Consider the following 228,114-nt stretch of genomic DNA (forward strand, 5'->3'; position numbering starts at 1 on the left):
CTGCCGTCACCGGAAGCATAGGCACGCAAGCAGGATCCGAAAATCTGGGGCGATCCGACGGTGCAGGCCATGGATAAGCTCTCCGACGCAGACAGGGCGACGTTTGCGGCGCTCGATCTTGGCGCAGCGACACTTCCGCCCGATCAGTTCGGTCCTGCACTGACCGAACCGAGGCGGAATGGATCAAGCGCTATGGGGCGGCAGACTGAAGGACACCAAAACCGGTCACAACATCAGGGGGCTGCCATGAAGCGCCGTTTCATCGTGCCGTGCGCGATCCTTGCCCTCGTTGGCCTGCCGGTTCTGGCCGGCCTGCCGGCATGATCGGCCCGGCCTTCGGCTATCTGCCGGCGCTTGTCGGTGACGATCTCACCTTTGATCATATCGCGGCGCTCGCAGCGCAGCCGCATCTTGCGCGGGCCGCGTTGATCAGCCTGCGCCTCGTCTCGCCGGAACGGGCGACTATATAAGCCCGCCCTGCGGACCATCGTTCGCTTCGCCGGATTTCTCATTGCATCGCCTGTGCCACACTTGCTATTCCGCGACCGGCGCGCGATGAGGATTTGAATGAAACCCGACAGCAAGATGGACAGCCTCTATCTCGATGAGAATTCCATCCGTCTGGCTGGCCGCACTCTGCTTTGCCTATCCGCCACTGTTCGCCCGGGCGATATCCTGACTGTCATGGGCCTGTCCGGCTCCGGAAAATCGGCCATGCTTGCCGATCTCGGCGGCTTTCACGATCCCGTCTTCACCGGCAGCGGCCGCATAGTCATCGATGGCCGCGACATTACCGGCGTTGCCGCTGAAAAACGCCAGGCCGGCATGCTGTTACAGGACCCGCTGTTGTTTCCCCATTTGTCCGTCGGCGGCAATCTTCTGTTTGGCCTGGCAGCGTCCATCAGAAAGCGCGACCAGCGCAGGCGCATGGCGGAACAGGCATTGGCCGACGTGGAACTCGGCGGCTTCTTCGACCGGGATCCCGCCACGCTCTCGGGCGGGCGGAAGGCGCGGGTGGCGCTGCAGCGCGTCATGCTGTCTGCGCCGCGCTACCTGCTGCTCGACGAGCCTTTTTCGAAACTCGATACGACCCTTCGCGAACAGACGCGTGCGCTGATTTTTTCCAGGGCGAAATCGGCGGGACTGCCGATCATTCTCGTTACCCATGACGGCACGGATGTGGAAGCGGCTGAAGGACAGGTTGTCACCATTGGTGAGGAGACCGATCGATGAGCCTCACGAGCACCCTGCCGGACCTGCCCGTGAAGGCTGTCCTCCCGAAACTTGGGCAGGCTCTGGCACAGGCACCCTCTGTCGTGTTGTCCGCCCCGCCGGGTGCCGGCAAGACGACATTGGTGCCGCTCTTCCTGCTGGAGCAATCCTGGCGCGGCGATGGACGCATCATCCTGCTTGAGCCGCGGCGCCTTGCCGCGCGCGCTGCCGCCGGGCGGATGGCAAGCCTGCTCGGCGAAGCGGTGGGCGAGACGGTAGGCTACCGCATGCGGCTCGACAGCCGGGTATCGGCCAAGACCCGCATCGAAGTGGTGACCGAGGGTGTCTTTGCCCGCATGCTGCTCGACGATCCGGAACTGCCCGATGTTTCGGTCGTCTTGTTCGACGAGTTTCATGAGCGATCGCTGGATGCCGATTTGGGTCTGGCGCTGGCGCTCGACGTGCAGCAGGCGCTGCGCGCCGATCTGAAGCTGATCGTGATGTCGGCAACGCTGGACGTCGAGCGCGTTGCCGGGCTTCTTGGCGGCGCCCCGGTCATCGAAAGCCAGGGGCGCAGCTTTCCGGTGGATGTGCGCTATCAGGAACGACTATCCACCGAACGCGTCGAAGATACCGTGACGCGAACGATCATCGAAACTCACCGTCAGGAAACGGGTTCCATCCTGGCCTTCCTGCCGGGACAGGCGGAAATCACCCGTACGGCGGAGCGGCTGGAAGGGCGGTTCGACGCGACCACCGTTGTCACGCCGCTTTTTGGCAATCTCAGCCAGAAGGAGCAGGACGCGGCGATCCGCCCGGCACCGGCGGGCACGCGCAAGATCGTGCTTGCCACCTCGATCGCCGAAACGTCCATCACCATCGACGGGGTTCGTATCGTCATCGACAGCGGGCTTCAGCGGCTTCCGGCCTTCGAGGCTTCGACCGGCATCACCCGGCTGGAGACTGTTCGCGTTTCGCGCGCTTCCGCCGACCAGCGAGCGGGCCGCGCCGGACGCACGGAGCCGGGCATTGCCATCCGTCTTTGGCATCAGGGCCAGACGGCAGCACTTTCGGCCTTCACGCCGCCGCAAATTCTCTCAAGCGACCTGTCCGGTCTCGTGCTTGATCTTGCCCATTGGGGCGTGACCGATCCGGCTGGCCCGGCCTTTCTCGACCCACCGCCGGCCACGACATGGCAGGAGGCGAAAGCGCTGCTCATCCAACTTGGCGCGCTCGATGGCACTGGCGCGCTGACGGTGCGGGGAAAGCAGATCCGCCAGCTGGCCTTGCCGCCGCGTCTGGCCGCCATGGCCGTTTCGGCGGCGGAGGAGGGACAGGCGTATGAAGCCTGTCTTCTGGCCGTTCTTCTGACCGAGCAGGGATTGGGTGGAAATGGTGTTGATCTCGAAGACCGGCTGCGTCGTTTCAAATCCGAGCGCGGCGATCGTGCCGATGCCTCGCGCGGATTGGCGCGGCGGATGGCAAAGGGCTTGAGCACCGACAACCGGACGAATGATCCGGTGCAGCCGGGTACCCTGCTTATGCATGCCTTTCCGGACCGGATCGCCTTGCAGCGCGGAGGGCGCGGCCGTTTCGTCATGGCCAATGGCCGCGGCGCGGAACAGCCGGAGACCGAGCGGCTGGCCGGCGCTTCGATGCTGGTTATTGCCGACCTCACCGGGCGCGCCGGCGGTCAGCGCATTCTTGCCGCAGCCGAAATTTCCCGCGCGGATGTCGAAGCACACATGCCGCAGGCGATCGTTCGCGAGGACCAGACCTTCTTCGACCGTCCGAGCAGGCAGGTCCGTGCAAGGCGCGTGACGCGACTGGGCGCCATCATTTTCGAGGAGACGCCGTTACCTCGGCCGGAGGGCGAAACGGCCGCGCGGGCGCTGGCTCAAGGCGTCCGGCAACTCGGTCTTGCGGTACTGCCTTTCTCCAAGGAAGCAATGCAATTACGGGACCGCATCGGTTTCCTGCATCGCACCATCGGCGAGCCCTGGCCGGACATGTCGGACGAGAGGCTGCTTGCACGGCTGGAGGAATGGTTCGTGCCCTTTCAGGGTGAGACGCGGGGCCTTGACGACATCAGCGCCGCCAGCCTTTCCGAAGGGTTGCAGTCACTGGTGCCGCACGCGGTTGCCCGCGATCTGGCACGCCTTGCGCCAACCCATTTCGAGGCACCGACCGGACAGCGCCATCCGATTCGCTATGACGGCGACGAACCGGTTCTGTCCATCCGCGTGCAGGAACTCTTCGGATTGAAAACCCATCCGTCGATCGGTGGCGGGCGGAGGCCATTGCTTCTGGAGCTGATCTCGCCCGGTCACAAACCAATGCAGACCACGCGCGATCTGCCGGGATTCTGGTCCGGGTCCTGGAAGGATGTCCGTGCCGACATGCGCGGCCGCTATCCGAAACACCCCTGGCCGGAGGATCCGGCAAACGCGCTGCCAACGACACGGGCAAAACCACGTGGTACATGAAGCGCAGTGACCTTGACGACAGGAAACCGGATGACCGTGGCAGCAATCGAAAGTGATGAACCGACCACAAGCCGGGTGCTGCGCCTGCAGACGATCGTTCGTCTGCGCTGGCTGGCAGTCGGCGGGCAATCGATCGCGGTGATCATCACCGCGTTCTGGCTGCAATTTCCCTTGCCGCTGATTGCCTGTTCCTCGCTCATCGCCTTTCTTGCCTGGGTCAATGCCTATCTGACGATCCGCTACCCGCCGACGCACCGGTTGCAGCCGCCGGCCGCCTTTGCCCTGCTCGGCATCGACCTGGCGCAATTGACAGCGCTTCTCTTCATCACTGGCGGCCTCGCCAATCCTTTTGCGCCGCTTGTCTGCGTGCCGGTGATCATTTCCTCCGCCTCGCAACCCAAATGGCACAGCGTCGCCCTTGCGATCCTCGCAATTCTCGGGATCACAGCACTGGCGTTCACACCCTATCCGCTGCCATGGTATCCGGGCGTCGTGCTTCTGGTGCCGACGATCCTGACGGCGGGTTTCTGGTTCGCCATCGTTTCGACCACGGCCTTTGCGGCTTTCTATACTTACCGCGTCTCGCTGGAGGCGAGCGAACTTTCCGAGGCGCTGACAGCAACGGAACTGGTACTGCAGCGGGAAAAACACCTGTCACAGCTCGACGGGTTGGCAGCGGCGGCGGCGCACGAACTCGGAACACCGCTTGCTACCATCAGTGTCGTCGCCAAGGAGATGGAACGCGAGCTCGGCGACGACCCCCGTTTTGGCGAGGACGTGCAATTGTTGCGCAGCCAGAGCGAACGCTGCCGCGATATCCTGCGGCGGCTGACGACTTTGTCTTCCGAGAACGAAGCCCATATGCGGCATCTGCCGCTTTCGTCGCTGATTGAGGAGGTAATGGCACCGCACCGTGAATTCGGCATCCAGATCAACCTGTTCGAAAGAGGCGATCGCGCCACCGAGCCCGTCGGCAACCGCAATGCCGGCATTCTCTACGGCCTCGGCAATCTTCTGGAAAACGCCGTCGACTACGCCAAGAAGGAAGTAACAGTCACAGTCACTCATACGCCGGATATCGTCTCGGTCACCATCGAGGATGATGGCGACGGCTATGCGCCTGACATTCTCAGCCGAATCGGCGAACCCTACGTGACCAAACGCCAGAAGGACGACAGCGCCGGCGGACTGGGCCTCGGCCTGTTCATCGCCAAGACGCTGCTGGAACGCTCGGGCGCCAAACTGACTTTCGAAAACGGCGGCCCGGACAAGCCCGGTGCGCGCGTCAGCGTCGAATGGCCACGCATGCTGATGGACACGAAACTGACAAAATGACTTTATGGCATTTTGAAGCGGGAATATGCGAACTTACATAGAGCGCAGAAAAAATTGAGCCCTGCGCCGAGGATAGCGACATGACGGAAAGAACGACCGAACTGGCTGCCGCCCCGGGTGACGGCAAGCTGGATGCCTCGTTGATCGGAGCCGACAACTCCCTGCTGATCGTCGATGACGACGCCCCCTTCCTGCGCCGCCTTGCCCGCGCGATGGAGACGCGTGGCTTTTCCGTCGATATCGCCGAATCCGTTGCCGAAGGCATCGCCAAGGCGAAGACCCGTCCGCCGAAACACGCGGTCGTCGATCTGCGGTTGGGCGACGGTAGCGGTCTCGACGTGATCGAAGCGATCCGCGCCAAGCGCGATGACACCCGCATCATCATGCTGACCGGCTATGGCAACATCGCCACCGCCGTCAACGCCGTGAAGCTCGGCGCCGTCGACTATCTCGCCAAGCCAGCCGACGCCGACGACATCTTCGCAGCATTGGTGCAGAGAGCCGGCGAACGCGCCGAGCCCCCGGAAAATCCCATGTCGGCCGACCGCGTCCGCTGGGAGCATATCCAGCGGGTCTATGAAATGTGCGAGCGCAATGTTTCCGAAACCGCCCGGAGGCTGAACATGCACCGGCGGACGCTGCAGCGGATCCTGGCGAAACGCGCACCCAAGTAGAGGGCGCCGTCTTACGTCTCGCTATCCAGCGAGCCTGAGACGATCTCGCGCATGTTCGGGCTGGTATCGCCCGCCCGATCTGCCGACCATTCCGCCAGCATCAGCCGCTGCGCCGCGGCCCTCGCGAAATTGAGCGATACCGACTTTCGCGTCGGAGCCGCAAGCCTGTGCTCCGGCGCGTCGCGGATCATCTCCGCATCATAGCCGTCCGACAGGAGCAACCCGCATTCTTCCGGAAAGATATCGAGAGGCACGCCGCTATGGGTGGCGAAGTAAAGCCGATCCGAATGCATCCGGTAATCGGGCCATTTCCGGTCGACCTTGAAATCCTCGATCGAGGTCTTGATCTCGACAATCCAGATATCGCCCTTTGGCGAGATGGAGATCAGATCCGCCCGCCTTCCGCTCGCAAGCGTTAGCTCCGGCAGCACCGCATGACGCATTTCATGCAAGAATCGCTGCACGCCGCGGCGCACCATCAGCGCGCGTTGCGACTGCCGCCCGTCGATCAGAGGGCTATCGTTGTGGATAGAGAGAATCGCCATGCATTAAACTCTGGCACAAGGCCGCTTTTGTTGCAAAAAAGCACTCCGTGGAGTTTTTGAAACATCCGACAGAAATGTTGCATCGCATTCACTTGCAATCGAGATGTTAATCGAAAATAAACCATAATCGCTGATGGTCTAGCCGACCCAGATATTCTTAACTTCATTTTAAGAGACACCCATGCGCTTCCGCAATGCAGTTCTGCTGTGCAGCCTCGCGGCCACCCTCGCTTTGGCCAGTTGCTCCACCGCACCGATCTCTCCGATCGGTGAAAAAGTCGCGACCAACCAGATTTTCTCCAATGGCTACGGTCCGGTCGAGGATCACGGCTACGCCCTGCCGGCGATCCCGATCAACAAGGTCAATGAGCGCTTCCACCGCCAGATCGTCGACTATACGACGGCTGAGAAGCCCGGCACGATCATCGTCAACACGCCGAACCGTTTCCTCTATTTCGTGCTGCCCGGCCGCAAGGCCGTTCGCTATGGCATCGGCGTCGGCAAGGCTGGCTTCGCATGGGAAGGCCGCGCCTACGTCGCCTGGAAACAGGAATGGCCGACCTGGCATCCGCCGAAGGAAATGGCCGAGCGCAAACCGGAAGTGGCACAATATGTCGAGGACGGCATGGGCCCGGGCCTGCGCAATCCGCTCGGCGCACGCGCAATGTACCTGTTCAACGACGAAGGCAAGGATACGCTCTTCCGCATCCACGGCTCGCCGGAATGGTCTTCGATCGGCACTGCCGCGTCGTCAGGCTGCATCCGGATGATCAACCAGGACATCATCGATCTCTATGCTCGCGTCCGTCCGGGCAAGAACACCCGCGTCATCGTCCAGCAGTAACCGCTGGCTCGAACATCGCAGATACGTCAAATCCCCGGCCCGTCCGGGGATTTCGTTTTTGCGGTCGCCAATCTGCGCGAAGCTCCCGCCTTGACGCCAGGCTTCCCCTTTCCGATATCTGCCTGCAGCGCTTCGCGGAGGCTTGCTCTTGTACGATATCGAAAATCTCGCGGCACTGATGGACAAGCATACGCATCAGGACGGTGTGAATCCGACCGCGATTCCGCGGGTCTTTCTCATTCGCGCCTCGCATACCACGACACCCCTGCATGTCCTGCATGCGCCGGCGGTCTGCGTCGTCGCCCAGGGTGAAAAACAGGTCATGCTTGCGGATCGCATCTATCGATATGATCGCAGCCGCTATCTGACGGTTTCCGTCGATCTGCCCCTGGTCGGCCAGATTGTTACCGCGACGGCGGAAAAGCCCTATCTCTGTTTTCGAATCGACCTCGATCCCTTTCTGCTCAGCGAAATCCTGATTGCCGCCGCGCAGACGGAAAACGAGGAAACAGCTCCCACATCCAGCGGACTTTTTCTCAACGACGCAACGCCGGATCTGATCGAGACCGCCACGCGGCTCGTGCGCCTGTTGGATAGTCCGCGTGACATCGCAATGCTTTCGCCGCTGATCGAACGCGAGCTTCTCTATCGCGTGCTGGTCAGTCCGCAAGGCGGACAATTGCGCCAGATTGCCCATGGAGAAAGCCGGTTGCGGCAGGTCAATGCCGCGATCGGCTGGATCCGGCGCAATTTCGACAAACCGCTGAGGATCGAGGACATGGCTGAACAGGCCCGCATGAGCGCATCGTCCTTCCATCAGCATTTCAAGGACATCACGGCCATGAGCCCTCTGCAGTACCAGAAGCAGCTTCGGCTGCAGGAAGCGCGGCGGCTGATCCTTGGCCAGTCGCTTGACGCGGCAACCGCTGCCCATACGGTCGGCTACGAAAGTCCGTCGCAGTTTTCACGGGAATATGCGCGCCTGTTCGGCGCGCCGCCGTTACGCGACATCGCCCGCTTGAAGGCGTCGCCCGACTATCTGCTGCAGGCGTGAGGGCACCCGAAAGCGCCCCCAAACGCCTGTCTATTTCTCGCGGCGCAGCACCATGCCGGCGTGGTGGAGAACGCCGTCGATGAAATCGCCATCGGCGGTGAAGCCCGTGTCGTCAACATAGTCGATATGCGTGCCGGTCACGATGTACCGTCCACTGTAAGCGCTCCTGCGCTTTCCTCTGGCCTCGTCATAGCGGCCTTCCGGCAACAGCTCATGGCGGATATAGCCGTCCGCTGTGACCCACATGCCGACATAGGGATGATCTGCCGTCGTCATCGCCACCTCCTCAATATGGGCTTGCCGTCGGGCGAACGATCAGTTCGCTGACATCCACATCGTCCGGTTGGGCGACGGCATAGCCGATGGCGCGGGCGATGGCTGCTGCCGGAATGGCTATCCTGCGGAAACCTTGCATCGTCTCACGTGCCGTCTCGTCGGAGATGGTTTCGGCCAATTCCGATTCGGTCACGCCAGGGGAAATAACGGTCACGCGAATCCCGTCGTTCTCCTGGCGCAGCCCTTCGGAAATAGCGCCAACCGCGAATTTCGTCGCGCAATAGACCGCAGCTGTCGGCGAGACCGCGTGACCGCCGATCGACGACAGGTTGATGATCTGGCCAGTTCCTTGAAACTTCATAATCGGCAGACTTGCGGCTATGCCGTGAAGAACGCCGCGGATGTTGACGTCGATCATCCGGTCCCACTCCTCGACTTTCAGTGCGTCGAGCGGCGACAGCGGCATGACGCCGGCGTTGTTGATGAAGACATCCAGGCGGCCATACTCGCGGACGGCCTCGCGGGCAAAGGTCTCCATATCGGCTCGATCGGTAACGTCGAGTGCGCGGCAAAAACCCGTTCCGCCTTTGGCTCTTATAGCATCGACCAAGGTTTCCAGCCTATCGATGCGGCGGGCGCCAAGCACGACGCGGGCGCCTTCCCCCGCAAGGTGTCGCGCCGTCGCCTCGCCGATACCGCTGCTGGCGCCGGTAATGGCGATCACTTTTCCGGTAATAGCTGACATTTCATTGTCCCTTTCTATTGCGGCGGGAACGCCCCGCCGCTGAAAGAACAATGATGCAGAACACCTTTTCAGCGGTAGATCATCCCTCCGAGAGTCTTGCCTGATCCTCCGGAGCGATCATCGAAATGCGGCAGTTCAAGTCGGCCGGCTTGCCTTCAGCTCCAGCCGGCGGCGGTGCAGGACAGGTTCGGTGTAGCCGTTCGGCTGTTCGCGCCCCTTCAGCACAAGCTCGAGCGCTGCTTGGAAGGCAATGGAACCGCCGAAATTGCCGGCCATCGGCGTGTAGGCCGGATCACCGGCATTCTGGCCATCGACGACCGCCGCCATGCGCTTCATCGTCTCGACGATCTGCGCCTCGGTGACGATGCCATGGTGCAGCCAGTTGGCCATATGCTGGGCGGAAATCCGCAAGGTTGCACGGTCTTCCATCAGGCCGATATTGTTGATGTCGGGAACCTTGGAGCAACCGACGCCCTGGTCGATCCAGCGGACGACGTAGCCGAGAATCCCTTGCGCATTGTTGTCGAGTTCGCGCTGGATTTCCTCCGGCGTCCAGTTGGGACGCGGCGCGACGGGAACAGACAGAATATCGCTGAGCTTTGCCCGGGGGCGACTCTTCAGGCCGGCCTGCACCTCGGCGACATCGACCTTGTGATAGTGGGTTGCGTGCAGCGTCGCGGCCGTCGGCGAGGGAACCCAGGCCGTGTTGGCGCCCGCCATCGGATGGCCGATCTTCTGCTCCAGCATCGCCGCCATCAGGTCGGGCATCGCCCACATGCCCTTGCCGATCTGTGCGTGGCCGGACAGGCCGCATTCCAGCCCGATATCGACATTCCAGTTCTCATAGGCCGCGATCCAGGCCGCCTGCTTCATGTCGCCCTTGCGGATCATCGGGCCGGCTTCCATCGAGGTATGTATCTCATCGCCGGTCCGGTCGAGGAAGCCGGTATTGATGAAGACGACGCGGTCCCTCGCAGCTCGAATGCACTCCTTCAGATTGATGGTGGTGCGGCGCTCCTCGTCCATGATGCCCATCTTCATCGTGTTGGGCGCCATGCCGAGCGCCTCTTCGACGCGACCGAAGATTTCCGAGGCAAAGGCTACCTCCTCCGGACCATGCATTTTCGGCTTGACGACATAGATCGAGCCTTCGCGCGAATTCATCCGGCCGCCGTTTGGGCCGATGTCGTGCAAGGCAATCAGGCCAGTGATCATGGCGTCCATAATGCCTTCCGGAACCTCGTTGCCGTCGCGATCGAAAATGGCCGGATTGGTCATCAGGTGCCCAACATTGCGCACCAGCATCAAGGCGCGGCCTTTCAGCGAAATCTTCGATCCATCCGGCGCGGTGAAGCTAAAATCCGGGTTGAGCTTGCGTGTAAAGGTCTTAGCCCCCTTGGTGACGTCCTCCTGAAGATCGCCCTTCATCAGGCCGAGCCAGTTGCGATAAGCGACGACCTTGTCTTCCGCATCGACAGCGGCAACGGAATCCTCGCAATCCATGATCGCGGTGATCGCCGATTCGAGGACGACGTCGGAAATATGCGCTGGATCGTCCTTGCCTGTCGCCGTCGAGGCATCGATGACGATCTCGATATGCAGGTTGTTCTTTTTCAGGAGCAGATGAGATGGCGATGCCGCATCGCCGCGGGAGCCGGCAAACTGCGCCGCATCGGCGAGCATCGTCGCACCGGCGGCCGTCGAAATCGTCAGGCTTGAGCCGGTAACCGCAAATCCGGTGATATCGCTCCAGCTTCCCGTAGCAAGCGGCGCGCTGGCATCGAGGAAGCCACGCGACCAGACAATAACCTTCTGGCCGCGAACCGGATTATAGCCCTTGCCCTTTTCAGCGCCGCCGTCTTCGCTGATGGCGTCGGTACCGTAGAGCGCGTCATACAGCGAGCCCCAGCGGGCATTGGCGGCGTTCAGGGCATAGCGTGCGTTCATCACGGGAACGACGAGCTGCGGTCCGGCGATCGTGGCGATTTCCGGATCGACATTGCTGGTGGAGACGGAGAAATCCGGTCCTTCCGGCAGCAGATAACCGATCTCCTTCAGAAAGCCTTCATAGGCAGCCATATCGACGGGCGCGCCGTTCTGGCGGTACCAATTGTCGAGCGTCTCCTGCAGTGCGTCGCGTTTGGCCAAAAGGGCGCGGTTTTTCGGCGCCAGATCGTGAACGATCTCGGAGAAAGCCGAGAAGAACCGATCGGCGCCGATGCCGGTACCCGGCAGGGCCTCGTTCACCAGGAAATCGTGCAGGCCTGCGTCGATTTTCAGCCCATTCTTTTCAATCCGACCCATCGGCAACTCCCTGAAATAACGCTCAAATATGAGAGTCTGCAGTCTCTCACTGTTTCATTCCCTGTCAATCCAGCGAAAATACGAAGAATTATTTCCGAAATCGAACAAATCAATCATGCGCAACACTCGGCCGACCACTCGCGACGACCGTAAACCGTGCCTCGATGAGCTTGCGGCTGCCCTCGATCTCCGGCGCATCGATATCCTCGCGCATCGTCACCGCCGGCTCATCCGCACCGTTCGCCCGCGCCGTGGCAAGGGCCGCCGTTTCCGCCCGCTCGCGCGCCGATGCAAAGGCCTGACCCTCGTCAAGGAAACGGCTGCTCGGCCCGGCACCGTTGACGATGAAGATACCCTCTTCCGGCGTCGTGACAAAGACGGTCACCGAAGCCCGCACCTGGCCGACGACTGCGCCGACCGCATTGGCGACACCCGCTTCTTCCGGAATGCACGACTCTGCACGGAGCATATCGGCGATAGCCGGATAATAGACCGGCGCGGACGCGCCGAGCCCGACCAGCGGCCGGTCGAGAGAAAGAGAAAAGCCGACAATGCCACGCTCGCGCTTCAGTGCCCGGTCAACCGCCAACGATACCGCCGGATCGATCGCCGCACCGTCTTCCGCCAGGCAGGAAGAAAGAATGGCCTCGGCGGACTGACGCGTCAGCCGCGCGACGATCATCTCCGACAGTTCCTCTGCCGAGGCGGCAATCGGCTTGCCGGATCCGTCCTTGGCGCGCGCGGCAAGCCCGGCGCCCAGCCGGGCGGCTGTCGCATTCCACTGCCCCTGGCGGCCAAGCACATGCATGGCATCGGACGGTGTCAGACCACAGATATGCACGAGGCCGCGAGCCACCAACCGGTCCAGCGTCGCCTTCTGCGGCGTGCTCGTCAAAAGATGCTCCAGCGACACCGGGACAGCGCCGATCCGCTCATACAAGGCCTGTTCCTGCAGGTGGAGGCCGCTCGCCATATGGTCCGGAAGGCCTGTGCGGACCGCAAAACGGCCGTCGTGGCGGCCGACATGGGCCGTGCGCAGCTGCCGTTCGAGCACGGAAATCACCGCATCCGCATGCTGGGTAGCCGCGAGGCTCAGAGGCAGGAATCGGCGTGGACCAAGATCGATCGTCGCCTTGAGGCCGCGATCGTTGATGCGCACTTCCGAATCGCCGCCAAGCCCGAAGGTGCGCATGGCAACCGCCTCGACCATGGTGCGGAACCCACCGACGACGGCGCCTTCGCCATCGAGGCGCGGGCGTCCTTGGTCGAGCACCGCCACATCCGTCGTCGTGCCGCCGATATCAGAAACGACGGCATTATCGAGACCGGTCAGGTGCCGCGCGCCAACCAGGCTTGCGGCGGGGCCGGAGAGAATAGTCTCGATCGGCCGCAACCGCGCTTCGGCAGCGGAAATCAACGCGCCGTCGCCGCGTACCACCATCATCGGCACATCGATGCCACGCTGTTGCAAAAAACCTTCGCAGGCGCCGATCAGCCGGTCGATCATCGAGACCAGGCGGGCATTGAGCAGCGTCGTCAAGGCTCGGCGCGGACCGCCCAACTTGGAAGACAGTTCGTGGCTGCAGGTGACCGGCAGATGCGAGGCTTCGCGGATCCGATCACGCACCCGCTGCTCGTGAGCCGGATTCCGCACGGCGAAGTAGCCGGCAATGGCAAAGGACGAAACCTCTCTCGACAGCTGCGGCAGCGCCTCGTCCAGAGCCGTCATGTCGAGCAGCGTTTCGCCGCCATGCACATTGTGGCCGCCCGGCAGGAAGATCACCGGATCTGACCCGAGAGCCTCCTGCAGTCCGTCACGCTTCAGGTCGTCCCGCGAAAAGCCGATCATGACGAGACCGGCGCGCCCGCCCTGGCCTTCGACCAGCGCATTGGTGGCAAGCGTTGTCGACAGCGAAACGAGGCCGATGGCGGACGTGGGAACCTTTGCCTGCTCCAGTACCGCCTCGACGGCGCCGGCAATGCCGGCGGAAAGGTCGTGACGGGTGGTCAGCGCCTTTGCCTTGGCGACGACGCCTGTTGTCTCGCTGAAGAGAACCGCATCGGTATAGGTTCCGCCGGTGTCGATACCGAGGAGAAGATGATCAGTCACAGCAACGTCCATTCACGCAGTGCCGGTAACCCGGCTTCAAAGCCTATCAGCGAGGTGATATGACATCTTTCAGCGAAAGGCCATCGCCGCCCCGACGTCAATATTTCAACGCAGCGACACCGCGACGCAAGAGGATCTCGCATGACCCGTCTCTCACGCATGCTCTTTCTGACGCTCGCGCTTGCGGGTTGCCCCGCCCTTTCCGGCCCCGTTTACGCCCAGGATGGCGAGGACGAGGAGGAGTATAAGCCGGTTCTTCCCGACGTCTCGATCTACAAGGCGATGCTCGACGCCAACAAAACGACCGGCTGGATCCAGTTTCGCAGTTACGACGACAAGCAACTGATCTATTTCACTACGCTGCAGACCATGCATTGCCGGCTTTCGGAAATCCGCTACTCGGTCAATTCGGACGCGCTGGACAAGCGCTTCCCGCTCGGAAAATGCAATCCACAGATCCCGTTCAACCTGCCCGAGGACAATACCAACGAGTATGTCTACATCTCGCTGCCGGCCGGAGAAGCGAAAACACTGACCATCCAGGCCGTCTGGGACGATGGCGCAGGCAGCGAAATTGTCGTCTACAAACCTTGCGAGGGCGTTGGCGATTCGACCTGCGCGCAGATCAAGACAATCAAGAAGCCGAAGAAACAGCTGCAGGAGCCCGTGCCGGCCGATTCGCCGATCCGCGCCATGCAATCCGAAACGCCGGGCAAGACGTTTACCGAGCCGACACCCTCAACGGCAGCCCGCCCCTAGGCTGCGTCGTCAGCCGCTGCACGGGCCAAGGCCTGGTTTCGGGCGTCATGTCGAACCGGAAACGCTGCATCATCACACCAAGCGCGATCACCGCTTCCTGCAGCGCGAAGGTGGCACCGATACAGGTGCGCGGGCCTGCCCCGAACGGCAGATACTGAAAGCGATGCAGCTTGTCGCGGTTTTCCGGCAGGAAGCGTTCCGGCATGAAGGCGCGCGGTTTTTCCCAGTAGAGCACATGACGATGCAGCGTCCAGGGCATGATCAGGACCGAAATGCCCTTGGGGATATCCACCCTCTCGCCATCGGGCGAGGTCCATGAATCGGCCTTGATCGCCGCACGATTGATGGAGGGCGCCGGGGGATAGAGCCGCATCCCCTCTTCGAAGGCAGCGCGCACATGCGGCATCAGATCGAGCCAATCGACAGGTTCGGCGCCGCCGGACAACACGCTATCGATCTCCCTCTCCATATTCTCGCGCACATGCGGGGAATTGGCGACGCAATAGAGCGTCCAGGCAAGCGCCCGTGCGGTCGTTTCGTGCCCGGCGCCGATGAAGGTCAGGATATTGTCGGATATCTCATCAGTCGAAAGCCCGTCCGGCCGTTCCAGTTGCAGGAGCAGCGTCAGAAAGTCTGGCGGCGCCGATGCCGGATTGGAGCGTATCAGCTGCCGCCGGCGGTCCATGGTTTTCGCGACGATGCCGCGGAACTCGGCCATCACCTTGGCGCCACCGAGGCGCGTCAGCCGCGGCACCCAGGGTGGCGCAAGCAGAAGGTCCATGGGATCGACACGGCCCATGCGATGCAGCAGCCGTTCCACACTGTCGGCAAACCCCTCGGTTTCCGTTGCGATCTCCCCGGAAAACAGCGTCTCGGAGAGGATCTCATAGGTGAGTTCGGTCATGTCGCTGGCGATATTGACGACCGATCCTGTGGCGGCGACCTCATGATACTTATTCACGTATTCCTCGGTCTTCGCCAGCATCTGCTTGGCGAACCCCCCGGCATGGCGCGGCGTGAACACCGGGGCCATCGCCTTGCGCGACCGTCGCCACACCTCGCCCTCGGCCGTCAGCAACCCGTCACGCAAGATCGGCCGCAGAATGAGACGGCGGACCTTGGACATTTCGTAGTTCGAGGCGTTCTCGACGAGGACATGGCGGATCAGATTCGGGTCGTTGACGATCAAGGTCCGCTGATTGATGAATTTCGTGTCGATCCAGGGCAGTGTATAGGAAGGCTCGCCCCACAACTCCAGCGGATTGCGCATCACCGTGCGGATGATTTGGAGACGCGACGGCGGCACCGTGCGCGGGATCGGCGCCGGCGGCTCGAATGGTTCGGGTCTCATATCCATGGTCCACATGCCGCCAGCGTTGGCGGTTCCAACCGCCAAGCCTCGTATGAAGCTGTGGCGATTTGAGTAAAATTAGAGCAGTGCCCTCAATTCCGCCAGCTTGTCGTTGACCAGCCAGCCATAATAATTTTCCTCGGGCCACTGCACCTCGCCGCCCAGGTTCCTGGCGGCAAGCGCTGCGGCGCGCTGGTCGGGATTGCCAACATTGTAGAGGGTCGCGGTGATACCCGGGTTGCCGGAGATATCCATGCCGGCGATTGACTTGTAGGCGTCGATCGAATGACGGATGGAGGCCGCCATGTAGGCAAGCGACTGATCGGGATCCATGATCGCCGCGTAAACGCCGGAGGCGTCTTTTTCATCCAGCCGGTCATAGCCGGAAACGCGTGACACCATGTCGGTCAGCATCAGGGCCGTCAGCGGATTGATCTGGCCAAGCCCGAACGTCTGGCCAGCAAAAAACGGCTGGAAGAAGACGGCGCTGAAGCGATTGTCCGGATAGGAGGTTCCGCCGACCGCATTGCCGCGGAATTGGCTGTCCCAAACGCTTTCGCGGCAACTCCACAGCGCATAGGAGCTCTTCTTGCCCTCGCATTTGGCAAATTCCGGCCGCGACACGAATTGGGCGACACCCTCGCCCTCATAACCGAAGCGGAAACTGTCGCCGGCATAGGCAGCCGCCTTGACGTAATAGGACTGCAGCCGGTCATAGGCATCGACATTGTAGGTATGCTCGCCGACGATCGCGCCGATCATATGGATCGGATCGATGCCATAGGCGCGCGCGGTCGATTTGATCTTGCCGATCAGTTCGCCGTCATTGGCGAGAAGATGGCGTACTTTCTCGTATTTGGCATCGAAGGATGTCTTGCCCGCCTTGGTCCGCCTTACGGAAGCACCAGGGACGTTCGGCTGCTCCTGATACCGGTTGCCTTCGGGCACGATACGCAATCCGCCGCCAAGAGCGGGACCGGTAGCGAGAATCATTCCCGCAAGAACAAGCATATGAACGATGGTGCGCACGAACGGTTTCCTGTGACCTGGCAAGACTGGTTTTGATGCGCGGGGACGCATGCGGCAAAATCGTGTCGGAATCATGCCCGCCACGGCGAAAGGCTTATCGCGTGCAGGCTGCGGAAACAACAAGGGCGCCCATCGGACGCCCTGTTCAGTTTCACGATCGGCTGCCGCTACAGGATGTAACGCGACAGGTCCGTATTGGCGGCGAGATCGCCGACATGCGTCTTCACGTAGTCCGCATCGATCTTCAACTGCTCCCCGGACTTGTCCGGCGCCGCATAGGAGATTTCGTCGAGGACCCGCTCCATCACCGTCTGCAGACGCCGGGCGCCGATATTCTCGACGCTCGCGTTGAGCATAACGGCAACATCGGCAAGCGCGTCAATTGCGTCGTCGGTGAAGTCCAGGTTGACGCCTTCCGTTTCCAACAGTGCCTTGTATTGCCGGATCAGGCTGACCTCCGTTTCCGTGAGGATGCGGCGGAAGTCTTCCTTGGTCAGCGCCTTCAGCTCGACGCGGATCGGCAGGCGGCCCTGCAGCTCGGGAAGCAGGTCCGACGGCTTCGAGACGTGGAACGCGCCCGAGGCGATGAACAGGATATGGTCAGTCTTCACCGGGCCATACTTGGTCGCAACCGTCGTGCCTTCCACCAGCGGCAACAGGTCGCGCTGGACGCCTTCGCGTGAAACACCGGCGCCCATTCCACCATCGCGCGCCGCGATCTTGTCGATCTCGTCGAGGAAGACGATGCCGTCGTTTTCCGCCGAGCGCACCGCTTCGCGTTGGATCTCCTCGTTGTCGAGAAGCTTGTCGGATTCATCGTTGATCAGGATGCCATAGCTGTCCTTAACCGTGGTGCGAACCTTCTTGGTCCGCTGACCCATCGCCTTACCGAATATTTCCGACAGGTTGAGGACGCCGATATTGGCCCCGGGCATGCCGGGGATCTCGAAGCCGCCGGGTGTTCCCGCATCGGCAATCTCGATGTCGACTTCCTTGTCGTCCATTTCGTTGGCGCGCAATTTCTTGCGGAAACTGTCGCGCGTCGCGGGGGACGCGGTAGCACCCACCAGAGCATCGAGTACGCGCTCTTCTGCATTCAGATGCGCCTTTGCCTTGACATCGGCCCGCTTCTTCTCGCGCACCAGGCCGATGCCGACCTCGACGAGGTCGCGGACGATTTGCTCGACATCACGACCGACATAGCCCACTTCGGTGAACTTTGTCGCTTCGACCTTGATGAAGGGGGCGCCGGCGAGCTTGGCAAGACGGCGCGAAATCTCCGTCTTGCCGACGCCGGTCGGCCCGATCATCAGGATGTTCTTCGGCATCACCTCGTCGCGCAGCTCGTCGGTGAGTTGCTGGCGGCGCCAGCGGTTGCGCAAAGCGATGGCGACAGCGCGCTTGGCATCGTGCTGGCCGATGATGAACCGGTCGAGCTCCGACACGATTTCGCGGGGTGAAAATGTGGTCATGACATCCTCTCAAATTCTGTCCGGGTCAATTCCATCAGGATTGTTCGCCCGGCGCTGTCGTACCATTCGCCATAAGGGGTAAAACCCGCCTTGGCATAAGCCCGCAGGGCCTGTTTATTCTCTGCATCGGAATCGATGATGATCCGCGGCGCGGTGCCTGCAAAAAGTCTCGCCGCAAAGGCTCTGATCACCGCAGGCGCAATACCCTTGCCTATCATGCCGGGCGGTCCGACGAAAATATCGATACCCGGCGTATCCGGCGTCAGATCCTCAGCCCAGGGCTCGCTGTCATATTGCGTCGGCAGCCAAGCCTGGATGTAGCCAGCCGGCGTGCCGTCGACCGAAAAGACGAAGCCTTCGACTTCACGGGTCGCGCAGCCGTCGCGGATCAGTTTCAGTTCCTCATCCGGCTCACCCCACCACTGCCGCACGTGCCCTTCCGACAGCCAGCCGAACAGCATCGGCATGTGGCTCTCGTCAACAGCCGCGAAGGCGATGGCCGGATTAGGCTGCATCGAGCTTTTCGATGACGATGTTGCCGTTGGTATAGACGCAGATATCACCGGCGATCTCCATCGCCCGGCGGGCAATCTCCTCGGCCGTCTTGTCCGAATCCATCAGCGCGCGGGCGGCAGCAAAGGCAAAATTACCACCCGAGCCGATGGCGATCGTGCCGTGTTCGGGTTCAAGCACATCACCATTGCCGGTGATCGCCAGCGTGATCGACTTGTCGGCGACCAACATCATCGCTTCGAGATTGCGCAGATACTTGTTGGTACGCCAGTCCTTGGCAAGCTCGACGGTGGCGCGCATCAGCTGGTCCGGATACTGCTCGAGCTTGGCCTCCAACCGCTCCAGGAGCGTGAAGGCATCGGCCGTGGCGCCGGCGAAACCGGCGATCACGTCGCCCTTGCCGAGGCGGCGGACTTTTCGCGCATTGCCCTTCATCACGGTCTGGCCAAGGCTTACCTGACCATCGCCCGCCATCACCACCTGGCCGCCCTTGCGGACGGTAATAATTGTCGTCATGAAATACCTGCCTGCCCGGCAGCCGGGCTTTTTCGAAGAGCCGCACATCGGCCCTGTTGAAGCCTATGTAAGAGCGGTTTTGCCGATTGCAAATAGCCCGTATCCCGCTCCCTGCCGTAAAAAACCGGGCCTGTCTCGCCTCCGCGAGAATCACGGCAGCACTTCTGGATATTTCGCCCACCGCCTGATATGGAGCGGCTCTATGACAGTTGGGAGAACCTGATGGCAGACCAGCAAGCCAAGCGCACCGGCAGCGTTTCGCGCAAGACCAACGAAACCTCGATCACCGTGTCCGTCAACATCGGCGGCACCGGTACATCGCGCATTTCGACGGGCGTCGGCTTCTTCGACCATATGCTGGAACAGCTTTCCCGCCATTCGCTGATCGACATGGACATCACCGCCGACGGCGACCGGCATGTCGACGACCACCACACGGTGGAAGACACCGGCATCGCCATCGGCCAGGCCCTCTCCAAGGCGCTCGGCGACCGGAGCGGTATCACCCGCTACGCCTCGCTCGACCTTGCCATGGACGAGACGATGACGCGCGCCGCCGTCGATGTCTCCGGCCGTCCCTTCCTCGTCTGGAACGTCGCCTTCTCCGCGCCGAAGATCGGTACCTTCGATACCGAACTGGTGCGCGAATTCTTCCAGGCTCTGGCTCAGCACGGCGGCATCACGCTGCATGTGCAGAATATCTACGGCGCCAACAACCATCATATCTCAGAAACCTGTTTCAAGGCCGTTGCCCGCGTGCTTCGCACGGCAACAGAGATCGATCCGCGCCAGGCAGGCCGCGTTCCCTCCACCAAGGGCACGCTGGTCTGACCGGGCCATATTGAAAGTTGGCTGACATGGCCTCCTATCTGGTTCTGACACCGCCCGCTGCCCTCAGAAACGACGAGCATGCGCGGTTCATCGCCGACAAGTTTTCCTGGATTGCCTTTCTCTTTCCGGCGATCTGGCTGCTCGTCAAAAGACAGTGGATTGCCGGCATCACGGTTGCGATCCTGCAGTCGACGGTGACAATCCTGACCTCGGAGCCTCGCGCCATGCTGGCGGGGCTGCTGGTCGAACTGGCACTGCGCCTTCTGGTCGCCCTCGAGGGCCCGGCCCTCGTCGCCAGGCGGCTGGAATCTGACGGCTGGACGCTCCAGTCGGTCATTGCGACGGATGATCTGGCCCTTGCCGAAATGATATACGACCACGAGGCGGCTGCGCATGCGCCCGGCGATACCGGACGGCAGCCCCCGGCGCTACCACAGACGACAGCAAAATCCGAAGGCCGCACAGCTTTCGGCCTGTTTGAGAATTATGGAGAACGCTAATGCGCGTTGCGATCATTGACTACGGATCCGGCAATCTGCGCTCGGCGACGAAAGCCTTCGAGCGTGCGGCGCGTGAAGCCGGCATCGACGCTGAGATCGAGCTGACCGACAAGGCTGACCGCGTCGCCAGTGCCGACCGCATCGTCCTGCCCGGCGTCGGCGCCTATGCAGACTGCCGCCGTGGTCTCGATGCCGTCGACGGCATGCAGGCGGCGCTGACGGAAGCGGTCGAAAAATCCGCCCGTCCCTTCCTCGGCATCTGCGTCGGCATGCAGCTGATGTCGTCGCGCGGGCTGGAAAAGACAACGACTCAAGGGCTTGGCTGGATCAAGGGCGATGTCGTCGAGATGGTTCCCTCCGATCCGACCCTGAAAATCCCGCAGATCGGCTGGAACACACTGGATCTTAAGAAGCCGCATCCGCTGTTTTCCGGCATCAGGACCGGCGAAGACGGGCTGCACGCCTATTTCGTCCATTCCTACCATCTCGCCGTCGAAAATCCGGACGATCTGATCGCCACGACCTCCTATGGCGGCGCGGTGACCGCCTTCGTCGCGAAAGGCAACAAGGCTGGCGCGCAGTTCCATCCGGAAAAGAGCCAGACGCTCGGCCTCGCCCTGATCTCAAATTTCCTGCGCTGGAAGCCCTGACATGGTCCTTTTTCCCGCCATTGATCTCAAAGACGGCCAGTGCGTGCGCCTCAAGCTCGGCGACATGGAACAGGCGACCGTCTACAATCCCGACCCTGCCGCCCAGGCCAAGGCCTTCGAGGACCAGGGGTTCGAATGGTTGCATGTGGTCGATCTCAACGGTGCCTTTGCCGGCGAGACGGTCAACGGGGCAGCTGTCGATGCGATCCTGAAAGCCACGAAAAATCCGGTGCAACTCGGCGGCGGCATCCGCACGCTCGATCATATCGAGAACTGGCTGTCACGCGGGCTTGCCCGTGTCATTCTCGGCACCGTCGCCGTGCGTGATCCGGCGCTGGTCATCGAGGCCTGCCGGAAATTCCCGGGCAAGGTCGCCGTCGGTATCGACGCCAAGGGCGGCAAGGTGGCGGTCGAGGGCTGGGCGGAAGCCTCCGAACTCGGTGTCATCGAACTGGCGAAGAAATTCGAGGGCGCCGGCGTTTCGGCAATCATCTATACTGATATCGACCGCGACGGCATCCTGACCGGCATCAACTGGGCGTCGACGCTGGAACTGGCGGGTGCCGTCTCCATCCCCGTGATCGCGTCGGGCGGCCTTGCCTCGATGGACGATATCCGCCGGATGGTTCAGCCCGACGCGGCAAAGCTCGAAGGCGCCATTTCCGGCCGCGCGCTCTATGACGGGCGCATCGACCCGGCCGAGGCGCTGGCCCTTATTCGCAGCGCGAAAGGAAAAGCGGCATGACCCTCAAAACCCGTGCCGTTCCCCGCCTGGACGTCAAGGATATGCCGCGAGACCCGCAGCCACGAGGCGGCGAGGACGCGCAAACCAAGAAAGAGGCTGTCCTATGACCCTCAAAGCCCGTGTCATTCCCTGCCTCGACGTCAAGGACGGCCGCGTCGTCAAGGGCGTCAGCTTCGTTGACCTGATCGATGCCGGCGACCCCGTCGAATCGGCCAAGGCCTATGATGCCGCCGGTGCCGATGAGCTCTGTTTCCTCGACATCACCGCCTCCTCGGATAACCGCGACACCATCTTCGACGTCGTGGCGCGCACTGCCGACCATTGCTTCATGCCGCTCACTGTCGGCGGCGGGGTGCGCACGATTGCCGATATCCGCAAGCTGCTGCTCGCGGGCGCCGACAAGGTCTCGATCAACTCGGCCGCGGTGAACAACCCCGATTTCGTCGCCGAGGCGGCCGACAAGTTCGGCAACCAGTGCATCGTCGTCTCGATCGATTCCAAGAAGGTGTCGCAACCTGGCGAGGAAGATCGCTGGGAAATCTTCACCCATGGCGGGCGCCAGGCGACCGGTATCGATGCCGTCGCCTTTGCGGAAAAGATGGTAGAGCGTGGTGCCGGCGAACTTCTTCTGACATCCATGGATCGCGACGGCCAGAAGACCGGCTACGATATCGCGTTGACCCGCACGATCGCCGACCGCGTTTCGGTTCCGGTGATCGCCTCGGGCGGCGTCGGCAATCTCGACCACATGGTCGAGGGCATTCGCGACGGGCATGCAACGGCGGTGCTTGCCGCCTCGATCTTCCATTTCGGCACCTATAGCATCGGCGAAGCCAAGCGCTATATGGCAGAGCATGGCATCGCCATGCGGCTCGACTGAGCGACAGGACGGAAACCGATGAGCGACTTTTCCCTTTCCAGTCTCGAGGCGATCGTCGCCGATCGCGCCAAGGCGTCGCCGGAGCAATCCTGGACGGCAAAACTCGTGGCCCATGGGCAGACGAAGGCGGCGAAAAAGCTCGGTGAGGAAGCGGTAGAGACCGTGATCGCCGCAATCAGCAATGATCGCGCCAATCTGGTCGCCGAGAGCGCCGATCTGCTCTATCACCTTATGGTCGTATTGAAAATTGCTGATATTCCGTTGCAGGATGTGATGAGCGAACTCGAACGGCGCACCCGCCAGTCGGGTCTCCAGGAAAAGGCGAGCCGGTAGAGAATTGATGACCATCGCGGCAAAAGACATAGCCCCAGCCGATATTCCGGATCATTTCGGCAACACCGATTATTCCCCCTATCGTTTCTTCTCAGCCGAGGAATGGTCGCGCTTCCGGGCCGATACGCCTTTGACGCTGACCGCCGGCGAAGTTCAACGGCTGCGCTCGCTCAACGACCCCGTCGATCTCGACGAAGTCCGGCGCATCTACCTGTCCTTGTCGCGGCTTCTGTCCGCGCATGTCGAATCCTCGCAGATGCTGTTTGCCCAGCGCCAGCGTTTCCTCAGCATGTCCGGTGAGGCGAAAACGCCCTTCGTCATCGGCATCGCCGGTTCGGTGGCCGTCGGAAAGTCGACGACTGCCCGTATTCTTGCCGAGCTTTTGTCGCGCTGGCCATCCAGCCCGAAGGTCGATCTGGTGACGACCGACGGTTTCCTTTTTCCCAATGCGACGCTGCTTCGGGAAAACATGATGGACCGCAAGGGCTTTCCCGAGAGCTACGACATCGGCGCGCTCTTGCGCTTCCTGTCGGCGATCAAGGCCGGCCAGCCGAACGTCAAGGCGCCAACCTATTCGCACCTAACCTACGACGTGTTGCCCGACCAATTCCAGATCATCGACCGGCCGGATATCCTCATCTTCGAAGGCATCAACGTGCTGCAGTCGCGCAACCTGCCGGCAGACGGCAAGATCGTGCCGATGGTCTCGGATTTCTTCGATTTCTCGATCTATATCGACGCCGAGGAAAGCCTGATCCACAGCTGGTACGTCGAACGTTTCATGCGTCTGCGCCATACGGCCTTCCGCAACCCGGAGTCCTTCTTCAAGCGCTATGCGGAGGTTAGCGAGGAGGAGGCGCGTTCGATCGCCGAAGGGCTCTGGAACAACATCAACCTGAAGAACCTTCGCCAGAACATCCTGCCGACGCGGCCGCGCGCCGACCTGATCCTGCAGAAGGGCCCGAACCACCTCACCGAGACGGTGGCGCTGCGCAAACTCTGAGGCTCAGACGGTGACCCGGCGAAGTGTAAGATTAATGCGGCCGCCGTTTTTCAGAAGTGTCGAGGTGTTGGGGTAGATCTTGTCCACGCCGTGAAAGGCAAGACGCGCCTCGCCGCCCAGCACGACGACATCACCGCTCGACAATTTGAACGACAGGGTCCGGTCGTTTCGCTCCCGCCCGCCCACGCGAAACAGACAGCTATCGCCGAGCGAAATGGACACGACCGGCATCTCCAGATCCTGCTCATCACGGTCCTGGTGCAAGCCCATGCTGGCATCCTCGGTATAGAAATTCACGAGACAGGCCTGCGGTTCCTTGGACGAGCCGGAAACGGCGCGCCAGATATCGAGAAGCGCATCCGGCATCGGCGGCCATGGCTTTCCGGTAACAGGGTGCTCGCGCTGGTACCGATAGCCGCGCTCCTTGTCCGTCACCCAGCCGAGCGGGCCGCAATTGGTCATGCGCACCGACATCGGCTTACCGGTCTTCGGCATCGCCGGCACGAAAAGCGGGGCCTCCGCGGCGATGGCGCGAATGCTCTCCACCAGAGCTTCCTGCTTTTCGCGGTCGAGAAAGCCGGGGATATGGCGAATACCCTGGGGAAGAACCCGCATCGAAACACCTATTGCTCCAGCCTAACAGAGTGCAGTGACGGACAAAAACAAGGCCCGCGCAAAAAACCTCATTCGCTTTCAGGACGGCCGCGCATCTTCTTGACTTCGCCGCGCCCCGTCTTTTCCTTCAGGCGGCGCTCGATCGAGCCCTTCGTCGGCCTGGTCTTTCGCCGCGGCGGTGGCGGCGGCTCGGCAGCCTTGAGGATCAGTTCCTTCAACCGTTCGCGCGCATCCTCGCGATTGCGCTCCTGGCTGCGAAAACGGCTCGCCTCGATCATCAGAACGCCGTCCTTTGACATCTTGCGACCGGCGAGCTTGATGGCGTTTTCGCGCACCCGCTCCGGCAAAGCCGGCGATGCCTTGATTCCGTAGAACAACTGGACGGCCGTCGAGACCTTGTTGACGTTCTGGCCGCCCGGACCGCCGGCCAGCACGAATTGCTCCGTCAGTTCCCAGCCGGCAATGACGATGTTGTCGTTGATATAGAGCGGATCGCTGGCCATGACGTTCTTCCTTCCATCGCTCTATCTCACAGGATCGCGAGCTTGAAAACGCATGAGCTGCCAGACATAAGAAAACCCGGCCTTTTCAAGCCGGGTTTCACGTGAATCATAGCCTGCGATTTATATTCGGTGGTCTTTTTTACTCCGCAGCGAGCTTAGCGCCCGGGGCAGCATCGCGAACGCTGCCGTCGACGTGGTTTTCGAACTTGGCGAAATTGGCAACGAACATGTCCACCAGCTTGCGGGCCTGCTCGTCATAGGCGGCATCGTCGCTCCAGGTCGAGCGCGGATCGAGGATCTTGCTGTCCACGCCGGAAACCACAACAGGCACGGCGAAACCGAAATTGCTGTCCGTGCGGAACTCCGCCGATGCCAGAGAACCGTCGAGTGCTGCTGCAAGCAGGGCGCGCGTCGCCTTGATCGGCATGCGGTTTCCGGTGCCGTAGGCGCCACCGGTCCAGCCGGTGTTCACGAGCCAGCAATTGACGCCGTGTTCTGCAATCAGCGTTTTCAAGAGGTTGCCATACTCGGACGGATGGCGCGGCATGAAGGGGGCGCCGAAGCAGGTTGAGAAGGTCGCTTCCGGCTCGGTCACGCCCTTTTCCGTTCCTGCCACCTTGGCGGTGTAACCGGAGAGGAAGTGATACATGGCCTGGTCAGGCGTCAGACGCGCGATCGGCGGCATCACGCCGAAGGCGTCGGCCGTCAGCATGATGATTGTGCCCGGATGGCCCGCAGTGCCGGTCTTGCTGGCATTCGGGATGAAGTCCAGCGGATAGGCACAGCGCGTATTTTCGGTCAGCGAGCCATCATTGAAATCCGGCACGCGGTTGTCGTCGAGGATGACGTTCTCGAGCACAGTTCCGAACCGGTGCGTCGTTGCGAAAATTTCCGGCTCGGCTTCGGCCGACAGGCGGATGGTCTTGGCATAGCAGCCGCCTTCGAAATTGAAGATGCCGTCGTTGCCCCAGCCGTGTTCATCGTCGCCGATCAGCGTACGTTTCGGATCGGCCGACAGCGTCGTCTTGCCGGTGCCCGAAAGACCGAAGAAGACCGCCGCGTCGCCATTCGGACCGACATTGGCAGAGCAATGCATCGGCATCACACGCTTGGCCGGCAGCAGGTAGTTGAGCATGGTGAAGACCGACTTCTTCATCTCGCCGGCATAGGACGTGCCGCCGATCAGGATGATGCCCCTGGTGAAGTTGCAGGCAATCACGGTTTCGGTGCGGCAACCATGGCGGGCAGGATCACCCTTGAAACCCGGTAGATCGATGATCGTCAGCTTCGGTGCGAAGGTGGCGAGTGCCGCCTTTTCCGGACGGATCAGCAGGTTGCGAATGAACAGCGAATGCCAGGCGAATTCCGTTACGACACGCGTCGGCAGGGCGTTTTCCGCATCGGCACCGCCGATCAGGTCCTGAACATAGAGCGACTTGCCCTTGGCATGATCGAGCATGTCCTGATGCAGGATCTCGAAATGTTCCGGCGACATTGCGTTGTTGTTGTCCCACCAGATTTCATCCGCCGTATTGGCATCGCGAACGACGAATTTGTCCTTCGGGGAACGGCCCGTGTGCTGTCCCGTCAGGGCACGCACAGCGCCATGAGCGGTCAGCTGCGCCTCGCTGCGGCGCAGGATTTCCTCATAGAGTTCAGCGGTGCCGAAGTTATACCGAACCATGTCCAGGTTGGTGAAACCGATTGATTCCAGCCCAAGGGATGGGTTGCGAATGCCGAGTTCCTTCATGGTTCAGCTTTCCTCCGTGGTTTGCATAAAGAACGTTGAATGTTAGTGAACATAAAAGGAGTAGTGAGAAAAGACAAGGTTACTGTCTCAAAATATCTAATAATTTCAGTATATTAATCGATTTAAAGGAATTTATTGCTTTTTTAATCGGTTGAATCGCCGCTTTTCGACCGGCTTTTTTCCAGCCAAATGGCGCTTTCCCCGCCTGCCACATTGCTTTTGCTTTTTACTTCGCCACAATTTGTTCCACCTTTATACTCAAGAAACGCCTCGTGCCGCAGCAGTGACCCGGACGACCGGGCTTCCGCGGAGGCGTAGTGAAATGGTGGAGCCCTATACGATGCAGACGATTGCACTTGTCGATGACGACCGGAACATCCTGACCTCGGTGTCGATTGCGCTGGAAGCGGAAGGATACAAGGTCGAAACCTATACCGACGGTGCGTCGGCCCTCGACGGCCTGCTTGCCCGGCCGCCGCAGCTGGCCATCTTCGACATCAAGATGCCGCGCATGGATGGCATGGAGCTTTTGCGCCGCCTGCGCCAGAAGTCGGACATTCCGGTGATCTTCCTCACCTCCAAGGACGAGGAGATCGACGAGCTGTTCGGCCTGAAGATGGGCGCCGACGATTTCATCACCAAGCCCTTCTCGCAGCGACTGCTGGTTGAGCGCGTCAAGGCAATCCTGCGTCGCTCGGCCAACCGCGAAGCCGCGGCTGCAGCGAATTCCGGCAGCGGCGCCAAGACCGCCGCTGATGTTCAGGCGCGTTCACTGGAGCGCGGCCAGCTGTCGATGGACCAGGAGCGCCACACCTGCACCTGGAAGAACGAGCCGGTGACCCTGACGGTCACCGAATTCCTCATCCTGCATTCGCTGGCGCAGCGCCCCGGCGTCGTGAAAAGCCGCGATTCGCTGATGGACGCCGCCTATGACGAGCAGGTCTATGTCGACGACCGCACGATCGACAGCCACATCAAGCGGCTGCGCAAGAAGTTCAAGATGGTCGACGACGACTTCGACATGATCGAGACGCTCTATGGCGTAGGCTATCGCTTCCGCGAATCGGCTTAAAGACCGCAATGGACGGCCGTGGCCCGGGCGATATAGCGCGCCACGGCCACACTGGCATGGCTTGTCACGGAACTGTATGATACGGCTCCGGGCTAGGGCGAACCGCAATCGGGTTTAGCTTGAGAACAGCCATAGCTGCCATTGATATGCAGGAGCCGCGCGAGCGGGAGTTGAAGGCTTGGTCGAAGTCTTGCGAAACATCGATGTGGACGACAGTGACGCGGGGACCGCGTCCGGCCGGAAGTGGGCGCATCCCTTCACGCTGATTCGCCGCATCTTCGGCAACGCCGTGTTTTCGAGCCTGACGCGCCGTATCCTGTTCTTCAATCTCGTCGCGCTCGTGGTCCTCGTCGGCGGCATCATGTATCTGAACCAGTTCCGCGAGGGACTGATCGATGCCCGCGTCGAAAGCCTGTTGACGCAAGGCGAGATCATTGCCGGCGCCATCGCCGCTTCCGCTTCGGTCGATACCAACTCGATCACCATCGACCCGGAAAAGCTCTTGGAGCTGCAGGCCGGACAGAGCATCACCCCGCTGCCGAGCGACGAGGATCTTGAATTTCCGATCAACCAGGAACGTGTGGCACCGGTGCTGAGACGCTTGATCTCGCCGACCCGCACCCGCGCCCGCCTGTTTGACGCCGATGCCGACCTGCTGTTGGATTCACGCCACCTCTATACCGGCGGACAGGTGCTGCGTTTCGACCTGCCGCCGATCGATCCGGAATCGGCAACTTGGTCCGAGCGGCTGAATTCGTGGTTCAATCGCGTCCTGCAGCCCGGCAACCTGCCGCTCTACAAGGAGCCGCCGGGCGGCAACGGTGCCATCTATCCGGAGGTCATGAACGCGCTGACCGGCGTTCGCGGCGCCGTCGTGCGTGTTACCGAAAAAGGCGAACTGATCGTCTCTGTCGCGGTTCCAGTCCAGCGGTTCCGCGCCGTTCTCGGCGTTCTTCTTCTCTCGACGCAGGCCGGCGACATCGACAAGATCGTTCATGCCGAGCGGCTGGCCATCATTCGCGTCTTTGGTGTCGCAGCCCTGGTCAACGTCATCCTCTCCCTGCTTCTGTCGAGCACGATCGCCAACCCTCTGCGGCGCCTTTCGGCCGCCGCCATTCGCGTGCGGCGGGGCGGTGCCAAGGAGCGCGAGGAAATTCCGGATTTCTCGTCCCGTCAGGACGAAATCGGCAATCTCTCCGTGGCCCTTCGCGAAATGACGACGGCGCTCTACGACCGTATCGCCGCGATCGAGAATTTTGCCGCGGATGTCAGCCACGAATTGAAAAACCCGCTGACATCGCTGCGCAGCGCCGTCGAAACCCTGCCACTCGCCCGTACGGACGATTCAAAGAAGCGACTGATGGATGTCATCCAGCATGATGTGCGCCGACTCGATCGCCTGATCAGCGATATCTCGGATGCCTCGCGGCTCGATGCCGAGCTTGCCCGCAGCGACGCCAAGGCCATCGATCTGGAGAAACTAGTCGGCGATCTCGTCGACATTTCCCGGCAGATACGCGGCGGCAAGAAACCGGTGCAACTCAGCTTTGTCGTCGAGCGCAAGGACAATCCGAAGGCCCGCTTCGATGTCGCCGGTTACGAACTCAGGATCGGCCAGATCATCACCAACCTCATCGAAAACGCCCGCTCCTTCGTGCCCGAGGAAGGCGGCCGCATCATCCTGCGCCTGACACGAACCCGCAGCCGCTGCCTGATCTATGTCGAGGACAACGGCCCCGGCATCCAGGCAGAAGACATCGACCGGATCTTCGAACGCTTCTACACCGACCGGCCGGAGGCTGAGGATTTTGGCCAGAATTCGGGCCTCGGCCTGTCGATCTCTCGCCAGATCGCGGAAGCCCATGGCGGCTCTCTGAAAGCCGAGAACATGACGGACGCGAGCGGCAGGATCACCGGCGCGCGCTTCATCCTGTCGTTGCCAGTAGAGACCAACGCATGACGGACGAGGCGGTCAATATTCACGCCACTGCCGTCGTGCTTGGGACCCGTGGTTTCTTGTTCGTCGGCCCATCCGGCGCAGGCAAGACGGCCTTGGCGCTCTCCTGTCTGGCGGCAGCGAGAGGAAGCGGATTGTTTGGCGCCCTAGTATCGGATGACCAAGTGCTGATCTCGGTGCGAAATGGCAGGGTCCTCGCCCGCCGGCCCGCCTCCATCGCCGGGTTGGCCGAAATCCGCGGCGCCGGCATTGTCCAGGTGGAGACGATACCGGCGGCTGTGCTGGATTTCGCCGTTCAGCGCGTCAAACCGCCGTTTGAACCGCGCCTGCCGCCCGAAAATGAGGTCTTTGCTCTTCCGGCAGGCAATTTTTTGCCGTTGCTGCGGCTTCCCTTCGGAGAGAGCCTGAATTCCTTCGAAATTTTGCGGCTTATCTTGCCTCAAAATGCCAATTTTCAAGGACAATGCTGCCTTCAAAAGTAGCATTTTTGGATTTTTAACTTGCACTTCGCCTTTTCCTTGCCAAGATGGCCGCCCCAAAGGTGGACGAAATTGCTGCATTGCGATATCTGACCATCGTAGATTAGCGGATGCAGTTGGAGCGGAGACATCATGATCGGACTTGTGCTTGTCACTCACGGCAAGCTGGCTGAAGAGTTTCGTCATGCGCTGGAGCATGTCGTTGGTCCGCAAAAGTCGATCGAGACTGTCTGCATCGGCCCTGAGGATGACATGGATCAACGCCGCCAGGATATCCTGGAAGCGGTTCTCTCGGCCGATGAAGGCAATGGCGTCATCATTCTGACGGATATGTTCGGCGGAACGCCGTCCAATCTGGCAATCTCGGTGATGCAGAGCGGCACAGTCGAGGTCATCGCCGGCGTCAACCTTCCCATGCTGATCAAGCTCGCCGGCGTCCGTGGCGAAAGCGATATGGACAAGGCACTCGTCGAAGCATCCGAAGCAGGCAGGAAGTATATCAATGTCGCAAGCCGTGTCCTCAGTGGCAAATAGCGAAGTGGTGCCGGTGGCGCTTTCCCGCGAACTGCTGATCATCAACAAGCGAGGGCTGCATGCCCGCGCTTCCGCCAAGTTCGTCCAGACGGTGGAAGGCTACGACGCCGAGATCCAGGTCTCGAAAGACGGCATGACCGTCGGCGGTACGTCGATCATGGGGCTGATGATGCTTGCCGCCAGCACTGGCTGTTCCATCTCCGTCGTTGCCAGCGGTCGTCAGGCGCAGGAGGCGCTCGACGCTCTCGACGCGCTGGTCGCCGACAAGTTCGGCGAGGAAATCTGAGCTTTCTTTTTTGTTCGGGATGAGCCGGTCCCGGGTTCGATCGGAAATCGGCCCACTCTAGAGACATAAAGATATAAAGACTTCTTTATGTCCTGTTGCTCCCTTTCATGAATCCTGCTAGGTGAGAACCAAACTTCTCGGCTCCCTGCCGGAAGTGCAAATTTCAGTGCGCCCTGCCCGGATCGTAAACACGTCAGGTCCCGGTGCATGGCCTCAAGCCGGAGAGCTTCATGAGCACGACGAACGACTATCTGGTTGCGGATATCGGCCTTGCCGATTTCGGCCGCAAGGAAATCACCATTGCCGAGACGGAAATGCCGGGCCTGATGGCCTGCCGCGAGGAATTCGGTGCGAAGAAGCCGCTGAAGGGCGCGCGTATCACCGGTTCGCTGCACATGACCATCCAGACGGCCGTGCTGATCGAAACGCTGGTCGCACTCGGTGCCGAGGTCCGCTGGGCATCGTGCAACATCTTCTCCACCCAGGATCACGCCGCCGCGGCGATCGCCGCCAGCGGCGTTCCGGTCTTCGCCGTCAAGGGCGAGACGCTGGAGGAATACTGGACCTACACCGACCGGATCTTCCAATGGGCCGATGGCGGCGTCTCCAACATGATCCTCGATGATGGCGGCGACGCCACCATGTATATCCTGCTCGGCGCCCGCGCCGAGGCCGGCGAGGACGTGCTGTCGAGCCCGACCTCGGAAGAAGAGGAAATCCTCGTCGCCCAGATCAAGAAGCGCCTTGCCTCCTCCCCGGGCTGGTTTACCAAGCAGCGCGACGCGATCAAGGGCGTGACCGAGGAAACCACCACCGGTGTCAATCGTCTGTACCAACTGCATGCCAAGGGCCTCTTGCCCTTCCCGGCGATCAACGTCAACGATTCAGTCACCAAGTCGAAATTCGACAACAAGTACGGCTGCAAGGAATCGCTGGTCGATGGCATCCGCCGCGGCACCGACGTGATGATGGCCGGCAAGGTCGCCGTCGTCTGCGGTTACGGCGATGTCGGCAAGGGTTCGGCAGCCTCGCTGTCGGGCGCTGGCGCCCGCGTCAAAGTCACCGAAGTCGACCCGATCTGCGCCCTGCAGGCCGCCATGGATGGCTATGAAGTCGTGCGGCTCGAAGATGTCGTCTCGACCGCCGATATCTTCATCACCACGACCGGCAACAAGGACGTCATCCGCATGGACCACATGCGTGAGATGAAGGACATGGCGATCGTCGGCAATATCGGCCACTTCGACAACGAGATCCAGGTTTCCGCTCTGCGCAACCTGAAATGGACCAATGTCAAGCCGCAGGTCGATCTGATCGAGTTCCCGAAGGGCAACCGGATGATCCTTCTCTCGGAAGGCCGCCTGCTCAATCTCGGCAACGCCACCGGCCATCCGTCCTTCGTCATGTCGGCGTCGTTCACCAACCAGGTTCTGGCCCAGATCGAGCTCTTCACCAAGGGCGAACAGTACGACAGGAAGGTCCACATCCTGCCCAAGCACCTCGACGAGAAGGTTGCCCGCCTTCACCTCGGCAAACTCGGCGTCAAGCTGACGGAGCTTTCGGAAGAACAGGCCAATTATATCGGCGTGAAGCCGCAGGGTCCGTTCAAGGCTGAACACTACCGCTATTAATCCTTATCCGGATAATCCACAACATATAGAGGCCCCGATCTTGACAGTAGATCGCGGCCTCTTTTTTTGCCTCGCCCTTTCCGACGATTCGCCGAAGGCGTATGTTTTCGGGACAATGATTCGTGACAAAGATGCGGTACAGACCGTCGCGAATGGGATGTCTTGTCGTTTATGCGGCAAACGGACGGAGACATTCCGGGCTGCAATCGAAATTGAACGAGGCCTGCCGACGGCAGGATTTCGATTTGGCACGACGTGGCGATTTGCAACCGGCCTCCCGCATTAATTCCTTAGATCAGAATCGATTTAAGGACAAAATTTTGCGGCAGGTCAAACTGTTGCGGGGCCGCGTGTCCGAACGGACGCGTAGCCCTGCAAAGACCTTGTACAGGCTCCGCCGAAAGGTCGGGGCACGCTTCAAGGTGTTGAAGACACATAAGATCGTCCATGATTCGGTTTTTTTCCGATCATGGCATCCTATGTGATGCAAACGGGGAAGCATGCCATGGAAACAGGTCCTTCGAAACGCGCTGGTGGCCGGATTCCGTCCTTGCTGCGCCGGTTCATGGCGAGTTCCGCGCTTGCGATCGGCGCCGGCCCTGCCCTTGCGGCGGCTGACGACGTCACCACGGCGAGCGTTTTCCACTCCTCCGAAGTCGTCACGTTTTCCGTCCTGATCGGGGTGATCTCAGCGGCAATGATTTCCGCCATCTGGCTGATCCGCCAGCGCGGCAATATCGAAACCGACAACCGCGAGCTGAACGCGGCGCTGGCCGACGCCAATCACAAGATTTCGCGCTTTCAGGCCCTGATCGCCGACAAGAACCGCCGTATCGTCGTCTGGGAGGGGCTGTCAAACAAGCCGGAGTTCCTGGGACATCTGCCTGCCGAAACGGGCGCCCCGCAGGATGACCGCGATTTCCTCGCGTTCGGCCGCTGGCTCAAACCCCAGTCTGCCTCCGAGCTCGAAAAGGCTATCGAGCTTTTGCGTTCCAGTGCCCAGAGCTTCGATCTCATCGTCGAAACAACCCGCGGCGAGATCGTCGAGACCCAGGGCCGCGTCTCCGGTGGCCGGGCATTCGTGCGCTTCGTCGCTCTCAACAATTTGCGCGCAGAACTCGCCGAAATGAAACTGGAGCGGGATCGCCTGCACGGATCGCTGCTCAGTCTTCAGACCCTGCTCGATGCGATCGATCTGCCGGTCTGGCAGCGCGGGGCCGACGGCACGCTCCTTTGGGTCAATGAAGCCTATGCGGTTGCGGTCGAATCCGCCAATCCGGGTGTCGCGGTGAAGGAAAACCGCGAGCTTCTGGCGACGGTAGCGCGCGAAAAAATCCGAGCGCTCAGCACCTATGATTCCGCTTATCGCGAAAAAGTCTCCACCGTGGTTCGGGGGAACCGGACATTCTTCGACGTCGTGGATGCCAGAAGCCCGGCCGGATCGGCCGGCATGGCGATCAATGTCTCGGACGTCGAGGCCGTTCGCGAGGAACTGAACCGGACCCTGAAAAGCCACGCCGAGACACTCGATCAACTGGCCACGCCCGTTGCGATCTTCGATGGCAGCCAGCGCCTGCAGTTCTACAATCAGGCCTTCCAGAGGCTCTGGGCTCTCGACATGGGCTTCCTGGAACGAAAGCCGGGCAACGGCGAGATTCTCGACCGGCTGCGCGCTGCCGCAAAGCTGCCTGAGCAATTAAACTGGAAGCAGTGGAAAGAAAATGCCCTCGCCGTCTATCAGGCGATCGACACGCAATCCGACCTGTGGCACCTGCCGAACGGCCAAACGCTGCGCGTTTTCGCAACGGCCCGTCCGCAAGGCGGCGCGACCTGGGTGTTCGAGAACCTGACGGAGAAGGTCGATCTCGAAACCCGCTACAATACGCTCGTGCAGGTTCAGGGCGAGACCATCGACCATCTGTCAGAGGGCGTCGCGGTGTTCGGGCCGGATGGGCGCATCAAGCTGTCCAACCCAGCCTTCCGCGCGCTTTGGGGCGTCACTGAGGCGGAAGCCAAGCCCGGCACGCATATCCGCACCATCGAGCAGGTCTGCGCGCCATCCTACGACCAGCCCGATGGCTGGAAGCGTTTTTCGCACCTCATCACCAGCTTTGACGACGAGCGACCGTCCTGCCAGGGCATCCTCGAACTGCGTACCGGTCTCATTCTGGATTTTGCCGTCATCCCGCTGCCGAATGCGCAGACGATGCTGACCTTCGTCAACATCACCGACAGCGTACGCGTCGAGCGGGCACTGACCGAGAAGAACGAGGCGCTGCGGATGGCCGACCATCTGAAGAACGACTTCGTCCAGCACGTCTCCTATGAGTTGCGCTCGCCGCTGACCAATATCATCGGCTTTGCCGATCTTTTGAAGACGCCCGCCTTCGGCATGTTGACCGAGAGGCAAGCAGAATATGTCGACCATATCTCCACCTCGTCCTCGTTGCTGCTGACGATCGTCAACGACATTCTCGATCTCGCGACCGTTGATGCAGGCATCGTCGAGCTCGACCTGTCGGAAATCAACCTGACCGACTTCCTCGACGAAGTCTCTCTTCAGATGGCCGATCGACTGCAGGAAAGTGCCGTGACGCTGCAGATCGATACGCCCGACATGCTCGGCCTGTTCGTCGCCGACCATCAACGGCTGAAGCAGATCCTTATCAAGCTCCTGACCAATGCCGCCAATTTCGCGCCCGACGGCAGCACCATCAGCCTCAGATGCCGCCGCGACGGCAGCGATTTCGTCTTCAGCGTGACCGACAACGGTCCCGGCATCCCGCAGGACATTCTCGATACTGTGTTCAACCGGTTCGAAAGCCATGGAACACGCGGCGGCGCCGGTCTTGGCCTCTCCATCGTCGAGAGCTTCGTCAGCCTGCACCATGGCACGGTGTCGATCCGCAGCCACGAAGGCAAGGGAACGGAAGTGACCTGCTGCATCCCCTCGGGCGATCTCCCGAAATTCGCAGCGGCGGAATGATGCAGGCGATCGAACTCCTCCTGAAAGACGAGACCGCAACCATCCAACTCGGCGAGGACCTAGTGCTGGCCTTGAAGCCGGGCGACTGCCTGGCGCTCTCCGGCGACCTCGGCGCCGGCAAATCGACGCTTGCCCGCGCCTTCCTGCGCGCCATGGCCGACGACGAGACGCTTGAAGTGCCAAGCCCCACCTTCACCCTGGTGCAAAGCTACGATCTGCGCATTCCCGTTTCACATTTCGACCTCTACCGGCTGGCGGACGTTTCCGAGCTCGACGAACTCGGTCTCGACGAAGCACTCTCCGACGGCATCTGCCTGGTGGAATGGCCTGAAAACGCGCTGTCGGCGCTGCCAAAGACGCGGCTCACCGCCACCTTTTCCCACCTTGACGATGGTCGTCGCGTCACCATCTCCGGCGACCCAATGGCCCTGTCGCGGGTCATGCGCAGCCTGGCAATTCGATCCTTCCTCGACGACCGTGGATACGGCAACGCACGGCGCCGGCATCTTAGTGGCGATGCGTCGGCACGCGCCTATGAACGGATCCTGATCGAGGGGCAGCCAGTGAGACTCCTGATGGATTCGGCCCGCCACAAACCCGGCCCGATCCTGCAGGATGGCAAATATTACCAGCAGCTCGCCCATCTCGCCGAAAATGTCGTCCCCTTCGTCGCGATTGCTCGCGACATTCGGAACAAGGGATTTTGCGCCCCCAACGTTTACGAAGCCGATCTCGACGCCGGCATTCTCCTGATCGAAAATCTCGGCAGCGAGGGCATCCTCGATGCAGACGGACAGCCGGTCGCCGAGCGCTATCTCGAAAGCGTGCGAATGCTTGCGCATCTGCATGCGCAGCCGGTGACCCGCGACATACCGCTGTCCGAGACCATCACGCACCACATTCCCGATTTCGATCGCACGGCGATGAAGATCGAAACCAGTCTGCTGATCGACTGGTATCTTCCGTGGAAGCGCGGCGAGAAGGCGTCCGATGCCGAACGCGACACGTATTTTTTGGTTTGGGATTCACTGATCGATCTCCTTGGCGCGTCGGAAAAGAAGCTGCTGCTTCGCGATTTCCATTCGCCGAACATTATCTGGCGCGACAAGCGCTCAGGCTTCGACCGCGTCGGCATCATCGATTTCCAGGACGCGATGATCGGCCCTACAGCCTATGACGTGGCCTCGATCACGCAGGATGCGCGGGTGACGATTGAGCCGGACCTCTGCGGCGAGATGCTCTCGCTCTACTGCTCGCAACGCCACGCTCTCGGCGATTTCGACGAAGTGACGTTCCGGCGCGACTGGCATCTCATGTCGGCACAACGCAACTGCAAGCTCGCCGGCATCTGGGTCCGGCTGATGCGGCGCGACGGCAAGCCCTTCTACATGAAGCACATGCCGCGGACATTCTCCTATCTTCAGGTGGCGCTCGAACACGAAGCGCTCGCGCCCTTGCGCGAATGGTGCATAAAGGCTGGAATCCTTTAAAGCGCAACGCGTCAAACTTGACGCGCAAAGGTCGCTATAACACTTTGAAACCCGAATCACCGGTCAGGAATTCAGTGGATCACGTGCTGCCTATGCCCATCAAGAACGCCATGGTGCTTGCCGCGGGACTTGGCACCCGGCTGCGGCCCATTACCGACACCATACCGAAACCGCTGGTGCCCATCGCGGGGAAGCCGATGATCGACTACGTGCTCGATGCGATCGAAGCTGCGGGGATCGAGACGGCTGCAGTCAACGTCCACCATTTCGCCGATCAGATGGAAGCGTATCTGAAAGACAGAAGCCGGCCACAAATCGTCATTTCCGACGAGCGGGCTGCGCTGATGAATTCCGGCGGCGGTCTTGCCAAGGGCTTGAAACTGCTCGACGATGGCCCTGTCCTCGTCATGAACGCCGATCTCTTCTGGGTCGGCGAAAAGCCGGACGCGCCTTCCAATCTCGAGCGTCTTGCATCGTTCTTCGATCCGGAAACCATGGACATGGCGCTGCTGTGCGTGCGCAACGAAGACACGACCGGACATAACGGCAAGCTGGATTTCTCGCTCGATACACAGGGCCGCCTTTCCCGCTACAAGGAAGGCATGGAAAATCCGGTCGTCTATGCGGGCGCGATCGCCCTGCATAGCCGGCTTTTCGCCGATGCTCCGGAGGACGCCTTCAACCTGAACATCTATTTCGACAAGGCGATCGAGAGAGACAGGCTGTTCGGCATCGTGCTCGAAGGCCATTGGCTCACCGTTGGGACGCCGGAAGCGATCGGCGAGGCTGAGGAGGCGATCCGCCGCTTCCAGACGAGGGCGTGACGACGTGACGGAAACTCTTTCCAACGTTTTCACCATTCCGCCCGGTCTTCCCTTCCTGAAGACGTTGGTCGAAAAACTGTGTTCGGGTGAACTGGTGCCCGGTTTCCGCTATGCGGAAGCCGATCCGCTGGCCCTTGCCGGTATCACGATCTTCGTGCCGACCCGCCGCTCGGCGCGTGTACTGCGCTCGGAACTGGTCGATTGCCTCGGCGGCCGCTCGGCCATCCTGCCGATGATCCGGGCACTGGGCGAAACCGACGACGACAGTGGGTTCTTCGATGCGGAAATCCCGGCGATCCTCGATCTGGCACCGCCTTTGCCGAATACTGCCCGTTTGATCGAGCTTGGCCGTCTCATCCTCGCCTGGCGCAACCAACTGCCGAAGGCCGTGGTGGACGTGCACGCAGAAAGTCCGCTGATAGCCCCTGCAAGCCCTGCCGACGCGATCTGGCTCGCCCGCAATCTCTGCGAGATCATCGACGCGATGGAAACCGAGGAGCTGGATTGGGAGGCGCTCGACAATCTCGATGCAAACGATCATGCGCTGTGGTGGCAGCTGACCCTCGAATTCCTCAAAATCGCCCGCACCTACTGGCCGGCACGGCTGGAGGAACTCAAGCAATCGTCGCCCGCCCGGCACCGCAACGCCATCCTCGAGGCCGAGACGCAGCGCATTGCCGCCGGCAAGGTGACCGGCCCCATCATCATTGCCGGATCCACCGGCTCCATCCCCGCAACGGCCAAGCTGATCGCCGCTGTGCAGAAACTGCCGAACGGCACCATCGTGCTGCCGGGGCTTGACCAGACGATGAGCGATGCGCAATGGACGACGATCGCGCCGGAAACAGCGAAACTCACCGGTGATCCGGCCAGCCGCAGCCATCCGCAATACGGATTCGTCCGGTTGCTGAAGCGCATGGACATCAGCCGCAGCGACGTCCAGCCGCTCGGCGCCGTGCAGGCAGACCTCGATTATCGCGCGGAGATGATGTCCCACGCGCTCTTGCCGGTGCAGGCAACGAGCAGCTGGACAGCTTTTCGTGCCACCGTCGATCAGGGCCGGCTTACGGCGGCCTTTGCGGATGCAGCGTTGATCGAAACCGCCAACGAGCGTGAGGAGGCGACAGCGATCGCCATCGCGCTTCGGCTAGCGCTCCACGGCAGCGAGGAAACCCAGGCCGCACTGATCACGCCCGACCGCGACCTTGCCCGCCGAGTGGCGGCAGAGCTCCTGCGTTTTGGCATCGCGGCCGATGATTCGGCCGGCACGCCGCTTTCGGCCACCGACCCCGGCGGCCTGATGCGGCTGCTTCTCGAAGCCGCGCTGCGGCCAGGCGATCCGGTCTCGATCACAGCGCTGTTGAAGCATCCGCTGGCGCGCTTTGGCCTGCCTGCCGATGTCATGAATGCTGCGGCAGAGACGCTGGAACTGATGGCGCTGCGCGGCGGGACCGGTAACGCCGATATCTCCGAACTTGAGGTCCTTCTCGATGAGGCGCTGCGGCGCGAGACCGGCAGAAAACATCTGCCGGAATGGCGAGGCCGGATCGACGACACAGCGATCGAGCCGGCCCGCGATCTTGCCCGGCGCATTGCCGCCGCTATAGAACCTCTGGCCGGAACGCTGGTGCGCCACCACAGAAGTCGGCGCGGCCTGACTGCCGCCCTGACGCTTGCCGAATGGGCGGAAAAAACCGGCGTGGCGCTGGAGGCAGTTGCCGTCGACGAACACGGCAGTCTTGCCAGCCTGTGGTCGGGTGAAGCCGGCGAAGCGCTGGCGACGCTTCTGCGCTCCATCATCGATACCGACGGTCAGCTGACAGCCGGTGGACCACAATGGAGCGACATCATGGAGGCGCTTTCAGCGAGCGAGGCGATCAAGCCGCGCTCCATGCGTCATCCCCGTGTCTTCATCTTCGGCGCTCTGGAATCGCGCCTGCAAAGCGTCGATCTCGTCGTTCTCGGCGGCATGAACGAGGGCACGTGGCCCGGACAGACGTCCAACGATCCATTCCTGTCGCGCACCATGAAAACGTCCATCGGCCTGGAGCCGCCGGAGCGACGGATCGGGCAACTGGCGCACGATTTCCAGATGGCCTGCGGCACGCGCAAGCTCGTCCTGACACGGGCGATGCGCAAGGGCGCTACGCCAACTGTCGCCTCGCGCTGGCTGCAACGGCTTCTCGCCGTCGGCGGTCATGATTTCGCAGCGAAACTGCGCGAGAATGGCAAGGACTATCATCATTGGGCGGGCCTGCTCGACCAGGGCGTTATGCAACCGCTGGCGACGCGCCCGGAACCGAAACCTTTGCCGGAGCAGCAGCCCCGCAGCTATTCCTTCAGCGAAGTCGCCCGGCTCAGGCGCGATCCCTATGCCGTCTATGCCAAGCGAATCCTGCGTCTGCAGCCGATCGATCCCTTCAACCGCGATCCGGGTGCGGCCGAGCGCGGCACGCTCTATCACAAGATCGTCGAGCGTTTCGTCCGCGCCGGTCTCGATCCTGCCTCGCCGGAAGCTGCGGCGGAAATGAGCCGGCTGATCAGCGAAGTCTTCGACGAACAGGCCCTGCCCGCCCATATCGATATCGTCTGGCGGCCGCGCTTTGCCGCCGTCGGCAAGGCCTTCATCGATTGGGAGATCGCCCGATATGCCGATATTCGCAAGTCCTACACCGAGCTCTATGCCTCGATGGAAATCGGTGTCCACGACATCAAGCTGACCGGCATTGCCGACCGTATCGACATTCTCGGCGGCGGCAGAGCCGTTCTGATCGACTACAAGACCGGTTCCAACCCTTCGGTGAACGAGGCGCGGGCGCTGCTTGATCCGCAACTGGCCTTGGAAGCCGCCGCGCTGAAGGCCGGCGCCTTCAAAGCCGCCGGATCACAGCATCCGCAATTGCTCGCCTACGTCCGCCTGAAACCCGGCGAACGATTTGCCGTGCACGAAGTCAACAACGAGCATACAAAGTCGCGCACCAATGTCGAAACCAAGTCGGCTGATCAACTGGCCGACGAATCGCTGAAGGAACTGACGGGGCTCCTCACCGCCCTGATGAACGGTAAATACGGTTTTGCCTCCCGCGTGATCGTGCAGAAAGAGCGCGACTACGGCGGCGAATACGACCATCTTGCCCGTGTCGCTGAATGGGCGACGGCGGAAGGCGAGGAGGATGCCAATGAGGGATGACCATTTCGGTCCTCTCGAGCCCTCTCCTCAAGGCTGGCTCGACTGGACGTCCTCTAAGCAGGCGCTTGCTTCCGATCCCGCCCGTTCGGCCTGGGTATCGGCCAATGCCGGCTCGGGCAAGACGCATGTGCTGACGCAGCGCGTTATCCGCCTTCTCTTATCCGGCTGCCGGCCATCTGCCATTCTCTGCCTGACCTATACCAAGGCTGCTGCGTCGGAAATGTCCAACCGCGTCTTCGAGCGATTGGCCGAATGGGTGACGCTAGATGACGAGGCGCTGGATGACCGGATTGCGGCGATCGAGGGCGAGCGGCCGGATCTGTTTAAGCGCCATGAGGCGCGGCGCCTGTTTGCCCGGGCACTGGAAACGCCGGGCGGGCTGAAGATCCAGACGATACACGCCTTCTGCGAGGCGCTGCTGCACCAGTTTCCGCTGGAAGCAAATGTCGCCGGCCATTTCTCGGTACTGGACGACCGTGCTTCGGCGACACTGCTCGCCGATGCCCGCCGCGCACTTTTGACCGCAACTGCAAGCGAGGACGACCGCGAACTGACAGAAGCTTTTGCAACGGTTCTCGATCTTGCCGACGATACCGGGCTTGAAAAGCTGCTGTCTGCGATTGTCGCAAACCGCACGGCGATCCAGGCATTTCTGGAGGATGCCGACAGCAGGGGGGGCATTGATCCGGCGCTTCGATCGGCGCTGAGTCTCGAGCCAAACGAAACGTCTGAAACAGCGATAGCCGGATTCTGGCCGCTGAAGGGACTGAACGGCGCGGCGCTGGAGCGCTATGTCGGCATTGCGTTTTCGGTCGGTGGGGTGAAAGTCGCGGAGTTTGCCCAAGGCCTCCGTGCCGTTGCAAAACTCAATGGTCCGCTACAACGCTTCAATACACTCAGAGGTCTTTTCTATACACAGAGCGGCAAGTTGAGGGCAGAATCGGCCTTCCTATCGAAACCGATCCGGGACAAAGCACCGGATCTTGAACCGCTGGTCCTTGCCGCGCGCGAACACGTCGCCGCGTCCATGGACCGCCTCAGTCTCCTTGAAATGTTCGAGGCGACGAACGCAGCCCTCATTCTCGCCGACCGGCTGAACGGCGACTACGAGGACATCAAGAAAAGCCGCAGCCAGCTGGATTTCGACGATCTGATCAACCGCACCGCGGCGCTGCTTTCGCGCGGCGATGTCAGCGCGTGGGTCCACTACAAGCTCGATCAGGGCATCGACCACATTCTGGTCGATGAAGCGCAGGATACGAGCCCCGTGCAGTGGACCATCATCCAGTCGCTGGCCAAGGATTTCTTCTCCGGCGAAACAGCGCGCAGCAACAACCGGACGATGTTTGCCGTCGGCGACGAGAAGCAATCGATCTACTCCTTCCAGGGCGCGCGACCGGAGCGCTTCTCGGACGAGAGCATCGAGACGGAAAAGCGCGTACGTGACAGCGGCCGGGCCTTCAGCCCGATCCGGCTGCAGCTTTCCTTCCGCTCGACCGAGGACGTCCTGTCTGCCGTCGATACGGTGTTCGAAAACCCGCTGCATGCTCGCGGCCTCAGCGCCCGGCGCGATGCGGTCGTGCATGCGTCCAACCGCATCGGTCATCCGGGACTGGTCGAAGTCTGGGATGCGATCGCGCCCGCAGACAGCATTCAGGAGGACGACTGGACCGCAGCGTTCGACGCGACGCCCGAGGATGCGCCGGCTAACATTCTTGCCCAACGTATCGCCGCCGTGCTCGCCGACTGGATCGGCAAGGAAACGGTGATCGAAAAAGGCGTCAGGCGGCCGATGCAGCCGGGCGACGTCATCGTTCTCGTGCGCAAGCGCGATGCCTTCGTCAACGCTCTCACCCGGGCTTTGAAAACACGCCGCAACATTCCGGTTGCCGGAGCCGACCGGCTGGTTCTCACCAACCATATCGCCGTGCAGGACCTGATGGCGCTCGGACGCTTCGTGCTCTTGCCGCAGGACGACCTTTCGCTCGCCGCCGTGCTCAAAAGCCCGTTGTTCAATCTGAGCGAAGACGACGTCCGCGATTTGGCAGTCGACCGCCCGCTTTCTGTCAGCGTCTGGCAGCGCCTGCAGGAATGCGGCGTCGACGAGGGGGCACGCTACAATGGAGCCCTGCAAAAGCTGCAGCGATATAGGGCATTGTCGCGCACTCTGCCTGTCCATGATTTCTATGCCCGTATCCTCGGTCATGACGGCGGTCGCGCGGCTTTCCTCGGCCGGCTCGGAACCGAAGTCAGCGACATTCTCGATGAATTCCTGACCTTTGCGCTTGATCACGAGAAAAACGGGCTGCCGGGCCTGCAGGCCTTCATTTCCGGTCTCGAAATGGAAGCACCGACGGTCAAGCGCGAGCAGGACAAGGAGCGCAATGAGGTGCGCATCATGACCGTGCATGCCGCCAAGGGGCTGGAGGCGCCGGTGGTGTTCCTGGTCGATGGTGGTGGCAAGGCGTTCAATTCGCAGCACGTGTCCGGCCTTCGGCTGATCGAGCCGGACGATCACAAGACTGACAATCCGCTTCCCGTCTGGCGGCCGCCGGGGGCCGCGTCCAACACCTTGATCGAAGCGGACACCGCTCGGCTGAAGACCGCAGCCGAAGAAGAATATCGCCGGCTTCTTTATGTCGGCATGACACGGGCCGCCGACCGGCTGATCGTCTGTGGCTATCAGGGCAAGCGGGCCAATCCCGAAAGCTGGCATGCCATGGTCACGACCAGCCTGTCCGGCGACGAACGTGGTCGCAGCACGGCGCGGACCTTCGCCGCAGGCAATCAGGAATGGACGGGGTATTCGTGGCAAACTTCCTCCGCCGCGCGCGACCTGAAGACGCAGGATGCTGGCAAGGAAGCTGCAGATACCCGCCCGGCGGGTTTGCCGGCAGCGCTTCTCAAGCCCTTGCCGCCGCAACGACATCTGCCCCGTCCGTTAAGCCCTTCCGGCGCAGGCGCCGTGATCGACGAGGACGAATCCGGCGCCATTGTCGGTTCGGCGCTGTTCTCGCAAAAAAGCGGCGCCAATCGGTCGCTGCTGCGCGGCGCGATCCTGCACCGGTTCCTGCAGGTGCTGCCGTCGATCGCACCCGGGGAAAGGCACGCCGCCGCCGAGCGCTACCTGGCGCGCTCCGTGCCCCGCTGGTCCGCAAGCGAGCGGCAGGCGCTGACGGCTTCGGTCTTGAGCGTGATCGACCGTCCGGAACTGACCGCACTGTTTTCCGAGACGAGCCGCGCGGAAGTGTCGGTGATGGGTACGTTGAAGCTTGGGGCGCGCGATTTCGCCGTATCCGGCCGCATCGACCGGCTAGCAGTCTCCGGCAAGACGGTCATCCTCGCCGATTTCAAGACCAACCGGGAGGTACCCGCTTCGGCGGAGGATGTGCCCTTCGTCTATCGGGCTCAGCTGGCGATCTACCGCGCGCTTCTCGCGCCACTTTATCCGGATCACGCCTTCCAATGCGTGCTGATCTACACGGAGGGGCCGGCGGTGCTGACTTTGCCGCGGGAGATACTGGACAGGAGCCTTGTGGAGCTCTCGAAGAAGTGAGATACCGAACATTGAAAAAGATGCGTTCCGCTATCACATCTTGCCCAACCGTTCGAAGAACGCCGATTTCGAAACAAGGAGCAGCCTATGGCTACCGTAAAAGTCGATACCTCCAATTTTCAGGATGAAGTGCTGAATGCCGCCGAGCCGGTCATCGTCGATTTCTGGGCCGAATGGTGCGGCCCCTGCAAGATGATCGCCCCGAGCCTCGAAGAAATTTCCAACGAACTCGCCGGCAAGGTGAAGGTCGCCAAGGTCAACATCGACGAGAACCCGGAAATCGCCGCCCAATATGGCGTTCGCTCCATTCCGACGCTCGCCATGTTCAAGGCCGGCGAAGTCTCCGACATCAAGGTCGGCGCTGCTCCCAAGACCGCGCTGTCGTCCTGGATTTCCAACGCAGCCGCTTAAGTCCTGATTTTGGAATGTAATTGAAAAAGCCCGGGAGACCGGGCTTTTTTTTGCTTGCGCCACGGGCGCCGCTGAGGCGGTTTCTGCGCAGCCTGGTCAGACGCCGTAGCGCGGCATATCCAACAGCGGGACATGAGGCGCGGCAGTCTTTGGCAGCAGACCCGTCAGGCGTGGATCGTCGTGCACCTCGACCATCAGGGCGTAGGGCCTAAATCCCGATCGCTGATAGAATGCAAAGGCAGCTGGATGATCGAAGTTGCACGTGTGGAGCCAGAAACGATCAATCGGCTGGGTCCATGCTTTGGCGATCGCCTCATTCATGAGAAAGCGCCCGACGCCCTTGCCGATCGCGTCCTTGGCCAAGCCGAAAAAGACTAGCTCGCATTCACCCGACACACGAAAGTCGAGTTCCAGAAGGCCGATGTGCCGTTCCCCGTCCTGCAGAGCATACATCTCGACAGCGGGATCGGAGAGTATTGCCCGCACCGCGTCATCGTCCATCTCAAGGCGAGACACCCACATCCAGTCCTCGCCGATCAGCCGAAACAGCCGCCGGTAGTCCTGGAGATCTTCGGCGGTCAGACGCACCAGAGCGAGTGGAGCGCCCACAATAGTGGCATTCTCCGGCCGCACGCGCATCTCTAGGAAAGTGACCGCGTTGGCAATCTTGCCCGGCGGGACCGGCGAATAGCCCATTGGCAATTCAGGATTCGTGTTCATTCGCGTACCTTGTTAAAAAATGGAACATCGATGGGCGATCGGACTTCGCGCCTCTGCGAAAATCTGTTGGCCTTGACGAGCGTCACGCAACAAGATTTCCCGCCTGAAATTATCTCGGCGGCGTGCCGTTGTCGGCAAGCACATCGCCAACCAGATAAAGCGACCCACCAATCAGGATGCGCGGCGATGCCGGATCGTCCGAAAACAAATGTGTGATGGTCGCCAGCGCCTCAGCCACCGTTTCGAGCGGTGTCGCCTCGAAGCCGGCGGCTCCTGCGTCGTCGGCGAGCGCCACCGCGTCGATCCCGGCATCCGAGCCGCGGATCGGCACGGTAAAGACCTGTTCGGCCAGCCCCTTGAAGGCCTTGAAGTAACCGACCGGGTCCTTGGTGTTGATCATTCCGATGATCAGAAACAGCGGACGGGGATCGCGTTCCTCGAGATTGGCCATGGTTTCGGCGATGACTTGTCCCGCACCCGGATTGTGTCCGCCATCGACCCAGATTTCGGCGCGCTTCGGCGCAAGGGAAACAAGCTTGCCGCCGCTCAGGCGCTGGAGCCGGCCCGGCCATTCGACAGTGGTCAGACCGGCTTCCATCGCGCCCTCCGTCAGATCGAAACCGGCAGCCTTAACCGCGCGGATAGCAGCGGCAGCATTGGCATGCTGATGGCGGCCGGGCAGGCGCGGCAGCGGCAGGTCCGCAAGCCCGAACTCGTCCTGGTAGATCAACCGGCCGAATTCCTCGTGCGCCATGAAATCTTGCCCATAGACAGAAACCGGGCATTGCAGCCGCTCGGCCGTCGAGACCAGCAGGTCGCGCGCGGCGTCTTCCTCCTGGTGGCCGATCACCACCGGACGGCCGGGTTTCATGATACCCGCCTTCTCCGCGGCGATCAGTTCGACCCGATCACCGAGATAGGCCTGGTGGTCCAGCGAGATCGGCATGATGACGGAAACGGCCGGGTTCTTGATGACATTGGTGGCATCGAAGCGGCCCCCGAGGCCGACCTCGATGATCGCGACATCTGCCGGATGTTCGGCAAAGAGCAGGAAAGTAACGGCCGTCAGGATTTCGAAAACGGTGATCTTCTGCCCGCTGTTCGCCGCTGCCACGCGCCGGACCGCATCCGCCAGGACGGCGTCGCTGACCAGCGCGCCGCGCCCGCCCTTTTTGCCGATGCGGTAGCGTTCGTGCCAGTTGACGAGGTGCGGCGAGGTATGGACGTGGACGCTCAGACCGGCGGCTTCGAGGATGGCGCGCGAAAAGGCGGTGACGGAACCCTTGCCGTTGGTGCCGGCGACATGGATGATCGGCGGCAATCTGTCCTGCGGATTGCCGAGCACGTCGAGCAGCCGCGTGATCCTGTCGAGCGACAGATCAAAGCCCTTTGGATGAAGGGCCAGCAGCTTGTCGATCTCCTGTCCCGCCTCGCTGACATGCGCTGTCGTCATCACCGCTCCTGCAAACCGCCGATGGAGCGCCGCACGCTGTCGAGCGAGCCGAGAACGCTACAATCTCAAATTCTCAACATCCGCCTGCGCACGGGTGAACGCGGGGCGTCCTTAAACGCTGGCCGAGGCCGCAATCGGCAGGGCGGCCAAAGCTGTGTTGCCACTCAACTTGGCAACATCCATCGGCTTCTTCATCAGTATTTTCAGGACACGGGCGAGCGTCGCGGGAATGTCGTGGCGCTTGACCACCATGTCGACCATGCCGTGTTCCATCAGATATTCAGATGTCTGGAAGCCCTCGGGCAGCTTCTCGCGGATGGTCTGTTCGATCACGCGTTTGCCGGCGAAGCAGATTTCTGCGCCGGGTTCGGCAAGGTGCAGGTCGCCCAACATCGCATAGGACGCGGTGACGCCGCCGGTGGTCGGGTTGGTCAGCACGACGATATAGGGAAGACCCGCTTCCTTGAGCATCTGCACCGCGACAGTCGTGCGCGGTAGCTGCATCAGCGACAGGATGCCTTCCTGCATGCGCGCGCCGCCCGATGCCGGAAAGATGACCAGCGGGCACTTTTCCGCGATCGCCTTTTCGAAGGCCTTGATGATCGCCTCGCCGGCCGCCATGCCGAGCGAACCGCCCATGAAATTGAATTCATGCACGACACCGACGAGCTTCATGCCCTGTACGCGGCCAACGCCGGCAACAATCGTGTCTTCCATATCCGTCTTCGCGCGGCTGTCGCGCAGGCGATCGACATACTTCTTGGAATCACGGAACTTCAGCGGGTCCTGCGCCACCTTGGGCTGCGGCAGAGCTTCATAAACGCCGTCATCGAACAAGTCCTTCAACCGCGCCTTAGCCGGCATCTTCATATGGAAGCCGGAGGCGGGGATGACCCATTTGTTCTCTTCGAGGTCGCGGTGGAACACCATCTCGCCGGTCTCCGGGCACTTGATCCAGAGATTTTCCGGAACTTCCCGGCGGCCGAGCATCGAGTTGATCTTCGGTCGAACGTAATTCGTGATCCAGTTCAAATTCAAGCTCCTGAATATTTAAAACCGGTGCTGCCCCATAATGTGGGCAATTATTCGGCCGCTACAAGCCGTGCAGAACGAACGCCGGCGGAAAGGCCACGCACCAGGGCTTCCACGCCGGGCACCGTCGCCCCTGTCGATTTCCCGTCTTCGGTCAGACTTGATGCCACCTGATTGACGATGGCGGTACCGACGACCACGCCGTCAGCCGACGCGCCGATGGCGCGCGCATGTTCGGCCGTCTTGACGCCGAAACCGACGCAGACCGGCAAATCCGTGTGGCTCTTGATCCGCTGCACGGCGCCGCCGACAACCGAGGGATCCGGCAGGGCCGAACCGGTGATGCCGTTCATCGAGACGTAGTAGACGAAACCGGAGGTGTTTTCGAGAACCTTCGGCAACCGCTTGTCGTCGGTGGTCGGGGTCGCCAAGCGGATGAAATTGATATCCTTCTTCAGCGCCGGGATGCAAAGCTCGTCATCCATTTCCGGCGGCAGATCGACGACGATCAGGCCATCAATGCCCACCTCCAGCGCATCATCGAGGAAGCGCTCGACGCCATAGATGTAGATCGGGTTGTAGTAACCCATCATCACGATCGGCGTGTCTCGATCGTCGGCACGGAAACGGCGGGCGATTTCCAGCGTCTTTGTCAGCGTCTGTCCGCCCTTTAACGCACGCTGGCCAGCGAGCTGGATCGCGGGGCCATCGGCCATCGGGTCGGAAAAGGGCATGCCGAGTTCGATGATGTCGGAGCCGGCCGAAGGCAGGGCCTTCATGATTGCCAGCGACGTCTCGAAATCCGGGTCTCCGCCCATGAAATAGGTGACGAGCGCCGGGCGGCCTTCGGCAGCAAGATCGGCAAATCGTTTGTCCATGCGTGCGGTCATGCTCTTATAACCCCATTCCAAGAATCTTGCCGACGGTGAAGATGTCCTTGTCGCCGCGGCCGGAGAGGTTCATCAGGATGATCTCGTCCTTGCCCATCTTCGGCGCGCGCTTGATCACTTCGGCGATCGCGTGGCTCGGTTCCAGCGCCGGGATGATGCCTTCGAGACGCGTCAGCAGTTGGAATGCCTCCAGCGCCTCATGGTCCATGATCGGCACATATTCGACACGGCCGACATCGGCGAGCCAGGAATGTTCCGGGCCGATGCCGGGATAATCGAGGCCGGCCGAAATGGAGTGGCCTTCCTTGATCTGCCCGTCGCCATCCTGCAGGAGGTAGGTGCGGTTGCCATGCAGCACGCCGGGCGAACCCGCCGTGATCGAGGCGCAATGCTCGTCACCTTCCAGCCCCTTGCCGCCCGCCTCAACGCCGACCATCTTGACGGATTCGTCATCGAGGAACGGATGGAAGATGCCGATGGCGTTCGATCCGCCGCCGACGGCTGCGACGACCAGGTCAGGCAGTCGGCCTTCGGCCTCCAGCATCTGTTCGCGCGCTTCCGTGCCGATCACCGACTGGAAATCGCGGACAAGTTCCGGATAGGGATGTGGGCCGGCGGCCGTGCCGATCAGGTAATAGGTACTGTCGACATTGGTAACCCAGTCGCGCAGAGCCTCGTTCATCGCATCCTTCAGCGTGCCGGAACCGGCGGTAACCGGCTTCACTTCGGCACCGAGCAACTTCATGCGAAACACATTCGGCGCCTGGCGCTCCACGTCAGTGGCGCCCATGTAGACGACGCAAGGGAGACCGAAGCGCGCGGCAACCGTTGCCGAGGCGACGCCATGCTGTCCGGCGCCGGTTTCGGCGATGATGCGGGTCTTGCCCATGCGCTTGGCAAGCAGGATCTGGCCGATGCAATTGTTGATCTTGTGCGAACCGGTGTGGTTCAGCTCTTCCCGCTTGAAATAGATCTTGGCACCGCCGAGATGCTCGGTCAGGCGCTCGGCGAAATAAAGCGGGCTTGGCCGGCCGATATAGTGGGCGCCGAGATGTTTGAGTTCCGCCTGGAATTGCGGATCGGTCTTGGCCTTGTTCCACTCATCCTGCAGGTCGAGGATCAACGGCATCAGGGTTTCGGCGACGAAGCGGCCGCCGAAAATGCCGAAACGGCCGTCCTCGTCGGGACCCGACCGAAACGAATTCAGTTTGGGCGTTTCGTTCACTTGTTTCTCCCTGCCAATGCTCTATTTCCGGCGATCGCCATTTCCGCGCGCAGAACGGCGTCGAAAAACTCTTCCATGCGCTTCAGATCCTTGACGCCCGGCGCGCTTTCGACACCGGACGAGATATCGATGGCCTTTGCGCCCGTGAGCGCCAGCGCCTCGCCGATATTGTCCGCATTCAATCCACCGGAAAGCATGTAATCGACGCTGTCGTCAAGCGCGTCGAGCAGCCGCCAGTCGAAAGAAACGCCGTTGCCGCCCGGCAGATCCGAGCCTTTCGGCGGCTTGGCATCGAACAGGAAGCGGTCGGCGATGCCGATATAGGGCTCGATGCGTTTCAGATCGTTGGCATCGCGAATGGAGAGCGCCTTCATGACCGGTAGCCCGTAGACGGCCTTGACCGTCAGGACTCGTTCGGGGCTTTCGTTACCATGTAGCTGCAGTATATCCGGTGACAGCGCCGAGACGATCTCGTCAAGCAGATCGCCGTCCGCATCGACCGTCACCGCGACGATCTTCGCCTTGCCACGAATGCGATCGGCGAGGCGACCGGCATCGTCGGGCTCGATGTTGCGCGGGCTCTTCGGAAAGAAGATGAAACCCGTGTGGCGCGCACCGAGCGTCACGGCCCGATCCACGGCCTCGGCAGTCTTCAGCCCGCAAATTTTCACTTCCGTTTTCATGCACAGCGACCTGACATGAAATGCCGCGCGAGTCGAGCTTAAAACACATCGAACTGCGGCGCCAATGATGCTTCAACCATTGCGAATAGCGGTAAACGGTCCCCTATCGCCATCGAACACGAATGGAGAATCCTATGCGTCTCTTGCTTCCCCTCATCCTGCCTGGCTTCAGTTTTTTTCCATCAGTCAGCCGTTCGCTGGGATCATCCGCCTGATCCTGCAGATCACGCTGATCGGCTTGCTCCCGGCTGCGATCTGGTCGGTCTATGCCAATACAAGATGGAGAGCAGATCAGGGAAGCGCTGGGGTACCAGTATCGGCGCTGAGCCGGTCAATCGAAATCGATGGCGTGCAGCATCGTGCCGTTGCGCTTCAGCCAGCGTTTGGCATCTTCCATGGCGGGGCAGAGTTCTTCGCAGAGATCCCAGAAATCCGATCCATGGTTCATCTCGCGCAAATGCGCCACCTCGTGTGCGGCCAAATAGTCGATCACCTTCGGCGGCGCCATGACAATGCGCCAGGAGAAGCTCAAGCTCCCATCGGCGGCGCAGGAGCCCCAGCGGCTGCGTGTATCCTTGAAACTCAGAGACTTCACCTTGCGGCCGACGATGCGGGCATAGATCGCAACCAGGTGTTCCAGGTCTTTCCGCGCTTCCTTCTTCAGGAAATCCGCAATCCGGCGGCGCAAGTGCTCTTCTGCGCCGCTCACCCGGAGCACAGACTCGTCGTCGATGACGACGGCTTCGGTCAGACCACGCAGCTTGCCGGTGCGCTCGATCCGATGGGCAACGCCGCGCAGCAGGATGGTGCCGCCCTCTTCCAGAACACTTTCGCCGGAAAACCGGGCGAGCTTGGTCATTAGCCAGCTCTGATGCCGGTCGAGAAAGGCGTTGATTTCACGCTCTGGCAGCCCGGCCGGGATCGTCATCTTCAAGGAACGGCCACCCGGCTCGATCCGCAGCGTCATCCGCGTGGCGCGGGCATTATGCCGGATCGTCAGCGGCATCGCCTTGCCCGCAACGTCTATCGTCCGCTGCACGGGCGGCGGCGGGGACTTGGGCTGACGCGACTTTCGAAGCAGGGAGAACATGAGGGATTGATAGCCGATTCGTTTGATGGGCGCATGATCCGCGAGATGCGCGCACGATATATCAAAAAGAAAAACCGGTATTCGAGGCGAATACCGGTTTGTCGTCCAGTTGACCATTGCGATCAATGCGCGGGGAAGCCCGGGGTGGAGCCAGAACCGCCGGAATTGCGTTCGCGCATGAAGCGGTCGAATTCTTCCTGGTCCTTGGCGCGACGCAACTCGCGAACATAGTCGTCGAACTGCTGGCGCATTTCATCGAGCTTGCGGCGTTCTTCATCGAGGCGAGCAAGTTCTGCTTCGCGCCAGTCGTCAAAGGCGACGTTGCCGGTGCGAAATTGCGGACCGCAGAAGCCGCGGCCACCGCCACGCTTGAACGATGTAAAGACGCCGTCGATTGTCGAATTGGCGTCCTTCTTGAAGGATTTCAGCCTTTCGCCGAACAGGATGTAGGCAAGCATGGCAAGGCCAAGCGGCCAGAAAACCACGAAACCGAGCACCATCATGGCAATGGTCGCAGGCGTCCAGTCCGGACGGATCAATGCAGATTGGTTCATGTTCAGAAGTCCTCACTAAAAGTGGGCCTCTCCTTCGGGCCCGCTCATAACGAGATGGGAAGGGGTCTGCCGCTCTGCAAGGCAAACCTTCGCAGATTCCGGCAAACCCCTGATATCCGACCCGTGAAATCGATATAAACGGGGATCAGGCGATCTTTCCGCCCGTGATCACCCGCGGCACCCGCGGCCTGGCGCTGCGAGCATGCTCGCGCTGGAACGCGGTGATGCGCGGCGCGATCTCGCGACGAAACCGCGATCCGTTGAAAACGCCGTAGTGGCCGACATCCGGCTGCATGTAATGCATACGCATGTTCTCGGGGATGTTGGTGCAGATCGTCTGCGCCGCCTTGGTCTGGCCGACGCCGGAAATATCGTCATTCTCACCCTCGACCGTGAGCAGGGCGACCTTGCGAATCGCGGTCGTGTCGACGCGGCGGTCGCGATGCACCATCTCGCCCTTCGGAAGGGCATGGCGCATGAAGACGGTCTCGACCGTCTGCAGGTAGAACTCGGCCGTCAGATCCATGACGGCCATGTATTCATCATAGAAATCGCGGTGCTTTTCGGCGGCGTCGCCGTCGTTCTTGACCAGATGTTCAAAGAAGTCCTTGGTCGCCGTCAGGTGGCGGTCTAGGTTCATCGACATGAAGCCGGAAAGCTGCAGGAAGCCGGGATAGACCGGACGCATGAAGCCCGGCTGCGGAAACGGCACCGGCATGACGACGTTGTCACGGAACCATGTGATCGGCTTGTCCTCGGCGAGCTGGTTGACCGCGGTCGGGTTGATGCGCGTGTCGATTGGTCCACCCATCAGGGTCATCGAGGACGGCGACAGCGGATCGTCATTCGCTTCCATCAGCGCCACCGCAGCCAGTACCGGAACGGCCGGCTGACAGACGGCGACGACATGGGTGTCAGGCCCGAGGGCATGCAGCATATGGATGACGTAGTCGATGTAGTCATCGAGGTCGAAGGTGCCCTCGGTCAGCGGCACTGTGCGGGCATCGATCCAGTCGGTAATATAGACATCAGATTGCGGCAACAGCGCTTCGACGGTGCCGCGCAGCAGCGTCGCATAGTGTCCGGACATCGGCGCGACGATCAGCACCCTTGGATCGGCCGCCCTGGTTTTCGGCACTGCGCGTTCGAAATGGATGAGGTTGCAGAAGGGCTCTCGCCAAACGACCCGTTCATTGACGGCAACGGCAGTTCCGTCGACGATCGTTTCAGGAAGGCCAAACTCGGGCTTTCCGTAGCGTCGGGTTGTCCGTTCAAAAACCTCGAGGCCAGCGGCGGCCATGCGGCCGAGATGGGTATGCGCAAAGGGATTAAGCGGATTGGCATAGGCCAGCCGCATGGCATCCGCCGCGGCGCGCCACGGGGCCATCATCGCATGATTGAGCTCGTAGAGCTGGTAAAACATCGGAAGCGTTCTCCTTGTTACCGTGGACGACAACGCCGCTCCCAACCGGACGCAACCTTGCATTCTCGTTCTTTCGTGTCCGCGAGTGAGGCAAATAGTAGCACTTTTCTTTTGCGACGCAATAAATATGCCCTGCTCACTAAGGACTAGTTTCATTACAAATCTGTCATGGAAGGCTTGGTACTCGGAAAAGGCGCTTGCGCGAGCCTGCCCATCACGAATCAATGCCGTAGAAACGCGCGGCACTCGTTCCAAGAACCGCCGAACGAGCGCTTTCATCAAGGTCTCGCAGCAATTCGTTCGCCGCTATCCACCATTTTTCATAATTGGCATCGAGATCAACGACAGGCCAATCGCTGCCGAACATCATGCGTTCCGGTCCGAAGACATCAAGCAGGTGCAAGACGTAGGGCCGCAGCCGTTCCACCGTCCAGCCGTTGCCCGCTTCCGTTACCAGTCCGGAGAGCTTGACACAGAGATTCGACCGCCGGGAGAGCGCCGTCATGTCGGCGCACCAGGGCTCAAGGGTGCCCGTGGCAATGAAGGGCTTGGCTGCGTGGTCAATGACAATCGGCAGATCGGGCAACCGGTCGGCGAGAGCCGTGATAACCGGCAGATGGCGGGGCTGAATAAGAGCGTCGAAACGCAGGCCCAGTCCCGGCAGCATCTCCAACGTGCGCATCGCCTCGGGCTGAAGGATGCAGAACGTATCCTCCAGACCCTGCAGCATAGGACGGATTCCCCTGAACTTCGGATGGCGCTTGAACCGCTCCAGATCGGAACGTGCCGTTGGCGACCACACGTCCACCCAGCCGACAACGGCGGCGACGGTTCCTTCGCGTTCTGCCACATCAAGCAGGAATTCGGTTTCGGCCAGGTTCGGTGCCGCCTGGACCAGCACGGTTTTGGTGATGCCCGCCGCCGCCAGATGCGGCCTCAGATCTTCCGGCGTGAAATCCCGATGAATCGCCGCAAACTCCGACGGCGGCCAGTCATTGTGGCCAAGGCCGAGCGTCCAATAGTGCTGATGCGCATCGATATGGCTCAAGGCGATACCTTTACCACGGCCTTGATCAATCCGGCCTTCTCATGCGCCCAGCGCGGCAGGTCACTTACTACGTCATCCAGAGTCGTACGATGCGTGATCAACGCTTCGACCGGCACATGGCCGGCGCGGATCGAGGCTGCCACGTGCTCGAAATCCTGCCGCGTCGCGTTGCGGCTGCCGACCAGCATCATTTCGCGCTTGTGGAACTCAGGATCGGAAAAGCGGATGTCGTCCTTAACGACGCTGACGAAGACCAGGCAGCCGCCATGGGCAACGAAGGCAAAGGCTTTTTCCATCGAGCCGCCGAAGCCGGTGGCATCGAAGACGACATCAAAGCCATCGCCGCCTGTCGCTGCCAGTACCGCATCCAATGCGCCATCGCCGGCGAGAATGCCATGTGCAAATCCAAGCCGATCGGCGGCCATCGCCAGCCGCTCGGGGCTCGCATCGAGAAGCGTCACCTCATGGCCGGCGATGCGCGAAAACAGCGCGGTGCCAAGACCGATGGGTCCGGCCCCGATAACTAACGCCCGCGATCCGGACGGAGCAAGTGAACGGCGCACGGCGTGGGCACCAATCGCCAGAAACTCGACGGTTGCCGCCGCCTCCAGCGATAGGTCGCCAGCCGGATAAAGATTTCCCTCCGGCACCAGGATTTCCTCGCAGAAGGCGCCATCGGCATGAACACCCAGCACCTTGATCGCCGCGCAGCAATTCGGCTTGCCCTTGCGGCAGGCAACACAGGTTCCGCAGGAAAGGTAGGGATTGACAATGACAGCCGTTCCCGGCGTCAACGAAACTCCTTCGCCTGATGCGATCACTGTCGCCGAAATCTCGTGACCCATGACGCGGGGATATTCGAGAAAGGGATGTTTGCCTTCGAAGATGTGATAGTCGGTGCCGCAGATACCGACGTGGCTGACGGAAAGTCGCGCCCAACCCCTTGGCGGCGCCGGCGGTAGCGGTCGGTCAGTAAGTTCCAGACGCCCGGGCTCGGGGCAGATCGCGGCTTTCATGGCAGGCAGTTCCTTGCAATCGTCCGCAACAACGTGAGTCACGGTTTTGATCGGCATCCGGCCGGCTGGCTCCAGCCGGCCGGATGTGGGAGGACAGTCAGCGCGAGCCGCGGCGGCGCAACTGGTCGAAATAGACGATGACGATGATCAGCACGCCGGTGATGATGCGCTGCCAGAACGAGTTGACGTTAAGCAGGTTGGCGCCATTGTTGATCGTCGCCAGGATGAAGGCGCCAAGCAGCGGCCCTTGCACCGAGCCAACCGCACCGAACAGGCTGGTGCCACCGATGACCGAGGAGGCGATCGCCTGCAGTTCCCAGCCTTCCGCCTGAGTGGCGTTGCCGATGCCGATGCGCGAGGCAAGCAGCAGCCCGACGAAGGCGGCGCAGGTGGAGGACAGGATATAGGCAAGGTAGATCGTCCGGTTGACATTGACGCCGGACAGGCGCGCCGCTTCTCTGTTGGAACCGACGGCGAAGAGATAACGGCCCCAGCGGCTTAAGTGAAGGAAGACATATGCCGGGATAGCGACGACGAGAACCATCCAGAACAGGCTGGGAATGCCGAGGAAATCAGCACGGGAAAAATTCGTGAAAGCCTCGTTGCTGATCGAGATCGTCGAACCGTTGGTGACGAGAAGGCCGATGCCACGCAGCGACGTCAAGGTCGCCAGCGTGATGATGAATGCTGGAAGTCCCATACGCACAATGCCGAAAGCATGGAACGCGCCGATCAGCACGCCGATCAGCAGCGTGATGATCATCGCCAGCCAGAGCGGCACACCGGCGGCGAGCAACCAAGCAACCGCAACGCTGGCAAAACCGACGACGGCGCCGACAGAAAGATCGATGCCGGCGGTGATGATGACGAAGGTCTGCCCCACCGCCAGGATCGCCGTCATCGCACCCTGACGCAGGAGATTGCTGAGGTTGTTTGATGTCCAGAAGCTGCTGGTCGAAAGACCGAGAAGCAGCCAAAGGAACAACAGAAGCCCGAGCAGGGTGAGCCCGAACAGAATGTTCATTCCTCGTTTCGGCACAGGTGCCGCTTCTGTTGTCGCTTCAACGCTCATGATTTTCCTCCACGCATATGTTCTTCTGGTCTGTTCACGATTTCACACGCCGATCGCCTGCGTCAGCACGTCCTCGTGCGAGCCGCCGCGATAGCTGTGACTAGCCACGAGTTTTCCCTGCCGGAACACATGCAGCCGGTCGGCAAGTTCGTAGACCTCCGGCAGATAGGACGAGATCAGGATAATGCCCGCCCCCTGTTCCAGCAGCCGGGCAAACAATCGGTAGATTTCAGCCTTGGTGCCGACGTCGACGCCAACCGTCGGCTCATCGAAAATGAACAGTTTGGCGCCGTGGCTCAGCCACTTGCCGATGACGATCTTCTGCTGGTTTCCGCCGGACATGGCAGACGCCAGCACCCGGCGCGTCGGCGTCTTGATCTTCAGGTCCCTGATCTGCCGGTCGGCGTTTTCGATCTCGCGCCGGCGGTTGATGGTCAGCCCACTGGTCAAACGATCGAACACCGGCAAGTTGATGTTGAGGCCGATCGGCAGGTTGAGGCAGAGCCCCTGATCGCGGCGACTTTCCGGCGCCAGCGCAATGCCGAGATCCATCGCCTGGCGTTCATTGCGGATTTCGACCTTCTTGCCCTGCCAGTAGATTTCGCCGGACGTGACCGGCTGGCGGCCATAGAGGCCAAGCGCAAATTCGCTGCGCCCGGCGCCGATCAGGCCGTAAAGCCCGACAATTTCGCCGGCCCGCACGGAGAGCGAGATATCCTCGAAGCCGGGACCGGAAAGGCCGCGCGCCTCGACGATGGTGGCGCCGATCGGCAGGGTTTCCTTATGATAGATCTGCTCGATGGTGCGATTGATCATCAACGCGATCAACTCGGCATCGTTGGTCTCGCTGATCTTGCGGGTGCCAACATGGGTGCCGTCGCGAAGGACCGAAACACGATCGGCGATTTCGAAGACTTCTTCCATGCGATGGCTGATATAGACGATGGTCACGCCCTCGGCTTGAAGCCGGCGAATGAGCCGGAACAGCTGCGCCGATTCCTGACGGGTCAGATAGGCGGTCGGCTCGTCAAAAATCAAAAACTGCGTGCCACGCATCGCCGCGCGCGCCGTCGCGACGAGTTGCTGCTGGCCGATCGTCAATGTCGACAGCGTCGCTGCCGCCGGCAGGTTGAAGCCGAGATCGTTGAGCACGGCCTGCGCTGCATCGGTCATGGCGCGCTTGCGCATCAGGCCGCTATTGTTCATCTCGTCGCCGAGGAACATGTTGGCGGCGACGCTCAGATGCGGGCAGAGCACGACTTCCTGGTGAACGGCATTGATGCCGCGCGAGATCGCCTCTGTCGGCGTCGACAGCTGAACGGGTTCGCCGCACCAGAAAACCTCACCGGACGTTCGCCGGATAACACCGGTCAAAAGCTTGATCAGCGTCGACTTGCCCGCACCGTTTTCGCCGACGATCGCATGGATTTCGCCGCACAGGAACGTCAAGTTGGCCGGTTTCAGGGCCTCGACGGCACCGTATTTCTTCTGCAGGCCGCGCAATTCCAGGATTAGCTCTCCCCTGGGAACGGGATGCCTGGCAACCGTCGCCGCGCCTTCCTCGTGCCGGTGGCTAACGTCAAATAGTCCTGTCATGGCGGCTCCTCCTCCTGGACCCGAAACCTGCTCCAAGCCAAAGTTTCAGCCTGAAGCAGGTCAAGATCGCGCTCTGCGGGGGGCGGCAGGGCAGTCGCCCAACGGCTGTGATCCTGCCGCCTTTATTGATCAGTTGACCTTCGGGTTCAGAAGGGCGTCGATCTTCGGGTCGGTCATGTTGGCTTTGGTCACAAGGTTGGCGCCTGTATCGACATTGGCCTCGACCTTTTCCTTCTTGGAAGCTGCCAGGGCGGTCTTGATGCCGTCATAGCCCATCCGGTACGGATCCTGGACGACGAGGCCGGCGAGCACGCCTTCCTTGAGGAAGCCGACCGTCTTTTCATCGCTGTCGAAGCCGATGACCTTGATCTTGTCACCGAGCTTGTTTTCGGCGATCGCCTGACCGACACCCTGCGCCATGATCAGGTTGGAAGCAAACACGCCGACGAGGTTCGGGTTTGCGGTGATCAGGTCGGTCATCATATTGAGGCCGGTAGTAGCCTGACCGTCAGCATATTTGTCGGCAACGACCTTGAGGCCCGGATATTTCGCAGCAATCTGCTCCATGAAGCCATTATGGCGCTGATCGAGCGAGCCGACACCCGGCAGGCTGGTGATGATGGCGATTTCGCCCTCTTCCTTACCGGTTGCTTCCTTGATTGCGGCGGCAAGACCGTCAGCAGCGATACGGCCGCCCTGGGTGTTGTCGGTGGTCAGGAACGAGGTGAAAGCCTTCGAGTCTGCGCCGGAATCGATGCCGATGATCGGCACGGACTTGGCGGCTTCGTCGATCGGCTTGCCAAGCGCCTTGAATTCCGTCGGCGAGATGACGACGGCGGCAGGCGCGCCGGCAACGGCGTTTTCAAGAATGCTGATCTGGCCGTTGATGTCTGATTCTGACTGCGCGCCGAGTTCCGGCACTTTGACGCCGAGATCCTTGCCCGCAGCGCGGGCGCCGGCGAGAACGATCTGCCAGTAGAAGGACGTGGTGTCCTTGACGATGATCGGAATGGTGACGTCCTGGGCGAAAGAAGTCATCGGCATCATGGTGGCGAACACGGCAGCACCGGCAAGGCTGGTGAAGGCGCGGCGCGACAGGATATGCTTCATTAGGGTCATGGTGTTGTTCTCCTCCAACAGCGTCTTGTTGAGTTCTCCTCGGATCGATCCGCAAGACGCATGCAGATCGATCTTTTATCGATAAAAAACATTTTACTCCGGCAAGCTATCTCAGCAATTTTGAAATTGCAAGCGGCGGTTAAAATCCTTGCACATTGATTTCCTCCCTACGCCAAGTCGTTGTTTTTTCATCACACGGATGAACCGGCCTTCCCCGGACCGGTATTAGCGGGCCTATACCCGATAGAGTTCCTCCGGGTGAACGACACCCTTTTTCAGGATGATATTTCCATAGAGCCGAAACTCCGTCGTCGCGACGATATAGGCCGCCCTGCGCGCGCGCTCATAGAAGGCAAAGCGCTCGATCGGCACGACCCTGAAATCGCCGGAAAGCTTGTGGACCAGCTTCTGGAATTCGACGCAGACTTCCGGCTCGGCCGACGAATCGCCGACGACTTCCATCCGCCAGGCGGATTCGTCGGCGAAGGTATCGAGGGGCATATGCGCAAGGATTGCCTCCGTGATGCTCAAGGCGTCGACCCCGTCGGCCCTCACCACCTTCGACCCCATGGTGCTGGCCGGAAAATTGGCGTCGCCGACCACGATCTCGTCGCCATGGCCCATCGTGCGGATCGCATGAAGCAGATCCGGTCCGAGCAATGGATGTATTCCCTTCAGCATTCCGCTTTCCCTTTCACGATCCGGCTAGACTCGAACAGCTTCCGTTCCCATTTCGGGCGCGACCAGCGTATAGGCGTCGTAAGGCTCAAAGTCGGCCGGCTGCAGGCGCCGTTCCGTCAATTCCATATTGCGCGTCAGGCTCGACGGTTTTGCCGTTCCGAGCAAGACGGAGGCAACGACCGGATTCTGTAGCGGAAACTGGATCGAGGGTGCCGCAAGCGGCAGCCCTTGCGATTGAGCGATCCTCTCCAGCGCACCCACCTTATCCAGAACCTCCCGGTCTGCCGGCATATAGTCGAAATGCGATCCCTCCACCGGACCCGTTGCCAGAATACCCGAATTGAAAACGCCGCCAACCACCAGCGAGGTTTTCTTTTTCTCGCAGAGCGGCAGCAGTTCGGCAGTGGCAGTGCGGTCAAGCAGTGTGTAGCGCCCGGCAAGCAGGATGCAGTCGAGATCCGCCTCCCGCATCACATCCAGGCAGACAGGTACTTCATTGACACCAAGCCCGTAGGCGGAAATGGCGCCGCTCGATTTCAATTGCTCCAGGGCCTTGAGGCCGCCATCAAACAGCTGGCGCAGATAGACGCGGTTGCGCTCGGCACCATGCGTATAGACACCGATGTCATGAACGAAGAGGATATCAATGTGGTTCAGGCCAAGTCGGGCATAGCTGAAATCGACCGATCGCATGATCCCATCGTAGGAATAGTCGTAGTCGGTGTCGAACGGCAGCGGATCGACGAAACCGTAGCTCGGCACCTTGTCGTCCGCCACCGGGCGCTGCAGGCGGCCGACTTTCGTCGATAGAACATAACTGCCCCTGGGCTTGTCGCGTAGGAAATCCCCGACCCGTCTTTCGGCTAGGCCAAAGCCGTACCAGGGTGCCGTATCGAAAAACCGCAGGCCTGCATCCCAGGCGAAGCCAAGCGTTTCCATCGCCGTCTCGCGCGGGCAGGCGCGATACATCCCGCCCAGCGGCGCGGTACCGAAACTGTATTCGGTAACGGACAGATCCGTCCGACCGATCCTTCTTGTCTGCATCAACCCCCTCCTCCCTCTGATGGCTGCTTCCGTCAGAGTGTCGCGCCCAGGTGCCAGGGCACGAATTCATTGTCGCCGTAGCCGAACAGTTCGCTCTTGGTCTTCCTTCCGGACGCGGTATCGATGATCAGGTCGAAGATCTCGCGGCCTTTGCCGGCGATCGTCGCATCTCCGGTGGCAATCGTGCCGCAATCGATATCCATATCTTCCTCCATGGACCGGTAAAGCGCCGTGTTGCTCGTCAGCTTGATGGAGGGACAGGGGCGGGAGCCGAAACAGCTGCCGCGGCCGGTCGTGAACGTGATCACATTGGCGCCACCAGCGACTTGGCCGGTTGCCGATACCGGGTCATAGCCGGGCGTATCCATGAAGACGAGGCCATGTTCGGTCACCCGCTCGGCATAGTGATAGACCGCCGTCAGCGGCGAGCGACCGCCCTTGGCCACCGCGCCGAGCGACTTTTCGAGTATGGTGGTCAGACCACCGCGCTTGTTGCCGGGCGACGGATTGTTGTCGAGCGACGCGCCATGCATCTCGACATAGCTTTCCCACCAGGAGATCAGCTCGTCGAGCTTCCGCGCAACATCCTCGTTGACGGCGCGGCTGCGCAGCAGGTGCTCAGCGCCATAGATTTCCGAGGTTTCCGACAGGATCGCCGTGCCGCCGGCGCCGGCCAGGATATCGACCGCCACTCCGAGCGCCGGGTTTGCCGTGATGCCCGAAAGACCGTCCGAACCGCCGCATTGCAGACCGACAATGATTTCGCTGACCGGGATCGGAATGCGTTTTGCAGTACCGATTTCCTGGGCAATCTCCTCGAGCACGCCGATCGCCCGGGCGACGGCACGGCGCGAGCCGCCGGCGTCCTGAATATTGAAATGGCGTTTTCCGGCGCCGGAACCGCTCTGGCCGTAAAGGGTCAGTTGGTTGACCTCGCAGCCAAGTCCGACCATCAGCACGCCGCCGAAATTCACATGGCGGGTGTAGCCGGCCAGCGTCCGGTGCAGGTTTTTCATGCCATCGCCGGTCGAGCTCATGCCGCAGCCCTGATCATGGACGATCGGCACGAAGCCGTCGATGCCGTCATAACGCGGCAGGATGGTCCGGTTGGCCTCGTCGGCAATGGCGCGACAGACGGTGGTGGAACAGTTGACGCTGGCGATGATGCCGATGAAATTGCGCGTTGCAGCACGACCGTCGGCGCGGCGATAGCCCATGAAAGTGCGCGCCTTGTCGGCAGCACTCGCGGCCTCCGGCTGCACCGGCGCGCCGATCGACAGGCGGTCCTGATCGAAGGCGAGATTGTGCGAGTGGACGTGGTCGCCAGGCGCGATATCGGCGGTCGCGCGGCCGATCGCCTGGCCGTACTTCACCACCGGCTCACCGGCGGGAACCGGATGGATCGCCACTTTATGGCCTGGATCGATCCTGGCTGCGGCGCGCACGCCATCCGGCAGTTCGCCGCCCGGCTCGATGGCGAGCGACGCGACGGCCACATTGTCTTCCGCCGACAAAACGATAAAGGAAGGTGCGGTCACCCTGGTATCTCCCTTGACGGTTTTTCTCTGAGCAAGAGTGCTCATTCATTTTGTCTTTTATCTACAATAGACAGATCGCCGTCAATGGGTATTATGCATCAGACTGGGTCGCAGCAAAAAGGCAACGACCGCATCAAAACAAAATCAGGGACCGCAACACCATGAAACTTCGGGTATCAAGCCAAGACAGCGCCGGACCGACCGGATAGAGCAACCTTCCAAGCCGAACCGGGAATCTCCGGTTCGATCGACAGAAACCCTATCCGGCCGGCAAAATCATGGCGAAACAGAACACCGTCTTCAAGGACGCCTTCAACCGCTGCCTCAAGCTGCTTGCGGAAACGTCCGCCTTGCCCTCCGAGCCGGAACTCGGCGCGACGCTCGGCGTCAGCCGCACGACCATCCGGGCGATCTTGGCACGGATGGAAGAACTGCAGCTGATCGCCTGGGACAAGCGGGCGAAGGCGGTTCTGCGACAGCCGAAGGCCGAGGATTATTACCCGGCCGAGGAAACCGATTCGCTGTCTGAAATCATCGAGCGCAGTTTCATGCGCCGGATTCTGGCCGGCGGTGCCGAGCCGGGCATGCAGATCAACGAGCTGGAACTCGCCCGCGATATCGGCACGGGCACGACCAGCGTGCGCGAGTTCCTCATCCGCTTCAGCCGCTTCGGACTGATCGAGAAACGCCCGAACAGCCACTGGATCCTGAAAGGCTTCACCCGTGAATTCGCGCTGGAGCTGACCGAGGTCCGCGAGATGTTCGAGCTGCGTTCCGCCGCAAGTTTCGCGGCCCTCGATGCCGATCATCCGGCATGGCAGGAGTTGGACAGGATCGAGGCGCTGCACCAGGAAATCCTCGCCGATATCGACAATCGCTACCGCGACTTCTCCGAACTCGACGAACGCTTCCACCTGCTCGTGCACAAGTCCTCGAGCAACCGCTTCATCGTCGATTTCTATGATATCATCGCTATCGTCTTCCACTACCACTACCAGTGGAACAAGGCGAATGCGCGCGAACGCAACGCCCGGGCGCTGGAAGAACACCTCGCCTATATCGCAGCGCTGAAGACACGGGACGTGGCGCAGATCGAAGCCGCCTGCAAGCGACATCTGAGGTCAGCGCGCGAAACCCTGCTCCAATCCATTCAATAGCCGGATTCATCAAACCCATGCCGACACCGATCGTCCAGTTTGGAACCAGCCGCTTCCTGCAGGCCCACGTCGATCTCTTCATCAGCGAAGCGCTTGAAACGGGCGAGGCCATCGGAAAGATCACTATCGTCCAGACGACCGGCTCGGCGGAACGGGCGGGACGGCTGAACGCGCTGGCGGCGCCGGAGGGATTTCCCGTGATTGTCCGGGGTCTGGCCAATGGGGTCGAAATCGACCGGAGACAACGGGTGACCAGCGTCGCACGGGCGCTCACGACGGCAAGCGATTGGCAAGAGGTGAAACGGATCGTCGCGGAAGAAGCGGAAATCCTGGTCTCGAACACCGGCGACACCGGCTACGATGTGGATAGCGGCGAACTTGGCACGGAGATCCCCCCGTCCTTTCCTGGAAAACTGCTCCTGCTGCTTCATGCCCGATTCGTTGCAGGCGGCAGACCGCTGACGGTTCTGCCCTGTGAGCTGATTGCCCGCAACGGCGACAGGCTGAAGGAGGTCATTCTGCGCATTCAAGCCGAGCGGATCGGCGATGCCGGTTTCGAGACCTGGCTGTCATCAGCCGTTGTCTGGGGCAATACCCTTGTCGACCGCATCGTTTCGGAGCCGCTGGAACCCGCCGGTGCCATCGCGGAGCCCTATGCGCTGTGGGCAATCGAAAACCAACCGGGACTATCGATACCCTGTACGCACCCGTCAATCCTTCTGATCGACGACCTGACGCCGTATGAAAAGCTCAAACTGCACATTCTCAATCTGGGTCACACCGTGCTTGCCGACATCTGGCTGAAAACCGACCGCCTGCGCGACGAAACGGTGAAGGAGATCCTGGGCGACCCCCATGTCGCGGCGACATTGACGGAGATCTACGTGATCGAAGTCATTCCCGGCTTTGCCGCCAGAGGGCTTGGCCGGGAGGCGGCCGACTATGTCGCCCTGACGCTCGACCGGTTCCGGAACCCGTTTCTCAAGCACCGGCTTGCCGACATTGCCAATCACCACGCCGAAAAAATCGTCCGGCGCATCGCCGATTTCCGTGTCTGGAGCCCGGAGGTTGCCATGCCGCAGCTGGCAGCGATCACCGGGAACCGATGATCAGTAGCCGGCAACCGGCTTGGCTTTGCTCTCTCCGCCGGTCAGGAAATCCTCGCGGAGTTGGGCGGTAGCGCTGACGAGAAGCGTCACATCGGTTCCGATCGCCATGAAGTCCGCACCCAGGTCGCGATAGAGACGCGCCTGATCCAGGCTAAGGGTCATGATGCCGCGGGCCTTGCCGGCTTTCCTGATCCGCTCGAACGCGTCCTTGATGGCGGCGGTCACCGCCGGGTGGCCGGGCTGGCCGAGATAGCCCATATCGGCGGCGAGATCCGATGGACCGATGAACAGCCCGTCGATCCCGTCAAGCGCGGCTATCTCGTCAAGGGCTGCAAGGCCCGCCCGGCTCTCGATCTGGACGATGAGGCAAATTTCCGCATTTGCCGTCTCGAGATAATCGCCGATGCGGCTGAACTGCGACGCCCGGCCGAGCGCAGCGCCGACCCCGCGGATACCATGCGGTGGATAGCGCACCGCCCGGACCAGCGCCCGTGTCTGTTCAACACTCTCGACCATCGGGATCAGCAGCGTCTGCGCTCCCGTGTCGAGGATCTGCTTGATCATCCACGTCTCGCCGACCGGCAGCCGCACGATCGGGTGGCTTGCCGAGCGGGAAACCGCCTGGATCTGCGACGACAGGAGCGGAATATCATTCGGCCCATGTTCGCCATCGATCAGCAGCCAGTCATAGCCACTGCCGGAGACAATTTCGGCCGCGTAGGGACTTGCAAGAGCGACCCACAAACCGAGCTGGAAACGGTCCTCGCGGATCGCGGCCTTGAAGGTGTTTTTCGGGGCGGGCATCGCTGTCTCTCCTTGCGCTGTCATGGCTACTTAAAACGCCACTGCAACGCCTGTGAAGCCGTTTTCGTCGATGCCGGCCCGCGAATTCTGGTCATGAGCCAGAAAATAGAAAGGCCGACAGGACTTCTCCAGCCGGCCTTGGCAGATGTCTATGTTCAAGCGATGCCGCCGAGGCAGACATATTTGATCTCAGTGAATTCCTCGATGCCGTATTTAGAACCTTCGCGACCGAGGCCGGAGAGCTTGACGCCGCCGAACGGCGCTTCCGCCGTCGAGATCAAACCGGTGTTGACGCCGACCATGCCGTATTCCAGCGCTTCGGCGACCCGGAACACCCGGGCGAGGTCCTTGGCGTAGAAATAGGAGGCAAGGCCGAACTCGGTGTCGTTGGCCTGTTTGATGACGTCGGCTTCGTCCTTGAAGCGGAACAGCGGCGCCAGGGGCCCGAAGGTCTCCTCGCGCGCCACCGCCATGTCCTTGGTGACATCGGCCAGGATCGTCGCCTCGAAGAAGGTGCCGCCGAGTGCATGTTTCTTGCCGCCCTGCAGGATACGCGCGCCCTTGGCCGTTGCATCGGCAATATGCTCCTCGACCTTGGCAAGGGCTGCCTTGTCTATCAGCGGTCCGAGGATCACGCCTTCGTCGAAGCCGTTGCCGGTCTTCAGCTTGCCGACGGCGGTTGCCAGCTTCTCAGCAAAGGCGTCGTAGACGCCGTCCTGCACATAGATGCGGTTGGCGCAGACGCAGGTCTGGCCGTTGTTGCGGTATTTGGCGATCAGCGCACCTTCGACGGCGGCATCGAGATCGGCATCATCGAAGACGATGAACGGCGCATTGCCGCCGAGTTCGAGGCCGAGTTTCTTGATGGTCGGGGCGCTCTGCTTGTAGAGTTCGGTACCGACCTCGGTCGAACCGGTGAAGGTCAGCTTGCGCACCACCGGGTTCGATGTCATCTCGCCGCCGATCGCCGAAGCCGAGCCGGTGATGACGCTGAACAGGCCTTTCGGCAGACCGGCGCGTTCGGCGAGAACCGCGATGGCGATCGCCGAGAACGGCGTCTGCGAGGCGGGCTTCAGGACCATGGCGCAGCCTGCAGCAAAAGCCGGGCCGGCCTTGCGAGTGATCATCGCATTCGGGAAGTTCCACGGCGTGATCGCGGCGACGACGCCAATCGGCTGCTTCATCACCAGGATACGCTTGTCCGGTTGGTGGCCGGGGATCATGTCGCCATAGATGCGGCGGCCTTCCTCGGCAAACCACTCGATGAAACTGGCGCCATAGACGATTTCGCCGGTGGCTTCCGCCAGCGGCTTGCCCTGTTCCAATGTCAGGATGCGGCCGAGGTCATCCTTGTTCTCGATCATCAGGTCGTACCATTTGCGCAGGACGGCGCAGCGGTCCTTGGCGGTACGCGCCGCCCAGCCCTTCTGTGCAATCCCCGCTGCTTCAATCGCCGCCTTGGTTTCTGCGGCGCCCAGCTTCGGCACGCGGCCGATGATTTCGCCGGTCGCCGGATTGTTCACTTCGATCGCGTTGTTCGGGTCGGCATCGATCCAGTTTTCGCCGACAAGAGCAGCCTGGCGGAACAGCGAAGGGTCTTTCAAGGTCACGGTCATCAGCGGCATTCCTTTGCTTCGGAAAAAATCTACAGAACTTATACAATTTTTTTCTGTCGTTCGACAATGGCCTGGAACACCGTTTCTGCGTCCCGCTTCGCCATTCCGACATGCCCCGGTCCAGTTTGGACCGTTGTTGCCAGAATGGAAACAGTCCATCTCCAAACCGGCGTCTATCGAGAGAACTGTCGATCCCTATATACGGACTGCGTCCGTTTTTTCACCGAACGTCCGACCTCCCAAGACAGGAATTTGTCATGACAACCTCCAGCAACTACCGCCAGGCCGATTATCCGATCGAGCCGAGCTTTCTAAACCGTTGGTCACCGCGCGCGTTCACTGCTGAGACCATCTCCGAAACCGAGCTCCTGACCGTCCTTGAGGCTGGCCGCTGGGCGCCGTCGGCCTACAATTCGCAGCCCTGGCGTTTCGTCTATGCGCTCCGCGGCACCGAGCAGTGGGACCGCATCTTCCCGATTCTCAATGAGTTCAACCAGGGCTGGGCCAAGTCCGCTTCGGCGCTCGTCATCATGATCTCGAAGACCCATTTCGCGGCGCCGGGAACGACCGAAGAAAAGCCGTCCTACAGCCACAGCTTCGATACCGGTGCCGCCTGTGGCGCGATCGCCCATCAGGCCCAGCTCCTTGGTTTCCAGGCGCACGGCATGACCGGCTTACATTTCGACAAGGCCGTCGAAATCCTCGGCATTCCGGACGGCTACCGCGTCGAGGCCGCCGCGGCCATTGGCCGTCTTGGCAACAAGGCACAGCTACCGGACTATTTGCAGGCAAGCGAAACCCCGAGCCCGCGCCGTCCGCTGGCGGAAGTCGCCTTCAACGGCATCTTCGTCGCCGAGTAAACTCCAGAAAACGAAACCACGCCTTCTTGCGGAGGCGTGGTTCCGAAGTTCCAGCAATTTGATCGCCCGGATCAGATGTCGAGGTTGGCGACGCTCAGCGCGTTTTCCTGGATGAAATCGCGGCGCGGTTCGACTTCGTCGCCCATCAGGCGCGAGAACAGGCCGTCGGCGTCGGTCGCGTCGGCGACCCTGACCTGTAGCAGCGAGCGGACGTTCGGGTCGAGCGTCGTTTCCCAGAGCTGTTCGGCATTCATCTCGCCGAGACCCTTGTAGCGTTGCATCGACAGGCCCTTGCGGCCGCTGGCGAAGATCGCGTCGAGCAGTGCGCGGGGGCCGCTGATTTCCAACGCGCCATCCTTGCGGCGAAGCGTTGGCGGATGCGCATAGATTTCCTTCAGACGCGGCGTCAGCTGGTCGATGTGGCGCGCGTCGGATGAGCCGATCAGGGCCATGTCGAGCGATGCCACCTCCTTGACGCCACGAACCATGCGCTCGAAGCGCAGCCCGCCGTCACCGCCAACCACGGCCGTCCAGCCTCGTTCCGTCTCTTCGGCGATCAGGTCGAGGCGCTTCGCGACCTCTGCTGCTGTTGCTTCCGACTGCTCGGTATGTTGGTTGAGTTCCGGATTGAGTGCTCCGGCGATCGCTGCCTGCTCGACGACTGAACGGCTGTAGCGCGAGTGTAGTCCTTCGACCAGCGAGCGCAGGCGCAGAGCGTCGACGATCACTTCGCGCAGGTCCTGGCCGGCCCGGACCTCGCCGGAGCCCAGTTCAAGGGCCGCATCCTCGAGGCCCATGGAGATCAGATATTCCTCCAGTGCCTTTTCGTCCTTCAGATACTGCGCCGACTTGCCTCGAGCGACCTTATAGAGCGGTGGCTGGGCAATATAGAGGTGGCCGCGCTCGATCAGCTCCGGCATCTGCCGGAAGAAGAAGGTGAGCAGCAGGGTGCGGATGTGAGCGCCGTCGACGTCAGCATCGGTCATGATGATGATCTTGTGATAGCGCAGCTTTTCCGGATTGAACTCGTCCTTGCCGATCGAGGTGCCGAGCGCCGTGATCAATGTGCCGATTTCCTGGCTCGATAGCATCTTGTCAAAGCGGGCGCGCTCGACATTGAGGATTTTACCGCGCAACGGCAGGATCGCCTGGTTTTCGCGCGAGCGACCCTGCTTGGCCGAACCGCCTGCCGAATCCCCTTCGACCAGGAAGAGTTCGGACTTGGCCGGATCCCGTTCTGAACAGTCGGCCAGTTTTCCCGGCAGCGAGGAGATATCGAGCGCGCCCTTGCGACGCGTCAGCTCGCGCGCCTTGCGCGCCGCTTCGCGGGCCGCGGCCGCCTCGACCACCTTGCCGACGAGGATCTTGGCATCGCCCGGGTGTTCTTCCAGCCAGACGCTGAGCGCCTCGTTGACGAGGCTTTCGACGACCGGGCGGACTTCCGAGGACACCAGCTTGTCCTTGGTCTGCGAGGAGAATTTCGGGTCCGGCACCTTGACCGAGAGAACCGCCGTCAAACCCTCGCGGCAGTCGTCGCCGGTCAGCGACACTTTTTCCTTCTTCATGATGCCGGAGCTGTCGGCATAGGAGACGATCTGGCGGGTCAGCGCGCCGCGGAAACCGGCCATATGCGTGCCGCCATCGCGCTGCGGAATGTTGTTGGTGAAGCAAAGCACGTTCTCGTGGTAACTGTCGTTCCACCACATGGCGACTTCGACGGTGATGCCGTCCTTTTCACTGCGAATAGAGACAGGTTTCGAGACCAGCGGCTTCTTGGCGCGGTCGAGATAGGCGACAAAGGCTTCGAGACCGCCGTCGTAGATCATCTCGTCCTGGCGGATGTCGGAATGGCGCTTATCGGTGAGCAGGATATGGACGCCGGAATTCAGGAAGGCCAGTTCGCGCAGCCGGTGCTCGAGTGTGCCATAGTCGAACTCGACCATGGTGAAGGTGTCGCCGCTCGGCAGGAACGTCACTTCCGTGCCTGTTTCGCCGTTGCTGTCGCCGACAACTACCAGTGGCGCATCGGCGACGCCGTGCGTAAAGGACATCTCATGGATCTTGCCCTGGCGCTTGATCCGAAGCTTCAGCTTTACCGAAAGCGCATTGACCACCGAGACGCCGACGCCGTGCAGACCACCGGAGACCTTGTAGGAATTCTGGTCGAATTTGCCGCCGGCATGCAGCTGCGTCATGATCACTTCGGCAGCCGATATGCCTTCGCCAGTGTGAATGTCGGTCGGGATGCCGCGGCCATTGTCGGTAACGGTTACCGAGCCATCGGCATTGAGCGTCACGGTGACGATGTCGGCATGACCGGCCAGCGCCTCGTCGATCGCGTTGTCCACGACCTCATAGACCATGTGGTGCAGGCCGGAGCCGTCGTCAGTATCACCGATATACATGCCCGGCCTTTTGCGGACAGCATCGAGACCTTTCAGGACCTTGATGGAATCGGCACCATATTCGGCGTTTGCGCCGGCTTCGGTTTCAGGCAAATCGGTCATTCGGCTATAAGTCTTTCCAGGTTTTGATGCCATGTCTTCGGAGATCGGATTCCGTGCGAATCAGCCCTCGATGGCGCTCCCCGAATATAGGGATTTTGTCCAGAGTTCCAAATCCCGTGCAGCCTGAAAGCGGCAGAATTCAGGGGATCATCAGAGTTCCTTATCAGCAAACCGGCCTTTTTCCAAAACATCTTCCAGCATGCGGATTGTTTCGCCAGATAAGCCACGGATGCGGCCCGCGAGCCGGTTGGCAAAAGCCGTGTGGGCGGGCGACAGGCCGGAGGTGTCGAGTACGACTTTTGGATCGGAAAGTGCAGCTAGGCCGAAAAGCTCGTCGGCATCATCCCAGATGACGTTGAAATATCCCGCGACCCTTTGCAGGAACTCAAAGCTCGGTGCGCCGCGCTTTCCATGCTCCAGCGCCGAGAGATAGGCAGGCGATACGCCGATCGCGGCCGCCATCTGTTTCTGCGAGACACCTCTCACCCCTCGCAGCCGGTGCATCGCTTCGCCAAACGGCGTCATGGCGTCGAGCCCCTCGGCTTCGACAGACGGACATAGAGCGCGCCCTCGCCGCCGTGGTTGCGTGCCGCCGGCTCATAAGAGGAAATCAGCATCCGGAATTCGGGAAGCGAAAACCACATCGGCACCGCCCGTTTCAAAGCACCGTCGCTGCCGAGCGACGTCCCCTTGCCGGTGATGACGAGCACGTGCCTCAAGCCCCGCTCATGCGCGCGCAGGAGAAAATGCAACAGAAACCCATGCGCCTCGTTTTGGATCATGCCGTGCAGGTCGATCCGCGCCTCGATCGGCAGATGGCCTTTTGCCAGTTTGCGTTTGACCGGTTTTTCGAGAGGATGATGGACACGCGGGCGCTTCACAGCTTCCGGGGCGCCGCCGAAAGACTCCGCCAGTGATTTGCCTTCCCTGATCCCGGGCGGTGGCAGCTTTTCAGCTTCCGGCACCGGCTCTTCGAATTCGGCAAGCTCGTCCATGCGGCCGGGCAGCGGACGGGTGGTGCGGGCAACCTTGCCCCACAATATCCGGTCCTCGCTGGTAAGCTTCCTGATCCTAGCCATGGTCGTATCTTGCCGCTGCGGCCTTCGGAATGAAAATGAAAAAGTCGGCCTCGTTGCGCACGGCGCCAGCCCGGCGCCCGGCATCGTCACCAGAGCCGGTGAAGATGTCGCCGCGAGCGGGGCCGACGATCGCCGAGCCGGTATCGAGCGCCAGCATCAGCCTGCGAAACGGCTGGCCGTCATCGATCGAGGTCAGGCTGTCGCTCGAGATGAAGAAGGGAACGCCGAAGGTATGAATGAGGCGGTCGACCGCGAGCGAGCGGCCGGGTTCCAAAGCCACCTTCGCCGCCGCGACGGGCCCGAGTCCGGCATCACCGACCTCCGCCTCGCGAAAGAAAATGAAGGACCGATTGTTCCAGAGCACCTCGTCAGCCTCATCCGGATGATCATCCAGCCACTTGCGGATCGACTGCATCGAGACGGTCGCCGCGTCGATCTTGCCCCGCTCGATCAGCAACCTTCCGGTCGCCGAAAAATAATGCCCGGTCTTTGCCGCATAGGTGATGCGCTTCATCGATCCATCAGGAAAGACCAGCCGGGCCGCGCCTTGCACATGGGCGAAGAACACGTCGACCTTGGACTTCGCATAGGCGATCTCCAGTCCGCGTCCGGTAAGAAAGCCCTGCTCGATCGCCTTGCGATCCGGATGTTCGCCAACGACACCGTCCTTCAATCGGCCGAAGGCAAAATACGGGTCCAAACCATCCGGCCGATTGTTATCGTCGATATCGATGAGGTCGTCCGGCCGGCGGTAGAAGGGAAAGCGGAATGTCTCATCCGGCGTCGCGCCGACGAGGACTTCGGGTTCGTAAAAAGCCGTGACGAAACCAGGCTTGCCATCCCTGCGGACGATCTTGAACGGGACGAAGTGTTCTTCGAAGAAAGCCCGCGCCGCACTTTCGGTCCGTATCTCAACTGTCGATGCCGCCGTATAGGCCGGCATCAGGTCGGCGGACGAGACCCCGAGCGATCCTGTCTTGTGCGATTTGACGGATGCGACTTGTCGGCGACAGCGCCTGAGGGCGGACAGCAAAGGCAACGGATTGTCGTCGCGCCAACCGGGGAGGCCGGAAAAGTCGATCCGCTGCAAATCGAAATCCATCGCCCGGTCCTGATCAGTTTTCGGATTCGGTGGCGATCAGCTTCCAGTTCGGATCGCGCGAGCGGATGTCGCGGGAGAACGTCCAGAGGTCGTTGACTTCAGAGACGGCCTCAGCGTCGCCATCTACGATGGCCCCGGATCTGTCGTAAGTCGCGGAAATCAGCTGGCTGATGATACGCAGCGTGATGTTGGCTTCGCTGTCCTTGATCTCGGCATGCACCATGTCGGCCTTCTCGATGCCAACGAAGGTGGATTTGACCACTTCGCCCTTGCTTTCGCGCTCGGAAATCGCCGCATCGAAACCTTCGAACACTTCGCGGGACAAAAGACCCTTGAGCGTCTTGCGGTCGCCGTCGGCAAACGCCATGACGATCATTTCATAGGCCATCTTGGCGCCGTTGACGAACTCCAGCGGGTCGAAATTCGGATCGGCATCGTTCATGCGGCGCAGTACATCATTGAGCGGCGTTCCGGCCTTGGTGAAGGCATCGATATCGGCATAACGTGTAATGTCCTCGCCGGCGCCATCGCGGCGGGGAAGTTGCACGACCTTGCCGGATGCTTCCGGGCCTTGGGCAGCTTCGCGGGGTGAGTAGGGATCAACGGGCGGACGTTCGTTACCGGTCCTCTTGCCCAGCACGCTACGCAACTGGAGGAAGATGATCACCGCGGCGACCAGGAAAAACAATGTGATGAAGTCGAAAGAGCCCATTTCCACCCAGAACCGCTGTTAAAATGCCGTGCAATCATCCCATATAGTCTGCATGGCACGATCATTCAAATGACTATATCACTTCTTTGCACTTGCTGGTCCACAGGGACGGGCTGCTTTCAGATTAAGTGGACACCATGCGCGCTCTGATCATTCCGCTGCTTTTTCTTTTGATGCCGCTTGCAGAGATCGCGGCCTTCATTTTCGTTGGCCGCGAAATCGGTGTCGGCATGACGTTGCTTGTGGTACTGACAAGTGCGATCACCGGTGCCGTTCTCCTGCGTACACAGGGCATAGGCGTGTTGCGGAAAATTCATGAGGCCGCGCAGACCGGCACCGACCCTGGGCGGCAGCTCGTGCATGGCGCAATGATCGTGGTCGCTGCACTCCTGCTGATCATTCCCGGCTTCATCAGCGATGTCATTGGGCTGCTGCTTTTCATTCCAGCTGTCAGGGATCTCGGCTGGTCGCTAATCAAGAACCGCCTGACGATCGTGACGACAGGTGGCGGATTTTCGCGGGGGCCGGAACCCGACCGCCGTTCGCCGCACCGATCCGGCCCGCAGGTCATCGACCTCGACGAAGACGAATTTTCCCGCACCAATGGCCGCGGCCGCACCGATCCGAACGAGCGCGACCGCCTGAAGTGAGAGGCGCTCCGGGTTGTAAGCCCCGGTGCGAAGTGCTAGATGGCCTCACCAAATTCATGTCCGAAGGAAAAGGCCTTATGACCGATACCGCATCTACTCCCAACGGCGGCGCTGCAGAGAGCCCGTCCCTGAACATCCTGGCGCAGTACATCAAGGACCTTTCGTTTGAAAATCCGGGTGCGCCGCGTTCGCTTCAGGCCCGCGACAAGGCCCCGTCGATCAACATCAATGTCAACGTCAACGCCAATCCGCTGTCGGATGCCGAGTTCGACGTCGTGCTGACGCTGAACGCCGAAGCCAAGGACGGCGACAAGATGCTGTTCAATGTCGAACTCGCCTATGGCGGCGTCTTCCGTGTCACCGGCTTTCCGCAGGAGCACATGCTGCCCCTGCTCTTCATCGAATGCCCGCGCCTGCTCTTCCCGTTCGCCCGCCAGATCGTTTCCGATGCAACGCGCAACGGCGGCTTCCCGCCGCTGATGATCGACCCGATCGATTTCGCCCAGATGTTTGCCCAGCGCATGGCTGAAGAAAAAGTCCGGGCGCAGGTCTCCGCCAACACGAACTGATCCGGTTCCCGTCGCGTGCGATTTGAATGATGCCCGGTTTTCGACCGGGCATTTTCATTTGGCGGGTTCGTATTTCGCCCAGATGGCCTTCGCACCCATTTTAGCGATGAGCGCGGCATGCGCTTCGATTTCTGCAATGCTCAACCGGGAGCCGAGCGGCTGCGGCCTTTGCCCGGCGACGATGATGATCTCGCCGGTTGCGACGGCCGGGCCACCGCGGTTCTCACCTGACAGAAGACCAAGTGCTGCCTGCCTGCCGCCGATCATCTCAATATAAACTTCCGCCAAAAGCTCGGAGTCGAGCAACGCGCCGTGCCTGGTCCGGTGAGAATTGTCGATCCCGTACCGCCGGCAGAGTGCATCGAGCGAATTCGGACCCATCGGGTGTTTGCGGCGGGCCAGCGCCAATGTGTCGGTCACCAGATCATTGGCGATCGCCGCCAGGCCGAGCCGGGCAAATTCGGCGTTCATGAAGCCCATGTCGAAGGTCGCGTTGTGAGCCACCCAGCGGGCGTCGCCGAAAAATTCGAGCAGTTCGGTGACGATGCCGGAGAAATCAGGCTTGTCTTTAAGGAACTCGTCCGAAATGCCATGGACCGCCAGAGCGTCGGGATGCACCTTCCGGTCGACGGGATTGATATAGACGTGAAACGTCCGGCCTGTCGGAAAATGATTGTCGAGTTCGATGCCGCCGATTTCGATGACGCGGTCCAGTCTGTTATCGAGGCCCGTCGTTTCCGTATCGAAGATGATTTCGCGCATCATGGCCTCTTCTGGGTGGTCACCTGCCGGACGATCGCCGCAACTTGGGTGCGGGTCGAATCAAACTCACCACTGGTATCGATGATGTAATCCGCTTTCGCACGTTTTTCGGCATCTGGAACCTGGCGGGAGAGAATGAGGGCGAATTTTTCCTCCGTCATCCCCGGCCTTTTCATCACGCGGTCCTTCTGGGTCGCCGGATCGCACGTAACGACCACCACTGCATCGACACGGTTTTCCGCCTTCGTCTCGAACAACAGCGGGATGTCGAGCAGGACGAGCGGTGATTTTTCTGCGCGGTGACGGGCAAGGAACGCTCTTTCCGCCTTGCGCACAAGCGGATGAACGATGGCTTCGAGCGTCTTGAACAATGCCGGATTTTCTGAGAGCTGCCGGGACAGTTCCTTCCTGTCGACGACACCCGCCACCGTCGCTCCCGGGAACACCGCCTCTATCGGCGCGACCGCCTCGCCCCGATAGAGCGCATGCACGACGGCGTCCGCGTCGTTTACAGGCACGCCGAGATCCGCGAACATTTGCGCGGCGGTCGATTTGCCCATGCCGATCGATCCTGTCAGTCCCAGAATGATCATGCGTGCCGCGCCATGTCGTCGATGATGATCTGCCGCAGCGTCGCATCAACCTGCGGTCTCTTGCCAAACCATTTTTCAAAGCCGGGGGCTGCCTGATGCAGGAGCATGCCAAGACCATCGACGATCTTATGCCCCTGTGCTTCGGCTTGCTGCAGGATCGGCGTCTTCAATGGGACGTAGACGATATCGGTCACGACGCTACCGGGTGGCATCATCGCGAAGTCGATGTCGGGCGCCTCTGATCCGTCCATTCCGAGAGACGTGGTATTGATGAAAAGGCCGGCGTCTCGCATGACTTCCGCCAAGGCCTCCATCGGCTGCGCGTGAACCGCCGGGCCGAACCGATCGGCCAGTTCCTGTGCCCGGGCTTGCGTGCGGTTGACCACATGAATGGTCTTGACGCCGCGATCGCGCACCGCCTGGATTACTGCCCGGCTGGCGCCGCCGGCACCGAGGACGATCGCGGTGTCGCATCGATCCCAACCCATGGAGCGTTCGTCGAGATTAGCCGTGAAACCATAACCGTCGGTATTCGTCGCATGCACCAACCCATCCTCGACCCACAGGGTATTCGACGCACCGAGTTCGGTGCTCAACGCGTCCGGCCGGTCGGAAAGGGCGAAGGCCATTTCCTTGTGCGGGATGGTGACATTGCCGCCGATAAAACCGGACTTGCCATTCCGGAGCGACGCGATGAAAGCCGGAAAGTCGTCCGGGGCGACTTCGTACGCCCGGTAGCTTCCTTCGAGACCAAACTGTTTCAGCCAATAACTATGGATCAAAGGCGAGCGGGAATGCTTGACGGGATAGCCGGCGACGAAGGCATGGTTAACAAATGTTTCACGTGAATCACGCATCGATCACTCGCAAATCCCTGAGTTTCGCCAGAAGCGGCAGCATGGGCAGACCGAGGATCGTGAAATAATCACCTTCGATCCTCTCAAAAAGCTGGATGCCCTCGCCCTCCAGCTGATAGGCCCCGACGCTCGACAGGGCCTTTGCCCCGACGCGCTCGAGATGCTGCTCGACGAAGCCGGCGCTTAGCGCCCGAACCGTCATCCGGGCGCAGGAAACGTGTTTCCAGAGGATGCCGGTGCCGCGGGTCAAGACGATCGCGCTGTTCAGCTGGTGGGTCTTTCCAGAGAGCGACAGCAGATGCTCCCTCGCCTCATTCATGTCCTTCGGCTTGTGGTAGACGCGCTCGCCAAGCGACATGGTCTGGTCGGAACCAACAATGATGTCATACGGAAGCGTTTCCCCGACCTTGCGTGCTTTCGCCTCGGCAAGGATGAGCGCCATCTCCTCTGGCGGGAGATGCTGCTGCTCCATCTGACTTTCGATCGCCCGTTCATCGATCTCGGCCGCCATCGCTTGAAAACGGATACCGGCATTCTCCAGCAGCATGCGCCGGAAGGGGCTCGCCGAAGCGAGGACAAGAGAGCCTGCCATTGTCTTCCTATCCTGATTGACCGGATTCGCCTTAACGCAGCCGCGGTCTCAGGGCAACAATTGCCGCCGCCGTTTCCTCGATAGACCGGCGGGTCACGTCGATCATCGGCCAGTTGTTGCGGGTGCAGAGCGATCGCGCATATTTCAGTTCCTCGGCAATCGAGGCTCGGTCAACATATTCTTCTGCGCGGAAATTATGGGATGCCGTTCCAAGCACCCGGTTCTGCCGCACCTGGGAAATCCGGTCGACAGTCGCAATCAGTCCGACGACCAACGGCTTCGTCGCCTCCATCAGCCGGTCCGGCAACGGGACGCCGGGCACAATCGGGATATTGGCGGTCTTTATGCCACGATTAGCCAGATAGATGCTGGTCGGCGTCTTCGAGGTCCGGCTGATGCCGACCAGCACGACATCGGCATCATTGAAATCTGCGGGCATCTGGCCGTCGTCATGATCCATCGTGAAATTGAGCGCATCGATGCGCGCGAAATAGTCGGCATCCATCACATGCTGGGCGCCGGACCGCCGCCGCGATGTCGTGCCGAGATAGGACTGAAAGAGATCGATGATCGGGTCGAGCACCGAGACACACGGCAGCCCCATCTCCTTGCAGGCCGCATCGATGATATCGGCCAGTTCCCGGTCGACTATCGTATACAGCACGATCCCCGGCGCGCCGTCCACCGCCTCCATCACCTGCATCAACTGCTTGCGGTTCCTGATCAGCGGATAAACGTGCTCAAGCGCATGCGACGACTGAAACTGGGCGGCCGCTGCCCGGCCCGCCGCGATCAGCGTCTCGCCGGTCGAATCGGAGATCAGGTGCAGGTGGAAATAATTTTTATGGTTCTCCACGCTATTCTCCGCAGGTTGTTGATAAACCGGGACAGCGACAGCTAAAGGCGGCCGCGTTTCAAAGGCAAGGGGAAAACCGGCGAGTTATTCACAATCCGGATTCTTGGGAAGCCGATTTCCAGCCCTTGTGGACAAGACTCATGGTTGGACAAAATGTCACGTTCGTCCACCGCTTATCCACATTAAACCGCAGGCGGAGAATAAGGCTCAAGAATTTGAATCCTTGATCGTTTTCTGGATTATCCCCATTCCTTTGGGAAAGATCGTCAAAGCAATTCAGTCATCGGCCCGATCGCGAACAAATGTGGAAAGGGACCGGATGGCTTTTAATCCTTGATAGTCACCGACTCTAAGAAATAGAAACCTTAGATAAATGATTTCTTTTATATTGGGAGAACGTCTCGGTGACCGCGAAAACCCGCAAGGTGTTACAGGTGTTGAATGGTGAAATCCTGTCACCTCCCCCCGTCTGGTTGATGCGGCAAGCAGGTCGTTATCTTCCCGAATACCGCAAGACGCGCGCGACAGCTGGCAGCTTCCTCGATCTTTGCTATTCGCCGGAGCTTGCTGTCGAGGTGACATTGCAGCCGATTCGGCGGTATGGTTTTGACGCCGCCATTCTGTTTTCCGACATCCTTGTCATTCCCGATGCGCTGAAGCGTAACGTGCGCTTCGAAGAGGGGCATGGACCGCACATGGATCCGATCGATGCGGCGGAAATCGCAAAGCTCGATGTCCGGCCTGTCTCCGATCACTTGAAGCCGGTTATCGAAACGGTGCGGCGCTTGCGTCAGGAATTGCCTGATGAAACGACGTTGCTCGGCTTCTGCGGTGCGCCCTGGACGGTGGCGACCTATATGATTGCCGGCCACGGAACGCCGGACCAGGCGCCCGCGCGCTTGTTTGCCTATCGCTATCGGGAAGCCTTCGACCAGTTGCTGGCGACGCTTGCGGATGTCTCGGCGGATTACCTTGTCGAGCAGATTGATGCCGGCGCCGACGCAGTGCAGATTTTCGATTCCTGGGCAGGCGTCCTCGGCGAAGACGAGTTTCTGCGTTATGCTGTTAAGCCAGTTCGCCGGATGATCGATAGTGTTCGTGCTCGCCGGCCGAATGCCAAGATCATCTGCTTCGCGAAGGGTGCCGGTATTCTGCTCAAGGATTATCGCCACGGAACCAGTGCCGATGCGATCGGTCTCGACTGGTCTGTCCCGCTTTCCTTTGCGGCCGAGCTTCAGAAGGATGGTCCGGTGCAGGGTAATCTCGACCCGATGAGGGTGGTGGCCGGTGGCCGGGCCCTGGATGAAGGCATTGACGCTATCCTTCAGGTGCTCGGCAGCGGTCCGCTGATCTTCAATCTCGGCCATGGCATTACGCCGCAGGCTGATCCGGAAAACGTTTCCCGTCTTGTCTCGCGAGTGCGCGGAGCCAGGCAATGAGCGAACGTCAGACCGCCGCGGGTCCCGGCAACAAGGCCCGGGCGCGCGCCTCCATCGCAATCGCCCTGTTCCTGGCACTGCTCGCTGCATTGTTTCTCTGGCAGCCCGACAACCTCTATCTCTGGATCAAGGCGCTACACCTCATTGCCGTGATGTCCTGGATGGCTGCGCTGCTCTACATGCCGCGACTGTTCATCTATCACACCGATGCCGCCCCGGGTTCGGAACAGTCCGAAACGTTCAAGGTGATGGAGCAGCGACTCTTGAAGGTCATCATGAATCCGGCAATGATGATCACCTGGGTGCTCGGGCTCTATCTCGCTTGGCGCTTCTATGGATTTCAGGGCGGGTGGCTGCATGCGAAGCTGTTGCTTGTCGTTATCCTGACCGGCGTCCATGTCCTGTTCGCCCGTGCCGTGCGCGCGTTTGGGCGGGATGAAAACACCCGCAGTGCCCGGTACTGGCGGCTGATGAACGAAGCGCCGACCCTCTTGATGATCCTGATCGTCATCATGGCAGTGGTGAAACCTTTTTGATTCATGTGCGATCAAGAGGAAACTTCGAGTAATTTCTCCAGACCCCTTGCGGCGCATCGAGTGAATCGCTATTTTCCCGCCACCTCCTCTTTCGTGGCATATGTAAACGTTACGAGTCTGCCCCTTCCCGCTGCAGCTCCCCTTACATCAGACACGCCGATTTTCCATTCGAATTCCAAGTGTGGTCCCCTTCATGGCTGAAATGAAGCTACAAGAACTTAAAAACAAATCCGCCACCGATCTGTTGGCCTTTGCCGAATCGGTCGAGGTCGAGAACGCCAGCGTCATGCGCAAGCAGGAACTGATGTTCGCGATCCTGAAAATGCTTGCGAGCCAAGATATCGAGATCATCGGTGAAGGCGTCGTCGAAGTGCTGCAGGACGGTTTTGGCTTCCTGCGCTCCGCGAATGCCAACTATCTGCCGGGTCCGGACGACATCTACATTTCCCCCTCGCAGATCCGCCGCTTCTCGCTGAAGACCGGCGATACCGTCGAGGGCCCGATCCGCGGGCCGAAGGAGGGCGAACGGTATTTCGCCCTGCTCAAGGTCAATACGATCAATTTCGAGGATCCGGAAAAAATCCGGCACAAAGTGCATTTCGACAATCTGACGCCGCTCTATCCGAACGAGCGCTTCAAGATGGAGCTTGAGGTCCCGACCTCGAAGGACCTCTCCGCCCGCGTCATTGACCTGATCGCCCCGCTCGGCAAGGGCCAGCGCGGCCTGATCGTCGCGCCGCCGCGAACCGGTAAGACGGTTCTGCTGCAGAACATCGCCCATTCGATCACCGCCAACCATCCGGAATGCTACCTCATCGTTCTCCTGATCGACGAGCGGCCGGAAGAAGTGACGGACATGCAGCGTTCGGTGAAGGGCGAAGTCGTATCGTCGACCTTCGACGAGCCGGCAACGCGCCACGTCCAGGTGGCCGAGATGGTCATCGAAAAGGCCAAGCGGCTTGTCGAGCACGGTCGCGACGTCATCATCCTGCTTGATTCGATCACCCGTCTCGGTCGCGCCTACAACACCGTCGTGCCGTCATCGGGCAAGGTGCTGACCGGCGGTGTCGACGCCAACGCCCTGCAGCGGCCGAAGCGCTTCTTCGGTGCCGCCCGTAACATCGAGGAAGGCGGCTCGCTGACGATCATTGCGACGGCCCTGATTGATACCGGCAGCCGTATGGACGAAGTCATCTTCGAAGAATTCAAGGGCACCGGTAACTCGGAAATCGTGCTGGATCGCAAGGTCGCCGACAAGCGCATCTTCCCGTCTATGGACATCCTCAAATCCGGTACGCGCAAGGAAGACCTTCTTGTGCCGCGCCAGGACCTGCAGAAGATCTTCGTGCTTCGCCGCATCCTTGCACCGATGGGCACCACCGACGCGATCGAGTTCCTGATCGACAAGCTGAAGCAGACCAAGACCAATGGTGATTTCTTCGAATCGATGAATACCTGATCGACTCGATCGATTCCCAGACAAGGCCCAGGTTCAGCCTGGGCTTTCGTGTTTTTAGCCATCGATATCTTAGCCGGAGTCATGGCTGTGTAACGCGCAGTGAAACGCTATATGGCGTATAATCGCGCCTGTTATCTGGTTCGAGCGAGGATGTTGCGGCGGTGAACCATCAACACGATCAAGCAGTGGCAGACACGATCTATGCCTTGTCCTCCGGCGGACTTCCGTCCGGCGTGGCCGTGATCCGTATCAGCGGTCCGCAGACAAGATCGGCCCTCGAACGGTTGTGTGGATCGCTACCTCAGCCAAGACAGGCGACGCTGCGACTGGTTCGCAATCGTAACAATGATGTGCTTGATCAGGGGCTGGTGCTTTATTTCCCGGCGCCCGCTTCTTTCACGGGAGAGGATTGCGCGGAACTCCAGGTCCATGGCGGCCGCGCCGTGATCGATGCCATTCTGGCCGAACTCTCCGTTATTCCCGGACTGAAACATGCCGAGGCCGGCGAATTCTCGCGGCGCGCCTTTCACAATAACAAGCTCGATCTGGTGGAGATAGAGGGCCTCGCTGATCTGATTGTCGCGGAAACCGAGATGCAACGGCGCCTTGCACAGGAACATTCGAGCGGACACCTCTCGGCCCTTTATCAGGGTTGGGCGCGCCGGCTTGTCCATGCAAGGGCAATGATCGAGGCCGAGCTTGATTTCGCCGACGAGGACGATGTCCCGGGTTCCGTGGCGGCGTCCATCTGGGTGGATATGCGAGCCCTGCGCGAAGCGATCGACGAGCATTTGGCCGGCGCCGGCACAGCGGAGATCATCCGCGACGGCCTGAAAATCGTGATTGCCGGCGAGCCGAACGCCGGCAAATCGAGCCTGCTCAACCATCTTGCCCGCCGCGATGTTGCCATCGTCACCGATATAGCCGGCACCACCAGGGACGTGCTGTCGGTCGATCTTTCCTTAGCCGGATTCGCCGTTCGTCTGTTCGATACCGCCGGCCTTCGGAGTACCGATGACGTGGTTGAGAAAGAGGGCGTCCGGCGTGCCTATATGACGCTTGAGCAGGCAGACGTTATCCTGCTGCTGGCGGACGCCCCGGGCGGATTTCCGGTCGTGGGAGGGCCGAACGCAACCAAGCCGGTGATTCGCGTCGGCACCAAGATTGATCGGAATGGCAATTTGTGGGATAAGGCTGACGCCGATGTCCTGATATCGACGATAACGGGCGAGGGAATTGACCGGCTTATCGAACAATTGAAAAGCCACCTGCCCGACCTGTCGGGTCAAACAGCATTGTCCTTGCCGTCCCGCAAGAGGCAAGTCAGTTGTCTCAAGCAGGCACGCGATGCGATCGATATGAGTTTGGCGCAATCTAATCGCGGCCTTGATATTCAGGCGGAGTATCTGCGGCAGGCGGGTGACGCGCTTGGCCGAATTACCGGGCGGGTGGATGTGGAAGACCTGCTGGATGTGATTTTCTCGGAGTTCTGTATCGGCAAATAGGTTGCAACCGCCAATACAACGTGTGCGAGTCTCATTGGATGTTTCACGTGAAACGATTCGGACCCGATTTGATACCGTGATGGAGACGGTTTTGGTATGATTGACTACGATGTCATTGTCATTGGCGGTGGCCACGCGGGCGGCGAAGCGGCCAGTGCGGCCGCTCGTTTGGGCGCGCGAACTGCACTCATCACGCACAAACGCGACACGATCGGTGTGATGTCGTGCAATCCGGCGATTGGCGGCCTTGGCAAGGGTCACCTCGTTCGCGAGATCGATGCGATGGACGGGTTAATGGGCCGCGTCGCTGACGCTGCCGGCATCCAGTTCCGTCTGCTCAATCGCCGCAAGGGTCCCGCCGTTCGAGGCCCGCGCACGCAGGCTGATCGAAAGCTCTATCGGCTCGCGATGCAGGCTGAGATTCGATCCATCGAAAACCTGGATGTCATCGAAGGTGATGCCTTTGATCTCCGGCTTCGGGACGGCCGCGTTAGTGGCGTTGTTCTCGCTGACGGACGTTTGCTCAGTTGCGGCGCTGCGGTGCTGACGACCGGGACGTTCCTGCGCGGTCTTATTCATATCGGCAATCGGAAAATACCGGCGGGTCGCGTTGGAGAGGCACCGTCTGTGGGTCTGTCTGCCACGCTTGAAAGCTTCGGTCTGCGGCTCGGCCGTCTGAAAACCGGTACGCCGGCCCGATTGGACGGTAAGACGATCGATTGGCAATCGATCGGCCGTCAGAGCGCGGACGAGGATCCCGTGCCGTTTTCGTTCATGACCGACCGTATTGCCAATAGACAGGTCGATTGCGGCGTCACGCGCACCACGGCGGCAACCCATCAAATCATCGCCGACAACCTTAATAAATCCGCGATGTATTCCGGCCAGATCGAAGGCATCGGGCCGCGCTATTGTCCATCAATTGAAGACAAGATCGTCAAGTTCGGCGAGCGTGACGGCCACCAGATCTTTCTCGAGCCGGAGGGTCTGGACGACGATACTGTCTATCCCAATGGCATTTCGACGTCGCTGCCCGAAGATGTCCAGGACGCTTTCATTCGCACCATACCGGGTTTGGAACGGGTCTCAATCCTGCAGCCGGGCTATGCGATCGAATATGACCACGTCGATCCCCGCGAACTTTCTGCATCGCTGGAAGTGCGGAAGATCCGCGGTCTGTTCCTTGCTGGCCAGATCAATGGCACAACCGGATATGAAGAAGCCGGCGCCCAAGGACTGGTGGCGGGGCTTAACGCTGCCCTGCTTTGCGGCGGAAGCGCCGCCTATCAATTCAGCCGGACGAACTCTTATATCGGCGTGATGATTGACGACCTCACATCGCGGGGTGTTGCCGAGCCGTATCGTATGTTCACGTCTCGCGCGGAATACCGATTGTCCCTGCGGGCTGACAACGCTGATGTGCGGCTTACCCCTGAGGCGATATCTCTCGGCTGCGTGTCACCTGCGCGCTCGGAGAAATTTGGAAAGTGGATTGCAGCGATCGAGTCCAATCGCCGGATGCTCAAGTCGCTCACGGTAACACCGACGGAAGGCCGAGCTCACGGTTTGAAGCTCAATCTCGATGGCCAACGGCGCTCTGCTTTTGAACTCCTGTCTTACGCCGAGCATAGCATCCAGACACTCAGCACCATTTGGCCAGAACTCGCAGCGATGGAGAAAAAGCTGGCCGAAGCGCTGGAAATTGATGCGACCTACGCAGTCTATATGGACCGGCAAGCCGCGGACATCGCCGGCATCCAGCGGGAAGAAAGCCGGCTCATTCCAGACGAGTTTGATTTTCAGTCGCTGTCGGGCCTTTCCAACGAGCTGAAGCAGAAACTCATCACGGCGATGCCCCGCAATCTTGCCCAGGCGATGAAGGTCGATGGCATTACTCCCTCCGCCATCTCCTTGATCCTTGCTCATATTCGCAAGACCGAGCCGGCATCGGTTGCATATTCCAGACAGGCAATTCAATGAATACGAGTCCATCGCAGGAGCTGAACGGATTGCGTGTTTCACGTGAAACGTCCGAGAAGCTTGAGCATTTTGCCGCGCTTTTCCAGAAATGGGCAAAGTCGATCAACCTGGTCGCACCGTCGACCTTATCCGCTTTCTGGCAACGCCACATCGCGGATAGTGCGCAAGTCTTCCAGCTATTCCCGGGGCCGAAGCGATGGGTCGATCTCGGCAGCGGCGGTGGATTTCCCGGCATCATCACAGCCATTTTTCTGGCGGAATTGGGTGATGGATGGGTCCACCTGGTTGAAAGCAACAACAAGAAGGCGGCCTTCCTTCGCGTCGCCTTGACCGAAACCGGCGCGCGCGGTTCGGTGCATGCGATTCGCATCGCGGATGCCATCACGATCATCCCGGAATGCGACGCAATCTCCGCCAGGGCACTCGCGGATCTGCCTCAATTGCTGGATTACTGCGTGCCGTGGATGATGGCCGACAGAAAACCGCACGCGTTTTTTCACAAAGGCCGGGATTACCAGCAGGAAGTCGACAAAGCCGTTGGCCGCTTTCAATTTGATCTGGTAAAACACAGAAGCGTTATCGAACCGGATTCTGTGGTTCTCGAAATTGCAAATCTTTCGCGGAAAATACAATAACGGCGGACTGTGGCATGACACGAGAAAAGAACCGGATCATCACCATCGCCAATCAGAAGGGTGGCGTCGGAAAAACCACAACGGCAATCAACCTTGCAACGGCCCTGGCGGCGATTGGTGAAAAGGTTCTGATTGTGGATCTCGACCCTCAAGGCAATGCCAGTACCGGCCTGGGGATCCAGCGACGCGATCGCAAGCTCTCATCCTATGAACTGATGATCGGCTCGCACGGCATTGATGAGATCGCCCAGCAGACGGTCGTCCCCAATCTGGCGATCATTCCATCGACCATGGACCTGCTTGGCGTCGAGATGGAGATTTCCCGCGAAAGCGATCGCGTCTTCCGCCTGCGAAAGGCGCTGGCCTCTCCCGAAGCGCTTGCATATTCCTATGTTCTCGTCGATTGCCCGCCGTCTTTCAACCTGCTGACGATGAACGCAATGGCTGCGGCACATTCGGTGCTCGTGCCGCTTCAATGCGAATTTTTCGCGCTCGAGGGGTTAAGCCAACTGCTGGAGACCGTCGATCAGGTTCGGCGTTCAATCAATCCTGCACTGGATATCCAGGGTATCGTGCTGACGATGTTTGATTCGCGTAACAATTTGGCCCAGCAAGTGGTCAATGATGTGCGGACCCATTTGGGTGAAAAGGTCTACCATACGCTGATCCCGCGCAACGTCCGGGTTTCCGAGGCTCCATCCTATGGCAAACCGGCGATCCTTTACGACCTGAAATGCGCTGGCAGCCAGGCCTACCTTCAATTGGCATCCGAAGTACTACAGCGCGAGCGGCAGCGGAAGGCTGCCTAACAGCGATCGATTCGACATCGTAACGATAAGTGTGAGTGCAGACGATGAATGACGACAATTCGAGAAGAAGACTTGGCCGTGGTCTTGCCGCCCTGATTGGCGAGATGGACCAGCCTTTGCAGGCCAGTGGTCCAGTGGCACCGGTCAATGCCGACCGGCGTATACCGATCGAGTTTGTCGCCCGCAACCCGCGCAACCCGCGGCGTTCTTTCGATGAGGCGGAACTGCAGGATCTGGCGAGTTCGATCCGTCAACACGGTATTGTCCAGCCAGTCGTGGTGCGCACGATAGCCGATGAACGTTATGAGATTATTGCTGGCGAGCGCCGTTGGCGCGCGGCACAGCTCGCCGGTTTTACCGATATCCCGGTGATCGTCCGCGACGTGGATGACCGGACGGCGTTGGAGATCGCGATTGTCGAGAACGTTCAACGATCCGACCTCAATCCGCTGGAAGAGGCCCTCGGTTACGACCAGCTGATCGCGGAGCACGGCTATACCCAGAATGATCTTGGCGAAATCATTGGCAAGAGCCGCAGCCATGTCGCCAACAGTCTTCGTTTGCTGAAGCTGCCGGAACCTGTGCGCGATATGCTCTCCTCCGGCACGTTGTCCGCTGGTCACGCGCGAGCGCTCATTCCGACGTCCGACCCTGTCAGCTTGGCGCGCTCCATCGTCGCGAAAGGCATGTCGGTGCGCGACGCGGAGCGGTTGGCGCAGAACGATATCCGCGCCCAGAATGACCCCGACTACGGCAAGCCATCTCACAAGGAGGAAAAGGATGCCGACACGCTGGCGCTAGAGAGAACGCTCTCTGATAGCCTCGGCCTCGACGTGACTGTCAATCACAAGGCGACCGGCGGTCAGTTGCGCATTTCCTACAAAACGCTCGATCAGCTTGAGGATATCTGCCGGCTGCTTGAGCGGCGGTAATATTGTTTCGGACTCGAAACATCTACTGAATCTGATTATATATCAATCTGATAAGAAAGCTATCGGCGCGCCGACTGCAAGGTGATGGCCAAGAGTGTCTGCATGGCGATGCTGTCTTCCAGGCTTTGCCGGGCGCGGCTCTGGAAAATTGCCGTTTGCAGCCGGCCGAGTTCCCGGCGGATCGCGGGTAAAGTCCAGGTCTTTAGCGCCGCTTCGACAAGCGGTTTGCGGCGAAAATGGATGTGACGGCCCAGCGTCGCCACAACTTGGGCTGGCTGCTGGCGCTTGTCGTCCATCTCCGCCCGCATCAGGTCGAGAAGCTGAAACTGCCTCAGGCAGGCCTGCAGGACAAGGAAGATTGCCGTCTTGGAGGCGGTTATCTTGCGGATGGCATGCTGCAGACCGTCGACATCGCCCTTGAGGACCGCATCGATTGCGTCATCGACCGAAATTGCGCTGGCATCGCCAACGATCTCGGACACGTGTTCCTCTTCGATCATAGCCAAGCCGCGGCAGTAGAGCGCCAGCTTGCGGATCTCGTTGCGGGAGGCGATGCGATCGCCGCCCAGCGCCTCGTTCAGCCGCTCCCGCGCCGCAGGCGCAATCCGCAGGCCTTCCTGGCCAAGTTCCTGGTCGATCAGGCTATTCAATGCCCGCGCGTCATCGCTGTAACACGCGACGGAAACAACCGAACGGGCGGTTTCGCCGATCTTTCGGACACCGGCCCCCTTCTTGAGGTCACCAGCCTCGATGATCACGTAACTGCCGCCAGGGGGGTGCTGCGCCAACGCGGTGAAACTATCGACAAGCGCCTTTTCGGTGCCTGACGCACGGATCCAGACGAGTTTTTCACCGCCGAAAAGACCGATCGTATTGACCTCGTCGAGCAAACGACCAGGGCTTTGCTGCAGGTCTGAGCCATCAAGTTTGATCAGCGAGAAGGGATCGTCGAGCGCCACACCACTCTTTGCGGCGATCTGGCCGGCGCGCTCCGACACAAGTCCGCGATCCGGTCCATAGACGAGATAGAGCCTGTTGTCCTTGAGCGGACGCTGGAGAATCCCATCGAATTCATGCGACTTGATTTCGGTCATGCCGCCACCTTGATCAGCGGCCGAGCGCCGCCGCAATGTCCGCCCGGATGATTTCGGCCAGCTCCTTTGCGGCGCGATTCTCCGCGTCGCGGGTGGCGCGAACCTTGGCGAATTCCTGCTCGGGGAAGTCGACAAGGGCAACCGCACTGCGATTTCCGGAGCGGACGGTTTCGCCGTTGTCGGCACGCGTCAGGTTGTAGTCGGCCCTGACGACGACGCGGCCCGCACCGGCGGTGTCGGATTCCTGATCGTAAAGCACGCCCATGACCTCGCTGGTGGCGTTCAGCGCCATCCGGTACTCCGGATGCGCCGGCTCGCCCGCGCCTCCGGACGTCAGAAACACCAGTGCGTTTCGGACCTCCTGCTCGACGCGATCGTCGGCATCGGAAATCTCGATCGAGGCGAGCGCCTTCGCCGGCTTACCCTGCGGCCCCTCGGAATAGAGCGGCTTCACTTGGCAGCCCGCCATGGTCACGAAGGTGCCGATTGCCAGAAGTTGTGCGTATCTTTGAGCTTTTTCAGACAACGACATTCACGATCCTCTGGGGCACGACGATGATTTTCTTCGGACTCTGGCCGTTCAGTGCGGCTTTGACGGGGTCGAGCGCGAGGACCGCGCTCTCGATCGCAATCTGATCTGCGTCGCGCGCAATTGTCAAATCACCACGCTTCTTGCCGTTGATCTGAACCGGCATTGTCACCTCGTTTTCGGCAACCAGCGCCTCGCTATAGGCCGGCCACGCCGCCTGCGCCACCAGACCCGTACCACCGATCTCCTGCCAGCACTGCTCGGCAAGATGCGGCATCATCGGCGCGACGAGGTTGATCAGGATCGTGGTCGCGTCCTTGACGGCGGCGATCGTCGCCACATCGGCTGATCCATCGGCTACCTGCGTTAGCGGGCCTGCGAGCGCGTTCACCAGCTCATAGAGCCGCGCCACGGCCTTATTGAAGGCGAGCTTGTCGTAGTCCGCCTGGACGGCCTTCAGCGTCTTGTGGGCGAACTGAGAGATTGTCAGTGCCGGTCCCTCGGAAGCGGGCATGGCTTCGATAGCCCTCAGTGCGCCGGATGCTTCCGAAATCAGCCGCCACAGGCGCTGCACGAAGCGGTGCGCGCCTTCGACGCCAGCTTCCGACCAGATGACGTCCCGATCCGGCGGAGAATCCGACAGAACGAAGAACCGAGCCGTGTCGGCGCCGTAGGAGGCGATGATGTCGTCGGGATCGACGACGTTCTTCTTTGATTTCGACATCTTCTCGATCGAGCCGATGGTGATCGGCTCGCCGGTTTCGATCAGCGTCGCCTGCCGCTTGCCATCGACTTCCTCGATCTGGATTTCGGCCGGCGTGATCCATTCGCGCTGCGCGCCCTCGCCCCGGCTGTAGGTTTCATGCACGACCATGCCTTGGGTGAAGAGACCCTTGAAGGGCTCGTCAAGACCGGCGTGGCCGGTTGCTTTCATTGCCCGGGTAAAAAAACGCGAATAGAGCAGATGCAAAATCGCGTGCTCGATGCCGCCGATATACTGGTCGACCGGCAGCCAGCGATCGACGACGGCCGGATTGGTCGGGTTGTTCTCCCACGGCGCGGTGAATCGGGCAAAATACCAGGAGGAATCGACGAAGGTATCCATCGTATCGGTTTCGCGGCGTGCGTTCTTGCCGCATTGTGGGCAGGAGACGTGCCGCCATGTCGGATGGCGGTCGAGCGGATTGCCTGGCTTGTCGAAGGTCACGTCGTCCGGCAGCTTTACCGGCAAATCGGTCTTCGGCACGGGCAGCACGCCGCAATCGTCGCAATGGATGACCGGGATCGGGCAGCCCCAGTAGCGCTGTCGCGAAATGCCCCAGTCGCGTAGGCGGAAATTGACCTTGCGCTCGGCCTGCGGCGCATTGCCGATCGTGGTGTTTTCCAGCGTGGACGCAACTTTCTCGAAAGCCTCTTCAATCGAAAGGCCATCGAGGAAGCGTGAATTGATCATCACGCCGTCGCCGACATAGGCCTCGTCGTCGATCGTGAAACTGGCCGCATCGCCGTCTCTCGGCATCACCACGGCAACGACCGGCAGGCCGTATTTGCGGGCAAAATCGAGATCGCGTTGGTCGCCAGAGGGGCAGCCGAAGATCGCGCCTGTGCCATAGTCCATAAGCACGAAATTGGCGACGTAGACCGGCAGCTCCCAGGTCGGGTCAAGCGGATGCCTGACCCGGATACCGGTGTCGATCCCCTTCTTCTCGGCTGTCTCGAGCGCGGCCAGCGACGTGCCGGCGCGGCGGCATTCGTCGCAGAAGGCAGCGATCTCGGCGTTTGCGGCAGCGGCCTGTTGCGCCAGCGGGTGATCGGCGGCGATCGCCAGGAAGGAGGCGCCAAACAGCGTGTCCGGCCGCGTCGTATAGACGGTCACTTCGGATGCTTCAGCGCCGGTGCCTGGAACGATTTCCCAGCGGATCGTCAGGCCCTCGGAACGGCCGATCCAGTTCTTCTGCATCAGCCGGACCTTTTCGGGCCATTGGTCGAGCGTGTCGAGCGAATCGAGCAGGTCTTGGCTGAAATCGGTGATGCGGAAGAACCACTGCGTCAGTTCGCGTTGTTCGACCAGCGCGCCGGAGCGCCAGCCTCGGCCGTCGATGACCTGCTCATTGGCGAGAACGGTGTTGTCGACCGGATCCCAATTGACTTTCGATTGCTTGCGATAGACGAGACCTTTTTCGAGGAAATCCAGGAACAGGTGCTGCTGGCGCTGGTAATAATCGACGTCGCAGGTGGCGAACTCACGCGACCAGTCGAGCGACAGGCCCATGACCTTCAGCTGCGCCTTCATCGAGGCGATGTTCTGGTAGGTCCAACTGGCCGGATGCACGCCGCGTTCCATCGCCGCATTTTCCGCCGGCATGCCGAAGGCGTCCCAACCCATCGGATGCAACACATTGTACCCACGGGCGCGCTTGTAGCGCGCAACGACGTCGCCCATCGCATAATTGCGGACATGGCCCATGTGGATGCGACCCGACGGATAGGGAAACATCTCGAGCACGTAGTATTTTTCGCGCGGATCGTCGTTGTTCGTGGAGAAGACGTTGTTCTGCTCCCATTCCTGTTGCCAGCGGGGTTCAGCATCGCGCGGATTGTAACGTTCGGTAGCCATATGATCGATGTTCCGGAAATTTGGGCGAGGGGAAATCACCCCCTCCGATATTTGGCGTGACCTTCACCATGAAACAAGCGTAGCGTCAAGTTTTGGAAGGCTTTGCGGGCAAATCTTTGGGGCATTCGGCCAGTCGGTGGCGATATCGGCTTGGCATTCGCGCCATGTTTGACTATTGCGCCAAAAGGCCGGTTTTCCGATACACGGAAGACCGGCGCGTTCGGAGATTCTGGTGGAGACGGTGGCGATGAGCGTGGAAGAACGGTTGAACGATGTCCTAAGCCGGATTCGCAGCGCCGAAGCCAGTGCCAACCGGGTTACCGGCTCTGTCTCCCTGGTTGCCGTTTCGAAGACATTCGACGCTGAGGCGATTCGGCCAGTGATTGGGGCCGGGCAGCGCGTTTTTGGCGAAAACCGGGTGCAGGAAGCGCAGGGCAAATGGCCGCAGCTTCGTGCGGAGACGCCTGACATCCAACTGCATCTGATCGGCCCGCTGCAATCCAACAAGGCGGCCGACGCGGTCGCCCTCTTCGACGTCATCGAGACTATTGACCGGGAGAAGATCGCCAGAGCTGTCGCCGCTGAGATTGTGCGCCAAAACAAGTCCGTTCGCCTTTACGTCCAGGTCAATACGGGCCTCGAGCCGCAAAAAGCCGGCATCGCCCCGGATGAGACCGTCGCCTTCGTCGCGCTGTGCCGGGAGACGATCGGCATTGCGATCGAAGGCCTGATGTGCATCCCGCCGGCGGATGAGAATCCGGGACCGCATTTTGCGCTGCTCGCCAAGCTCGCGAAGCGCTGTGGGCTGGCAAAGCTGTCCATGGGTATGTCGGGCGATTTCGAGGCCGCCGCCCAGTTCGGAGCGACGAGCGTTCGCGTCGGCTCGGCGATCTTCGGCACGCGTTGATCTGACGCTTTCGGCTGGCTGGCCCCTTTCGCGGTTCCGCCGGGTCGCGGAAGCCGGGAGATGCCGATCGATGATCCGGTCCGTGCCGGAAGAAATCTCGGCCGCGCTGCAGGCACGCGGCATCCCGGGTTAGCCGGGTTCGCGGAAACTTTCCGCCAGACCGCAAAACCAGGCCCGGAATTTGACGGCGCCGCCGCTTGGTGGCTTGGCGGTAACCAGAAAATAGCTTTCGTCCGTCAAGGTCTCGATGTCGGAGAGGATAACGAGATCGCCACTGTCGAGTTCACGGCGAAACACCTCCGTCGGGCAGAGCGCAATGCCATGGCCGGCGATCACGGCTGTGGCCAGCAGATTGAAGTCCTGAAACACCGGGCCACGCAACGGACCATCCGGCTGCAGACCTGCCTTCCTGCACCAGTTCAGCCAGCGATCCGGCGTCTCGTCGTGCAGGAGGTCTGCGGCGGCGATCTCCTGGGCGGTTTGCCGCTTGCCCCGGCGCGCAAGATAGGTCGGGCTGGCAACCGGCCGGTTGGCCCGGGAAAACAGCCGGGTGCACTCCCGCGTCTTGCTTCCGTCGTCGCCCAGTGTGATCAGGACGTCGCAATCGCCCTCGCGAAACCGTTGCTCACCCATCGCATAGATGACGCGCACGTTGATGTCCGGATTGGCGTTCAGGAAGTCCGGAAGGGCTGGAATGAGCCAGCGCGTGGCGATTGAGGCAATGCAGGCGACCGTGAGTTCGCCCGTCGCCTTCATGCGGAAGGCGCGGGTCTCCGCTTCGATCCGCGCCAGGCTGACGGACAGCGTCTGCGCCAGCGCAACCGCATCGGGCACAAGCCGCACGCTGCGCTTTTCCCGCAAAAACAGCGGCCGGCCAAACCAGTCTTCGAGCAGACGAATCTGGTGGCTGACCGCGGCATGCGTGACATGCAGCTCGTCTGCGGCACGCGAAAAGCTGTTGAGCCGCGCGGCGGCCTCGAAGACGCGCAAAGCGCTGAGTGACGGCAGCATAGTCAAGTTTTCCTTACAGGAACGGCGAGAAAGCATCATTTGTCGAGAGAAAAAATGCAAGCGATACAGGCGGTAAGAGAGAGATTGAGGCCTTCCTTCAGTCTCATCGTCAAACTTTTCTGAAGAAAGGCCAAAGGTTCGCAGTCTGAAGCAAGTCGAGGAGACCCCGCATTTTGTCGAATGGGGAAGCGGCACCAGCCATCGTCTGTTGACCGAGCGAGATGGCATGGGTTTCACCGTCTGCCACACCGTGGTGCGCGCCAACACCACCTCGCTGCTCGAATACCGAAACCACCTTGAGGCCTGCTACTGCATCGCCGGCAACGGAGAAGTCGAGGATATGGCCGGTAACGTCTTTCCGATCGCGCCGGGCGACATCTATGTGCTGGACAAGAACGACAAGCATTACCTGCGTGGCGGCAAGGACGGCGACCTGATCTTGGTCAGCATTTTCAATCCGCCGCTCAAGGGCACGGAGCGGCACAGGCTGGATAGAAGCGAAGGTTCGGCCTACTGACGATTCTTTCTTCCCGCCAAAACTCCCTTTCACGCGACGGACGTGGCGTGGCTACATCGAACCACATTTTCCGAGCATAAAAAAACCCGGATCAGGCAATCCGGGTTTTCCGTTCGGAGTGGTTCGATCAATAGTGATCGTCGTCTTCGTCCTTACGGCCGGACTTGAGCGACTTGAGCTTGGCGAAAACGGCGTCAGCATCCATTTCCTTCTCTTCTTCGCGCTCATAGGAGAACGGCAGCTTTTCGGTTTCCTTCGATGCTTCGAGCGTCGCGCCGAGCTCGGCGGCGGTCGGCAGCGGCCGGCCCTTCGATGCGCGTTCGACTTCGAGGTCGAGGTCGATCTGTGTGCAGAGGCCGAGCGTGACCGGATCCATTGCCGTCAGGTTGGTCGAGTTCCAGTGCGTGCGATTTCGGATCTGCTCGATCGTCGATTTGGTGGTGCCGACGAGACGCGAAATCTGGGCGTCCTTCAGTTCAGGATGGTTGCGCACCAGCCAGAGGATGGCGTTCGGCCGGTCCTGGCGCTTGGAAACCGGGGTGTAGCGCGGGCCCTTGCGCTTGTTGTCCGGAACGCGAACCTTTGGTTCGGAGAGCTTCAGCTTGTGGTTTGGGTTGGCTTCGGCGCGGGCGATTTCGTCGCGCGACAGCTGGCCGGTCGAAATCGGGTCGAGGCCCTTGATGCCCTGCGCCGATTCACCGTCCGCGATCGCCTTGACCTCCAGCGGATGCAGCTTGCAGAACTGGGCGATCTGTTCGAACGACAGAGCAGTGTTGTCAACAAGCCATACGGCCGTCGCTTTGGGCATAAGCAGTTGTTGAGCCATGGGTATAGTCCTTCTGTCCGTCCGCGCCGGTGTCGCGGGCCGTGGGGTGTAACCACTTAATTTCCGGGAAATTAGCGCCTCTATACCCTCGTCGTCGCATAAATGCAATTCTTCTCGCAGAAATGACCTTTTGTCTAATTGCCGCCGGGTGTTGACCTGATATGAATGACGCCCGGAGCGGACGCGCACGGGGAGTTGTGCCGTCCAGAAATGCCTGCGCAGGGAGGAAGTCTGCATGTCCGTGAAAACCTATCCGGTCCTCAAACCGGCGAAGCAACGTGCCCTGATCGACGACGCCACCTATCGCAAGTGGTACAAGCAGAGCGTCGCAGACCCAGAGACGTTCTGGGGCGAACATGGCAAGCGCATCGACTGGTTCACCCCCTATACCAAGGTCAAGAACACCTCCTTCGAAGGCAATGTTTCGATCAAGTGGTACGAGGACGGTCTCACCAACGTCTCCTACAATTGCATCGACAGGCATCTGGAAAAGCGCGGCGACCAGGTGGCGATCATCTGGGAAGGCGACAACCCCTATGACGACAAGAAGATCACCTATCGCGAGCTTTACGACCATGTCTGCCGCCTTGCCAATGTGCTGAAGGCAAACGGTGTCAGACGAGGCGACCGCGTCACCATCTATATGCCGATGATCCCGGAAGCCGCCTACGCGATGCTCGCCTGCGCCCGTATCGGTGCCATTCATTCGATCGTCTTTGGCGGTTTCTCCCCGGACGCGCTGGCCGGCCGCATCGTCGACTGTGAATCGACCTTCGTCATCACCGCCGACGAAGGCTTGCGTGGCGGCAGGCCGATCCCGCTGAAAGCCAATACCGACCAGGCGATCGACATCGCCAAGCGCGGTGGTGTCGAGGTGAAGTCCGTGCTGGTCGTTCGCCGTACCGGTGGCAAGATCGCCTGGTTTGCCGAACGTGACATCTGGTACCATCAAGCCGTCGCCGCGGTGAAAGCCGATTGTCCGCCGGCGAAGATGAAGGCGGAGGATCCGCTGTTCATCCTCTACACCTCCGGCTCGACCGGCAAGCCGAAGGGGGTGCTGCACACGACGGGCGGTTACCTCGTCTATGCCTCGATGACGCATCAATATGTCTTTGATTATCATGACGGCGATATCTACTGGTGCACCGCCGATGTCGGCTGGGTCACCGGCCATTCCTACATCGTCTACGGACCGCTCGCCAATGGCGCGACGACATTGATGTTCGAGGGCGTGCCGACCTATCCGGATGCCGGCCGGCTGTGGGACGTGGTCGACAAGCACAAGGTCAACATCTTCTATACGGCGCCGACCGCCATCCGCGCGCTGATGGGTCAGGGCGACGCCTTCGTCACCCGCTCGTCGCGCAAATCACTGCGCACGCTCGGTTCGGTCGGCGAGCCGATCAACCCTGAAGCCTGGGAATGGTACTATCACACCGTCGGCGAGGGCCGTTGCCCCGTGGTCGATACCTGGTGGCAGACGGAAACCGGCGGTATCCTGATCACCCCGCTTCCGGGCGCGACAGCCTTGAAGCCGGGATCGGCCACGCGTCCGTTCTTCGGCGTCCAGCCGCAGCTCGTCGATAATGAGGGCAAGGTGATCGAGGGCGCGGCTGACGGCAATCTCTGCATCATCGACAGCTGGCCCGGCCAGATGCGCACCGTCTATGGCGACCACGAACGCTTCATCCAGACCTATTTTTCCACCTACAAGGGCAAGTATTTCACCGGCGACGGCTGCCGCCGTGACGAGGATGGCTATTACTGGATCACCGGCCGCGTCGATGATGTCCTCAACGTCTCCGGCCACCGCATGGGTACGGCCGAGGTCGAATCAGCATTGGTCAGCCATGATGCGGTTTCGGAAGCCGCCGTCGTCGGCTACCCGCACGATATCAAGGGCCAGGGCATCTATAGCTACGTGACGTTGATGGTCGGCCAGCAGGGTTCGGAAGAGCTGCGCAAGGAGCTGATCTCCCATGTCCGCAAGGAAATCGGCGCGATCGCCTCGCCGGACAAGATCCAGTTCGCTCCCGGCCTGCCGAAAACGCGCTCCGGCAAGATCATGCGCCGGATTTTGCGCAAGATCGCCGAAGACGATTTCGGCTCTCTCGGCGACACCTCGACGCTGGCCGATCCGCACGTGGTCGATGATCTCATCGCCAACCGGCAGAATAGGAAAGCCTGATCTCCTGCCTGAGCCATTCCTGACCGGGGATGGCTCAGCACCTCTACCAGAAGGACGCACAGTTTTCCTTCTTGTGTCCACCGTCATAGGGCGTCACGTAACCGGCCAACAGCATTTCCTGAGCCGGATTCCGCCCATCGGAAAAACTGATGTCGGCGACCACCCGGCCAAAATACTTGTCGCCGGAAATGCGCATCAGCTGGATATCGTGGTGGTCTCGGATCAAATCAGTCAAGGCGGCACGCGCCTGTCGGCCGGCATCGCGGGTTGCCGCACAGGATGATTTCAGCTCCGGCGCGTCGATGCCGCGCAATCGCACATAGACTTCCATGGTCTGCTGCGGCCAGGGCTTTGCGGCGACCAGGATCGTGTCGCCATCGATGACGCGGATGATCTCTGCGCTGACCGGGCCGGTGATCTCGATTCGTTTGCCGGGTTCGAGCGCAAAAGCGTCGAGGGCCAGAAGTGGCGCGATCGAGGCAGCGAAGAAAAAGCATCGGGTGCGAACTAACATTATAGGAAAATATACCGATCAATCGCGCCTTGCAACAGGAATTATTTCCTCAGAAGTCGATTGCCCGCCCATTGATTTCCCAATCGCCAAAACGGGCCGGTTCCGCTCCGCCGCGGCCACCCAGTTCCTCCGGCAGGTTCAGCGGCTCTTGGCGCTTCCTGCGTTCTTCCGCCTCATCCAAGGCGCGCTGGGCCGCAGGCGAGAGCAGTTTGCGGAGTTTAATCGGCGGATTGTCGTTGTCGTTTTGCATGCGAGACCCAAAATTTCCGCGAAAATGTTGAAGAATGCGGCCAATGTCATCATATAGGAACCTTGTGTGGAAACGGAACCGTGATTCACGTGAAACATTGCCGAACTTCTGGAGATTGACCGATGAACCTCGTGCGCACCGCGATGCTTCTGGCCTTCATGACGGTCTTGTTCATGGCGGTCGGCTTTCTGATCGGCGGCAGGGGTGGCATGATGATCGCGCTTCTCGTCGCCGCGGGCATGAATTTCTTCTCCTATTGGAATTCCGACCGCATTGTGCTGCGCATGTACCGGGCGCAGGAAGTCGACGAGCGCACCGCCCCGGAATATTACAGCATCGTGCGTGACCTCGCGAAAAATGCCGGACTGCCGATGCCGAAGGTCTATGTTATCGACAATCCGCAGCCGAATGCCTTCGCCACCGGCCGCAATCCGGAACATGCTGCCGTTGCTGCCTCCACCGGACTCCTCAATGCGCTGACCTATGACGAAGTCGCAGGCGTCATGGCACACGAACTCGCCCACGTGCAGAATCGCGACACGCTGACGATGACGCTGACGGCGACGCTTGCCGGCGCCATTTCCATGCTCGGCAATTTTGCCTTCTTCTTCGGCGGCAATCGTGAAAACAACAATCCGCTAGGCTTCGTCGGCGTGCTCGTGGCGATGATCGTCGCGCCGCTCGCAGCCATGATCGTGCAGATGGCGATCAGTCGGACGCGTGAATATTCCGCCGATCGGCGCGGTGCCCAGATCTGCGGCAAGCCGCTGTCGCTCGCCTCCGCGCTCGCCAAGATTTCGAATTTCGCCCATCAGGTGCCGAATGAGGAGGCCGAGCGCAACCCGGCCACCGCGCATATGTTCATCATCAATCCGCTATCCGGGGAGCGCATGGACAACCTGTTCTCGACCCATCCGGCGACAGAAAACCGCATCGCGGCACTTCAGCAGATGGCGAGTGAGATGTCTGCGGTCTCGACGGCGGCGGTCAGGGCTGATAGTCCGATGCGCAAATCGCGCTCCGTGCCGCCGACGGGCTGGGGTCGCGGTGGTTCCGAACCACCGAAAGGTCCCTGGTCTTGACGTCCGACGAAAATAAAACCGCTTCGCTCCCGAAACGAAATAGCCGCAAACCGAGTTCCGTTAAGAGAGGGCCGGAAAATCAGGGCTTTGCGCGCAGCGACAAGCCTGGCCTCCAAGCCCGGCAGGCGGCGGCCAAGATGCTGGCGGCCGTAGTCGATCGCAAGACCTCGCTGGATGGCATGCTCGATGCCGCAAACGGCAACCCTGTTTATCGCGAACTCAACGAAGCCGATCGCGCCCTGGTGCGGGCTATCCTGAACTCGGCTCTGCGCCAGTTGCCCCGCATCGAGGCAATGATCGGCTCGCTGCTGCAGACGCCGCTGCCAGAGGGCGCGCGGGCGCTGGACCACGTCCTTGCCGTTGCGGCCGCGCAAATCCTCTATCTCGATATCCCCGACCATTCAGCCGTTGATCTCGCCGTCGAGCAGGCGCAGACCGACCCACGCAACAAGCGCTTCGCCAGTCTGGTCAACGCCGTGCTGCGCCGCCTTTCGCGCGAAAAACAAGACCTGCTCGAATCGATCGGTGAGAAGACACCGGCGATCCCCGATTGGTTCCATAAAAGGCTCGTCGGCTACTACGGTGCCGAAGCAGCAGGTCGCATTGCGGATGCGCTGCTCACCCCCGCAGCCATCGATCTAACCGTTAAGTCTGACGCGGAAGGATGGGCGCAGCGCCTGAACGGGCGTGTCCTGCCAACGGGCTCCGTGCGTCTCGCCGGCTTTTCCGGCGCGGTGCCGAACCTGTCGGGCTTCGAGGACGGCGAATGGTGGGTGCAGGACGCCGCCGCCGCCCTGCCCGCGAAACTGTTTGGCTCACTTGCCGGCAAGCGCGTGGTCGATCTCTGCGCAGCACCAGGCGGAAAAACCGCGCAATTGGTTTTGGCCGGAGCGGATGTCACCGCCCTCGACCAGTCGGAGAGTCGCCTGAAGCGTCTTCAAGGCAATCTCGCCCGTCTTGGGCTTCAGGCGGCCACGCAGGAAATCAATATGGCTGATTTCCGCGCGGAAGAGCTGTTCGACGCCGCCCTGCTTGACGCGCCCTGCTCTTCAACCGGCACGATCCGCCGCCATCCTGACGTTCTGTGGACCAAGGGGCCGGAAGACATCGAGAAACTGGCCCTGCTGCAGGAGAGGTTGCTGCGCCATGCACTGACCCTGGTCAAACCTGGTGGTCTTGTCGTCTTTTCCAACTGCTCGCTCGACAAGCGGGAAGGTGAAGAGGTTGCTGAACGCGTCCTTGCCGAAGGCGGTTGCGAACGCGTCGCCATCGATCCGGCGGATTGGCCTGGGTTGGAAGATGCGATTACGCCGCTTGGCGAATTCCGCACCACGCCGGCGATGATTCCGCCGCAGGATGGTTTTTCCGGCGGCCTTGACGGTTTTTATGCAGTAATCTTGCGCCGAAAAACATAATTTTGGCTGTCAACAGCCCGCTTTCATACCTCAATTGACGCGTTGGCCGCGTTTGCCTAACAATGCCGGCACGATCCATAAAAGTTTAATGACTTTTCAGGCACGATCGTGGTCCTGGCAGTATCTGGTGCGGACAGCAATCATTCCGATAGTTACATGCGGTTTGAAGCCCGGTCCGGGAGTGGGGAGGCACACGGGCGCAACAATGCAGATTTCGGACCGGCAAAGGCTTCTCTATTTGTATCTGCGTGAAGGCTGGCGCCGCTTCTCGCGCCGCCTTGCCTTGGGCCGCAACTCCGCGTTTCGTTTCACCGGCACCACGCCGGATCGCCTGATCGTTGCGCCGACGGATCTGCGGGCTGTCGATTCCTTCGTTGCAGAAGAAATCCTGCAGGGCCGTTTTCCCCTGGCGGGCCGCGTGCTCGACACGGAAGGCGAATCACCCTTCGAGATCGACCTGCCCTCGCGCGAATTTGCTGTCCGGCTGCATTCCTTCGGCTGGGTTCGTCATATGCGCTCGGTCAAGGAGGAGGCATTCGGGCAACTGCGTCATATCGTCAACGACTGGATCGTGACGCATGGCCGCCTTATCGATGGTGTCGCCTGGGAACCGGACATCATTGCCCAGCGCCTGATCGCCTGGCTGTCGCATTCGCCGATCATCCTGCGCAATGCCGAGCATGGCTTCTATCGCCGTTTCCTGAAAAATCTGGCATTCCAGGTCCGTTATCTGCGCCACGTCGCTGATACCACCTGCGACGGCGAAGCACGACTGCGCGTGCGCATCGCCCTTGCCATGGCTTCTGTCGCCATGCCCGCGTCGGACTCGGCGATCCGAAAGGCCGCCCGCAATCTTGATCTCGAGCTTGATCGACAGATCCTGCCGGACGGTGGCCACAGCTCGCGCAACCCGCGTGCCGGGCTTGAGCTACTCATTGATCTGCTGCCGCTGCGTCAGACCTATGTCAATCTCGGCCATGACGTTCCCGCCAAGCTCATCCCCTGCATCGACCGCATGTATCCGGCCCTGCGCTTCTTCCGTCATCAGGGCGGCGAGCTGGCGTTGTTCAATGGCGCCACCTCGACGCTGGCCAATGAGCTGATGGCCGTCCTGCGTTATGACGAGACCGCCGGCGCGCCATTTAAAGCCTTGCCGCATATCAATTATCGGCGTCTGGCCGCAAACAATGTCGTTGTCATCGTCGATACCGGCTTGCCCCTTTCGCCGGAATTGTCGCGCACAGCCCATGCCGGCTGCCTGTCGTTCGAAATGTCGTCCGGCCGCCACCGCTTCATCATCAATTCGGGATCGCCAAAGTTTGCCGGCGAACGATTCCGCCAGTTGGCGCGGCTGACGGCGGCGCATTCGACCGTCACCATCAACGATCGCTCGTCATCGCGGCTATCCGAGTCGCATTTCCTTGGCCCCATCGTCACCGGCGGCGTCTCCAGGGTTATCGTGCGCCGACAAGAGGAGGAGAACCGACCGGACGCCGTTATCGCCAGTCATGATGGCTATGTTCAGTCTTTCGGCCTGATGCATGAGCGCGATATCAGTATGAACGGCCAGGGAAATACCGTCCGTGGCCGCGACCGGCTGTACCAGCCGGACGGCGCGGATCCGGCGGAGACCAATCCGGCCGTGGCCGTTGCCCGCTTTCATATCCACCCTGCGATCAGCCTGCGCCAGCACAGCCCGAATGAGGTCTATCTCACGGCCCCCGATGGAGAAAGCTGGCTGTTCACCTGCCGCGACAGCGAGGTCACGATCGAAGAAGACATTTTCTTCGCCGACCCTTCCGGCGTGCGCAAAACGTCGCAGATCTCCGTCACTTTTGCTGCGGCTTCACAACCGGAAATCCAATGGATTCTATCGCGCGAAGCGTGACAACCAGCGATGCCGCACACAGGAGAAGCAAACGGTTTCTTCATGGGGAAAGCTGTGCTAACGGCATGCGGACATTTGCCGGAAGGTTTCCGTTATCCGGCGCCCTAGAAGGAGCTTGATGATGGCTGTCGCTTCCAAGAAAATTCCCGTCCCCGATCAGGTGACGATCCGCACCGCTCTGCTCTCCGTCTCCGACAAGACCGGCATTGTCGAGCTTGCCCGTTCGCTGCATCAGAAAGGCATCCATCTGGTCTCGACTGGCGGGACGCACAAGACGCTGGCCGAAGCGGGCTTGCCGGTCACGGACGTTTCTGATCTCACCGGCTTTCCGGAAGTCATGGATGGCCGCGTCAAGACCTTGCACCCCGGTGTGCACGGCGGTCTTCTGGCCATCCGCGACGACGAAGACCACGTCAAGGCGATGACGACGCATGGCATTACCGGCATCGATTTGGCGGTCATCAATCTCTATCCGTTCGAGGAAGTCCGTGCCAAGCGCGGCGATTACCCGACGACGGTCGAAAATATCGATATCGGCGGCCCGGCGATGATCCGCGCCTCGGCCAAGAACCACGCCTATGTCACCGTCATTACCGACGCCGCCGACTACACGGCGCTGCTCGCCGAGCTGGGTAACGGTGCCGCGACCTCCTTCGCCTTCCGGCGTCAGATGGCCGCCAAGGCCTATGCCCGCACGGCGGCCTACGACACCGCCATTTCCGGCTGGTTCGCCGAGGTTCTCGATACCCCGATGCCGCTCCACCGCACCATCGGCGGCGTGTTGAAGGAAGAGATGCGCTACGGCGAGAATCCGCATCAGAAAGCCGGATTCTATCTGACCGGCGAAAACCGCCCGGGTGTCGCGACGGCGACCCTTTTGCAGGGCAAGCAGCTGTCCTACAACAATATCAACGACACCGACGCGGCCTTCGAACTCGTCGCCGAGTTCCTGCCGGAAAAGGCACCGGCCTGCGCCATCATCAAGCATGCAAACCCATGTGGCGTGGCAACGGGCGCGACCCAGCTCGAAGCCTATGAGCGGGCGCTCGCCTGCGATTCCACCTCGGCTTTCGGCGGCATCCTCGCGCTCAACCGGGAACTCGACGGTGTCACCGCTGAAGAGATCGTCAAGCTGTTCACCGAGGTCATTATCGCGCCGTCTGTCAGCGATGCTGCCAAGATCGTCATCGCCGGCAAACCGAACCTGCGGCTTCTCGTCACCGGCGGCCTGCCCGATCCGCGCGCGCCGGGCCTTGCCGCGAAAACCGTCGCCGGCGGTCTGCTGGTGCAGACCCGCGACAACGGCATGGTCGAGGACCTGGAGCTGAAGGTTGTCACCAAGCGCGCACCGACAGAGCAGGAACTGGAAGACATGAAGTTCGCCTTCAAGGTGGCGAAGCACGTGAAGTCCAACGCCGTCGTCTACGCCAAGGACGGCCAGACCGTCGGCATCGGTGCCGGCCAGATGAGTCGCGTCGATTCGGCCCGCATCGCTGGCCTCAAGGCCGAGGAAGCGGCAAGGGCGCTCGGCCTGCCGGCGCCGCTGACGCGCGGCTCGGCCGTTGCGTCCGAAGCCTTCTTGCCCTTCGCCGACGGCCTCCTCTCGATGATCGCCGCCGGCGCCACCGCCGTCATCCAGCCGGGCGGCTCGATGCGCGATCGGGAAGTCATCGCCGCTGCAGACGAAGCCGGCGTCGCCATGGTCTTCACCGGGATGCGCCATTTCCGGCATTGAGATACGGTCGCTTGAGCGGTTCACTCATGGGACCGCTGGCGAGGAGGGTTATGGTGTCGGGCGCCAAGCTCTCCCCTCCGTCATCCTCGGGGCTTGACCCGACCATCCATGGGTCTGGGGAAATGGACCCTCGGGTCAAGCCCGAGGATGACCGGAAGTGTTATGATACACTCTCAAACAACCACCGCCTTGGTCTCCTCATCGCGCTCTATTCGCCGGATAAGGAGTGCGGATGAGGATCAGCAGCCCCACAGCCAGAAACGCCACCAGCGCCATCATGCCGATGCGGGCCGATCCCGTTGCGAGCGTGATCGTCGCGACCGAAGCCGGTGCGAGAAACGAGGTTGCGCGTCCCGACAGCGCATAGAGGCCGAAATAGCGCCCCGCCTCATCGGCACTGACGCTGCGCGCCAGATAGGAGCGCGACGAGGCCTGCACCGGGCCGAAGGCGATGCCGACCAGCAGGCCGAAGACGATATAGGCCTTTTCCGCGGCGGTGCCGAAAAGGCCACCGGCGTCGGCTATGGGGAGTTGCAGAAGTCCGAACAGCGTATAGCCGGGGCCAGTCGAGACGATGCCAAACGTCGCAATCGTCAGGCAGATCAGGCTCGCGGTGACGATTCTTTTCGAGCCGAGCTTGGCGTCAAGCCGGCTGGCATAGAGGCATCCGCCGATCGCGACGATGTTGAGGATGATGCCATAGATGCCAAGTTCGACCGTCTGCCAGGCAAACATGCTCGCTGCGAACGTGCCGCCAAGGGCCAGAAGCCCGTTGACGCCGTCCTGAAAGATCATCCGGGCCACCAGAAACCGCAGGATGCCCGATCGTTCCCGCAATTCGCCGATTGTGTGCCCAAGCTCAGCGAGGCCGCTGCGCACCGCCACGGCCGCAGGCACTGACACCCTCTGCGCGTCCGGCGTGAACAGGAACATCGGCAGGATGAAGATCAGGTACCAGACGGCCGAGATCGGTCCGGTAATGCGCGCATCGGCGCCGGTCGCCGGGTCAAGGCCGAACAGGGGGGTCAATCCAAGAATTGTTTTTCCGGATTCAGGGTTCGCTGCCAGAAGCGTGACCACGGCGATCAGCACGATCATGCCGCCGAGATAGCCCAGTCCCCATGCCATGTTGGAAATGCGGCCGATCTGGCTTTCGCTGACCAGCCGCGGCATCATCGAATCGTTGAAAACGATCGAAAATTCCGCCGCGATCGAAGCGAGAATGATGAAGATGAACGGATAGACTAGCGGCGATCCCGGCACAGCGTACCAGAGAAGAGCGAGAGACGCGATCTTGATCACCGCGAAGAAGGCGATCCAGGGCTTGCGCGTGCCGGTCGCGTCTGCGATCGACCCCAGCACCGGCGACAATATCGCGATGATGAAGCCGGAGATGGTGATCGTATACCCCCACATCGCCTGACCATGCACGGGATCGTCCGTGAGCCGGGAAACGAAATAAGGGCCGAAGATGAAGGTGATAACCACCGTGAAGAAGGGCTGGGCAGCCCAGTCGAACAGCATCCAGCCCGCAAGGCCGGCGCGCGATACTCTTGGCTCGTCGCTGACCCCTGCGGTGATGCTGCTCACTTGATTCTCCACTGTCTGCTCCGCTTGTTCGGCGCAGACAGTGTCACCTCGCCCTGTCCTGCGCAAGATCGCTGAGAAGACCGGCGGCGACGGTGATCTTGGCCAGCGTCGTTTCACCCTTCTCCGTCAGTTGCGCCAACTGGTCGGTAATGCGGTTAACCCTGCCGCGATCGCTGTCCTGCCAGGCGAGTACCGGATTCTTTTCCGATTTCCCGTTGGCAAGCGCCGCGATGGTGATCTCGCGGCGGGCATTGGCGATATCGCTGATGCTGCGCGACAGTGCCATCGCCTCATATTGTTCCGTCGCCGAAACGCGCTCGGCTGCGGCCAGAAGCCGGGCGATCCGCAGGTTCTGGGTGACGCCGAAGTAACTCTGTGCCGTGCGTGCCAGCGTCACGCCGGTCTCGGCGGAAATCTGCATGATTTCCGGCACCAGTGTCATCAGGAACAGGCCGGCCACTTCGTCGGCCAAGGCTTGCGGCACGCCGCGCTCGGCGAAATAGGCCGCCTTCTGGCGCGCCTCTTCGGCTGCGTCCTCCGGAATCGAGGAATGCAGGCTGGGTTTCAGCTTCGTGAGCGCCTGGCGCAGCCTGTCCACTGCATCGCCGAGTGGCCCGGCGATTGTGCGGGTCCTCAGCGCCCGTTCGGTCACGATGGCGAAGATGCGCCCGGCCTCCTGGTAAAGTTCGTTCTGGACCCGGCCGCTGACGATGTTGTCGAGTGCATCGATTTCCCCCTGAATGCGCGTCAGGTCATAGCCGTCGCGCGCCAGCACCGCGGCTTTCACCACGTCGGCCGGCATGAAGCCCGTCTGGTCGATGAGACTGCTGACGAAGGCCGGGCCGCCGCGATTGATCGTGTCGTTGGCGAGCACTGTGGCGATGATTTCGCGGCGCAGTCGGTGTTCGTTGATGTCGCTGGCATGCGCCTTGTGCATCTTCGCCGGAAAGTAGTCGCGCAGTGTCGTGAGAAAATAGGGATCATCCGTTAGATCGCTGGAGACGATCTCGTCGAACAGGACGATCTTGGCATAGGACAAGAGCACGCCGATCTCGGCGCGCGTCAGCGCCTTGCCGCTCTGGTAGCGCTCGCTGAGCGCCACGTCGTTCGGCAGCACTTCCACCTTGCGGTTCAGATGCCCGTCGGCTTCCAGCCTTGTCATCAGCCGCGCTAGCGCCGTCCGGTTGCCAACACCGAGCATCTCGGTGAGCGAGATCGACAATGACTGTTCGTAGTTGTTGCGCAGAACCAGCGCCGCCACTTCATCGGTCATCGAGGCGAGCAGCGTGTTACGCTTGGCGCGCGTCAGGCGTCCGTCTCGCATGGCGGAAGCCAGCGCGATCTTGATGTTGACCTCGAAGTCGGAGGAGTTGACACCGGCCGAGTTGTCGATCGCGTCGGAGTTGCAGCGTCCGCCCTTGAGGCCGAAGGCGATGCGGCCACGCTGGGTAACGCCGAGATTGGCGCCCTCGCCGATCACCTTGGCACCAACCTCGTCGGCCGTAATGCGGATCGGATCGTTGGCGCGGTCACCGACCTCCGCGTCCGTTTCGTTTGGCCCCCGCACGTAGGTGCCGATGCCGCCGAACCAGAGCAGATCGACCGGGCTCTTCAGGATCGCCGTCATGATCTCGAACGGCGTTGCCTGTTGCTTGTCGATGCCGATCGCCGCCATCGCTTGCGGCGTCAGCGTCACGGATTTCTCCGTGCGCGGAATGATCATGCCGCCGGCCGAAAGCGTCGTGCGATCGTAGTCCTGCCAGCTCGATCGCGGCAGGTCGAACATGCGCCGGCGCTCGGCAAAGGAGCGGTCGGTATCCGGGTCAGGATCGATGAAGATGTCGCGATGGTCGAAGGCAGCGATCAGCCGGATTTTTTCCGAAAGCAGCATGCCGTTGCCGAAGACGTCGCCGGACATGTCGCCGACGCCGGCAACGGTGAAGGGCGTTGTCTGGATGTCGGTGTCCATCTCGCGGAAATGCCGTTTGACGGTTTCCCAAGCACCGCGCGCGGTGATGCCCATCTTCTTGTGGTCGTATCCGGCAGAGCCGCCGGAGGCAAAGGCATCGTCCAGCCAGAAGCCCGCTTCCTGCGCAAGCCCGTTGGCGGTGTCAGAGAAGGTCGCGGTGCCCTTGTCGGCGGCGACGACGAAATACGGGTCGTCACCGTCAAGCCGCAGCGTGTCGGCCGGGGGCACGACATCCTGGCCAACAATGTTGTCGGTGATCGACAGCAACGTGCGAATATAGGTCTTGTAGGCCTCGGTTCCGACCTTGAAGATCTCGTCTCGGCTGCCGCCCACCGGCAGCTGCTTCGGATAGAAGCCGCCTTTGGCGCCGACCGGTACGATGACGGCGTTCTTCACCTGCTGCGCCTTGACCAGGCCGAGCACCTCGGTGCGATAGTCCTGCGAGCGATCCGACCAGCGCAGGCCGCCGCGCGCCACCTTGCCGAAGCGCAGGTGCACGCCCTCGACTTCGGTGCCGTAGACGAAGATTTCGCGGAACGGGCGCGGCTCGGGCAGACCGTCGAGGATTTTCGGATCGAGCTTGAAGGCGAGCATCGCTTTCGGATTGCCGTTTGTATCTCGCTGGAAATAATTGGTGCGCAACGTCGCCGTGATGGCATTGACGTAGCGGCGCAGGATCTGGTCTTCGTCGAGGCTGGGGACCGCGTTCAACGCCTGCTCGATCGCCGCCGAGAGCGCCGCCATGCGCTTCGTTCGCGGCTTGTCGTCGAGCGAGGGGTCCAGGCGGGTGACGAAGAGCTTGAAGATGTCGGCAGCGATAGCCGGATACTTGTTCAGGGTCTCGGCAATATAGCCTTGGGAATAGGTGATGCCGGTCTGGCGCAGGTAGCGCGCATAGGCCCGCAGAACGGTCACTTCGCGGGCCGTCAGGCCGGCAAGCATGATCAGCCGGTTGAAGTTGTCATCCTCGATCAGGCCGTTCCAGACAGCGAGGTAAGCCTCTTCCAGCATCGCGGCGCACTTGTCGAGGTTGAGTATGTGCCCGTCCCGATGGACCAGTTCCATATCGTGCAGAACGACGAGGCGCTGTCCGCTCGCAACGTCGGTGACGGCGATATCATGCGTCTGTTCGCTGATCACCCGGAAGCCGAGATTTTCAAGCAGCGGAACACGATGGGAGAGCGACACCGGTTCGCTGGCGTGGAAGATCTTCAGCTCGAGAGCTCCCGGTGCCTTGCCGCGCTTCTGATAGAAGGCGATGCGGATGGGGTCGGTGGGCAGGCAGGCCGCGATATCATCGAGGTCGGCATAAGCTTCGGCCGGCGTGAACGCCACCTGGTAGGCTTCGTTGACGCTGATCGCGACGCCCTCGTGGCGGGCCAAGAGGTCGAACCGGTCGATCCAGCGCGTGACGATATCGCGCACCGCATCTTCCAGCTTTGCCTGCGGCACACGGGGCGTCTTGCCGGCGTAGCGCCCGATAATGAAATGGACGCGTGCCAGGCCGCCTTCCGGAAAGGCTGGATAGTAGGCGGAAACACGGCCGTCATAGATGGTTTTCAGGTAGTTGCCGATCTTTTCGCGGACATCCGAATCATATTGCTCGCGCGGCACATAGACGATTACCGAAACAAACCGATCGAAATGATCGATACGCGGCAGAACCCGGATTCGCGGCCGGTCGGCGAGTTCGTTGATCTGTTCGCAGAAGCTTGCGAGCAATCCGACATCGATCTGGAACAGGTCGTCGCGCGGATAGGATTCCAGCGTGTTGGCAAGCATCTTGCCGGAATGGCTCTGCGGATCGTAGCCGAAATGATCGACGATCTTCTCCACTTTGAAGCGCAACAACGGAATTTCCGCTGCCGGCCGCGTATAGGCGCTGGAGGTGAAGAGGCCAACAATGCGCAACTCGCCGGTGACGTTGCCCGCCTCGTCGAAACGCTTGACGCCGATATAGTCCATATAAGCGCGGCGGTGGACGACCGATTTCACATTCGCCTTGGTAACGATCAGGAAATCAGGTCCGTTGAGGAAAGCGAGGATTTCCGGCGTCGTCAGTACCGCGTCCTTGCCCTGGCGCAGGACACGAACATCCGGATTGGAGAGAATGCCGAGCCCCCGGCCCTTGCCGCGTTCGACCACGGCGCTATCCCCCTTGCCCGAATAGGTGTATTCGCGCATGCCAAGGAAAGTGAAATTGTTATCGCGCAGCCAGCGCAGGAAGGCCAGCGTTTCTTCACGGTCGTTCTTCCTGCGCGAGGGAGCGTGGTTTTCTAGTTCGTTCATCGCCTGGTCGAGCAGGGCCGTCATCTGCTTCCAATCGCCAACCGCGTGATGTACTTGCGAAAGGACATTGCCGACCCGTGCTTTGAGGTCCTCCGCCTCCGTATCGCTCAGCTTGGAGAGATGAATCTGGATATGGCTGACGCGCGAGGCGGGATCGCTCTTTTCTTCCGGATCGAAGATCTTAGCCGGTTTTCCAGCTTCGAGAACCAGGATAGGATGCACGGCAAGATGAATGTCGCGGTGGGTGGCGGTGACCTCGCCCATGATCGAATCGTACAGGAACGGCATGTTGCGGTCAGTAACGGACAGGATTGATACGTCCGTTCCGCTGGGCGTGACGCCATCGACCGATTCAACGGTGATGATCGGACGGTCGTTTTCGCTCCGGCGCACTTCCTTGAGGGCATGTGCTGCCGTCAGCGCCAGCATCTCCGGTGTATATTGATCGAGATCGTCATGGCTTGCCCGCCGGAAAAGGATCTCCGGCGACAACATTGTCAGCCCGAGCGCCTTGCCGGCTTCGTTCACAACGTCGAAATGCCGGTCTCGTTTTGGATTATATTTGGCGCCCATGGCAGTCTCTCCCCGCAATCACCATTTTTGCCGAACCTAACAGAAGAATGGCTGTTGGCGACTGTTTTTGTGGATGTTTTTCGCTCATTTTGAGCGAATTCGGAATGGATTCATGAAAATTTGGGAGAAAATGCACCAATTTTGAAATTAAATCGGTTGTATCCGCTGTGCGATCCTGCTTATCCATTGGACGGCGAAAGGCGCTTTTTCATCTTTTCCTGGTCACGGTTGACAGCGGCATGACTGTTGGGCGATCTGAGGGTGTCGAAATAGCGGAAAAACATGAATGTCCGAGCCTGCACCCGGCGCCGTCATCGTCATTTCAAGCCATGTGATTCGCGGTTCCGTCGGCAATCGCGCCGCGGTCTTTGCGCTTGAGATGCTGGGTTATCCGGTCTGGGCTGTGCCGACGGTCATCCTGCCCTGGCATCCGGGCCATGGCCCCTCGACCCGGGTGACGGTGGGTGAGGACGATTTCAACAGCCTGATCGATGACCTCATCCGGGCGCCATGGACAGGTGAAGTCCGCGCCATTCTCTCCGGCTATCTCGGGGCAACTCATCAAGCGGAAGGGATCGCGCGGCTCGTCGAGGCGCTGAGGAAGAAAAATCCCGACCTTTTCTATGCCTGCGATCCGGTGATGGGCGATGCCGGCGGCCTTTATGTGCCCGAGGCAACCGCGATCGCGATGCGCGACAGGCTTTTGCCGCTGGCGTCGCTTGCTACGCCCAACCGGTTCGAACTGTCCTGGCTCTGCGGTGTTCCGCTTGAAACCAACGCCGCCATTCTTGAGGCTGCCCTGGCGCTCGGGCCGCCGCGCATGCTGGTCACTTCGGCAATCGGGATGATGCACGGCAGCACCGGCAATCTTTATCTCTCCGGCAATCATGCGCTGCTTGCCGAGCACCGCCTGATCGACAATCCCCCCAATGGCACAGGTGACCTCTTGGCGGCGCTGTTCGTCGCCCGGCTTCTGGAAGGGCTCAAGGAAGAGCGGGCGTTGCAACTGGCGACGGCGAGCGTCTTCGAGATCCTCGCCCGCACCGGCAAACGGGGCGCCGATGAACTGACGCTCGAGCGCGATGCTTCCAGCCTGGCAACGCCGATGGCAATGGTCCAGATGCGGCGGTTGATTCATCCGAGCCAGAAACGGCGCTCTTGATGAAGCTTGCCATCCCCTGCCCAGGCCGAATAAACCGGTCGGAACCCCTAAGAAATGATATGGAGATTTCACGGATGTCACCGGCGCCGCCGTCTGCCGAAAATTTGCATGTGCGCGGCGCGCAAAGGCTGTGTCCCACAGGCGGCGAGCGTGCAATGTACATCCCAATTGTCTTAAATAGTCGGAGTGATCGAGCACCATGCAGCGTTTTCCGGACCATCTGCTGAACGGCTACAACAACTTCATGAGCCGGCGTTTCAACGAGCAGCAGCAGCGCTACAAGGCGCTCGCCGAAACCGGACAGCAGCCGCAAACCCTCGTCATTGCCTGTTGTGACAGCCGCGCAGCACCTGAGACCGTGTTCGACAGCGGCCCCGGAGAGCTTTTCGTCGTCCGCAACGTCGCCAACATGATGCCGCCCTACGAGCCGGACGGTCACTATCATTCGACCTCCGCTGCCCTCGAGTTTGCCGTTCAGGTGCTGAAGGTCCGCGATATCGTCGTCATGGGTCACGGCCGTTGCGGCGGCATCAAGGCGGCGCTTGATCTCGATGCCGGGCCGCTGTCGCCCGGGGATTTTATCGGTCGCTGGATGCATCTCCTGAAACCTGCCGCCGAACAGATCCAGAGCAACGACATCATGACCGCAGCCGAGCGCCAGCGGGCACTGGAGCGCGTCTCGATCCGCAATTCCATCGCCAACCTACGGACCTTCCCTTGCGTCCAGATTCTCGAACAGCGCGGCAAGCTGCATCTGCACGGCGCCTGGTTCGACATTTCCACGGGCGAACTCTGGGTGATGGATGCCAAGACCGGCGATTTCGCCCGGCCGGGGATGTGACGGACTTTGGCGGCACTTTCGCCTCCGTCATCCTCGGGCGAGCAAAGCGAGTTCCGGGGATCCAGGAGAGAAATTTGATTGCTCGGAGGCGAAGCCCCATCCCAAACAAAAAACCGCAGCCTGGCTTCCCAAGCTGCGGATGATTTCCTTCCGAAACGGCACCGTTATCAGTCGCCGTCGATTTCCGCGCCGATGATGGCGATCGCCTGCTGGTAGACGCTGGCGGCGTTCCAGCCCTGGATCGCGCCGAAATTGCCCTCGCCCGGCTGATAGCCGCCGCCGGCGTTCCAGCCGTGGCCGCGCAGGAAGTTGGCGGTCGAGAAAAGCGCGTCCGCCTTGGAGCGAACCATGTCGATGTGGCCGTTGCCGTCGCCATCGACACCGAACGTCAGCACGTTGGCCGGCAGGAATTGCGTCTGGCCGATTTCGCCGTGGGCGGCGCCATGCGCGTCCGGGCTCAGGTCGCCGCGCTGCACGAGATTAAGCGCCGCATAAAGCTGGTCAGTGAAATAGTCGGAGCGCCGGCAGTCATAGGCGAGGGTCGAGACGGCCGACAGGGTGTGTTCCTTGCCCATGAAGCCGCCGAAGCCGGTTTCCATGCCCCAGATGGCGATGATTGGGCCGGCCGGCACGCCGTAGCGGCTTTCGATCGCGTTGAAGAGGGCAGCGTTCTGCGCCTTCATCTTCTTGCCGCGCGAAATGATCGCCTGGCCGCCGCGTTTCTGCATGAACTGGTCGAGCGACAGCTTGAAGCTCTTCTGGCCGCGGTCGGCGCGGATCGTCGCCTTGTTGTAGTTGACGTTGGCAAAAGCCTTGTTGAGTACGGACTGGCTGATGCCCTGGCTTGCAGCCTCGCCCTTGAAATCCTCCACCCAGGTCTCGAAGCCGCCTGCATTGTTGCCGCATTGCGCTGCCGCTGCGGTGGCGGGCAGAATTGACGCCACCATGATTGCCGTGAAACCTGCCAGTACGCGCCTTGCCTTGTGCATGTAAAAACCCCGTGAGCGCCCGAATTCAAATTTGATGTCCGCAAAATGCCCGTCTTTGCGGGGCCTGTCATGATTCTGGCGCAGTATGGAGAGGGCCGTGTTTCACGTGAATCCTCCCACAAATGAGCACAATATCGCGGCAGACTGTCGTTACGAAAGAAGCCCCGCATCCCTCTAACGGATCATGCGGGGCTTTTATTGGTTAAAACCTTATATTTCCTGATCAGGCAGCCTGCTTCTTCGCCTTGATCAGGCCGCGATTGACGAGAAGCTCGGCGATCTGGATGGCGTTGAGGGCTGCACCCTTGCGCAGGTTGTCGGAAACCACCCAGATGTTGAGGCCGTTCTCGACGGTCGCGTCTTCACGGATGCGCGAGATATAGGTTGCGTCTTCACCGGCCGATTCGTAAGGCGTGATGTAGCCGCCGTTCTCGTGCTTGTCGATGACGAGGCAACCCGGGGCTTCACGCAGGATGTCGCGGGCCTGGTCGGCGCTGATCTCGTTCTCGAATTCGATGTTGACCGATTCCGAGTGGCCGATGAAGACCGGAACGCGCACGGCCGTGCAGGTCACCTTGATCTTCGGGTCGAGCATCTTCTTGGTCTCGGCCAGAACCTTCCATTCTTCCTTCGTGTAGCCGTCTTCCATGAACACGTCGATGTGCGGGATGACGTTGAAGGCGATGCGCTTGGTGAACTTCTTGCTCTCGACCGGATCGGCGACGAAGACGGCGCGGGTCTGGTTGAACAGTTCGTCCATGCCCTCCTTGCCGGCGCCGGATACCGACTGGTAGGTCGAGACCACAACACGCTTGATCTTGGCGAAATCATGCAGCGGCTTCAGCGCGACGACGAGCTGGGCGGTCGAGCAATTCGGGTTGGCGATGATGTTGCGCTTGGAAAACTGGGTGATAGCGTCCGGGTTTACTTCCGGAACGATCAGCGGCACGTCCTGGTCATAGCGCCAGGCGGACGAGTTGTCGATGACGACGCAGCCCTGCGCACCGATCTTCGGCGACCACTTCAGCGACACGGCGCCGCCGGCCGACATCAGGCAAATGTCGGTGTCGGAGAAATCGTAGTTCTCGAGGTTCTTCACCTTCAGCGTCTTGTCGCCGAAGGAGACTTCCGTGCCTTGGCTGCGGGCCGAAGCGAGCGCCACGACTTCGTCGACCGGGAAGCCGCGTTCGGAAAGGATGTTCAGCATTTCGCGGCCGACACTTCCAGTCGCACCTGCTACGGCAATCTTGAAACCCATTGTCTTTGCTCTCTTTCTCATTCTCTCCGCAGGCTTTGGGGAGAAACCCGCCGGCCAGTGGCGCGGGCTTCGGGTCCCCGGCCAAACCGGGGAGAGCGCGGGTGGGCCAGAGACGTCAGACGGTTTTCGTCGTTGTTTTGGCCGTTGATTTGGAAAAAATAGTGAAGGAGCGAACCCGCCCGGCAACGAATGCCGGGGCGATCAGCGCAGCGATGGAAGTCCCAAAACGGTGCATGGCGCGGTCCCTTTTCCGCTGTTGCTCATACTGGCTTTTGTCGCGGAGTCAACAGAAAGCTGAAAGTTCCGCGCATTCCCGCCCGCCCGCGCCATGCCGTCTCATTCGACTAAAGTCATAATCCCAAAGCATCTCTGCCGCCTTCAGGCCTTTTCTGCCATTTTGTCGCCATGGCGCACTTCGCTTCGGATCAGGGAGGATTTGGAGCAAATCAGGTGCGTACAAGCCGTTGTTGAAGTGGAGGACAACCGAAATGGCAGATATTGTAGCAGTGGGCAGAGCCAAGGCCGCCCCCATGACAGGCGAGCAGAAGAAGGTGATTTTCGCCTCTTCGCTCGGCACGATCTTCGAGTGGTACGATTTCTATCTCTACGGTTCGCTGGCCGTCTATATTGGCGCCACCTTCTTCTCGCAGTATCCTGAAACCACCCGCAACATCTTCGCGCTGCTCGCCTTTGCGGCTGGCTTCCTAGTGCGCCCGTTCGGTGCGCTGGTGTTCGGCCGACTCGGCGATCTCGTCGGCCGCAAATATACCTTCCTTATCACCATCCTGATCATGGGTCTGTCGACCTTTCTTGTCGGCATCCTGCCTGGGGCAGCCTCGATCGGCATCGCCGCTCCGATCCTGCTGATTGCGTTGCGCATGCTGCAGGGCCTGGCGCTCGGCGGTGAATATGGCGGTGCTGCGACCTATGTTGCGGAACACGCGCCGCACGGCAAGCGCGGCTATTTCACCTCCTGGATTCAGACGACGGCGACGCTCGGCCTGTTCCTGTCGCTGGTGATCATCATTGCCGTGCGGATGATTGTTGGCAAGGAGGCCTTCGCAGCCTGGGGCTGGCGCATTCCGTTCCTGCTCTCCTGCATCCTGCTCGGCGTCTCCGTATGGATCCGTCTGAAGATGAACGAATCGCCAGCCTTCAAGAAGATGAAGGAAGAGGGCAAGGGCTCCAAGGCGCCGCTGACCGAAGCCTTCGGCCAGTGGAGAAACGCCAAGATTGCGCTTCTCGCTTTGTTCGGCGCTGTCGTCGGCCAAGCCGTCGTCTGGTATTCCGGCCAGTTCTATGCCCTGTTCTTCCTGCAGAACATCCTGAAGGTCGATGGCCAGTCGGCCAACCTGATGGTTGCCGCATCGTTGCTCCTCGGCACCGGCTTCTTCGTCTTCTTCGGCTGGCTGTCGGACAAGATCGGCCGCAAGCCGATCATCATGGCCGGCCTGCTGCTCGCCATGGTCACATATTTCCCGCTGTTCCAGGCGCTGACCTGGGCTGGCAATCCGGCGTTGGCCGAAGCACAGCAGAGCATCCGCGCGACCGTCACCGCCGCCCCGGGCGACTGCAAGTTCCAGTTCAATCCGACCGGCACGGCGAAGTTCACGACATCCTGCGATATCGCGACAGCGTTCCTGACCCGCAACTCCGTGCCCTATGATGTCGTTGCCGGTCCGGCAGGCTCGGCCGCAACGGTCAAGATCGGCGACATGACGATCAACAGTTATGACGCGATCGCCGCGGGCGACAAGGCCAAGGCCACAGGTGCTGCTTTCGAAAAGCAGATCAACATGGCGCTGCAGGCGAGCGGCTATCCGCTGGTTCGTGCCGCCGCCAAGGTTCCGGAAAGCAAGCTTGATGGCTTTGTCGCCGCCAATCCGGAACTGGCGCTCGATGCCGCAGCCGTTCGCGGCGGCGAGAAGGCAACGATGACGGCCGAGCAGCTGGTCGCGGCCAAGCTCCTGACGGCGGAAGAAGCCGCCGGCGTCAACGAAATGCCGGTCTATACCGTCGCCAAGGGCGGCACCTTCGCCATGGTCGCCGATCCGGTCCGGGTCAACTGGGTCGTCATCATCGCGGTTCTGACCGTATTGGTCATCTACGTGACGATGGTCTACGGGCCGATCGCAGCGCTTCTGGTCGAACTCTTCCCGACCCGCATCCGCTATACCGGCATGTCCCTGCCCTACCATATCGGCAACGGCTGGTTCGGTGGTCTCCTGCCGGCAACGGCCTTTGCGATGAGCGCGGCCCAGGGCGATATCTACTACGGTCTCTGGTACCCGATCGTGTTTGCCGGCATCACGCTGGTGATCGGCATGCTCTTCCTGCCCGAAACGAAGGATCGCGACATCCACACGATGAACTGATCCGCATTTCTCCCCGCCAAACTGGGCCCGGCACATCCCCTGTGCCGGGTTTTTTTCATTTCATATCAGCCCTTTGCCGGCGTATCGAAGATGTTCTTCGGCCTCGGCCAGCCCGCCTCATCCAACCGGAATAGCCAGTTCTGCCCAGCGAAGAGGAAGGCGGCCATCAGTGCTGTCCAGAGCCCCGTCAGCAATCCGGCTGCCACGTCGCTCGGATAATGGGCGCCGACAACGACACGGGTGACGCCGATCGTCAGTGCCCCGAGAGCGAAGAAGATACGCAGGCGAGGTGCCAGCATGGCAAAGGCGCCGAAGAACGAGCCGACGGCGGCGCCATGGCCCGATGGGAAGCTCTCGAACAGCCATTCATTGGCAAAAGGCGTCAGGCTATGGGCGCCATACTCCAGGAAAAGCTCCGGCCGCGCCCGCCCGACGATAAATTTCAACAGATGCACCAGCGCACTGGCGCTGCCGATCGTGACGAGGAAATAGAGCGCCAGCCGCCACGCGGTCTTCGTCTTCGAGGAGAAGCCCTCACTGCGCGAGACCCGGTGCAGGATATAGGCGGCGATCACGATCGATCCGGATCCGTAGATCATCCAGGCGAACGTACCGAAATCGGTAATACGCTCGTTGAAGGCGACGATCGCGGGCGGCAAGGCTTGCGCGCGCTGGGAGAGGAGACCATCGAAAGGAATCAGCGCGGCGACCAGAACGATCGTTGCCAGCAAAAGCCAGAGGGATGAGGAAAGTGCCCGATTCATGAGCTCTCTTTTTCCGATAAACCGTCTTTACATGGCGCTCTCCTCCTATCCGTCATCCTCGCCCTTGTGGCGGGGATCCAGCGGCGGCGCGTCTGCGCCGCAAAGACTCTTTCACGCGACAGACGTCACGTGGCTGGATTCCTGTGACAAGCACAGGAATGACGGAGGCGGAATCTGCCACAGAAGGAAGGTGTGGGCTTCAACAGGAGAATCAAGCCCATCAGACAAAACGGTACCCGAACCCATTGCTCGGATGCCGTCAAATCAACCAGCTCGCCCCAAACTCAGGCCGAAAGCGCCTTGAACTCCGCTAAAATCGCATCGCCCATCTCGGCGGTGCCGACCTTACGGGCGCCGTCGGCCATGATGTCGCCGGTGCGGATGCCCTTGTCGAGTACGTTGGCGATCGCCTTCTCCAGATTGTCGGCTTCCTTCACGAGATTGAAGGAGTACCGCAGGCACATGGCAAGCGAGGCGATCATGGCGATCGGGTTGGCGATGCCCTTGCCGGCAATGTCCGGCGCCGAGCCGTGTACCGGTTCGTAGAGCGCCTTGCGCTTGCCGGTCTTGGCATCCGGGGCGCCGAGCGAGGCCGACGGCAGCATGCCGAGGGATCCGGTGAGCATAGCAGCGACATCCGACAGCATGTCGCCGAACAAGTTGTCGGTCACAATGACGTCAAACTGCTTTGGCGCACGCACCAGCTGCATGCCGCCGGCATCGGCCAGCATATGCTCCAGCTGCACGTCGGAATATTTCGCCTTGTGCGTCGCCGTCACCACCTGGTTCCAGAGCACGCCGGACTTCATGACGTTGCGCTTTTCCATCGAGCAGACGCGGTTTTTGCGTGTCCGTGCCAGCTCGAAGGCGACGCCGGCGATGCGCTCGATCTCGTAGGTATCATAAACTTGCGTGTCGATGCCGCGCTTCTGGCCATTGCCGAGATCGATGATTTCCTTCGGCTCGCCGAAATAGACACCGCCGGTCAGCTCGCGCACGATCAGGATATCAAGGCCCTCGACCAGCTCGGCCTTCAGCGAGGAAGCGTTGGCCAGCGCCGGGTAGCAGATCGCCGGGCGCAGGTTGGCAAACAGCTCCATGTCCTTGCGCAGGCGCAAGAGGCCGGCTTCCGGCCGCACTTCGTAAGGCACCTCATCCCATTTCGGGCCGCCGACGGCGCCAAACAGAACGGCGTCCGCGGCAAAAGCCTTTGCCATATCCGCATCGGAAATCGCCGCACCATGGGCGTCGTAGGCGCAGCCGCCGACAAGGCCTTCGTCCGTGGTGAAGCCGGCCGCCATCTCGGCGTTCATGTAGGCGATGATTTTGCGGACTTCCGCCATGGCTTCCGGGCCGATGCCGTCGCCGGGCAGAAGGAAAAGATTGCGCACTGTCATGGGGCATTCCTTTTAAGTCGAAGGGTGGGCTTGTCAGATGTTGGCGCGTTCTTAACGCAACTTCCGTTCAAGGAAAATGCGGTTCAGGAAAGAATTGTTCGCGCAGTTTCAGTTCCTGCCGGAACAGGCGCTGCTGCCGGAGCGTGGGATTCTTCCATTCGCCGCCGCATGCCGGTTCAACCATCGAAAAGACCGATGCGCAAACTTATCCGACCCTTACCGCAGCCATGCGGTTAATTCTCGAGATGCTTTTCTTTGCCGGAAAATCGAAATCCGGAAATTAGAAAACCCTGTTCCATCCGGAACAGCGTGGGCGCTGGGGGCGTGGAATAGTCGGGTCACTGGATGAGGGAGGCTCATCCACACAAGATCTCAAGGAGAGACCGCATGCGCAAGTTCGTTTTGACCGCCGCCATGGCAGCCGTCACCGCCGTTTCCTTCGCCGCCCCGTCGCAGGCCGGCTACTACAGCGATGATTGCCAGCCCTATTGCTTCATCAAGAAGGTCAAGGCCTACGATTACTACGGCAACCTCATCGTCAAGAAGATCCGCGTCTGCGAATAAGCCAAGCTATCTGGCTTCCTCCCTGAAAACCCGGCTGTCCCTGCGGCCGGGTTTTCGGCTGTTCTCCCCATCATCCGGCGCCACCTTCTCCCTGCTGGGGAAGGTGGCCACCAGCGTTCAGCCTGCCCCCCGGTGTCCCCGACGCATCCGCTTCTCAAGCCGCCGCAACCCCAGCGACAAACCGATCGTCAGGATAAGATAAATATAGGCGACGATCGAATAGGTTTCGAAGAAGCGGAACGAACCGGACGCGTAGATCTTGCCCATCTGGGTGATATCGGCGACGCCGAGCACGGAAACGAGGGAACTATCCTTCACCATTGCCACGAAATCATTGCCGAGTGGCGGCAGGATGACGCGGATCGCCTGCGGGAAGACGACCAGCCGGAAGCGATGATAGCGCGAAAGGCCCAGGGCCTTCGCCGCCTCGATCTGCCCCTTGTCGACCGAGAGGATACCGGCGCGAAACACCTCGGCGATGAAGGCCGAATAGCCAATGGTGAGCGCCATGATCGCCCGCCACATCAGCGAGACGTCACGCACCAAAAGCGGCTTGGCATAGCCGGTCTCCACCAGCGGGCTGAGAACCGTGTTGACCAGCGTCACCAGCGCCGGCGCGCCGACGAAGGCGATGTAGAACAGAAGAACAAGGATCGGTATGCCGCGGATGATCTCGGTATAGAACCGTGCGATCTGGCGCAACGCGGCGCGCTCCGACAGCGCCATCAGCGCAATGCCGAGCCCGAGCAATGTTGCAAAGAAAAAACCGAGCAGCGTCACCAGGATGGTGATGCCGATGCCGGCCGAAACGATGGTGAAAACCTGGGAATAGATTTCGTTGGAGACGATCACCACGGCGAGTGCCGCGGCGATAACGGCAAGGGCGACCAGCCACCAGGGATAGTCGCCCTTTTTTTGAGATGTGTCTTGCGGCTGCGCAGGCGTCATCGGCAAGCGATCATTCGCCCATCTTGTAGTCGACGAACCACTTCTGGTTCAGCTTTTCGAGTGTACCGTCGGCCTTCAGAGCAGCGATCGCAGCATTGACCGGGGCGACGAGATCCGAGCCTTTCTTGAAAATGAAGCCGAAATCCTCCGTGCCGAGCGGCCCGCCGATCACCTTCAGCGCACCGTTCGAGGAATCGACGTAGCCCTTGGCCGCGACACTGTCCGTCAGCACCGTATCGACATCGCCGGCCTTCAAGGCCTGCACCGTCGCGCCGAAGGTCTCGAACAGCTTGATCCGCGGGTTCTGCTCGTTGCCGTCGAGGATTTCATAAACCGCCGTGTAGAACGGCGAGGTCCCCGGTTGGGCGCCGACCAGACCATCCGTGAACGCGCCAAAAGTCTTGGCGTCGGTGAAGCGGCTCTCGTCGCCGCGCACCAGCATGAACTGCTGCGAGCGCATATAAGGATCGGAGAAATCAACCTGCGTCTTGCGCTCGTCCTTGATGGTGATGCCGGTCATGCCGATGTCGTACTGGCCGTCCGAGACCGCCTGGATCATCGCGTCCCAGGAGGTGTTCTGGATTTCCAGCTTGAAGTTCAGCCGCTTGGCGATCTCCTCCATCGCATCATATTCCCAGCCGATCGCCTTGCCCGACTTCGGATCGACGAATTGCAGCGGCGGATAGGCATTCTCGGTCACCACCACCACCGTGCGGCCTCCGAGGTCCGGCAGACCGGCGGCGGAAACGCTCAAAGGTGTGAGAATAAGGGCGGTCAGGCCGGCGAGAACGGTACGGCGGGAAAACATGCAAGGGCTCCTGAATTGTGGCGGACAAGACTGTCACGAAACCTCCGGCCGAGGCAAGGAGGGATCCTCCCTTACCGCGGTGTTTCGACGGCGAGCGCTGGTCCTATCGCCGATCGAGTGGTGACGTGCCGGGAACCTGGTACTCTTTTCAACACCATGGGTGGAAAAACTGCCGTCTTTTCTTGCCGTACCGCAGCCTCTAGCGTCCTTTCAAGCGGCGGCACAAGTCTACTTGCCGCTCATCGTCAGGCTTTGTGCCGGAACAAAAGGAAAGACAATGAGGACAGCTGTAATATCCGCCATTCTTGCCCTGTCGCTGGTTGGCGCGGCGCTTTCGGCGCCTAAAGCGCAAGCACAGGAGGCCGTGGTGGAGGCCGCAGACGCTGAAGCGCTCTTCACCAGCCCCGACGCGAGGCTCCATGCCAACAAGCAGGTGGTCTACGGCATCATCCGCGGTCGCCTATTTCACTCAGGTCCTGAAACTCCAACCTTCGCCCATCCCCGAGAAGATCGAGACCCCGGTCGCCTTCGTGACGGCCGAAGGGGACCTCGTCACTGTCGGCTATGTACGCGAAATCAAGGATGAGAAAGATCCGGCCAAGACCTACACCACTACCTGGTTCGACACATGGCGGATCAAGGACGGCAAGGCCGACGAGCATTGGGACCCTGCTACCCGGCCCTGATGGTCTACTGCATAATTCCTTAAATCGGAATCGATTTAAGGGTAAAATTATGCAGCAGTTCAAAGTGCTACAGCGTCCTTTGCGCGTCAGCATTGACGCGCTGCGCTGTAGACGGCCTTCCTCGCCCCGGCCGAAAACGACAGCGGCATCCGCGGCAGGCCCGGCCCGAGCTCGAACTGGTCCTCGCCGGTCTCGACCATGCCGGGATAATGCTGCCAGGTCAGGATCTCGTGCTCGTTGAGGAAAATCCAGCGCCATCGCGGCTTTCAAAAGCGCAATTGAGGATGTTGCCCAAGGGATGGAACCACTCATACATGCGCTTGTGCGTCAGCGGACGCTCGTCGCCGGTATAGGTATGGGTTTCCTCGAACAAGAGTGGCGCATCGTGCGGCGTGCGCCAGCCATGGGTTAGCGAAAGCCTGCCGCTGACGGCCTCATGCTGGAACATCTGCGGATGCCCGTCGAGCAGGTAGAGCCGTCCGCCGGGCCTGAGCAGACTTGAAACAGCCTTGGCCCACCGGAAGATGTCCGGCAGCCAGTGGATCGCACCCCAGGTGACGAAGACCATGTCGTAGGTCCGATTAGCCAGAGCAGTGATCACGCTGATCAAGCAGGTTAACTTTAAGTGGGGGCGTTCCGTTGTTCGGAAATTCGTAACGATTCCCGTCGTACTAGTAGTATGACGTACCACAAAGATGGGCCTGGGGACCTCCCAGTGAGGTCAAAGGACGTCTGGGCGGGCAGTTATTGGGCGTGCGAGGGTTCGAGTCTGAGCCCTGACGGATGCCCGAGAGCTGCCGCCGCGTCGTAGACGGATGCCTCGACGAATGTCGCTTCGGTTCCGGCCCTTGCGGCAAATTCGTGTGCTGCGGCAATGGCGGCGGGGGAAAAATCGAGCCCGGTCACGCTTGCCGCGCCGAGATGCTTCAGGCTCAGCGTGTCGAGCCCGATATAGCATTGCAGGTGGACGATGTCCTTGGCGGTGACGTCGCCGATCTCGCTCGCCTCCAGCGCATGCAGCGACGAGCCACCGGCAAGAACCTTGGCGATCCGGTAGCCGCCGGTGGTGTCGGTCGCGTGCAGGGCCGCCCGGTCGTCCCAGTTCAGCCGGTTGGTTTCGATATAGTTGTTCATTGCCCCATCCCCCACAGAAAGGTGCCCCACAGAAAAGCGCGCCCAAAGAAAAAGGCGGCCCGAAGACCGCCTTGTCCAACAATCCCGATGGATTGAAACTTATTCTGCTGCGGTCTCTTCAGCAGCCCTTGCAGCGGCTGCTTCTTCAGCGGCCTTGGCTGCTGCAGCTTCTGCCGCTGCGGCTTCGGCTGCTGCCTTTTCGGCGGCCAGAGCCTGTGCTGCTGCAACCTTTTCAGCTTCCAGACGTGCCTTTTCGTCGGCAGCGGCCTGGCGCTCGGCGTCGTTCAGCTTGCGGGCGCGAACGCCGGTATCTTCAACGATACGGGCCGACTTGCCGCGACGATCGCGCAGGTAGTAGAGCTTGGCGCGGCGGACCTTACCGCGGCGAACGATCTCGACGCTTTCGACGAGCGGAGAATAGACTGGGAATACGCGCTCGACGCCTTCGCCGTAGGAGATCTTGCGAACCGTGAAGCTTTCATTGATGCCACCGCCGGAGCGGGCGATGCAAACGCCTTCATAGGCCTGGATACGGGTACGGGTACCTTCCGTCACGCGGACGTTGACGCGGAGGGTGTCGCCTGCGGAAAATTCCGGAAGCGTGCGCTTGGCTTCGATCTTGGCGGCCTGTTCGGCTTCCAGCTGCTGGATAATGTTCATTGGTCTAACCTTCTCAAGTTCTTCTGAAACAGCCAGAGCGCTCAATCATGCCTCTTGGACCAAGCCTCGGATGAGGGCCTCAAGGATTTGTTTCTCGGAGGGAGAAACAGGAGCGAATTCACCATTCTTTGTTTTCGGAGCTGCGGGATTTTTCCCGAACCGGTCGGGCGAATACACCAAAGGCCGGCATTTGTCATCCCCAGGGACAAAATTTCTTTGTGCTGCAAGCCTGCGGTTGGCAGTTTCCGCGACTTGCCGCTGGCTGAGCCTCGGGCTATGTCCGTTTGTACCGCCGGGAGAGCCTCATGTCCATCACCACTGCCTGCCTTCTGTTTATCGCCGGCTTCCTGTCGGGCGCCGTCAACGCGGTGGCCGGCGGCGGTACGTTCCTCACCTTCGGTGCCATGACGCTCGCCGGTCTGCCGCCGATCGTCGCCAATGCCACCTCCTCGATCGTCCAGTTTCCGGGCTACGTGACCTCGGCGCTCGCCTATCGCCGCGAAATCCGCAAGGATTTTCGTGAAGCGACAGTTCTAGGTATCATCTCGCTCATTGGTGGGCTGGCCGGAGCGCTGATCCTGCTCTCGCTGTCCAATCCGTCCTTCCGAGCGATGGTGCCCTGGCTGCTGATCGCCGCAACCGCGATCTTCGCGCTCGGCCCGCTGCTTCGGCCGAATCCGAGGGAAGGCGGCGCGCCGGTCGGGCCGCTCGGCATGGCCGGACAGTTCGTCACCGCCATCTATGGCGGCTTCTTCGGGGCTGGCATGGGCATCATGATGCTCGCCGTGCTCGGTCTGTCCACAGGCGGCGACTATCACCGCGTCAATGCGCTGAAAAACTTCCTCGCCATGGTGATCGCGGCCGTTGCCATCGTCGTCTTTACCGGCGGCAATGTCATCGGCTGGCTGCATGCCGCCTTCATGATTCCCGGCGGCGCGATTGGCGGCTATGCCGGCGTCTGGCTCGCCCGCCGCGTCCCACAGGCGCTGATCCGCGCCATCGTTATTGCGGTGGGGCTTTTGCTGGCGGCTTATTATTTTGTGACGGGGTGATGGGTGAAGGACAAGGGACGGGAGTGGATGGTAACTGGCACCGGCGGCCGCTGTTGGCCCATCGCAGACATTTCCCAGTTGGCAGACATACCGATTGGGTAACGACAGAATCGAGTCAATTCCAACACAAAATGGCGGCGATCTACATTAAGTAAAGATAAGTAAAAGAGCGGGTAATCCACAGTTGATGAGCAGGGTAGATTCGGGGCAGCGCGGATTTCTGTCAATTTGGAAGCATATAGCGTTGGCATTTCTGGTGCTGATAGTCACTTGCTTCGCAAATTCCACTCTGCTGCTGCGAGGCAGCTATGGCGTATCGCTTGCATCTTTCTATGGGCTTCCCGCCATATCTCGAACCACTGGAAAAATGTATGCACTGATCTCGGACGATCAGGACGAATACAGTCTTTTCGAGAGTACAAGAACGTTTGGATTAATTTGGAAAAAGGTTCCAGGAATTTCAGTTGGAGTATCTTATAACGACTACCATCGAGGACACGATGTCCTTATCTCACCAGACAGCAGACTACTCTTTACCAGACATAACACAACGTTGAGCCATGGTTCCCACGTTCTTTTATCCGATGTCATCGACATCAGTGTCAGTCCACCCAAGGTTCTGGTTCAGGGCCTGATGTGTTGCGGGGCTGGTGGGCCTACGGAGAAAGAATTGGAAGGAAACCATCAACGAGTGTTGCCAATCGCCCGCGCCGCTGATCTGAAGCTCGACCCATAGAGTAATGGCTTTACTTGCATACTGCGGCCTGGAGCCGCGCAACCAAGAATCCTGATCAAACCTTAGTGCGACTTTTCTCCGAACAATGGCCGCTTCTGGCGCATAGTTGCCGTTGAACTGTTCATGTTTCCAAACAAGCTTGGCGGCAGTCGTCACCCAAAAGCCGCACGAGCGTATTGGGACAATAACAGCATCTATTCCTGCAGCAAATCCGGCCGCCGCTCTTCCGTCAGTTTGCGCGCCTGCGCCTTCCGCCATTTCTCGATCTCGCCATGATGGCCAGACGTGAGTACGGCCGGGATTTCCGTGCCCTCGAAGACCTGTGGCCGGGTATAGTGCGGATGCTCCAGCAGTCCGCCCTCGAAACTCTCGTGCACGCCGGAGAGATCATTGCCCATGACGCCGGGCAGGATGCGCACGACCGCATCGAGCAGGACGAGCGCCGCCGGTTCGCCGCCGGAAAGGATGTAATCGCCGATCGAAACCTCTTCGAGCCCGCGGCTGTCGATCACCCGCTGGTCGACGCCTTCGAACCGGCCGCAGACGATGATGGCGCCGGGGCCTGCCGCGAGTTCGCGCACGCGCTTCTGCGTTAGCGGTCGTCCGCGCGGGCTCATCAACAGCCGCGGACGGTTGTCGCCAGCCGAGGCATGATCGATCGCCTTGGCAAGGATGTCTGCCCTCAGCACCATGCCGGCGCCGCCGCCCGCGGGCGTGTCATCGACCGTGCGGTGCTTGTCTTCGGCGAAATCGCGGATCTGCACCGTATCGAGCGACCACTGGCCGCGCTCCAGCGCCTTGCCCGACAGCGAATGGCTAAGATGCCCCGGAAACATGTCCGGATAAAGCGTCAGGATTGTCGCGCGGAAGCTCATGGCCTGGCTGTCACTTCTTCTTTGGCTTGAAAGGCGCGCTCGGATCCTCGTCCTTGTCGTCGACAAGCCCGGCCGCCAGCGGATCGACCAGCATGGTTCCGGCTTCGAGATCGATTTCCAGCACCGACCATTCGGAGAACGGGATCAGCACCGGCCGCTTGCCGGGGCCCTTGAGTTCCAGCAGATCGCCGGCGCCGAAATCGAAGACACCGGTGACGGTACCATAACTCTTGCCTTCGCCGTCGAACGCTTCCAGCCCCTCGAGGTCGGCATAGAAGAATTCATCCTCGTCGAGATCGTCGTCCGGCAGGTTGTCGCGCTCGACGTAAAGATCGAGCCCGTTCAGCGCCTCGGCCGCATTGCGGTCGTTGATGCCGCGAAAGCGGACGATGACGACATTCTTCGCCTCGCGCACCTCGAGCACTTCAAAGGAACGGCCGTCCTCGGCATGAAGATGCCCGTAGTCGCCGATCGCCGCTGGTTCGGCGGCAAAGGACTTGACCCGCACTTCGCCGCGCAGGCCCTGCGCCGCGCCGATCGTTCCCATCAGGACAGGGTTGTTCAGTTTGGTCATCGCCGGGTCGTCTCCACAGTGTGCCCTTCGCATAAACGAAAACGGGCGGCATGAAAACGCCGCCCGCCTTCAAAAAAATATGCTGTCGCGCGGCTTATTCGGCAGCAGCAGCAGCGGCGTCTTCGGCCTTCTGCTTGGCTTCGGCGGCGCGTTCCTGGGCCTTCTTGCCCGGCACTGCCTTTTCCGGGTTGTTGCGGACTTCGCGGTTGGCAATGCCGGCCTCGTTGAGGAAGCGCAGAACGCGGTCGGTCGGCAGCGCGCCGTTCGACAGCCAATGCTGGATGCGCTCTTTGTTGAGTTCAACGCGCTTGGCGTCGTCCTTCTTCAGCATCGGGTTCCACGAACCGACCTTTTCCAGGAAGCGGCCGTCGCGCGGCGAACGCACGTCGGCAACGACGATCTGGTAGAACGGGCGCTTCTTGGAACCACCGCGGGCGAGACGAATTTTAAGTGCCATGTCATGTACTCCTTGAGATAATTTTCAGCCGCTTCTGACGACCGGATTGTTGGTGCTGTTTGCTTTGGGATTGATCTGGTCCGAAAACCGGTTTCCACTTTTCGGGATCAATCCTTGAGATCGGCAGCGATTGCTTCATGATGCCGGATCACCTCGTGGATGATGAAGTTCAGGAACTTCTCCGCGAAATCCGGATCCAGATGTGCGTCTTCGGCAAGCTGCCGAAGACGGGCGATCTGGTATTCCTCGCGCGCCGGGTCCGCCGGCGGCAAATTGTACTTGGCTTTCAGCACGCCCACCGCCTTGGTGCAGCGAAACCGTTCGGCCAGCATGTGGACGAGCGCCGCGTCGATGTTGTCGATCGACTGGCGATAGCTCGATAGTTCCTGTTTTACGGCGGGATCAATCATGCTCACCGATCCTCACTTCTTCTTCGGCAGGCCGGGAAGCCCCGGGAAGCCGCCGCCGAGACCGGGCAGCTTCATGCCGTTGCCCCCTAGACCGGGTAGGCCGCCCGACAATCCGCCGCCACCGGGCAGGCCCTTGCCGAGACCCGCTGCCTCGGCCTGTTTCTGCAGGGCTTCGAGCTGCTTGGGATCCATCTTCGACAGGTCCGGCATGCCGCCCATGCCGCCGCCCATGCCACCAAGTCCCATCTTGCCGGCAAGGCCGCCCATCATCTGCTTCATCATGCCGCCGCCCTTCTTGCCACCCATCATTTTCATCATGTCGGCCATCTGGCGGTGCATTTTGAGGAGCTTGTTGATTTCGCTGGCATCCGTGCCGGAGCCGGCTGCGATGCGCTTCTTGCGCGAATGCTTGAGAATATCGGGATTGGCGCGCTCGGCCTTGGTCATCGAGGAGATGATGGCGAGCTGGCGGCCGAACATCCTGTCGTCGAGGCCGGCGGCGGCCATCTTGTCCTTCATACCGGACATGCCGGGCATCAGCCCCATGATGCCACCCATGCCGCCCATCTTCTGCATTTGCCTGAGCTGGTCGGCGAGGTCGTTGAGATCGAACTTGCCGGTCTTCATCTTGGCGGCCATCGCCGCCGCCTTTTCGGCATCGATGTTTTCGGCAGCCTTCTCGACCAGCGAGATGATGTCGCCCATGCCGAGAATGCGGTCGGCGACGCGGCGCGGATGGAATTCCTCCAGCTCCGTCATCTTTTCACCAACGCCGATCAGCTTGATCGGCTTGCCGGTGACGGCACGCATCGAAAGCGCCGCACCGCCGCGGCCATCGCCGTCCATGCGGGTGAGGACAAGGCCGGTGATGCCGACGCGCTCGTCGAAATTGCGGGCGAGGTTGACGGCGTCCTGACCGGTCAGCGCATCGGCGACGAGCAGGATTTCATGCGGGTTCGAGCGGCGCTTGATCTCGGCCATCTCGATCATCAGCGGCTCGTCGATATGGGTGCGGCCGGCGGTATCGAGGATGACGATGTCATGGCCGCCGAGCTTGGCGGCCTGCACGGCGCGCGCGGCGATATCGGTCGGCGACTGGCCGGCGATAACAGGCAGCGTATCGACGCCGGTCTGCGCGCCGAGCTGGCGCAGCTGCTCTTGCGCAGCCGGACGGCGCGTATCGAGCGACGCCATCAGCACCTTCTTCTTGTCCCGCGTCGTCATGCGAAGGGCGATCTTGCCAGTCGTCGTCGTCTTGCCCGAGCCCTGCAGACCGACCATCATGATGACGACCGGCGCCGGCGCATTGAGATCGATCGGCACGCCTTCCGAACCCAGCATGTTGATGAGTTCGTCATGAACAATCTTGACAACCATCTGGCCGGGCTTGATCGACTTCAGGATTTCCGCACCGACCGCCTTTTCGCGCACCTTGTCGGTGAACGAGCGCACGACCTCGAGCGCGACGTCGGCTTCCAGAAGCGCACGGCGAACCTCGCGCAGGGCAGCCGTTACATCGGCTTCCGACAGCGCGCCACGGCCGGTCAATCCATTCAGAATGGATCCAAGGCGGTCCTGGAGACTTTCAAACATCGCTTCATCCTTGTCGTTTCGGACTTTTGGTTTTGCGCATATTCCTTTCTTTCTCGGCTTCGCCTCGAAAGGGACATGCGCGGATGCCCGAAACGTTGTGCTTTTCCTTGACGAAAACAAGACGCAAAGCCAAAAAGCACCCGAGGGCGCAACGCGCTGTCGGGTGTTGACCTCCGGGATCGCTTTATACCTTCTCAGGGTCCCGGTCGGCGGCTACAAGTCTTAGTTCTTGTCGCAGATTGCGGGCGGTAAACACGAAAGCGGCGGGAAAGTCAAGGTTTCAGACTGGCAATCGTCAAGTCAAGTCTCCAAATGCAGGACGTCGCGCCCAAAACCGCATGGAAGACGCATCACATGGCCGGAAATTCAAGACCTCGCAATCCTTATTACGCCGGCCCCGTCTCCGACCATTTCGACGGTACGTTCTTCTTCAACCCCGAAGGCGAGGCGCCGCTCGGCTTTCGGGAATTGATACGCTGGCAATTCGGCGGCGGCCGAACCGTCTGGCCGAAACAGGCACCAAGCCCCTTCCCGCCGGCAAAGCCCAACGACCGCGTCGATGCAGACGACCTGCGCGTCACCATGGTCGGCCATGCGACGCTGCTGATCCAGGTCGCCGGCCGCAATATCCTGACCGATCCGTTATGGTCTCCCCGCGCAAGCCCCTTTTCCTTTGTCGGCCCGCGGCGCGCGGTCGAGCCCGGCATCCGCTTCGAAGACCTGCCGCCGATCGATATCGTGCTCGTCACCCACAATCACTACGATCATCTCGATCTCGCCACCCTGAAATGGTTGCACGCAAAGCACGCACCGCACATCGTCACGCCGCTCGGCAACGACACGATCATCCGCCGCGCCATTTCCGCGGCGAGGATTTCCGCTGTTGACTGGGGCGACCGGCTCTCCTCTTGGGATGATATGACGATCGACTGCGAACCTTGCCACCACTGGTCGGCGCGGGGCACTCGCGATCGGCGCATGGCGCTCTGGGCCGCCTTCGTCATTTCGACGCCGGCCGGAAAGATCTACCACATCGGCGACACCGGTTTTCACGGCGGCATCAACTACCGCGCCGCCCACGAAAAACACGGACCCTTCCGCCTCGCAAACCTGCCGATCGGCGCCTATGAGCCACGCTGGTTCATGAAGGCACAGCACCAGAACCCGGCGGAAGCGGTCAAGGGCATGCAGCTCTGCAACGCGGCCTTTGTCGCAGGTCATCATTTTGCGACGATCCAGTTGACGAACGAGGGGATCGAGGAGCCGGTCGCCGCGTTGGCAAAGGCATTGAAAAAGCAGGGCGTTGCACCGGAGCATTTCCGGGCGCTGAGGGCGGGCGAGGTGTTCGATGTGCCCAAGGTTTAGCACGCACTCCTCCGTCATTCCGGCCTGACCCCGGGATCGGTCACAGGAATCCAGCCACGCGACGTCTGTCGTGTGAAAGGACTCATTTCATCCAACTCACCCGGCGTAACGGTTCCCTCGCCGCGCCGACACGCGGCGGCTGGATTCCGGTCAAGCCGGGATGACGGAGGATACGGAGCCGCCGGCGCGCGCGCTCACCATCACGCAAACGGACTCAATCCTCCGGAAACTCCCAATACTGCGGCAGATCATCCGTGATCTCGTACCAGGGCGCCTTCGACCCGACGAAGATATGTCCCGCCGGGCGGATCGACGGTGCATCCACCAGCGTGCCCATGGCAACATGGGCATAGGCGCCTTCGCGCACAACGGAGTAAAGCAGCGAGCCGCAGGTCCCGCAATGCACGTCATGCGCCTCGTTCCTGTCGCCATGAATCAGAAGGTTTTTCTCGCCTTTGACGAGGCGCAGCTTGTCCCGCTCGATCCCGGCGAAAGGCTTGAAGGCCGAACCGGTCGTGCGCCGGCAGTTCGAGCAATGACAGTTCATCGCATAGTTGAAGGAATCGTCGACCGCGTATTCAACGGTACCGCACATGCATTTGCCGGTCAGCGCGGGGATGGCGTCGAACATCTATTCTCTCCGGACGAGTCAATCATGCACCGCCAAGATACCTTTGATTGATGAGATCGCAATGGACTGAAGCCGGGCAGCGGTATCTGTCGTGTCGCTCGGCACTTCTCCCCGCTGGGGAGACGTGGGAGATCCACATTCCTCTCAAGACGGAGGTGAATTTCTCAACCGCCTCACCACTGGTAATTTCCCCTTAATTCCGCCATATACACCGCAAACGCAACGGAAGCGCCTCCATGAGCACAACGGTCGAATTCGCGAAGATGAACGGGCTTGGCAACAAGATCCTGGTCGTCGATATGCGCGGCCGCACGGACAGGATGACGCCGCAGGCCGCGATCGCGCTTAATGCCCATCTGGAAACCCGGTTCGACCAGATCATGGCGATTCATGATCCGAAGGCCCAGGGCACCGATGCATGGATCGACATCCTCAATTCCGACGGCTCGAAGGCGCAAGCCTGCGGCAATGGCACGCGCTGCGTCGTGCAGGCGTTGGCCAGTGAAACCGGCAGACGCGCTTTCACCCTCCAGACCGTAGCCGGCATCCTGAATGCCGAAGAGCATGCCGACGGAACGATTTCGGTGGACATGGGCACGCCGGTCTTCGAGTGGAGCCGCATTCCCCTGTCCGAGGAATTTTACGACACGAGCCGCATCGAGCTGCAGATCGGCCCGATCGACGACCCGATCCTGCATTCGCCCTCCGTCATGTCGATGGGCAATCCGCATGCGATCTTCTGGGTGGATCGCGACGTCATGTCATTCGATCTCGAACGGTTCGGCCCACTGCTGGAAAATCATCCGATGTTTCCCGAGCGCGCCAACATCACGCTGGCTCAGGTCACCTCGCCCTCGTCGCTGACGACCCGCACCTGGGAACGTGGCGCCGGCCTGACGCTCGCCTGCGGCTCCGCCGCCTGTTCCGCCGCAGTCTCGGCCGCCCGCACCGGCCGCACCGGCCGCAACGTGGCGATCACGGTCGCCAGCGCCACCCCGCCCGGCATTCTTTCCATCGAATGGCGCGAGCGCGACGGTCATGTCATCATGACCGGCCCGGCGGAATGGGAGTGGTCCGGCATCCTCGACCCCACGACGGGCCTCTGGTCCCGCGACGAAACCGAGGTTACAGGAAGCCGGGCGCTTTGAGCGGCGTCGATATCATAACCTTCGGCTGTCGCCTCAACACCTATGAATCCGAAGTGATGCGCGCGAAGGCCGAGAAGGCGGGGCTGAACAATGCCATCCTCGTCAACACCTGCGCCGTCACCGGCGAGGCCGTGCGCCAGGCACGTCAGGCCATCCGCCGCGCCCGCCGCGAAAACCCTGATGCCCGCATCATCGTCACCGGCTGCGCCGCTCAAGTCCAGAAACAGACCTTTGCCGACATGCCGGAAGTGGATGCCGTGCTCGGCAACGAGGAGAAACTGAAAAGCGCCTCCTACCGGTCGCTCCCCGATTTCGGCGTCTCGGCGGAAGAGAAGCTGCGTGTCAACGACATCATGAGCGTGCGCGAAACAGCACCTCAGATGGTCAGGTTGATCGAGGGACATGTGCGCGCCTTCATCCAGGTGCAGAACGGCTGCGATCACCGCTGCACCTTCTGCATCATCCCGTATGGCCGCGGCAATTCCCGCTCCGTGCCGATGGGCGCGGTCGTTGATCAGGCGCGCAAACTCGTAGAAAGCGGCTACCGCGAAATCGTGCTGACCGGCGTCGATGCGACGAGCTACGGCGCCGACCTCCCGGGCACGCCGACGCTCGGCCTGCTCGCCAGGACGCTGCTCAGTCAGGTCCCCGAAATCCGGCGCCTGCGCCTCTCCTCGATCGACAGCATCGAGGTGGACGGTCATCTGATGGACCTGATCGCTGAAGAGCCGCGCTTCATGCCGCATCTGCACCTTTCGCTGCAGCATGGCGACGACATGATCCTGAAGCGCATGAAACGCCGCCACAGCCGGGCTGACGCCCTGCATTTCATCGAGAACGTGCGCCGCCTGCGGCCGGGAACGAGCTTCGGCGCTGACATGATCGCCGGTTTTCCGACCGAGACGGAAGAGATGTTTGCGAATGCCGTGAGGCTCGCCGAAGAGGCGGGCATCGCCCATCTGCACGTCTTTCCCTATTCGCCACGAGAGGGAACGCCTGCCGCCCGCATGCCGCAGATCGACCGGGCTCTGGTCAAGGAACGCGCCGCCCGGCTGCGCGCCACTGGACTTCAGCTCCATCAGACCCATCTTGACAGCATGATCGGAACGCAGCAAAGCCTGCTCGTCGAGAACAACGGCTTGGCGCATACTGAAAATTTCACAGCGGCCGCTGTCCCCGGCCTGACGCCGCGCGATATGGTTGAGGTGACAATCACCGGCCACAATGGCAAACACCTCACGCATGTCACCCAAACCTCCTCAGCGGCCTTGGGATGACATGCAGGAAGACAAGACCTGAAGCGCGTCGCGCTTTGGACATGCAACTGACGGCCCGCGACGCGGCCCGGAGTCTTACGGATACCCCATGGCGCTCAGCTTTCTGAAAAAGGTTTTCACCTTCGGCAAAGACAAGCCGATCGAAGCCGAGCCCGCCGCCGTGCCTGCGGTCGACGAGGTCATGGATCTTGCCGAATCTGCCTTCAAGCCTGAAGAAAACCGGGCTATCGAAGCGGAGTTCGAGCCGCATTCGCGCACTGCGGACCTGCCGGTCGCCACCGATCCGGTGCTGCCGGAAGGAATGGACACGGCCGGCGGTCCCGCTGCGGATACCGCCGATGTACCGGAGTTCGAGGCAGAGACCGCGGAAGAAGAGGAACACGCCCTTCTCCCCCCGACCGAACAGATCGGCGATCTCGGCGTGATGCCGCTGTCGCTGCTGGAGGCGGAAGCCGAAGCGTCCGAGATCGAGGGAAGCGCGACACGCCCCTCTGTCCCGGAGCCTGTCCTCGGGCTTGCCGAAAGCAAAACCCGGGGGGGACATCTCCCCCTCAAGGGGGAAGATCAAACGGCGCCTGACGCAACTTCGCCGCAACTAAATGCCATCGATGCAATAAACGAGGCCGCCGCGGGCTCAATCTCCCCCCTTGAGGGGGAGATGTCGGCGGAGCCGACAGAGGGGGGTGGATCCGCCGCAATGCGGGACGCCGATACGCTCAGCGAAAGCGCGCCTCGCACGATCGCCCCTGTTGTGGTAGAGATGCCCGACAGGGCCGAGGGGGGTGACGAACTCTCCGCAAATGCAGAACCCGAACCGACGGCCGAAATTGCCCTCCCCAAGGGCTTCGCCCCGGGCCGCGCCCCGGAGCCTGAGCCGGAAGCGCCGAAACAGAAACTCACCTGGTTCCAGCGCCTGCGCCACGGCCTTGCACGCACCTCGTCGCAGCTGACCGGCCAGATCACGGCGCTCTTCACCAAGCGCAAGCTCGACGATGAGACGTTGCAAGATCTGGAAGATCTCTTGATCCAGGCCGATCTCGGTGTCGAGACGGCGCTGCGGGTCACCGACACACTGGCCTCCGAGCGCTACGGCAAGGACGTAACCGGCGAGGATGTCACCCGCATCATGGCGGCCGAAATCACCAAGGTCCTTGCCCCGGTCGCCAAGCCGCTACAGCTCGACCTCTCTCATAAGCCGCATGTCATCCTCGTCGTCGGCGTCAACGGCACCGGCAAGACGACGACCATCGGCAAGCTTGCCGCCAAGCTTTCGGGCGCCGGCCTGAAGGTCATGCTTGCCGCCGGCGACACGTTCCGCGCGGCAGCCATCGAACAGCTGAAGATCTGGGCCGAGCGCACCAAGTCCGACATCGTCTCCTCTAGGCTCGGCGCCGATGCCGCCGGCCTCGCCTACGAGGCCTTCGAGCAGGCCCGCCAGAAGAAAAGCGACGTGCTGATCATCGATACCGCCGGCCGGCTGCAGAACCGCGCCGAGTTGATGGCCGAACTTGAGAAGATCGTCCGCGTGCTGGGCAAGCTCGATCCGGACGCGCCGCACACCGTGCTGCAGACGCTCGATGCCACCACTGGCCAGAACGCCCTCAATCAGGTCGAGATCTTCCGCAATGTCGCCGGCGTCAACGGCCTGATCATGACCAAGCTCGACGGCACGGCGCGCGGCGGCATCCTCGTTGCCATCTCTGCCAAGCACAAGTTGCCGGTCTATTTCATCGGCGTCGGTGAAGGCGTGGATGATCTCGAGCCTTTCGAGGCCAGCGACTTTGCCCATGCCATTGCCGGGATTGCCCATTGATGCCACGCCGTGGGAAGCGTACATGGCGGGGCGAAACAAAAAGGGTTTGACCGATCCCATGAAATTCGAAAGCGACACCACGCCCACTAGCGCCGACCGGCACCATCCCATGCTCAAGCTGGCGCTGGAACTCGGACCGCTGCTCGTCTTCTTCTTCGCCAATCTACGCGGTGAATGGCTGGCTGCGAACTTTCCGGTTCTGTCCTTGCTCGGCGGGCCGCTTTTCATCGCAAGCGGTCTCTTCATGGCGGCGACAGTGATTTCGCTCGTCGTTTCCAAGGTCGTGCTTGGCCACCTGCCCATCATGCCCTTCATATCGGGCATCGTCGTCATCGTCTTCGGCGGCCTCGGCATCTATCTGCAGGACGAACTCTTCTTCAAGATGAAGCCGACCATCATCAACACGCTGTTCGGTGTCGTGCTGCTGGGCGGCCTTGCCTTCGGTAAATCGCTGCTCGGTTATGTCTTCAACGCCGCCTTCCAACTCGATGCGGAAGGCTGGCGCAAGCTGACGCTGCGCTGGGGTGTGTTCTTTCTGTTCCTTGCCATCCTCAATGAGATCGTCTGGCGCGGCGCCAACGCCTATTATCTGCCCGACGCCAAGGCCGCCGACGATTTCTGGGTCGCTTTCAAGGTCTGGGGTACCATGCCGGTCACGCTCGCCTTCACCATGTTCCAGATGCCGCTGATCATGAAGCACTCGCCGAATCCGCCGGAAGAGGCCGGCAAGTGAGCGCCATTGACGCTCGGAACCCCGCGCAACGGCAAACCGCTTGGCTTCTCGCCTGCGCCGCCATCCTCGGCCTGCAGATCGTCATCCAATATTTGATGGGCCGGACGCCGATCTGCGAGTGCGGCTATGTCAAGCTGTTCGAGCCCGTTGCCAACGGTCCCGGCAATTCTCAGCACCTGGCCGACTGGTACACGCCGTCGCATATCATTCACGGCTTCCTGTTCTACGGCCTCGCCCGCCTGTTGCTGCGCCGCAAGCCGCTGGCCGCAAAATTGCTGCTCGCGCTCCTCGTCGAATCCGGCTGGGAACTGCTGGAAAACTCGCCCATCATCATCGACCGCTATCGCACGGCGACCATCTCGCTCGACTATTACGGCGACAGCATTCTGAATTCGGCGATGGACACGATCTTCATGACGCTGGGTTTTTTGCTTGCCTGGCGCGCGCCGGTCGCCGCCACCGTCGCCATTGCAATAGCCTTCGAGATTTTCACCGGCTGGCTGATCCGCGATAACCTCACCTTGAACGTGGTGATGCTGGTTTATCCGCTGGAAGTGGTGAAGGCGTGGCAGAGCGGTCTTTGAGACACACCGCCGGGCGCTGTCATTAAGGAGGCCGGCCGTTTGCAAAGGATGCTCGGATCAAGCCCGAGCATGACTGAAAAGAGAGGTCGGTCCGGGTCTCAGGAGCCAGCCACAGCCTTCTCGATTGCCGGGTACAGCCCTTCCTTCAGGCTTTTCTCGTCGAACGGACCGACGCGCTTGTAGACGATGATACCGTTGGCGTCGACCAGATAGGACTCCGGAATGCCGTAGACGCCCCAGTCGATCGCCGCCTTGCCGCGCGGATCGATGCCGACGGCGGAGAACGGATTGCCGAGTTCGCCGAGGAACCGCAGCGCATTGTCCGTCTGGTCCTTGTAGTTGATCCCGACCACCGTCAGCCGCGTGTCCTTGGCGAGCTCAAGAATGATCGGATTTTCCTCGCGGCAGGGCACGCACCAGGACGCCCAGACATTGACCAGCGTCAGCTTGCCCTTGATCGCCGCGTCGGTCAGCGCCGGCATGGCAGCCCCCTTGAAGGTCGCGCCTTCGAGCGGCGGCAGGTCGAGCGACGGCGCCTTGGTGCCGATCAACGCGGAGGGGATTTCGCTGATATTCCGGCCAGAATCGAGCTGGCTCCAGAAAATCACCGCCAACCCGGCAAAAATCAGAAGCGGGAGAGCCGCAAAGACGATGCGCATCTTGCCCGGCCGGCCCGGCTCGATCGGTGTCTCGACGCTCATTGCGCCTCTCCGGCCTGCGCCGACCGGCGGCGGATGCCGGCGTCATCGAGCGTCTGCAATTCGCGGCGGCGGGCGCGTCCATCGGCCCAGACCCAGAGGCTGAGCACCGCAACGATGACGGCGGCGATGCCATAGCTGGCGGCGACGTAGGCGGTGTGGGTCATCATGATCAGACCTCCCGGCCCGCGGCCCTCGCCGCCTGGCGGCGCATCGAGGTCACCCGGCGGCGCCAGATCTCGTTGCGCATCGCGGCGACATGCAGCGTGAAGAACAGAAGCGTGAAGGCAACGGCCATCACCAGCAGCGGCCACAGGAACTCCGGATCGATCGAGGAGCCGCCGAGCCTGAGAACACTTGCGGGCTGATGCAGCGTGTTCCACCATTCGACCGAGAACTTGATGATCGGAATGTTGACGAAGCCAACGAGGATCAGGACGGCCGACACCTTCGCCGCCTTTCCGGGGTCGTCCATCGCTCGGTTGAGCGCGATCAGCCCGAGATACATCAGGAAGAGCACGAAAACCGAGGTCAGGCGCGCGTCCCAGACCCACCAGGTGCCCCACATCGGCTTGCCCCAGAGGGAGCCGGTGACGAGCGCGAGAAAGGTGAAACAGGCGCCGATGGGTGCTGCGGCCCGGGCAGAAACATCGGCGAGCGGGTGCCGCCAGACCAGCGTTCCGAGCGCCGACATCGCCATCACCGTGTAGCACATCATCGACAACCAGGCGGCAGGCACGTGCACATACATGATGCGCACCGTCTCGCCCTGCTGGTAGTCGCCCTCGGTGGTGAAGGAAAGGGTGAGCCCGATCGCAAACAGCCCCGCCGTCAGACCGGCAAGCCACGGCAGGACGCGCGCCGCCAGGACTAGAAACCGGGTGGGATTGGCAAGGTCGCTGAACTTGCGGATGGCCAGACTGTTTTCGCTCATGATGCTTCTTTAACGCCGAAGCGCCTTTTCTTCAATGAAGACTGTGCGATCACATTTGCGTCAGAGCGCCACGCGTTCAATGAACGCGTAAAGGTCGCTCCATTTTTTAATTCTAGAAGACGGAATGCCCTAGTCCGACGCGGAGCGCAGCGCCAGTGCCGCCGAGAGCGGTCCGATCACCGCAAAGAAAAGCGTGATCGCGATCAATATCAGGAAAGGCGGCAGGAATGGTGCGGGATCCTCGACAGCCGCATAGGCTGCACTGACGCCGAAGATTAGGACCGGAATGGTGAGCGGCAACACCAGTATCGACACCAGCAGTCCACCGCGCGGCAGCGTTACAGCAACAGCAGCACCGGCCGCGCCGATGAGGGCGATGGCAGGCGTGCCGGCGAGCAGCGTCAGCATGGTCGCGCCGATCGCAAGCTCGTTCATGTTCATGAACAGCCCCAGCAGCGGCGAGGCGATCACCAGCGGCAGGCCGGTCGCCGCCCAGTGTGCAAGGCACTTCACCAGCACCGTCAGCACCAGCGGCGTCTCCTGCATCAGCAGCAGGTCCAGCGATCCATCCTCGCGCTCCGCCTGGAACAGCCGGTCGAGGCCGAGGAGCGAGGCAAGCAGCGCGCCGATCCAGAGGATCGCCGGGCCGATGCGTGAGAGCAGGTTGAGATCCGGACCGACGGCGAACGGCACGACGGCGACCACCGTCATGAAGAACAGCACGCCGATCAGAGCCCCGCCGCCGGCGCGCATTGCGAGTTTGAGGTCGCGGAGGAAGAGGGAGGTCATAAAGCGATCCCCGGAATGTTTGGCGAAGGCCCCCTCATCCGGCCCTTCGGGCCACCTTCTCCCCGCTGGGGAGAAGAGGGAGCGGATGTCTGCTCCCTAAAACCCGATGCACTCTCGAAACCAGAGGCTCCTGATTTTCGGCCGGCCGGCCGCAGACACCCTCTTCTCCCCAGCGGGGAGAAGGTGGCCCGAAGGGCCGGATGAGGGGGGGTGGCACGGCAAGGAGCCAGTCGATCTCCCCCCTTGAGGGGGGGGTGCCCGACAGGGCAGAGAGGGGTAAATGCGGCAAACTCGATCCTCAAACAACTTCCCCCGCAAACCCCGTCATCCGCAATTCCCTCCCCTCAACCCCCAGTGGCTGATGCGTCGCTGCCACGACGATGCCGCCCGTGCCGAGATGGTGCGTTACCAGAGCGGCGAACAACTGGTCAGCACGCGCATCGAGCGCCGCCGTCGGCTCGTCGAGGAGCCAGATCGGACGATGGGCGACGAGCAGCTTGGCCATCGCCATCCGCCGCTGCTGACCGGCCGACAGATAGCCGAACGGCAGGTGCGAGATGCCGCCGAGCCCCAGCGCTTCGGTGGCCTCCTCAATGCCCGTCCCGGACCTGCCGGTCGAATCACCCATGAAGGATTTCCAGAAGGAAAGATTTTCAGCGACCGTGAGTTCGCGCTTCATCGCATTGCGGTGGCCGAGATAGTGGCAGAGTTCGCGCGGGTGGCCGATTGCCGACGCCACTCCGTCCAGTCGCACCGTGCCGGATTCAGCCGCCAGAAGGCCTGCCAGAACGCGCAGCAGCGTCGACTTTCCCGACCCGTTCGGCCCCGTCACGACAAGGGCTTGTCCGGCCTTGAGAATGAACGAAATGTCGTGGAAAATCAGGTCCTCGCCGCGCTTCGCACTGAGGCCTTCGACGACGAGGCTGATCGGCATTCACATTCCTTTTACGACGTTCGTCGCAACGCAAAAAAATTGTCTCAAATTGGTTGACGTTGGTCTGGCACGTTCCGGAGAAATTATCTATAACCGCCCCAACACGCCAGCGGTCGGCGTGAATTTCATCCTAGCGCCGAACATGGAATGATTTCCACGTACGGACAGCGGAAATGGCCGTACCCGCATCCCATATCGCGCATATTGCGCTCGGGCGTTCGTACGTCACTTTTGGCGATCAAACGGAACGGGGTATCCAGTGTCCAAATCCCTTGACAGTTTCAATTGTCGGTCGACGCTCTCGGTCAACGGCACAGACTATGTCTATTTCAGCCTGCCGAAAGCCGAAGCGAACGGCCTAACCGGCGTTTCCAAGCTCCCCTATTCGATGAAGGTGCTGCTCGAGAACCTGCTGCGCAACGAAGACGACCGCTCGGTCACCAAGCAGGACATTCTGAACGTCGCCGCCTGGCTCACCGATAAGGGAACGGCCGAAAACGAAATCGCCTACCGCCCCGCCCGCGTGCTGATGCAGGACTTCACCGGCGTCCCGGCCGTGGTCGACCTCGCCGCGATGCGCGACGCCATGGTTTCGCTCGGCGGCGATCCGGAAAAGATCAATCCGCTGGTGCCTGTCGATCTTGTCATCGACCATTCCGTCATCGTTGACGAATTCGGTACACCGACTGCCTTTGCCAAGAACGTCGAGCTCGAATACGCGCGCAACGGCGAACGCTACCGCTTCCTGAAGTGGGGCCAGCAGGCGTTCAAGAATTTCCGCGTCGTTCCGCCCGGCACCGGCATCTGTCATCAGGTGAACCTCGAATATCTCGGCCAGACCGTCTGGACGAAGGAAGAAGACGGCGAGATCACCGCCTATCCGGATACCTGCGTCGGCACCGACAGCCATACGACCATGATCAACGGTCTCGGCGTCCTCGGCTGGGGCGTTGGCGGCATCGAAGCGGAAGCGGCCATGCTCGGCCAACCCGTCTCCATGCTCCTGCCGGAAGTTATCGGCTTCAAGCTGACCGGCAAGCTCAAGGAAGGCGTCACCGCCACCGACCTCGTCCTGATGGTCGTGCAGATGCTGCGCAAGAAGGGCGTCGTTTCGAAGTTCGTTGAATTCTTCGGTTCCGGCCTCGACAACATGACGCTCGCCGACCGCGCGACGATCGGCAACATGGGTCCGGAATATGGCGCGACCTGCGGCTTCTTCCCGGTCGATTCCGAAACCATCAACTACCTCACCATGTCCGGCCGCGAAGAACAGCGCATCGCGCTGGTCGAAGCCTATTCCAAGGCGCAAGGCATGTGGCGGGAAGGTGACGGCGCCGACCTCGTCTTCACCGACACGCTCGAGCTCGACCTCGGCGACGTGGTTCCCGCCATGGCGGGTCCGAAGCGTCCGGAAGGCCGCATCCCGCTCGAAAACATCGCTTCGGGCTTCGCTGGTTCGCTTGAGAGCGACTACAAGAAGCCCGGTCAGCTTTCCGCCCGCTATCCGGTCGAAGGCATGGACTACGATATCGGTCACGGTGACGTGGCGATTGCGGCCATCACCTCCTGCACCAATACGTCCAACCCGTCCGTGCTCATCGCGGCCGGCCTTCTTGCCCGCAACGCCGTTGCCAAAGGCCTGAAGACCAAGCCGTGGGTCAAGACCTCGCTCGCGCCCGGAAGCCAGGTAGTCGGCGAGTACCTTGCCAAATCCGGCCTGCAGGCTGACCTCGACAAGCTCGGCTTCAACCTCGTCGGCTTCGGTTGCACGACCTGCATCGGCAATTCCGGCCCGCTGCCGGCGCCGATCTCGAAGACGATCAACGAGAAGGGCCTGATTATGTCCGGCGTTCTCTCGGGCAACCGCAACTTCGAAGGCCGTATCTCGCCGGACGTCCAGGCCAACTACCTCGCCTCGCCGCCGCTGGTCGTTGCCTATGCGCTCGCCGGCACCGTGCAGAAGGACCTGACGACCGAGCCGCTTGGAACGGGCAGCGATGGCCAGCCGGTCTATCTCAAGGATATCTGGCCGACCTCGCAGGAAATCCAGGAATTCATCCTGAAATACGTCACCCGCGCGCTCTACGCATCGAAATATGCCGACGTGTTCAACGGCGACGAGAACTGGCAGGCGGTTCAGGTTCCGGCAGGCCAGACCTATGCATGGGACGACGACTCGACCTATGTGCAGAACCCACCCTATTTTGTCGGCATGGGCAAGACCGGCTCGGGCATCTCCGATATCAAGGGCGCCCGCGTGCTCGGCCTGTTCGGCGACAAAATCACTACCGACCACATCTCGCCGGCCGGCTCGATCAAGGCGGCCTCTCCGGCTGGCGCGTACCTCATCGATCATGGCGTCGGCGTTGCCGACTTCAACCAGTACGGCACGCGCCGCGGCAACCATGAAGTGATGATGCGCGGCACATTCGCCAATATCCGCATCCGCAACCACATGATGGGACCGAATGGCAAGGAAGGCGGCTATACGATCCACTATCCTTCGAAGGAAGAGATGTCGATCTACGACGCGGCCATGCAGTACAAGGCCGAGGGCGTTCCGCTCGTCATCTTCGCCGGTGTCGAATACGGCAACGGCTCCTCGCGCGACTGGGCGGCCAAGGGCACCAACCTGCTCGGCGTCAAGGCCGTGATCGCCCAATCCTTCGAGCGCATCCACCGCTCCAACCTCGTCGGCATGGGGATCGTGCCCTTCGTCTTCGAGCAGGGTACGACCTGGGAATCGCTCGACCTCAAGGGCGACGAGCTTGTCACCATCGACAATCTCACCAATGTTCAGCCGCGCGAGAAGCGGGTGGCAAAGATCACCTACAGCGACGGCACGGTGAAGGAAGTTCCGCTCATCTGCCGCATCGATACGCTCGATGAGGTGACCTACATGAACAATGGCGGCATCCTGCAGACCGTTCTGCGCGATCTCGCCGCCTGATCACGCCGGGTGAAAACAGGGGCCGGGGCTGCAAAAGCCCCGGCCTTTTTGCGTTCTGGCGCGCTAAAGATCTGCTATGCCGCGCGGCTCACTCCAACGTGACTTTCTGTTGAAAGACGAGCGGCGTATGAAAAGGCTTCCAATTGCTTCGCAGCTCCCCCGTGTCCTTGAAATGGAACTCCCGATGCCTGGATCACTTCACCTTCGCCGCATCATGCTCGCCTGCGGCCTTGGCGTTATGGCACTGCCGGTCGCCGCCGGCCAACCGGCAGGTGTCGTCGAACTGTTCACCAGCCAGGGCTGTTCCTCCTGCCCGCCGGCGGATGCGGCCCTGAAGAAACTCATCGACGACGGCAAGGTCGTCGCACTTTCCTATCACGTCGATTACTGGAACTATCTCGGCTGGGCCGACACGCTCGCCACCAAGGACAACACTGCCCGGCAATATGCCTATGCCCGGATGCTCGGCCGCAGCGGCGTCTATACGCCCCAGGCCATCCTCAACGGGCGTGACCACATCAACGGCGCTGATCTCGATGGCATCAACCGGCGGCTGGCGGAAATGAGCGTCAAAGGCAAGGGCTTGGCCGTTCCGATCAACGCGGCGGTGCGCAAGGATGAGGTCGACATCAACGTCGGCGCCGGCAATGGCAAGGCCAATGTCGTCGTCGTCTATTTCAACCGCGAACACCTGGTGGACGTCAAGAAGGGCGAAAACAGCGGCAAGCGAATCTCCTACTGGCACTCCGTGCGCGATATCCAGACGATCGGCATGTGGGACGGCAAACCGGTCAGTTTCGTGCTGCCGGCCTCGGTCCTCAACGAGGGTGAAAACGGCGGCTGTGCCGTGCTCTTGCAGAAGATGAAGGATAATGAAACCCCTGGTGCGATCCTCGGCGCGACGACCGTCATGGCGGACAGCGCCGCCAACTGACTTTGCAGAATTATGGTTCGGCCCGGCAGCATCGAGGGGCTGGGGCTGAGGGTTCGAAGATACCGGACCGAACCGGCCATGTTTCTTGGCAACGGACGCTGCCAGGAAACATGACGTTTGGAGTGGCCGCGCCCGATGGACGCTGGATGGCCAACCACTCCAAGACTGCATCCGCTCGAAAAACGCATTCCCCGAGCAGACAGGCAGACCGGACACCTGGGAGGACTCCCCTATGTCGGCGCGGGCGAGTGTCGTTTCGAATTGGGGCACGGTTTTGGCTGAAATGCGGCACAAAGAAAAAAGTCTCTGGCAATCCTGGGCCGCTTGCGGCTTGCATTTCGGCGAAGGTCAGGCAAACTGTAACCGTCCTGTCACAATAAAGCCGGGGTAACGATGACCGATCAGCCGGATTTGCCGCAAGGCGAGACCCGTTCCGAAAGGCAGCCAACCTCCAATGTGGTTGTCCAACTGCACGAATACCGCAGCAGCAGCCAGGACCCGCTTCCCGTCACCTTTCACCGCTGGGAACTCGACCTGATCCTCAGGGTTTACGGTCGCATGGTTGGCGAGGGCGAATGGCGCGACTATGCGATGGACCACCTGCGCGACAGGGCGGTCTTCTCGGTATTCAAGCGCTCCGGCGAAATGCCGCTCTTCCGGATCGAGAAAAACCCCAAGCTGGCAGCAAAGCAGGGCGCGTACAGCGTCGTCAACACCCAAGGGATGATCCTGAAACGCGGCCATGACCTGCAGCAGGTTCTGAAAGTGTTCGACAAGATGCTGAAGCTGATCGAAACCTGATTCAGCCCCGATATAGCGTATCCGGATAGACGCCGGGCTCCGGATCGGTCGTCAGCCCCTCACCGAGCGGCAGTTGCATGATGATCGTGTCGAGCCAGCGGCCGTGCTTGAAGCCAGTGCCCTTCATCGATCCGCCATGTTCGAAGCCGGCCGCGCGGTGCACCGCCACAGAAGCCGGATGCGCACCGCCGATGACGGCGACCATCTGGCGGAAGCCGAGTTCCGTGCAGCGACGGATCAGTTCGGCCAGCAGAGCCTTGCCCACGCCCTGTCCCCTCGCCTCCGGCGCCAGATAGATCGAATCCTCGACCAGGAAGCGATAGGCCGGCCGTGTCCGGAATGCCGAGGCATAGGCATAACCAAGCAGGAGGCCATCGGGAGCGATCGCGGTGATATAAGGATAACGATTGCTGACGATCGCTGAAAACCGCAACGCCATTTCCGCTTCGGCCGGAGGGGTTATCTCATAGGAGGCAACGCCGTTGAGGACCGATTCCCGGTAAATATCGGTGATGGCCGGAATGTCGGCAAGGGTGGCATCGCGCAGGGTGAAAGACATGGGAAAGGCCTGATTGGGTGGAGCGGCTTGTTCTCTGCCATACCGACATGGTGCGATCAAGCAAGCTCAGAACTTCGGCGCCAGGCAACAAAAAAAGGCGGCCAAAGCCGCCTTTTTCGATTGTTTGCCGGTTTCGACTATTCGCGGTTTCCGAGGAAACGCAGCAGGAACAGGAACAGGTTGATGAAGTCGAGGTAAAGCGTCAGTGCGCCCATGATGGCCTTGCGGCCGGCGACTTCGGCACCGTCTGCTTCAAAGTACATTTCCTTGATCTTCTGGGTATCCCAGGCAGTCAGGCCGGCAAAGATCAGAACGCCGATGACGGAGATCGCAAAATCAAGCGCGGACGAGCCGAGGAAGATGTTGACGATCATGGCGATGATCAGGCCGAACACACCCATGATCAGGAACGAGCCCATGCCGGACAGGCTACGCTTGGTGGTGTAGCCATAGAGCGATAGACCGCCGAACGAAGCCGCCGTGACGAAGAACGTCTGGACGATGCTCTGGCCGGTATAGATCAGGAAGATCGACGACAGCGAAAGACCCATCAGGCCAGCATAGACCCAAAAGGTGGTCTGCGCGGCGGACACGCTCATGGAATTGATGCGGAAGCTCATGTAGAACACCAGTGCCAACGGCGCGAGTATGACGACCCACTTCAGCGGGCTCACGTAAATCGCCTGACCGAAGGCGGTCAGCTGTCCGTCCGCAAATGCGAATTGGAAGGCGGCGAAGGCGGCGATACCGGTGATCGCCAGACCAAGGGCCATCAGGTTGTACACCTTGAGCATATAGGTGCGCAGACCTTCATCGATTACGGCCCCCGTCTGCGCACCAGTCTGCGCCGTCCGGGTTTGGTAGTTTCTAAGATCAGCCATAGTTTCCTCTTATAAGCCCCGGTTAAGTTTACGGTGTCAGGCCACGAGGGCGCGTCGTTTTCAAGATGCCAGCCACCCGGCCCAGGCGCCGCTGCGGGGCTCCAGCATGCCTCAGTAGAATATGATGTCGAAATATGACTTGCACAAGACCGGTAGGGCCGTGAATCGCTCGAAAAGCAGCCCTGAACGCCTTTTGCGCCATAACGTTAACGGTTAACTGGCCGATCAGAGTTCTCGCAGCACCGGTGCGGCTTTCTGGCCGAGCACCCGCCAGGTGCCGGCAAGGCCGAAACCGACGGTGACGATCAGGGCGACCGCCATTGTCACCAGGGCAACGTCCGGCAGGAAGGACGACGGTAAGGTCATGACCTGGCTCACCACGTACCACGCCGCCATGCCGCCAGCAAACAGCGCAAAGATGGCCGTCGACAGGCCAAGCATCGCGTATTCGTAGCAGAAGGCGCGGATCAGCGTCGAGCGCGTCGCCCCGAGCGTCTTCAGGACGACGGCATCGTGGGTGCGGGCGCGGTTGCCGGCAGCCAGTGCTCCAGCCAGCACCAGAACCGAGGCGACGAGCGCGACGGCGGCGGCAGCGCGGATGGCGGTCGCAAGCTGCCCGAGCAGTTGATTGATGATATCGAGCGCATCCTTGACGCGGACACTGGTGATCGTCGGATAGGCATTGGTCACGGCCTTCAGCGCCGCCGCCTCATCAGCCGCCGTGGCGTTGGGATCGATGACCGTGGCGAGCCAGGCATGCGGCGCGCCGGCAAAGGTGTTCGGCGAGAACACCATGACGAAATTGATCGAGAGGGATTCCCATTCCACCCTGCGGAAATTGGCGATCCGGGCGGTGATATTGCGGCCGAGTACGTTGATAGTGACGGTATCGCCGAGCTTCAGGCCGAGTTCGCCGGCTTCTTCCGCCGAAAAGGAGACGAGCGGCTCGCCGGAATAGTCCGGCGCCCACCAGCTGCCCTGCGTCAGGGACGAATTTTCCGGCCGGTTTTTAGCATAGGTGATGCCCCGGTCGCCACGCAGGACCCACTGTCCGCCTGGCGGCACATTCATCTTGGTCACATCCTGCCCGTTGAACGCCAGGATACGGCCGCGCAGCATCGGCACTTCGACGATCTTGCCCTGCGGTAGGGTCTTCTGCAGCAGCGTGCGGAAGCCATCGACCTCGGCGCTCTGAATATCGACGAAGAAGAAGTTCGGCGCCCGCTCCGGCAGGTTGCCGGTGAGCTCTCGGCGCAGATTGCCGTCGATCAGCGCGATCGTGACGAGAAGCGCAAGACCGAGGCCGAGCGACAGGACCACGGACGGCGTCAGCGCGCCGGGGCGATGGATATTGCCGATGGCGAGCCGGAACGCTGGTGAGCTGACACGCGGCGACCGGCGGGCAAGCATGGCGACGAGAACGGCGACGCCGCGCAGCACGATGAAGGCGAAGGCAATGGCACCGAGGAAGGTGAGCGAGATCCTGCGGTCATAGGCCGTCAGGATGGCAAGGCCGGCAAGCGCTGCAAGGCAGAGAGCGGCGGCCAACAGATAGGGCCAGGACGGCAGGCGCGACCGTTCGAAGCTCTGCTCGCGGAAGAGCGCGGTCGCCGGCACCTCGCGGGCATGGCCGAGCGGGAGGATGGCAAAGGCGAGCGCGGTCAGGAGGCCGAACAACGCGGCAAGGCCAAGTGCGGCCGGATAAAGCTGGAAGGCGGTGGACACCGGCAGCATCCCGGCCAGGAATTGCGCCGCGACAAAGGGAATGAGTGCGCCGAGCACAAGGCCGATGCCGATGCCGATCAGCGCGATCATCAGGATCTGGATGAGATAGATGGCCGTGACCGTCGCGGCGGGCGCACCGACGCATTTGAACGTCGCGATGACGCCTCGCTTGGAATCGAGGTAGGAGCGCACCGCATTGGCAACGCCGACGCCGCCGACGATGAGGGCGGTCAGGCCGACGAGGGTCAGGAACTGCGAGAAACGGGTGATGTTCGCCGTCAGCGCCGGCGCCGCGTTCTGGCTGGTGCGGATCGACCACCCGGCCTGCGGGAATTTCTCCTCGGCCTGCCGGCGCAGGGCGGGAACGCTGGAGGGATCGTCGACCTTCACCTTGTAGACATGTTCGACGAGACTTCCCGTCTGCACCAGCCCGGATGCCGTAAGCGCCTCCGCGGACAGAAGCAGGCGCGGCGCAAAGCCGAACCCGTCCGACAGGGCGTCTGGCTCGCGAATGATCAGGCCCGAAATACGGATGCGGGCCGTGCCGAGCAGGATTTCGTCGCCGGCCTTGATGCCGAGCCGCTCCAGAAGCAGTGGGGCCGCAAGCGCATCATGGACACCGCCATGACTGGCCAGCAGGCCGGCGAGCGGTGCCGCCGGCTCGCTTTCGAGCTTGCCGTAGAGCGGATAGGCGCCATCGACGGCCTTCAGCTCGACCAGCGCCTGGTTGGAGCCATCGGGAAGCCGAGCCATGGACCGCAGACCGGCAGACACCGCGATCGTGCCCATGTCATCGATGAATGCCTTTTCCTCAGGCGTGGCGACACGGTTGTTGAGTTCGAAGCGGATATCGCCGGCCAAAAGCTCGCGGCCCTGGCTGGCGATCGACATGGTGATCGACTGCGACAGCGAGTTGACGCCGGCGATGGCGGCCGTGCCGAGCGCAACGCAGGCGAGGAAAATGTAGAAGCCCTTCAGGCCGCCTCGCATTTCGCGCAGCGCCAGGCGAAAGGCCAGCCCAAGACGAAGGCCGCTGGCAACGTGCGCCGTCATGCGGAAACCGCCTTCGACAGCGATGCGGCAACCAATGGGTCGTGCCCGGAACCGGAGAGGATTTCACCGGAACGGACCCGCACCTGGCGTGAGCAGCGGGCGGCAAGCGAGGCATCATGGGTCACGAGGACGAGCGTCATGTCGCGCTCGGCCTGCTTGGAGAAAATGAGATCGGCCACCTGGCGGCCGGTTTCGGCATCGAGATTGCCGGTGGGTTCATCGGCAATGAGGAGCTTCGGCGCCGGCGCCAGCGCGCGAGCGATCGCCACGCGCTGCTGCTCGCCGCCGGAAAGCTGGCCGGGATAATGCGACAGGCGCTCGCCAAGGCCGACGGAGGCGAGCTCCTGCCGGGCGATCTCGAAGGCGTTGCGGACATTGGCAAGCTCGAGCGGCACGGCGACATTTTCGAGTGCCGTCATGTTCGGGATCAGATGGAAGGACTGGAAGACGATGCCGATATTGCGGCCGCGGAATTCCGCAACCCGGTCTTCGCTCAAGCCGTGCAGCGGCGTGCCATCGATGGTGATTTCGCCGCTGTCGAGGCGTTCCAGACCGGCGAGAACCATCAGCAGCGTCGACTTGCCGGAGCCCGAGGGGCCGACGATGCCGACCGATTCACCGGCGTCGATGATCAGATCCATGCCCTTCAGCACATGAACGGACGCGGCGGCCTGGCCGAGTGTCAAATCCGCATTTTTCAGTTCGATCATGGTTTTTGCCAAGGGAAACTGTCCTATATATGTATAATATGGAGATTGCCGGAAGGGCTGACTTTTACCGATTTAAGGGCGCATTCATGCGATTAAAAGGTTTCATGGCATTTTTGTTGGCGATCACGGCAATTGTGATCGCCTCGGTCCCGGCCCATTCCGCCACGCTCAATCTCGTCGGCTTTGGTGACAGCCTGATGGCCGGGTACCAATTGCCGCCGGAAGATGCCTTTCCCGCCCGTCTGGAAAAGGCCTTGCGCGCAAAAGGCCATGACGTGACGATCGCCAATGCCGGGGTTTCCGGGGATACGACCTCGGGCGGACTGGCGCGGATCGACTGGTCAGTGCCCGAGGGCACCAAGGGCGTGATCCTCGAACTCGGCGCCAATGACGCTCTGCGCGGCATCGCGCCCGAAGAAAGCCGCAAGAACCTTGTCGCCGTGATCGAGAAGCTGAAATCGCGCGGCATCGCGGTCCTGCTTGTTGGCATGCTGGCGCCGCCGAACATGGGCGGCGACTATGCCGGCCGGTTCAATCCGATTTATCCGGAGCTTGCCAAGACCTACGGCACCGAACTCTATCCATTTTTTCTTGACGGCGTGGTGGAGAATGCCAAGCTCAAGATCGAGGACGGCATGCATCCGAACGGCGATGGCATCGGCATCATGGTCGAGCGCTTCCTGCCCGTCGCCGAACGCTTCGTGCAATCGCTTTCAACAGGAGGCTGAGGAACCGGGAAAAAAATGAACTCTTGTTCAACGACTGTTAATTGCGTTGGATAAATATTGCAGGTGCGAAATTATAGTTGCGCGCAGGTGTCAGGCGTGATTCGCTGACGATATCTGCTAGAGATTCGGGGAGCTCGTCATGCCGAGACTTTTCACCGCCCTCGAGATACCGCGTAATGCCGCGATGAGCCTTTCATTGTTGCGTGGTGGTCTACCCGGTGCCCGCTGGATCGATGTGGAGAACTACCACATCACGCTCCGCTTCATCGGTGACGTTGACAACCGAACCGCAGACGAGATCGTCCACCGCCTCGACCGCATCGAACGCCCGGAATTCCAGTTGCAACTGACCGGCACCGGCGCCTTCGGTTCGAAGAAACCGCACTCCGTCTGGGCCGGCGTCAGCAACCCGCCGGAACTCTATGCCCTCCAGGCCGAAATCGAGCGCATCTGCCAGCGGCTGGGCCTACCGGCCGATCCGCGCAAGTTCACGCCGCATGTGACGCTTGGCCGGCTGCGCTCGTCGCGGGTCGAGGATGTCGTCGGTTACCTGTCGGGACGCGGCGGCTTCTTCACCAGCCCCTTCACCGTCTCACGCTTCGTGCTCCTGTCATCGCGCGATTCGATCGGCGGCGGCCCATACATCACCGAAGAGGTCTTCCCGCTCTACGAGCCAGCCTCTTCCAGCCTGCCGATGAGCGACAAGCATCCCTCGGAAAGCATGCTGTAGACGGCTTCGAAGCCTTCCGGGCCTCCATGATAGGGGTCGGGCACGTCACGCTCGGCGCCCAGAGTATAGTCGAGGAAAAGATGCAGCTTGTGCCGTGCTGCCGGCGGCGCCAGCGAGCGCAGTGTCGCGAGATTGCTCCGGTGCATCGCAAAGATCAGATCGAAAGCCTCGAAATCGCCGGCATCGATCTTGCGGCCGCGCTGGCCGGTAATATCGATACTGTGGCGCCTTGCCACGGCAATCGAGCGATGGTCCGGCAGGTCACCGATGTGCCAGCCGCCCGTTCCGGCGGAATCGACATCGGCCGGACGGCCCTGCGACAGATGCCGCAGAATGCCTTCGGCCAGCGGCGAACGGCAGATATTGCCGAGACAGACAAAGAGAATTCTGACAGGTTTCATTTTATCCAAAAGGCGCGAGGAAGGTTGAACCTATCCAAGGCTGCTGCGTTGTGAAACCACAAATGTTGCCGTCACCAATAAGGGGGAATTGCCATGAAACAGGAAAAGCTTACTGCAGAGACCGTTGCCGAGAACCTGCACAAGATGGAGGGCTGGGTGCTTTCGGAAGACGGCTTGTCGATCTGGAAGACCTTCCGGTTCAGGAGTTTCGTCGAGGCATTCGGCTTCATGAGCGAGTGCGCGCTGGCGGCGGAGAAGTTTGGCCATCACCCCGAATGGTTCAATGTCTACAACAAGGTAGACGTGACGCTGACGACGCATGATTCCGGCGGGCTGACCGAACTGGACTTCAAGCTCGCCGCGCGCATGGACCGCGCGGCGGCGGGGCGCATGCCCGACCATATGAAGGAGGCCCATTTGAAATAGCCGTAGCGCTCACCATATGGTTTTCCATGACAGACATTTCCCATGACGGACGGGGCAAAGAAGATGGATGACGTCAAGATCGGCGAGATTTTGCTGCCTGGCGAGGAGAGCGAACAGGAGGCAAGGGCCCGCAAGGTCGAGCGCCGCTTCTGGCCCACCCTGAAGCGCGCCATGCGGCAGGTGCCGTTCAGCCGCGACCTCGTTGCCGCCTATTATTGCGCCATGGATCCTGCGACGCCGATGCGCACGCGTGGCATCCTTCTCGGCGCGCTCGCCTATTTTGTCCTGCCGTTCGATTTCATCCCCGACGTTCTCGTCATGGTCGGTTTTTCCGATGACATCGCCGTGCTGACAGCCGCCTTCGCCGCGATCGCCGGCCAGATCAAGGAACAGCACTACGTCAAGGCGGACGAGGCATTGCAGGACAAGCTGCCGGACTGAGCCGCCGGCGGCGCGCGGCGAAATGCTATCTTGCCAACATCGTTCCCCTTTTTTGACGGCCTTCGCCGTCAGGTTTTCTCAGTATCCCACGACAGGTACGGCGCTTTTGCCAAAGGTCAAACTCTTGCCTGATTCTTTGTGACATAAACGAGCGTCAAGCATGCTTTGGCTGATGGGAGCCGCACAACAAGCCAAGCGCGCAAGGCAGACGGAATTCGGCACTTTCTCGCCGGGAACCGTTCCCTGGATTTTTGCAAAAACCGTGAAGCAATCAGGCTGGCATCGTTCGGGCGCGTCTTTGCCATCCTGAACCTCGGGCCTGAAGCTCGAGCAGGATTTGCGTCGCAATCTGTTCCGTACTAAAGCGGATGCGCAGTGAATTCAGAGAATGTTGACGGTTTGGTAACCTGAATTAAGTCAAAATAAATCAAATCGTGACCAGCGTTGCCCGGCTGATGCTGATCGGGCTCTGGCAGCCAAGAAACCGGCAGGACAAGATGTTTGTAAGAAAGTTCATCACCGCATTCGCACTCGTGACGGCATTTGCCGGGGCCGCTTCGGCGCAGTCGCCGACCCGCATCCAGCAGTTCAACGCCTGGGGTGCCTATTCCTATACATCCGGTGCCAGCAAGGTCTGCTACGTTCTGTCGGTGCCGAAGGAAAAGAGCCCGGCCAATGTCGATCATGGCGATATCTTCTTCCTCGTGTCGCAGCGCCCCGGCCAGAACATCTCTTACGAGCCGCAGGCCATGATGGGTTACCCGCTCCAGGAAAATTCGAAGGTGACCGTCACCATCGACGCCAAGGACTTCGTCATGTTCACCAAGGGCAATTCGGCCTGGGTGGAGAATGCGGCCGAAGAACCGGCGCTCGTCGCCGCGATGAAATCCGGCAAGGCGATGTCCGTTGCCGCCAAGTCGCGCAAGGGCACGCCGACGGCCTACTCCTACTCGCTGTCGGGCATTTCGGCCGCGCTGAAGCAGATCGAAGGCTGCAAGTAAGACTGTTCGTTCTCACCGAATCTCCAGAAGGCCGGCTCGTCCCGGCCTTCTGCCGTTAAGGCATTCGTCTTTTTGCAGATCTGCCCTGATGCGCCGGAGGGTGACGCCAGGCAAAAACCGTGCTAAAGGCCCGCAGCATGATGGCTGCGCGGATCCCTGACGGTCCCGAGACGCGGCAAGCGAACTCTGATCTCAGCATTTCACGCGACCGGCCGCAGGCGAAAGCGCTGAACGGGCTTTGCGTATTCAAGACACGGGAACTGGCGAGAATGGCCGCGACTGAAGCACTCAATCTGGACCGCCCCATCAAGGCACCGGTGCGTCCGGCCATGCCCGCCGAGATGCCGTCGCTGATCGGTCTTTCGCGCGGGGACATGGGCAAGGCGCTGGCCGACATCGGCGTTCCGGAAAAGCAGGTGAAAATGCGCGTCAGCCAGCTCTGGCACTGGCTCTATGTACGCGGCGTCTCCGATTTCGACCACATGACCAATGTGTCGAAAGACATGCGCGAGATGCTGAAGAAGCATTTCACCATCGCCCGGCCGGAAATTGTCGAGGAGCAGATTTCGACCGACGGCACCCGCAAGTGGCTGTTGCGCTTTCCGCCGCGCGGCGCCGGTCGCCCCGTCGAGATCGAGACCGTCTACATTCCGGAGGAAGGCCGCGGAACGCTGTGCGTTTCGAGCCAGGTTGGCTGCACACTCACCTGTTCCTTCTGTCATACGGGCACGCAGAAGCTGGTGCGCAACCTGACGACTGAGGAAATCCTTTCGCAGCTGCTGCTTGCCCGCGATCGCCTCGGCGACTTCCCGGACCGCGATACGCCAGCCGGCGCCATCGTGCCGAACGAAGGGCGCAAGGTCACCAACATGGTGATGATGGGCATGGGCGAGCCACTGTACAATTTCGAGAACGTCAAGACGGCGCTGCTGATCGCCACTGATGGCGACGGCCTGTCGCTGTCGAAGCGCCGCGTGACGCTCTCGACCTCCGGCATCGTTCCGGAAATCTTCCGCACCGGCGAGGAAATCGGCGTCATGCTGGCGATCTCGCTGCATGCCGTGAAGGACGATCTGCGCGACATGCTGGTGCCGATCAACAAGAAGTATCCGCTGAAGGACCTGCTTGACGCCTGCCGCGCCTATCCGGGCCTGTCGAACGCGCGACGCATCACCTTCGAATATGTGATGCTCGAAGGCGTCAATGACAGTCTCGAAGATGCCAAGGAACTGGTGCGGCTCCTGAGGGGCATCCCCGCCAAGATCAACCTGATCCCGTTCAATCCGTGGCCAGGCACGAACTATCAGTGTTCCTCCTGGGAGCATATCGAGAAATTCGCAGATTTCATCAATGCCGCCGGCTATGCCTCGCCGATCCGCACGCCGCGCGGCCGCGATATTCTCGCCGCTTGCGGCCAGCTGAAATCGGCTTCCGAGCGCATGCGCAAGGTCGACCGCATGGCCTTCGAAGCCATGATGATCTCCAATCACGGCGAGGATTGATCGATTGACTTGGCTGCGGCGGAAAGCGGAGGCGCCTTGTCTTTCCTCGGCCCGCCCGGTTACCGCGATTGCGCGAACAGGATCTTCACCGCGAAGATCGAGAAGACGCCCGCGAAGGTGAAGTCGATGCCGCGCATGACGCTCTTCTTGCGCTGCAGCCAGCCGGAGAGCCAGTCGGCCGTCAGGATGACCAGCACGTTGACCGGCATCGCCGCGACGATGAAGAAAAAGCCGAGGAACAGCAGCTTCTGCGTCACGGCCGGATCGTTGGCGGTGACGAATTGCGGCAGGAAGGTCATGAAGAAGATGATGACCTTCGGATTGAGCAGATTGACCCACAGCCCCGTCGAAATGTTGGCCACGGCGGATGCGTCGGTATCCTCCACTTTTTTCACCGATAGGCTCGATCCAAAGCGGATCGCCTGCACCGCCAGCCAGAACAGGTAGGCGGCACCGCCGGTCTTGAGGATCATGAAGGCTGTGGGCGAGGCGGTGATCAGCGCCGAGATACCGAAGGCGACGAGCAGCGTATGCACGACGCAGCCAAGACTCGTTCCGATCACGATGAAGAAGGCGGCCGCCTTTCCCTGCGACAGCGCCCGGCTGATCGACAGCGTCATGTCGGGACCCGGCGTCGCGGCCAGAAGCAGCGTTGCTGCGGTGAAGGCGAGTAGCGTCGGCAGGCTGGGCAGAAAATCCATGGTGAGGTCCTCGAAGGGCAACGTGCGCAATCGCTGGAGCATGTATCGAAAACACCGCTAAGCCGCCAGTATAAAAACGGCTCGCAGCCTCTTTCAAGGAGGGGCACGATGCGCACTGGTTCACAGAGTGGAACATTTTCCTTTTTTCAGGTATTCTTATAAACGGAGACAGGAAAGGAGAAGGGCTGAAGACAGGAGAGAAGCTGATGGGAAAACTCGCGATCCTCATGATTTCGCTGATCACAGCCTTTACAAGTATTGCACCGGCACAGGCCTTTCCGCCCGTCAATATGGCAACGACCGTCAAAAATCCGGATGTTATCGACGTCCGCCACCGGCGCTATCATGGCCGCCATGACTATCGTTACGGGCGGCACTATTACCGCCACCACAGGCACAACTATGGTGGCGCGATTATCGGAGGTCTTGCGGCAGGCATGATCTTCGGCGGCATGCTTGGCTCCCCATATTATGGACCGAGCTACTATGGCCCGGGAGCCTTTTACGGTCCCGGGGCGTTTTATGGTCCGAGGGCTTTTTATGCTCCTAGAGCTTACTATGGTCCCGGAGCGTACTACCCACGGGCTTACTATGGCGGCAACGCTCATGTTCGCTCGTGCTACGCCCGCTATCGGTCCTATCGCGCCTGGGACAACACATACCAGCCATATTATGGCCCTCGCCGGCCGTGCCTGTAAGGACCGGCCGATCAGACTGGTGCCCGTCGTCATCCCTGGCGGCGGGGCGGTCTTTCACGCTGCCCGACATGAAACCGCTCTTCGACCTGCCCGATAAAGGCGCGCTGGACGCAAATTCCCTCGATCGAAAGGCTTGCGCACCCCGGCAATCTCGCTAAAAGTGCCCCAGAATTTTTCCCGCGAAATCCCTTGGGAGCGCGATCCCGCGCTTTCCGACAGACGGACAGACAAACATGGCAAAGCAAGTCAAGAAGGTCGTTCTCGCCTATTCCGGCGGTCTCGACACCTCCATCATCCTGAAGTGGCTGCAGACTGAACTTGGTGCCGAAGTCGTCACCTTCACCGCCGATCTTGGCCAGGGCGAAGAACTCGAGCCGGCGCGCAAGAAGGCGGAGATGCTGGGCATCAAGGAAATCTACATCAAGGACGTCCGCGAGGAGTTCGTGAAGGATTTCGTTTTCCCGATGTTCCGCGCCAATGCCGTCTATGAAGGCGTCTACCTGCTCGGCACCTCGATCGCCCGGCCGCTGATCTCCAAGCACCTGATCGAGATCGCCCGTGAAACAGGCGCCGACGCGATCGCCCATGGTGCTACCGGCAAGGGCAACGACCAGGTCCGCTTCGAGCTGTCGGCCTACGCTCTGAACCCGGACATCAAGATCATCGCCCCCTGGCGCGACTGGTCGTTCAAGAGCCGCACCGACCTCTTGGAATTCGCCGAAAAGCACCAGATCCCGGTTGCCAAGGACAAGAAGGGCGAGGCTCCCTTCTCCGTCGACGCCAACCTCCTGCATTCTTCCTCCGAAGGCAAGGTCCTGGAAGATCCGGCAATCGAAGCCCCGAACTACGTCTATATGCGCACTATCTCTCCGGAAGAGGCGCCGGATGTGGCAACCACCGTCAAGATCGGCTTCCGCAAGGGCGACGCCGTTTCGATCGACGGCAAGGAGATGAGCCCGGCCTCGATCCTGACGGCGCTCAATGCGCTTGGCCGCGATAACGGCATCGGCCGCCTCGACCTCGTCGAAAACCGCTTCGTCGGCATGAAGTCGCGCGGCGTCTACGAAACCCCCGGCGGCACGATCCTGCTTGCCGCCCACCGCGCCATCGAATCGATCACCCTCGACCGGGGTGCGGCACATCTCAAGGACGAGATCATGCCGCGTTACGCCGAGCTGATCTATTACGGCTTCTGGTTCTCGCCGGAGCGCGAAATGCTGCAGGCGCTGATCGACAAGAGCCAGGAGCATGTCGAGGGCGAAGTGACGCTGAAGCTCTACAAGGGCAACGTCATGGTCACCGGCCGCGAGAGCGCCAAGTCGCTCTATTCCGACAAGCTGGTCACCTTCGAGGACGACCAGGGCGCTTACGACCAAAAGGACGCGGCCGGCTTCATCAAGCTCAATGCGCTTCGCCTGCGCACGCTGGCAGCGCGCAACCGCGACAAGTAAGCGGAACACATCGAACGATCCAGGCCTGCATCCGCGCGGATGCGGGCCTTTTCATTGCGCGCTACTCACCTGCGGACGCGGCGGACGCAATCCTCGCCGCGGAGCCGTCGCGACACCAGCCCAGGCAGACCGATCCGAGGAAATAAGGCACCGTCTGCATCAGCGTGCCAATCCCGAAGGCTGCCGGCGTCATGCTCACGCGCTCGCTCAGGATGAATGGCGGCAGCACCTAGGCACGGAACATGTGTAGACGATAATAAACCCATCACGAAAACATCACAGGCAAACACAGCCGATGACAACCGCGTGCATCGCGGACGCGTGAATTGATCGTGTTCTCGCGGCGGGCGCACAGTTCGTCGCGGGGCAATCAAGCCCGCTCACTGGGAGAGAGACATCATGTTGAGGACAATTCTGGCCACCACTTTCATCGTTTCCGGCCTATCGGCACCGGCCCTCGCCCAAGGCGGCATGATGGCCTGCGACGAGGCATCGATCATGAAGACCGAGGAAATGGCCAAGGGCATGACCGATCCGATGAAGAAGGACGCGATGATGATGGCGATGAAGGAAGTCGACAGCGCCAAGATGGCCATGAAGGATGGCAAGACCGACGATTGCGCCGAGCATCTCAACAATGCGATGAAGGCAACCGAAGCGAAGTAGTTCGAATTGTCTGGCGAGGCAGGGCCCTCAAAAGCCCTGCCTCCGTCTTGACGGAATCGACAACGCAAGGTGGAATGGCTCTCCACGCGCAAGGAGGTTCCATGACGCAGGCCCTGCTTTTCGGCGCCTTTCTGGCGGCGCTGTTCTACGTGCTCATTCCAGGCCCCGCCTTTCTTGCCCTGCTCGGCATCGGTGCCGGTCAAGGCCGCAAGGCGGGCGCGCTGTTCATGGGTGGCCATCTGGCGGGCGATCTCCTCTGGTCGGCGCTGGCGCTGGTGGCGATCGTCGGCGCCAAGACCATCGGCAGCACGATTTTCGATGTCCTCGGTCTGCTCTGCGGCTTCTACCTTGCCTGGATCGGCTGGATGGCGCTCCGGGCAAAACCGCGCGGCGAAAACCGGCCTTTGTTCAGCGTCGAGCGGCCTTATCGCCGCGGCCTCATTTTCGGCCTCACCAACCCCAAGGGATATCCGGTGGCGCTTGCCACGTTCACGGCCCTGCTTGCCAGTTCCTCGAATGCGCTGGATATCCAGGCCTTGCCGGCGCTGCTCGCCGTGTCGGTCCTCGGTTTTCTCGTCGCCTACTTTATCCTCATCGGTATCATCGGCGCGTCTGTCGTGCGGCGTTTTTATCGCAGGCACGAACTTGCCATCGTCCGGCTTTCGGGCGTGCTGTTCATGGGTTTTGCCGTGCAGGCGATCTGGCATGCGACGCCGGGGCTATTGGGTCTACGCAAAGCTTGATACGAAGCCTGCACGCGCCTACCTGACAATCTTGATATCTCCACAATCGCTGCCGACAAGATCTGGCAGCGTTCCGCCATCCCTGGCGGGAAAACCGCAATGGGAAAGGACTGACTTCATGCCTTCGAGCCCCGCTCTGAACCCCGCCGTCACTGCCTGGGATGGCCCGGATGGCCTGCCGCGCTTCGAGGCGGTCAGTGACGGCGACTTCGCGCCGACCTTCGAGGCGGCGCTCGGCGAGCACGAGGCGGAGATCGACACGATTGCCGATAATCCTGCGGTGCCGACCTTCGAAAACACCATCGTGGCGCTGGAGATTGCAGGCGACCGGCTGTCGCGCGTTTCCGCGCTGTTCTGGAACCGCGCTGGCGCCCATACCAACGATACGATCCAGGCCCTTGAGCGCGATATCGCGCCGAAGATGTCGCGGCACTATTCGAAGATCGGCATGAATGCAGCACTTTTTACCCGCATCGACGCGCTGTGGGAAGGCCGCGACACTCTGGGACTTGACCTTGAGGCGACCCGCGTCCTCGAGCGACACTGGAAGGGCTTCGTCAAATCCGGCGCGAAACTGCCGAAACCCCAACAGGAGCGGCTGGCGGCGATCAACGAGACGCTCGCAAGCCTCGGCGCGAAATTCGGCCAGAACGTGCTTTCGGACGAGAAGAGCTGGGCGCTGATCCTGGATAAGGAAGACGATCTGGCGGGCCTGCCGCAGTTTCTGAAGGATTCGATGGCGTCCGCCGCCCGTGATCGCGGGGAGGACGGCAAATATGCCGTCACTTTGTCGCGCTCGATCATCGAGCCGTTTCTGACTTTCTCGGAAAAGCGCGATTTGCGCGAACAGGCCTGCAAGGCCTGGGGCGCCCGCGGCGCCAATGGCGGCGAGACTGACAATCGCGGCATCATCCGCGAAACGCTGGCACTGCGCGCCGAGAAGGCAAAGTTGCTCGGCTACGAAAACTACGCCGCACTGAAGCTGGACGACACTATGGCAAAGACGCCGCAGGCCGTGAACGGGCTTTTGACGAAGGTATGGGAGAAAGCAGTGGTTCGGGCGCGCGAAGAAGAGGCCGATCTTGCCGAACTGATCGCTGCGGAAGCCCGCAACCACCCGGTCATGCCCTGGGACTGGCGCCACTACGCCGAGAAGCTGCGCGCGCAGAGGTTCAATTTCTCGGAAAGCGAGCTGAAGCCCTATCTGCAGCTCGAAAAGATCATCGACGCCTGCTTCGACGTCGCACAGCGGCTGTTCGGCATCACCGCCACGGAGAAGAAGGGCGTCAAGGGATATCATCCGGATGTCCGCGTCTTCGACATCCGCGACGCGGACGGCAAGCTCATCGCGCTGTTCCTCGGTGATTATTTCGCCCGCGCCTCGAAGCGTTCCGGCGCCTGGATGAGTTCCTTCCAATCGCAGCATCGGCTGCCGCTGAAGAACGGCGCGGTCGGCGAGCTGCCGATCATCTACAATGTCTGCAATTTCGCCAAGCCGGCGGATGGCAAGCCAGCATTGCTGTCGCTCGACGATGCCCGCACGCTGTTTCATGAATTCGGCCACGCGCTGCACGGCATGCTGTCCAACGTAATTTATCCCTCCGTTTCCGGCACCAGCGTCTCGCGCGATTTCGTCGAACTGCCATCGCAGCTTTACGAACACTGGCTGACGGTTCCGGCGATCCTCAAGAAATACGCGGTGCACGAGGCGACCGGGGAGCCGATGCCGCAGGATTTGCTGGACAAGGTCCTCGCCGCCCGCACGTTCAATTCCGGCTTCGCTACTGTCGAGTTCACCTCATCAGCGCTGGTGGACATGGCGTTCCATACGCAGGGCACCGTCGCGGATCCGATGGCGGTGCAGGCCGAGGTGCTGGAAAGGATCGGCATGCCGGCCTCGATCGTCATGCGGCATGCGACGCCGCACTTCCAGCACGTCTTTTCGGGAGACGGCTATTCGGCCGGCTATTATTCCTACATGTGGTCGGAGGTGCTCGATGCCGACGCCTTCGCCGCCTTTGAGGAAACCGGCGACGCCTTCCATCCGGACACGGCCACGAGGCTCAAGGACAACATCTATTCCGTCGGAGGCTCGATTGACCCCGAAGATGCCTACAAGGCGTTCCGAGGCAAGCTGCCGAGCCCGGAGGCGATGCTGCGGAAGAAGGGGCTGGCGATGATGGAAGAACTGGCTGGCTCCGACGCTTGAAGCCTGGGCTACTCGTCCCCGAGCCTATCAGCGATACCGACAAGATTCTCGCGCAGCCGCACACGGATGGCTGCGTCTTCGGATCGGCCGGAACAGCGAGATCGCCCGATAACCTGCCTAGAGAGCTTTAGTCTCCGACAGCTTTTTCCGGTGGTAGTCACAGAACTGTCACCAAACCGTTGGAATAGATTCATCCAACTGTAAACCAGCTGACATGCACTTCGCCAAAGGTCCGCCTCGGGATTCCTCAGGATCCCCGAGACGGTACCGGAGGCAGATTTGGCCACTACCCAGGATACATTGACCCGTCGCTCCTTTTTGCTCTCCGCGGGGGCCGCGGGATTTGCGGCCACATCGGTTCTTGCCGCCCCTTTCTACGCGCGAAACTTCGGCAGGCCTTCCTTCACCCATGGCGTCCAGTCTGGCGATGTCGATACCAAGTCCGGCATGATCTGGACGCGGGCCGACCGCCCGTCGCGCATTGCGGTCGAATATTCGACCACCGGGAGTTTTTCTGCGCCTGTACGGCTGCCGTCGATCGACGCCCTGCCGAACAACGACTTCGCTGCAAAGTGTCTGCTCGACAACTTGCTACCCGACCAGGACATCTTCTACCGTTTTACCGCGACCGATCTGCATGACAGCAACAGCGTCTCCGAACCGATTATCGGCCGCTTTCGCACCGCACCGCTTCACAGGCGCTCCGTCCGCTTCGTGTGGTCCGGTGACACGGCTGGGCAGGGCTGGGGCATCGACGATATCGGCGTGAAGACCTATTCAACGATGAAGCTGCACGAACCGGACTTCTTCATCCATTCCGGCGACACGGTCTATGCCGACAACCCGATCCCCGACGAGATACCGCTCAGGGACGGGGCGCTTTGGAGGAACCGCATCGTCACACCCGAGAAGCGGGAGGTCGCCCGCACGCTGGACGAATATCGCGGCCAGTGGAAATACAATCTGCTCGACGAGCATGTGCGGGCGATGAACGCCGTTTGCCCGACCTACTATCAGTGGGACGACCATGAAGTGCTGAACAACTGGTCGGCCTCGACCGACCTTCGCGACGATCCGCGTTATCCGGAAAAAGATGTTTCGGTCTATGCGGCGCGCGCCATGCGCGCCTTTCAGGAAATGACACCGATCCGCGCCATCCCTGCCCAGCCCGGTCGCATCTTCCGCAAGATAGCCTATGGTCGGCTGCTCGATGTCTTCTTCGTCGACCTGCGCTCCTATCGCAGCGCCAACCAGGGCGATGCGAATGCCGATCTGTTCGGCTGGCTCCAGGCGGACTGGCTGAAGCGGGAACTGGCAGCCTCCAAGGCCACCTGGAAGGTGATTGCCTGCGACATGCCGCTCGGCCTTGTCGTCTGGGACGACTTTACGCACCGCCGCGGCTCCGATGCGATCGCCAACGGCGACAACGGCCAGCCCAGCGGGCGCGAACGGGAATTTGCCGATATTCTCACCTTCATCCGCGACAAAGCCATAGAGAACATCGTCTGGCTGACCGCCGACGTGCACTATACCGCAGCCCACCACTACGACCCTGCCCGCGGCGTCTACAAGGATTTCCTGCCCTTCTGGGAGTTCGTCTCCGGCCCGCTGCATTCCGGCACCTACGGGCCGAAAGAACTGGACATGACCTTTGGCCCCGAGGTGCGCTTCATCAAGGCCTCGGGCAGCGGCATCGACCAGAACCTGCCGCCTTCGGCCGGCCTGCAATTCTTCGGCCTTGTCGATATCAACGGCCAGACGGAGCAGATGACAGTGCGGCTGATGGACCGGGAAGACCAGGAGTTGTGGCAGGTGACGCTCGACCCCGCAGGAAACAGCGCATAGTGCGTTGGCGATATTTACCGTTCATCAAGACTTTGCCAACGCCCCCTTTCGCAAATGCAAAAAAACCTGTATGAGCCGCGCAATTGAAGATGTGGGCAGTTCCTCAGATACGCCCCGAAACCTCCGAGTATTCACACATGAAAATGCGCAACATCGCGATCATCGCACACGTTGACCATGGGAAAACCACGCTTGTCGACGAACTTCTGAAGCAGTCGGGTTCCTTCCGCGACAACCAGCGCACGACGGAGCGCATGATGGATTCGAACGATCTCGAAAAAGAGCGCGGCATCACCATCTTGGCGAAGGCCACTTCGATCGAGTGGAAGGGCACGCGCATCAACATCGTCGACACCCCCGGCCACGCCGACTTTGGCGGCGAAGTCGAGCGCATCCTGTCGATGGTGGATGGCGCAATCGTCCTGGTCGACTCGTCGGAAGGGCCGATGCCGCAGACCAAGTTCGTCGTCTCCAAGGCGCTGAAGGTTGGCCTTCGCCCGATCGTCGCGATCAACAAGATCGACCGTCCGGACGGCCGCCACGAAGAAGTCATCAACGAAGTCTTCGACCTCTTCGCCAACCTCGACGCGACCGACGAACAGCTCGACTTCCCGATCCTCTACGGTTCGGGCCGCAACGGCTGGATGAACGTCAATCCGGAAGGTCCGAAGGAAGAGGGCCTTGCGCCGCTTCTCGACCTCGTTCTGAAGCATGTTCCCGAGCCGAGCGTCGGCGACGAAGACGGCGCGTTCCGCATGATCGGCACGATCCTGGAAGCCAACCCCTTCCTCGGCCGCATCATCACCGGCCGTATCCATTCCGGTTCGATCAAGCCGAACCAGGCAGTTAAGGTTCTCGGCCAGGATGGTAAGCTGATCGAAAATGGCCGTATCTCCAAGATCCTCGCCTTCCGCGGCATCGAGCGTACGCCGATCGAGGAAGCCCATGCGGGCGATATCGTCGCAATCGCCGGCCTGTCCAAGGGCACGGTCGCCGACACATTCTGCGATCCTTCGGTCACCGAGGCTCTGCATGCCCAGCCGATCGACCCGCCGACCGTCACGATGTCGTTCATCGTCAACGATAGCCCGCTTGCCGGCACCGAAGGCGACAAGGTGACCAGCCGTGTCATCCGTGACCGCCTGTTCAAGGAAGCCGAAGGCAACGTCGCGCTGAAGATTGAAGAAGCCGAAGGCAAGGATTCGTTCTACGTCTCCGGCCGTGGCGAATTGCAGCTGGCCGTTCTGATCGAAACCATGCGCCGCGAAGGCTTCGAGCTTGCCGTATCGCGTCCGCGCGTGGTCATGCACAAGGACGAAGCAACCGGCCAGATGCTGGAGCCGGTCGAAGAAGTCGTCATCGACGTCGATGAAGAGCATTCCGGCGTCGTCGTCCAGAAGATGTCCGAGCGTAAGGCTGAAATGGCCGAGCTTCGTCCGTCCGGCGGCAACCGCGTTCGCCTGAAGTTCTTCGCGCCGACCCGCGGCCTGATCGGCTACCAGTCGGAACTTTTGACCGATACACGCGGCACGGCGATCATGAACCGTCTGTTCCACGAATATCAGCCGTACAAGGGTGACATTGGCGGTCGTGTTCAGGGCGTCCTGCTCTCCAACGATGCCGGCGAATCCGTCGCCTATGCCATGTTCAACCTGGAAGACCGCGGCCCGATGATCATCGATGCCGGCGAGAAGGTCTATGCCGGAATGATCATCGGCATCCACACCCGTGATAACGATCTGGAAGTGAACGTGCTGAAGGGCAAGAAGCTCACCAACATGCGCGCTTCCGGCAAGGACGAAGCCGTCAAGCTGACGCCGCCGATCCGCATGACGCTCGACCGCGCGCTTTCCTGGATCCAGGACGATGAACTGGTCGAAGTGACGCCGAAGAACATCCGCCTGCGCAAGATGTATCTCGATAGCAACGACCGCAAGCGTTTTGAAAAGTCGCGCGGCGCCGCATAAGCGGCAGCTTCACGCAACAAGAAAGGGCGCTGCGGTGAAGATCGCGGCGCCCTCTTTCATTTCTCACGCGGGGATCAGGATTTCAGCACGCCGCTCTTCCTGGCCGTCCAGGTGGCGATAAGGTCCATCAACGCCGGATTGAGGCAGTCGTAGGGAGGCAGGCCGAGGCCGCTGAGGCGCTGTCGGATAGCGTTCATATCGGCTGGATCGGTGCCAGATTCGATGATGGAAGAGACGAAGGCCGCGAATCCGGGCGGTGCCCAGCCATCTTCCTGGAAACGCTCGGGGTGAATAAAATCCAGCCCCTTGAAAGCATGCTCGCGCTCCACCGGTCCGTACATGTGCACGCCGCAACCCTTGCAGGCGTGCCGCTGGATCAGCGCCGATTTGTCGACCACTTCGAGCTTGTCGCCGTTTTCAAGCACGGTGATCTTGTCATGCGGGACAACCGCGACGATAGAAAATGTCGCGCCGGGCGGCTTCCAGCATTTCGTGCAGCCGCAGGCGTGGTTATGGGCGACGTCACCCTCCACCTTGAGCTTTACGGGTCTGTCTGTGCAATCGCAGACAAGCATCCCACCTGTAAAGCCCGGTGAGCCCTTGGGCAAACCCTTGTCGAGTAACGGATGTAGAGAAACGGTAGCTGTCATTTTCTCCTCCAGTGCCGGTCGTGGTTTCGCCCTGCCGCGCCGGCGGATCGCAACAGGACGCCTCGCTGACAGCATACCATGAAGGCGCAAGGATCCGCTCGAGTTCATGAGACCCGCAGAGCGCTCACCATCCCGCTTTAACGAACTCAAGCGGGCCGCCGGCCACATCATCGTCGAAGACCGCGCAGGTCAGCTTGCCACCGAAGACACAGCCGCTGTCGATATTCGTTCTGTTGCCGATGGTGCGGGGATTGATTCTGGACGGCGTATGTCCATGGCAGAGATGTTTGCCCCAGTAATATGCCGACGTTTGCGGCCGCAGCCAGAGCAGGTCCTGCGGCGATTGTCTGTCGAGCGGCACCTCGGGATCGACCCCCGCATGGACGAAGATCCGGTGTCTGTCCAAATGCATGAGCGGCAGCCGCTCGGCCCATGCCAGATCCTCAGCAGGCACCCTGCCACCGTAGGAAATCTCGGTCTCCAGGCCGCCATTGTCGAGCCACCAATCCCGATCATAGCGGCCCGCATAGGCGCCAACCATCATGTCCTCATGATTGCCCTTGAGCATGATCCATTGCCAGCCAGGTTTTTCCGGACCGGCCTTGAGCAGGTCGATCACGCCCCGGCTGTCGGGCCCGCGGTCTATGTAGTCACCGACAAACACGATGGTTCCCGAAGTCCAGCGAGCCTCGACCATGGCCAGGAGCTTGCGCAGAGGCTCGAGGCAACCGTGGACGTCACCGATTGCGAAAGTGTAGCTCATGACGTTCTGCCCGGCAGCAACCGCATCGCTACTGCATAATTCCTTCGATCGTATTCGATCTAAGGATAAAATTATGCAGCGATTCAAAATGCTACAGCGACCTTTGCGCGTCTGATAAGACGCGCGGCGCTGTAGGGAGTCAGAATACAACGATCCGCGACAGACAGATATGGCATCGCCAACGAGCCTGGCGCGCGTAAAAAAAAAGCCCCGTCATTGCTGACAGGGCTTTTGAATGCAGGCGCCGTTGGAAGCGTGCTTACGCTGCTTCTTCCTGCGCTTCGTCTTCTTCGAGGGCCTTGCCGCGCTTCGGACCCTTGCTGAGGTTTGCTTCAACGAGGCGGACAGCTTCCGTTTCCGACATCTTGTTCACGGCTGCGATCTCGCGCGCCATGCGGTCAAGCGCAGCTTCGTAGAGCTGACGTTCGGAATAGGACTGCTCCGGCTGGTTGTCAGCGCGGTAGAGGTCACGTACGACTTCGGCGATCGAAATAAGGTCGCCGGAATTGATCTTGGCATCATATTCCTGCGCACGGCGGGACCACATGGTCCGCTTGACGCGCGCCCTGCCCTGGACAACCTTCAATGCACGTTCGACAAAATCGGTTTCAGACAGCTTGCGCATGCCAATGCTGACGGCCTTGGCAACCGGTACCTTGAGACGCATCTTGTCTTTTTCGAAATCGATTACAAACAGTTCGAGCGACATGCCCGCAACCACCTGCTCCTCGATTGCCACGATCTGTCCGACGCCATGAGCCGGATAAACGATCGATTCACCGGTCTTGAATCCATGGCGTGCTGAAGATTTTTTCTGCTGGGTCGTCATTCGTTTCAAAAACTCCCTGTTACGCTCCCGGCTACAAGCCGGGGCCGGGTCAGTCAGGCCCGGGATGGACGGGGGCACCGTCGGGTGACTCCACGCTGATCCGAGCCAACGGTCATCAAATCGATCTTCTGCGGGGCGATCACACACAAGCAACAGACGTTGCGTATTTGGGGTCAGCCGCGCCGTAGGATTCTTTTGCTTTCGTGATGGTTTTCGGGCACACCTAGTGCCTCGAGTGGATCAGTGTGTGGACCCTATCATAAAAAACTGCCGAAATCAATAATTTGCTTTACAACGGCAGCCAAGGCCAACCCGCCCCGCAGGGACAAGGTTAAGCCATGTTTCTCACAATTTCGCCACTTTTTGCGACCGGACCATCAAACCTGAACCGGCCGCATAAAGCCCTTAAAGGTCAGTCGCCCGTGCCGGGCTCGGGCGAAAAAAACTTCTCGTACTTGCCTTCCACGCCATCCATTTCCTTGGCTTCCGGCATCTCGTCTTTCTTGACGGTGATGTTCGGCCACTGGGTCGCGAATTCGGCATTGACTTTCAGCCACTTGTCGAGGCCCGGCTCGGTATCGGGCTTGATCGCGCCTGCCGGACATTCCGGTTCGCAGACGCCGCAGTCGATGCACTCGTCGGGATGAATGACCAGGAAATTCTCGCCTTCGTAGAAGCAGTCCACCGGGCACACTTCCACGCAATCGGTATATTTGCAGCGTATGCAATTGTCGGTCACGACATACGTCATGAGGTACTCCAGCGATTTCTCACATTCGATGGCAGACAGCAACCGAGAGCGAAGTCCGCTTGTCCGCATCCGTTCGGGATATCAGCCCGCCAGCGCCTTCAACGGCGCGCTAGGACTGCTCATTTGTCCCGTCAGGTAAAGGCTTTGCCGGGGCTTTGCAAGAATAATCCATGCGCCAAAGCGTCGTCTGGTGAGACAGTTTTCTAATCCTCCCGCCACCCCGGTCGCAGCCGGTCTACCTCGCGGCGCTCCTTCTTGGTCGGCCGCCCACTGCCGCGTTCACGCGTCGCCTGCTCGAAAGCATTCGGCTTGTCGCCCGGCACTGGCGGCGGCGTCAGATCCTCGTATAGAAGCCGCGCCTCCTCATACGGGCCGCGTCGATTGCCGGGCTGCAAGACGCGCACCGTCATATCGCGCCGATCGAGCGAAAGAAGGACGACATCCCCGGTTTTCACGGCAAAGGAAGGCTGGGTGATGCGGGTCTCGTTGACCCGGACATGACCGGCCTCGATCGCCTTCTGGGCGATCGAGCGGGACTTTTGCAGCCGCGTGAAAAACAGCCATTTGTCGAGACGCTGGCGGAGAACCGGCAGGGACTGGGGCTGTTTCTCGGCCATGGCGTTATTTTTTCATCTGCTCCTTCAGGGCAGCGAGCTTGGCAAAGGGCGAATCCGGATCGATCGGCTTTTCCTTGCGCGGGGGGCGCGCCTCGAACTTGGCGGCCTGCGACTTTCCGCCGCGGTCGTTGCGATCGGGACGATCCTGGCGCTCGCCCTTCTCGTGACGCGGGCCACCCTGCGGTTTGCCGCCGTCGCGGCCGCGATTGCGGTCCGGTCGGCCACCCTTGCGATTATCGTCGCCACGCACTTCGCGGCGGCCATCGCCATCGGGGCGCTGTTCAGTCCCCTCACGGCGCGCTTCACCCTGATGTGCCCGGTTGTTGGCGCCACGATGATTGCCGTGCGGACGTCCGCCTGCGCGCTGGTTCTCGTTGCGGCCGCCCGGTCGCCACAGGAGCACGGGCTTGGCTTCAACCTGCTCTGCGGGCTCGCCAGCGGATTCAGCGGCGGCAGCTTCTGCCTCCGGAGCAGTCTCAGCGGGCGCTGCCTGTTCCGGCGCCGGCTCGGAAGCCTCTTCGCCTGGCGCATCCGCGTCGTCATGGTCGGTTGTCTCGGCCGTCGTTTCGACTGCGGCCAGGTCAGCCGGCGTGGTCACATTGCCCGACGGCGCAGACAGGAACGCGGCAGCTTCCTCGGCCTTCACGATGTCAGCGCGATAACCGAGACCCTTGAGAATCTCTTCCATATCGTCGGGCGTGGCACCGAGAATGGACAGCATGGCCGTCGTCGCGGTGAAACGGCGGCCGTCATAGGCGCCGTCTGGACGCGCCGTCGTGCCCGGCTTCCATTGCAAGAGCGGACGGATGAGATCGGCGAGCCGTTCGAGAATATCGATGCGGACCGCGCGCTTGCCGAGGAAACGAAAGCCGGCCAGCTTGTAGAAGGTACGCTCGAAAGACGGATCGGTGACGACCGAGGTTCGGCCAGCTGCCAGAACCGGGATGAGATCGCCGTAACCAGGCTTGTCCAGCCCGTCGTTCTTCAAGGCCCAGAGCAGTGTGATGAGCTCGGCCGGGGCAGGCTTCAGGAGAGCCGGCATGAAAATGTGATAGGCACCAAACCGGATGCCGTGGCGGCGGATCGAGGCGCGTGCCTCCTGGTCCAGCGACTTGACCTCGTCGGCAACGTCGCGGCGGAACATCACCCCGAGACTTTCGACGAGCTGGAACGCCAGACCTTTGGCAAGACCTTCGAGATCTTCGGCACGCGACAGATCGTCGAGCGGCTTCAGGACCGTCGAGATATGGTGGTTGACGAAGCGCTCGATGCGGGCAAGCACATGATCGCGAGCGTTGCCTTGCAACTGCTCGTCGGCAAGCAGAATGACGCGAGGGCGCATGACGTGCTCGCTCGCAGCGAGCCGCGCGACGGGATCGCCGAGCCAGCGCACGAGACCATCGGAAGCCAGCGCCAGATCGGCGTTACCCGCCGCATGCAGGCGCGCTGCCCGTGCTTCGAATTCCAGCGCCAGCGCCTTCTGTGCGGCAGCCTGCACCGCGCGCGCGTCGAGACCGTCGGTCACTGCCGCCAGCGTGAAACGGAACCCGGCCAATTGTCCCACATGATGTCCTTCAACGAAGACATCGCCATTTACACTGATTTCAGCTTCCAGCATCGCATTCTCTCTCAGGCGCTTCATGAGCACAGATGTCCTGCGATCAACAAAGCGTTTCGTCAACCTTTCATGTAACGCGTCAGACAATCGATCTTCGATTTCCCGCGTCTTTTCTTGCCAGTGTGTCGGATCGGCAAGCCACCCCGGACGGTTGGATACATAGGTCCATGTCCTGATTTGTGCAATTCTCGCGGACAATGTGTCGATTTCACCATCCGTTTGGTCCGCGCGGCGAACCTGTTCGGCCATGAAATCTTCGTTCACTGTGCCACGCCGGACGAGATCGGCATAGATGGTCGATATCAGATCGGCATGTTGCGCCGGCGTTATGCGCCGATAGTCGGGAAGCGCACAGGCCTCCCAGAGCTTTTCTACACGCTCCGGTGTCGTTGCGACACCGGAGATTTCCGGATAATGCGAAAGATAATCCAGCGCCTGCTGGTCCACCGCCGGTAACGCCCGCGTCAGCCCGTTTACCGCCGGCGGGGCATCGAGGCTTTTCTTCAAGGCCGCAAGCGAGGCGAAGTTAAGCGCCTTGGAGCGCCATTGCAGCACCCGCACCGGGTCGAACTGGTGTGATTCGATGCGGTGGACGAGTTCGTTGTCGAACGGTTCTACTCGCGAGGTGACGCCGAAGGTGCCGTCGCGCAGGTGGCGGCCGGCGCGACCGGCAACCTGCGCCAGTTCGCCCGGGTTGAGATTGCGGAACTGATAGCCGTCATACTTGCGATCCTGGGCAAAGGCGACGTGATCGACATCGAGGTTCAATCCCATGCCGATCGCGTCGGTCGCCACCAGATATTCGACGTCGCCCGCCTGGTAGAGCGCAACCTGCGCGTTGCGCGTGCGGGGTGACAGGGCGCCGAGCACGACGGCAGCACCTCCCCGCTGGCGGCGGATCAGTTCGGCGATCGCATAGACCTCTTCCGCCGAGAAGGCGACGATCGCCGTGCGCTGCGGCAAACGGGTGATTTTCTTCGAGCCAGCATAGAGAAGCTGCGACAGTCGCGGCCGCTCGACGACGGTAATGCCCGGCAGCAGGTGTTCAAGGATCGGCCGCATGGTCGCGGCACCGAGAAGCAGGGTTTCGCTTCTGCCGCGCAGATGCATCAACCGGTCGGTGAAGATATGGCCGCGCTCGAGATCGCCGGCGAGCTGTACCTCGTCGATCGCCACGAACGCCGCCTTGGTCTCGCGCGGCATGGCCTCGACGGTGCAAACCGAGAAGCGCGCCATATGCGGCGTGATCTTCTCCTCGCCGGTGATAAGCGCGACATTGTGGGCGCCGACCTTTTCGACGAGGCGCGTATAAACCTCGCGGGCAAGCAGCCGCAGCGGCAATCCGATCACGCCGGATTCATGCGCGACCATGCGCTCGATCGCATAATGCGTCTTACCGGTGTTGGTGGGGCCGAGGACCGCGATCACGCCGCGGCCGCTCAAGATCATGGGTTGGTCAGGCACTGTCTCGATCCTGCGCACTTTCACTCTGCGAAGGCCATTCACGGCGGAAAAGCCGTTTCAACCGGCGCAGCACACATGCCCATACAACAACATAAACGCAAGGGTGCCGGAGCATGAAATACTGCAAATGGGGCTTGCTGTCTGCATTTCCACCCGCATTTGCCGGAATCGGAACAGCCATGGAACGAATCGGAGACGAATCGCTGACTCCCTCCGATTCATCTTTTGTTCACTGCTAGATATTGATTTTCTGAGCCGGATTCTCACCAGATGCTGAATCGTCATTTCCAGGCGAAAACGGGTGCGGACATTGGCTTCGGTCGCATCCTGCACTTCGTGAGATTCAGAATCCAAATAACTGAAAAATCAGAAAAATTTAACCAAGTCGACTAGTCAGTTCGCCGCGGCGCATCGATTGCCGATGCTGTGTTCAAAGGTCGAACGAATCGGCGACAATCGCGACGCTGGAAATGTCCCGAATTGTTCCCCACAAGATATGGTGGGAGTAACGGGTATTTAACATAGGAAAATTTGAGTCTTTTGCCAGATTCCCGTCGTGGCGTTAACTTTGCCTTCCGAAGCTGACAAACTCCCATCGTAGCGGAAACAAGTCGGAGACCAACGCAGCTTTGATAACGCGGAACGGCGCCACAAGGGCGCCGTTCGCAACAGCAGGAATCAATTTGATCAGACGAAGAACTGGCCGCCATTGGCGGAGATCGTCGAACCGGTGATGAAGCCCGCGTCGTCTGAGGCGAGGAACACGGCGATACGGGCGATCTCCTCCGGCTCGCCGAGGCGTCCGACAGGAATCTGCGGGATGATGCGTTCCGCCAGCACCTTTTCAGGGATGGCGCGGACCATTTCCGTGCCGATATAACCGGGGCAGATGGCGTTGACGGTGACGCCCTTGGCAGCGCCCTCCTGGGCAAGCGCCTTGGTGAAACCGAGATCACCGGCCTTGGCTGCTGAATAATTGACCTGGCCCATCTGGCCCTTCTGGCCATTGATCGAGGAAATATTGATCACCCGGCCGAAATTGCGGTCACGCATGCCGGTCCAGATTGGATGCGTCATGTTGAAAAGGCCGCTGAGATTGGTGTTGATGACGTCCTTCCAGTTCTCCGGCGTCATCTTGTGGAACATGGCGTCGCGGGTAATCCCAGCATTGTTGACGAGAATTTCGATCGGGCCGAGATCGGCCTCAACCGTGGCGATGCCGGCAGCGCAAGCCGCGTAGTCGGAAACGTCCCACTTGTAGGTCGCGATACCGGTTTCGGCGGTAAAGGCCTGCGCCTTCTCGTCATTGCCGGCGTAGTTTGCCGCGACCTTGTATCCGGCGCCCTTCAAGGCGATGGATATGGCCGCGCCGATGCCGCGCGACCCGCCAGTGACCAATGCTACTCTGCTCATCCGTCTCTCCCTGTTACCTCGTTCTTGGCCCGATGCCTGTGCTCGCAAGCGTAAGCACAATTCTCCCGGCTCTTGCGGTGAAGTCTGCTCCGGCCGCGGGGCCGGAGCGAATGCCTAACGGATAATTGTCACAGCCGTTCGACACACATGGCGACACCCATGCCGCCACCGATGCAGAGCGTTGCAAGTCCCTTGGACACGCCGCGACGCTTCATTTCGAACAGGAGCGTGTTGAGAACGCGCGCCCCAGACGCCCCGATCGGGTGACCGATGGCGATGGCGCCGCCATTGACGTTGACGATCGACGTATCCCAGCCAAGATCCTTGTTGACCGCACAGGCCTGCGCTGCAAAGGCTTCGTTGGCTTCGACAAGTTCGACATCTGCAACCGACCAGCCGGCTTTTTCCAACGCCTTGCGCGAAGCCGGGATGGGGCCTGTGCCCATGACCTGCGGATCGACACCCGCTGTCGCCCAGGACACGATCCGGGCCAGCGGCTGGATACCCCGGTGTCCGGCTTCTGCCTCGGTCATCAGCAATGTTGCGGCCGCGCCATCGTTGAGCCCTGAGGCATTGCCAGCGGTGACGGTGCCTTCCTTGTCAAAGGCCGGGCGGAGCTTTGCCATGGAGTCCAGCGTGGCGCCGTGGCGGATATATTCGTCCTGATCGACGGTGACATCACCCTTGCGGCCCTTGACGATGAAGGGAATGATTTCGTCGGCGAACCGGCCAGCCTTCTGGGCTGCCTCGGCCTTGTTCTGCGAGGCGAGTGCGAACTGATCCTGTTCATCGCGCGTCAGCTGCCACTTCTTCGCGACGTTTTCGGCGGTCGTGCCCATGTGATAGCCGTAGAAGGCGTCGGTCAGGCCGTCCTTGATCATGGTGTCGACCATCTTGAAGTCGCCCATCTTGACGCCGCCGCGCAGGTGCGCGCAATGCGGTGCCATCGACATGGACTCCATGCCGCCGGCCACGATGATCCTGGCGTCACCCGTGGCAATCTGCTGCATGCCGAGTGCAACCGCGCGCAGGCCGGAACCGCAGAGCTGGTTCATGCCCCAGGCGGTCGCTTCCTGGGGAATGCCGGCCTTCATGGCCGCCTGGCGGGCCGGGTTCTGGCCTTCGCCCGCCGACAGGACCTGGCCGAGGATCACCTCGTCCACTTCGCCGGCATCGACGCCGGCGCGCTCAAGCACACCCTTGATGACCGCGGCGCCCAGTTCGTGCGCAGGTGTATTGGCAAAGGAACCGTTGAAAGACCCGACGGCGGTGCGGCCGGCGCTGGCGATGACGATAGAGGGAGTGCTCATCAGATATTTCCTCGTTCATTTTTTCGCGACTGCCAAAGACTGGCAAAGGTAGACGCGCAAGTCAAACGTCATAATGCACTCGCCGTCTTTTCAATCCACAATCCAGGCGCGAAAAGAAATTTTGCACCTGCGTCGTCGCATTGCACAAAGAGATTGTCAGAACAGGTTTTTTACGGATACTCTGAAAAACTCAATAAAGACGGGAGCATGGGGAGGAGACCCTGATGGCAAAACACGACGGCCAGATCGTTATCAAGAAATACGCCAACCGGAGGCTCTACAATACCGGTACCAGTACATACGTCACGCTCGACGATCTCGCAGTCATGGTGAAGAAGGGGGAGGAATTCACCGTCCAGGACGCGAAGTCAGGCGAGGACATCACGCATCAGGTATTGACGCAGATCATTTTCGAGCAGGAATCCAAGACCGGCAACACGCTTTTGCCGATTTCCTTCCTGCGCCAGCTGATTTCCTTCTACGGCGACCAGATGCAGATGGTGGTGCCGAGCTATCTCGAACATTCGATGCAGGCTTTCACCGACCAGCAGGTGCAGATGCGCGAACAGATCAACAAGGCCTTCGGGGAAACGCCGCTCGGCAAGAACCTCGCCGTCCCCTTGCAACTGGTGGAAGAGCAGGTCCGGCGCAATACAGAGCTGTTTCATCAGGCCATGCAGATGTTCTCGCCCTTCATGGCCGCGGCACCTCAGGCCAAGGAACCGCGCAAGGCCGAGGCCAAGGACATTGATGAACTGAAGGAACAGCTTCGCGCGCTGCAGACAAAACTGGAAAACCTGGGGTAAGAGCGTGATCGGGCATGCCGCACCGACCCTCCTCTGTCGCCGTCGCCGACAGAGGAGGGCTCCTCATGAAACCCAGCTTGGCGAAAGCGACATCAAAGGCCGATCGACACGTCCCGCCCGGCTGTGCGCATCGACACCGAGAAGCCGGCAATCACGTCGATGAAACTGATCGTCATCAGGATGAAGAAGGTGTGAGTTGCGGCATTGGCGACCAGCAGGAACTCCACCAGGAAGACGATGAACAGAACCATCGACAAGAGATGATCCATCAGCGCTTTGGAGCTGACGCGGGTTGCCTTGAGGATTTCGACGAAAAGCAGGACAAGCGCGATGACGATCACGAGATCGCCGACGCTCATCGTCCAAACCGCGCCCGACAGCATCGTCAACGATAGGAGCGTCACTTCGAAGACCGCGACACCGCCGCTCCCCAAGATGCCAACCATGCCCAGATTGTAGAGAATGAACGGCACGATCAGCAGTGGAATGGCGGTAATCATCGACAGGAACTCCCAATTTATCGCCCGGTCTCCTCGGGCCAGGCGTCGATCGATATTTGCCTACAGTACGCTCATGGTCAAGAAAATGACCGCGCGATGCAGATAGGGCGACGATCCGGGAAAACGACCCGAGGGTCGGCGTGCCCCTAAGCGGACAACAGAAAAGGGCCGGCGAAAGCCAGCCCTTCAAAACTCGAGCCTGACGGCGACGCTGATTAAGCGGAAGCCTTCGGGGTCAGAACCTGGCGGCCGCGGTACATGCCGGTCTTCAGGTCGATGTGGTGCGGACGGCGCAGTTCGCCGGAGTTCTTGTCTTCGACATAGGTCGGAGCCTTCAGCGCGTCAGCGGAACGGCGCATACCGCGCTTGGACGGGCTTGTTTTTCTTTTCGGTACAGCCATTTCATACTCCACTTATCGGGCAAAACTCTGTTGAGCGGCCAGACCGTTGGCCGGGACAAACAGATGTCAATCTCGGAATTTGCCGGGCTTATACATGCCTGCCAGGCGTTTGACCAGTCCCCACAGATATTTTTTCAATGCTGACCGGCGGCGCGACGAATCACGCTTCGTCTTCCGGCACGATCCAGGTTTCCTCAAGCGCCGCCTCCTGCCACTTGGCGAAGGCCGGATGGGTTTTCACCGCATCCATATAGGCGAGCGAGCCGGGATTGCGGGTGAGGTCATAGACCTCGAACCGGTTGACCACGGGCGCAAACATGGCATCGGCGGCGGTGAAGCGGCCGAACAGGAATGGGCCGCCGGAGCGGGCCACGGCCTCACGCCAGATCGTCTCGATCCGCTCGATATCGCCCATGACGTCATTCGGCAGGTTGATCGCCCGCTTTTCGCGCCGAATGTTCATCGGGCAGGCGCCGCGCAGCGCCCGGAAACCGGAGAGCATCTCCATGGAATAGCTGCGTGCGACCGCCCTTTCGGCGGAATCTTCCGGCCAGAGGCCGGCCTGCGGGAAGAGCTCGGCGACATATTCGATGATCGCCAGCGATTCCCAGACGCGGACATCGCCATGATGCAGAACCGGAACCCGCCCCGTCGGAGAAATATCCCTGAACTTCGGATTGCCGGCCGGGAAATCGAAGGGGATGACGACATCCTCGAACGGCACGCCGCAGCCTTCCAGCGCGAGCCAGGGCCGCAGCGACCAGGAGGAGTAGTTCTTGTTGCCGACATAGAGCGTGAGCTTGGTCACCGGTCTTCTCCGATCTTTCTGGATGAAGCACTGCTATAAAGGGAAAGCCGAGTCCAGCGCCAATGAAAAGGCCTGATCTCATTCATAAAGGCATTTGACATATTCGCCGGAGCGACCGGCACGACGCTCGATCACGGAGGCGAGCCGCCGCAGGCCGCTGCCGGGTTTGCCGGCATTGCGTTCGATCGGATTGGGAAGCGCGACCGCCAGAAGAGCGGCCTGGCGACGCGTGAGCTTGGCGGCCGAAACGCCGAAATGGTGCCGGGCCGCGGCTTCTGCGCCATAAATTCCGGGGCCCCATTCCGCGACGTTGAGATAGAGCTCCATCATTCGCCGCTTGCTCCAGACGAAATCCGCGACGAGCGCCAAAGGAAGCTCCATTCCCTTGCGGACGAAGGAGCGGCCGTTCCAAAGAAACAGGTTCTTGGCGGTCTGCATCGGGATCGTCGAGGCACCGCGAGTGGATTCGCCTTCCAGCGCATCCGTGACGACACCGCGCATCTGCACCCAATCGACACCGTCATGAAGACAGAACTGCCCGTCTTCCGACATCATCACCGAGCGGACGAGATTGGGAGAAATCTCGCCGAACGACACCCATTGGCGATCATACCCGCGCAGAAACACGAGATCGCGCAGCATCGGCGTCGAAATCGGGTGGATGAAACTCGGTGTATAGAGGATGATTAAAACATAGGGCAGGAGGATGACGGCCGCAGCGATCGACAGCAACCGGCGCCAGCGCTCACGCAGAACATCCCGCCAGCCTCGCGAACGGCTGGAAGACACGTCCTCTTCCTCTTCCCGAGTTTCCGGTACGATGTCCACCACCCCTGAGACGCCCGCCTGATAGTCCATAAAATTCTCATAGAGCAAGTACGGGCAAAATTGAACGGTTTTCTCGGCTTTGCACCGCCAGCCGGGCAGGCCGCTGGCGATATGGTAAAATCCCGTTGCCAGCGGGCTCGCAGTCATGCCAAAGAGCGCCGCATGAGCGAAAATTCCGTATCCTTCGAAGCCCGCCTGAGGAACAATGCTGCAGAGGTCGAGGCCTGTCTGGCCAGTATCCTGGGCGACACGGTGCAACCCGATGAAATAGCCCGGCCGGAACCGCTGCTCGTCGCCATGCGGCATGGCCTGCTGAATGGCGGCAAGCGCCTGCGGCCGTTCCTGGTGATGGAGAGTGCAGCGCTGCTCGGTGGCGATCCGGGTGCCGCCTTGCGCATCGGTGCGGCACTGGAATGCGTTCACAGCTATTCGCTGGTCCATGACGATCTTCCCGCCATGGACGACGATGACCTGCGCCGCGGCCAGCCGACCGTGCACATCGCGCATGGAGAGGCAAACGCGATCCTGGCCGGCGACAGCCTGCTCACGCTCGCCTTCGACATCATCGCCGCACCGGAAACGCGGCTCAAGGACCGGCAGAAGACCGAGCTTATCCTCGCATTGGCGCGCGCGTCAGGCATCGGTGGCATGGCCGGCGGCCAGGCGCTCGACCTGGCGGCGGAAGGCTGCGTGCTCGATGAGGCGGGCATCACGACGCTGCAGGCGATGAAGACCGGTGCGTTGATCCGCTTCGCCTGCGAGGCGGGTGCCATCATTGCCGGAAGCGCCGATGCAGAGCGGCAGCTCATGCGCCAATATGGCGAAAAGATCGGCCTCGCTTTCCAGCTGGCCGACGACCTTCTCGACCTGACGGCGGACACGCAAACCATGGGCAAGGCGACCGGCAAGGACGCCGCCCGCGGCAAGGGCACGCTCGTTGCCCTGCATGGGAAGGATTGGACCGCCACACAACTGGAACAGCTTGTCCGCGGCGCGGAAGACCTGCTATCCCGCTTCGGCGACCGGGCTGCTATCCTGATCGAGGCCGCCCGTTTCATCGCCAATCGCAGGAACTGACGGATGAGCAAATTCTGGTCGCCGATCGTCGGCGCGCTGAAGCCCTATGCGGCCGGCGAGCAGCCGCGCATCGCCAACCTCGTCAAGCTCAACACCAACGAGAATCCCTACGGCCCGTCACCCAGAGCGATTGCCGCCATGCAGGCGGCTGTGGCCGACACGCTGAAGCTCTATCCGGACCCGAGCGCGCTTGCGCTGCGCGAAGCGATTGCCAGGACCTACGGCGTCTCGCCGGATGAGGTCTTTGTCGGCAACGGTTCCGACGAGGTGCTGGCACATGCCTTCGTGGCGCTTCTCAAGCACGAGAAGCCGCTGCTCTATCCCGACATCACCTACAGTTTCTACCCCACCTATTGCCGCCTCTTCGGCATCGAGGCCGTGGAAGTCCCGCTGAACGACGGTTTCGGCATCGACATCGGCGATTATGACCGCCCCTGCGGCGCGATCATCCTTCCGAACCCAAATGCACCCACCGGTACAGGCCTGCCGCCATCGGCGATCGAATCGCTCCTTGCAGCGCATCGCGAGCAGCCGGTCGTGATCGACGAAGCCTATATCGACTTCGGCGGCGAGAGTGCGATCCCGCTCACCCGGAAATACGACAATCTGCTAGTCGTCCACACCTTGTCCAAGTCGCGCTCGCTGGCGGGCCTGCGCGTCGGCTATGCCATCGGCCAGCGGCCGCTGATCGACGCGCTGGAGCGCGTCAAGGACAGCTTCAATTCCTATCCGCTGGACCGCATCGCACAGGCTGGCGCCACCGCGGCCGTCGAAGACACCGCATGGTTCGACGTGACACGCCATGCCGTCATCGCCTCGCGAGATCGCGTTTCCGATGCGTTGCGCCAGCGTGGCTTCGAGGTGCTGCCTTCGCAGGCCAACTTCGTGTTTGCCCGCCATCCGGACCATAGCGGCGAGGCACTGGCAAAGGGCCTGCGCGAGCGGGCGGTGCTCGTGCGCCACTTCGCCAAGCCGCGTATTTCCGATTTCCTGCGCATCACGATCGGCACGCCGGAGCAATGCGATGCGCTCGTTGCGGCACTGGAAGACATTCTCTGAGGGCTTTCATCTCCGGGCAATTGTTACGGACCAGCGCTTGCAGGGCCAGCGCTGCAGGGGAAGTAGTTTGGCAGCCGGATAAAGTTCGCCCGGCAATTGAGTGTTGCCCATCCGCCCAAATTGTCACCACGACAAGATTACGCATTCTCTTTCAACGCTCTCTCGGCATGATGGCGCCCTGCCATTCTCAAGGACGCAGCATTGGAGATTTGCGCATGTCATACCTCCTGCCCCACCTACCGCAACTCTTCGTCGTCTGGGGCGCCTACCTTATCGCCACCGCCTCGCCGGGGCCGGCGGTGCTTGCCATCATCGGCACGTCGATCAGCCGCGGGCGAAGCTCCGGCATGGCGCTGGCGCTTGGCGTGCTGACGGGCTCATACACTTGGGCGATGCTGGCCGCCGCCGGACTTTCGGCGCTGATCCGCACCTACGGTAGCGCACTCTTCATCCTGAAGATTGCCGGCGGGCTCTATCTGCTCTGGCTGGCATTCAAGGCACTGAAGGCGGCGATGCGGAAAGAGTCGGAAAGCGCGTTGCCGCTCGAAAAGCAGCCGCCCTCGCTGTGCCGTCTTTACTTCAAGGGCCTCGGCATTCACCTGACGAACCCGAAGGCGATATTCTCCTGGCTCACGCTGGTTTCGCTCGGCACGCCGCAGGACGCGCCGCAGGTCATGCCCGTCCTGATTGGCGGCTGCATGGTGCTTGGTGTCGTCATTTTCATGGGCTTTGCTGTGCTATTCTCAATCGGGCCGGTGCACCGCGGCTACAAGAAGGCACGCCGCAGCATCGAAGCGGCCATGGCCGGTTTCTTCGCCTTTGCCGGGCTGAGACTGCTGACGGCCAAGCTGTAGCCTATTCGGCTGCGGCCTGACCCTGTCCGAAACGCTTCTCGATGTAATCGGTAACGAGCGCTTCGAAATCGCCGGCGATATTGGTGCCGCGGATCGTCATCGCCTTTTTGCCGTCGATATAGACGGGGGCTGCCGGAAGCTCGCCGGTGCCGGGCAGCGAGATGCCGATATCGGCATGTTTGCTTTCGCCCGGGCCATTGACGATGCAGCCCATGACCGCGACCTTCAGGCCTTCGACGCCCGGATATTTTTCGCGCCATACCGGCATGTTGCGGCGGATATCGTCCTCGATCTTGCGCGCAAGCTCCTGGAAGACGGTCGAGGTCGTCCGGCCACAGCCGGGACAGGCGGCAACGACCGGAATGAACTGGCGAAAGCCCATGACCTGCAGCAGTTCCTGCCCCACCTGCACCTCGCGGGTGCGGTCGCCGCCGGGCTCGGGGGTCAGCGAAATGCGGATCGTATCGCCGATGCCCTGCTGCATCAGGATGCCGAGCGAGGCGGCGGAAGCGACGATGCCCTTGGAGCCCATGCCGGCTTCGGTGAGGCCGAGATGCAGCGCATGGTCGGAGCGCGTTGCCAGCATCGCGTAGACGGCGATCAGGTCCTGCACGTTCGAGACCTTGGCCGACAGGATGATGCGGTTGCGCGGCAGGCCGATTTCTTCCGCCAGTTCCGCCGAGATCAGCGCCGACTGGACGATGGTTTCGCGCATGACTTGGCTGGCCGTCAGCGGAAAGCCCTTCGCCTGGTTGTCGTCCATCATCCGCGTCAGCAGCTCCTGGTCGAGGGAACCCCAGTTGACGCCGATGCGCACCGGCTTGTTGAATTCGATGGCGCGCTCGATGATGGCGGCGAACTGCTTGTCCTTCTTGTTCTTGAAGCCGACATTGCCCGGGTTGATGCGGTATTTCGCCAGCGCCTCGGCGCAGGCCGGATGATCGGCGAGCAGCTTGTGGCCGATATAGTGGAAATCGCCGATCAACGGCACATCGAGACCGAGCCGCTCGAGCCGCTCGCGGATTTTCGGCACGGCGGCTGCACTTTCGTCGCGGTCGACGGTGATGCGCACCAGTTCGGAGCCGGCGCGATGCAGCGCCGCGACCTGGGCGACCGTCGCATCGATATCGGCGGTGTCGGTATTGGTCATCGACTGCACGACGACGGGCGCTGCTCCCCCGACGATCACCCCACCAACATCGACGGCAACGGAGGCGCGGCGCGGCTGCGGATCAAAATCGAAGGCGGAAGACATGAAAGCCCCTTGCACGTGCTGTTGCGGCGATTTCCCTTGAGGTGGATGAGGAAAGCCGCCTTGTCAACGGCAACATCATGGATTGACGGCGAATTGATGGCTGCGCAGTCGCAGGCCACCCTCAGTCGTGCCCTTTCGGATCGGCGTGAACGGCATGATGCGACAAAAGCAGCACCACGATGAACAAGGCCGGAATGCAGGCGAAGATGATCGAAAAGCCGGTATGTTCGGCAATGAAGCCGATCAGCGACGGCGCAAACAGCATGCCGGAATAGCCCATGAAGGTGGCGACCGACAGCCCGATGCCCGGCGCCAGGCCCGGCATGTTGCCGGCAGCCGAAAAGGCGATCGGCACCATGTTGGAAATGCCGACGCCGGCCAGCGCAAAGCCGAAGATGGCGAGCGGCGCATTCGGCGCAAGGCCGGCCAGCACGAGGCCGGCAAGGGCCGTCAGGGTGCAGACGCGCAGGGTCTTCACGCCGCCGAAACGGTCGCGCACATGGTCGCCGGCAAAGCGCATGATCGCCATCGTCGCGGAAAAGGCGGCAAAGCCGAAACCGGACAGGGCAACCGAGGCGCCGAGTTCGTCGCGCAGGTAAAGCGCGCCCCAATCGAGCACGCTCCCCTCCGGCACCATCGAAAACAGCGCCACGAGGCCGATCAGCCATGGCAGCGGCGTTATTGGCAGCCGTAGCTTCTGCTTGGCCACATCGGGATGCGGCCGGTCATGAAGGATCATCGGCCAGGCAAGGCCAAGCACCGCAAGGCAGAACAGCGTGACGAGAATGGCGTGCGGCAGCACGCCGAACTGCGCCATGATGACACCGCCACTTGCCGAACCAATCAGGCCGCCCAGGCTCCAATAGGCATGGCAGGACGACATGATCGCCCGGCGCATCGACTTCTCCACCTCGACCGCATTGGCGTTCATCGCCACATCCATGGCGCCGACAAAGCCGCCGAGCAGGAACATGCCGATCGCCGCCGTCCAGACATTCGGCAACAGGGTCAACAGCAGCAGAAGCGGTGAAAGAACGGCGGCGGTGACCTTGACGACCTTGTGCGAGCCGAGCCGGGCGATGGAGCCGCCGGCGATCGGCATCAGCACAAGCGAGCCAATGCCGAACGCGAGGATGAGCAAGCCGAGCACGCTTTCACCGATGCCAAGCTTCTCCTTGAATTCCGGAATCTTCGGCGCCCAACTGCCAGTGACGAAGCCATTCATCAGAAACAGCAGCGACACGGCAAGACGGGTTTTCGGCATATAGCCCGAGCGGACGACGGCTTGCGGCCGGGTGATGCTATGTTGATCCATGGTCTATTCCTGTGCGATCCGTGTCGGATTCAAACCGTGATTTCAATAGGATTGCCGTCGGGGTCCCTGAGGACCGCCTCGTAGAAGCTATCGCCCGTCATGCGGGCGGGAGAGATGAGAATTCCGGAAGCCTCCGCCTGCGCCGCCATTTTATCCACTGCCTCGCGGCTGCCGAGCGACAGCGCGAGATGGGCGTAGCCCTGCCGTTCTTCCAGCCCCCCTCGCATGATCCAGGGACCTTGCATGACCTCGATCGAAGGACCGTCCTTGAGGTATACAAACCGCGAGGAGAAACCGGGTCGCCGGGCGCTTTCATAGAGATCCCCCACCGCCGCCCCAAAAGTCTCGGCCCAGAAATGACAGACACCGTCGAGATCGGCAGTCCAGAGGGCGACGTGCGCGATCTTCATGCCTTGACCTTTCGCGCATGTGCGATGGCGATGCCCGACGCTTCGAAGAGATGGACGTCATCCGCCGGTGCGTCATGTTCGACGATCAGCGCCGAGCACTTGGCTGCGGCAATGACCGTATGCGGTGCCGATGTTCCGAATTTATCGTTGGTGATCGCTGCCAGCACGGATGCGCTGCTCTGAGCCACCAGTCGCTTGAACTCGGCGTCCTCGTATTCGAAGGCGGTCAACCCGGCCTCGATATCGGCACCGCAGGCGCCAAGAATGCAGAGATCCGGTCGCAGTGTCTCGATGTCGCGCTGCGCCTTGGCGCCGACCGCAGCACCCACACGCCTGTCGATCTTGCCGCCGATAACAATCAGATCGACCCCGGGCTTGCCGATCAGCGCGGCGGCGATCAGCGGCGTGTTCGTCACTGCCGTCAGTTCCAGATCATTCGGAAGAGCCTCAGCGATCGCCAGATTGGTCGATCCCGCATCGAAGAAGACGGTCATTCCCGGTTTGATGAAGGCAAGCGCGGCAACGGCCAGCGCTGCCTTGCGCTCGGGCGCCTCGCCGACACGCTGGGCAAGTGTCGTGCTGCCCGGCGAGACCGGCAGCGCGCCACCATAGACCCGTTCGCAAAGCCCTGCGGCAGCAAGCTCGCGCAGATCGCGGCGGATGGTATCTTCGGAGACGTTGAATTCCTGCGCCAGATCGAAAGCCAGTACCCGGCCGGACGCCCGCAGGCGGTCCTGGATCAGCCGCTGACGTTGTTGAAGAAGCAGTTCTGTCTGCATGATTCGGCCACATCGTGCATAATTACGGATAAATCGGCACAAACAGGCATACATCTTCGTTCATCGGGATTCAACCGATTTTTATGATTTCTTGAAAAATGTGCCGCGAAAGCCGGCAAGCCGCCTTGAATTTGAGCGATCGGCGCCAATTTTTCCGTGGAAACAGCCGGCATTGGAGAAAAACCTTCGCTATTGCGCCGCACAATTGAAGTTTTGTGCGCTGTCGGCGGTGGGTCCATATGCGATTGTCCTCTCACACCGGCGACGGGCCGGATAGAAAGATGGAAAAAGACAATGAAATGGGTTCACACACTTCTCGCCGCCGTCGCAATTGCGCAGTTGGTTTCGGTCGCTCCGGCCTTTGCCGGCGAAAACCTTGAGGCCGTCAAGTCGGCCGGGGCGCTGAAGATCGGCACGGAAGGCACCTATGTGCCCTTCACCTATCATGACGAAAGCGGCAAGCTCGTCGGCTTCGACGTCGAGATCGGTGAAGCCATCGCCAAGAAGCTTGGCGTCAAGGCCGAATTTCTGGAAGGCAAGTGGGACGGCCTGATCGCTGGCCTCGATGCCAACCGCTACGACACCGTGATCAACCAGGTCGGCATCACCGAGGAGCGCAAGAAGAAATACGATTTCTCCGAGCCCTATATCGCTTCCAAGGCCGTCCTGATCGTCAAGGCCGACAATGAAGAGATCAAGGATTTCCCGGACCTCAAGGGCAAGAAGGCGGCCCAGTCGCTGACCAGCAACTTCGGCAAGCTGGCGGAGGCCTCCGGCGCCGAACTCGTCGGCACCGATGGCTTCGACCAGTCGATACAGCTCGTCCTGACCGGTCGCGCCGATGCGACGATCAACGACAGCCTGTCCTTCCTCGATTTCAAGAAGCACAAGCCGGATGCGCCGGTGAAGATCGCCGCCGAGCAGGCGAATGCCGACTATTCCGGCATTATCATCCGCAAGGGCGAGCCGGAGCTTCTGGACGCGATCAACAAGGCGCTGGCCGAGATCAAGGCGGACGGCACCTATGACGCGATTTCGAAAAAGTATTTCGGCGCCGACGTTTCGAAATAATCCCTGTCACGCGGCGTGACCGAGGCCGGTTCCGCCGCGTTCTTCCCTGCATTATAAGACATGATCCGTTCCGGCCGCGCCGGGGCGGATCATGTCGTTTGAAAGGCCCTGTCCGTGCCCTCCTGGCTCCAACTCATGCTCGATTCGCTCCTGCCGCTTTTGCGGGCTGGGCTGATCTTCACCATTCCGCTGACGCTTCTGTCCTTCGGCCTTGGTCTGGCGCTCGGGCTCCTGACGGCGATTACCCGTCTCTTCGGGGCCAAGCCGCTGGTCGCCGTGGCGCGGTTCTATGTCTGGGTCATTCGTGGCACGCCGCTGCTCGTCCAGCTCTTCGTTATCTTCTACGGCCTGCCAAGCCTCGGCATCCTGCTCGACGCCTTTCCCGCCGCGCTGATCGGCTTCACGCTCAACATCGGCGCCTATACCTCCGAAATCATCCGCGCGGTCATCTCCTCGGTGCCACGCGGCCAGTGGGAGGCGGCCTATTCAATCGGCATGAGCTGGGGTCAGGCGATGCGCCGCACCATTCTGCCGCAGGCAACGCGCGTCGCCGTACCGCCGCTGTCGAATACCTTCATTTCGCTGGTCAAGGACACCTCGCTCGCCGCCGCCATCACCGTGCCTGAGCTTTTCCAGACTGCCCAACGCATCGTCGCCACCACCTACGAACCGCTGATCCTCTATATCGAAGCGGCACTGATCTACCTGGCACTCAGCTCCGTTCTCTCCGGCCTGCAGGTTCGGCTGGAAAACCGCTTCGCCCGCTATGGTGGCTTCCTGGAGGCGCGCAAATGATCGAGCTCACCCATATCGAGAAGCGCTTCGGCGACAATGTCGTCTTGCGGGATATCAGCGTCACCATAGCCGAAGGCACGGTAACCGCGCTGGTCGGCCCCTCCGGCGGCGGCAAGAGCACGCTGCTTCGCTGCGTCAATCTCTTGGAAATCCCGACCTCCGGTGCAATTCGCCTCGGCGAGGAGCGGATCGAGTTTGCGCCCCACAGGAAGACCGGGTGGGACGCCATCCAGCGCCTGCGCCGCCAGACCGGCATGGTCTTCCAGAACTTCCAACTCTTTCCGCACCAGACGGCGATCGAGAACGTCATGGAAGGGCTGGTCACCGTCCTGAGATGGCCGAAGGAGAGGGCAAGGGCCCGCGCGCTCGAGCTGCTGGAAAAGGTCGGCATGGCCCACAAGGCCGATGCCTGGCCGGCAACGCTCTCCGGCGGCCAGCAGCAACGCGTGGCGATCGCCCGCGCGCTTGCGCCGTCGCCGCGCGTTCTCCTCTGCGACGAGCCGACCTCAGCGCTCGACCCGGAACTGGCGGAGGAAGTCGTCGAGGTGCTGAGCCGCCTTGCCCGCGAAGGCACGACGATGATCATGGCAACCCACGACCTGCGCCTTGCCTCGAAAGTCGCCGACCAGGTGCTCTTCCTCGACGGCGGCCTGATCGTCGAAAGCGGACCGCCGAGGAACATCTTCCAGACGCCACAGCGGGAACGCACGAAGAAGTTCATTTCTTCGCTGAACATGGGGAATGACTACGAGATCTGACGGTCAGGGGAGTAGTGCTCTTGAGGGAAAATCTGGCCACGTTTCCCCCTCAAAGCGGTCGCCTCTGCGCCCCTTCCCCGTCATGTCATCATCGCCTTATAGTGGGCGAGGATGATGGGGGGAATCTCGGCGCGAAACGCCGCATGTCCCTATGTGTGGAGGCTCTTGCGGCCGCTCTCGCTCCCTCCCGGGGCCGTCATCCTCGGGCTTGACCCGAGGATCCACGCTCCCGGTGCAGGAAAAGTGGGTCCGCAGAAATTGCGTCTGGATCCTCGGGTCAAGCCCGAGGATGACGGAGCAAGAGGTAGCGGGCGTCTCGTCAAGCCAGACGAGAATGCCCTTAGGGGCTCGCATGCGCGACCCCGAGCACGACGGTATCGGAGAACAGGTCGCAGCAAACTCCGCCCGACCTTAAATCGTCCTCAAGCCCCATAAACGATCAGCAGGTCCTTGGCATCGATCTGGTCGCCGGTGCGGACGAGGACCTCTGCGATGGTACCGTCCTTCTCGGCGTGCAGCGCCGTTTCCATCTTCATCGCCTCGATGGAGAGCAGCACGTCGCCGGACTTGACGGTCTGTCCGGCCGAAACGGAGACCGTCGAGATGACCCCCGGCATCGGTGCGCCGAGATGGGCGGCGTTGCCGAGATCGGCCTTGCGACGGGCAGCGCTCAAGGCCGAGCGGTTGCGGTCCGGCACCTTGATCAGGCGCGGCTGGCCGTTGAGCTCGAAGAACACCTTGACCATTGCCTGCTCGTCCGGCTCGCTCTTGGCCTGATGCAGAATGACGAGCGAGACGCCCTTCTCGAGTTCCGGCAGCAGTTCTTCGCCAGCCGATAGCCCGTAGAAATAGGCGGGCGTCGGCAGGACGGAGACCGGGCCGTAGGTGTCGGCGGCCTGCGCATAGTCGGTGAAGACCTTCGGATACATCAGATAGGAGGCGAATTCGAAGTCGGTGACCTTGCGCTCCAGCTTGGTCTCGATGTCCTTCCGCTCCTTGTCGAGATCGGCATCGGCAAGCAGCGAACCCGGACGCTCCGTATAGGCCTTCTCACCCTTCAGGGCCTTCTTCTGCAGGGCCTTCGGCCATCCACCGGGCGGCTGGCCGAGATCACCCTTCAGCATCGAGACGACCGAGTCCGGGAAGGACACGTCCTTGGCCAGGTTCTCGACATCGGCAACGGTCAAGTCCTGGGAGACCATCATCAGTGCCATGTCGCCGACGACCTTGGAGGACGGCGTCACCTTGACGATATCACCGAACATCTGGTTGGCATCGGCATAGGCCTGCGCCACCTGGTGCCAGCGGGTTTCGAGCCCGAGCGAGCGGGCCTGTTCCTTGAGGTTGGTGAACTGGCCGCCCGGCATCTCGTGCAGATAGACTTCCGATGCCGGCCCCTTGAGGTCGCTTTCGAAGGCGGCGTACTGGTTGCGCACCGCCTCCCAATAGAAGGAGATGCGGCGGATCCATTCCGGATCGAGACCCGGATCACGCTCCGAACCGCGCAAGGCTTCCACGATCGAACCGAGGCAAGGCTGCGAGGTGTTGCCGGAGAAGGCATCCATTGCGGCATCGACGACATCAACGCCGGCATCGACGGCGGCAAGCACCGTCGCAGCAGAGATGCCCGATGTGTCGTGCGTGTGAAAATGGATCGGCAGGTCGGTCACCTCGCGTAGCGCCTTGAACAGTACGGTCGCGGCGGCAGGCTTGAGCAGACCGGCCATGTCCTTGAGCGCGATCATGTGGGCGCCGGCCTTTTCCAGCTCGGTAGCCAGCGCGGTGTAGTATTTCAGATCATATTTCGGCCGGGCGGAGTTGAGGATATCGCCGGTATAGCAGATCGCCGCCTCGCAGATCTTGCTCTCCTCGGCTACCGCATCCATCGAGACGCGCATGTTTTCGACCCAGTTGAGGCAGTCGAACACCCGGAACACGTCGATGCCGCCTTTGGCCGCCTGACGAACGAAATATTTGACGACGTTGTCGGGATAGTTCTTGTAGCCGACGCCGTTGGCACCGCGCAGAAGCATCTGCAAGAGCAGGTTCGGCGCATCCTCGCGCACCTTGGCGAGACGCTCCCACGGATCCTCGGTCAGGAAGCGCATCGAGACGTCGAAAGTGGCGCCGCCCCAGCATTCGAGCGAGAACAAGTTGGGCAGGGCGCGGGCATAGGTGCCGGCGACCCGGGCGATGTCATAGGTGCGCACGCGGGTGGCAAGCAGCGACTGATGGCCGTCGCGCATGGTCGTGTCGGTCAGAAGCACACGCTTTTCGGCCCGCACCCATTCGGCGAACTTCTTCGGGCCGAGTGCATCGAGCTTCTGCTTCGTACCGTCGACGATTGCAGCGTTGCTGTGCGGAACGATCGGCTTTGCAGCATCCGCGCTCGGCTTCGGCCGACCCTTGGCTTCCGGGTGACCGTTGACCGTCACATCGGCGAGATAGGTCAATAGCTTGGTAGCGCGGTCCTGGCGCTTGACCTGCTGGAAGAGTTCGGGCGTCGTGTCGATGAAGCGGGTGGTGTAGGAATTGTCCTTGAATTTCGGATGGCTGATGATTGCTTCGAGGAAGGTGAGGTTGGTTGCCACGCCGCGAATGCGGAATTCGCGAAGCGCCCGGTCCATGCGGGCAATCGCCTCGGCGGGGCTCGGCGCCCAGGCGGTGACCTTGACCAGCAGCGGATCGTAAAAGCGGGTGATGACAGCGCCCGGATAGGCCGTGCCGCCATCCAGGCGGATACCGAAGCCTGAAGCGGAGCGATAGCCGGTGATCCGGCCGTAGTCGGGAATGAAGTTCTGTTCCGGATCTTCGGTGGTGATACGGCACTGCAGCGCGTGGCCGTTGAGCTTGATGTCTTCCTGTTTCGGAACGCCCGATTCCGGCGTGCCGATGGCAAAGCCGTCGAGGATGTGGATCTGCGCCTTGACGATATCGATGCCGGTCACGACCTCGGTGACGGTATGTTCGACCTGGATGCGCGGATTGACTTCGATGAAATAGAATTTGCCGGTGTCCATATCCATCAGGTACTCGACGGTACCAGCACCGATATAGTTCGTCGCCTGGGCGATCCGGGTCGAATAGCCGGCCAGCTCCTGGCGCTGCGCTTCGCTCAGATACGGCGCCGGAGCCCGTTCCACGACCTTCTGGTTACGGCGCTGGACCGAACAATCGCGCTCGAACAGATGCACTACGTTGCCGTGCGTATCGCCGAGCACCTGGCTTTCGACGTGGCGGGCACGCTCGACCAGCTTTTCCAGATAAACCTCGTCCTTGCCGAAGGCGGCCATGGCTTCGCGTTTGGCTTCCGTCACTTCGCGCGCCAGGTCCTTTGGATCGCGGATCGCCCGCATGCCGCGGCCACCGCCGCCCCAAGACGCCTTCAGCATCACCGGATAGCCGATCTCCGCCGCCATCTTTGCCACGATGTTCATGTCGTCCGGAAGCGGCTCTGTGGCCGGCACGACCGGCACGCCGATCTCGATGGCGAGATTGCGGGCAGCGACCTTGTTGCCAAGACGCCGCATCGTATCGCCCGTCGGTCCGATGAAGATGATACCGGCCGCCTTGCAGGCATCGACGAATTCCGGACTCTCGGAAAGAAGGCCGTACCCCGGATGGATCGCATCCGCACCCGACAGCTTGGCGACGCGAATAATTTCCTCGATCGAAAGATAGCTCTCGATCGGCCCGAGATCGCGGGCCAAATGCGACCCCCGACCGATCTGGTAGCTCTCGTCCGCCTTGAACCGGTGGAGCGCCAGCTTGTCCTCCTCGGCCCATATCGCAACCGTTTTTATTCCCAGTTCGTTTGCCGCGCGAAACACGCGGATGGCAATTTCAGAACGATTGGCAACAAGGATCTTTGAAATGGGCAAGTCGGACTCCTCAAGACTTGAACGCGGTCATGCTGCACCGCGAAAAGGATTATTAGCGGTTCATGACGTGAAGTTCAATTTCAGAGTCGGCATGAGGGTGTTCATTTCCGTCAGGAAATCAATCCCAGGCGGAAGGACAGGGCAACCGCGTGATGGCGGTTTTTCGCGCGTAGTTTTTCCTGGATGCCGTTCATGTACCAGTCGACGGTATGGTTGGAGATTTCGAGGATCCGGCTGATCTCGTTCGAGGTCATGCCATCGGCCAGATAGTTCAAGGCCTCCATTTCGCGGCGGGTCATCTGCACATCGACGCTGGAGACCATTTCGGCGAGGACCGCCGAATCCGTCAGTTCCAGAAGCCGCCAGAAAATCTTCTTGGCAATGCCGTCGAACAGGCTCATCTCCACCGGACTGAGATCGACCACGCGGCCACCCACTGTCAAATTGCCGAGCAGTCCGCGGCGGCCGTGAACGGGAAAGATATAGCCGTCATGGAGGCCGTAGCCCCGTGCCTCGACCATCATCCGCTCCATGCGTTTGCGGTGCGGGTCGGAGCGGAAGGCAACCAGCGTCTCGCGCCAGCGAAAGCCGCGCTGCGCATGGCCGAGAAAGCGGATCGTCGGATCGATGACGACAAACTTCTTCTTGATGTAGATCTGCGGCCAGCCATCGGGCCAGCGTCCGGCAAGCAGCAGGCTCAGCGGATTTTCGTTCGGCTTGGGCTGGCGGACGATGCCGTAATAGTCAAAGCCATAGCGGTCCAGGACCCGCTCGAACTCCTGAACGATTTCGTCCCTGCTCTTCATCTCGTCTATGAGCGCCAGAAACTGCACCAGCAACGTAATATTCATGAATGCCCCTTCAAAAAATTCATTCCGGCCTTTGACCGCGCCCACCGCAGCGCAACATGATTGTCCTGTTCAGCACCCATTCATGTTGCGATCGCAATAATCCCTCCCGTCAGTCATGGAACCACCTAACACCGCATCGCCGTTGACTCGCAAGGCGCAAAAAATAGCAAACTATGAATAATTCTACCGAGACGACACGAGCAATTTGTCTCACTCGGTATTTATCACAGATGCGCTTGTTCGTTCGACCTGAAAGTTGACCAAAGACGATGTTTGTTTGCCATGAAAAAGAAAGAAGGACTGGAAATTTGTCGAGAAGAATTGAGCGAGGTCATCAAGGATGACGATCCACAACGCTCCATTTCTCAGGATATCCTTCCTTCTCAGTAACTTATACCGCGATGCTAATGCTCTGTTGCTTTTCATTGCACCGCAACCAGCTGCCCAAGAGGGATAAGACAGTGTCATTGTTCCAGGTCTATGCAAGAGCGCTTCAGTATCTTGCCGTTCACAAACTCCGCGTCTCCGCGATCGTTATCGCCAACATCGTCCTGGCGATCATCACGATTGCAGAGCCCATTTTGTTCGGCCGCATCATCGGCGCGATCTCCTCCAAGCAGGCTGTAACACCGATGCTCCTGATGTGGGCTGGCCTCGGCGTTTTCAACACGATCGCCTTCGTGCTGGTCGCCCGCGAGGCCGACCGGCTGGCGCATACCCGCCGCTCGACCCTGATCACCGAAGCCTTCGGCCGCATCATCTCGATGCCGCTGTCCTGGCACAGCCAGCGCGGTACGTCCAACGCCCTGCACACGCTGCTGCGCGCCTGCGAAACACTGTTCGGCCTTTGGCTTGAATTCATGCGCCAGCATCTTTCGACAGCCGTGGCGCTGGTCCTGCTCGTGCCGACAGCCTTTGCCATGGATGTTCGCCTGTCGCTGGTTCTCGTCGTGCTGGGCGTTCTCTACGTCGTCATCGGCAAGTTCGTGATGACGCGTACCAAGGAAGGCCAGGCCTCTGTCGAGGATCACTATCACACGGTCTTTTCACACGTCTCCGACTCGATCAGCAATGTCTCGGTCGTACACAGCTACAACCGCATCGAAGCTGAAACCCGCGAGCTGAGGAACTTCACCCAGAAGCTGATCTCGGCCCAGCTGCCGGTCCTCGACTGGTGGGCGCTTGCCAGCGCGCTGAACCGCATGGCATCGACCATTTCGATGATGGCGATCCTCGTGATCGGTACCTTCCTCGTCCAGAAGGGCGAGCTCGGTATCGGCGACGTCATTGCCTTCATCGGTTTTGCCGGCCTGCTGATCGGCCGTCTCGACCAGATGAAGGCCTTCGTGACGCAGATTTTCGAAGCCCGCGCCAAGCTTGAGGACTTCTTCACTCTCGAGGATTCGGTCCGCGAGCGCGAAGAGCCTGTCGATGCCGGCGAGTTGAACCATGTCCGCGGCGAGGTCGAATTCCGCGACGTGTCCTTCAACTTCGCCAACTCGAACGAAGGCCTGCGCGATGTCTGTTTCACCGCGAAGGCGGGGCAGACGATCGCCATTGTCGGTCCGACCGGCGCCGGCAAGACAACGCTGGTCAACCTTTTGCAGCGCGTACATGAGCCGGCAAGCGGCAAGATCCTGATCGACGGCGTCGACATCGCGACGGTGACCCGCAAGTCGCTGCGCCGCTCGATCGCCACCGTGTTCCAGGATGCGGGCCTGCTCAACCGGTCGATCTGCGAGAACATCCGGCTTGGCCGTGAAGACGCATCGCTGGTCGAAATCGCGGAAGCGGCTCAAGCAGCAGCGGCAGCCGACTTCATCGAAGGCCGCCAGGGCGGCTACGACACCAAGGTCGGCGAACGCGGCAATAGGCTCTCCGGAGGCGAGCGCCAGCGCATCGCCATTGCCCGCGCCATCCTTAAGAACGCGCCGATCCTCGTGCTCGATGAGGCAACCAGCGCGCTTGACGTCGAAACGGAAAACCGCGTCAAGGCGGCGATCGACAACCTGCGCAAGGATCGCACGACCTTCATCATCGCCCACCGCCTGTCGACGGTGCGCGAGGCCGATCTGGTGATCTTCATGGATCACGGCCGGATCGTCGAGATAGGCGGTTTCAACGAGCTCAGCCATAGCAACGGCCGTTTTGCAGCCTTGCTGCGGGCGAGCGGCATTCTCACAGACGAGGATGTCCGCAAGAGCCATACGGCAGCCTGATCGACGGGCAACATGCGCTTCCAGATCTCCCCTCATGGCGCTGCCATGGGGGGATTTTTTATGCGGGAATCGATCCGCCCGCTTCCAGCATGGATGCACTGCGCGTCGATGCCGCCGTCACAGTCAGCGTCGTAACCCCCCCGATGGCGATCGCCGCCCGCTCAGGCACCGGGATGGCGCCGCAGAGGCTGCCGGTCGTGACGATCTGGCCTTGGGCAACAGCCTCCGTCAGCGCATTGGCGAAGGCGAGGAAGGGTGCCACCGGATCGCCGTTGGGATGTTTTCCCGTGCCGTGAAAAACGGTGTCGCCGTTGATCGTCACCGTCAGGGGCAGCGTTGAACCCGGTTCGAGCACCGTTTCTCGCAATTCTTCGCCCAGCACATAGCCGGCATTGCCGAGGCGATCCGCGAGAAACAGCAGCGCCGGTGAACGACTGCCATCGTCGAGACGATGGCCGAGGAATTCGACGCCGGAATAAATGCCGTCCACGTAGCCGAGAAGCGTGTCGCGCGTATAGGGCTTGCCGTCCGGCGGCGGCAAGTCCTTGCCGAGGACGAAGCAGATTTCCACCTCCAGCGCATCGACGGCCGGTCGCTCGAAGCCGGCGGTGCCCGATGCGCTGGCATGGGTGATATGGGCCATGGGCGCTGAAATCGAGCTTCCGTCCGAACGGATCGCAACCTTGTAGCCGGCTGTCGGCCAACCGTTCAGGGCAAGCGTTTCGCTTTGTACGGCAAAGGCTTCCGCCGGGGCGGCGAGTTCCGCAAGCGTCGCCGAGGCAAGACGCATGCCCCCGTTGTCGGCGTCGGACAGTTGGCGGGCGAGCGTCGTCGTGGCGGAACCGGCGGGCATTTTATTCTCCTGAACAAGCGGCGAGGCGTCGTTCCTTTCGACCATACTCGGCATAAAAGGAAAACCCCGGAATTGTTGTTCCGGGGTTTCCTCGTCGCGCAACCGGGAGAAAGAGTTACGCGGCCTGGACTTTCTTGGCGATCCGGGCCCATTCCGGGATCCACTGGCCGTGCGCGGCCAAAAGATCGTCGGTCAGAGACCAGATCTGGTCGAGGTCGAGCTCGGCGGCCGTATGCGGATCCATCATGGCGGCATGGTAGAGGTGCTCGCGATTTTCCGTCATCAGGGCTGCGACCGTTAGTTCCTGCACGTTGATGTTGGTGCGGATGAGCGCGGTGAGCTGCGGCGGCAGGTCGCCGATGAAGGTCGGCTGGATACCGTTCTCATCCACGAGGCACGGCAACTCGGCGGCGCAATTGTCCGGCAGCGAAGTGATGCAGCCATTGTTGCGCAGGTTGCCGTAAATCACCGATGGTTCGCCGGTCCAGACCGAGTTCATGATCGAGGAGGCATATTCCTTCGACTGCGCGACCTCGATCTTTTCGGCCGTGCGGTAGGCGGCTGCCTCGCCCTTCCACCTCTCGACCTGCTCGATACAGCGCTTGGGATATTCATCGAGCGGGATGCCGAACTTCTCGATCAGGTCCTCACGGCCTTCCTTGATGAAATAGGGCGTGTATTCGGCGAAGTGCTCCGAGCTTTCGGTGACGAAATAGCCGAGGCGGGTCAGCATCTCGTAGCGCACCTTGTTGGGGCAGCGCGGATTCCAGGTCGGCTTCGGCGCCCGGCCTTCACGGTAGCCGCGCACGAGATCCGGATAGAGGTCGCGGTAGGAACCGTCCGGCTGGCGATGCTCGAACTTCAGGTAGAAGGCCATGTGGTTGATGCCGGCCGAGCGGTAGCGGATTTCCTCATAGGGGATGTCGAGGTCGTGGGCGAGTTCCATCGCCGTGCCCTGCACCGAGTGGCAAAGGCCTACCTGCTTGATCTTCGGATATTTCTCGGCGATCGCCCAGGTGTTGATCGCCATCGGGTTGACATATTGCAAAAGGATCGCCTCCGGGCAGACCTGCATCATGTCTTCGCAGATCTTCCAGAGATGCGGCACGGTGCGCAGCCCCCGCATGATGCCGCCGACGCCGAGCGTATCGGCGATCGTCTGGCGCAGGCCGTATTTCTTCGGCACTTCGAAATCGGTGACGGTGCAGGGCTCGTAGCCGCCGATCTGGAAGGCGACGACGACGAAATCGGCGCCGTCGAGGGCCTTGCGCTGGTTGGAGTGCAGCTCGATGGTTGCCTTCGCCCCGAGCGTCGCGATCAGTTTCCTGACGACGATCTCGCTTTCCTCGAGCCGCTGCGGGTTGATGTCCATCAGCGCGATTTTCGCGCCCGAAAGAGCCTGGCGCTGCAGAACGTCGCCGATGATGTTCTTCATGAAGACAGTCGAGCCGGCGCCGATGAAGGTGATCTTGGGTTGTCTGGTCATGGGATAAGCCTCTTGTCTAACGATTACGCGGCTACTTCGAAGGCGGCTCTGACGAGCCGTTCGGTGTAGGCGGTCTTGGGATGGGATAGAACGTCTTCGACCGGCCCCTCTTCAACGATCTTGCCGTGCTGCATGACCACTACGCGATGGCAGAGTGCACGCACGACTTTCAGATCGTGGGAGATGAAGAGATAGCTCAGTCCCTTCTCGTCCTGCAGCTTGCGCAGCAGTTCGATGATCTGTGCCTGCACCGAGAGATCGAGTGCCGAGGTCGGCTCATCGAGCAGGATGAATTCCGGTTCCAGCGCGATGGCGCGGGCGATGGCGATGCGCTGGCGCTGGCCGCCGGAGAATTCGTGCGGGAAGCGCGACAGGATGTTGTCCGGCAGACCGGCATTGTTCAGCGCCTCCTTCACCCGCTCCAGCCGCTCGTTGCGGGTTGCGCCGAGCTTGTTGACGATCAGTCCCTCCTCGATGATCTGGCCGACCGACATGCGCGGGTTGAGCGAGGAGAAGGGGTCCTGGAAGACGATCTGCATGCGCGAGCGCAGCGGCCGCATCTCGTCGCGGCTCTTGTCCTGGATCGGCTGGCCGTCGAACAGGATCTCGCCGCCTTCCGTCGTCAGAAGCTTGACGAGCGCCTGGCCGAACGTCGTCTTTCCTGAGCCGGATTCGCCGACGAGGCCGAGGGTCTCGTGGCGGTGAAGCTTGATACTGAGGCTGTCGACCGCGACGAGCTCTCTCAACTGCGGCCTGAAGAAGCCGCCGGCCTTCAGCATGAAGGAAACGCGGACATTGCGGCCTTCGAGGATGGCGGCGGAATCGACTGGCAGCGGATTGGCCATGCCCTTCGGCTCTGAGTTAAGCAGGTGGCGGGTATAGGGGTGCTGCGGGTTCTGGAACAGCGCCGCGGTGGTGTTGTGTTCCTTCACTTCGCCGTTCTGCATGACGTAGACATAGTCGGAGAACTGGCGGACGACGGTCAGGTCGTGAGTGATCAGGATCACCGCCATGCCGAGCGCCTTCTGCAGGTCGCGGATAAGATTGAGGATCTGCGCCTGGACGGTGACGTCGAGCGCCGTTGTCGGCTCGTCGGCGATCAGTACGTCGGGATTGTTGGCGAGCGCCATGGCGATCATGATGCGCTGGCGCTGGCCGCCGGAAAGCTGGTGCGGATACTGGTTAAGACGGGCTTCGGGGTCGGGAATCTGCACCTGGCGCAGCAGCTCCAGCGTCCGCTCCATCGCCTGCTTGCGGCTCATCTTCTGGTGAACGCGGATTGCCTCGATGATCTGGGCGCCGATCGTATAGACCGGGTTGAGCGAGCTCATCGGCTCCTGGAAGATCATCGAGATGCGGTCGCCGCGCAGTGCCCGGCGCTGGCGATCGGAGAATTTCAGGACGTTCCTACCGTCATAGGCGATGCTGGAGCGATCCGACACCGTGGCGCGCTTGGTGAGCAGACCCATGACAGTGCGGGCCGTCACCGATTTCCCTGAGCCGGATTCGCCGACGACCGCGATCGTCTCGCCGCGGTAGAGCTGGAAGGAGACGTCCTTGACGGCATCGACCGTGCCATGCTCGACCTTGAATTTCACGCCCACGTGGCGGGCATCGATGATCGGCGTGCCGACGGCGGCGGCATGATCGTGCCGTTGTTCGGGTGCGAGTATGCTCAAATCCAGGAGTGCCACGGGTCGTCTCCTCAGTATGGGTCGACGGCGTCGCGAAGGCCATCGCCAAGCGCGTTGAACGCAAAGACGGTGACGAGCACGAAGGCCACGGGGGAAAGAATCCAGGGGTAGGATCCGATGACGGAATAGGTGGCCGTATCCTGCAGCATCAGGCCCCAGGACATCAGCGGCGGTTTGACGGCGAAACCGAGGAAACCGAGGAAGGATTCCAGCAGCACCACATTCGGGATAGCCAGCGTCACCGCGACGATAACGTGGCTCATGACGTTGGGGAAGATATGCTGGAAGATGATGCGCCTGTCGGTGGCGCCGATCGCCATTGCCGCGCGAACATAGTCGATGCGGGCAAGCGCCAGCGTCTTGCCACGCACCTCGCGCGACATCTGCGCCCAGCCGAGCGCCGACATGACGATGATGACGAAGGCGAGGAAAACATTGGTCGGCGCCGTCACGGGGATCAGCGAGGTGAGCGCCAGGTAGAGCGGCAATTGCGGGAAGGCGAGCACGAGTTCGACGAAGCGCTGCATCCAGTTGTCGAAGCGGCCGCCGAAATAACCCGACACCATGCCGACCGTGGTGCCGACGACGGTGACGATGAAGACCACTGTCAGAGCGATCATCAACGAGACGCGGGAGCCATAGAAGATACGGGACAAGACATCGCGGCCGAACTTGTCGGTGCCGAGGAAGTTGACCGGCGTGCCGTCGACAGCGCCGAAGAAATGTCGGTCAGTCGGGATCACGCCGAGAAGCCGGTAGCTGAAGCCTTTGACGAAGAAGCCGAGGTTTTTCGGATTGGCATAGTCCGGACCGACGATCGGCTGGAAAGTGATCGGATCAAGCTCGGTGCCCTCGCCGACCTGATAGGTGCGCGGCCAGACGAGATTGCCCTCCTGATCGGTGATGCTGATCGTCTGCGGCGGAGCGAAGCCGACGCCTGTCAGCTTCGGATCGACGGGCGAAAAGAACTCGGCGAGGATCGTCATGATCATCAGCAGGCAGACGAGGATCAGGCCGATTAGGCCGGTCCAGGACCGCTTCAGGCGGCGCCAGACAAGGGCCCGATACGTTTCGTTGCCGTGATGCGGTGCGGGCACCGGCACGGTGATGGCGTCTTGAACATCGGCTTTCATGCGTGTGCTCCTCCACCAAGGCGAACCCGAGGATCGAGCATGGCCAAAAGCATGTCGGCGATGATGTTGCCGACGATCAGTGTTGCGGACAGGACCAGCATGAAGGTGGCGGTGACATAGACGTCGCCCACCCACATGGAGCCGACGATGGCCGGGCCGACGGTCGGCAGCGCGAAGATGATCGCCGTCTCGATCTCCCCGGTCAGCATGTAGGGCAGCACGACGCCCTGGTACATGACCAGCGGATGCAGCGCGTTCGGCACGGCGTGGCGCAGGATGACGGCGCGTTCACTGAGGCCCTTGGCGCGCGCGGTCTCGACATATTGGGCGTTCAGCGTATCGAGCAGATTGCCGCGCATCACCCGCATATTGTAGGCGAGGCCTCCGAATGTGGCGATGGCGATCACCGGCCAGACATGTTTCAGGAGATCGACGAACTTGCCCCAGGACCAGGGCGCGCCGCCGTAGCGGGCCGAGTGGAAACTGTTGATCTCGGTGACGTTGAAATGGAACACCATGATGTAGACGATGATCAGCGCCATCAGGAAGCGTGGCACCGTCATGCCGAGAAAGGAAATGCCGGATAGCAGGCTATCGACCCAGGAGTATTGGCGGGTGGCGGCGAGAATGCCGAAGGTGATGCCGATGACGGAAGCGAGGATATGGCAGACGAGGGCCAGCGCCAAAGTTCGGGGCAGGCGTTCGCCGACAACCTCGGCTACCGGCTTGTTGTAGAACAGGCTATGGCCGAAATCGCCGCGCGTCACAATACCGGTGATCCAGTTGACGTATTGCACCGGCAGGGGCTTATCGAGGCCGTTGGCGACCTTGTAGGCCTGCGCCTGGGCGTCGGCCTCCTCGAACGAGGCGCCGCCCTGGTTGATCATTTGCGAGCGGATATAGTCGCTGTAATCACCTGGCGGCGCCTGGATGATCGCGAAGGTCACGACGCTCAGCACGAAGAGCACGGGGATGGCGGATGCGATGCGCACAAGCAGAAATCGGAACATGGCTGTTGGGTTCTCTTGTGTGTTCAGGGGTTGCCCCGGCCGCAATCGTCGGCGGCCGGAGCGTGTTTGAGGAAGATCAGTTGATCGGGCCGTTTTCGCCCGGCTTGCCGGGAAGCTGCTCAGGGAAGAGTTCGTAATCTCCCTGCTTGTCGGCGGCGGCGAAGACCCGCTCGCGGATGATCGTATCCTCGGCCCAGTTGAACATGAAGATCGGAGCACCGACCGGAATGTTCGAGAAGCGCTTGTTGATGATCAGCGCGCCCGGATATTCGGTGAGGCCAACCGTATCGACATTCTCCGTTGCGACCTTCTGATACTGCTTCATCAGTTCGGTGCGCTCGGTATTGTCGTCCGATGCGATGAACTTGTTGACGATGTCCACGAGTTCCTTCTCGTAGGGCAGCAGGTCGAGCGTACCGTCCGTGCCGGCGCGATGATGCCAGCTGGTGCGCGGCCCCATCGGAGCGAGCTGGGTGGTGTTCTGCACCACAGATGTCAGGTCCGGATCGTTGCGGCGGATCGTCCAGTCGAACTGACCGGCATAGTGGGCGTTGTCCTTCTTGGTGCCGTCGAGCGCGTTGAGCGTCACCTTCAAGCCGAGCTGCTCCATCTGGCCGATCACGCCTTCCGCAAGATTGCGGTCGGTGCCGTAGTCGCCATTGCTCAAGAGCACGACCTGAACGTCCTGGCCGCCTTCCGTTCCGGCTGGGAAGTTCACGAAACCGTTGCCGTCCGTGTCCTTCAGACCGGCCTTTTCGAGAAGCGCCTTTGCGCCTTCGAGATCGAAGGGATAGTAGACCGTCGATTGGCGGTCGTAGAAGCTTGTGCCCGACGACAGGCCGCCGGGATAGATCGCCGTGAACGGCCCCTTGACGAGCGATTCTCCGATCTTCTTGCGGTCGAGCGCCATGGTGACCGCCTTGCGGAAATCCTCGTTGCGATTGAGCTCGCGCACGGCCTTGCCGCGGGCATCGGGCTCGCCCCAGCCGTTTGCGGAGAGATTCATGCGCAGATTGTAGCCGATCAGGCGGGCGCCGAAGGCAAGGCGTGCCGGTGCCGCATCGGACGCAGCGCGCTTGAGCGATTCAACGAAGTTTTCCGGTTGCTCGAGGTTGGAGAAGTCACCGGAACCGGCGATCGCCTGCACGTCGCGGTCGGCCCAGGTCGAGAGCTTGTAGTGCATCTCGTTGAGGTAGGGCAACTGATGGCCTTCCTCGTCGACCTTCCAGTAGTAGGGATTTCGCCGCAGCACGATGATGTCGTCCGCCCGGTACGAGACCGGGACCCAGGCGCCCATGACGGGAATGTTCATATATTCGGCCGGGAAGCCGTTCTTGTACTGGTCGTACGTCACATCCTTGTTGTACTTGGGATGCTTGGTCTTCAGGATATGCGCCGGACCGGGGCAGAACGTGCCGTAGGCCATGGCATAGAGATATTGCCGCGGGAAGGCTTCCTTGAAGGTCCACTCGATGGTGTTGGCGTCAATGGCTTTCAGCGTCGTGCCTTCGCCGAAGGTTTCGGGGGTTGCTCCATTCAGCGGCGACACGTTGGGATCGACGACATTGTCGTCCCAATAGAACATCACGTCTTCAGAGCTGAACGGCACGCCGTCCGACCATTTGGCACCTTCGATCAGATGCATGGTCAGCTTGTGTCCGTCTTCGGACCAATCCCAGCTCTTGGCGAGGTTCGGCAGCGGCTCTACGTCGCTGGCTTCGACCTGGTAGAGCGGCGCGGTGCGCGTCAGGCATTCGGATAAGCCAATATCGATGCCGCCCCAGCCTTGCGTCTGGCCGGCCGAATAGTTCCAGCCCTCCGGGCGACCGCCGATGACATGGCGCATCGTGTCCCCATAGACGCCGATGCCGTCGGGCATGTTGCCGGTCTTGAAGACCATCGGTTCCTTCGGCAGCCGCTCGGCCACCGGTGGCAGCTTGCCGGTCTTGACGAATTTCTCGGTGACCCAATCCGGTTCTTTGTATTCCGGTAGAGCCTTGAATTCGAGGATCGAATCGCGCGGCACATAGGTGATCTTGCCCTGCGCCGGGAATGGCGGCTGCTCGGGCACGACGGTCGGCTCGGAAGCCCAGGCCGTGACGGCGAATGCCGACACGCCCAATAGAAGGGCGGTGGTCGTTTTCAGATGGCGAAAGCGTCTCATTGTCGTTGTTTCTCCCTCATGCTTCAGGCCGGCCCGGTATGGGCGGCTCTCCTCCTAACAGCACCCGGCGGGACGGCGTGATGCCGTCTGCCGGAAGAGAGCGGGCAAACGGATTGCCCACTCCCAGGCCTGCCTCCTCCTCAGGAAAACGGGCCTCGCATATCTCGCTGAAACCGTTCAGCTCGCCGCTTTCAGCTTCGTTGCTTCCTTTTCGGCGCGCAGTTCCTCGACCGAACGGACCTCGCGGCGGGCAACGCCCTTCCAGTCGCGGGTCTTGACCGTGGCCTTGCTCAGCCGCTCCTTGGCGGCAGGCACCGCGTCGGCATATTGCGGCAGCCACTCAGCCTGGGCGACCACCATTTCGTCGACCATCTGCCAGACCTCCTCCGGCGTGCAGATGGCGCCGACCAGCGGATCATGCAGCACGGCCAGTTTCAGAAGATCGATATCGCCGGTGATGGCGGCATGGACAGACATGCGCTGGACGTTGATCGAGGAAATGCAGGTGGCGGCGCAGGCTTCCGGCAGCGTGATGCCGGCGACCATGTTGATGCCGAAGCGATCGACGAAGCCGGGCGATTCGATGATCGCATCCGACGGCAGGTTGGTGATGACGCCGTTGTTCTTCACGTTGAAATGGCCGCGATAGACGCGTCCGGTCTCCAGCGCTTCGAGAATGTGGCTGGCATGCTCATTGGAGCGGCGGGCCGGGTCGATCGGCTTTTCGGCATCCTTGAGGAATTGCGGAAATTCGGTCTCGAACCAGTTGCGGGTCTCGGTCGAGTAGCGCAGGTAGCCGCCGGTTTCGCCGTGGATCCAGTCGGACATATCGATCCAGCGGGTAATTTCCTCCGGCCGCTTGCGATACCAGGGCAGGTATTCCGAGAGGTGGCCGTTGCTTTCGGTCGAATAGACGCCGAAACGCTTCAGAACGTCGATTCTGAGCTTTTCCTGCTGCGAGAAAACCGGATGCGCTTCGAAGGCGGCGACCAGCTCGTCCTTGCCTATTCTGCGGCCCTTGACGCGCACATCGACGAACCAGGTCTGGTGGTTGATGCCCGAGCAGATGTAGTCGAGCTCGCCATCCTTGGCGCCGAGGATCTCGGCGATCTGTTCGCCGCCGTGCTGGACGCCATGGCAAAGGCCGATCGTGTCGACCTTGCCATATTCAAGGGCGGCCCAGGTGTTCATCGCCATCGGGTTGGCATAGTTGAGGAACTTCGCGCCGGGTTCGGCAAGCTCGCGGATATCCTTGCAGAAATCGAGGATCACCGGGATGTTGCGCTGGCCATAGAGAATGCCGCCGGCGCAGATCGTATCGCCGACACACTGATCGACGCCGTATTTCAACGGGATGCGGATATCGTCGGCATAGGCTGCGAGGCCACCGACGCGCACGCAGCTGATGATGTAGCGCGCACCGGCGATCGCCTCGCGGCGGTCGGTCGATGCGGTAACCTTGGCGGGCAGGCTGTTAGCCTCGACTATTCTGTCGAGGATCGACTTGATCATACCGAGATTGTGCTCGCTCAAATCGGTGAGCGCGAACTCGACGTCGCGAAACTCCGGCACGCAGAGAATGTCGGTGAAAAGTTTCTTGGTGAAGCCGACACTGCCGGCGCCTATTATGGCAATCTTGAAGCTGCTCATGCTGTCCTCGTCGCTGGTCATTCGGCCGGGAAAAAACGGACAGGGTAAAATCCATGCGCGGGAAAAGGAGCGCTCTGGCGCTTTTATCCTCCCAGCTCTCCCTGTCGATGCCGCTCCAACCCGGTCATCTTGCTTTGTTGATGTGCATTATGCGTATAATGCTCGTCATCGCCAGAGAGGTATTGTGCTTTCATGGGTAATTCTGTGCTGAAACAGTTGATCGAAAATGGCCCCGTCATGCGGACGGTTTCGCTGCCTCGCGGACGCCATAGCCTGCATACCATGCCGACCAGCACGGGCTATGAGGTCCGCACGGATTCCAGCTATGACTGGGACGGCCGGAAACGCGGCCAGACGCCTTTCACGGTGCTGCAGCACACGATCGCGGGCGCAGGCAATCTTCGCTACGAGAGCCGCAACTATCGGGTCCGCGAGGGCGAGACACTGCTCGTGCTCGTGCCGCACAACCATCGCTACTGGCTCGAACAGAATGGCCGCTGGGAGTTTTTCTGGATTTCGATGAATGGCGAGGAAGCCCTGCGCATCCACAAGGCCATTCTCTCGACGACCGGGCCGATCCTCAATCTCAAGCCGGAGACGATCGAGCACCTGGCCGATTGCACCCTGAGACTGATTTCCGGCGGCGCCGATGCGCCGGGCAGTGCGTCGGCGATCGCCTACGAGGCGGCGATGGCGCTTTATGACGACGTGTTCGGGGCGCACCCGGTATTCAGCCAGGAATACCGGACGATGCAGCACGTCATCGATCACATCATCGCCAATCTCGAGCACCCGCTTCCGGTCGAGAAACTCGCGGATGTTTCCGGCCTCAGTCGGGCGCACTTCTCCCGGGTCTTTGCGGCGAGCGAGGGCATGCCGCCAGCCGAATTCGTGCTGCGCAAGCGGCTGCAGCGGGCTACCAAGCTTCTGACGAAGGCGGCGGATTTGTCGGTGAAGGAAGTGGCGATCATGTCCGGCTTCGAGGATCCGAATTATTTCGCCAAGGTATTCAGACGCTATTTCGGCGCGAGCCCGACGGAATTCCGCACGACGGGCATGTATTCCAGTATTGCCACCAACGGCCGGGCGCCTGCGTCATCGGCCGCACAGCCGGAATGAGCCCCGGAAAGCTAACGTTGCGGCGGCATCGCGATGTTTTCGATATTCGTAAAAAGCCTGCGTTGCGGCATGCTGGCTTACCCGGCATTCCGGCTGCGCATGAGGCAGTGCCGCATTTTCGTTTGTATCGTTCCGCCCGCCTTGCCATAACCGTTTCAAGAAGGAAAGCGAAGGGAGGACGGCATCATGGCTAGACAGGAATTCCAGTGGGACGATCCCTTTCTGCTGGAGGAGCAGCTTTCCGAAGACGAGCGGATGATCCGCGATACGGCGCGCGCCTATGCGCAGCAAGAACTGCAGCCGCGTGTGATCGAGGCCTATCGCAACGAAACGACCGATCCTTCGATCTTCCGCGAGATGGGCGAACTCGGGCTGCTCGGTGTCACGGTGCCGGATACCTATGGCGGCGTCGGTGCCTCGTATGTGGCCTATGGTCTCGTCGCCCGCGAAGTTGAGCGCGTCGATTCCGGCTATCGCTCGATGATGAGCGTGCAGTCCTCTCTGGTGATCTATCCGATCCACGCCTATGGCTCCGAGGCGCAGCGGCGGAAATATCTGCCGAAGCTGATCAGCGGCGAGTGGATCGGCTGCTTCGGCCTGACGGAGCCGGATGCCGGCTCAGATCCGGGCGGCATGAAAACGCGGGCCGTGAAAACCGAGGACGGCTACCGGCTCATTGGCTCGAAGATGTGGATCTCCAACGCGCCGATCGCCGACGTCTTCGTCGTCTGGGCGAAATCCGAGGCGCATGGCAATGCCATCCGCGGCTTCGTTTTGGAAAAGGGCACGAAGGGATTGAGTGCACCGAAGATCGGCGGCAAGCTGTCATTGCGGGCCTCAATCACCGGCGAAATCGTGCTCGATAATGTCGAGGTCGGCGAGGAGGCCCTGCTGCCGAATATCGAGGGCCTGAAGGGTCCGTTTGGCTGCCTCAACCGCGCCCGCTACGGCATCTCCTGGGGCGTGCTCGGCTCGGCGGAATTCTGCTGGCATGCGGCGCGGCAATATGGCCTCGACCGCAAGCAGTTCGGCCGGCCGCTGGCGCAGACGCAACTTTTCCAGAAGAAGCTTGCCGACATGCAGACGGAAATTGCCCTCGGCCTTCAGGCCTCGCTTAGGGTTGGTCAACTGATGGATGCCGGCCGCATGGCGCCGGAAATGATCTCGATCGTCAAGCGCAACAATTGCGGCAAGGCTCTGGATATCGCCCGCGCGGCCCGCGACATGCATGGCGGGAACGGCATTTCCGAGGAGTATCAGGTAATGCGTCACATGGTGAACCTGGAAACGGTCAATACCTATGAAGGCACCCATGACGTGCATGCCCTGATCCTCGGCCGCGCCCAGACCGGGCTGCAGGCCTTCTTCTGAGTGCCGGGATGGAAACGCCGCTCAAGGGACTGAAGGTTCTCGAACTGGCCCGCATCCTCGCCGGGCCGTGGATCGGCCAGACGCTTGCCGATCTCGGCGCCGACGTCATCAAGGTGGAGAGCCTGGCAGGCGATGACACCCGCACCTGGGGTCCACCCTTCGTCGACGGTGAGGACGGCCACCTCGATGCCGCCTATTTCCACGCGTGCAACCGGGGAAAGCGCTCGGTCGTCCTCGATTTCACCACGGAGGAAGGGCAGGAGGCGGTGCGCCGGCTTGCAGCGCTGTCGGACGTGCTGCTGGAGAATTTCAAGGTCGGCGGCCTGGCGAAATACGGCCTCGATTATGAAAGTCTGAAGAAGATCAACCCGCGGCTGATCTATTGCTCGGTCACCGGCTTCGGCCAGGACGGCCCCTATGCCCACCGCGCCGGTTACGACTATATCATCCAGGGCATGAGCGGCATCATGGACCTGACAGGCGACCCGGAAGGGGAGCCGCAGAAGATCGGCGTCGCGTTTGCCGATATCTTTACCGGGCTCTACGGCGTCATTGCCGTCCAGGCTGCGCTTCACATGCGCGAGCGCACCGGTGTCGGCCAGCAGATCGATATGGCGCTGTTCGACTGCATGACCGGCGTGCTGGCCAATCAGGCGCTGAATTTCCTTGTCTCGGGAAAATCTCCCCGCCGCCTCGGCAATGCGCATCCGAACATCGCACCCTATCAGGTCTTCCCCGTCTCCGACGGCCACCTGATCGTCGCCGTTGGCAACGACCGGCAGTTCGTCAAGTTCTGCGGCCTGCTGGGACTGGACGATCTGGCAACCGATCCGCGGTATCAGACCAATGCGGCCCGTGTGAAAGATCGCGACAGCCTGACGCCGAAACTGGCCGCGCGGACGGCAACGTTCAGCCGCGATGACCTGCTTGCGAAGTTGGAAGCGGCTGGTGTGCCCGGCGGGCCGATCAATACCGTCGCGGATGTCTTTTCCGATCCACAGATCGTTCATCGCGCCATGCGGATCGATACGCCGCATAGCGGAGCCGCCTCGGGAACGGCGCCGGGAGTGCGTACGCCCATCACATTTTCAGATTCGAAACTAGAGCTGGAACGCGGTGCGCCACGGCTTGGCGAGCATACGCAGGACGTTCTGGCCGAGATCGGGATGAGGCAGGATGCATTGAAATAAGCATCTTCGATGATAGATTTGATGCGCATAATGGAGAGCACAATGCGCACGACTATAGTGCTGGATGATGAGTTGCTTGCCCGAGCTCAGGAATTGAACGGTATTGAGGAAAGAGGTGCCCTTGTTCGCGAGGCGCTGAAATCTTTGATAGAGCGGGCCTAGCCCGACCCTCAGCGATGCATTGACCCTCAAATATTGCCCATGCAGAGATATTTCATCTCCAGATAGTCCTCCGCGCCGTGGCGGGAGCCTTCGCGGCCGATGCCGGATTGTTTGAGGCCTCCGAAGGGTGCGGCTTCGGAGGACATGCGGCCGGTGTTGATGCCGATCATGCCATATTCCAGCGCTTCGGCGACGCGCCAGACCTTTTTCAGTTCGGTCGCGTAGAAATAGGCGGCAAGGCCATAGATCGTGTCGTTGGCCTGCAGGATGACGTCTTCCATCGTCTCGAAGCGAATGATCGGCGCCACCGGCCCGAAGGTTTCGTCGCAGGCGACCAGCATGCTCTTGTCGACGTTGGAAAGCACGGTCGGCTCGAAGAAGGCGCCAGAGACCCGTTTTCCGCCGCAAAGAAGCGACGCCCCCTTTGCGGTCGCGTCGTTCACATGCGTTTCGACCTTTCGGATCGCCCGGTCGTCGATCAGCGGGCCGATCGCGACGCCCGGCGAAAAGCCGTCGCCAACCGAAAGCTTGCCAACCTGCGCCGCCAGCTTTCGGGCAAATTCATCATGGACGCCGCTCTGCACATAAATGCGGTTCGCCGAGGTGCAGGTCTGGCCGGCATTGCGATATTTCGCCTGGATGGCACCATCGACGGCCGCATCGATGTCGGCGTCGTCAAAGACGATGAAGGGGGCACTGCCGCCGAGTTCGAGGCTGATTTTCTTGATCTGGTCGGAGCACTGCCGCATCAGGATGCGGCCGACCTCTGTCGAGCCGGTGAAGCTGATCTTGCGCACCCTGGGATTGGCGCAGAGTTCGCGACCGATCGCATCGCCCTGCGAGGCGAGGATGAGGTTGAAGACCCCCTTCGGAAAACCGGCGCGGATCGCCAGCGCGTGCATGGCCAGCGCGATGAGCGGCGTCTGTTCGGCGGGTTTCAGGATCACGGTGCAGCCGACGGCAAGCGCCGGCGATATCTTGCGCGCGACCATCGAGGCTGGAAAGTTCCAGGGCGTGATCGTGCCGACGACGCCGACCGGCTGCTTGATCACCAGCATGCGGCGGTCGGTCGAGGGTGCTGGAATGGTCTCGCCGTAGATGCGCTTGGCCTCTTCCGCATACCATTCGATATAGGCTGCCGCGTGCTGTAGTTCGGAGCGGGATTCGGGCAGCGGCTTGCCCATTTCCGCGGTCAGGATGGCCGCAAGATCATCGAGATGGGCGATGACGAGATCATGCCAGCGGCGGAGAATCGTGCTGCGGTCGCCGGCCGGGCGTTCGGCCCAGGGAAACTGGGCTGCATAGGCCGCGTCGATCGCGGTTCGTGTTTCCGTCACGCCCATGTCGGGCAAGGTCGCGAGCAACGCTCCGGTGGAAGGATTGTGCACATCGAAGGTCCCTGCCGCGGCCGCGCCGGGCGCATTGACCAGCCCGAGCAGGCGCGGCTCCTTCACATAGGCGATCAGCGTCTCGGTAAAGATCATCGGTGATCCTTTCTGGCGGTCCACGCATCGAAGGCGCGGGGCGGCACGTGTCGTCGTGGGCCGATAGCCGATAAACACGGCCAGGTCCATCGGGCAACAACAGAACGGCTGCCCGATGTGATTTTCAATAAGGTCCGGTCCGCGTCAGGCCCGTGCTTCCATGATCGACGCTTCGAGAATGTCGAGCGCCTCGGCGAAGACATTGTCCTGGATGGTGATCGGCGCGAGGAAACGGATGACATTGCCGTGGACACCGCAGGTCAAAAGGATCAGGCCCTTTTCCAGAGCGATCAGGCGCACACGGTTGGCAAAATCCGCACTCGGCAGATTGGTCTTTAGGTCGTTGAACTCGACGGCGTTCATGAAGCCGGGGCCGCGGATATCGACAATTTCCGGCGCCTGTTCGCGGATGGCGGCGAGGCGCTGCTTGAGCCGGTTGCCGAGCTGCTCGGCGCGCTCGCAGAGCTTTTCGTCCGCGATGACATCGAGAACGGCGTGTGCGGCGGCAATGCCGATCGGATTACCGCCATAGGTGCCGCCGAGACCGCCCGGTGCCGGGGCGTCCATGATTTCCGCGCGGCCGGTGACCGCTGCAAGCGGAAAGCCGCCGGCCAGGCTCTTTGCCATGGTCATCAGGTCGGGTGCCACGTCGTGGTGTTCCATGGCGAACAGCTTGCCTGTACGGGCAAAGCCGGTCTGCACCTCGTCGGCGATCAGGAGGATGCCGTGCTGGTCGCAGATCTCGCGAAGGGCGCGCATGAAGGATGTAGGTGCCGGATAGAAGCCACCTTCGCCCTGCACGGGCTCGAGGATGATGGCGGCGACGCGGCCCGGATCGACATCCGCGGCGAACAGCTTTTTCAAGGCAGCGACCGACTGTTCGACGCTGACGCCATGCAGCTCGATCGGGAAGGGGGCATGGAAGACATCGCCCGGCATTGCGCCGAAGCCGACCTTGTAGGGCACGACCTTGCCGGTCAGCGCCATGCCCATGAAGGTGCGGCCATGGAAACCGCCACCGAAGGCGATGATGGCTTGGCGGCCGGTGGCGGCGCGGGCGATCTTGACGGCATTCTCCACGGCTTCCGCGCCGGTGGTGACGAAGATCGTCTTCTTGGCGAAATTGCCTGGTGTCAGCGCATTGAGGCGCTCGGCGAGGTGAACGTAGCTTTCATAGGGCACGACCTGATGGCAGGTATGGGTGAAGCGATCGATTTGCGCCTTGACGGCCTCGATGATACGCGGATGCCGATGGCCGGTGTTGACCACGGCGATGCCGGCGGCAAAATCGATGTAGCGATTGCCTTCCTTGTCCCAGATTTCGGAATTTTCCGCGCGGTCCGCATAGATTTGCGTGGTCATGCCAACGCCGCGGGAAATTGCTGCATTCTTGCGATCGGTCAAACTGGTCACGGTCGTCATCCTAAAGTTGAGGAGCAATTTGCAAATCCTACATTTTTTCTGTAGGTTTGCAAATTAATTATGGTGAACACAAATACAGCATTTGTGATGCTTTTTCTTGTCACCCAGCGGCATGTGTGGCTACATTGATGCTTGGAGCATTGGACGGATATTTTTCTGATACTTTGAACACTTAGAATTTCACGGCGACGCCCGATTGGCCTATTTCCCCGGGTTGGCACCGCCACGTTGTAATGCGTAGCAATAGGAGAATGATGCCGATGACTGCTGATGCCATTATCCGTGCCCGCATCGATTCCGCAACAAAACAGAAGGCGATTGCGGCGCTGGACGCCATGGGCCTTTCGGTTTCCGATGCTATCCGTCTCCTGATGCTGCGCATTGCCGAAGAAAAGCGTCTGCCTTTCGAACTGAAGGTGCCGGACGGTGCCCCTGTGCTTCCCAGCGATCGCGGTTCACGCCACCTGGACAGCGGCGAAGACCTGTTTCGCGATCTGGAACATTGACGGTATGAGAATTTCGAGTGGTGGCCCATGAGCGATGCCATCTCCGTACGGTACAAGGTGGCGGAGGCGGCCCGCCTTGCCGGCGTCTCGGCATCGACCTTGCGGCTCTGGGAGACGCAGGGGCTCGTGGTGCCGGAGCGCTCCGCCACCGGCCACCGGCAATACAGCGAGAGCGACGTCGCCCAACTGAAGCGCATCTCCTGGTTCCGCGCCGAGCGTGGCCTCAATCCGGCAGCCATTCGCGAAGCGCTCGAAGCGGAAGCCGGCGAGACCGATGACGCCGCTGCCGTCGCAGATGCCAATCCGGCATCGCAGGTCGGACGCAAGCTCAGGAGCCTGCGTCATGCCGCAGGCAGGACACTTGAGCAGGTGGCCGGTGACATCGGCATTGCAGCGTCCATTCTCTCGACGCTGGAACGCACCTCGCAGGGTGTCTCGGTCGCGGTCCTGCACAATCTCGCGGAATATTTCGGAACGACGGTTTCCAGCCTTTCCGGCGAGGACGAGCCGGAGGTCCGGGCGCTGGTCCGTTCCGGCGAATGGCGGAACTGGCCGCGTACGACACCTGGCGTGACGGTTCAACTGTTGGCCGAAGGCCGCAACCAGATGGATTGTCACCGGTTCGTGCTCGAACCTGGCGCCTCCAGCGAAGGCGCCTACAAGCATGAAGGCGAGGAGTTCGTCTATGTGCTGTCGGGGCGGGTAGAGTTCGTGCTTGATTCCGATCAGTTTTATGACCTAACGGCCGGCGATTCGCTCTATTTTGAGAGCCGGCGCCATCACGCCTGGTCGAACCGGCATGATGGCGAGACGGTGCTGCTGTGGATCAACACGCCGCCGACATTCTGACGCTTCCTTCTCGGGGAACTCCACAAGGCCCATCGGTCAAGGAGTCATAGCAACGATGTCAGTCTGCCGCATCAATTTGATCTGAACCTGTCCGGATCTGCCATCAGCGCCAGCCGAGAGCCGGCGCGACGTGTTTCAGGATCGCCTCGATGACGTGCGTATTGTAGTCGACACCGAGCTGGTTGGGGACGGTGAGAAGTAGCGTGTCGGCTTCCGTGATCGCCTCGTCCGCGGCGAGCTGTTTGACGAGTTCCTCCGGCTCGGCCGCATAGGAGCGGCCGAAGATCGCCCTTGTGTTCTCGTCGATATAGCCGATCGAATCCTCCTCTTTGCCGCCGCGGCCGAAATAGGCGCGATCGCGATCGTTGACGAGCGCGAAGATGCTGCGGCTGACCGAGACGCGCGGCGTGCGGCTGTGGCCGGCTTCCTTCCAGGCCTCGCGGTAAGCCCGGATTTGGGCGGTCTGCTGGACGTGGAAGGGTTCGCCTGTCTCGTCATCTTTCAGGGTGGAGCTCTGCAAATTCATGCCGAACCTGGCGGCCCAGACGGCCGTGGCATTCGAGCCAGCGCCCCACCAGACACGCTCGCGCAGGCCCTCCGAATAGGGCTCGAGACGAAGCAGGCCTGGCGGATTGGGAAACATGGGGCGCGGATTGGGCTGGGCGAAGCCCTGGCCTCTCAGAACGTCGAGGAGGACCTCGGCATGGCGACGGCCCATGTCGGCGTCGCTTGACCCGTCCGGCGGCTGAAAGCCGAAATGGCGCCAGCCATCGATGACCTGTTCCGGCGAGCCACGGCTGATGCCGAGCTGCAGGCGGCCGCCGGCGATGAGATCGGCGGCGCCTGCATCTTCCGCCATGTAGAGCGGATTCTCGTAGCGCATGTCGATGACCGCCGTGCCGATCTCGATGCTCTTCGTTTTCGCACCGACCGCGGCCAGAAGCGGGAAGGGGGAGGCAAGCTGCCGGGCGAAGTGATGAACCCGGAAATAAGCTCCGTCGGCGCCGAGCGCCTCGGCCGCGACCGCGAGGTCGATGGACTGGAGAAGGGCATCGCCGGCGGACCGGGTCTGCGATTGAGGGGAGGGGGTCCAGTGGCCGAAGGAAAGGAAGCCGATTTTTTTCATGGATATTCTGCCTCGACGCGGGGCGTCCGTTGCGGGGGATCCCCAACATGGGATATCGCGGCCGGCTTGAAAAGGCACAGAACGCTAACGCTGCGTTCACAGAGTGGCATCGTCTGCACCGCATCGTCGACAAATGCCGCGAAAGCGCGGCCTTCACCAGGGTCGGCCGCGAGCTGTTCGATCCGCCGGTCCAGGTCGCGGCCGACGCGCTCACCATCGGGAACGCTGTCGCCATACTGCTTCATGTAGGCGTTGAACCGCTGCTTGATCTCGATGCGGCGGCAAGCCCGGCGCGCAGCGAATGGCCTGAGAATTTTTCGGCGCGCTCATTTTCGCTGAGGTCGCCGCGAACACCAGCGGCAAGGGCGGCCGACTTGACGAGGCGCGCAACCTCCTTGTCGTTGAGGCGATCCGGCCCAACAACTTTGCCTTTTCCGGTGACCCGGCGGAAGAGGGGGCCTTTGGCGAGCTTTGCGAACCTGATCCAGGTCTCGACAGCGACGACCGGGCAGATCGTGTCGGAGGAGCCGCGGCCGACCTCCACCTCGCGCCAGCCGGTCTTGCCGCGCAGCGACACCAGTAGCCCCTTGTCGAGGATTTCGATCCAACCGCGCCCGTCCTCCGTCTGGTCGCGCCCAAGATCGAGGCCGGTGATCTCCGAGCGGCGCAGGCTGCCAGCGAAACCAATCAGCAGCATCGCCCGGTCCCGCAAGCCGCGTAAACTACCGCGATCCAGAGTCTCGAGCATGGCGATCAGATCCTCCGGCAGGATCGCCTCCTTCTGTCGGGGCGGGGCGGCGTGGGTGTTGCGGATGCTGGCCAGCACGGTGGCAATGTGCCTGTCCTTGCGGTCGAGCGGCATGCCGCGTTGTGCACAGTTCCAACCTATGGCGGAGAGGCGACGCTCGATGGTGGAGACAGAGTTTGCCTTCATGCCGCGTTCGGCGGTTCCGGAGGCGAGAGCCGTGATATAGAGGCCGACGACCTGCGGATCAGCGGGGAGGGGCGAGACATTCTGGCGCCGGCACCAGGCGGAAAAATGCTTCCAATCGGCAGCGTAGGCGCGGCGGGTATTGGCGGAACGGGCGGCCTCGACGTAAGTGCCGGCACGATCGGCACGATCTTCGAAATGCGCTGGCAGGGGAGGGGAATGGGGTGTCGTGAGTTGCCGGTCAGTGTCGCCGCCAGCACTGCCTGTGTCAGGGAGGTTTTCGGGCGACGAAGGGTTCTCCATCGTGCGCCTCATGCCGCTCTTATGTCGGTTTGCGCGAAATCGTGTCCCTTGTAGAGCAGCGGTTCGCCGCTGAGGGCTGCGAGTGCGTAGGAGAAGCAATCGCCGTAGTTCAGCCCCGCCGGATGCCGGCCCCCGCCATAGCGGCGCCAGGCGCGCCGCGCCTGGTCGGCATGATCCGGTTCAACAGCGACGATCTCAATGCCGACCTTGTGCAACCACAGGTCCAGCTCGCTGCCGCCGGGCTCGCCGAGACGGGTCTCGAGGACCATTGCGGCTTCGAGCACGGTGGCGGCCGAGATCAGGCGGACAGGATCATCGGCAATCCTCTGCTCGAAAGCCGTTGCTTCCGGTTCGTTGAGGGCGATTGCGACGACGGCGGAGGTATCGATGACCATCAGTCTGGCAGCCCGTTCTCGTCATAACCGATGATCTCATCAGCGGAGCGGTCATCCAGGATGGGCAAGGCGCTCCAGCGCCGGCGGCTGGCAGCCATATCCTCCAGCAGGGCGGTCTTGCGAGCCTCGGAGCCCATGCGGCGCAGCCGCTCTTCCAGGGCACGGCGCGTGGCGATCGTGATGGTCTCCCCCGTGCGTTCGGCCAGGGTGCGGGCCAGTCGTTCGGTCTCCGGGTCTTTGATGCTCAACGCCATCGAAGGCTCCTGGTTCCTATTTGTCTATATTCTACCTCATCGCATGTCTTGCCGGAAAATGCACCACGGCCCAGGAGACGCATTCTCACACCGCTGAGCCTCGATCTCGCACTCCGGCGAGCTTCCGGACGGCCAAATCGTCTCTTTTTTATAGAAAGAACACGGCCGGCATTGTCGGGCCGAAGTTCATCGACTGATCTCAGTGAACCCGCTCTTCACCGGCGAACAGGCCTTGAGCACGCCCGCAGAAAAACCGGACAATGCGGGTGGCGCTGGTCGTCAGTGAGCCGTTTCACGTGTTAGAAAATGGAGGTTGCCACCCAGTTCGGAAACAACGAGCCGCCGCTCGTCCCAGACGAGGACGGATACCGGTCGCGTCAGGCCGCCGAGGATAACCGTTCGACGGCCTGTCATTTTGTCGAGCCGGAGCAACCGCCCGCTGCCCTTGTGGAAACCTTCCTTCTGATCGTAGGTACCGTGTTCGAGGACAAGCAAGTCTCCATCGCTGTCGACGGCGATACTCACCGGCGCGTTCAGGCCCTCGACGTCAACCCTTGGCATTGACGCCCCACCGGCCTCAGGGATCGAAACGATCTTTCCCGCGCCGGCAAGGAACGGGAAGCCGCCGAACAGAGCGATGTGAAGACGCTCGTCGCGAAGCCCGATGCCGGTTGGCACCGCGTCGACTTCGTAGCTCTTTTCTTCAGCGAATTCCGTCGGCGAAAGGTTTTGCAGCGCCGTCGTCGCCTCCCCCATGCGGCGGAATGTCATCATCGTGTCTTTCCGCCCGTTCGCCTGCACGCGCTCGACGCTGTTTCGCGCGGAGTCGATCACATAGTAAATTCCGCCGGCCACGATGAAATCGAACGGATTCCAGAAATCGCGGCTGATGACACGAAGCTTGCCGGTACCGTCGAATGCGACAAGCGCATGGTCAAGCGGACCCTCGTCGGAATTGACTGGCGTCCACCCCTGGGCGACGACAAGGTCGTCGCCAACGCGGACGACACGGTAGGGACCGGTCGGGTCGCCGATCACGTCGAGACCATAGGGAAAGGCCGGACCAAATGCGGCAAGCTTGCCGTCCGGACCGCGCCGGTAAAGCCGGCCGCTGGCGAGATCCGTGACGAGCAGATCCTCGCCGTCTCGCGACAGGCCGGAATAAGCAGCCCCCGGCGTGCTGATCGTCTCGAGCCTGTAGCCGGGAGCAACGGTCGGCTCGGCACCGGCCTCAATCGTCAAAAACAGAAGGCCAGCGGCGATTGTCAATGCGCTGAGCGGACGCATCGGAAGCCTCCATTGGCTGAGAAACGGAATTCGGGATCATAGGCAAGGCGATAGGTCGTCGTCAGGTGCTTCTGATCGCTGTTCCAGGAGCCACCGCGAAGCACGCGGTGTGGTCCGGCGCTCCTCGCCGCGTTCCCGCCTTCATACGGCGCATAGAGATCGCCGGTCCACTCCCACACATTGCCGGCAAGATTGAGGACACCCTCGCTGCTTGCGCCGGCCTCGAACGACTCCGCCGGCGCGGTCATCGGATAACCGTCGCGCGCATCGCCAGAGCAGCAGGCATCGGCGCCGGAATTTGCGCGCGTTTCGTCCGGTGGGGCGTCACCCCACGGAAACGCAGCACCCTTCGTTCCTCGCGCCGCCCGCTCATATTGCTGCTCCGACGGCAGGACCAAGCCGTAGTAGCGGCAAAAGGCATCGGCGTCTCCCCAACTCACCCCGACGACCGGCCGGTCATCCAACCCGAAGAGCGGGTGATTGGCGTAGAAGGCAGGACGGTGACCGGTCGCCTTGACGAAGCGCCCATATTGCCGGTTCGTGATCTCGGTGCGGTTGATCGCAAATGGCCGACCTTCAAGCATGCGGCGCGGCCGTTCATTTGCAAGACCATCGTCGCGGCCGAAGACGAATGACCCGGCAGGAATTTCGATCAATGGATTGCCGGCGACGGGACCGATATCGGCGGCCGCGGCTTGCAATGCCACCGTCATCACCATTGCCGCCGCGCAGATGTCAGAGGTCAACACGATCCTGTGTCTCTCCATTGTACAGAAACACGCGATCCCTCATGACTTTGATGCCGATCTCCTGGTCGATCTGACCCGCAAAATTCTTGTCGGCGCGCAGGGTTATCAGTTGACCGCCCAGCCGCAGACTGACGAGCGTATTCTCGCCGGTGAGTTCCACCGAGTAGATCGGCGCAACCAGATTGACGTCTTCATCCTCGGCCAAGGCCGCATGGACGTCTTCCGGACGGATGCCAAGGACGGCGCGAGGAATGTTTGCTCGGCCGAAACCTCCGACCCTGAAGCCGGCGCTGGTGAATACACCCTCCCTCACCTCGCCCGGAATGAGGTTCATCGGCGGCGAACCGATGAAGCCGGCCACGAAGAGCGTGCGCGGATCGTTGTAGATTTCCCGCGGCGTTCCAAGCTGCTCGATCACGCCCTTGTTCATCACGGCCACGCGGTGGGCGAGCGTCATCGCCTCTATCTGATCGTGGGTGACATAGACCGTCGTGACCTGCAACTCATGCTGAAGATGCTTCAACTCCGCCCGCATCTGGGCGCGAAGCTTGGCGTCGAGATTGGACAGGGGCTCATCCATGAGGAAGACGCGCGGCGTGCGAACAATCGCGCGGGCGAGTGCGACGCGCTGGCGCTGGCCGCCGGAGAGTTCCTTGGGTAAACGGGACAACATCGTCTCGAGTTCGACACGCCGCGCGACCTCGGCTATTCGGCGCTTGCGTTCGGCAGGCTGCACTTTGCGGATCTTCAGCGGGTAGCCGATATTATCCTCGACGGTGAAGTGCGGATACAGGGCATAGGACTGGAAGACCATCGCGACGTCGCGATACTTGGGCAGGACACCGTTGATGCGATCCGCATCGATGTAGATATCGCCTGACGTGGCTTCCTCGAGACCTGCGACCATACGCATGGTGGTCGTCTTGCCGCACCCGGAGGGGCCGAGCAGAACGAGAAACTCCTTGTCTTTGACCTCGAGGTTGAAATTGTTCACGGCGACGAATTCACCGAACTTCTTGCAGACGTTTTTGAACGTGACGGACGCCATAGGCCTCAACCTTTGATGGCACCCAGGGACAATCCCCGGACGAGATGCTTCTGGACAATGAAGGCGAAGATGACGATTGGCACGCAGGCCATGAACCCCGCCGCGCTGATTTCGCCCCAATAGGTGTTGTACTGTGTCACCCGCCCGGCAATGCCGATCGGTAGCGTTTGTGATTGCTCCGTCAGCGTGATGATGAGGGACAGCAGGAATTCGTTCCACGAGATGATCAGGCAGAAGATGGCGGTTGCGGCGAGCCCCGGTCGGGCAAGCGGCAGGGCCACGTGCAGGAATGCGCCCCAGCGCGTGTCACCGTCCACCATCGCCGCCTCCTCCAGCTCGACCGGAAGATCCTGGAAATAACTCTTCATCATCCAGGTTGCAAACGGCAGGTTGAAGGCGGTGTAGGCGATGATGAGCGCCGACTTCGTGTTGAGCATGTCGAAGTAGTTGAAGAACAGGTAGAGTGGGATGATGCTGACGATCGGCGGCATCATGCGCGTTGACAGGATCCAGAACGAAATCTGCTTGCGCCATTGCCAGGAATAGCTGAACCGCGCCAGCGCATAGCCGGCCATGGTGCCGAAACCAACGGAAACGATGGTCGTTCCCACGGCGACGAGAAAGCTGTTCAGCGCGTAGCGCAGGAACGGACGCTGGATAAAGGCTTCGTTATAATGCTTCAGCGTCGGGTGCCGGGGCAGCCATTCCGGCGGCACGGCGAAAATGTCGATATCGAACTTGAATGAATTCGCCGCGATCCAATAGATGGGGAAAAGCGTGACGACCAGCGCGACGAGGATCGTCACATAAGCTGACAAACGAACGACCATCTCCCTGGTGTAGCTGCGTGCATGCATTTTTGTGACAATTCTCATGGTCAATCCGCCAGCCGCATGCGCTTCATGAACCAGGTGCTCAGGATGATCGTTACGAACAGAACGAACAGCGATATCGCTGCCGCGTAGCCGGGGTCGGCGAAACGATAGGCCACCTGGTAGATGTAAAGGCTCAGGACCTTGGTCCGGTCGGCCGGACCTCCGCCTGTCAGGATGAAGACCAGATCGAAAAGACGCAGCGCATCCATGACACGCAGGAGAAGCGCAATGGCGATGACCGGCTTGAGGAAGGGCAGCGTCAGGTCCCAGAACTGCCGCCAGGATGAGGCGCCGTCGAGTGCGGCGGCCTCGTACGGTTCGACCGGCAGGCTGGCCAATCCGGCCAGCATCAGCAGGAAAATGAACGGCGTCCATTGCCAGACATCGGCGATGATGATCGAGAACATCGCCAGATCCACGTCGCCTGCCCATGCCTGCAACGGGAGGCCGAGACGGTACATGATTTCGTTGAGGACGCCGAATTGCGGCTCGTAGATGAGCTTCCAGGTGATCGCCACCGCGATCGGCGGCAGCATCATCGGGATCATCAGCATCGTCTTCAGGAAGGTCAGCCGGCGGATATATTTGTCGAGCAGCAGCGCCAGGCCGAGTCCGAGAAGGAACTCGACTGTCACCGCCGAGACGGTGAAGATGATTGTGTTCAAAAACGCGACATGGAATTGCTGGTCGGAAAGAAGCCGCACGAAATTGCCGGGACCGACGAAGTCCCATGGCACATCGGGATTCGGGCTGATCCGGTGAACCGCGGCGTAGAACATGTAGATGCTCGGAAAAATCGTCAGCCCCAGCAGGATGAGGACCGTCGGCGCGAGCATGAGGACGCGCAAATGCCGTTCTGCCCACCGCTCCAGGCCGCCGCCCGGTAGAAGCTGCTCAGTCGACATGCCGCTTCCGAACTTCAACATTGGCTCCTTCCCAAAGCCCCTCACCGGCGCGCCCCGAATTGTCGTTTCAAGCTCGCCGGGCGCGCTGTAACGCCGCGGGTTCGAAACCGGCTCCGCGCGTTCCGGTAAACGCGGAAAGGACGCTCTCCTTGATACCGGAGCATCTCCTCCGCTTTCAAATGTGCCCGTCGAAAGCCGGGTGCTCTAGTAAATGTTCGTAATCCGCGAGACCGCATCCTGGGCGTTTTTCAGGGCTTCTTCCGGCGTGACGGTGCCCGCCACCGCCTTGGAAAGCTCGATGCCGAAGGCATTCTCGATCTCCGGCCACTTCGGGTGCCGTGGACGGGGTGTCGAGGCCTGGATCGCCTCCATCAGCACCGGATAATGCCGGAACTTCTCTTGGCTGGTCAGTTCCGGATCGGTGAAGACCGAGGTTCGGACCGGCGGATTGCCGCGCTCGGCAGAAATCTTGATCTGCTCGGGTGAGGTTGCCCAGAGCATGAAATCGAAGGCTTCCTGCTTGTTCTTGGAAGCTGACATGATGCCCATGGTCCAGTGACCGATTTCCGAACTGCCCGGTTTGGTTCCAGCCGGAATAGGGCTGTAGGAGATCTTGCCGACCATCTTCGATTGGCTCGGATCCTCGAAGGTTGCAACATAGTTCGGCCAGTTGATCGATGAAGCAGCGGTGCCGGCAGCGAGCGCCGTGCCGACCTCGTTGGCATTGTAGCTCTCGACCCCCTTGGGTGAGATATCGCGCAGCGCCATGAACGTCTTCATGGCAGCGGCTCCTTCGGGTGTATCGATCGTCACCTTGGTCCGGTCGGCATTGAACATATCTGCACCATAGGACCAGAAGATCGGCATGAAATCGGCAACCACCGGGTTTCCTTGACCGCCGCGGAAGACATAGCCGAAATAGCGGCCGCCGCCGCTGTCGGTCAGCGCCTTGCCCGCCTTCAGCACGTCATCCCAGGTCTTCGGGGCCTCGACGCCAACTTCCTTGAACTTGGCGGCGTCATAGAAGAACATCTGTGCGTTTCCCACATAGGGCAGGCAGACATAGGGTCCTGTATTGTAGGGGTTGCGGCAGATCGCCAGTGACTTCGAAAGGAAATCGCTGTCTGGCCCCTCCATTCCGGCCTTCTTGAAGAATGGCGTCAGGTCCTCCAGATGACCGTTCTCGGCGAAAAACGGAATCCACGGATCATCCATCAGAATGATGTCGAAGACGCCGGATTTGGTGGAGCCTGCATTGGCACCCTGTTCGAAAACATTGGCATAAGGCGCCTGGACCGCCTCAACCTTCGTGCCCTTCAGCTTCGCGTAATCGGCGGCCGCGGCCCTCAGTCCGTCGCCCTCGCTGCCCGACGGCACGAGGATCGTGATGTCGGCCCATGCGGCTCCGTTGACTGTGAGTACGGACGTCGCAATAGCCAAGGTGAAAAACAGTCTGCGCAGCATTGTACACCTCCCGTTCCGAGCTTTTATTCAATGACCTTTTCGTAGGGGGCCACTCTTTCCGGCATGGCAGAAATGCTAAAGCATGCACCCATGCGAACCACTCTGCGACAAGGCGAAACATCGTCCGGCATGTCGTCATCGGGCCGGCCCTGCTCCCAGTATCGATGTTATCACATCAGGCGCTTTATTTAGAGAGGTTGTATTAGCATTTATTGAAATTTCCTCCTGAGTAGCAACAAAGTTCGGTCGCTGGAGCGGAGTATTGGAGTGCGCTGGGCAACTGGTCAGCGGATGAAGGGCGGGTAGCGGCGGCCGAGGAGGCGCCTCCCTCGGAAGAGCCGATTTGAAGGTCAAAAAAATCTGCGGCGCCGATAACGATCTGCCGCGGGCCGTTCGTCCACCATCCGGATTGATGGCCGATATCCGACCACGCTGCGCCTTGTGGATGGCTGGGATCACGCGGCATCCGGAAGACGTAGCAGCGGCGTCTGCTTGCGACCCGCCATGATGGTAATGGGCTTGGCCATTGCCAATATATTATACGTTGCTAATATTGAGGTGTCCGATCCAAGTAGGCCACCCTCTTCGGTTCGGCGGGAGGTTTTGTCTTTCCCCGAGGCTAAGCCTCTTCAGGTCGCCGCCACCATATGTGGATAAGAAGCGACTAGAGGCCCGGGTAGCGATTCTCGCACGCTGCCCGGGTCTCGTCTTTCGCGGAGCGAAAGCCATGGCATCCGCGCAGGGCAGATTTGCCCTTCTCCCTCTGGGGAAATACATGAAGAGCTGCTATCAGACGCTCGCAACAATCTATGGAGCTTATCATGTTTTCGCAGCGCAAGCTGTCGAGCCCGTCTGATCGCGGTTTTGTCCAGATGATCTGGAACGCGATCCTTCTCGTTCAGACCCGTGAAACGTCCTCGCTGATGACGGGTCGCGAACGCCACTGCATAATTCCTTAAATCGGAATCGATTTAAGGGTAAAATTATGCAGCAGTGTCAAAGTGCTACAGCGTCCTTCGCGCGTCAGGTCTGACGCGCGGCGCTGTAGGCGGAAGTCGCTGCCGGGAATGTCACCGAGGCTTTCAGCCCTTTGCCATTTGGCCCTTCGCCCAGCGTGAGATGTCCGCCGAACAGACCGGCGATTTCTTCGACGATCGGAAGGCCCAACCCCATTCCTGGTGCTTCGCCGCGTCCGCCGCGCGCGAAACGCTGGCGCACGACCTGCCGCTTTTCCGGCGGAATGCCGGGGCCGTTGTCTTCGACGTCGAGCCGGACATTGTTGTCTTCATTTTCTACGCGAACGGTCACTTCCGCGCCTTTGCCCGCATAGGCGATGGCGTTTTCGATGAGGTTGCGCAGCAGCTCGCCGATCAGGAGAGGTTCGGCGCGGATCAGCGCCTTGCCTTCACCCTCGAAGCCGAGATCGACGCCCGCGTCGCCGGCGCCGGGCACGCGATCGCCGGTGATCTCCTGTGCCAAAGACAGCAGGTCGATGATTTCGACAGGCCGCGGCTCCGTCGAGCCGGCGGCATCGATCTTCGCCATCAGAAGCAGTTGTGCGAGGATGCGTTCGGCATGTGCCACGGCCTCGTCGCCCTTGCGCGCGGCGGCCTGCGCCTCCTCCAGCGTCGCAGCGCGGGTTGAAAGGGCAAGCTGGGTGCGGATGATCGCAAGCGGGGTGCGCAACTGATGGCTGGCATTGCCGGAGAAATGCCGGAGTGCATCCAGCGCCGCTTGCAGCCGCACCATGAAGGAATTGACCGTCTCGACTAGCCCCTCGACTTCGCTCGGCACCGATTGTTCGATCGGGTGCAGGTCGTCGGGACTGCGCTCGGCAATGGCGTCTCCCAGGCGATAGAGCGGTCGCAGCGAAAAGGTCACGGCGACCCAGACGATTGCCGCGGCGCCGAGGATCATCAGCATGAGACGCAATGCCGAGCGTAAAAGAATGGCCTGCGTCAATTGCCGCCGCGCGATGGTGGTCTCGGCGACGGTGACGACGAAGGGCACGGAGTTGATGCCGGTGGAGGCCGAGCGCTCCAGCGCCGCGACCCGGATCGGCTCGCCGCGGAACTGCGCATCGGCATAGACCGCGGACTGGCCCCCCATGTCGCTGATCGAGGGCAGGTTCTGATAGCCGGTGATGAACTGGCCGGGCGGACCGTCGACCCGGTAGAAGACGCGGTCCTGCGCCGCCGAGGTCAGCATTTCCAGCGCGACATAGGGAATGTCCACTTCCAGCGATCCGTCTTCCGCAACCACGACCCGCTCGGCAATCGCCAGAGCCGAGCCGGCAAGTACGCGATCGGAAACGACGTTCGCCGTCTTCACCGCCTCGCGATAGGTGTCGATCAAGGCGAGGCATCCGATGACGACGGTCGAGATCAGCAGCCAGGCGAGCAGCCTGCGGCGTAGCGAATAGGCGGCCCGCGGCATCAGCCGTCCGCCATCTTGTCGAGATAATAGCCGATGCCGCGCGCGGTGCGGACCGTCAGCCCATGCGGCGCCAGCCGCTTGCGTAGCCGGCTGACATACTGCTCGATGGCATTGGCGCTCAGATCGTCGTCGAAGGCCGTCAGCGACTGGATGATCGCCTCCTTGGCGACCACCTTTCCGGCCCGCAAGAACAGGACCTCAAGCAGGCCAAGCTCACGGGCCGGAATATCCACGGTGATGCCTCCGGCGGAAAAGGTGCGGGAGTTGAGGTCGAAGGAGATTTTGCCGTAGCTGACGAGCGAGGAGCGAAGCCCGGCCTTTCGGCGCAAGAGCACGCGGACGCGGGCCTCCAACTCGCTGACGTCGAAGGGTTTGATCATGTAGTCGTCGGCGCCGAGATCGAGGCCGCGAATTTTCTCCTCCTGCGTCCCCCGCGCCGTCAGGATCAGCACCGCCGCCTTGTTCTGCCGCGCCCGCATCGAGCGCAGCACATCGAGACCGTCCATTTCCGGCAGGGTCAGGTCGAGGATGACAAGATCGAAATTTTCGGTCGCGGCCACGGCATCGGCCGAGGCGCCGTCGCTGACGACATCGACCGCATAGCCGCTGCCGCGCAGGATGGCGACCAGCCCTTCTGCAAGCGCCTTATTGTCTTCGACCAGTAGTATCCGCAAATCCGCAGTCTCCCTGACGGCACTCTAGCGGCCGTCCTTGCGCTTGTGAACGGGGCGCGGCTGCGGCAATATTATTTTATGCGTTTCCTCCTGTGTCTCAGTTTTCTCTGCGGATTTTCCCTGGCTGCCGCCGCCGAGCCGGTCGTGTTTCCGGCGCTCTCGGGCAATCCGGATGCCTCGACCGTCGTCGTCTATTCCTCGCTCGACGAACCTCTGGCGCGGCCGATGATCGTCGGTTTTCAGAAGGCCAATCCGGATGTGGCGGTGCGCTACGAGGATATGCTGACCGGCGAGATCTACGACCGGATCGTCAAGGAGACCGATGCGGGCGAAAAGACCGCGGACCTCGCCTTCTCCTCGGCGATGGACCTGCAGGTCAAACTCAGCAATGACGGCTATGCCCAGCGCAGCGACCTGCCGATGAGTGCCCGCTGGCCGGACTGGGCCAATTGGCGCAACACCGCTTACGCGCTGACTTTCGAGCCGGCGGTCTTCGTCTATCACAAGCCGAGTTTCACCAGGGAGAAGCCGCCCTCGACACGGGCCGAGTTCGTTGACTATCTGAAACGTCACGGCAGCGCTGTTTATGGAAAGATCGGCACCTACGATATCGAGCGGTCCGGCGTCGGTTTCCTGTTCATGGCGCGCGATCAGGAGCAGTTCGGCGATATCTGGTCGGTGATCCAGACAATGGGGGCCGCGGGCGTCAAACTTTATTCCACCAGTTCGGCCATTCTCGAGCGGGTGTCCGACGGCCGCTTCGTGCTCGGCTACAATATCCTCGGTTCCTATGCGGCCGACTGGGCCTCGCGCCACCCGGATGTCGGCATTGTCCTGCCGCGCGATTATACCGTCGTCATGTCGCGCATCGGCCTGGTGCCGCAGGCGGCCGCCTCGCCGGATCTCGGGCGGCGCTATCTGGAATTCTTCATGTCAAAGGAAGGTCAGACGATCATGGCGCGGGAATTGCAGATACCCGCCGTCAGCCCGGATGTCGCAGGCGCCAACACCGCCAATACGATGCGGGAGATGCTGGGAGGGCAGTTGCGGCCGGTTCCGGTCAGTCCCGGGCTGATGGTTTATCTCGATCAGGTTAAGCGGGCGCGGCTGATCGCCCGCTGGAACGAAGTTTTGCGGCTCCAGTAGACGAAGCTGCAAAATTAGCGGAGATTATTCAGGCAAGGTTCCGCTCGATGTCAGGTAGATGACAGCTTCCTGTGGTGCCTTGCAGTTCTTCATCATCCGTGGAGGCGGATGATCGAGGCGTATGGGAGGAAATTCACCAGACCCGGCGTCGTTTAGCCCAAAAAGCGAACGCGCGCCCGATCCAGAGTGAGCCAAGCCCCCGTCCGCAAAGATGAACACTGCGCGCCAGATCAAAGAGCGCGCCTGACGGAGGACTAATCTTGAAACAGTTTTTTCTGGCATCCAT

Annotated in this window: 210 protein-coding genes and 1 pseudogene (1 of these 211 only partly in view); 93 read left to right on the plus strand and 118 right to left on the minus strand. The window is 61.0% G+C overall.

Annotated features, from left to right (window positions below; all coding sequences use genetic code 11):
- Positions 1-69 precede the first annotated feature (69 nt).
- From ACSQ2Z_RS01190 to ACSQ2Z_RS01215, 6 genes are all read left to right on the plus strand, one after another.
- A complete protein-coding gene (locus ACSQ2Z_RS01190) occupies positions 70-324 on the plus strand; it encodes a hypothetical protein (RefSeq protein ID WP_436079524.1) in 255 nt (84 codons plus the stop codon).
- Complete coding sequence (locus ACSQ2Z_RS01195) at positions 321-470, plus strand: hypothetical protein (protein WP_436079525.1); 150 nt, start codon at positions 321-323, stop codon at positions 468-470. Before ACSQ2Z_RS01190 ends, ACSQ2Z_RS01195 begins: the two co-directional genes overlap by 4 nt.
- A gap of 97 nt (positions 471-567) precedes the next feature.
- Positions 568-1,233: an ATP-binding cassette domain-containing protein gene (locus tag ACSQ2Z_RS01200; RefSeq protein WP_436079526.1), complete on the plus strand. Its 666-nt coding sequence runs from the start codon at positions 568-570 to the stop codon at positions 1,231-1,233.
- Complete coding sequence (hrpB, locus tag ACSQ2Z_RS01205) at positions 1,230-3,698, plus strand: ATP-dependent helicase HrpB (RefSeq protein WP_436079527.1); 2,469 nt, start codon at positions 1,230-1,232, stop codon at positions 3,696-3,698. Before ACSQ2Z_RS01200 ends, hrpB begins: the two co-directional genes overlap by 4 nt.
- A 30-nt stretch (positions 3,699-3,728) precedes the next feature.
- Positions 3,729-5,033, plus strand: a complete 1,305-nt coding sequence (locus tag ACSQ2Z_RS01210; RefSeq protein WP_436079528.1) for an ActS/PrrB/RegB family redox-sensitive histidine kinase — start codon at positions 3,729-3,731, stop codon at positions 5,031-5,033.
- An 80-nt stretch (positions 5,034-5,113) separates the two neighbouring features.
- A complete protein-coding gene (locus tag ACSQ2Z_RS01215) occupies positions 5,114-5,707 on the plus strand; it encodes an ActR/PrrA/RegA family redox response regulator transcription factor (RefSeq protein WP_436079529.1) in 594 nt (197 codons plus the stop codon).
- 11 nt (positions 5,708-5,718) lie between these two features.
- On the opposite strand, the gene ACSQ2Z_RS01220 is transcribed toward ACSQ2Z_RS01215, so the two are convergent.
- Complete coding sequence (locus tag ACSQ2Z_RS01220; RefSeq protein ID WP_436079530.1) at positions 5,719-6,252, minus strand: MmcB family DNA repair protein; 534 nt, start codon at positions 6,250-6,252, stop codon at positions 5,719-5,721.
- Between the two features lie 181 nt (positions 6,253-6,433).
- Between ACSQ2Z_RS01220 and ACSQ2Z_RS01225 the strand changes: the two genes are divergently transcribed.
- Together ACSQ2Z_RS01225 and ACSQ2Z_RS01230 are read left to right on the plus strand one after the other, a co-directional pair.
- Positions 6,434-7,096, plus strand: a complete 663-nt coding sequence (locus tag ACSQ2Z_RS01225) for a L,D-transpeptidase (protein WP_436079531.1) — start codon at positions 6,434-6,436, stop codon at positions 7,094-7,096.
- A 148-nt stretch (positions 7,097-7,244) separates the two neighbouring features.
- Entirely contained in the window at positions 7,245-8,150 is a 906-nt protein-coding gene (locus ACSQ2Z_RS01230; protein WP_436079532.1) for an AraC family transcriptional regulator N-terminal domain-containing protein, read from the plus strand.
- A 30-nt stretch (positions 8,151-8,180) separates the two neighbouring features.
- Here ACSQ2Z_RS01230 and ACSQ2Z_RS01235 read toward each other — a convergent pair.
- From ACSQ2Z_RS01235 to ACSQ2Z_RS01250, 4 genes and pseudogenes are all read right to left on the minus strand, one after another.
- Positions 8,181-8,435: pseudogene (locus tag ACSQ2Z_RS01235) on the minus strand (Atu4866 domain-containing protein); the annotation flags it as partial.
- A gap of 1 nt (position 8,436) precedes the next feature.
- Positions 8,437-9,171, minus strand: coding sequence for an SDR family oxidoreductase (locus ACSQ2Z_RS01240; protein WP_436079533.1), 735 nt, complete (start codon positions 9,169-9,171; stop codon positions 8,437-8,439).
- A 135-nt stretch (positions 9,172-9,306) separates the two neighbouring features.
- Entirely contained in the window at positions 9,307-11,475 is a 2,169-nt protein-coding gene (locus ACSQ2Z_RS01245; protein WP_436079534.1) for a malate synthase G, read from the minus strand.
- A 109-nt stretch (positions 11,476-11,584) separates the two neighbouring features.
- On the minus strand, positions 11,585-13,585 hold the full coding sequence (locus ACSQ2Z_RS01250) for a hydantoinase/oxoprolinase N-terminal domain-containing protein (RefSeq protein ID WP_436079535.1): 2,001 nt from the start codon (positions 13,583-13,585) through the stop codon (positions 11,585-11,587).
- Positions 13,586-13,726: 141 nt separating this feature from the next.
- Here ACSQ2Z_RS01250 and ACSQ2Z_RS01255 point away from each other — a divergent pair, with 141 nt between their 5' ends.
- The gene (locus ACSQ2Z_RS01255) at positions 13,727-14,344 is read left to right on the plus strand and encodes a hypothetical protein (RefSeq protein WP_436079536.1); all 618 of its coding nucleotides are present in this window, start codon (positions 13,727-13,729) and stop codon (positions 14,342-14,344) included.
- Here ACSQ2Z_RS01255 and ACSQ2Z_RS01260 read toward each other — a convergent pair.
- The 5 genes from ACSQ2Z_RS01260 to hslV form a co-directional block, all read right to left on the minus strand.
- Complete coding sequence (locus ACSQ2Z_RS01260; protein ID WP_436079537.1) at positions 14,307-15,701, minus strand: cytochrome P450; 1,395 nt, start codon at positions 15,699-15,701, stop codon at positions 14,307-14,309. The two genes, ACSQ2Z_RS01255 and ACSQ2Z_RS01260, sit on opposite strands and share 38 nt — an antisense overlap.
- Positions 15,702-15,773: 72 nt before the next feature.
- Complete coding sequence (locus ACSQ2Z_RS01265) at positions 15,774-16,688, minus strand: DUF1402 family protein (RefSeq protein WP_436082932.1); 915 nt, start codon at positions 16,686-16,688, stop codon at positions 15,774-15,776.
- 203 nt (positions 16,689-16,891) lie between these two features.
- Positions 16,892-18,196 (minus strand): ATP-dependent protease ATPase subunit HslU, encoded by a 1,305-nt coding sequence (hslU, locus tag ACSQ2Z_RS01270; RefSeq protein ID WP_436079538.1) that lies wholly within the window; start codon positions 18,194-18,196, stop codon positions 16,892-16,894.
- On the minus strand, positions 18,193-18,711 hold the full coding sequence (locus ACSQ2Z_RS01275) for a GNAT family N-acetyltransferase (RefSeq protein WP_436079539.1): 519 nt from the start codon (positions 18,709-18,711) through the stop codon (positions 18,193-18,195). The genes hslU and ACSQ2Z_RS01275 overlap by 4 nt, the downstream gene beginning before the upstream one ends.
- The gene (gene hslV / locus ACSQ2Z_RS01280; RefSeq protein ID WP_436079540.1) at positions 18,701-19,225 is read right to left on the minus strand and encodes an ATP-dependent protease subunit HslV; all 525 of its coding nucleotides are present in this window, start codon (positions 19,223-19,225) and stop codon (positions 18,701-18,703) included. Before hslV ends, ACSQ2Z_RS01275 begins: the two co-directional genes overlap by 11 nt.
- 222 nt (positions 19,226-19,447) lie before the next feature.
- Between hslV and hisB the strand changes: the two genes are divergently transcribed.
- From hisB to coaA, 7 genes are all read left to right on the plus strand, one after another.
- Entirely contained in the window at positions 19,448-20,056 is a 609-nt protein-coding gene (gene hisB, locus ACSQ2Z_RS01285; RefSeq protein WP_436079541.1) for an imidazoleglycerol-phosphate dehydratase HisB, read from the plus strand.
- Positions 20,057-20,082: 26 nt separating this feature from the next.
- Positions 20,083-20,556, plus strand: coding sequence for a DUF2628 domain-containing protein (locus ACSQ2Z_RS01290; protein WP_436079542.1), 474 nt, complete (start codon positions 20,083-20,085; stop codon positions 20,554-20,556).
- On the plus strand, positions 20,556-21,206 hold the full coding sequence (gene hisH, locus ACSQ2Z_RS01295) for an imidazole glycerol phosphate synthase subunit HisH (protein WP_436079543.1): 651 nt from the start codon (positions 20,556-20,558) through the stop codon (positions 21,204-21,206). The genes ACSQ2Z_RS01290 and hisH overlap by 1 nt, the downstream gene beginning before the upstream one ends.
- A 1-nt stretch (position 21,207) precedes the next feature.
- Positions 21,208-21,951 (plus strand): 1-(5-phosphoribosyl)-5-[(5-phosphoribosylamino)methylideneamino]imidazole-4-carboxamide isomerase, encoded by a 744-nt coding sequence (gene hisA, locus ACSQ2Z_RS01300; RefSeq protein WP_436079544.1) that lies wholly within the window; start codon positions 21,208-21,210, stop codon positions 21,949-21,951.
- A gap of 103 nt (positions 21,952-22,054) precedes the next feature.
- Entirely contained in the window at positions 22,055-22,831 is a 777-nt protein-coding gene (gene hisF / locus ACSQ2Z_RS01305) for an imidazole glycerol phosphate synthase subunit HisF (protein ID WP_436079545.1), read from the plus strand.
- Between the two features lie 18 nt (positions 22,832-22,849).
- Positions 22,850-23,164 (plus strand): phosphoribosyl-ATP diphosphatase, encoded by a 315-nt coding sequence (locus tag ACSQ2Z_RS01310; RefSeq protein WP_436079546.1) that lies wholly within the window; start codon positions 22,850-22,852, stop codon positions 23,162-23,164.
- Positions 23,165-23,171: 7 nt separating this feature from the next.
- Entirely contained in the window at positions 23,172-24,167 is a 996-nt protein-coding gene (gene coaA, locus ACSQ2Z_RS01315) for a type I pantothenate kinase (RefSeq protein WP_436079547.1), read from the plus strand.
- Between the two features lie 3 nt (positions 24,168-24,170).
- On the opposite strand, the gene ACSQ2Z_RS01320 is transcribed toward coaA, so the two are convergent.
- The 3 genes from ACSQ2Z_RS01320 to ACSQ2Z_RS01330 form a co-directional block, all read right to left on the minus strand.
- Positions 24,171-24,782 (minus strand): alpha-ketoglutarate-dependent dioxygenase AlkB family protein, encoded by a 612-nt coding sequence (locus tag ACSQ2Z_RS01320; RefSeq protein WP_436079548.1) that lies wholly within the window; start codon positions 24,780-24,782, stop codon positions 24,171-24,173.
- 68 nt (positions 24,783-24,850) lie between these two features.
- Entirely contained in the window at positions 24,851-25,285 is a 435-nt protein-coding gene (arfB, locus tag ACSQ2Z_RS01325) for an alternative ribosome rescue aminoacyl-tRNA hydrolase ArfB (RefSeq protein WP_436079549.1), read from the minus strand.
- A gap of 139 nt (positions 25,286-25,424) precedes the next feature.
- A complete protein-coding gene (locus ACSQ2Z_RS01330; RefSeq protein ID WP_436079550.1) occupies positions 25,425-27,035 on the minus strand; it encodes a phosphoenolpyruvate carboxykinase in 1,611 nt (536 codons plus the stop codon).
- A gap of 340 nt (positions 27,036-27,375) precedes the next feature.
- Here ACSQ2Z_RS01330 and ACSQ2Z_RS01335 point away from each other — a divergent pair, with 340 nt between their 5' ends.
- The 12 genes from ACSQ2Z_RS01335 to trxA all read left to right on the plus strand — a co-directional run bounded on the left by ACSQ2Z_RS01335 (position 27,376) and on the right by trxA (position 45,451).
- Complete coding sequence (locus tag ACSQ2Z_RS01335; RefSeq protein ID WP_436082933.1) at positions 27,376-28,107, plus strand: response regulator transcription factor; 732 nt, start codon at positions 27,376-27,378, stop codon at positions 28,105-28,107.
- Between the two features lie 178 nt (positions 28,108-28,285).
- The gene (locus ACSQ2Z_RS01340) at positions 28,286-30,067 is read left to right on the plus strand and encodes a stimulus-sensing domain-containing protein (protein ID WP_436079551.1); all 1,782 of its coding nucleotides are present in this window, start codon (positions 28,286-28,288) and stop codon (positions 30,065-30,067) included.
- A complete protein-coding gene (locus tag ACSQ2Z_RS01345) occupies positions 30,064-30,546 on the plus strand; it encodes an HPr kinase/phosphorylase (RefSeq protein WP_436079552.1) in 483 nt (160 codons plus the stop codon). The genes ACSQ2Z_RS01340 and ACSQ2Z_RS01345 overlap by 4 nt, the downstream gene beginning before the upstream one ends.
- A 129-nt stretch (positions 30,547-30,675) precedes the next feature.
- Positions 30,676-31,077, plus strand: a complete 402-nt coding sequence (locus tag ACSQ2Z_RS01350) for a PTS sugar transporter subunit IIA (protein ID WP_018327133.1) — start codon at positions 30,676-30,678, stop codon at positions 31,075-31,077.
- On the plus strand, positions 31,046-31,363 hold the full coding sequence (locus ACSQ2Z_RS01355; RefSeq protein WP_436079553.1) for an HPr family phosphocarrier protein: 318 nt from the start codon (positions 31,046-31,048) through the stop codon (positions 31,361-31,363). The genes ACSQ2Z_RS01350 and ACSQ2Z_RS01355 overlap by 32 nt, the downstream gene beginning before the upstream one ends.
- 230 nt (positions 31,364-31,593) lie before the next feature.
- Entirely contained in the window at positions 31,594-32,994 is a 1,401-nt protein-coding gene (gene ahcY, locus ACSQ2Z_RS01360; protein ID WP_436079554.1) for an adenosylhomocysteinase, read from the plus strand.
- A gap of 505 nt (positions 32,995-33,499) precedes the next feature.
- Complete coding sequence (locus ACSQ2Z_RS01365) at positions 33,500-35,980, plus strand: ATP-binding protein (protein WP_436079555.1); 2,481 nt, start codon at positions 33,500-33,502, stop codon at positions 35,978-35,980.
- Entirely contained in the window at positions 35,980-37,470 is a 1,491-nt protein-coding gene (gene tsaE / locus ACSQ2Z_RS01370; protein WP_436082934.1) for a tRNA (adenosine(37)-N6)-threonylcarbamoyltransferase complex ATPase subunit type 1 TsaE, read from the plus strand. The genes ACSQ2Z_RS01365 and tsaE overlap by 1 nt, the downstream gene beginning before the upstream one ends.
- A 92-nt stretch (positions 37,471-37,562) precedes the next feature.
- Complete coding sequence (locus ACSQ2Z_RS01375) at positions 37,563-38,294, plus strand: nucleotidyltransferase family protein (RefSeq protein WP_436079556.1); 732 nt, start codon at positions 37,563-37,565, stop codon at positions 38,292-38,294.
- A 4-nt stretch (positions 38,295-38,298) separates the two neighbouring features.
- The gene (gene addB, locus ACSQ2Z_RS01380) at positions 38,299-41,484 is read left to right on the plus strand and encodes a double-strand break repair protein AddB (protein ID WP_436079557.1); all 3,186 of its coding nucleotides are present in this window, start codon (positions 38,299-38,301) and stop codon (positions 41,482-41,484) included.
- Positions 41,474-45,040, plus strand: coding sequence for a double-strand break repair helicase AddA (addA, locus tag ACSQ2Z_RS01385; RefSeq protein WP_436079558.1), 3,567 nt, complete (start codon positions 41,474-41,476; stop codon positions 45,038-45,040). Before addB ends, addA begins: the two co-directional genes overlap by 11 nt.
- Positions 45,041-45,127: 87 nt before the next feature.
- Positions 45,128-45,451 carry a thioredoxin gene (gene trxA / locus ACSQ2Z_RS01390; RefSeq protein WP_349436520.1) on the plus strand — a complete coding sequence of 108 codons (324 nt, stop codon included), beginning with the start codon at positions 45,128-45,130 and terminating at the stop codon, positions 45,449-45,451.
- A gap of 96 nt (positions 45,452-45,547) precedes the next feature.
- On the opposite strand, the gene ACSQ2Z_RS01395 is transcribed toward trxA, so the two are convergent.
- From ACSQ2Z_RS01395 to ACSQ2Z_RS01475, 17 genes are all read right to left on the minus strand, one after another.
- Positions 45,548-46,147 (minus strand): GNAT family N-acetyltransferase, encoded by a 600-nt coding sequence (locus ACSQ2Z_RS01395; protein ID WP_436079559.1) that lies wholly within the window; start codon positions 46,145-46,147, stop codon positions 45,548-45,550.
- A gap of 133 nt (positions 46,148-46,280) precedes the next feature.
- Positions 46,281-47,624 carry a bifunctional folylpolyglutamate synthase/dihydrofolate synthase gene (locus ACSQ2Z_RS01400; RefSeq protein ID WP_436079560.1) on the minus strand — a complete coding sequence of 448 codons (1,344 nt, stop codon included), beginning with the start codon at positions 47,622-47,624 and terminating at the stop codon, positions 46,281-46,283.
- Positions 47,625-47,735: 111 nt separating this feature from the next.
- The gene (gene accD / locus ACSQ2Z_RS01405) at positions 47,736-48,656 is read right to left on the minus strand and encodes an acetyl-CoA carboxylase, carboxyltransferase subunit beta (protein ID WP_436079561.1); all 921 of its coding nucleotides are present in this window, start codon (positions 48,654-48,656) and stop codon (positions 47,736-47,738) included.
- Positions 48,657-48,706: 50 nt separating this feature from the next.
- Complete coding sequence (gene trpA / locus ACSQ2Z_RS01410) at positions 48,707-49,546, minus strand: tryptophan synthase subunit alpha (protein WP_436079562.1); 840 nt, start codon at positions 49,544-49,546, stop codon at positions 48,707-48,709.
- Between the two features lie 4 nt (positions 49,547-49,550).
- Positions 49,551-50,771: a tryptophan synthase subunit beta gene (gene trpB, locus ACSQ2Z_RS01415; protein WP_436079563.1), complete on the minus strand. Its 1,221-nt coding sequence runs from the start codon at positions 50,769-50,771 to the stop codon at positions 49,551-49,553.
- Positions 50,768-51,454: a phosphoribosylanthranilate isomerase gene (locus tag ACSQ2Z_RS01420; protein ID WP_436079564.1), complete on the minus strand. Its 687-nt coding sequence runs from the start codon at positions 51,452-51,454 to the stop codon at positions 50,768-50,770. Before ACSQ2Z_RS01420 ends, trpB begins: the two co-directional genes overlap by 4 nt.
- A gap of 331 nt (positions 51,455-51,785) precedes the next feature.
- Positions 51,786-52,544, minus strand: a complete 759-nt coding sequence (locus tag ACSQ2Z_RS01425; protein ID WP_436079565.1) for a M48 family metallopeptidase — start codon at positions 52,542-52,544, stop codon at positions 51,786-51,788.
- Between the two features lie 122 nt (positions 52,545-52,666).
- The gene (locus tag ACSQ2Z_RS01430; RefSeq protein ID WP_436079566.1) at positions 52,667-53,098 is read right to left on the minus strand and encodes a DUF2852 domain-containing protein; all 432 of its coding nucleotides are present in this window, start codon (positions 53,096-53,098) and stop codon (positions 52,667-52,669) included.
- A 145-nt stretch (positions 53,099-53,243) separates the two neighbouring features.
- The gene (phaZ, locus tag ACSQ2Z_RS01435; RefSeq protein ID WP_436079567.1) at positions 53,244-54,521 is read right to left on the minus strand and encodes a polyhydroxyalkanoate depolymerase; all 1,278 of its coding nucleotides are present in this window, start codon (positions 54,519-54,521) and stop codon (positions 53,244-53,246) included.
- A 214-nt stretch (positions 54,522-54,735) separates the two neighbouring features.
- Positions 54,736-55,569 (minus strand): amidohydrolase family protein, encoded by an 834-nt coding sequence (locus ACSQ2Z_RS01440; protein ID WP_436079568.1) that lies wholly within the window; start codon positions 55,567-55,569, stop codon positions 54,736-54,738.
- Positions 55,566-56,585: a zinc-binding alcohol dehydrogenase family protein gene (locus ACSQ2Z_RS01445; RefSeq protein ID WP_436079569.1), complete on the minus strand. Its 1,020-nt coding sequence runs from the start codon at positions 56,583-56,585 to the stop codon at positions 55,566-55,568. The genes ACSQ2Z_RS01440 and ACSQ2Z_RS01445 overlap by 4 nt, the downstream gene beginning before the upstream one ends.
- A gap of 97 nt (positions 56,586-56,682) precedes the next feature.
- Positions 56,683-57,657, minus strand: coding sequence for an ABC transporter permease (locus ACSQ2Z_RS01450; protein WP_436079570.1), 975 nt, complete (start codon positions 57,655-57,657; stop codon positions 56,683-56,685).
- A gap of 42 nt (positions 57,658-57,699) precedes the next feature.
- On the minus strand, positions 57,700-59,253 hold the full coding sequence (locus ACSQ2Z_RS01455; RefSeq protein WP_436079571.1) for a sugar ABC transporter ATP-binding protein: 1,554 nt from the start codon (positions 59,251-59,253) through the stop codon (positions 57,700-57,702).
- 129 nt (positions 59,254-59,382) lie between these two features.
- Positions 59,383-60,372, minus strand: a complete 990-nt coding sequence (locus tag ACSQ2Z_RS01460; RefSeq protein ID WP_436079572.1) for an ABC transporter substrate-binding protein — start codon at positions 60,370-60,372, stop codon at positions 59,383-59,385.
- Positions 60,373-60,606: 234 nt separating this feature from the next.
- Positions 60,607-61,053, minus strand: coding sequence for an RbsD/FucU family protein (locus tag ACSQ2Z_RS01465; protein ID WP_436079573.1), 447 nt, complete (start codon positions 61,051-61,053; stop codon positions 60,607-60,609).
- A gap of 24 nt (positions 61,054-61,077) precedes the next feature.
- Positions 61,078-62,097 carry an aldo/keto reductase gene (locus ACSQ2Z_RS01470; RefSeq protein WP_436079574.1) on the minus strand — a complete coding sequence of 340 codons (1,020 nt, stop codon included), beginning with the start codon at positions 62,095-62,097 and terminating at the stop codon, positions 61,078-61,080.
- A gap of 32 nt (positions 62,098-62,129) precedes the next feature.
- Positions 62,130-63,680: a UxaA family hydrolase gene (locus ACSQ2Z_RS01475; RefSeq protein ID WP_436079575.1), complete on the minus strand. Its 1,551-nt coding sequence runs from the start codon at positions 63,678-63,680 to the stop codon at positions 62,130-62,132.
- Positions 63,681-63,913: 233 nt separating this feature from the next.
- Here ACSQ2Z_RS01475 and ACSQ2Z_RS01480 point away from each other — a divergent pair, with 233 nt between their 5' ends.
- On the plus strand, positions 63,914-64,792 hold the full coding sequence (locus tag ACSQ2Z_RS01480; RefSeq protein WP_436079576.1) for an FCD domain-containing protein: 879 nt from the start codon (positions 63,914-63,916) through the stop codon (positions 64,790-64,792).
- Positions 64,793-64,809: 17 nt separating this feature from the next.
- Entirely contained in the window at positions 64,810-65,901 is a 1,092-nt protein-coding gene (locus ACSQ2Z_RS01485) for a mannitol dehydrogenase family protein (protein ID WP_436079577.1), read from the plus strand.
- Here ACSQ2Z_RS01485 and ACSQ2Z_RS01490 read toward each other — a convergent pair whose 3' ends face one another.
- Together ACSQ2Z_RS01490 and gabD are read right to left on the minus strand one after the other, a co-directional pair.
- On the minus strand, positions 65,902-66,705 hold the full coding sequence (locus tag ACSQ2Z_RS01490; protein WP_436079578.1) for an aldolase/citrate lyase family protein: 804 nt from the start codon (positions 66,703-66,705) through the stop codon (positions 65,902-65,904).
- A gap of 155 nt (positions 66,706-66,860) precedes the next feature.
- On the minus strand, positions 66,861-68,315 hold the full coding sequence (gene gabD / locus ACSQ2Z_RS01495; protein WP_436082935.1) for an NADP-dependent succinate-semialdehyde dehydrogenase: 1,455 nt from the start codon (positions 68,313-68,315) through the stop codon (positions 66,861-66,863).
- Positions 68,316-68,578: 263 nt separating this feature from the next.
- Here gabD and ACSQ2Z_RS01500 point away from each other — a divergent pair, with 263 nt between their 5' ends.
- Positions 68,579-69,181 (plus strand): nitroreductase family protein, encoded by a 603-nt coding sequence (locus ACSQ2Z_RS01500; RefSeq protein WP_436079579.1) that lies wholly within the window; start codon positions 68,579-68,581, stop codon positions 69,179-69,181.
- 71 nt (positions 69,182-69,252) lie between these two features.
- On the opposite strand, the gene gyrB is transcribed toward ACSQ2Z_RS01500, so the two are convergent.
- From gyrB to ACSQ2Z_RS01525, 5 genes are all read right to left on the minus strand, one after another.
- Complete coding sequence (gyrB, locus tag ACSQ2Z_RS01505; protein WP_436079580.1) at positions 69,253-71,721, minus strand: DNA topoisomerase (ATP-hydrolyzing) subunit B; 2,469 nt, start codon at positions 71,719-71,721, stop codon at positions 69,253-69,255.
- Between the two features lie 117 nt (positions 71,722-71,838).
- Positions 71,839-72,213 (minus strand): helix-turn-helix domain-containing protein, encoded by a 375-nt coding sequence (locus tag ACSQ2Z_RS01510; protein ID WP_436079581.1) that lies wholly within the window; start codon positions 72,211-72,213, stop codon positions 71,839-71,841.
- Entirely contained in the window at positions 72,210-72,767 is a 558-nt protein-coding gene (locus ACSQ2Z_RS01515; protein ID WP_436079582.1) for a Smr/MutS family protein, read from the minus strand. Before ACSQ2Z_RS01515 ends, ACSQ2Z_RS01510 begins: the two co-directional genes overlap by 4 nt.
- On the minus strand, positions 72,760-73,869 hold the full coding sequence (mltA, locus tag ACSQ2Z_RS01520; protein WP_436079583.1) for a murein transglycosylase A: 1,110 nt from the start codon (positions 73,867-73,869) through the stop codon (positions 72,760-72,762). Before mltA ends, ACSQ2Z_RS01515 begins: the two co-directional genes overlap by 8 nt.
- 13 nt (positions 73,870-73,882) lie before the next feature.
- Positions 73,883-74,581 (minus strand): Tim44/TimA family putative adaptor protein, encoded by a 699-nt coding sequence (locus ACSQ2Z_RS01525; RefSeq protein WP_436079584.1) that lies wholly within the window; start codon positions 74,579-74,581, stop codon positions 73,883-73,885.
- Between the two features lie 137 nt (positions 74,582-74,718).
- On the opposite strand from ACSQ2Z_RS01525, the gene ACSQ2Z_RS01530 reads away from it, so the two are divergent.
- Together ACSQ2Z_RS01530 and secB are read left to right on the plus strand one after the other, a co-directional pair.
- Positions 74,719-75,231: an FxsA family protein gene (locus tag ACSQ2Z_RS01530; RefSeq protein ID WP_436079585.1), complete on the plus strand. Its 513-nt coding sequence runs from the start codon at positions 74,719-74,721 to the stop codon at positions 75,229-75,231.
- 77 nt (positions 75,232-75,308) lie between these two features.
- Positions 75,309-75,800 (plus strand): protein-export chaperone SecB, encoded by a 492-nt coding sequence (gene secB, locus ACSQ2Z_RS01535; RefSeq protein ID WP_436079586.1) that lies wholly within the window; start codon positions 75,309-75,311, stop codon positions 75,798-75,800.
- A gap of 54 nt (positions 75,801-75,854) precedes the next feature.
- On the opposite strand, the gene dnaQ is transcribed toward secB, so the two are convergent.
- From dnaQ to ACSQ2Z_RS01560, 5 genes are read right to left on the minus strand one after another with little or no spacing between them, the layout of a single operon-like run.
- Complete coding sequence (dnaQ, locus tag ACSQ2Z_RS01540; RefSeq protein ID WP_436082936.1) at positions 75,855-76,562, minus strand: DNA polymerase III subunit epsilon; 708 nt, start codon at positions 76,560-76,562, stop codon at positions 75,855-75,857.
- Positions 76,562-77,155: a dephospho-CoA kinase gene (coaE, locus tag ACSQ2Z_RS01545; RefSeq protein ID WP_436079587.1), complete on the minus strand. Its 594-nt coding sequence runs from the start codon at positions 77,153-77,155 to the stop codon at positions 76,562-76,564. The genes dnaQ and coaE overlap by 1 nt, the downstream gene beginning before the upstream one ends.
- Positions 77,152-78,012 carry a shikimate dehydrogenase gene (locus ACSQ2Z_RS01550; protein WP_436079588.1) on the minus strand — a complete coding sequence of 287 codons (861 nt, stop codon included), beginning with the start codon at positions 78,010-78,012 and terminating at the stop codon, positions 77,152-77,154. Before ACSQ2Z_RS01550 ends, coaE begins: the two co-directional genes overlap by 4 nt.
- Positions 78,005-78,604: a Maf-like protein gene (locus ACSQ2Z_RS01555; RefSeq protein ID WP_436079589.1), complete on the minus strand. Its 600-nt coding sequence runs from the start codon at positions 78,602-78,604 to the stop codon at positions 78,005-78,007. The genes ACSQ2Z_RS01550 and ACSQ2Z_RS01555 overlap by 8 nt, the downstream gene beginning before the upstream one ends.
- A 31-nt stretch (positions 78,605-78,635) precedes the next feature.
- Positions 78,636-79,460: a pyruvate, water dikinase regulatory protein gene (locus tag ACSQ2Z_RS01560; protein WP_436079590.1), complete on the minus strand. Its 825-nt coding sequence runs from the start codon at positions 79,458-79,460 to the stop codon at positions 78,636-78,638.
- A gap of 404 nt (positions 79,461-79,864) precedes the next feature.
- Between ACSQ2Z_RS01560 and hemE the strand changes: the two genes are divergently transcribed.
- From hemE to ACSQ2Z_RS01600, 8 genes are all read left to right on the plus strand, one after another.
- A complete protein-coding gene (gene hemE, locus ACSQ2Z_RS01565) occupies positions 79,865-80,899 on the plus strand; it encodes a uroporphyrinogen decarboxylase (protein WP_436079591.1) in 1,035 nt (344 codons plus the stop codon).
- Positions 80,896-81,435 carry a protoporphyrinogen oxidase HemJ gene (gene hemJ, locus ACSQ2Z_RS01570; RefSeq protein WP_436079592.1) on the plus strand — a complete coding sequence of 180 codons (540 nt, stop codon included), beginning with the start codon at positions 80,896-80,898 and terminating at the stop codon, positions 81,433-81,435. The genes hemE and hemJ overlap by 4 nt, the downstream gene beginning before the upstream one ends.
- A gap of 193 nt (positions 81,436-81,628) precedes the next feature.
- Positions 81,629-82,894: a transcription termination factor Rho gene (rho, locus tag ACSQ2Z_RS01575; RefSeq protein WP_436079593.1), complete on the plus strand. Its 1,266-nt coding sequence runs from the start codon at positions 81,629-81,631 to the stop codon at positions 82,892-82,894.
- Positions 82,895-83,079: 185 nt separating this feature from the next.
- The gene (mnmE, locus tag ACSQ2Z_RS01580) at positions 83,080-84,399 is read left to right on the plus strand and encodes a tRNA uridine-5-carboxymethylaminomethyl(34) synthesis GTPase MnmE (RefSeq protein ID WP_436082937.1); all 1,320 of its coding nucleotides are present in this window, start codon (positions 83,080-83,082) and stop codon (positions 84,397-84,399) included.
- A gap of 96 nt (positions 84,400-84,495) precedes the next feature.
- Positions 84,496-86,379, plus strand: a complete 1,884-nt coding sequence (gene mnmG, locus ACSQ2Z_RS01585; protein WP_436079594.1) for a tRNA uridine-5-carboxymethylaminomethyl(34) synthesis enzyme MnmG — start codon at positions 84,496-84,498, stop codon at positions 86,377-86,379.
- On the plus strand, positions 86,376-87,014 hold the full coding sequence (gene rsmG / locus ACSQ2Z_RS01590; RefSeq protein ID WP_436079595.1) for a 16S rRNA (guanine(527)-N(7))-methyltransferase RsmG: 639 nt from the start codon (positions 86,376-86,378) through the stop codon (positions 87,012-87,014). Before mnmG ends, rsmG begins: the two co-directional genes overlap by 4 nt.
- Positions 87,015-87,028: 14 nt before the next feature.
- The gene (locus tag ACSQ2Z_RS01595; protein ID WP_436079596.1) at positions 87,029-87,823 is read left to right on the plus strand and encodes a ParA family protein; all 795 of its coding nucleotides are present in this window, start codon (positions 87,029-87,031) and stop codon (positions 87,821-87,823) included.
- A 44-nt stretch (positions 87,824-87,867) separates the two neighbouring features.
- Positions 87,868-88,755 carry a ParB/RepB/Spo0J family partition protein gene (locus ACSQ2Z_RS01600; RefSeq protein WP_436082938.1) on the plus strand — a complete coding sequence of 296 codons (888 nt, stop codon included), beginning with the start codon at positions 87,868-87,870 and terminating at the stop codon, positions 88,753-88,755.
- 59 nt (positions 88,756-88,814) lie between these two features.
- Here the strand turns inward: ACSQ2Z_RS01600 and holA are convergent, their stop codons facing one another.
- From holA to leuS, 3 genes are read right to left on the minus strand one after another with little or no spacing between them, the layout of a single operon-like run.
- Positions 88,815-89,849: a DNA polymerase III subunit delta gene (gene holA / locus ACSQ2Z_RS01605; RefSeq protein ID WP_436079597.1), complete on the minus strand. Its 1,035-nt coding sequence runs from the start codon at positions 89,847-89,849 to the stop codon at positions 88,815-88,817.
- A 13-nt stretch (positions 89,850-89,862) separates the two neighbouring features.
- Positions 89,863-90,381: an LPS assembly lipoprotein LptE gene (gene lptE / locus ACSQ2Z_RS01610; protein WP_436079598.1), complete on the minus strand. Its 519-nt coding sequence runs from the start codon at positions 90,379-90,381 to the stop codon at positions 89,863-89,865.
- Positions 90,368-92,995 carry a leucine--tRNA ligase gene (leuS, locus tag ACSQ2Z_RS01615; RefSeq protein ID WP_436079599.1) on the minus strand — a complete coding sequence of 876 codons (2,628 nt, stop codon included), beginning with the start codon at positions 92,993-92,995 and terminating at the stop codon, positions 90,368-90,370. Before leuS ends, lptE begins: the two co-directional genes overlap by 14 nt.
- A gap of 247 nt (positions 92,996-93,242) precedes the next feature.
- Here leuS and ACSQ2Z_RS01620 point away from each other — a divergent pair, with 247 nt between their 5' ends.
- Positions 93,243-93,902, plus strand: a complete 660-nt coding sequence (locus tag ACSQ2Z_RS01620; RefSeq protein WP_436079600.1) for a YggS family pyridoxal phosphate-dependent enzyme — start codon at positions 93,243-93,245, stop codon at positions 93,900-93,902.
- 129 nt (positions 93,903-94,031) lie between these two features.
- Here ACSQ2Z_RS01620 and ACSQ2Z_RS01625 read toward each other — a convergent pair whose 3' ends face one another.
- Positions 94,032-94,913: a LysR substrate-binding domain-containing protein gene (locus tag ACSQ2Z_RS01625; RefSeq protein ID WP_436079601.1), complete on the minus strand. Its 882-nt coding sequence runs from the start codon at positions 94,911-94,913 to the stop codon at positions 94,032-94,034.
- Between the two features lie 145 nt (positions 94,914-95,058).
- Between ACSQ2Z_RS01625 and ACSQ2Z_RS01630 the strand changes: the two genes are divergently transcribed.
- On the plus strand, positions 95,059-95,430 hold the full coding sequence (locus ACSQ2Z_RS01630; protein ID WP_436082939.1) for an ectoine synthase: 372 nt from the start codon (positions 95,059-95,061) through the stop codon (positions 95,428-95,430).
- 127 nt (positions 95,431-95,557) lie between these two features.
- Here the strand turns inward: ACSQ2Z_RS01630 and ACSQ2Z_RS01635 are convergent, their stop codons facing one another.
- A complete protein-coding gene (locus ACSQ2Z_RS01635; RefSeq protein ID WP_436079602.1) occupies positions 95,558-96,256 on the minus strand; it encodes a DUF1013 domain-containing protein in 699 nt (232 codons plus the stop codon).
- A 235-nt stretch (positions 96,257-96,491) separates the two neighbouring features.
- On the opposite strand from ACSQ2Z_RS01635, the gene acs reads away from it, so the two are divergent.
- Positions 96,492-98,444, plus strand: a complete 1,953-nt coding sequence (gene acs / locus ACSQ2Z_RS01640; RefSeq protein ID WP_436079603.1) for an acetate--CoA ligase — start codon at positions 96,492-96,494, stop codon at positions 98,442-98,444.
- Between the two features lie 43 nt (positions 98,445-98,487).
- On the opposite strand, the gene ACSQ2Z_RS01645 is transcribed toward acs, so the two are convergent.
- Entirely contained in the window at positions 98,488-98,958 is a 471-nt protein-coding gene (locus ACSQ2Z_RS01645) for a thermonuclease family protein (protein WP_436079604.1), read from the minus strand.
- A 49-nt stretch (positions 98,959-99,007) separates the two neighbouring features.
- Positions 99,008-99,208 carry a DUF1674 domain-containing protein gene (locus ACSQ2Z_RS01650; RefSeq protein WP_436079605.1) on the minus strand — a complete coding sequence of 67 codons (201 nt, stop codon included), beginning with the start codon at positions 99,206-99,208 and terminating at the stop codon, positions 99,008-99,010.
- Between the two features lie 122 nt (positions 99,209-99,330).
- On the opposite strand from ACSQ2Z_RS01650, the gene htpX reads away from it, so the two are divergent.
- The 4 genes from htpX (at position 99,331) to purH (ending at position 105,328) form a co-directional block, all read left to right on the plus strand.
- Positions 99,331-100,290 carry a zinc metalloprotease HtpX gene (gene htpX / locus ACSQ2Z_RS01655; RefSeq protein ID WP_436079606.1) on the plus strand — a complete coding sequence of 320 codons (960 nt, stop codon included), beginning with the start codon at positions 99,331-99,333 and terminating at the stop codon, positions 100,288-100,290.
- Positions 100,287-101,705, plus strand: coding sequence for an RsmB/NOP family class I SAM-dependent RNA methyltransferase (locus tag ACSQ2Z_RS01660; protein ID WP_436079607.1), 1,419 nt, complete (start codon positions 100,287-100,289; stop codon positions 101,703-101,705). The genes htpX and ACSQ2Z_RS01660 overlap by 4 nt, the downstream gene beginning before the upstream one ends.
- Positions 101,706-101,910: 205 nt before the next feature.
- The gene (locus ACSQ2Z_RS01665; protein ID WP_436079608.1) at positions 101,911-103,593 is read left to right on the plus strand and encodes a heparinase II/III family protein; all 1,683 of its coding nucleotides are present in this window, start codon (positions 101,911-101,913) and stop codon (positions 103,591-103,593) included.
- A 121-nt stretch (positions 103,594-103,714) separates the two neighbouring features.
- Positions 103,715-105,328, plus strand: coding sequence for a bifunctional phosphoribosylaminoimidazolecarboxamide formyltransferase/IMP cyclohydrolase (gene purH, locus ACSQ2Z_RS01670; protein WP_436079609.1), 1,614 nt, complete (start codon positions 103,715-103,717; stop codon positions 105,326-105,328).
- Positions 105,329-105,526: 198 nt separating this feature from the next.
- Here the strand turns inward: purH and ACSQ2Z_RS01675 are convergent, their stop codons facing one another.
- Complete coding sequence (locus tag ACSQ2Z_RS01675) at positions 105,527-106,918, minus strand: MFS transporter (protein ID WP_436079610.1); 1,392 nt, start codon at positions 106,916-106,918, stop codon at positions 105,527-105,529.
- 43 nt (positions 106,919-106,961) lie between these two features.
- Positions 106,962-111,749, minus strand: a complete 4,788-nt coding sequence (locus tag ACSQ2Z_RS01680; protein ID WP_436079611.1) for an NAD-glutamate dehydrogenase — start codon at positions 111,747-111,749, stop codon at positions 106,962-106,964.
- Positions 111,750-112,035: 286 nt separating this feature from the next.
- Between ACSQ2Z_RS01680 and pdxY the strand changes: the two genes are divergently transcribed.
- Entirely contained in the window at positions 112,036-112,911 is an 876-nt protein-coding gene (gene pdxY / locus ACSQ2Z_RS01685; RefSeq protein ID WP_436079612.1) for a pyridoxal kinase PdxY, read from the plus strand.
- Between the two features lie 199 nt (positions 112,912-113,110).
- Positions 113,111-113,752 carry a carbonic anhydrase gene (locus tag ACSQ2Z_RS01690; RefSeq protein ID WP_436079613.1) on the plus strand — a complete coding sequence of 214 codons (642 nt, stop codon included), beginning with the start codon at positions 113,111-113,113 and terminating at the stop codon, positions 113,750-113,752.
- Between the two features lie 167 nt (positions 113,753-113,919).
- On the opposite strand, the gene ACSQ2Z_RS01695 is transcribed toward ACSQ2Z_RS01690, so the two are convergent.
- Together ACSQ2Z_RS01695 and ACSQ2Z_RS01700 are read right to left on the minus strand one after the other, a co-directional pair.
- Complete coding sequence (locus ACSQ2Z_RS01695) at positions 113,920-114,741, minus strand: lytic murein transglycosylase (protein ID WP_436079614.1); 822 nt, start codon at positions 114,739-114,741, stop codon at positions 113,920-113,922.
- 223 nt (positions 114,742-114,964) lie between these two features.
- On the minus strand, positions 114,965-115,999 hold the full coding sequence (locus ACSQ2Z_RS01700; protein WP_436079615.1) for an aspartate-semialdehyde dehydrogenase: 1,035 nt from the start codon (positions 115,997-115,999) through the stop codon (positions 114,965-114,967).
- 488 nt (positions 116,000-116,487) lie between these two features.
- On the opposite strand from ACSQ2Z_RS01700, the gene ACSQ2Z_RS01705 reads away from it, so the two are divergent.
- Entirely contained in the window at positions 116,488-118,374 is a 1,887-nt protein-coding gene (locus ACSQ2Z_RS01705; RefSeq protein WP_436079616.1) for an MFS transporter, read from the plus strand.
- A gap of 65 nt (positions 118,375-118,439) precedes the next feature.
- On the opposite strand, the gene ACSQ2Z_RS01710 is transcribed toward ACSQ2Z_RS01705, so the two are convergent.
- Positions 118,440-119,138, minus strand: a complete 699-nt coding sequence (locus ACSQ2Z_RS01710) for a phosphatase PAP2 family protein (protein WP_436079617.1) — start codon at positions 119,136-119,138, stop codon at positions 118,440-118,442.
- Positions 119,139-119,422: 284 nt separating this feature from the next.
- Positions 119,423-120,535, minus strand: coding sequence for a 3-isopropylmalate dehydrogenase (leuB, locus tag ACSQ2Z_RS01715; RefSeq protein WP_436079618.1), 1,113 nt, complete (start codon positions 120,533-120,535; stop codon positions 119,423-119,425).
- 387 nt (positions 120,536-120,922) lie between these two features.
- On the opposite strand from leuB, the gene ACSQ2Z_RS01720 reads away from it, so the two are divergent.
- The gene (locus tag ACSQ2Z_RS01720) at positions 120,923-121,099 is read left to right on the plus strand and encodes a hypothetical protein (RefSeq protein WP_436079619.1); all 177 of its coding nucleotides are present in this window, start codon (positions 120,923-120,925) and stop codon (positions 121,097-121,099) included.
- A 117-nt stretch (positions 121,100-121,216) separates the two neighbouring features.
- Here the strand turns inward: ACSQ2Z_RS01720 and ACSQ2Z_RS01725 are convergent, their stop codons facing one another.
- Complete coding sequence (locus ACSQ2Z_RS01725; RefSeq protein WP_436079620.1) at positions 121,217-122,047, minus strand: amino acid ABC transporter permease; 831 nt, start codon at positions 122,045-122,047, stop codon at positions 121,217-121,219.
- A gap of 10 nt (positions 122,048-122,057) precedes the next feature.
- Entirely contained in the window at positions 122,058-122,855 is a 798-nt protein-coding gene (locus tag ACSQ2Z_RS01730) for a basic amino acid ABC transporter substrate-binding protein (protein ID WP_436079621.1), read from the minus strand.
- Between the two features lie 419 nt (positions 122,856-123,274).
- Between ACSQ2Z_RS01730 and ACSQ2Z_RS01735 the strand changes: the two genes are divergently transcribed.
- Positions 123,275-123,541 (plus strand): hypothetical protein, encoded by a 267-nt coding sequence (locus ACSQ2Z_RS01735; protein ID WP_436079622.1) that lies wholly within the window; start codon positions 123,275-123,277, stop codon positions 123,539-123,541.
- Positions 123,542-123,761: 220 nt separating this feature from the next.
- On the opposite strand, the gene ACSQ2Z_RS01740 is transcribed toward ACSQ2Z_RS01735, so the two are convergent.
- The 3 genes from ACSQ2Z_RS01740 to rplS form a co-directional block, all read right to left on the minus strand.
- Complete coding sequence (locus ACSQ2Z_RS01740; protein ID WP_436079623.1) at positions 123,762-124,151, minus strand: class I SAM-dependent methyltransferase; 390 nt, start codon at positions 124,149-124,151, stop codon at positions 123,762-123,764.
- Positions 124,152-124,285: 134 nt separating this feature from the next.
- Positions 124,286-124,675, minus strand: a complete 390-nt coding sequence (locus tag ACSQ2Z_RS01745) for a methyltransferase domain-containing protein (protein WP_436079624.1) — start codon at positions 124,673-124,675, stop codon at positions 124,286-124,288.
- Positions 124,676-124,774: 99 nt separating this feature from the next.
- Positions 124,775-125,335 carry a 50S ribosomal protein L19 gene (gene rplS / locus ACSQ2Z_RS01750; protein ID WP_436079625.1) on the minus strand — a complete coding sequence of 187 codons (561 nt, stop codon included), beginning with the start codon at positions 125,333-125,335 and terminating at the stop codon, positions 124,775-124,777.
- 305 nt (positions 125,336-125,640) lie between these two features.
- Here rplS and ACSQ2Z_RS01755 point away from each other — a divergent pair, with 305 nt between their 5' ends.
- Positions 125,641-126,387 (plus strand): sulfite exporter TauE/SafE family protein, encoded by a 747-nt coding sequence (locus ACSQ2Z_RS01755; protein ID WP_436079626.1) that lies wholly within the window; start codon positions 125,641-125,643, stop codon positions 126,385-126,387.
- A gap of 244 nt (positions 126,388-126,631) precedes the next feature.
- Positions 126,632-127,123: a hypothetical protein gene (locus ACSQ2Z_RS01760; RefSeq protein ID WP_436079627.1), complete on the plus strand. Its 492-nt coding sequence runs from the start codon at positions 126,632-126,634 to the stop codon at positions 127,121-127,123.
- A 194-nt stretch (positions 127,124-127,317) separates the two neighbouring features.
- Here ACSQ2Z_RS01760 and trmD read toward each other — a convergent pair whose 3' ends face one another.
- From trmD to ffh, 5 genes are all read right to left on the minus strand, one after another.
- A complete protein-coding gene (gene trmD, locus ACSQ2Z_RS01765; protein ID WP_436079628.1) occupies positions 127,318-127,998 on the minus strand; it encodes a tRNA (guanosine(37)-N1)-methyltransferase TrmD in 681 nt (226 codons plus the stop codon).
- A gap of 10 nt (positions 127,999-128,008) precedes the next feature.
- Entirely contained in the window at positions 128,009-128,572 is a 564-nt protein-coding gene (gene rimM, locus ACSQ2Z_RS01770) for a ribosome maturation factor RimM (RefSeq protein ID WP_436079629.1), read from the minus strand.
- Between the two features lie 94 nt (positions 128,573-128,666).
- Complete coding sequence (gene rpsP, locus ACSQ2Z_RS01775) at positions 128,667-129,029, minus strand: 30S ribosomal protein S16 (protein ID WP_436079630.1); 363 nt, start codon at positions 129,027-129,029, stop codon at positions 128,667-128,669.
- A gap of 107 nt (positions 129,030-129,136) precedes the next feature.
- Positions 129,137-129,439: a chorismate mutase gene (locus tag ACSQ2Z_RS01780; RefSeq protein WP_113003733.1), complete on the minus strand. Its 303-nt coding sequence runs from the start codon at positions 129,437-129,439 to the stop codon at positions 129,137-129,139.
- 12 nt (positions 129,440-129,451) lie between these two features.
- A complete protein-coding gene (gene ffh, locus ACSQ2Z_RS01785; protein WP_436079631.1) occupies positions 129,452-131,032 on the minus strand; it encodes a signal recognition particle protein in 1,581 nt (526 codons plus the stop codon).
- Between the two features lie 354 nt (positions 131,033-131,386).
- On the opposite strand from ffh, the gene ACSQ2Z_RS01790 reads away from it, so the two are divergent.
- The gene (locus tag ACSQ2Z_RS01790; RefSeq protein ID WP_436079632.1) at positions 131,387-132,397 is read left to right on the plus strand and encodes an MBL fold metallo-hydrolase; all 1,011 of its coding nucleotides are present in this window, start codon (positions 131,387-131,389) and stop codon (positions 132,395-132,397) included.
- A 214-nt stretch (positions 132,398-132,611) separates the two neighbouring features.
- Here the strand turns inward: ACSQ2Z_RS01790 and ACSQ2Z_RS01795 are convergent, their stop codons facing one another.
- Positions 132,612-133,028, minus strand: a complete 417-nt coding sequence (locus ACSQ2Z_RS01795; RefSeq protein ID WP_436079633.1) for a GFA family protein — start codon at positions 133,026-133,028, stop codon at positions 132,612-132,614.
- 236 nt (positions 133,029-133,264) lie between these two features.
- On the opposite strand from ACSQ2Z_RS01795, the gene dapF reads away from it, so the two are divergent.
- The 5 genes from dapF to ACSQ2Z_RS01820 all read left to right on the plus strand — a co-directional run bounded on the left by dapF (position 133,265) and on the right by ACSQ2Z_RS01820 (position 138,583).
- Positions 133,265-134,176, plus strand: a complete 912-nt coding sequence (gene dapF, locus ACSQ2Z_RS01800) for a diaminopimelate epimerase (RefSeq protein ID WP_436079634.1) — start codon at positions 133,265-133,267, stop codon at positions 134,174-134,176.
- The gene (gene mtaB / locus ACSQ2Z_RS01805) at positions 134,173-135,453 is read left to right on the plus strand and encodes a tRNA (N(6)-L-threonylcarbamoyladenosine(37)-C(2))-methylthiotransferase MtaB (RefSeq protein ID WP_436079635.1); all 1,281 of its coding nucleotides are present in this window, start codon (positions 134,173-134,175) and stop codon (positions 135,451-135,453) included. The genes dapF and mtaB overlap by 4 nt, the downstream gene beginning before the upstream one ends.
- Before the next feature lie 88 nt (positions 135,454-135,541).
- Positions 135,542-137,266 (plus strand): signal recognition particle-docking protein FtsY, encoded by a 1,725-nt coding sequence (gene ftsY, locus ACSQ2Z_RS01810; RefSeq protein ID WP_436079636.1) that lies wholly within the window; start codon positions 135,542-135,544, stop codon positions 137,264-137,266.
- Between the two features lie 58 nt (positions 137,267-137,324).
- Positions 137,325-137,999 carry a septation protein A gene (locus tag ACSQ2Z_RS01815; RefSeq protein WP_436079637.1) on the plus strand — a complete coding sequence of 225 codons (675 nt, stop codon included), beginning with the start codon at positions 137,325-137,327 and terminating at the stop codon, positions 137,997-137,999.
- On the plus strand, positions 137,996-138,583 hold the full coding sequence (locus ACSQ2Z_RS01820; protein WP_436079638.1) for a DUF2585 domain-containing protein: 588 nt from the start codon (positions 137,996-137,998) through the stop codon (positions 138,581-138,583). Before ACSQ2Z_RS01815 ends, ACSQ2Z_RS01820 begins: the two co-directional genes overlap by 4 nt.
- Positions 138,584-138,681: 98 nt before the next feature.
- Here the strand turns inward: ACSQ2Z_RS01820 and ACSQ2Z_RS01825 are convergent, their stop codons facing one another.
- The 5 genes from ACSQ2Z_RS01825 to ccmA all read right to left on the minus strand — a co-directional run bounded on the left by ACSQ2Z_RS01825 (position 138,682) and on the right by ccmA (position 141,932).
- Positions 138,682-139,284 (minus strand): DsbE family thiol:disulfide interchange protein, encoded by a 603-nt coding sequence (locus ACSQ2Z_RS01825; RefSeq protein WP_436079639.1) that lies wholly within the window; start codon positions 139,282-139,284, stop codon positions 138,682-138,684.
- Positions 139,281-139,451 carry a heme exporter protein CcmD gene (gene ccmD / locus ACSQ2Z_RS01830; protein WP_436079640.1) on the minus strand — a complete coding sequence of 57 codons (171 nt, stop codon included), beginning with the start codon at positions 139,449-139,451 and terminating at the stop codon, positions 139,281-139,283. Before ccmD ends, ACSQ2Z_RS01825 begins: the two co-directional genes overlap by 4 nt.
- Before the next feature lie 2 nt (positions 139,452-139,453).
- Entirely contained in the window at positions 139,454-140,215 is a 762-nt protein-coding gene (locus tag ACSQ2Z_RS01835) for a heme ABC transporter permease (protein WP_436079641.1), read from the minus strand.
- Positions 140,216-140,344: 129 nt separating this feature from the next.
- Positions 140,345-141,004 (minus strand): heme exporter protein CcmB, encoded by a 660-nt coding sequence (gene ccmB / locus ACSQ2Z_RS01840; protein WP_436079642.1) that lies wholly within the window; start codon positions 141,002-141,004, stop codon positions 140,345-140,347.
- Between the two features lie 298 nt (positions 141,005-141,302).
- Complete coding sequence (gene ccmA, locus ACSQ2Z_RS01845; RefSeq protein ID WP_436082940.1) at positions 141,303-141,932, minus strand: heme ABC exporter ATP-binding protein CcmA; 630 nt, start codon at positions 141,930-141,932, stop codon at positions 141,303-141,305.
- Positions 141,933-142,197: 265 nt separating this feature from the next.
- Between ccmA and acnA the strand changes: the two genes are divergently transcribed.
- The 3 genes from acnA to ACSQ2Z_RS01860 all read left to right on the plus strand — a co-directional run bounded on the left by acnA (position 142,198) and on the right by ACSQ2Z_RS01860 (position 146,623).
- On the plus strand, positions 142,198-144,888 hold the full coding sequence (gene acnA / locus ACSQ2Z_RS01850) for an aconitate hydratase AcnA (protein ID WP_436079643.1): 2,691 nt from the start codon (positions 142,198-142,200) through the stop codon (positions 144,886-144,888).
- Positions 144,889-145,102: 214 nt separating this feature from the next.
- Entirely contained in the window at positions 145,103-145,822 is a 720-nt protein-coding gene (locus ACSQ2Z_RS01855; protein ID WP_436082941.1) for a DUF1223 domain-containing protein, read from the plus strand.
- A gap of 393 nt (positions 145,823-146,215) precedes the next feature.
- Positions 146,216-146,623, plus strand: a complete 408-nt coding sequence (locus ACSQ2Z_RS01860; protein WP_436079644.1) for a DUF2794 domain-containing protein — start codon at positions 146,216-146,218, stop codon at positions 146,621-146,623.
- Position 146,624: 1 nt separating this feature from the next.
- Here ACSQ2Z_RS01860 and ACSQ2Z_RS01865 read toward each other — a convergent pair whose 3' ends face one another.
- The 4 genes from ACSQ2Z_RS01865 to ACSQ2Z_RS01880 all read right to left on the minus strand — a co-directional run bounded on the left by ACSQ2Z_RS01865 (position 146,625) and on the right by ACSQ2Z_RS01880 (position 151,563).
- Complete coding sequence (locus ACSQ2Z_RS01865; RefSeq protein ID WP_436079645.1) at positions 146,625-147,182, minus strand: N-acetyltransferase family protein; 558 nt, start codon at positions 147,180-147,182, stop codon at positions 146,625-146,627.
- A gap of 137 nt (positions 147,183-147,319) precedes the next feature.
- The gene (locus tag ACSQ2Z_RS01870; RefSeq protein ID WP_436079646.1) at positions 147,320-148,063 is read right to left on the minus strand and encodes a Bax inhibitor-1/YccA family protein; all 744 of its coding nucleotides are present in this window, start codon (positions 148,061-148,063) and stop codon (positions 147,320-147,322) included.
- A gap of 225 nt (positions 148,064-148,288) precedes the next feature.
- Complete coding sequence (locus ACSQ2Z_RS01875; RefSeq protein ID WP_436079647.1) at positions 148,289-150,841, minus strand: ABC transporter permease; 2,553 nt, start codon at positions 150,839-150,841, stop codon at positions 148,289-148,291.
- Positions 150,838-151,563 (minus strand): ABC transporter ATP-binding protein, encoded by a 726-nt coding sequence (locus tag ACSQ2Z_RS01880; RefSeq protein WP_436079648.1) that lies wholly within the window; start codon positions 151,561-151,563, stop codon positions 150,838-150,840. Before ACSQ2Z_RS01880 ends, ACSQ2Z_RS01875 begins: the two co-directional genes overlap by 4 nt.
- Before the next feature lie 74 nt (positions 151,564-151,637).
- Between ACSQ2Z_RS01880 and ACSQ2Z_RS01885 the strand changes: the two genes are divergently transcribed.
- Positions 151,638-152,279 (plus strand): arylesterase, encoded by a 642-nt coding sequence (locus tag ACSQ2Z_RS01885; RefSeq protein WP_436079649.1) that lies wholly within the window; start codon positions 151,638-151,640, stop codon positions 152,277-152,279.
- Between the two features lie 139 nt (positions 152,280-152,418).
- On the plus strand, positions 152,419-153,009 hold the full coding sequence (gene thpR / locus ACSQ2Z_RS01890; protein ID WP_436079650.1) for an RNA 2',3'-cyclic phosphodiesterase: 591 nt from the start codon (positions 152,419-152,421) through the stop codon (positions 153,007-153,009).
- Here thpR and ACSQ2Z_RS01895 read toward each other — a convergent pair.
- Positions 152,946-153,410: a low molecular weight protein-tyrosine-phosphatase gene (locus ACSQ2Z_RS01895; RefSeq protein WP_436079651.1), complete on the minus strand. Its 465-nt coding sequence runs from the start codon at positions 153,408-153,410 to the stop codon at positions 152,946-152,948. The genes thpR and ACSQ2Z_RS01895 overlap by 64 nt on opposite strands.
- 93 nt (positions 153,411-153,503) lie before the next feature.
- Between ACSQ2Z_RS01895 and ACSQ2Z_RS01900 the strand changes: the two genes are divergently transcribed.
- From ACSQ2Z_RS01900 to rlmN, 4 genes are all read left to right on the plus strand, one after another.
- The gene (locus ACSQ2Z_RS01900) at positions 153,504-153,836 is read left to right on the plus strand and encodes a 4a-hydroxytetrahydrobiopterin dehydratase (protein ID WP_436079652.1); all 333 of its coding nucleotides are present in this window, start codon (positions 153,504-153,506) and stop codon (positions 153,834-153,836) included.
- Positions 153,837-153,899: 63 nt separating this feature from the next.
- Positions 153,900-154,277, plus strand: a complete 378-nt coding sequence (locus tag ACSQ2Z_RS01905; protein ID WP_436082942.1) for a YkvA family protein — start codon at positions 153,900-153,902, stop codon at positions 154,275-154,277.
- Between the two features lie 497 nt (positions 154,278-154,774).
- Positions 154,775-155,278, plus strand: coding sequence for an invasion associated locus B family protein (locus ACSQ2Z_RS01910; protein WP_436082943.1), 504 nt, complete (start codon positions 154,775-154,777; stop codon positions 155,276-155,278).
- 329 nt (positions 155,279-155,607) lie between these two features.
- Positions 155,608-156,780 carry a 23S rRNA (adenine(2503)-C(2))-methyltransferase RlmN gene (rlmN, locus tag ACSQ2Z_RS01915; protein WP_436082944.1) on the plus strand — a complete coding sequence of 391 codons (1,173 nt, stop codon included), beginning with the start codon at positions 155,608-155,610 and terminating at the stop codon, positions 156,778-156,780.
- 59 nt (positions 156,781-156,839) lie between these two features.
- On the opposite strand, the gene ACSQ2Z_RS01920 is transcribed toward rlmN, so the two are convergent.
- On the minus strand, positions 156,840-157,481 hold the full coding sequence (locus ACSQ2Z_RS01920) for a LysE family translocator (RefSeq protein ID WP_436079653.1): 642 nt from the start codon (positions 157,479-157,481) through the stop codon (positions 156,840-156,842).
- 206 nt (positions 157,482-157,687) lie between these two features.
- Here ACSQ2Z_RS01920 and ACSQ2Z_RS01925 point away from each other — a divergent pair, with 206 nt between their 5' ends.
- The 7 genes from ACSQ2Z_RS01925 to typA all read left to right on the plus strand — a co-directional run bounded on the left by ACSQ2Z_RS01925 (position 157,688) and on the right by typA (position 167,060).
- Positions 157,688-158,179 (plus strand): BA14K family protein, encoded by a 492-nt coding sequence (locus tag ACSQ2Z_RS01925; RefSeq protein ID WP_436079654.1) that lies wholly within the window; start codon positions 157,688-157,690, stop codon positions 158,177-158,179.
- Positions 158,180-158,412: 233 nt separating this feature from the next.
- The gene (locus tag ACSQ2Z_RS01930) at positions 158,413-159,630 is read left to right on the plus strand and encodes an argininosuccinate synthase (protein ID WP_436079655.1); all 1,218 of its coding nucleotides are present in this window, start codon (positions 158,413-158,415) and stop codon (positions 159,628-159,630) included.
- Between the two features lie 399 nt (positions 159,631-160,029).
- Complete coding sequence (locus tag ACSQ2Z_RS01935; RefSeq protein ID WP_436079656.1) at positions 160,030-160,296, plus strand: hypothetical protein; 267 nt, start codon at positions 160,030-160,032, stop codon at positions 160,294-160,296.
- 101 nt (positions 160,297-160,397) lie between these two features.
- Positions 160,398-161,039, plus strand: a complete 642-nt coding sequence (locus ACSQ2Z_RS01940; protein WP_436079657.1) for a LysE family translocator — start codon at positions 160,398-160,400, stop codon at positions 161,037-161,039.
- A 118-nt stretch (positions 161,040-161,157) separates the two neighbouring features.
- The gene (locus tag ACSQ2Z_RS01945; protein WP_436079658.1) at positions 161,158-163,248 is read left to right on the plus strand and encodes a M3 family metallopeptidase; all 2,091 of its coding nucleotides are present in this window, start codon (positions 161,158-161,160) and stop codon (positions 163,246-163,248) included.
- Positions 163,249-163,527: 279 nt separating this feature from the next.
- A complete protein-coding gene (locus ACSQ2Z_RS01950; RefSeq protein ID WP_436079659.1) occupies positions 163,528-165,093 on the plus strand; it encodes an alkaline phosphatase D family protein in 1,566 nt (521 codons plus the stop codon).
- Positions 165,094-165,230: 137 nt separating this feature from the next.
- Positions 165,231-167,060: a translational GTPase TypA gene (typA, locus tag ACSQ2Z_RS01955; protein ID WP_436079660.1), complete on the plus strand. Its 1,830-nt coding sequence runs from the start codon at positions 165,231-165,233 to the stop codon at positions 167,058-167,060.
- Positions 167,061-167,134: 74 nt separating this feature from the next.
- Here typA and gfa read toward each other — a convergent pair whose 3' ends face one another.
- The 8 genes from gfa to ACSQ2Z_RS01995 form a co-directional block, all read right to left on the minus strand.
- Entirely contained in the window at positions 167,135-167,710 is a 576-nt protein-coding gene (gfa, locus tag ACSQ2Z_RS01960) for an S-(hydroxymethyl)glutathione synthase (RefSeq protein WP_436079661.1), read from the minus strand.
- A 124-nt stretch (positions 167,711-167,834) separates the two neighbouring features.
- Positions 167,835-168,473, minus strand: coding sequence for a metallophosphoesterase family protein (locus ACSQ2Z_RS01965; RefSeq protein WP_436079662.1), 639 nt, complete (start codon positions 168,471-168,473; stop codon positions 167,835-167,837).
- Positions 168,474-168,732: 259 nt separating this feature from the next.
- Entirely contained in the window at positions 168,733-169,302 is a 570-nt protein-coding gene (locus ACSQ2Z_RS01970; protein WP_436079663.1) for a CarD family transcriptional regulator, read from the minus strand.
- A 412-nt stretch (positions 169,303-169,714) separates the two neighbouring features.
- Entirely contained in the window at positions 169,715-170,053 is a 339-nt protein-coding gene (fdxA, locus tag ACSQ2Z_RS01975) for a ferredoxin FdxA (RefSeq protein WP_436079664.1), read from the minus strand.
- 203 nt (positions 170,054-170,256) lie between these two features.
- The gene (locus tag ACSQ2Z_RS01980) at positions 170,257-170,670 is read right to left on the minus strand and encodes an RNA-binding S4 domain-containing protein (protein WP_436079665.1); all 414 of its coding nucleotides are present in this window, start codon (positions 170,668-170,670) and stop codon (positions 170,257-170,259) included.
- Between the two features lie 4 nt (positions 170,671-170,674).
- Complete coding sequence (locus ACSQ2Z_RS01985) at positions 170,675-173,737, minus strand: helicase-related protein (protein ID WP_436082945.1); 3,063 nt, start codon at positions 173,735-173,737, stop codon at positions 170,675-170,677.
- 702 nt (positions 173,738-174,439) lie between these two features.
- On the minus strand, positions 174,440-175,165 hold the full coding sequence (gene phbB, locus ACSQ2Z_RS01990) for an acetoacetyl-CoA reductase (protein WP_436079666.1): 726 nt from the start codon (positions 175,163-175,165) through the stop codon (positions 174,440-174,442).
- 128 nt (positions 175,166-175,293) lie between these two features.
- A complete protein-coding gene (locus ACSQ2Z_RS01995; protein ID WP_436079667.1) occupies positions 175,294-176,475 on the minus strand; it encodes an acetyl-CoA C-acetyltransferase in 1,182 nt (393 codons plus the stop codon).
- 224 nt (positions 176,476-176,699) lie between these two features.
- Between ACSQ2Z_RS01995 and phaR the strand changes: the two genes are divergently transcribed.
- Positions 176,700-177,281, plus strand: a complete 582-nt coding sequence (gene phaR, locus ACSQ2Z_RS02000) for a polyhydroxyalkanoate synthesis repressor PhaR (RefSeq protein ID WP_436079668.1) — start codon at positions 176,700-176,702, stop codon at positions 177,279-177,281.
- 92 nt (positions 177,282-177,373) lie between these two features.
- On the opposite strand, the gene ACSQ2Z_RS02005 is transcribed toward phaR, so the two are convergent.
- The 4 genes from ACSQ2Z_RS02005 to mtgA form a co-directional block, all read right to left on the minus strand.
- Positions 177,374-177,781 (minus strand): hypothetical protein, encoded by a 408-nt coding sequence (locus ACSQ2Z_RS02005; protein WP_436079669.1) that lies wholly within the window; start codon positions 177,779-177,781, stop codon positions 177,374-177,376.
- 215 nt (positions 177,782-177,996) lie between these two features.
- Positions 177,997-178,182 carry a 50S ribosomal protein L32 gene (gene rpmF / locus ACSQ2Z_RS02010; RefSeq protein ID WP_026203804.1) on the minus strand — a complete coding sequence of 62 codons (186 nt, stop codon included), beginning with the start codon at positions 178,180-178,182 and terminating at the stop codon, positions 177,997-177,999.
- A gap of 160 nt (positions 178,183-178,342) precedes the next feature.
- Entirely contained in the window at positions 178,343-178,990 is a 648-nt protein-coding gene (locus ACSQ2Z_RS02015) for a glutathione S-transferase family protein (RefSeq protein ID WP_436079670.1), read from the minus strand.
- A gap of 78 nt (positions 178,991-179,068) precedes the next feature.
- Positions 179,069-179,848: a monofunctional biosynthetic peptidoglycan transglycosylase gene (mtgA, locus tag ACSQ2Z_RS02020; RefSeq protein WP_436079671.1), complete on the minus strand. Its 780-nt coding sequence runs from the start codon at positions 179,846-179,848 to the stop codon at positions 179,069-179,071.
- 132 nt (positions 179,849-179,980) lie between these two features.
- Here mtgA and ACSQ2Z_RS02025 point away from each other — a divergent pair, with 132 nt between their 5' ends.
- The 3 genes from ACSQ2Z_RS02025 to ACSQ2Z_RS02035 all read left to right on the plus strand — a co-directional run bounded on the left by ACSQ2Z_RS02025 (position 179,981) and on the right by ACSQ2Z_RS02035 (position 182,808).
- The gene (locus ACSQ2Z_RS02025) at positions 179,981-180,895 is read left to right on the plus strand and encodes a polyprenyl synthetase family protein (protein ID WP_436079672.1); all 915 of its coding nucleotides are present in this window, start codon (positions 179,981-179,983) and stop codon (positions 180,893-180,895) included.
- Positions 180,896-180,898: 3 nt separating this feature from the next.
- Positions 180,899-181,954, plus strand: coding sequence for a histidinol-phosphate transaminase (hisC, locus tag ACSQ2Z_RS02030; protein ID WP_436079673.1), 1,056 nt, complete (start codon positions 180,899-180,901; stop codon positions 181,952-181,954).
- Between the two features lie 215 nt (positions 181,955-182,169).
- Positions 182,170-182,808: a LysE family translocator gene (locus tag ACSQ2Z_RS02035; protein ID WP_436079674.1), complete on the plus strand. Its 639-nt coding sequence runs from the start codon at positions 182,170-182,172 to the stop codon at positions 182,806-182,808.
- A gap of 1 nt (position 182,809) precedes the next feature.
- On the opposite strand, the gene ispG is transcribed toward ACSQ2Z_RS02035, so the two are convergent.
- From ispG to ACSQ2Z_RS02060, 5 genes are all read right to left on the minus strand, one after another.
- Positions 182,810-184,063, minus strand: a complete 1,254-nt coding sequence (ispG, locus tag ACSQ2Z_RS02040) for a flavodoxin-dependent (E)-4-hydroxy-3-methylbut-2-enyl-diphosphate synthase (RefSeq protein WP_436079675.1) — start codon at positions 184,061-184,063, stop codon at positions 182,810-182,812.
- Between the two features lie 121 nt (positions 184,064-184,184).
- A complete protein-coding gene (locus tag ACSQ2Z_RS02045) occupies positions 184,185-185,378 on the minus strand; it encodes an MFS transporter (protein WP_436079676.1) in 1,194 nt (397 codons plus the stop codon).
- Positions 185,379-185,407: 29 nt separating this feature from the next.
- Positions 185,408-185,788 (minus strand): VOC family protein, encoded by a 381-nt coding sequence (locus ACSQ2Z_RS02050; protein WP_436079677.1) that lies wholly within the window; start codon positions 185,786-185,788, stop codon positions 185,408-185,410.
- Complete coding sequence (locus tag ACSQ2Z_RS02055; protein ID WP_436079678.1) at positions 185,785-186,567, minus strand: DeoR/GlpR family DNA-binding transcription regulator; 783 nt, start codon at positions 186,565-186,567, stop codon at positions 185,785-185,787. The genes ACSQ2Z_RS02050 and ACSQ2Z_RS02055 overlap by 4 nt, the downstream gene beginning before the upstream one ends.
- Positions 186,528-186,806: a hypothetical protein gene (locus ACSQ2Z_RS02060; RefSeq protein ID WP_436079679.1), complete on the minus strand. Its 279-nt coding sequence runs from the start codon at positions 186,804-186,806 to the stop codon at positions 186,528-186,530. The genes ACSQ2Z_RS02055 and ACSQ2Z_RS02060 overlap by 40 nt, the downstream gene beginning before the upstream one ends.
- A 55-nt stretch (positions 186,807-186,861) precedes the next feature.
- Here ACSQ2Z_RS02060 and ACSQ2Z_RS02065 point away from each other — a divergent pair, with 55 nt between their 5' ends.
- The 3 genes from ACSQ2Z_RS02065 (at position 186,862) to ACSQ2Z_RS02075 (ending at position 189,191) form a co-directional block, all read left to right on the plus strand.
- Entirely contained in the window at positions 186,862-187,638 is a 777-nt protein-coding gene (locus ACSQ2Z_RS02065) for an amino acid ABC transporter substrate-binding protein (RefSeq protein ID WP_436079680.1), read from the plus strand.
- Between the two features lie 114 nt (positions 187,639-187,752).
- Positions 187,753-188,433 (plus strand): amino acid ABC transporter permease, encoded by a 681-nt coding sequence (locus tag ACSQ2Z_RS02070; protein ID WP_436079681.1) that lies wholly within the window; start codon positions 187,753-187,755, stop codon positions 188,431-188,433.
- Positions 188,430-189,191 (plus strand): amino acid ABC transporter ATP-binding protein, encoded by a 762-nt coding sequence (locus tag ACSQ2Z_RS02075; protein WP_436079682.1) that lies wholly within the window; start codon positions 188,430-188,432, stop codon positions 189,189-189,191. Before ACSQ2Z_RS02070 ends, ACSQ2Z_RS02075 begins: the two co-directional genes overlap by 4 nt.
- A 422-nt stretch (positions 189,192-189,613) precedes the next feature.
- On the opposite strand, the gene pyc is transcribed toward ACSQ2Z_RS02075, so the two are convergent.
- Complete coding sequence (pyc, locus tag ACSQ2Z_RS02080; RefSeq protein ID WP_436079683.1) at positions 189,614-193,072, minus strand: pyruvate carboxylase; 3,459 nt, start codon at positions 193,070-193,072, stop codon at positions 189,614-189,616.
- 110 nt (positions 193,073-193,182) lie between these two features.
- Positions 193,183-193,923: a helix-turn-helix transcriptional regulator gene (locus tag ACSQ2Z_RS02085; RefSeq protein ID WP_436079684.1), complete on the minus strand. Its 741-nt coding sequence runs from the start codon at positions 193,921-193,923 to the stop codon at positions 193,183-193,185.
- Between the two features lie 461 nt (positions 193,924-194,384).
- On the opposite strand from ACSQ2Z_RS02085, the gene ACSQ2Z_RS02090 reads away from it, so the two are divergent.
- Positions 194,385-196,142, plus strand: a complete 1,758-nt coding sequence (locus ACSQ2Z_RS02090; RefSeq protein ID WP_436079685.1) for a glucan ABC transporter ATP-binding protein/ permease — start codon at positions 194,385-194,387, stop codon at positions 196,140-196,142.
- 58 nt (positions 196,143-196,200) lie between these two features.
- On the opposite strand, the gene ACSQ2Z_RS02095 is transcribed toward ACSQ2Z_RS02090, so the two are convergent.
- From ACSQ2Z_RS02095 to ACSQ2Z_RS02125, 7 genes are all read right to left on the minus strand, one after another.
- Entirely contained in the window at positions 196,201-196,995 is a 795-nt protein-coding gene (locus ACSQ2Z_RS02095; RefSeq protein ID WP_436079686.1) for a 2-keto-4-pentenoate hydratase, read from the minus strand.
- A gap of 115 nt (positions 196,996-197,110) precedes the next feature.
- Positions 197,111-198,481, minus strand: coding sequence for an alpha-glucosidase/alpha-galactosidase (locus ACSQ2Z_RS02100; RefSeq protein WP_436079687.1), 1,371 nt, complete (start codon positions 198,479-198,481; stop codon positions 197,111-197,113).
- Between the two features lie 23 nt (positions 198,482-198,504).
- Positions 198,505-200,175: an ABC transporter ATP-binding protein gene (locus ACSQ2Z_RS02105; RefSeq protein ID WP_436079688.1), complete on the minus strand. Its 1,671-nt coding sequence runs from the start codon at positions 200,173-200,175 to the stop codon at positions 198,505-198,507.
- 11 nt (positions 200,176-200,186) lie between these two features.
- Positions 200,187-201,308 (minus strand): ABC transporter permease, encoded by a 1,122-nt coding sequence (locus ACSQ2Z_RS02110; protein ID WP_436079689.1) that lies wholly within the window; start codon positions 201,306-201,308, stop codon positions 200,187-200,189.
- On the minus strand, positions 201,305-202,318 hold the full coding sequence (locus tag ACSQ2Z_RS02115) for an ABC transporter permease (protein ID WP_436079690.1): 1,014 nt from the start codon (positions 202,316-202,318) through the stop codon (positions 201,305-201,307). The genes ACSQ2Z_RS02110 and ACSQ2Z_RS02115 overlap by 4 nt, the downstream gene beginning before the upstream one ends.
- A 76-nt stretch (positions 202,319-202,394) precedes the next feature.
- Positions 202,395-204,482: an ABC transporter substrate-binding protein gene (locus tag ACSQ2Z_RS02120; protein ID WP_436079691.1), complete on the minus strand. Its 2,088-nt coding sequence runs from the start codon at positions 204,480-204,482 to the stop codon at positions 202,395-202,397.
- A gap of 177 nt (positions 204,483-204,659) precedes the next feature.
- Positions 204,660-206,132: an alpha-glucosidase/alpha-galactosidase gene (locus tag ACSQ2Z_RS02125; RefSeq protein ID WP_436079692.1), complete on the minus strand. Its 1,473-nt coding sequence runs from the start codon at positions 206,130-206,132 to the stop codon at positions 204,660-204,662.
- A gap of 192 nt (positions 206,133-206,324) precedes the next feature.
- Here ACSQ2Z_RS02125 and ACSQ2Z_RS02130 point away from each other — a divergent pair, with 192 nt between their 5' ends.
- The 4 genes from ACSQ2Z_RS02130 to ACSQ2Z_RS02145 all read left to right on the plus strand — a co-directional run bounded on the left by ACSQ2Z_RS02130 (position 206,325) and on the right by ACSQ2Z_RS02145 (position 209,974).
- Positions 206,325-207,251 carry a helix-turn-helix domain-containing protein gene (locus ACSQ2Z_RS02130; protein ID WP_436079693.1) on the plus strand — a complete coding sequence of 309 codons (927 nt, stop codon included), beginning with the start codon at positions 206,325-206,327 and terminating at the stop codon, positions 207,249-207,251.
- A 186-nt stretch (positions 207,252-207,437) separates the two neighbouring features.
- Positions 207,438-208,622: an acyl-CoA dehydrogenase gene (locus ACSQ2Z_RS02135; RefSeq protein ID WP_436079694.1), complete on the plus strand. Its 1,185-nt coding sequence runs from the start codon at positions 207,438-207,440 to the stop codon at positions 208,620-208,622.
- Between the two features lie 8 nt (positions 208,623-208,630).
- Positions 208,631-209,812, plus strand: a complete 1,182-nt coding sequence (locus ACSQ2Z_RS02140) for a CaiB/BaiF CoA transferase family protein (protein WP_436079695.1) — start codon at positions 208,631-208,633, stop codon at positions 209,810-209,812.
- 42 nt (positions 209,813-209,854) lie between these two features.
- Positions 209,855-209,974, plus strand: a complete 120-nt coding sequence (locus ACSQ2Z_RS02145) for a type II toxin-antitoxin system VapB family antitoxin (protein ID WP_436079696.1) — start codon at positions 209,855-209,857, stop codon at positions 209,972-209,974.
- A gap of 26 nt (positions 209,975-210,000) precedes the next feature.
- Here ACSQ2Z_RS02145 and ACSQ2Z_RS02150 read toward each other — a convergent pair whose 3' ends face one another.
- Positions 210,001-211,458, minus strand: coding sequence for an NAD-dependent succinate-semialdehyde dehydrogenase (locus ACSQ2Z_RS02150; RefSeq protein ID WP_436079697.1), 1,458 nt, complete (start codon positions 211,456-211,458; stop codon positions 210,001-210,003).
- A 144-nt stretch (positions 211,459-211,602) separates the two neighbouring features.
- Positions 211,603-212,871 carry a 4-aminobutyrate--2-oxoglutarate transaminase gene (locus ACSQ2Z_RS02155; RefSeq protein ID WP_436079698.1) on the minus strand — a complete coding sequence of 423 codons (1,269 nt, stop codon included), beginning with the start codon at positions 212,869-212,871 and terminating at the stop codon, positions 211,603-211,605.
- 269 nt (positions 212,872-213,140) lie between these two features.
- Between ACSQ2Z_RS02155 and ACSQ2Z_RS02160 the strand changes: the two genes are divergently transcribed.
- Both ACSQ2Z_RS02160 and ACSQ2Z_RS02165 read left to right on the plus strand, forming a co-directional pair.
- Positions 213,141-213,386 carry a type II toxin-antitoxin system RelB/DinJ family antitoxin gene (locus ACSQ2Z_RS02160; protein ID WP_436079699.1) on the plus strand — a complete coding sequence of 82 codons (246 nt, stop codon included), beginning with the start codon at positions 213,141-213,143 and terminating at the stop codon, positions 213,384-213,386.
- A gap of 27 nt (positions 213,387-213,413) precedes the next feature.
- Positions 213,414-214,235 carry a MerR family transcriptional regulator gene (locus ACSQ2Z_RS02165; protein WP_436079700.1) on the plus strand — a complete coding sequence of 274 codons (822 nt, stop codon included), beginning with the start codon at positions 213,414-213,416 and terminating at the stop codon, positions 214,233-214,235.
- Positions 214,236-214,338: 103 nt separating this feature from the next.
- Here ACSQ2Z_RS02165 and ACSQ2Z_RS02170 read toward each other — a convergent pair whose 3' ends face one another.
- From ACSQ2Z_RS02170 to ACSQ2Z_RS02230, 13 genes are all read right to left on the minus strand, one after another.
- Positions 214,339-215,361, minus strand: a complete 1,023-nt coding sequence (locus ACSQ2Z_RS02170; RefSeq protein WP_436079701.1) for an LLM class flavin-dependent oxidoreductase — start codon at positions 215,359-215,361, stop codon at positions 214,339-214,341.
- A complete protein-coding gene (locus tag ACSQ2Z_RS02175; RefSeq protein ID WP_436079702.1) occupies positions 215,358-215,606 on the minus strand; it encodes a hypothetical protein in 249 nt (82 codons plus the stop codon). The genes ACSQ2Z_RS02170 and ACSQ2Z_RS02175 overlap by 4 nt, the downstream gene beginning before the upstream one ends.
- On the minus strand, positions 215,603-216,607 hold the full coding sequence (locus ACSQ2Z_RS02180; RefSeq protein WP_436079703.1) for an integrase: 1,005 nt from the start codon (positions 216,605-216,607) through the stop codon (positions 215,603-215,605). The genes ACSQ2Z_RS02175 and ACSQ2Z_RS02180 overlap by 4 nt, the downstream gene beginning before the upstream one ends.
- A complete protein-coding gene (locus tag ACSQ2Z_RS02185) occupies positions 216,604-216,990 on the minus strand; it encodes a type II toxin-antitoxin system VapC family toxin (protein ID WP_436079704.1) in 387 nt (128 codons plus the stop codon). The genes ACSQ2Z_RS02180 and ACSQ2Z_RS02185 overlap by 4 nt, the downstream gene beginning before the upstream one ends.
- Complete coding sequence (locus ACSQ2Z_RS02190; RefSeq protein ID WP_436079705.1) at positions 216,990-217,244, minus strand: type II toxin-antitoxin system VapB family antitoxin; 255 nt, start codon at positions 217,242-217,244, stop codon at positions 216,990-216,992. Before ACSQ2Z_RS02190 ends, ACSQ2Z_RS02185 begins: the two co-directional genes overlap by 1 nt.
- A 279-nt stretch (positions 217,245-217,523) precedes the next feature.
- Entirely contained in the window at positions 217,524-218,531 is a 1,008-nt protein-coding gene (locus ACSQ2Z_RS02195; RefSeq protein WP_436079706.1) for a ScyD/ScyE family protein, read from the minus strand.
- A complete protein-coding gene (locus tag ACSQ2Z_RS02200) occupies positions 218,510-219,244 on the minus strand; it encodes a formylglycine-generating enzyme family protein (RefSeq protein ID WP_436082946.1) in 735 nt (244 codons plus the stop codon). The genes ACSQ2Z_RS02195 and ACSQ2Z_RS02200 overlap by 22 nt, the downstream gene beginning before the upstream one ends.
- 22 nt (positions 219,245-219,266) lie before the next feature.
- A complete protein-coding gene (locus ACSQ2Z_RS02205) occupies positions 219,267-220,328 on the minus strand; it encodes an ABC transporter ATP-binding protein (protein ID WP_436079707.1) in 1,062 nt (353 codons plus the stop codon).
- 5 nt (positions 220,329-220,333) lie between these two features.
- Complete coding sequence (locus ACSQ2Z_RS02210; protein WP_436079708.1) at positions 220,334-221,203, minus strand: carbohydrate ABC transporter permease; 870 nt, start codon at positions 221,201-221,203, stop codon at positions 220,334-220,336.
- 2 nt (positions 221,204-221,205) lie between these two features.
- Positions 221,206-222,129, minus strand: a complete 924-nt coding sequence (locus ACSQ2Z_RS02215) for a carbohydrate ABC transporter permease (RefSeq protein WP_436079709.1) — start codon at positions 222,127-222,129, stop codon at positions 221,206-221,208.
- Between the two features lie 183 nt (positions 222,130-222,312).
- Positions 222,313-223,572 (minus strand): ABC transporter substrate-binding protein, encoded by a 1,260-nt coding sequence (locus ACSQ2Z_RS02220; RefSeq protein ID WP_436079710.1) that lies wholly within the window; start codon positions 223,570-223,572, stop codon positions 222,313-222,315.
- Positions 223,573-224,595: 1,023 nt separating this feature from the next.
- Positions 224,596-226,008 carry a sensor histidine kinase gene (locus ACSQ2Z_RS02225; protein ID WP_436079711.1) on the minus strand — a complete coding sequence of 471 codons (1,413 nt, stop codon included), beginning with the start codon at positions 226,006-226,008 and terminating at the stop codon, positions 224,596-224,598.
- Positions 226,008-226,682 carry a response regulator gene (locus tag ACSQ2Z_RS02230; protein WP_436079712.1) on the minus strand — a complete coding sequence of 225 codons (675 nt, stop codon included), beginning with the start codon at positions 226,680-226,682 and terminating at the stop codon, positions 226,008-226,010. The genes ACSQ2Z_RS02225 and ACSQ2Z_RS02230 overlap by 1 nt, the downstream gene beginning before the upstream one ends.
- 78 nt (positions 226,683-226,760) lie before the next feature.
- Between ACSQ2Z_RS02230 and ACSQ2Z_RS02235 the strand changes: the two genes are divergently transcribed.
- Together ACSQ2Z_RS02235 and ACSQ2Z_RS02240 are read left to right on the plus strand one after the other, a co-directional pair.
- Positions 226,761-227,828, plus strand: a complete 1,068-nt coding sequence (locus tag ACSQ2Z_RS02235) for an ABC transporter substrate-binding protein (RefSeq protein WP_436079713.1) — start codon at positions 226,761-226,763, stop codon at positions 227,826-227,828.
- A gap of 260 nt (positions 227,829-228,088) precedes the next feature.
- On the plus strand, positions 228,089-228,114 hold the start of the coding sequence (locus ACSQ2Z_RS02240) for a Bug family tripartite tricarboxylate transporter substrate binding protein (RefSeq protein WP_436079714.1). It continues 919 nt past the right edge of the window; only the first 26 of its 945 coding nucleotides appear in the window; the start codon lies at positions 228,089-228,091; its stop codon lies off the right edge, out of view.

The organism is Pararhizobium sp. LjRoot235, from assembly GCF_964254145.1.
In the GTDB taxonomy this organism is placed as follows: Bacteria; Pseudomonadota; Alphaproteobacteria; order Rhizobiales; family Rhizobiaceae; genus Pararhizobium.

Coding starts and splice junctions, on each gene's coding strand:
- ACSQ2Z_RS01985 (WP_436082945.1), bottom strand. CDS start 173,737: ATGATCTTGAGCGGCCGCGGCGTGATCGCGGTCCTCGGCCCCACCAAC.
- ACSQ2Z_RS02095 (WP_436079686.1), bottom strand. CDS start 196,995: ATGCCCGCCGGTTCCGCCACGACGACGCTCGCCCGCCAACTGTCCGAC.
- ACSQ2Z_RS01310 (WP_436079546.1), top strand. CDS start 22,850: ATGAGCGACTTTTCCCTTTCCAGTCTCGAGGCGATCGTCGCCGATCGC.
- ACSQ2Z_RS01705 (WP_436079616.1), top strand. CDS start 116,488: ATGGCAGATATTGTAGCAGTGGGCAGAGCCAAGGCCGCCCCCATGACA.
- mnmG (WP_436079594.1), top strand. CDS start 84,496: ATGATTGACTACGATGTCATTGTCATTGGCGGTGGCCACGCGGGCGGC.
- ACSQ2Z_RS01555 (WP_436079589.1), bottom strand. CDS start 78,604: ATGGCAGGCTCTCTTGTCCTCGCTTCGGCGAGCCCCTTCCGGCGCATG.
- ACSQ2Z_RS01475 (WP_436079575.1), bottom strand. CDS start 63,680: ATGAGCACTCTTGCTCAGAGAAAAACCGTCAAGGGAGATACCAGGGTG.
- ACSQ2Z_RS01335 (WP_436082933.1), top strand. CDS start 27,376: ATGCAGACGATTGCACTTGTCGATGACGACCGGAACATCCTGACCTCG.
- ACSQ2Z_RS02055 (WP_436079678.1), bottom strand. CDS start 186,567: ATGCAGACAGAACTGCTTCTTCAACAACGTCAGCGGCTGATCCAGGAC.
- hslV (WP_436079540.1), bottom strand. CDS start 19,225: ATGACGACAATTATTACCGTCCGCAAGGGCGGCCAGGTGGTGATGGCG.
- ftsY (WP_436079636.1), top strand. CDS start 135,542: ATGGCGCTCAGCTTTCTGAAAAAGGTTTTCACCTTCGGCAAAGACAAG.
- ACSQ2Z_RS01695 (WP_436079614.1), bottom strand. CDS start 114,741: ATGCACAAGGCAAGGCGCGTACTGGCAGGTTTCACGGCAATCATGGTG.
- ACSQ2Z_RS02190 (WP_436079705.1), bottom strand. CDS start 217,244: ATGGCGTTGAGCATCAAAGACCCGGAGACCGAACGACTGGCCCGCACC.
- ACSQ2Z_RS01430 (WP_436079566.1), bottom strand. CDS start 53,098: ATGAACCAATCTGCATTGATCCGTCCGGACTGGACGCCTGCGACCATT.
- trxA (WP_349436520.1), top strand. CDS start 45,128: ATGGCTACCGTAAAAGTCGATACCTCCAATTTTCAGGATGAAGTGCTG.
- ffh (WP_436079631.1), bottom strand. CDS start 131,032: ATGTTTGAAAGTCTCCAGGACCGCCTTGGATCCATTCTGAATGGATTG.
- hisF (WP_436079545.1), top strand. CDS start 22,055: ATGACCCTCAAAGCCCGTGTCATTCCCTGCCTCGACGTCAAGGACGGC.
- ACSQ2Z_RS02235 (WP_436079713.1), top strand. CDS start 226,761: ATGCGTTTCCTCCTGTGTCTCAGTTTTCTCTGCGGATTTTCCCTGGCT.
- ACSQ2Z_RS02125 (WP_436079692.1), bottom strand. CDS start 206,132: ATGAGCAGCTTCAAGATTGCCATAATAGGCGCCGGCAGTGTCGGCTTC.
- arfB (WP_436079549.1), bottom strand. CDS start 25,285: ATGGCCAGCGATCCGCTCTATATCAACGACAACATCGTCATTGCCGGC.
- ACSQ2Z_RS01910 (WP_436082943.1), top strand. CDS start 154,775: ATGTTTGTAAGAAAGTTCATCACCGCATTCGCACTCGTGACGGCATTT.
- ACSQ2Z_RS01620 (WP_436079600.1), top strand. CDS start 93,243: ATGAGCGTGGAAGAACGGTTGAACGATGTCCTAAGCCGGATTCGCAGC.
- ACSQ2Z_RS02185 (WP_436079704.1), bottom strand. CDS start 216,990: ATGGTCATCGATACCTCCGCCGTCGTCGCAATCGCCCTCAACGAACCG.
- ACSQ2Z_RS01865 (WP_436079645.1), bottom strand. CDS start 147,182: ATGTCTTTCACCCTGCGCGATGCCACCCTTGCCGACATTCCGGCCATC.
- acs (WP_436079603.1), top strand. CDS start 96,492: ATGTCCGTGAAAACCTATCCGGTCCTCAAACCGGCGAAGCAACGTGCC.
- lptE (WP_436079598.1), bottom strand. CDS start 90,381: ATGTCGTTGTCTGAAAAAGCTCAAAGATACGCACAACTTCTGGCAATC.
- ACSQ2Z_RS01780 (WP_113003733.1), bottom strand. CDS start 129,439: ATGATTGATCCCGCCGTAAAACAGGAACTATCGAGCTATCGCCAGTCG.
- ACSQ2Z_RS01935 (WP_436079656.1), top strand. CDS start 160,030: ATGTTGAGGACAATTCTGGCCACCACTTTCATCGTTTCCGGCCTATCG.
- ACSQ2Z_RS01485 (WP_436079577.1), top strand. CDS start 64,810: ATGCCGACACCGATCGTCCAGTTTGGAACCAGCCGCTTCCTGCAGGCC.
- ACSQ2Z_RS01700 (WP_436079615.1), bottom strand. CDS start 115,999: ATGGGTTTCAAGATTGCCGTAGCAGGTGCGACTGGAAGTGTCGGCCGC.
- leuS (WP_436079599.1), bottom strand. CDS start 92,995: ATGGCTACCGAACGTTACAATCCGCGCGATGCTGAACCCCGCTGGCAA.
- rpmF (WP_026203804.1), bottom strand. CDS start 178,182: ATGGCTGTACCGAAAAGAAAAACAAGCCCGTCCAAGCGCGGTATGCGC.
- ACSQ2Z_RS02110 (WP_436079689.1), bottom strand. CDS start 201,308: ATGAAAGCCGATGTTCAAGACGCCATCACCGTGCCGGTGCCCGCACCG.
- thpR (WP_436079650.1), top strand. CDS start 152,419: ATGCCGAGACTTTTCACCGCCCTCGAGATACCGCGTAATGCCGCGATG.
- ispG (WP_436079675.1), bottom strand. CDS start 184,063: ATGTCTTCCGCCTTCGATTTTGATCCGCAGCCGCGCCGCGCCTCCGTT.
- ACSQ2Z_RS01895 (WP_436079651.1), bottom strand. CDS start 153,410: ATGAAACCTGTCAGAATTCTCTTTGTCTGTCTCGGCAATATCTGCCGT.
- ACSQ2Z_RS02210 (WP_436079708.1), bottom strand. CDS start 221,203: ATGAGAATTGTCACAAAAATGCATGCACGCAGCTACACCAGGGAGATG.
- ACSQ2Z_RS01245 (WP_436079534.1), bottom strand. CDS start 11,475: ATGGGTCGGATTGAAAAGAATGGGCTGAAAATCGACGCAGGCCTGCAC.
- ACSQ2Z_RS01365 (WP_436079555.1), top strand. CDS start 33,500: ATGGAAACAGGTCCTTCGAAACGCGCTGGTGGCCGGATTCCGTCCTTG.
- holA (WP_436079597.1), bottom strand. CDS start 89,849: ATGACCGAAATCAAGTCGCATGAATTCGATGGGATTCTCCAGCGTCCG.
- ACSQ2Z_RS01835 (WP_436079641.1), bottom strand. CDS start 140,215: ATGAGCGAAAACAGTCTGGCCATCCGCAAGTTCAGCGACCTTGCCAAT.
- ACSQ2Z_RS02025 (WP_436079672.1), top strand. CDS start 179,981: ATGAGCGAAAATTCCGTATCCTTCGAAGCCCGCCTGAGGAACAATGCT.
- ACSQ2Z_RS02120 (WP_436079691.1), bottom strand. CDS start 204,482: ATGAGACGCTTTCGCCATCTGAAAACGACCACCGCCCTTCTATTGGGC.
- ACSQ2Z_RS01905 (WP_436082942.1), top strand. CDS start 153,900: ATGGATGACGTCAAGATCGGCGAGATTTTGCTGCCTGGCGAGGAGAGC.
- ACSQ2Z_RS02140 (WP_436079695.1), top strand. CDS start 208,631: ATGGAAACGCCGCTCAAGGGACTGAAGGTTCTCGAACTGGCCCGCATC.
- rlmN (WP_436082944.1), top strand. CDS start 155,608: ATGCCCGCCGAGATGCCGTCGCTGATCGGTCTTTCGCGCGGGGACATG.
- gyrB (WP_436079580.1), bottom strand. CDS start 71,721: ATGGCATCAAAACCTGGAAAGACTTATAGCCGAATGACCGATTTGCCT.
- mtgA (WP_436079671.1), bottom strand. CDS start 179,848: ATGGACTATCAGGCGGGCGTCTCAGGGGTGGTGGACATCGTACCGGAA.
- ACSQ2Z_RS02215 (WP_436079709.1), bottom strand. CDS start 222,129: ATGTTGAAGTTCGGAAGCGGCATGTCGACTGAGCAGCTTCTACCGGGC.
- ACSQ2Z_RS01320 (WP_436079548.1), bottom strand. CDS start 24,782: ATGCGGGTTCTTCCCCAGGGTATTCGCCATATCCCCGGCTTTCTCGAC.
- ACSQ2Z_RS01265 (WP_436082932.1), bottom strand. CDS start 16,688: ATGATTCTCGCTACCGGTCCCGCTCTTGGCGGCGGATTGCGTATCGTG.
- ACSQ2Z_RS01920 (WP_436079653.1), bottom strand. CDS start 157,481: ATGGATTTTCTGCCCAGCCTGCCGACGCTACTCGCCTTCACCGCAGCA.
- ACSQ2Z_RS01980 (WP_436079665.1), bottom strand. CDS start 170,670: ATGGCCGAGAAACAGCCCCAGTCCCTGCCGGTTCTCCGCCAGCGTCTC.
- rpsP (WP_436079630.1), bottom strand. CDS start 129,029: ATGGCACTTAAAATTCGTCTCGCCCGCGGTGGTTCCAAGAAGCGCCCG.
- ACSQ2Z_RS01900 (WP_436079652.1), top strand. CDS start 153,504: ATGAAACAGGAAAAGCTTACTGCAGAGACCGTTGCCGAGAACCTGCAC.
- ACSQ2Z_RS01400 (WP_436079560.1), bottom strand. CDS start 47,624: ATGACGACAGCGCATGTCAGCGAGGCGGGACAGGAGATCGACAAGCTG.
- ACSQ2Z_RS01885 (WP_436079649.1), top strand. CDS start 151,638: ATGCGATTAAAAGGTTTCATGGCATTTTTGTTGGCGATCACGGCAATT.
- ACSQ2Z_RS01665 (WP_436079608.1), top strand. CDS start 101,911: ATGCAGATTTCGGACCGGCAAAGGCTTCTCTATTTGTATCTGCGTGAA.
- hisB (WP_436079541.1), top strand. CDS start 19,448: ATGGCAGACCAGCAAGCCAAGCGCACCGGCAGCGTTTCGCGCAAGACC.
- ACSQ2Z_RS01595 (WP_436079596.1), top strand. CDS start 87,029: ATGACACGAGAAAAGAACCGGATCATCACCATCGCCAATCAGAAGGGT.
- ccmB (WP_436079642.1), bottom strand. CDS start 141,004: ATGACCTCCCTCTTCCTCCGCGACCTCAAACTCGCAATGCGCGCCGGC.
- htpX (WP_436079606.1), top strand. CDS start 99,331: ATGAACCTCGTGCGCACCGCGATGCTTCTGGCCTTCATGACGGTCTTG.
- ACSQ2Z_RS01970 (WP_436079663.1), bottom strand. CDS start 169,302: ATGACGACCCAGCAGAAAAAATCTTCAGCACGCCATGGATTCAAGACC.
- ACSQ2Z_RS01455 (WP_436079571.1), bottom strand. CDS start 59,253: ATGACAGGACTATTTGACGTTAGCCACCGGCACGAGGAAGGCGCGGCG.
- ACSQ2Z_RS02165 (WP_436079700.1), top strand. CDS start 213,414: ATGAGCGATGCCATCTCCGTACGGTACAAGGTGGCGGAGGCGGCCCGC.
- ACSQ2Z_RS01350 (WP_018327133.1), top strand. CDS start 30,676: ATGATCGGACTTGTGCTTGTCACTCACGGCAAGCTGGCTGAAGAGTTT.
- ACSQ2Z_RS02130 (WP_436079693.1), top strand. CDS start 206,325: ATGGGTAATTCTGTGCTGAAACAGTTGATCGAAAATGGCCCCGTCATG.
- ACSQ2Z_RS01355 (WP_436079553.1), top strand. CDS start 31,046: ATGTCGCAAGCCGTGTCCTCAGTGGCAAATAGCGAAGTGGTGCCGGTG.
- ACSQ2Z_RS01510 (WP_436079581.1), bottom strand. CDS start 72,213: ATGACGCCGTTTGGCGAAGCGATGCACCGGCTGCGAGGGGTGAGAGGT.
- purH (WP_436079609.1), top strand. CDS start 103,715: ATGGCTGTCGCTTCCAAGAAAATTCCCGTCCCCGATCAGGTGACGATC.
- ACSQ2Z_RS01965 (WP_436079662.1), bottom strand. CDS start 168,473: ATGAGCTACACTTTCGCAATCGGTGACGTCCACGGTTGCCTCGAGCCT.
- ACSQ2Z_RS01815 (WP_436079637.1), top strand. CDS start 137,325: ATGAAATTCGAAAGCGACACCACGCCCACTAGCGCCGACCGGCACCAT.
- rplS (WP_436079625.1), bottom strand. CDS start 125,335: ATGAACATTATCCAGCAGCTGGAAGCCGAACAGGCCGCCAAGATCGAA.
- ACSQ2Z_RS01690 (WP_436079613.1), top strand. CDS start 113,111: ATGCAGCGTTTTCCGGACCATCTGCTGAACGGCTACAACAACTTCATG.
- ACSQ2Z_RS01725 (WP_436079620.1), bottom strand. CDS start 122,047: ATGACGCCTGCGCAGCCGCAAGACACATCTCAAAAAAAGGGCGACTAT.
- trmD (WP_436079628.1), bottom strand. CDS start 127,998: ATGAGCTTCCGCGCGACAATCCTGACGCTTTATCCGGACATGTTTCCG.
- rsmG (WP_436079595.1), top strand. CDS start 86,376: ATGAATACGAGTCCATCGCAGGAGCTGAACGGATTGCGTGTTTCACGT.
- ACSQ2Z_RS02180 (WP_436079703.1), bottom strand. CDS start 216,607: ATGAGGCGCACGATGGAGAACCCTTCGTCGCCCGAAAACCTCCCTGAC.
- ACSQ2Z_RS01650 (WP_436079605.1), bottom strand. CDS start 99,208: ATGCAAAACGACAACGACAATCCGCCGATTAAACTCCGCAAACTGCTC.
- ACSQ2Z_RS01480 (WP_436079576.1), top strand. CDS start 63,914: ATGGCGAAACAGAACACCGTCTTCAAGGACGCCTTCAACCGCTGCCTC.
- ACSQ2Z_RS01870 (WP_436079646.1), bottom strand. CDS start 148,063: ATGGCTGATCTTAGAAACTACCAAACCCGGACGGCGCAGACTGGTGCG.
- ACSQ2Z_RS01200 (WP_436079526.1), top strand. CDS start 568: ATGAAACCCGACAGCAAGATGGACAGCCTCTATCTCGATGAGAATTCC.
- phbB (WP_436079666.1), bottom strand. CDS start 175,165: ATGAGCAGAGTAGCATTGGTCACTGGCGGGTCGCGCGGCATCGGCGCG.
- ACSQ2Z_RS02005 (WP_436079669.1), bottom strand. CDS start 177,781: ATGATTACCGCCATTCCACTGCTGATCGTGCCGTTCATTCTCTACAAT.
- ACSQ2Z_RS01190 (WP_436079524.1), top strand. CDS start 70: ATGGATAAGCTCTCCGACGCAGACAGGGCGACGTTTGCGGCGCTCGAT.
- ACSQ2Z_RS01330 (WP_436079550.1), bottom strand. CDS start 27,035: ATGAAGGAACTCGGCATTCGCAACCCATCCCTTGGGCTGGAATCAATC.
- ACSQ2Z_RS01730 (WP_436079621.1), bottom strand. CDS start 122,855: ATGTTTTCCCGCCGTACCGTTCTCGCCGGCCTGACCGCCCTTATTCTC.
- secB (WP_436079586.1), top strand. CDS start 75,309: ATGACCGATACCGCATCTACTCCCAACGGCGGCGCTGCAGAGAGCCCG.
- phaZ (WP_436079567.1), bottom strand. CDS start 54,521: ATGTTTTACCAGCTCTACGAGCTCAATCATGCGATGATGGCCCCGTGG.
- ACSQ2Z_RS01515 (WP_436079582.1), bottom strand. CDS start 72,767: ATGGCTAGGATCAGGAAGCTTACCAGCGAGGACCGGATATTGTGGGGC.
- hrpB (WP_436079527.1), top strand. CDS start 1,230: ATGAGCCTCACGAGCACCCTGCCGGACCTGCCCGTGAAGGCTGTCCTC.
- mltA (WP_436079583.1), bottom strand. CDS start 73,869: ATGGATTTCGATTTGCAGCGGATCGACTTTTCCGGCCTCCCCGGTTGG.
- fdxA (WP_436079664.1), bottom strand. CDS start 170,053: ATGACGTATGTCGTGACCGACAATTGCATACGCTGCAAATATACCGAT.
- hisA (WP_436079544.1), top strand. CDS start 21,208: ATGGTCCTTTTTCCCGCCATTGATCTCAAAGACGGCCAGTGCGTGCGC.
- ACSQ2Z_RS01940 (WP_436079657.1), top strand. CDS start 160,398: ATGACGCAGGCCCTGCTTTTCGGCGCCTTTCTGGCGGCGCTGTTCTAC.
- ACSQ2Z_RS01825 (WP_436079639.1), bottom strand. CDS start 139,284: ATGAGCGTCGAGACACCGATCGAGCCGGGCCGGCCGGGCAAGATGCGC.
- coaA (WP_436079547.1), top strand. CDS start 23,172: ATGACCATCGCGGCAAAAGACATAGCCCCAGCCGATATTCCGGATCAT.
- ACSQ2Z_RS01465 (WP_436079573.1), bottom strand. CDS start 61,053: ATGCTGAAGGGAATACATCCATTGCTCGGACCGGATCTGCTTCATGCG.
- ACSQ2Z_RS01275 (WP_436079539.1), bottom strand. CDS start 18,711: ATGCAGCCTAATCCGGCCATCGCCTTCGCGGCTGTTGACGAGAGCCAC.
- ACSQ2Z_RS02145 (WP_436079696.1), top strand. CDS start 209,855: ATGCGCACGACTATAGTGCTGGATGATGAGTTGCTTGCCCGAGCTCAG.
- ACSQ2Z_RS02195 (WP_436079706.1), bottom strand. CDS start 218,531: ATGCGTCCGCTCAGCGCATTGACAATCGCCGCTGGCCTTCTGTTTTTG.
- ACSQ2Z_RS02220 (WP_436079710.1), bottom strand. CDS start 223,572: ATGCTGCGCAGACTGTTTTTCACCTTGGCTATTGCGACGTCCGTACTC.
- addA (WP_436079558.1), top strand. CDS start 41,474: ATGAGGGATGACCATTTCGGTCCTCTCGAGCCCTCTCCTCAAGGCTGG.
- ACSQ2Z_RS01790 (WP_436079632.1), top strand. CDS start 131,387: ATGGCCGGAAATTCAAGACCTCGCAATCCTTATTACGCCGGCCCCGTC.
- ACSQ2Z_RS01215 (WP_436079529.1), top strand. CDS start 5,114: ATGACGGAAAGAACGACCGAACTGGCTGCCGCCCCGGGTGACGGCAAG.
- ACSQ2Z_RS02205 (WP_436079707.1), bottom strand. CDS start 220,328: ATGGCGTCCGTCACGTTCAAAAACGTCTGCAAGAAGTTCGGTGAATTC.
- ACSQ2Z_RS01290 (WP_436079542.1), top strand. CDS start 20,083: ATGGCCTCCTATCTGGTTCTGACACCGCCCGCTGCCCTCAGAAACGAC.
- ACSQ2Z_RS02135 (WP_436079694.1), top strand. CDS start 207,438: ATGGCTAGACAGGAATTCCAGTGGGACGATCCCTTTCTGCTGGAGGAG.
- ACSQ2Z_RS01925 (WP_436079654.1), top strand. CDS start 157,688: ATGGGAAAACTCGCGATCCTCATGATTTCGCTGATCACAGCCTTTACA.
- ACSQ2Z_RS02065 (WP_436079680.1), top strand. CDS start 186,862: ATGAAATGGGTTCACACACTTCTCGCCGCCGTCGCAATTGCGCAGTTG.
- ahcY (WP_436079554.1), top strand. CDS start 31,594: ATGAGCACGACGAACGACTATCTGGTTGCGGATATCGGCCTTGCCGAT.
- hslU (WP_436079538.1), bottom strand. CDS start 18,196: ATGACCACATTTTCACCCCGCGAAATCGTGTCGGAGCTCGACCGGTTC.
- coaE (WP_436079587.1), bottom strand. CDS start 77,155: ATGATCATTCTGGGACTGACAGGATCGATCGGCATGGGCAAATCGACC.
- ACSQ2Z_RS01680 (WP_436079611.1), bottom strand. CDS start 111,749: ATGGGCGCCAAATATAATCCAAAACGAGACCGGCATTTCGACGTTGTG.
- ACSQ2Z_RS01755 (WP_436079626.1), top strand. CDS start 125,641: ATGTCCATCACCACTGCCTGCCTTCTGTTTATCGCCGGCTTCCTGTCG.
- ACSQ2Z_RS01855 (WP_436082941.1), top strand. CDS start 145,103: ATGCTCGCCTGCGGCCTTGGCGTTATGGCACTGCCGGTCGCCGCCGGC.
- ACSQ2Z_RS01625 (WP_436079601.1), bottom strand. CDS start 94,913: ATGCTGCCGTCACTCAGCGCTTTGCGCGTCTTCGAGGCCGCCGCGCGG.
- ACSQ2Z_RS01530 (WP_436079585.1), top strand. CDS start 74,719: ATGCGCGCTCTGATCATTCCGCTGCTTTTTCTTTTGATGCCGCTTGCA.
- ACSQ2Z_RS01240 (WP_436079533.1), bottom strand. CDS start 9,171: ATGTCAGCTATTACCGGAAAAGTGATCGCCATTACCGGCGCCAGCAGC.
- ACSQ2Z_RS01375 (WP_436079556.1), top strand. CDS start 37,563: ATGCCCATCAAGAACGCCATGGTGCTTGCCGCGGGACTTGGCACCCGG.
- ACSQ2Z_RS01490 (WP_436079578.1), bottom strand. CDS start 66,705: ATGCCCGCCCCGAAAAACACCTTCAAGGCCGCGATCCGCGAGGACCGT.
- ACSQ2Z_RS01470 (WP_436079574.1), bottom strand. CDS start 62,097: ATGCAGACAAGAAGGATCGGTCGGACGGATCTGTCCGTTACCGAATAC.
- phaR (WP_436079668.1), top strand. CDS start 176,700: ATGGCAAAACACGACGGCCAGATCGTTATCAAGAAATACGCCAACCGG.
- ACSQ2Z_RS01645 (WP_436079604.1), bottom strand. CDS start 98,958: ATGTTAGTTCGCACCCGATGCTTTTTCTTCGCTGCCTCGATCGCGCCA.
- dapF (WP_436079634.1), top strand. CDS start 133,265: ATGAGCACAACGGTCGAATTCGCGAAGATGAACGGGCTTGGCAACAAG.
- ACSQ2Z_RS01460 (WP_436079572.1), bottom strand. CDS start 60,372: ATGACCCTAATGAAGCATATCCTGTCGCGCCGCGCCTTCACCAGCCTT.
- ACSQ2Z_RS01500 (WP_436079579.1), top strand. CDS start 68,579: ATGACAACCTCCAGCAACTACCGCCAGGCCGATTATCCGATCGAGCCG.
- ACSQ2Z_RS02150 (WP_436079697.1), bottom strand. CDS start 211,458: ATGATCTTTACCGAGACGCTGATCGCCTATGTGAAGGAGCCGCGCCTG.
- ACSQ2Z_RS01225 (WP_436079531.1), top strand. CDS start 6,434: ATGCGCTTCCGCAATGCAGTTCTGCTGTGCAGCCTCGCGGCCACCCTC.
- ACSQ2Z_RS01600 (WP_436082938.1), top strand. CDS start 87,868: ATGAATGACGACAATTCGAGAAGAAGACTTGGCCGTGGTCTTGCCGCC.
- hisC (WP_436079673.1), top strand. CDS start 180,899: ATGAGCAAATTCTGGTCGCCGATCGTCGGCGCGCTGAAGCCCTATGCG.
- ACSQ2Z_RS01945 (WP_436079658.1), top strand. CDS start 161,158: ATGCCTTCGAGCCCCGCTCTGAACCCCGCCGTCACTGCCTGGGATGGC.
- pdxY (WP_436079612.1), top strand. CDS start 112,036: ATGTCCGAGCCTGCACCCGGCGCCGTCATCGTCATTTCAAGCCATGTG.
- hemJ (WP_436079592.1), top strand. CDS start 80,896: ATGAGCGAACGTCAGACCGCCGCGGGTCCCGGCAACAAGGCCCGGGCG.
- ACSQ2Z_RS02170 (WP_436079701.1), bottom strand. CDS start 215,361: ATGAAAAAAATCGGCTTCCTTTCCTTCGGCCACTGGACCCCCTCCCCT.
- gfa (WP_436079661.1), bottom strand. CDS start 167,710: ATGACAGCTACCGTTTCTCTACATCCGTTACTCGACAAGGGTTTGCCC.
- ACSQ2Z_RS01875 (WP_436079647.1), bottom strand. CDS start 150,841: ATGACGGCGCACGTTGCCAGCGGCCTTCGTCTTGGGCTGGCCTTTCGC.
- ACSQ2Z_RS02050 (WP_436079677.1), bottom strand. CDS start 185,788: ATGAAGATCGCGCACGTCGCCCTCTGGACTGCCGATCTCGACGGTGTC.
- ACSQ2Z_RS01395 (WP_436079559.1), bottom strand. CDS start 46,147: ATGGGCTATTCGCCGGTCCCGCCGGGCAAGATTGCCAACGCGGTCACT.
- ACSQ2Z_RS02160 (WP_436079699.1), top strand. CDS start 213,141: ATGACTGCTGATGCCATTATCCGTGCCCGCATCGATTCCGCAACAAAA.
- tsaE (WP_436082934.1), top strand. CDS start 35,980: ATGCAGGCGATCGAACTCCTCCTGAAAGACGAGACCGCAACCATCCAA.
- ACSQ2Z_RS02060 (WP_436079679.1), bottom strand. CDS start 186,806: ATGGACCCACCGCCGACAGCGCACAAAACTTCAATTGTGCGGCGCAAT.
- ACSQ2Z_RS01745 (WP_436079624.1), bottom strand. CDS start 124,675: ATGAACAACTATATCGAAACCAACCGGCTGAACTGGGACGACCGGGCG.
- ccmD (WP_436079640.1), bottom strand. CDS start 139,451: ATGATGACCCACACCGCCTACGTCGCCGCCAGCTATGGCATCGCCGCC.
- ACSQ2Z_RS01255 (WP_436079536.1), top strand. CDS start 13,727: ATGACCCGTCTCTCACGCATGCTCTTTCTGACGCTCGCGCTTGCGGGT.
- ACSQ2Z_RS01735 (WP_436079622.1), top strand. CDS start 123,275: ATGCCAACAAGCAGGTGGTCTACGGCATCATCCGCGGTCGCCTATTTC.
- ACSQ2Z_RS01220 (WP_436079530.1), bottom strand. CDS start 6,252: ATGGCGATTCTCTCTATCCACAACGATAGCCCTCTGATCGACGGGCGG.
- ACSQ2Z_RS01710 (WP_436079617.1), bottom strand. CDS start 119,138: ATGAATCGGGCACTTTCCTCATCCCTCTGGCTTTTGCTGGCAACGATC.
- ACSQ2Z_RS01450 (WP_436079570.1), bottom strand. CDS start 57,657: ATGAGCGTTGAAGCGACAACAGAAGCGGCACCTGTGCCGAAACGAGGA.
- ACSQ2Z_RS01525 (WP_436079584.1), bottom strand. CDS start 74,581: ATGGGCTCTTTCGACTTCATCACATTGTTTTTCCTGGTCGCCGCGGTG.
- ACSQ2Z_RS01720 (WP_436079619.1), top strand. CDS start 120,923: ATGCGCAAGTTCGTTTTGACCGCCGCCATGGCAGCCGTCACCGCCGTT.
- ACSQ2Z_RS02225 (WP_436079711.1), bottom strand. CDS start 226,008: ATGCCGCGGGCCGCCTATTCGCTACGCCGCAGGCTGCTCGCCTGGCTG.
- ACSQ2Z_RS01550 (WP_436079588.1), bottom strand. CDS start 78,012: ATGCGTGATTCACGTGAAACATTTGTTAACCATGCCTTCGTCGCCGGC.
- ACSQ2Z_RS01425 (WP_436079565.1), bottom strand. CDS start 52,544: ATGTTCTCCCTGCTTCGAAAGTCGCGTCAGCCCAAGTCCCCGCCGCCG.
- ACSQ2Z_RS01995 (WP_436079667.1), bottom strand. CDS start 176,475: ATGAGCACTCCCTCTATCGTCATCGCCAGCGCCGGCCGCACCGCCGTC.
- ACSQ2Z_RS02045 (WP_436079676.1), bottom strand. CDS start 185,378: ATGGATCAACATAGCATCACCCGGCCGCAAGCCGTCGTCCGCTCGGGC.
- dnaQ (WP_436082936.1), bottom strand. CDS start 76,562: ATGCGCGAAATCATCTTCGATACGGAAACGACGGGCCTCGATAACAGA.
- ACSQ2Z_RS01195 (WP_436079525.1), top strand. CDS start 321: ATGATCGGCCCGGCCTTCGGCTATCTGCCGGCGCTTGTCGGTGACGAT.
- ACSQ2Z_RS01445 (WP_436079569.1), bottom strand. CDS start 56,585: ATGAAAGCCGCGATCTGCCCCGAGCCCGGGCGTCTGGAACTTACTGAC.
- ACSQ2Z_RS02085 (WP_436079684.1), bottom strand. CDS start 193,923: ATGAATATTACGTTGCTGGTGCAGTTTCTGGCGCTCATAGACGAGATG.
- ACSQ2Z_RS01635 (WP_436079602.1), bottom strand. CDS start 96,256: ATGGCTCAACAACTGCTTATGCCCAAAGCGACGGCCGTATGGCTTGTT.
- ACSQ2Z_RS01860 (WP_436079644.1), top strand. CDS start 146,216: ATGACCGATCAGCCGGATTTGCCGCAAGGCGAGACCCGTTCCGAAAGG.
- typA (WP_436079660.1), top strand. CDS start 165,231: ATGAAAATGCGCAACATCGCGATCATCGCACACGTTGACCATGGGAAA.
- ACSQ2Z_RS02115 (WP_436079690.1), bottom strand. CDS start 202,318: ATGTTCCGATTTCTGCTTGTGCGCATCGCATCCGCCATCCCCGTGCTC.
- rimM (WP_436079629.1), bottom strand. CDS start 128,572: ATGACCAAACTGAACAACCCTGTCCTGATGGGAACGATCGGCGCGGCG.
- ACSQ2Z_RS02100 (WP_436079687.1), bottom strand. CDS start 198,481: ATGACCAGACAACCCAAGATCACCTTCATCGGCGCCGGCTCGACTGTC.
- ACSQ2Z_RS02175 (WP_436079702.1), bottom strand. CDS start 215,606: ATGAAGCAGTATGGCGACAGCGTTCCCGATGGTGAGCGCGTCGGCCGC.
- ACSQ2Z_RS01260 (WP_436079537.1), bottom strand. CDS start 15,701: ATGGATATGAGACCCGAACCATTCGAGCCGCCGGCGCCGATCCCGCGC.
- ACSQ2Z_RS02075 (WP_436079682.1), top strand. CDS start 188,430: ATGATCGAGCTCACCCATATCGAGAAGCGCTTCGGCGACAATGTCGTC.
- hisH (WP_436079543.1), top strand. CDS start 20,556: ATGCGCGTTGCGATCATTGACTACGGATCCGGCAATCTGCGCTCGGCG.
- leuB (WP_436079618.1), bottom strand. CDS start 120,535: ATGACAGTGCGCAATCTTTTCCTTCTGCCCGGCGACGGCATCGGCCCG.
- ACSQ2Z_RS01930 (WP_436079655.1), top strand. CDS start 158,413: ATGGCAAAGCAAGTCAAGAAGGTCGTTCTCGCCTATTCCGGCGGTCTC.
- ACSQ2Z_RS01345 (WP_436079552.1), top strand. CDS start 30,064: ATGACGGACGAGGCGGTCAATATTCACGCCACTGCCGTCGTGCTTGGG.
- ACSQ2Z_RS02035 (WP_436079674.1), top strand. CDS start 182,170: ATGTCATACCTCCTGCCCCACCTACCGCAACTCTTCGTCGTCTGGGGC.
- ACSQ2Z_RS01420 (WP_436079564.1), bottom strand. CDS start 51,454: ATGAAAACGGAAGTGAAAATTTGCGGGCTGAAGACTGCCGAGGCCGTG.
- rho (WP_436079593.1), top strand. CDS start 81,629: ATGGCTGAAATGAAGCTACAAGAACTTAAAAACAAATCCGCCACCGAT.
- ACSQ2Z_RS02200 (WP_436082946.1), bottom strand. CDS start 219,244: ATGACGGTGGCATTGCAAGCCGCGGCCGCCGATATCGGTCCCGTCGCC.
- ACSQ2Z_RS01795 (WP_436079633.1), bottom strand. CDS start 133,028: ATGTTCGACGCCATCCCCGCGCTGACCGGCAAATGCATGTGCGGTACC.
- ACSQ2Z_RS01210 (WP_436079528.1), top strand. CDS start 3,729: ATGACCGTGGCAGCAATCGAAAGTGATGAACCGACCACAAGCCGGGTG.
- trpA (WP_436079562.1), bottom strand. CDS start 49,546: ATGACCGCACGCATGGACAAACGATTTGCCGATCTTGCTGCCGAAGGC.